This is a genomic window from Vibrio thalassae, from assembly GCF_900089835.1.
GTDB classification, from domain to species: domain Bacteria; phylum Pseudomonadota; class Gammaproteobacteria; order Enterobacterales; family Vibrionaceae; genus Vibrio; species Vibrio thalassae.
The window spans coordinates 114,764-326,619 of record NZ_OANU01000123.1; the positions used below are offsets into that span (position 1 = coordinate 114,764).

Genomic DNA, 211,856 nt, shown 5'->3' on the forward strand with positions numbered 1-211,856 from the left:
ATGGGCGGGCGCTGCGATTGCAAGCGTGTTGCTAGTGATTTTGGCTTACAAATTTCTATTTCATAATCACCTGCTAAGAGAAGATCTAGCGCACCCAGTGGTAGGTAGTGTTGTCCCTACGTTTGCAATGGCCACGATGGTTGTGTCTCATTCAGTCGGTCAGTTCCTGCCAAGAGTGGGTGATGGCATCTGGTTGTTTGCGGTCGCGCTACACATCGTGTTCCTTGCAAGTTTTGTTTACCATCGTAGCCGCGATTTTGAACTGTACCATATGGTACCAAGCTGGTTCGTTCCACCTGTGGGTATTGTCGTCGCTGATGTGGCGTTTTCTGGTAATCCAAATCTGCAATGGGTAGCAAACGGTGCGTTGTACTTTGGTTTAGGTACTTACGCGGTCATGCTTCCAACTATGATCTATCGTTTGATTTTTACGCATGAGATCCCTGATGCAGCCAAACCAACATTGGCAATTATGGCAGCACCTGCAAGTCTCTCACTCGCTGGTTATCTAAGCGTGGCAGCAGAGCCTTCACCAGTGATTTTGGCGCTGCTATTTGGTATTGCGGTTCTTATGACCATGATCATCTACTTAGCGTTTATTAAACTGCTTCGTCTACCATTTAGTCCAGGTTACGCAGCCTTTACCTTCCCTATGGTGATAGGCTCCACTGCTTTATATAAATTGGCGGCTTGGATGGGCGCTCACGGAGCATCAGAAAGTGCAACTCAGCAAGTTCGAATGTTAGCCAATATCGAGCTGATTGTAGCAACGGTCGTTGTAAGCTATGTAGCATTACGTTACCTAATGGCTTACTTTCCAAAACCATCACGTTAAGTGGCGTAGAGTGGAAGTCAATATTAGAACCGACGTTAATGTGTTAATCTTGAGTGAGGGCAATTAGTTAAAGGCGCGCGGTAACGTGTTCACCGTTTATCACTCAAATCAAATCGATGTATTGAAATCTCTATTGGTGCAATTGATCAATATTGACCCATTAGAGAATCCCTTCGAGAAAGAACAAATTCTTGTGCAAAGTCCAGGGATGTCACAATGGTTGCAAATGGCACTGGCACAAGAATTTGGCATTGCTGCCAATATCGACTTTCCACTTCCTGCAACGTTCATTTGGGACCGATTTGTTCAAGTGTTGGATGAGGTACCCAAGCGCAGTGCATTCAACAAAGAAGCGATGACATGGAAAATTATGCATCTGTTACCGCTTCATCTCAATGATCCTGACTTTGCACCGCTTGCTCAATATCTTTCTGACGACGACGACGCGTCCAAGCGTTATCAATTAGCGGAAAAAATCGCTGATATCTACGACGGCTATTTGGTTTATCGACCAGAATGGGTAGCGGCGTGGGAGGCGGGAGAGTCTGTCCTCGAACTGGAAGGGCTACAGCCTTGGCAGCCAAAGCTGTGGCAAGCACTGTACGATCACACGGTCGCGTTAGGCCAGTCACCTTATCATCGTGCCAACCTCTATGAGCACTTTATCGATGCGTTAACGCATAATGCGGATATAAAGTCGCATGGCCTAGATAAACTGCCTAAGCGCTTATTTGTCTTTGGCATTTCATCCTTACCACCGCGATATTTAGATGCCCTCAAGGCGCTGGGGCAGCATATTGATGTGCATCTGATGTTCACCAACCCTTGTCGTTATTATTGGGGCGAAGTGCGTGACCGAAAATATCTGTCTAAGCTTGCAGCTAACAAGCGTAAACACTTACAGCAGATTGCCGATGTGGCACATTCTGACGACATGTCAATGGTGGAACAGCTAAAAGGTTCCATCGATGAAAACATCGAGGATGAGCTGCATATTTCTGAAGTGGGTAACAGCTTGCTCGCTTCTATGGGTAAACTAGGGAGAGATAACCTTTATCTACTTTCGCAATTAGAGTCGAATGAGATAGAAGCCTTTGTTGATGGACAGCGAACCACACTGCTGGCCAATATCCAAGCTGACATTTTGAACTTAGAAGAGCACCAAGACGATCAGTTATTGCTAAATTCTCAGCATAAGCCAGTCATTTCGCCTCAAGATCATTCATTGTCTCTGCACGTTTGTCACAGTCCGATGCGTGAAGTAGAAGTGTTGCATGACAACTTACTGGCAATGTTTGATCGCAATCCCGATCTCAAACCACGTGATGTGATTGTCATGGTGGCAGATATCAACGCCTATAGCCCAGCGATTCAAGCGGTATTTGGTAATGCTTCTGGTGAGCGTTACATTCCATTTTCGATTTCGGATCGAACGGCAGACAAAGAAAGTCCGTTATTGAATGCCTTTAATCTATTATTGCAATTACCCGAGTTACGCTGTTCTAGTAGTGAGTTGCTTGAGCTGTTAGAAGTGCCTGCTATTATGCAGAGATTCAGTATCAGCGACAGTGAATTTGCCACACTAAAACTCTGGGTTGAAGAAGCGCAGATTCGTTGGGGCTTAGATAATCACACCGCAAGTGAATTTGACCTACCTGAATTTGAGCAAAACTCTTGGATGTTCGGTATTTCTCGAATGCTAGCTGGTTACGCCATTAGTGAGCAAGCTGGCTTGTTTGAGTTTGAAAATGGCACCATCGCACCTTATGAGCAAACACAAGGCATGCAAGCCGAAAGTGCAGGCAAACTGGCACAGTTTATCGATACTATTGCCAAATATAGAGCGTTGCTTGCCAAATCTGCGCCGATAGAGACATGGCAAACCAACCTTAATGCCCTATTGGACGATTTCTTTGATGTTGACCTAGAAGGTGAAGTGGTCGTAAAAGCGATTCGTGACACACTATCTGGACTGAAAGAGCAACTTCAAGACGCTTGTTATAGCGAGCGCCTTGCCCCCCGTATTGTACGCCAGTATTTCATCGACAAACTATCAGGCTCACGAGTTAGTCAGCGCTTTCTTGCAGGGCAAGTCAACTTCTGTACCTTGATGCCAATGCGCTCAATACCCTTTAAAGCGGTATGTTTGCTTGGTATGAATGATGGTGTTTACCCAAGAAGTGTCCCGCCTGAGAGTTTTGACTTAATGACAGGTCGTACCAAGCCAGGAGATCGCTCCCGTCGAGATGATGACCGTTACCTATTTTTAGAGGCCTTATTGTCTGCTCAGCAGCAACTTTATATTAGCTACGTTGGACGTTCTATTCAGGACAATACGGAACGGGTGCCGTCAGTACTGGTCTCAGAACTTTTGGAGTATTGCGAGCAAAATTACTGCTTACAAGGCGATAGCGAGTTAATGGTGGATGAGTCTGGTGCCAGACTTCGCGACAATTTGGTCCAGGAGTATGCAATGGTGCCGTTTAGCGCGTCTCATTTTAAGTCTGCACCGGGCTATCAAAGTTACGCCTCAGAGTGGTTACCTGCCGCTTTGCAACAGCTAAGCAACGTGAGAATCAATGGCTCGGTACCGTTTGCACTTGAGCCTATTGAGCGTGCTTTAGGCAGTGTTGCTGAATTGGATCTTACCGAACTGCAGCGCTTTTGGCGCTTGCCGGTTCAGTACCTATTCAATCGCCGGCTTGAGGTTAGCTTTGATGATCAGCAGTTTTCAACCGAAGATGATGAGCCATTTGCGCTCAATGGATTGGAAAGTTTTGTGTTGCGAAAAGAGCTACTTGATGTCTTCACAAAATCAGAAGACAGTACTGACAAGCTAGCGGCATTTGAATCGGCACAGAAAGCGCAAGGCTATTTACCTATCAATCACTTTGGTGATTTGGAGTTTGCATCGAACGTAGCGCAAACCGAAGAACTCGCCAAAGCAGTACGCCCGCTGTCGAGTAGAGCGTTAGACGATACAGAAATAAACCTGCAAGTGGACTTGGGGCCGATCACTGTTCGATTACAAGGTTGGGTCACTGGCCTCTATGGTTCTGGTCTACTTAGATATCGCAGTGGTCGGTTGCGTTCTAGTGACTATTTAAGTGCTTGGATTGACCATTTGGCGTTGACGCTCGCAGGACATCCTACAGCAACACATATGCTGGCTTATGACAAAAAAGAAGGGGTAGTACATCGCGTCTATCCACCACTTGATAAGGTTCAAGCTGAGCAGTATATGAAGCAGCTATTGGAGTTATTTTTAGACGGTTTGGATAAGCCATTAGCTTATTTCCCTGAATCGGCATTGGCGGGAGTCGAAGCCAACTTTAGCCGCGGCAGTTGGACCCCAAACGATGAAAAGATGCTAAGCAAAATGGAAGCGCGATTTATCGGTGGTTATAGGCAAACGGGAGAGGGAGAGAATCCCTATATTTCTCGAGTCTGGTCTGAATGGGACGATGGCCTTGGCAATGAACTCAAGTTAGTCACGCAATTAGTGCTCGAAGCGCCAAGAACAGTCAGTGTGGATGCTGAAGAGTTCTACTCTCAAGGCTAAGAGAAAGTCTTATGTACATATCAGATCTGGTAAGAAAGAGAGAGGGTGGCCGCCAGTGTTTTTATAGTGTGTAGGGAGATTGCTGTACGGCCAAGTAGGTCAGAGGGACCAGTTTCTAGGGCGCATAGTAGTGGGAGCGGATAATGAATTCCGTGAATGCGATCGCACCCTGCATAAATGGTAGTTATATCTAATTGATAGAGTTGAAGAATTAAGCGTTGGATCACACAGTTGAGTTTAAACACCATGTCACAGAGCCATGAACCTATAGCGTTAGACACCATGCAGTTTCCATTGCACGGTGCAAGATTAATAGAAGCGTCTGCGGGCACAGGTAAAACATTTACCATTGCGGGTCTGTATTTACGTCTACTTCTTGGTCATGGCAGCGATCAAAGTCGTCATCAACAGCCATTAACGGTCGACCAGATCTTAGTCGTAACGTTTACGGAAGCGGCAACGGCGGAGCTTAGGGGTCGTATTCGTGGTCGAATCCATCAAGCGCGAATTGCTTTTGCGCGTGGTGACAGTGACGACCCAGTCATTAAGCCTCTGCTAGCCGATATTACTGATCGGCGCTTTGCAGTGGATACTTTGCTGCAAGCAGAACGACAAATGGACGAAGCGGCGGTGTATACCATCCATGGTTTCTGCCAACGAATGTTAACCCAAAATGCGTTTGAGTCTGGATCTCGATTTAACAATGAATTTATAACTGACGAAAGCAGATTAAAAGCACAAGTAGTCGCGGATTTTTGGCGCAGCCAGTTTTATCCTTTGGGGCTGGAGTTAGCTAGTGAAGTCCGAAAGCTATGGGCAACGCCAAATGATTTGCTCAAAGTCATTGCTCATTACCTGACGGGGCCTGCGTTGTCGCTGACCAATGTCGATGCTTGCAGCGATATTACCCAGCTCCATGCACAGAATTTACAGAGAATCCAAGCCCTTAAGTCTGAGTGGTTAGCGGTTGCCGATGACATCGTTGGGTGTATCAGTCAATCGGACGTTAATAAACGCAGCTACACCAAAAAATCGCTGCCCACTTGGGTTGCGGCGATCACTGATTGGTCCAAACAAGAAACACTGGATTACTATTTACCAACGCAATTAGAGAAATTTGCTCAAAACGTTCTTATAGAAAAAACGCCTAAGGGTGACGCGCCAACGATGGCGATCTTTGCTGCGATTGAAGCCTTTTTGGCACAGCCTCCTGAGCTTAAAACATCATTGTTAGCATTGGCTATTCAGCATTGTCGTCAGCGACTGGCGTTAGCCAAAGAACAAAAGCAATGGCTCTCCTTTGATGACTTGTTAACCCACTTGTCTGCCGCGTTGGACGGTGAATCTGGTGACAGTCTCGCAGAGAATATTCGAAGCCAATTTCCGGTGGCGATGATCGATGAGTTCCAAGATACGGACCCGCTTCAGTACCAAATATTTAGCCATGTGTACTTAAATCACCTCGACTGTGGCTGGTTTATGATTGGCGATCCTAAGCAGGCGATCTACGGTTTTCGCGGAGCCGATATTTTCACTTATATACAAGCTCGAAATCAGGTACAAGACCACTATACGCTGGGTACCAACTGGCGTTCCAGTGAGAGTATGGTCGACGGAGTGAATACGCTATTTAAGCAGGCTGACTCTGCCTTTCTCTACGATGATGACATTCCGTTTCATGCCGTCAATGCGAGTCCTAAAGCAGGCAAAATGCAGTGGCAATTTAATGGTGAACATCAAGCGGCAATGCAATTTTGGCTGCAAGATGCGCAATCCCCCATTGCTAAAGGGGATTATGTGTCAACAATGGCCGTCGCTACCGCTCAGCACATTAAACAGGTGTTAACCCAGTCTCAAACCGGTAAAGCGGCGCTGATTCATGGAGATAGCCACGAAGCGATTGAAGCGGGCAACATTGCAGTGTTGGTGAGAACCGGTAGCGAAGGTCAGTTGATTAAACAGGCGTTGTCTGAGCGCGGTATTGCTAGTGTTTATCTTTCCAACCGAGACAGCGTTTTTACCAGCGAAATTGCTGATGATGTGCTGCGTTTGATGCTGGCAGTTTGGCATCAAGATGATGAGAGAATGCTAAAAAGTGCGTTGGCCTCGCAGCTATTTGCTCTGCCTGCCGTCCAACTAGACAGTCTCAATAACGATGAAAACCTGTGGGAACAAGTGGTTGCTGAATTTCGTGAGTATCGCCAACTTTGGATGTCGCGCGGCATTTTGCCAATGCTGCGCTCGGTGTTGTTTAAGCGAGAAATATCCAACCGACTGCTGGCTACTGATGGTGGTGAGCGATTACTTACCGACTATCTCCATTTGGGAGAACTGCTACAGGCAGCAAGGCAAGATATGGAAAGCGACAGCGCGTTATTGCGCTGGCTGGGGCAAGCCATTGACGATGCGAAGCAAGGGCTTGGATCTAGTGACGAGCATATTCAGCGTTTAGAGTCAGAGCGGAATCTGGTTCAGATTATCACGATTCATAAGTCAAAAGGTTTGGAATACGATTTAGTGTATCTGCCGTTTGTGGTGAGCTATCGAGAAGCGATCGACGCGAAGTTCTATGATGCAGAAAGCCAGTCATCGGTGCTCGATCTGCGTCAATCGTCAGCTTCGATGGCACAAGCGGACAAAGAGCGGCTTGCTGAAGATTTACGTCTCATCTACGTTGCATTAACTCGTGCGGTTTACGCCTGTTTTATTGGGATGGCGCCCCTTAGAAATGGCCGTTCCACCAAGGAGCCAACAGGGCTTCATCACAGCGCGATTGGGCATCTGATTCAAAATGGGCAAGAGATGGGGGTGAGCGAGTTAGGTTCTGCGCTCAACCAACTTGCCAATGCGTCTCAAGCTATCGCGATTACTGAGTTACCAGAGCTCGATGAGGAGCGTTATCAAGAGTTGGAGCGACCAACCGAAGAGCTTGTCGCTAAAGCTCAATCCAAGACCATCGATCGTGATTGGCGAATCACCAGCTACTCAGCCCTTGTAAAACAGAGCCATCATAGCAGCGATAATGACGTGTTTATTGAGGCATCTGGGCTTGATATCGATTCATCTGAAGAACACGAAGTCGATGTGTTATTGGAGCCAGAAAAAACCATTTTTCATTTTCCTAAAGGAGCTCGTCCTGGTACGTTTTTGCATACTGTATTTGAACAGGTGGAATTTACAGAGCCTGCCACATCATCACAAAACAGCGAGGTGATTCGTCAGCTTCTCGAACGGGAACAATACGATGCAGAGTGGTTACCGGTGATTCAGCAGCTTGTGGATCAGGTTATGAATACGGCGCTAGATGGTAAAGCGTTGTATTTAAGAGATAAGGACTCTGCGCAACGTTTAGTCGAGATGGAATTCCTGTTGCCGATTGAAGTACTTGATGCGGTGTCATTAAACCGTGTTATACAACGCTATGATGCGTTATCTGCGAAGGCAACGGAGTTGGGTTTTTACACCGTTAAAGGCATGCTAAAGGGCTTTATTGACTTAGTGTTTGAACATCAGGGTAAGTACTACGTGCTCGACTGGAAATCAAATCATTTAGGCGATGAAGCAGAACGTTATCAAAAACATCAACTCAACAACGCTATGGTTGATCATCGTTATGATCTCCAATACCAAATTTACGCGTTGGCGCTGCATCGTTTCTTGAAAACCCGCATCGCGGATTATGATTATGACCAGCATTTTGGCGGCGTGTTTTATCTGTTTTTACGAGGGGTTAGACCTGATTCTGACTCCGGTATTTTTAGTGCTAGACCAGATAAAGCCATGATAGAAGCGTTGGATGGGTTGATTGCAGGAGAGCCTTTGCAATTGGACGAAACAAATGAGCAAATGGGGTTAGACTTCTGATGGGAATAGTATTAGAAAATTTCTCCGAATGGGTGACGTATTTAGCAGAAAAAAGCATTTTGAGGCCCCTGGATTTTCAGTTTGCCAAGTTTATTGCCTCCATAGAATCTCAGCATCAAGATGAGTTGATGTGGTTAGCTTCGGTAACCAGCTACCAGTTGGGTCAAGGACATATTTGTGTCAATCTTGATGCGGATGAGCAAGTATCACCACCTATGCCCAGTTTAATTGGTTTGTATGGTGAAGCGGCTGAATCGCTAGAATACTTGGTTAACCAAGTTGACTGGCAACAGGTCATGATGGAAGCGTCAACGGTTACCTGTTTGTCTCCAAACGAAGTTATGACCGCGGCGGTCACGCCATTGGTTTGGCAGCAAAATAGGCTCTATCTTCAGCGTTATTACTATTTTGAGCAGACCATTGCCACTCGCCTCAATGCGATGGCTGAGCCTATTTCCATCGAAAGAGGCGCTCAGCAAAGCGTCGCAACGATGTTAGACCGTTTATTCATGCGTGAGTATCACTACCTGTATACTGCCTTGTCTGCGCTACCCACAGAGCAGAATAATCAAGTTATGCGTCAGCAAGTTATCTGCGATTTTCTCGATGTAGTCGATGCAGAGCCTATCGATTGGTTTTATGTTGACGACATAGTCACGCAAGCGACCAATGTAACAGCACTGCAAGCATTAGATGACGCGATTCCATTATCATTGTGTTTGAACTGGCAAAAAGTGGCTGCTGCTGTTGCGCTTACCCGCCGATTCGCCGTCATATCAGGTGGACCGGGTACTGGCAAAACCACGACGGTAACGAAGCTGTTAGCTGCGATGGTGCATCAGGCGAACCAATCAGGTGAATCACCTTCCATTAAGCTGGTGGCACCAACAGGGAAGGCGGCCGCTCGTTTGACTGAGTCCATCGGTAAAGCGGTCGACTCATTAACTGTTGAGCCTGAAATTAAGCAGCAAATTCCGACAGAGTCGAGTACGTTGCATCGCTTACTCGGAGCCATTCCCGGTCGCGTTGAGTTTCGACATAACAAAGCTAACCCACTGCATTTAGATGTGCTTGTTCTCGATGAAGCGTCTATGGTGGATTTACCAATGATGCATCGCTTATTGGATGCGCTACCCGCTCACGCACGACTCATTCTTCTTGGTGATAAAGATCAGTTGGCTTCAGTGGAAGCTGGCGCAGTGTTGTCGGACATTTGTGACTTTTCTCAGTTTGGTTACAGCAGTCAGCAAAATGATTTGATTCAAGCGTTAACGCAGTTTGATTGCCGATTGGCTGGCAAAGTGGGGGCCTCAAAATCCGCCTCAGCACTAGTCGATAGCCTGTGCGTACTGCAAAAAAGTTATCGTTTTGATGCAAGGTCTGGCATTGGTCAACTGGCCAAGCAAGTTAACTTAGCAAACAGTTATGGTTTTGATCAGGTCTGGAACAAGGCATTTGATGATATTGAATGGCTAGCATTAAGCGCCGACAGTTATCAACAGTTGGTTGATAAGCTCGTGCGTGCTTACAAACCCTATCTCTCTCAGTTGGGGCGAGCTAATCCGCAAGTCGAAGAGCAACAAAGTCCGGAGGCTTTGTCACAGTGGCAGCAACGTTTGGCGCGAGAAGTGCTCTCCAGTTTTGCCCAAAGCCGATTATTGTGTGCCGTGCGTGAAGGCGACTTTGGGGTTTCGGGGCTTAACCAGAGAATCGAAAAACGTTTAAAGCAGCGCGGATTCATTTCAAGAGGCGATGAAGCGTGGTATATCGGCCGTCCTGTTATGGTGACAAGGAACGACCATGGTCTTGGTTTATTTAACGGTGATATCGGTATTTGCATGTGGGATCATTGTGCTGAGACGCCAAGGCTAAAAGTATTCTTTGAATTGCCTGACGGCAGTATTAAGTCGGTACTGCCAAGCCGCATGCCTGAGCATGAGACGGCTTATGCGATGACGATTCATAAATCACAAGGCAGTGAGTTTTCTCATACCTTGATGATTTTGCCGCCAGACTTTTCGCCATTGTTGACCAAAGAGCTGATCTACACAGGCATCACACGTGCGAAAAAACAATTTACGTTGGTGGCAGACCAAAGGGTGGTAAATCGAGGTATTCGCCATAAGACATTGCGTCATAGTGGCCTAGCGAAGCGGTTAGCGAACTGAGGCAGATAAAGTGGGGTGTTTGGACGCTGTGAGTGGTTTTCCACCGTCCATGGTGGTCAATGCCCCGATGCTTTAGTCAAAGACTTCCGTGAACGTGATTTGGTTGATTCGGTACTTCTGTTGGTAAATCTTCATGAGATATTTTACCTTGTCGGTTACCGTAAATACGCAATGGACATTGTGTCCTTCTAAGAACTGGTTTTCAGCCATATCCCAGAAGCTATCAATGGAATTGCAAATAACTGTACGCATAGATGTCACTCCTAAAGTTGTCGTGCTGCACCTAGCTATCCATGCACTCCCCAAAAAACACATCAAGTCTTTGGGAGTCCCGTCACAAAAAACGTCATTTGAACAAATAGTAGACAGTAAACTTGGAGAAGTAAAATAATTTATGAGATCTAATGACAGCAATCGGTTGTATAAATAGATTGCTGTCAAGAGGAGATTAAACTGCAACAGAAAGGATTTTTGACTTACGTTGATAGTTGTACAAATCTTGTTTTGCCATTGGTAATGATTCTACGCCGATCTCCATAAAACCTTGCTCTCTAAACCAATGTAAGCTGTGAGTGGTTAGAACAAAAATTTGTTCAATCCCTTTCATTTTCGACTGTTGTTTCATGTGATTCAGGAGTAATAAGCCGCGGTTTCCGTCACGATAGTCGGGATGAATAGCCACACAAGCCATCTCCGCCATTTTTTCATTTAGGTAGGGATACAGTGCAGCACAGCCTATGATAAGACCATCTTTTTCGATGATGGTAAATTGATGGATCTCTTGCTCAAGTTGTTCACGAGAGCGACGAACTAAAATCCCTTTCTCTTCAAGTGGGCGAATCAGGTCGAAAATACCACCAATATCATCGATATCGGCTTGGCGAACTTGCTCGGCACTGGCCATAACAATTTGTGTACCGATGCCGTCAAGGGAGAATAGCTCTTGTATCAATGCACCATCAATCTTGTAGCTGATAAGGTGACAGCGAGGAACGCCTGCTCTGCATGCCGATTGAGCTCCGCGCAGAAACCGTAGCGTGCCGCTGCTTTCACCCTCATTGACCCTTTCTCGGGCCTCAAACTGTTCAATCAGCTGATTGACCTCTGTCGGGAATAGCTCGGCGATAGCGTTACCATTTTCATCTAGCACACCTTGCTCGGAACAAAAACCTATTAGTTTATCGGCATTTAATTTTATAGCGACTTGGGTCGCCACTTCTTCAGAGAGAAGATTGAATGTTTCACCTGTCACTGAACCAGCGACTGGGCCGAGAAGCACAATGGCACCTTGATCTAATACTTGGTTAATCCCTTGAATGTCGATACGACGTACTCGGCCGCTATGACAATAATCAATGCCGTCATCAACCCCAAGAGGTTGAGCAATCACAAAGTTGCCACTAATGACATTAAGCTGGTTACCTGCCATCGGTGTATTGTTAAGACTCATTGAGAGGCGAGCTGTGATATCGAGTTGTAGTTTTCCCGTTGCTTGCATGACGTAGTCGAGGCATTTTTCAGTCGTTACACGAGTCCCCTTATGGTAGGGGCAGTGGCAATCACTTTGCTTGAGCAATTGATTAATCTGTGGTCTTGCGCCATGAACGAGAACCAATTTGACACCAAGGCTGTGAAGTAACGCGATATCACTGACAATATTGGTGAAGTTTTTATCTGAAAACGCCTCACCACCTAACATAATGACCATAGTCTTATTTCGGTGGGCATTGACATAGGGTGTGGACTGCCTAAATCCTTTTACTAAGGCGGTGCTACGAATTTTCACGATACTAGCTCTTGGTTTATTTATGTTGAAATAATGACTTTTTATTCAATCTTGCGCAAGATTTAATTTTCACAATTTAGGTGATGAGTTGCATTTTTGCATTTGTGGTGACAATATGTCGCGGTCGATAAGTGGTAAGGCGTAGTATGGATAGCGGTAAGCAAAGCGGTGTCGTTGGAGTTAAAACTGTCCCAACAGCAAAGTTAAAACCCAGTAAGTGGCTAGAGCGTACGCTAATTATCTTGTCGTTAGTGGGCAGTTTAGCCGTTTTGGGACTGTATCAAGACTTGTATGATCGTTATCAGTCACATGCAAACCCTAAACAGGCGATGTATGGAGTGTGGTATGAAAGAGATGCCGCTCCGTTTGCTAGAGATTGGTTTGAGCTAACCCCTGACAAGGTGATTATCGATAATAGAGTCGTGGCTACGGAATTTAAACTTAGCCGCGATGAATTAACCTTTTATGTTGGGCCTACTTTATACCGTTATCATGTTGTGAATGAAGCCAAAACGGAATTGAGACAATTATCACCGGCGCATTACCATCCCATCTTTGTTTTGTCAGGAAAACACAAAAACAACCTACTATAACGCTCGACTTTATTGCGCTTTTTCAAAGAGTTTGCCATCCTGAATGCACCACAAATAATGGATGACTAACTTGATCAAACGTATTCTGCCTCTCGCTTCTGTATTGCTCGTTTTTGGCTGCGCACAAACTGACCGCGCTCAGCAATATCAAGATGGCGAATTTACCAAACTGCTTAATAAGACCGAAGTTATCGAGTCGAACCAACCTAGAAACTTCAACTCTTTTGCAAGTCAGGCGGATGAAGTGATTAAGAAATCACCGTCTATGGCCAAAATTTATCAGCCACTGTATGAGCAACTTGAAGCGTGGGCGATTCAAAGTGGCGATCCATCCCAGCTAGCAAATTATGGTGTGCAAGCGGCTCAACTTGGTGGCGGCGATAAAAAAGGTAATGTGCTATTTACCGGCTACTTTTCACCTGTAATGGAACTGCGCCACAAGCCAGACGCAACCTTCCGTTATCCGGTTTATGGTTTACCAGATTGTTCTCAAGACTGCCCGACTCGAGCTGAGATATACGGTGGTGCACTAAATGGTCAGGGTTTAGAACTTGGTTATGCAAACAACCTGATTGACCCATTCATTATGGAAGTACAAGGCAGTGGTTTTGTTCATTTTGAAGATGATGACACGCTTGAGTATTTCGCTTACGCGGGCAAAAACAACAAAGCGTATGTGAGTATTGGCCGAGTGCTGATTGAACGCGGTGAAGTACCTAAAGAAAAGATGTCGCTCAAAGCCATCAAAGATTGGGTGATGCAGCAAGATGAGCAAACCGTGCAAGAGCTACTAGAGCAAAATACCTCGTACGTGTTCTTCCAACCTCAAGATGCTGCACCGGTGACGGGTACGGCGGGTATTCCATTATTACCAATGGCTTCGGTAGCGGGTGATCGCTCCGCATTTCCAATGGGCACGCCAATCCTCGCAGAAGTGCCACTTTTGAATGCGGATGGCACGTGGAGTGGAGCTCACGAACTACGTCTACTGATTGTGCTAGATACCGGTGGTGCGGTAAAAGGAAATCACTTCGACCTATATCATGGGATGGGTGATTTTGCGGGTACACAGGCAGGCCACTATAAGCACTTTGGCCGAGTTTGGAAGCTAGGACTGGAGGACTCGGCGACAGAGAGCCCTTGGGCACTGCCTCCCGAGAAAAAGTAGTGCTGGGAAAATAGTACGAGCACGTTTCGTACATAGTTGACCTTTTTACCAAGAGTGCGTATAAATCGCACTCTTTCTTTTTTATCCAAGACAAGTTAGGCAACCCATGCGAGAACTTAACCAACCAGCTTCTGATAGCTACAATCAACGATTTGGCGGCACCCGCAGACTATACGGCAACAGTGAGGTCGAGATCTTACGTGCTGCCCATGTTTGTGTGGTAGGAATTGGTGGTGTAGGTTCATGGGCGGTTGAAGCGCTGGCAAGAACGGGTGTGGGTGAGCTCACTCTTATCGATATGGATGACGTTTGTGTGACCAACATTAACCGTCAAATCCATGCGATGTCAGGCACTGTCGGTCAGAGCAAAATTGAAGTGATGGCTGAACGGGTTAAATTGATTAACCCTGAGTGCAAAGTAAACTTAATTGATGACTTTATTAGCGCAGACAATGTCTCAGAGTACATCAGTAAAGACTTTGATTATGTGTTGGATGCCATTGACAGCATTAAACCTAAGGCGGCGCTCTTGGCTTACTGCCGTAGCAACAAAATCAAAGTAGTCACCACTGGCGGGGCGGGTGGACAGACCGATCCAACCCAAATTATGGTGGCAGACCTGACAAAAACGATTCAAGATCCATTGGCTAAAAAGCTAAAAGATACGTTACGTCGTCATCATAACTTCAGCAAGAACCCGGCGCGTAAGTTCGGCATTGATTGCGTATTTTCGACGGAGCAGCTTAAATATCCTCAAGCTGATGGCTCTGTCTGTGGCGTGAAATCTACAGCGGAAGGTCCAAAGCGTATGGATTGTGCCAGTGGCTTTGGCGCTGCTACTGTAGTGACGGCGACATTTGGCTTTGTTGCTGTGTCTCGTATTGTTGACAAGCTTATTCACAAATATGCGCAAAAGTAGAGGCGGTTTATGTCATCAGATAACAGCAACCCATTTGGATTGGAAATCAACGCACAAGATGTTGTTGAGGCTATGGCGCACTTGAGAGGCTGGGAAGACCGCTATCGACAGGTCATTCAGTGGGGCAAGAAATTGCCAGTATTGGATCAATCTCTTAAGCAGGACAAAGTTCTGGTTTCTGGCTGCGAAAGCTCAGTATGGTTAGTGCTTACCTTGCAAGAAGGGAAATGGAAGATTCAGGCTGATTCAGATGCGCGAATCGTTCGTGGCTTGATCGCTATCGTTCTAGCCGCCTTCAATGGTAAGACATCAGAGCAAATATTGGCGTTTGACTTGGATGAGTATTTCACACAGTTAAACCTCATCAATCATCTTAGCCCCTCTCGCGGTAATGGTTTGAAAGCCATTGTCGACGTCATTAAATCTAAAGCGTCAGAATAACTTCTGATAAATAAGGTCGACTCATTTTCATGGATCGACCTTATTATTAAAGCCGGACTCTTAAAGCAATAGGTGTTGTCGCTACAGCATATCCGCCGCTTTGGTTATCGCGGTAAGAAACTTATCTACGTCTTCTTTGGTGTTGTAAATAGCAAAAGACGCACGAACCGTTCCCTTTACACCAAGCGCATCCATGAGTGGGTGAGCACAATGGTGACCTGCTCTTACGGCAATGTTCTGTTGATCTAATAGCGTGGCGATGTCTTGGTGATGAACGCCATCCATCACAAAAGTGATGACGCTCGCATGTGGTTGGTAACCGATGATGCGAATATCCTCTATGGCACTTAAACCTTGGAAAGCATGATGTTGTAGAACACTGATGTGATTCTCCAACAGTTGACGGTCATAACTTGATAGCCAGTCTATGGCGCAAGCCAATGCTAAGGCACCAGCGACATTTGGTGTTCCTGCCTCAAACTTACCTGGCAATTGGCTAAATGTGGTGCCTTCAAACGATACTTTTTCCACCATCTTGCCACCGCCATGCCAAGGCGGCATAGCTTCCAGTAAGGCTAGCTTGCCATACAACACCCCAATACCTGCTGGGGCATACAATTTATGTCCTGAAAAGACATAGAAATCAGCATCTAACGCTTGCACATCCGTTTGTTGATGCACAATACCTTGTGCACCGTCGACGACCAGAATGGCATCGGTGTGAGCACGGGTCAGCGTTACGATCTTATCGAGCGGCAGGGCGGTTCCGGTCACGTTGGTGACTTGCGTCGTGGCGACAATTTTCGTTCTCGGGCTGAGTAGGGCTTCAAACGCATCAAGATCAAAGTGGCACTCTGGTGTTATTGGAATTTTGACGACCTTAGCGCCAGTTTGCTCAGCAACGATTTGCCAAGGGACAATATTGGCGTGATGTTCCATCTCAGAAACCAGAATCTCGTCCCCCGGTTGTAGGGTGCTTCGAGCGTAAGTCTGGGCGATAAGGTTGAGAGCCTCGGTTGCCCCTCGTGTCCAGATGATCTCTTTGCTGGAAGGCGCATTAATAAACCGCGCAATGGTTTCTCTCGCTGCTTCAAAGCGCTCGGTTGCAACCGCGGTGAGTGAATGGGAACCACGATGGACGTTGGCGTTTTGGTTACCATAATACTGAGTGATACAGTCGATTACAGCTTGCGGTTTTTGTGTCGTTGCCGCACTGTCCAGATAAACCAAATCGCCATCAATAGCTGGGAACTGCGCGCGAATGTTGAGTAACTCACTCATCGTATTTACCCATTTTATAATAGTGAAGAGTCGGGTTGGTGATCATAGGCTCAGCCACTTGCCAGGCTTTTTCTTTACCACATAAGGCGATGATAATTTCAATCGCAAATTCGAGGGCGGTTCCAGGGCCTTGACTTGTGATAAGGTTGTGGTTGATATCAATTGTTACTCGTTTGCTGCGCCAGCGGTTTTCTGGGATATGTGATTGAAAACTTGGGTGGCCAGTCATCAGCGCATTCGGGTAAAGCTGATGATGTTGCAGCACCAATGCAGGAGCTGCGCAGATAGCTCCAACCAGTTTGCCGTCGTATTGGTGTTGGCGAACCATTTCGACTAATAATGTGCTGTCTCGAAATGTTTCGGCGCCGCCTACACCGCCTGGTAAGGCGATAACATCGAACTCTTCATCAGCGACATCGACCAGCCTGCAATCCGCAGTCAGGGTGACACCGCGTGACGCTTTCATCGTCAGCGCTCCATCAAATGCCGCGCTAGCGACGGTCACGTTGAAACCTGCACGCACCATAATGTCGATGATGGTAATCGCTTCCATCTCTTCGGTGCCTGGCGCTATGGGAACAAGGATTTTCTTAGTCATGTTGATTCCAACTTGATTCGATCTGTTTAATTTGATGATACAGGGCTAGGTTGGTGGGAACAGCAATACCGTATCGCTTTGAAATAGAGACCACATAGCCGGTAATATAATCAATTTCGCTTTGTCTTTTATTATAAATGTCTTGGTGCATGGATGAGTAGTTTTGTGCAGTGGCATGGATGACTTTGTAGACGGTATCCAACATCTCTTCTGCTTTAAGAACCACTCCCACTTGGTTTGCACACTCAGTTGCTTCGCGCACTACCATGGCGATCTGTTGCTGATAATCTTTATGAGCCAGTCCACCATTTTGACAGTTATTGATAGCTGTTAATGGGTTTATGGCGCAGTTAATAACAAGTTTGCTCCATAGTGCCGTTTGAATTTCAGAATTCCAAGCTACAGGTTTGAAAGCATGGTCGAGAACGTCGGCGATAAACGAACAACGTGAGCCTTTGTCATTCCAGGGCCCAATAAAGGTCTGGCCTAGACCGGTATGGCGTACTTGTGAGCTTGATAGTCTAAGCGCGCCGTGAGTAGAAGTACCAAGTAACACAGGGTGGTGATTAATGGCGGTTGCTAAGTGCTCAACGGTCCCCATACCATTGTGAAGAAAGAGCAAGATGGCATCGCTATTTAAATGTTTAAGTAGTGGCTTTAAAGCCAATTCCACTTGCCATGCTTTCAATGTAACGATGACAAGATCACTCGCTTTAAGTGAGGTGACATCGCAATTGGGGAAGTGGATAGCACTACCACCATCTAGCTCGATGACTACGGTATCTTGAGGAGAACGCCCCCAAACTGAAACTCGATGCCCTGCCTGATGAAGCTTATAAGCGTATAAAGAGCCAATGGCGCCGGGGCCCAAAATAGTAATATTCACAATAGCTATGTAATCGTGGAAAGAGAGGGGAGAAGAATAGCAAATTTAGCTGCGGTTTTCGAAAGCTATGTTATAGAGTGGGTGATACAAAAAATGGCGCCGCAGCGCCATTTTATCTAACTTCGAAGAATTAGAAGTTGTATTGTAGACGGTAGATGATTGCATCACCGTAGTGCTGTTGATTTGCACCAGAAGAACCGTAAACACCAAGCTTGTTGTTGAAGTAACGGTATTGGATAGCTGCAGTTAGGTGCTCTGTTGCGTGCCAGTTAAATAGCAATGCACCGTTAAGGCCGTTTTTACCGCCTTGGTTTTCTGCATACGCATCGTTACGGTCAAATTCGATTTCGTTCCAGTTAACGAACGAGAAGTTTTGGCCAAACGCTTCGAAACCGTAGCGTGCTGTCCAACCTGCCATGTAGCCATTTCGACCGTTAACATTTTTGTTGACTCCAAAATCATCCCAAGATGTGATGTCATGAACACCAATCCACGGTTTGAAGAACCAGTTATCACCTTGTAGAGCCGTATAACCAAGACCTAAAACACGGTTGGTTTCACTTTGTGATGGGTTGTCGTGGTGGTAAACCTGACCGTATAGCGATACGCCAGTATCACCTAGGTAAAGGTGCGCAGTACCTTTGAATGAGTTCTTTTGCTCAGAGGCACTTTTTTCAACACTTTCGCGATCGTAGAAACCGTACAGTTCACCCCAAGTGAAACCCGCACCACCTTCAATACCAAGAACAAACTGGTTACGACCGTTACCGTTGTTACCATCTTGGATAGAGTTAGGACCGTGATCCCAGCTCTGATGATCAAGATAAACGCCACCAAAACCGTATAGATATTCTGCTGAAGCTGGTACAGAAGCTACCGCTGCAACAACGCCAAGAGCTATAAGTGATTTACGCATAGTGTTAACTACTCTTTAAGTTGTACTGAAATTAGCCGCGAATCCATGCGAACTCATCCGATGGGTGGGCATGATAGCGATTTATATCTCAAAGTAAATGTGCAACACCGCAAACGTTTACTAAAGTTTGTGAAAGCAATCACAAATAATAACCTTTGGAGGGAACTTTTATAAATGGCATACAATTTAATCAATTTTGCCGATCTGATTGATAACAAATAAATGATATTTTCTAACAATTGTTTGGCTTTGATCGTATTGAAAATGACAACGTAAAAAGGTGGTCTAACAATGAAAGGAAATGTGATGACACAGATAATGTTGTTTCCCTTGCGGTCAGTGGTGTTGCCTGAGGGGAAAATGAGGTTGAGGATTTTTGAACCTCGCTACAAGAGGATGGTCACCGAATGTTTGAAGAACGAGTCGGGTTTTGGTGTCTGTTTGATTAGTGCCTCCGCTGGCGCCGTACCGAGCAACGTGTCGACAGTGGGCACGTTTGTCAGCATTGTTGATTTTGAGAGCCTCGATGACGGCATGCTCGGTGTGACGGTCTCTGGTATCAGAAAGTTTCAAATCCATCATGTCGAGGCAGACCAAGATGGCCTGAGAAAGGCGGAAGTGAGTTGGGTTGAAAGCTGGCCTCCGACCGATTTGACTGATGAAAACCAATTTTTGGGAGAGCGTCTTCAGCATGTTTATGAAAAATTTCCTCAGATTGGTGATTTGTATCTGCATCGCTTTTTTGACGACGCAACTTGGGTCAGTCAGCGATGGTTAGAGGTACTTCCTCTAGAATGTCACCACTTTGAACATCTTGTGACGCAGCAGGACTGTTCGGCTACGCTCTCATTTTTAGGGGAAGCCTTCCGAGACGATGAGCTTGAAAATGAAACGCGGCACTGATAACTCGAGAAAATTTATTGATCGCTTTTGTTACTGGGACGTATACAGTGAGTTAGAGAGATTGGATAATGTAAGAAACAGGGATAACAGGCATGACACTAGATAGTCCTCAAGCCCTTTGCAAGCAAGAATGGGCAGAATGCATGGAACGGGTTAAGCAAAGAGACAAAAGCGCCTTTGCAACTGTGTTCAACTATTTCACTCCTCGCTTAAAACAGTTTGCTTTTAAACACATGGGTAATGAGCAGGTTGCAATAGAGATGGTGCAAGAAACGATGGCTACCGTCTGGCAGAAAGCGCACCTTTTCGATGGTTCTAAGAGTTCTCTATCTACATGGATATACACTATTGCGCGTAACCTTTGTTTTGACATGTTACGAAAGCAAAAGGGTAAAGAGCTACACGTTCATGCCGATGACATTTGGCCAACAGACTATTGCCCACCGGATTTTGTTGAACACTACTCGCCAGAGACGGATCGGTTGAAAGAGCAAATTATTAAATTTTTGGACGATCTCCCAAAAGCCCAAAGAGAGGTGGTTCAAGCAGTTTATTTAGAAGAGCTGCCACATCAGCAGGTCGCCGATATGTTTAACATACCACTCGGCACGGTAAAATCTCGCTTACGACTTGCAGTTGAAAAACTCAGACATTCAATGGAGGCAATTTGATATGAGTCACCACCCCGATACAGAACTGTTGCGTCTCTATGCTTCGGGTGCGATAGATACGGCACATGGTGCCGCGATCGCCTCTCACTTAGACTCATGCCCGCATTGTCGCAACAAAGTGACACTGTTCGAATCTGAAGCCGCTGAAGAAATGATCGCGGTTTCGAACGCCGAGCAAAAGTCGTCTGAAGAACTGGAGCAGGTTTTTGCTCACATGCTAGACGACATTACGACTCTCGATGCTGACTACTCGAAACCCAAGGTGCGTAAGCCCGGCAAAGTCCGAGTCGATGGCAAGGAATTTATCGTTCCTCCGACGATTGCTCCACTTGTCGACAGAATGGGAGAGTGGCGTAGTTATGGTGGCAAGGTCTTTACATCAACGATCGATATTGATGAAGAGTGTAGAGTCAGTTTGCTTTATATAAATAAAGGTGTTCAAGTCCCTCAGCATACCCATAAAGGGTATGAGTCCACGTTGGTCCTTCACGGCAGTTTCCAAGACGAAAACGGTGAATACCATGCTGGAGATTTTATCCGTGAGGATGGAGAAACTAAACATGCGCCCCAAACAACGGAGCAGCAAGACTGTCTATGCTTGTCCATCTTGACACAGCCGATGATTTTCACTCAAGGTGTGGCACGAGTCTTCAATAGATTTGGCAAAGGCATGTATCCGTAATGAGATTAGCGCTGTTGGAATATGTAAAAGCCTCAGAACAAGTCTGAGGCTTTCTTGTGTTACTCAGCAAGCTTATCTTCGTTGGTTTCGTTTTGGTCTCTTGCTCGCGCTTTTTCCAATAGGTCGGTAAAGTAGTGTCTTAGTGAATAAAGCATGATTAAGCTTGGAATCACCATTAGCGCAGTGATGATGAAAAAGAGCGCCCAATCATTCAAAGCATCAACCAACTCACCACTAAAAGACGCAAGTGTCGTTCTACCAAAATTGCCTAAAGACGCCAATAAAGCGTACTGCGTTGCAGAGAAAGCTTGCCCGGTTAAAACGGTAAGGAATGACACAAAAGCGACCGTGGAAAACGCGGTGGTAAAGTTATCCACGAGAATGGTTGCCAAGAATAGGTGCTCATTTGGACCTACTTTAGCGATCCATGCAAACATTAAGTTACTGGCACTCATGGCGATACCGCCGATCATTAATCCTTTTACAATGCCAAAACGTACATTGAACATACTGCCTAGCAGGGTAAACAAGATGGTCGCACCCCAACCAATCAATTTAGAGTAGTAACCAATCTGTTCATTGCTGAAACCGATTTCTTTGTAGAATGGGATGGACATTCTGCCTAAGAAGGCTTCGCCAATCTTGAACAAGAAAACGAACAACAACAAGGTGATGGCAACCTGAACACCATTGCGACGGAAGAAGTCGAGAAAAGGCTCTATGACGGTAACGGACAGCCAGCTAAGAATTGGGCTACCTACCACTTTTTCATGACGCTTCTCAGCTTCAGCTTGCAATTGGTCACGCGCAGTTTTCGGTTCTCCTACCAAAAGCGTAAATAGCATTAAAATAGCGATGATGCCGGCCATGCCGTAATAAACACCATTCCAACCCATTGAATCTGCGTTGGTAAAAGCTAAGTAACCTGGCAGCGAATAACCTGTCCACCACCCAATAACCGCCATCGCTGATGCTTGCGGGAGCTTGCTAGCCTGTGATTTTGGGAAGGTATCAATACGAAAAGCATCGATAGCAATATCCTGTGTCGCTGACGAAATGGCGATGCATAAGGCAAGCATTGAGGTAAACATTAAGTTATTAGCTGGATTCACGCCAGCGATGAACAATGTGGCGACGAGAATAAAACTTTGACACAAGAATATCCAACTACGACGTTGGCCAAGAGCACGATGTAATATAGGGAGCTTAACTCTATCAACCAAAGGTGCCCACAAGAAGTTGATCGCATACACGGCGAAGACAGAACCAAAATAGCCGATAGCAGCACGGGTTAAACCTGCATCTTTAAGCCATCCAGACATGTTTGAACCAATCAAGACCCACGGAAAGCCACTCGAACACCCAAGCATAAAGACCCAAAGTAGTCGTTTATCCAAGTAACTTTTGACGGTATTTAACCATGTCATTTTTTGTTCCACAATTACGCTCCTTGTGAAGGGGTAGCCATTAAGAAAAGGAGAGAGGAAATCCTCTCTCATTTTTGTGTTTTATTCAGTAACACGTTGTATTTTAGTGATGACAATTGGCTCTAATGGAACGTCTCGCATTCCACGAACACTTCGGGTTGGCTTTTGTGCCATCTTTTGAACGACATCAAAACCTTCAACGACCTGACCAAAGACAGCATAACCAGGATTAGTCACGCTGTAATTTAGGAAGTCGTTATCCACGAAGTTAATAAAGAACTGGCGTGTCGCTGAGTTTGGATCTTGAGTTCTTGCCATTGCAATCGTTGCGGCATCATTGTCTAGTCCATTCGATGCTTCGTTTTTGATCGGAGCATTGACGGGTAATCGATTGAACCTACTATCAAAACCGCCGCCTTGCGCCATAAATCCAGGAATAACACGATGGAATTGGCTGTCGACATAACTGCCATCGTTAACATATTTTAAGAAGTTTTCTACCGTGACCGGGGCTTTCTCTTGGTTAAGTTCCACCACGAATGAGCCTAAATTGGTTTCGACTTCTACCTTTGGTCCAGCAAAAACGCTGGTGGCGATTAGTGCTAGGGAGGCAACAAGTGTTTTCATCATCAGAAACGTTCCTTCATGTAGTCTTGTAGCTCAGTATCGTTAGCAATTTCTTTTAGCACAAGGTTCACAGTATCATTTAAAACTGTTTCGATCTCTTCATTAGAGGCGCTCATTAAACCAGAGCGTTTCGCAGTACCTGTATAAGTTTTTACCAATTTTCCTTTGCTGTTTTCTGCCGTGAGCTCGAGTATGACGGTCGCATTCATGTCATTCTCCATAACAGTATGTTTGACCGAAACCAGCGCTTCTTGGATTTCGACTTTTAGTGTGTTCTTACTGTTAACAGTAACTTGGTAACCTTCGGCCGAAAATTGATTGACGAGAGCGTTTTCAATCTCGATACGCACGTTTTGTCTAGCATGAACTGGAGTGATATTGGCACGACCGTTATCCAGCAGTGCTACGTACTGCGCGGTACGCACGTCTTGGCTAGAAATAGACATAGATTTGCCTTCGACGATCTTAGCGGCACTGGTCGCAGCGGTAGGCGCAAAATTAATCTGTTCTTTTTGAGGACTTGCACATGCTGCAAGTAAAACGACTGAAGCCGCCAGAACGAGCTTTTTCATTGATTATTCCTTTTCACACTCTTCTAAATGATGAGTAAAGTTTTGAAGCCAATAAAGACTTCACGATAAATTTTATCCGATTCTTGTTAGACTGCATGACAATGAACAGCAACAATGACTCAAACTTTACTTAGTTGCCTGTAAAATAACAAATTTGGCGTTAGATGCGACAAGTTTTACATTGTGTTTGCCAAAGAGTCGCGCCAGCTTTTTATCGTAGCCTAGGTGGCGATTGCCGATAACCATTAATTCCCCTGTGTCTCGAAGAACTTGCTTAGCATCACAGAACATCTGCCATGCAATGTGATCAGTGACGGCTTGTTGCTGATGGAAAGGGGGATTACACACCACCAAGTCTTGGCTATTTGGTGCAAATCCGTCGAGGCAATTATTAGCAACGAAATGACAGCCTTCGCTGTCGATGTGGTTCAAGGCAAAGTTATGATGCGCAGATTTCACGGCCATATAGCTTTCATCAATCGCAGTAACATTGGCTTGAGGGTTGAGCTGTTTGAGTTTGAGCGTTAGTACGCCGTTGCCACAGCCCAAATCAACAATGTCCTGATACTTGTTGTCGCTTTTGAGGTGCTCGAGGATGAATCGGGCACCCAAATCTAAACTCTCTCCTGAATACACGTTAGGTAGGTTAGCAAGTAGCAACTTGTGCTCTTCAACTGGCCACGTTGTGTAAGGTTCGACCGTGTCTTTATAAGCACTATTGAGCTCTGAAAATACCAGACGATGCTTTTTCCAAGCCAGTGACGTTGTGGTATGTCCCGCATATTTTTCAAAAATTTTCAGAGTAGAACTATGAATTTCTTTTGCTTTATTAACGGCAACAAGCGAACAGCCACCTTGATACTTTGAGGCAATTTGGTTGAGCTGCCATGTCAGGTAGCGGTTGTTGCGAGGAATTTGCATCAACACGATATCTACCTGTTGCGGCCACTGGTCAATGGAAGCGCGCAGATCAATAGGCTGACATTGATTATGCTCTAAATTGTGCTTAATACCCTGATGGGAAATAAATGAATCACTGATGGTTGTGACTTGATGTTGCTCTGAAAACCAGCAACTTAGCGCACCAAAACTGTCATTAAGAATCAATATGTTAGAGTTGTTAGGTAATCCTAATTCTTCAACGTGTTGAATCAGATATTCGTCGCCAGCATCCCAAGCTTGCAGTTGTTCATTGCTAAGTTTGGGGAAGCGAAATAGCGAATAAGAGCGGTCAAAAAGGTGTAATTCAGTCTTCATAATGCTGTGATTTGGTGACAATGGTTGTATTTTGACAAAATCTTGGAACTTTCGCCAAGGCGAAAATGATTTAAGGGAAGATTATTGATTAAGTAAAGTATATACTTTACCTTCTAAATAAAGATAAATAGTTACAGCCCAAGGAAGTAAGATGATTCAACAAACCATCGAGCAGAAGCTCCATCAAACTTTCAATCCCACACATTTAGACGTTCGCAATGAAAGTAACATGCACAATGTTCCGCCTGGCTCAGAGAGTCATTTTAAGGTCATTATCGTGAGTGATAGTTTCAATGGTGAGCGTCTTGTTGCAAGGCACCGTAAAGTCAATTCGGTTCTAGCGGATGAGCTAGCAGGCCCTGTTCATGCCTTAGCAATTCATACTTATACACCGGAAGAGTGGAAAAAACAGAGCCAACTTGCGCCAGACAGTCCCAACTGCGCAGGCGGCGGTAAATAGCTCTATACTCTTTCGAGTTTTGGTGCAGGTCATTGCGTCGAGGTAACAACTCGACGAGTTAGCGATAAATCTTAGTTATCTATACATAAGTATTTGAATATGTAGCTACCACTTTGGTGGTAAATTATTAACAGCGTTTCAACATATAATGTTATGTGGTTTTGTTAGTGAGTAATGTTTCAGGATATGAATGGAGCAATAGCTTATTTTCAAAAGGGTTAATAAGACTTTGTGCGATTGGTCAAAGTTATACATATTCGCAACCCTAGAGATAGCAAAAGTTTCGAAATAATGACCCCTTTGCTGTGATTCATCATGGCATCCTCTTTGCAAATGATGCTAAACTACCGCACCAGAAAAATCTCGCAGTGATTCTATGACGAGATTGTTAAAGTGATGTTGCTGTCTTGGTGGTGCTAAACCAAGGCTAGACACTCAATGTCGTGTCTATATGTTACGCAATTTTAAAGAATCTTTTTCCCGATAAAAGTAGTGCAAGTGCGTATGATTACAATAAAGAAGGGCTTGGATCTTCCTATCGCAGGAACTCCATCCCAGGTGATTAATGATGGTAAGTCCATCACTAAAGTCGCCTTGCTTGGCGAAGAGTACGTGGGTATGCGTCCAACAATGCATGTTCGCGTGGATGATGAAGTGAAAAAAGGTCAAGTTCTTTTTGAAGACAAAAAGAATCCTGGCGTGAAATTCACTTCTCCAGCAAGCGGTAAGATTATCGAAGTTAACCGTGGCGCGAAGCGTGTCCTACAATCTGTTGTGATTGAAGTGGCAGGCGACGAGCAAGTTACTTTCGATAGCTACACAGTTGACCAATTAGCAGGTCTTGATCGCGATGTGATCAAAACTCAGCTGGTTGATTCAGGTATGTGGACTGCGTTGCGTACTCGTCCGTTTAGCAAGGTACCGGCGATCGATTCAACGACTCAAGCGATTTTCGTAACTGCAATGGATACTAATCCACTTGCGGCTGAGCCAGAGTTGATTATCAATGAGCAAAAAGAGGCGTTCGTTGCAGGTCTTGACATTCTGTCTAAACTGACAGAAGGCAAAGTCTACGTCTGCAAAAAAGGAACGAGTCTGCCTCGTTCAACTCAATCCAATGTAGAAGAGCATGTTTTCAATGGTCCTCATCCAGCGGGTTTAGTTGGCACTCACATGCATTTCCTATATCCAGTTGGCGTTAATAACGTTGCTTGGAGCATTAATTATCAAGATGTGATTGCATTCGGTAAGCTCTTCACCACAGGCGAAATTTATACAGACCGTGTGATTTCACTTGCTGGCCCAGTGGTAAACAACCCACGACTAGTCAGAACTCAAATTGGTGCAAGCCTAGAAGATGTGACTAATAACGAGCTAATGCCTGGTGAAGTTCGAATCATTTCTGGTTCTGTGCTAGCTGGTACTCAAGCGACTGGACCACATGCTTATCTTGGTCGTTATCATCAACAAGTTTCTGTATTGCGCGAAGGTCGTGATAAAGAACTATTTGGTTGGGCTACACCAGGTAAGAACAAATTCTCGGTTACTCGTTCATTCTTAGGTCACCTATTCAAAGGTCAGTTGTTCAATATGACAACAACGACTAACGGTAGTGATCGTGCAATGGTTCCAATTGGCAACTACGAAAAAGTAATGCCGCTAGATATGGAACCAACGTTATTACTTCGTGATTTATGTGCTGGCGATCAAGACAGTGCTCAACGTCTTGGTGCTCTAGAGCTAGACGAAGAAGATTTAGCGTTATGTACCTTTGTTTGTCCAGGTAAGTACGAATATGGTCAACTCCTACGTGAGTGCCTAGACAAGATTGAGAAGGAAGGGTAATCCATGCTTAAGAAATTCCTCGAGGATATCGAGCATCATTTCGAGCCAGGTGGCAAGCACGAAAAGTGGTTTGCTCTGTACGAAGCAGCGGCGACGTTGTTCTACACGCCAGGTCTTGTAACGAAGCGTAGCTCGCACGTCCGTGACAGCGTTGACCTAAAACGCATCATGATTATGGTTTGGTTCGCAGTGTTCCCAGCAATGTTCTGGGGTATGTACAATGCGGGTAACCAAGCAATTATGGCACTTAACCATCTATATTCGGGCGCAGAGCTTGCGAGTATTATCGATGGCAACTGGCACTACTGGCTAACCCAAGGCATTGGCGGCACGTTAGGTACTGATGCGGGTTGGGGCAGTAAGATGCTACTTGGTGCGACTTACTTCTTACCAATCTACGCAACAGTATTTATTGTTGGTGGTTTCTGGGAAGTATTGTTCTGTATGGTGCGCAAACACGAAGTAAACGAAGGCTTCTTTGTTACTTCAATTCTTTTCGCATTGATCGTTCCGCCAACACTTCCACTATGGCAAGCCGCTCTAGGTATTACCTTCGGTGTTGTTGTTGCTAAAGAAATCTTTGGTGGTACTGGTCGTAACTTCCTTAACCCAGCACTTGCTGGTCGTGCGTTCCTATTCTTTGCTTACCCAGCACAAATCTCGGGTGACTTAGTATGGGTTGCCGCTGACGGCTTCTCTGGTGCGACGGCGCTAAGCCAATGGGCACAAGGCGGTGAAGGTGCACTCGTTAATAACATCACTGGCCAAACTATTTCTTGGATGGATGCGTTTATCGGTAACATCCCGGGTTCAATCGGTGAAGTATCAACACTTGCACTTATGATCGGCGCTGCAATGATCGTTTACATGGGCATCGCTTCATGGCGCATCATTGCTGGTGTTATGGTTGGCATGATCGCAGTAGCGACGCTATTCAATGTTGTGGGTTCTGATACTAATGCGATGTTTGCAATGCCTTGGCATTGGCACCTTGTATTAGGTGGTTTTGCATTCGGTATGTTCTTTATGGCGACGGATCCAGTATCGGCTTCGTTCACTAATAACGGCAAGTGGGCTTACGGTATTCTGATCGGCGCAATGTGTGTCATGATCCGTGTTGTTAACCCTGCATACCCTGAAGGTATGATGCTAGCAATCCTATTTGCTAACTTGTTCGCACCGCTATTCGACCACTTTGTGATCGAGAAGAACGTTAAACGGAGAGAAGCACGCTATGGCAAGTAATAACGATAGCATTAAAAAGACGCTGTTTGTTGTTATCGCATTGAGCTTAGTTTGCTCAATTGTCGTCTCGACCTCAGCCGTCTTCCTAAAAGACAAACAAGTTGCTAACGCTAAATTAGATAAGCAGTCAAAGATTGTTGAAGTCGCTGGTATCAAGGCTAAAGGTTCTGTTGCAGAGCTTTACCATGAGTACATCGAACCGCGTTTGGTTGATTTCAAAACGGGTAAATTTGTTGAAGGTGATGCAGAGGCTTATGATCAGCGTCGTGCAGCTAAAGATCCCGCAGAATCTATTCGCCTTACAGCTGATGAAGATAAAGCTAAGATCTTACGTCGTGCCAACATAGGTACGGTATACCTAGTTAAGCAAGACGACAAAGTGACCAGCGTAATTCTACCAGTTCACGGCAATGGATTATGGTCTATGATGTACGCGTTTGTCGCAGTTAGGACTGATGGCAATACAGTTAACGGTATTACCTACTACGAACAAGGCGAAACTCCAGGATTGGGCGGCGAAGTCGAGAACCCATCTTGGCGTGCTCAGTTTGTTGGTAAGAAACTGTATGATGATAATTTCAAGCCTGCACTTAAGGTCGTTAAAGGTGGTGCTCCTGAGAATTCAGAGTACGCGGTTGATGGCTTATCTGGTGCGACTCTGACTGCAAATGGCGTTCAAGGGACATTTAACTTCTGGTTGGGTGAGATGGGGTTTGGTCCTTTCCTCACAAACGTACGTAACGGAGGTCTAAACTGATGTCTGATGCTAAAGAAATGAAAAAGAGCTTGTTTGCACCGGTGATCGACAACAACCCGATCGCGTTGCAAGTTCTTGGTGTTTGTTCTGCGTTAGCGGTGACTACCAAACTAGAGACGGCGTTCGTAATGACAATTGCGGTTATATTCGTAACAGCATTGTCGAACTTGTTTGTCTCTCTTATTCGTAACCATATGCCAAATAGTGTGCGTATTATCGTACAAATGGCTATTATCGCCTCGCTGGTAATCGTGGTCGACCAAGTGCTAAAAGCATATCTTTATGATATCTCAAAGCAGCTCTCTGTTTTCGTAAGCTTGATTATCACAAACTGTATCGTAATGGGACGTGCGGAAGCGTATGCGATGAAATCTGCGCCACTACCTTCTTTTATTGATGGTATCGGTAATGGTCTAGGCTATGGTTTTGTATTGTTAACTGTTGCATTTTTCCGTGAACTTCTTGGTTCTGGTAAGCTATTTGGCGTGGAAGTTCTGCCACTAGTCAGTAATGGTGGTTGGTATCAACCAAACGGAATGATGCTTTTGGCACCTTCAGCGTTCTTCCTAATCGGCTTTATGATCTGGGCAATTCGCACGTTAAAGCCAGAACAAGTAGAAGCGAAGGAGTAAGGTAGTCATGGAACATTATATTAGCTTGCTAGTTAAGTCGATTTTCATTGAAAACTTAGCGCTTTCTTTCTTCTTAGGTATGTGTACATTCCTTGCGGTATCGAAGAAAGTTAAGACTTCATTTGGTCTAGGTGTAGCAGTTATCGTTGTTCTTACCGTCGCGGTACCAGTGAACAACCTTCTTTACAATCTAGTACTAAGAGAAAACGCTCTGGTTCCGGGTGTCGACCTTAGCTTCTTGAACTTTATTACCTTTATCGGTGTAATCGCAGCGCTAGTACAAATCCTTGAGATGGTACTAGACCGCTTCTTTCCACCTTTGTATAACGCACTGGGTATCTTCCTACCGCTAATCACGGTGAACTGTGCGATCTTTGGTGGCGTATCATTTATGGTACAACGTGATTACAACTTTGCAGAATCTGTCGTTTATGGCTTTGGTTCTGGTGTGGGTTGGATGCTAGCTATCGTAGCGCTAGCAGGTATCCGTGAGAAGATGAAGTACTCTGACGTTCCTCCTGGGCTTCGTGGTCTTGGTATCACGTTTATCTCAGTAGGCCTGATGGCACTGGGCTTCATGTCATTCTCTGGTGTTCAACTGTAAGGTATAAGGAATAGTCAATGGACATTATTCTAGGTGTAGTGATGTTTACGCTGATTGTTCTAGCCCTAGTTTTGGTGATTTTGTTCGCCAAATCTAAGCTAGTACCAACAGGCGACATCATAATCTCTGTAAACGAAAACCCTGATCTCGCGATCACCACACAACCAGGTGGCAAACTGTTGAATGCACTAGCGGGCGCTGGCGTATTCGTATCATCAGCTTGTGGTGGTGGTGGCTCTTGTGGTCAGTGTCGCGTAAAAGTGAAATCTGGCGGTGGTGACATTCTTCCTACTGAGCTTGATCACATCTCTAAAGGTGAAGCTCGTGAAGGTGAGCGTCTCGCTTGTCAGGTTGCAATGAAAACGGACATGGACATCGAGCTTCCAGAAGAGATCTTCGGTGTTAAGAAGTGGGAATGTACTGTTATCTCTAACGATAACAAAGCAACCTTCATCAAAGAGCTTAAGCTTCAGATTCCAGATGGCGAATCAGTACCTTTCCGTGCTGGTGGTTACATCCAGATTGAAGCACCTGCTCACCATGTTAAATACTCTGATTTCGACGTGCCTGAAGAGTACCGTGAAGACTGGGACAAGTTTAACCTGTTCCGTTACGAGTCAGTGGTTAATGAAGAGTGCATCCGTGCATACTCAATGGCTAACTACCCAGAAGAAGAAGGCATTATTATGCTGAACGTGCGTATCGCTACGCCGCCGCCTAATAATCCTGATGTACCACCGGGTATCATGTCGTCGTTCATCTGGTCACTGAAAGAGGGTGACAAGTGTACGATTTCAGGTCCATTTGGTGAGTTCTTCGCGAAAGAAACTGACAATGAAATGGTCTTCATCGGTGGTGGTGCTGGTATGGCTCCAATGCGCTCACACATCTTTGACCAACTTAAGCGTCTGAAGTCTAAGCGTAAGATGTCTTTCTGGTATGGTGCGCGTTCTGTACGTGAAATGTTCTATGTAGAAGATTTCGACGGCCTGCAGGCTGAGAACGATAACTTCCAGTGGCACGTTGCTCTGTCTGACCCTATGCCAGAAGATAACTGGGATGGTTACACAGGCTTCATCCACAACGTAATCTATGAGAACTACCTCAAAGATCACGAAGCTCCAGAAGATTGTGAATACTACATGTGTGGTCCACCAATGATGAACGCGGCTGTAATCGGCATGCTAAAAGATCTTGGTGTAGAAGATGAAAACATCCTTCTAGATGACTTCGGTGGTTAATCTTCATTGAAGGATCGACATGGCTGGCTCATGTGAGCCAGCCATTTGTATTTTCATAGAGACCATAATTCTTCAATTTAAGTTTCTGAAACTATTTACGTTTGTCTAAGCCTCATTGATAACGACAAACGTAAATACTTTTGACAGTAGGTAAGTAAAGGTATGTTTCATCTAGCTAAATATATAAAGCTAATGGCAGTCGCACTATTCGCGACGATAATTTTATCTGGTTGCGGCGACAATCGTGAACAGGTGCATCTAAGTGGTCCAACAATGGGCACGATCTACAATGTGAAATACATTGTTACTGACACGTCTCCAAAACCAGAAGTAATTCAAGCAGAGATCAATCGATTACTGGAAGAAGTAAACGATCAGATGTCAACATATCGCCAAGATTCGGAATTGAGTCGCTTTAACCGCTATTATGGCAAAGAACCGTTCCCTGTTTCACGTCAAACTGCGCTTGTGGTTAATGAAGCGATTCGTTTGAATGCTGTCACACAGGGCGCTTTGGATGTAACCGTAGGGCCGCTCGTTAATTTGTGGGGTTTTGGACCAGAAGCTCGTCCGGAAGTCGTTCCTAGTGATGAAGAACTAGCGGCTCGTAAAGCACAAACCGGAATTAAGCATTTGTCGGCAACGGATACCACACTGAGAAAAGACCTTCGTAGTTTGTATGTTGACTTGTCTACCATTGCCAAAGGCTGGGGTGTTGATGTCTTAGCCGATTACCTTGAGAGTATTGGGATTCAAGACTACATGGTTGAAGTAGGCGGCGAAATGCGTCTAAAAGGTCTTAATCGTGATAATGTTAGATGGCGCATTGCGATTGAAAAACCGACGGTTGACGAACGCAGTGTCCAAGAGATTATCGAACCTGGAGATATGGCGATTGCAACGTCAGGCGACTACCGTAATTACTTCGAAAAAGACGGTGTTCGTTACTCTCATATCATCGATCCGACAACGGGCAAGCCTATCCACAATAAAGTGGTGTCGGTGACAGTTTTGGATAAATCATCGATGACTGCAGATGGTCTAGCAACAGGTCTGATGGTTTTGGGTGAAGAGAAAGCTTTAGAGATAGCTGAGAAAAATAATATTCCAGCTTTTATAATAGTTAAAACAGAAGACGGTTTTGAAGAGTTTGCATCAGAAGCGTTTAAACCTTATCTGAACAAGTAACGGGTCAATCACATGAATACATTTTTAATTACGTTTGGTGTTTTCTTAGTGGTCATTGCTGCCATGTCGATTGGCTATATTATCCAAAAGAAAGTGGTGAAAGGCAGCTGTGGCGGTTTGGGCGCTGTAGGTATTGATAAAGTATGTAACTGTCCAGAACCATGTGATGCACGTAAGAAACGTGAAGCACGTGAACAAGCTCGCGCAGAAAAACTAGCTGCGTGGGAAAAAGATCGTATTGCTTAACGCAGAATTGCGTAGAAATATGGGTTATCGATGGTGTAAACGGCGACGACCTTAGTATGAGTGAAAAGACCAGAGTATGACTCTGGTCTTTTTGTTTTGCTAACCAGAAAACTCGGCGTATAATTGAACTGTATAAATAAACAGTTGTGTGAGACGTGTCTGATAAAATACGAAAATTCATCCATGTCGATATGGATTGCTTTTATGCAGCCGTCGAAACGCGTGATAACCTACATTATCGAGGCAAAGCTCTAGCTGTTGGGGGGAGTGAGCGACAACGCGGCGTGATAAGTACGTGCAACTATGAGGCTCGAAAGTTTGGTGTCCGCTCGGCGATGCCTACGGCACAAGCATTGAAACTGTGTCCACACTTGTTGCTTGTGCCGGGTCGAATGCAAGTCTATAAAGAGACTTCGGTAAAAATCCGTGAGATATTCTCGCGTTATACGCCGTTAATTGAGCCACTTTCTTTAGACGAAGCGTATTTGGACGTGACAGATTCGCCCCATTGTCAGAATTCGGCCACCCTTATTGCAGAAGCGATTCGCAGCGATATCTGGAATGAATTGCAACTCACAGCGTCTGCAGGAGTTGCACCGTTAAAGTTTTTAGCAAAAATTGCCTCTGATATGAATAAGCCTAATGGCCAGTTTGTTATACCGCCAGATAGAGTCCAGGCGGTTATTGATGAACTTGATCTTGGTAAAATTCCTGGAGTCGGTAAGGTAAGTCTTGAAAAGTTAAACAAAGCGGGGCTTTTTACGTGCTTAGACGTGAGAAATAGTGATTATCGAGACTTAATAGTGCGTTTTGGTCGACTCGGCGCTTCTCTATGGAAAAAGAGTCACGGTATTGATGAGCGTGAAGTTGTCGTCGAACGAGAGCGTAAGTCCATCGGTGTCGAACGCACATTTAGCACTAATATTTCAAGCTTTGAGCAATGCTGGCAGATGATAGAAGAAAAGTTGTATCCTGAATTGGATATGCGACTCTCTAAAGCCAAGCCAAAACGTAATGTTATCAAACAAGGTATCAAGGTGAAGTTTGCTGACTTCAAACAGACGACGATCGAGCACGTACACAATAGACTGGACTTAGCTTATTTTAAAGATTTACTTCGTGAGGTGTTGGAGCGCCAACAAGGTAGAGAAATTCGCTTGCTAGGGTTAAGTGTGATGTTAGAGCCATTAGAACAAGCCCGACAATTGACCATGTTTGAAGACTGATTTTTGTTTGTACCCCTCATTGTGTTAAGGAACCAAATGGATAAGCAAGCGCTGCTCGAAGACGTTATTACCCAACTAGAACAAAATGTTGCCGCATTAATGTCGGCAATGGAGAAAACCGTTGATGCCGCTACTAACGAAGAAACCGTGCCTGAGCATAAATATGATACTTTAGCGCTGGAGGCATCATATCTTGCTCATGGGCAGGCAGTAAGGTTAGAGCAAATAAAAAACGACATCGCATTGCTTCGTAAAACGCAGGTCAAAGCGTTTTCATCGCAAGACCGCATCAAACTCACCGCTCTAGTAGACTTAGAAGATAGCGATGGTGTGGTAAACCAGTTCTTTGTTCTCCCGTGCGCCGGTGGCGTATCTATTAAAGGGATGACAATAAAGGTCGTCACTCCACAATCGCCGTTAGGTAACGCTCTGTTAGGCCAGACGCTGGATGATGAAGTCACGGTTACCATTGGAGAGCAACCCATGCATTATGCTATCATTAACTTAATTTAAGCGTATGCTATAAGGTAATTTATGAACAAGCACAAGAACAAGATTGGATGTAGTCTGCTACTTGGCACTTTGTTAATGTCAGGTCAGGCTATGGCAATTGGCCAATGTGGTGTCGACATCAAGAATGAAGTTCATTTGGATGGCGAGCAAGTGGAAATCGTTAAGGCGTCATCCTCAAAAGTATTGATAGATGAAGACAACAATCTGTTTATCAATGGAAAACCCATTGAGTTAAATCAGCTACAAAAAGAAGCTCTAGAGAGCTACCGAGAGAACATGAATAAGTATGTTCCTAAAGCCAAAGAATTGGCAGAACATGGCCTTGAGCTGACTAACGATCTCATTGATGATGTTTCAGAGAGTTTTGACAATTCAGACGCTTTTCAAAATGTTAAACAAGCGGTTGCGGAGTTTTTTACGGACGTAGAGTCTCGGTATGAACGCAATGGTGAGTTTGTCCTCAAGTCGGAAGCATTCAGCTCTTTTATGGACAACTGGGAGCAGGATGTAGCCAAAGCGAAAGAGGTGTTTAACAAGGAGTTCTTTAGTAGTGCATTTACCGCTCTTCAAGAGAAAATGAGCGAAGAGGGTGGGTTGAATTTGACCGAGTTATCCAAGCAAATGGATGAGCTTAAGACTCGAATGTCAGATACGATGAAACAGCAATCAGACTCATTGAAGCAACAAGCAGAAGACTACTGCGATTCGTTAAATGATGTCGCCCAAGAAGAGCAAGAGCTTCAAAACAAAATACCTGAGCTGAAAGATTACCAAGTCTTTACCATCTAGCCTGCGACCGATTTGAACTACAAGAAAAGCTTCGCTAACGAATAATTAGCGAAGCTTTTCTTGTAAATGTTATCGATTTGTTCTGTTTTTGTCGTCGTTATTGATGATTGGTGCTTTTATTCTCATGTGGTGAAAAACTTACTGTCATCTCTGGGTGTTAAATTAGAGTATTTCACTAAATTAAATTGCACGAATTGGATTTTTAACATACTGTATCAGCAAACTAGTACGGTGTGATAATTTCAGTGGATATTTCTAACTCTTCTTCAGCTCCAAGGGAGCACTTTGGATCTCGACTCGGTTTTATATTAGCAGCCGCTGGTGCTGCCGTCGGTCTAGGTAACATCTGGGGCTTCCCGACTCAAGCTGCTAGTAATGGTGGCGGTGCATTTCTATTGGTTTATTTGGTGATGATATTAGTCGTCGCTTTCCCAATGTTGGTAGCCGAGATGGCTATCGGTCGTCATGGTCAGGCGAACCCAGTTGATAGTATGAAATCGCTAACGAGCAGTGCTTTGGGTAAGCGTGCCGGAGGCATTGTTGGTTGGATTGGCCTTTCTGTCCCTTGCGCAGTGTTGGCCTTTTATTCGATAGTGGGTGGCTGGTTAATTTGTTTTTTGTTTGGAGCCTTGGCTGATATTGCAGGCTTTTCCGCGCTTGCCGATTGGTTTAAGGGATTCAGCGTTGAAAGGAATGTATTTGGCACCATAGTGTTTTATCTTCTTACGATCTTGATTGTCCAAGGTGGCGTTAAACACGGTATCGAAAAATGGTCGACGAGATTAATGCCGTCGTTGTTCATTTTGTTTGCACTATTGTTTGTTTACATCATGATGCAGCAGGGAGCAATGGAAGGGCTGAAGCACTATCTGATTCCGGACTTTGAGAAAGTGTGGGATAGAAAGTTGATTCTGGCTGCGATGGGGCAGGGTTTTTTCTCTTTAACCATTGGTGGCTGCTCTATGTTGATCTATGGTTCGTATCTTTCTAAAAAAGAGAACCTGCCGAAGATGGCAATGAACGTGACGTTGGTAGACACCGCGGTCGCTTTCATTGCGGGGCTTGTTGTTATGCCAGCTATGTTTGTCGCGATGCAAAAAGGCGTACAGATCTACGCTGAAGATGGCTCGCTGCTTAGCTCGGACACTCTCGTCTTTACCGTTCTGCCATTAATGTTCGAATCGCTTGGTATGTTGGGCTTAGTGTTCTCGGTTGTGTTTTTCATCTTGTTGACAATCGCAGCACTGACCTCGTCCATTTCAATGCTGGAATGCCCTGTTGCGCTAGTAGATGAGCGTTTCAAAACGGGTCGCAAGAAAACCAGTTGGGTATTAGGTGCACTTATCGCTTTATTTAGTGTTTATATTGTCTTCAACTTTGGTGAGTTATTTGGTTTGGTCGCTATGGTTGCTACTCAGTATTTGCAACCCGTCGCTGCGCTGTTGTTCTGTGTGTTCGGTGGTTGGGTATGGAGTCGAGCCAGTAAGATAAAAGAGCTTGAACAGGGTTGTCCAGATCTTCAATTAGGATGGTTTGGTAAAATTTGGCCGTTTTACGTGAAGTTTATCTGTCCGATCCTAGTGGCAACCGTCATCTGGGCATCATTCGGTTAAGTTATCGATGCCATTAATGAACGAAAAAGCTCTGCCTAGGCAGAGCTTTTTCGTTAACCAAGGTGGAGTGGCCTAACGGAACTGCCCAGCCTCTGGTAGAAAGTCAAATCCAGCTTGCGCTAACTTATCGATTAATGCTGATTTGCTGATGTCAAAAAAGCGTGTGAGTTCATCAAGATTACCGCCAAAATCATCTCTTAGCTTCATGTTAACAATACTCATAAGCATAACGGGATCCATCGTCTCAAAGTTTGCTAAATTCATGTTTTGGTCTCTATTTATCTTCAAAGTCAGAAATCAGTAGGTTTGCAGCTGCAAACGCCGCTTTTTCACGCGCGTCTTTTGGTAATGATTCGTCCGCAGCAATGTCATTTAATGCGCGAACCGCACATGCAATGGCCTGAGGCACATAGCCCTGATCTCCGCTACCGATTTGGGCATAAATTTCTCTTACTAAATCACAACAACCGTAAACTTGCATATCAATGCTCTCTGTAAATGATAACTTGTCTCAATATACACATGGGAGCTGGAAAAAACAAAATTGCCGTTTGATATGAAACAAAAAAGCCGATGTTGTGGTTAAACATCGGCTTAATAATGGCGATTAAAACAGCAGGTTATGCTTTAGCAGGGATAGCTTCTAGCAGAGCGACCATTTGGTTCCAGAACAATTCAACGGTATCAATTTTCACTTTCTCATCTGGTGAGTGCGGAAATTTAATCGTTGGGCCGAAAGAGACCATATCCATATTAGGGTAAGGTTCTTTGAATAGACCGCATTCTAAACCCGCGTGAATGACCATGATATTTGGCTTGTGACCGTAGATGCCTTCGTACATATCGCGGAAGATTGCCATGATTTCTGATTCTGGATCTGGTTTCCAACCAGGGTAGGCTCCTGAGCATTGAATGCTTGCACCAGCAAGTTCTGCAATAGAGGCAAGCATTCCTTCAACTTGTGAACGTCCAGAATCAATGAGGGAGCGAACTAAGCAAAGCACTTCAACTTTGTCTGCTTGAGTCGTGATCACACCAACATTTAGAGAGGTTTCTACAACCCCTTCAATGTCGTCACTCATGCGAATCACGCCATTTGGGCAGGCATTGAGTGCGGCAACAAAGCGCGTTTGAGATTCAATTGTGAAGGTTTCAGCTAAATCGGCCGCGTCATTAAAGGTAACAATGTCAGTTTCAATGGCACCGAGTTCAGATTTAAGCAGTTCAGTATAAAAACTGTATAGCTCGTCAAGCTTGGCTAGGTTTGCTTCAGGAAGTGCCAGAGTGACAAAACCTTCACGAGGAATGGCATTGCGCAAACTGCCACCACGGAATTCAATCAGACGAGCATCGAGTTCCTTAGCGTGACCAGCTAAGAAGCGAGCGAGAAGTTTATTGGCATTACCACGACCAGTATGAATGTCGCAGCCAGAGTGACCACCTTTAAGGCCCTTTAAGGTGAGTTGACGGGCTACGTAACCTTCTGGTGCTGACTCACGTGTGATGTCTAACGTCAGCGCTGCATCGATACCGCCCGCACAGCCCATATAGACTTCGCCTTCTTGTTCAGAATCGGTGTTAAGTAGAATTTCACCTTCTAACCAACCAGACTCTAGGCCAAACGCGCCGGTCATTCCTGCTTCTTCATCAATAGTCAGTAACACTTCTAGTGGGCCATGCTTGATATCATTAGAAGCAAGGACGGCCAAGCATGTCGCCATACCAATACCGTTATCAGCACCCAGAGTTGTGCCTTTTGCCGTTACCCATTCACCATCGACATAAGGCTGAATCGGGTCGACAGTAAAGTCATGGTCGGTGTCTTCATTCTTTTGCGGCACCATATCGATGTGCGCTTGTAGAACGACACCTTTTTTGTTTTCCATGCCTGCGGTTGCTGGTTTCTTAATGAAGACGTTGCCAGTTGTGTCACGCTTTACGTCTAAGCCTTGCTCTTTAGCCCAGCCTACAATGTACTCAGCTAGAGCTTCTTCGTGCTTAGATGGGTGTGGGATTGAGCAGATTTTATCGAAAAATTGCCAGACAGGTGCTGGTGACAACTTACTGATTTCAGAATGGAATTCAGACACGGAACTCTCCTTTTGACGGGCTTTGCTAGATAGATGTTCCCCAGATTTCTCATATTTCGATGGGAATCTCTGGTTTTCTAGCTTATTTAAGATAAAGCAAAGGATAACATTAGTTGTAAACAGGTAGTAGTCAAACCTTGTGTCTCTTGTCGTCGTGGTAGTAAAGCTTAGTTACCATTGTTAAATAATACAGAGCTCATATCCAAGGGGGAGGTTATGTAATTTAATTACAAAATAACGTAATTAATAAGATTTAATTTTAGTTATTGTGACTTATATCGCTTTTATACTTGTAATAAAAAACCAATATGGTATTCTTTTGAACAGTTGAGAGAATCAACGATACTGCTCATGGAAAGAGCCCGATTTATCGCCTCCAAGGAACCGAGATTCAAAGCAAACTATGCATAATGATGTTTTGTTAGAAGGTGATGTTTATGAAAGGTTTAGCAAGCGCGATGTTTTGGACAACTCAAAACGTATACACAAAAGACTTCGCGTACAATGTCTACTTTGGTAGATAGTGAACGATTTATACCCCTATATTTAGAATTTTTCGTTGGTTATATACCCCAATTGATGACCAAATTATTCTACCGCCACTCAACTGAGTGGCGTTTTTTTTGTCTTTTATCTCCCCAAACTACCGTCTTAATCTCAAAAAACGTTCAAATAGTGAACGAACGGTAAATAGCCTGACTACACTGAATTCTATTGGCGATTGAGTAACTACATCAAATTGTTAGTTATTGTTACCGAATAGGTTTCATATCAACTTAAAATTATTTGGTTTAGAGTCAAAATTCTAGGTGGAATTTGCGTTTTGATAACCTTATAATTCGCGCCAATCGTTTACGCAACCGTTTACTTTTTACATTTTAGGGATTCGATTATGCTCGAAAGGCTGTTTAAACTCAGTGAACATGGCACCAATGTGCGCACTGAGATCATCGCAGGTTTAACAACCTTCCTGACGATGGCTTACATTATTTTTGTTAACCCAGCAATTCTAGCTGATGCAGGCATGGATCGCGGCGCAGTATTCGTTGCTACCTGTCTTGCGGCTGCTATTGGCTGTTTCATCATGGGCTTCGTAGCTAACTATCCAATCGCACAGGCTCCTGGTATGGGACTGAATGCGTTCTTTACCTACGCTGTTGTGCTAGGTATGGGTTACACATGGCAAGTGGCTCTAGCGGCAGTATTCTGCTCAGGTGTCTTGTTCATCCTTTTGAGTGTTTTCAAAATTCGTGAGTGGATCATTAACTCCATTCCAATGTCGCTCAGAACCGGTATTTCTGCCGGTATTGGTCTATTTTTGGCACTTATCGCGCTGAAAAACGCGGGTATTGTTGTCGATAACCCAGCAACACTGGTTTCGCTTGGTCATATCACGTCATTGCCAGCAACTCTCGCTGCAGTTGGTTTCTTCCTGACTATTGCACTTGTACACCGTGGTGTAAAAGGTGCAGTAATGATCGCTATCTTGGCGGTAACCGGTCTTGGTCTTATGTTTGGTGACGTGCAGTGGGGCGGTATCATGTCTGCTCCACCAAGCATTGCGCCTACCTTCATGCAATTAGATTTCTCAGCCGTGTTTGAGATCGGCATGATTTCAGTGGTATTTGCTTTCTTATTCGTCGACTTGTTTGACACTGCAGGTACGCTGGTTGGCGTTGCTCAAAAAGCAGATTTAATCGGCAAAGATGGCAAAATCCCACGCTTGAACAAAGCGCTTCTAGCGGATTCAACAGCGACATCAGTAGGTGCACTACTGGGTACGTCAAACACAACCTCATATGTAGAGAGTACAGCAGGTGTGGCTGCTGGCGGTCGTACAGGTCTGACTGCAGTTGTTGTTGGCATTTTGTTTGTACTTGCTTTATTCTTCTCGCCTTTGGCGGGTATGATCCCAGCTTACGCAACTGCAGGTGCTCTGTTTTACGTAGCAATTCTTATGATGTCTGGTCTAGTTGGTATCGACTGGAGAGACATTACAGAAGCTGCGCCGGTTGTTGTAACTTGCTTGCTGATGCCTTTTACATTCTCTATTGCAGAAGGTATCTCGTTAGGTTTCATTGCTTACGCGGCGATCAAAGCATTGAGTGGTAAAGGACGTGACGTTTCCCTAAGTGTATGGGTAATGTCGGCAATCTTTATCATGAAGTACATTTTGGCTGCATAACGCACGAACACGTTTTAATTAGGTTTTTACTATGGCTAACAAATTCATCATCACATGGGACAATATGCACGCATATTGCCGTCAACTTGCTGAGCGTCAAATGCCAGCAGAACAGTGGAAAGGCATTCTAGGCGTAAGCCGTGGTGGTCTGGTTCCTGCTGCAATTCTGGCTCGTGAGCTAGGTATTCGTTACGTAGATACAGTATGTATCTCTAGCTACGATCACGATCATCAGCGTGACATGACAGTGCTAAAAGCACCTGAGCATGATGGTGAAGGTTATCTAATCGTTGATGATTTAGTAGACAGTGGCGACACTGCTCGTAAGATCCGCGAGATGTACCCTAAAGCTAAATTTGTAACAGTCTGTGCGAAACCTGCGGGTGTTGAGCTTGTTGATGAATACATCGTTGACATCGCTCAGGACTGTTGGATTGAGCAACCATGGGATATGGTGCTGTCTTACGTTGAGCCAATCAACCGTAAACAAAAATAAATACATCAATCTGTATTTGCGAAAAATGACCCTTTATTGGGTCATTTTTTTTATTACTATATAGGACAAAGTTCCATTAGAAGGCGATGACATGTCTGAAGAAACCAGCAAGAATATCTCTGAGACGTTGTTCGAGAAAAACAAACAGGCAAAAGAAACCTCTCGCCTCATCAGATATATGCCGAGTAGTGAAAAGTTGCTTGAGGAGCGCAGAGCGCAAAATCCAACATCTTGGTATCGTAATTTGTTGCGCTTGCAATGGGTTTGGCAAGGTGTGGACCCTATTGAGCAAGAGCGCGTGCTAGCGACGATCGCTTCCTCTAAACATTCCAGAACAGTGGATGATTGGTTAGATACAGTCATGGGTTACCACGGTGGTAATTGGAATTATGAGTGGACCAAGCTTGGTATGCAGCATCAAAAGCGCGCCAATGATGTCACGGGGGATGATTCAGCAGAAGAGCTATTTAAAGCGTCACTGTGTTTTAGTATTGCCGGTTACCCTCATCTTAAAAATGACAACTTGGCCTTGCAGGCGCAGGTGCTAGCGAATACCGCTTACAACGAGGCGGCAAAGCGCACAAGTCACATCATAAAGCAAATTGAAGTACCGTATAAAAACAAACAAATCATAGCTAACCTTCACCTTGTCAGTACCGATAAGCCGCAACCTGTCGTCATTGTCAGTGCGGGATTGGATTCGTTGCAGACCGATATGTGGCGCCTATTCCGCGACTATCTTGCTCCGGCAGGTATCGCTATGCTAACGGTGGATATGCCATCCATCGGACACAGTTCTCATTGGACGCTAACGGAAGATACTTCCTGCTTGCACCAAGCTGTGCTTAATGAACTCCCTAAGATTCCTTGGGTGGATCACTTTAAAGTGGGCTTGTTGGGCTTCCGTTTTGGCGGTAATGCAATGGTGAGGCTGTCATTCCTTGAGCCAGGTAAAATTAAAGGCTGCGTTGCTTTAGGTGCGCCAATTCACGACATTTTAGCCAGTCCGAACAAGCTAAAAAATATGCCGAAAATGTATTTGGATATGCTGGGGTCGCGTTTAGGGAAAGATGCTATTGATATTAACAGTTTATCCGGACAACTCATGGCTTGGTCTTTGAAGGTTCAAGGCTTCTTGAGTGCTCGTCGAACCAAAGTACCGATTTTAGCCTTAAGTTTGGAAGGGGATATGGTTTCGCCACATTCCGATAATCGTTTGGTCGCCATGTTCAGTGATTACGGCAAAGCGAAGCAAATTCCAGCAAAAGGTATTACCAAAGGATATGAGCAATCACTCGAAATGGCGATCAAGTGGTTGGAGGACGAACTTTGGAGGTGACATTTGTGGTAAATTGGTTAAATATGAAATGAGCATGTAATCAAATATATGATAAAACAATAAATATCTCGGAAAATTTAACGCTATTTCAATTCAATAACTAGTTTTACTTATAAATGGAGTTTCCCCATGTCTGAAGCGGCTAAGAATCCTACGCATTATCGTTTACTCACAGCTCTAAAAGCTATTGGGCCTTATCTTAGAGAACCACTATGCAAAGAAGGCTTCTATCACTTCGATTGTCTGTCTGTCTGTGTGGACGATACTAAGTCTCCAGAAGATAGAGAGTTTTGGGGCTGGTGGTTAGATTTATGTTTAGCTGACGAGCAGTTTGAAGCCACTTATCAAATTGGCCGTTATAACCAAGATGGTGAGTGGGTGCTCGAATCGGCTCCAGAATCAGCCGCCGAAGAGATCACTCGGACACAAGAAGTTTTTCATGAAAAACTAGTTTCAGCCTTACAAGAAAAATTCGCGCTGGATGTAGCAATACATGATGATTCAGTAGAGTTTGTGTAACGTATATAAAGCCCCAATGTCTCAATTGGGGCTTTTTTTTTGCTGCTTTTCCAATCCACTCACTTTTTGCTTGTATAAATGATGTTTGATTGCTAAAACATCACTCCTTATTTAATTTTCGTGTCCAACAAACAGAGATGACAACTGATATTAATCGTCAAGCTACAGAGAAGAAAACTGTAGTGGTGAAGTTAGGAACAAGTGTTCTTACAGGTGGTTCCCTTGCGTTAAATAAAGCGCATATGGTGGAGCTCGTTAGACAATGTGCTGAGCTGAAAAAGCTTGGGCACTCTGTAGTTGTGGTATCGTCTGGTGCTATTGCGGCAGGCAGAGAACATCTTGGATACCCCGCGCTTCCCAACTCGATGGCGAGCAAACAGCTACTTGCGGCTGTAGGTCAAAGTCAGTTAATTCAAGTTTGGGAATCATTGTTTGCCATTTATGGCCTTAAAATTGGTCAAATGTTACTGACTCGCGCCGACCTAGAAGATCGTGAGCGCTTTTTGAATGCCCGTGACACCATCAACGCTTTGGTTGAGCATGACATTATTCCAGTCGTTAACGAAAATGATGCTGTCGCAACGAACGAGATAAAAGTGGGTGATAACGACAATTTATCTGCGTTAGTCGGTATTTTATGTGGCGCGGATAAATTACTACTGTTGACTGATCAACGAGGCTTATTTACGGCTGATCCACGTAAAGACCCAAATGCAGAACTGATTCGTGAAGTAACAACCATTGATGAAACCCTTCGTAAAATTGCCGGTGGCAGTGGTACGACTTTGGGCACTGGTGGTATGGCAACGAAACTTCAGGCGGCAGATATTGCACGCCGTGCTGGTATTGAAGTCATAATCGCTGCCGGCAGTGCCGAGAATGTGGTGTTTGACTCATTATCTGACCAGCCTCAAGGTACGCGTTTTCTACCGCTTCCAGAAGCACTAGAAAACCGAAAACGTTGGATTCTAGCGGGACCGGCGGCAACCGGTAACATTGTTCTTGACGCTGGCGCAGTCAACGCTGTAATAGGCAAAGGTAGCAGCTTGCTAGCAAAAGGTGTCGTTAAAGTTACAGGCCATTTCTCTCGCGGAGAAGTGGTACGTGTGACAACCAAAGACGGAGCGCTTGTTGCAAAAGGAATTTGTGGCTACTCCGATACTGATCTAGCAAAAATTGCTGGAAAACACAGTAAAGAGATCGGTGAGACTCTAGGCTACGACTATGGTGCTGAGGTTATTCACCGCGACGATATGGTTGTCATTCAAGATTAAAAATAAAGGGATAAGTTATGGATATGATTAAACTGGGCCAGAACGCTAAGCAAGCGAGCTTTGCCCTGGCGACCGCGTCTACGGCTCAAAAGAACAATGCACTACAGATCATTGCTGATGAACTAGAAGCAAGCGCTGACGTCATCTTAGCGGCAAACGCTAAAGATATTGAGCTCGGCCGTGAAGCAGGGCTAAGTGAAGCTCTTTTAGACCGTTTACTATTAAACGAGCAGCGCCTAAAAGGGATTGCAGATGATGTGCGTAATGTGATTACTTTATCTGATCCCGTGGGCAGTGAAATTGACAGCAGAGTCCTAGAGAACGGCATGAGCCTGTCTCGTCGTCGCGTACCGCTTGGTGTGGTAGGTGTGATCTACGAAGCACGCCCTAATGTGACCATTGATATTGCGGCGCTTTGCCTAAAAACAGGTAACGCAAGCATTTTGCGTGGCGGTAAAGAGACGTTCTACTCGAATATGGAGCTGGTGAAAGTCATTCAATCGGCACTGGATAAAGCTGGTTTACCTGCGGCTTCGGTCCAATATATCGAAAAACCTGACCGTGAGTTGGTATCACAGTTGCTTAAACTGGATGACTACGTCGATATGATCATTCCTCGTGGTGGCGCAGGTCTACACAAAATGTGTAAAGAAAACAGCAATATCCCAGTGATCATTGGCGGTTTTGGCATCAGTCATATTTTCGTTGACGAGTCTGCTGACCTAGTCCGTTCTTTAGATGTGGTCGAAAACGCTAAAGTTCAGCGCCCATCTGCGTGTAATGCCTTGGATACCCTACTCGTACATGAGAAGGTTGCGGCGGAGTTCTTGCCTATGCTTGCCGAACGTCTGCAAGGCAAAGTTAGCTTAGTTGCTGAGCCAAAAGCGAAGGCTATTTTAGCGGGTACTGAGGATCTAAGAAGTGCAGGTGAAGGTGATTTTGATACTGAATGGTTGAGCTTCACACTCGGTGTGAAAGTGGTCGCCGATGTAGAAGAAGCTATCCACCATATGCGTGTACACAACGCGAGCCACTCGGATGCCATTATGACTAATAGCCTAGTGAATTCAGAAAAGTTTATCAACTCGGCAGGTTCAGCGGCGGTTTATGTTAACGCATCTACGCGTTTTACCGACGGTGCGCAGTTTGGTTTAGGTGCTGAAGTTGCCGTATCGACTCAGAAGCTTCATGCTCGCGGCCCTATGGGCTTAGAAGAGCTAACGAGCTATAAGTGGGTCGGAAAAGCGGATTACTTGCCACGCGCTTGATAAATCACACAGTGATAAATGGAAGAAGTCAGAGCGATAAGCTCTGACTTTTTTGTTGGTGAAGCCCGGAGCGATTATTTTGCTTAGCGACGGCTATCGAGTTGCTTTGGCTAAAAAGCGGTCCAGGTTGTTGGCAAACTCGCGTCTTTCTGTTTGTCCTAACGGTGCAGGCCCACCAGTTTGCACACCGCTAGAGCGCATGGTATCCATAAAATCGCGAATATTGAGTCGCGCTTTAATTGTCTCTTTCGTGTACATTTCACCACGCGGACTAAGTGCTAGGGCATGCTTAGTGATCACTTCGTCTGCAAGTGGAATATCTGAAGTGATGACCAAGTCACCTTCGCCAACACGTTTAACAATTTCGTTATCGGCAATGTCAAATCCAGATGGCACAGTTAGAGAGTGTATATTCTCGCGTCTTGGGACTGGAACGGTATGATTTGCTACGAATGTACAAGTTAACCCTGTGCGCTCTGCCGCCCTACAGATGGTTTCACGAATTACCTTTGGACACGCATCCGCATCCACCCAAATTTTAACCATTGCTCTGCTCCAACTTAGCCAGTCTTGTCATCAGTAATGAGACTTGTTGTTCAAGTTCTTTCACTCTGAGCTCTAACGGTTGCACTTCAGGCTCTGCTGCTACTTCGACTTTTGGAACATGTTGGCTGCTTTTCCACGATTTGATCACAGTAATAAGTGCTGGCATAGGGACTTTGGTCTTCAAACGCGCTTTTACCAACGCAACGGTAGGCTCCTTGCCTTCTGCATGCAATGAGTTTAACGCGGCTTCAATCTCTGCTGAGACATCTTTCGTTAGCATGATTTTTTCCAGTCAATAAGGGATAGCCAAATAGTACCTTATTGATTAAGAGCTGGGTATAGAAAAGCATAAAGTGATGTTTGTCACACTTTGATTTTGACGTCTTTATCAGTCGTCGAGCTAAAATGGAAAACCCGTGTGCGAGATCTCTCACAGCATCTGTGAGATAAAGAGAAAAAATCGCGAGAAATTTGGAAGTGATTTGTTTTAAGTTATTGTAAATAATGGTTTTTAACCAGATTGAAACAATTAAATTCAGAAAAAATTGAGTTTTCTGCATTGCTCAAAAACGGCAATCGCGTAAATTAGAACCTGTCGGAAGGATGCTGACACGGAACAGGAAAGACATAGGAAGGTCATCTTCAGGAAGAAGATTTGGTTACCAAGGGAAACGTAACCAGCAAGGAAGTTAGGATAGCGCGGGATGCGAACAATCATCAGGAAGATGATTTTAAAGGAAAAGGATACACTCAGGAGAGTGAAGGAACCCCATCAGGATGATGGTCAAGGACACCGCTCAAGGAACAAGTGAAGCGAGCTGACTGGGATGGTTAGCGTCATTGGATGAGATGGACACCGCTAGGACGGCGACGAATGGATATAGCTGAAGGATTCAGCCACTATTACGGATGATGCATGGAGCATTTTTTAGTAGCCGGACTGCTGCGAGTAAGACTATAGCTCCAATACGCAAGTGTTGGGGCTTTTCTTATATCTGAGATCAATAAATCTCATGCAATCACTTGTTATAGTCTGCACGCGAAATCAAAGGAATGTAATAACGTTATGACGATCGCTACGCTACGGACAGTATTAATCCCCTATACCGACCATCTTGAGTCGGATTTTCTTATGCTTAACGTGTGTGCCAAGAATCGAAAGCATATGAATGGCCCTCACACATTGGCAAAAGCACGCACTATTTTTCAATCGATATTAAGCGACCCTGATATTTATGCCATGGCGGTATTGGATATTAGAACTCGAGACTATCTTGGCCATATTTTTGTTAATAGGCACGCGAGCAGTGAGGGTGAATTGGGGTATATCTTTGATAAACAGTATTGGAATAAAGGTATTGCCACGGAAGTGTTGCGCGCGTTTATTCCTGATGTAGTGGCTAGCTTAGGGTTAAGTAAGTTGACTGCAAATGTCGACACTGACCATGAGCCTTCCATTAGATTGCTTCAGAAACTTGGCTTTGAGCAAATAGGCCATGCCAAAGATGAACACGGCCGCTATTTGATCTTTCAATCTATATTCGGTGAGGTGGCAGGTGAAAATTCAGAACATGAAAGCCTTTCATCAACAGCTTTCCTTGATAGTAATCATCGCCTAGGGCTGAAAACTCAAATTCATAAATAGTATGCCAACCCCATCTGCCGTTGGCATCTCTCAATCTATGTGAGCCGAACGACACACTGAGCATCTGCAGGTCAAGTTCCTTACATCGCCGACTCACTGCAACTTTCGCAATTTCGCCTTGACGTCTTTGTTGCCAGAACAAAAAACAAAATAGGCTTAATGCCAAGATCATTAGTAAATGATCGATCACCCTTGGTTCTCCTTAGTGCATTCGACCCTGTGTGGCACTTTGCTGCAAAGCAACTAACGCCTGTGCCAGTTCAGGGGAAGGGCTAGAGTGTAGTAGTGGTAACAGTACTAATCGTAAACTTGGCATCATAACCAAATCAGCGAACAGCTGGTTGAACAGAGTTTGGTTTCCTGTTTGCGCCAGTCTAATCAGAAATTGCTCCGCCAATGCTGGTGTGGTTAACGGTAACCAAGAACGGCCAGCAATGGCGATTAGGATTTCTTGATGGCTGAGTGTTGGACTTGCCAAAATAGTCGAAATCAGCGACTCAAGTTGTTCTGGTTTACCGCCTGATAAGGCGCGGACATACGCTGAGAGGAGAAACAGATCAGCGTGTTGTGTCTCTAATTCTCTTTGCGCTAATTCAAACAACGTATCAGAAACTTTAGCTGGAAGGCTGATATGCTCTAATGCTCCTAACAGTGCATATCTTGGCTCGTTAGCAATATGACGTAAACTGGTTCTTACCAGACGATTATTGTCGTCAGTATTGAGACGCGCGGCGATGTCTGTAATTCCCTGTAGACCAACCGTTTGCCAATTATCCCAACCCAATTTCCCCGCAAAATACTCCTGCGCATGTGTGTAGTATTGACTAGTGGGTAATGCTAACTCAGCGCGAAGTAAACTATGAAAAACGGCAAGTTTGTCGTCTTTGGGTTTGAAAGTAAACGGGTTGTTGGCGAGCTTTTGTTGCTGCTCCTCACTCATTTCTTTACTCAAACGAGTGCCCATGGCTTCCATGACAAACTTCAGAAATTGACCCACATCCGCTTGGCTAAGGAGGCCGCGTTCATCGAGATTAAACTTCAGAAACCATATCCAAGGCTGTTTCTCCGCATTCCAATAAGCAATCGCAAACTGAGCCTGTCTTTGAATCGGATAGGGGTACGGTTGGCTTGCTTGTTCAACGTTGGCAAATTGTTCATTGTCGATGCGTTGAACTCGTCGAGAAATATCATAAATATGATACTCGCAGCCGCTGTTTACCAGAAGGTCCGACAAAGTATGAATGGTATCCATGGAGTAATTCCTAGTACGGTTTGGGTATAGAACAATAGATGGTATTCTATCGCGAATTTTCAAGTCATTGGTTGCCAATTTCATCGAATGATGAGACCAAATCCTAACGAACGGCCTATTTACCATGAAGTTATTGCTTGTAGAGCTAAGAGAATTGCTTAAAAAACATGCACTGTGGCAAGCCCACGCGCCAACAGCGAGTGCAATGAGCAGTGAACAACCTTTTTCTGTCGATACCTTGGAGCCCCATGAGTGGCTACAGTGGGTATTTATTCAGCGTATTGAATCTATGATAGAACTAGGGCAACCTTTGCCAAAAGGGTTTGAGATAGCTCCTTACTTCGAAGAAGTCTGGAAGCTGAGTCCGGAGTATCAAGAAATTATCCTAGTATTGAAAAAAATGGATGGCAGTGCGAAATGACTGATATCGTAGCTTTACCTGCCGTCGAACCACTCGAGATCGTTTATCAAGATCAATATTTAGTCGCGGTAAATAAGCCAGCAGGCATGCTTGTGCATCGTTCGTGGCTAGATAAAAACGAAACGCGTTTTGTCATGCAAACATTACGTGACCAAATTGGTCAGCACGTGTTCCCTCTGCATCGCTTAGACCGTCCAACGTCTGGTGTGTTGTTATTTGCTTTGTCGAGTGAAGTAGCTTCACAGACAATGCCGATGTTTGCTGAGCACAACATTGAAAAAACCTATCACGCCATCGTTCGTGGTTGGATTAATGAAGGCGACGTTCTCGATTACCCTCTGAAAGTAGAACTCGACAAGATCGCGGATAAATTTGCGTCGCAAGACAAAGAAGCGCAGCCTGCTGTCACGGCTTATCAGCCACTGGCGTCGGTAGAAGTGCCTTATTCAACGGGACGATTTCCAACTAGCCGTTATTGCTTAGTCGAAATGAAGCCAAAAACAGGACGAAAGCACCAACTCCGTCGACATATGCACCATTTAAGTCATCCAATTATCGGTGACACCAGCCATGGTGATGGGAGGCATAACCGTTTGTTTCGTGAACATTTTGATTCATATCGCTTGTTGTTGCACGCTTCAAAGCTGGAGTTTGTTCACCCAATCACAGAGCAGAACATTACCATTTCTGCCAAGTTTGATACGGTTTGGCAAAACCTTATTGATACGTTTGAATGGCAACAGTGTGAGGCCATTCAGCAATACCAAAGAGAACGGGTTTAACTGTTCAAAATAGTGGATTTCTTAATAGGTGAATTTTCGCTAAACTGGGAAATCAACCACAGGAGGTGTTATGCATTGTCCCTTTTGCACTGAAAATGATACAAAGGTTATCGACTCAAGGTTGGTAGCAGATGGCCATCAGGTGCGCCGTCGCCGTCAATGTTTGGCATGTAGTGAGCGTTTCACCACTTTTGAAACGGCGGAACTGGTGATGCCAAAGGTCATTAAGTCCAATGGTAACCGAGAGCCTTTTAACAAAGATAAAATGGTTGGTGGCATTCAGCGTGCTCTAGAAAAGCGTCCGGTAAGTGAAGACGCTATTGAACTCGCCATCAGTCATATCGAATCACAACTTCGAGCGACTGGAGAGCGTGAAGTACCGAGTGAAATGATTGGTAACCTTGTGATGAATCAACTAAAAGAGTTAGATAAGGTTGCTTATATTCGCTTTGCCTCCGTTTATCGAAGTTTCGAAGATATTCGAGAGTTTGGAGAAGAAATCGCTCGTCTTGAAAACTGACCGATGCTGATTCATCTAGCCATAGATATGGAAAGTTATGAGCCAATTTAGCGCTATTGATTATCAAATGATGAGCCGTGCCATTGAGCTCGCGAAAAGGGGACGCTTTACCACTGCGCCCAACCCTAATGTAGGCTGCGTTATTACTGTCAATAATGAGGTCGTGGGAGAAGGCTATCATAAGAAAGCCGGTGAACCTCATGCGGAAGTGCATGCCTTGAGAATGGCAGCCGAGCGAGCCAAGGGCGCCACCGCCTATGTCACCCTTGAGCCTTGCTCACACTATGGACGAACGCCTCCATGTGCAGAAGGACTGATCAAAGCCGGGGTGTCTAAAGTCATTTGTGCCATGTCTGATCCTAATCCACAAGTCGCCGGGCGTGGTTTCAATATGCTTCGCGAAGCAGGTATTGAGGTATCAGTTGGCCTTCTGGAACAAGATGCACGCGCTCTGAATCCTGGTTTTCTGAAGAAAATGGAAACGGGGATGCCATTTGTCCAACTTAAAATGGCCGCCAGTCTTGATGGGCAAACAGCGTTATCCAATGGCGTAAGTCAGTGGATCACCGGCCCTGAAGCGCGTCAAGATGTGCAAGCATATCGAGCTCAATCAGGGGCCATTCTGTCAACAAGCAAAACAGTGGTCGAAGACAACGCCTCTTTGAATGTGCGTTGGGGTGAGTTACCCAGTTATGTGACGGATGTGATTGAACCTGCACAGTTGCGCCAACCTACTCGCGTGATTTTAGATAGACAACATGTCCTATCAAGTGACCTGAAGTTGTTTCACTCTGAGGGCGAGATTACTCGAGTCGCGCAGGCGGGGGGGGATCTTAACGTGGCAACGAATTCAGCGAATCAACTGGATTTGGCCGAAACCTTGCAACGCCTTGCTAAAGAACAACAAATCAATCATATCTGGGTAGAGGCGGGGGCGACGTTAGCAGGTTCCTTGATTCAGCAACAGCTTGTGGATGAGCTGATTGTCTATTTAGCCCCTAAGCTTATGGGGGCCGATGGGCGAGGACTTATCGGGGCACTTGGATTGACAAAGATGCAAGATGTCATCGAACTCGACATACAAGATATTCGTTTGGTGGGATGCGACATTCGTATCGTTGCCATACCAAAACTAAAACAGAAGTAGAACAATGTTTACAGGAATAATTGAAGCGGTCGGCACATTAAAAGGTATCACTCCAAAAGGGGAAGATATCAGCATTCATGTCGAAGTGGGCAAACTGGACATGAGTGACGTAAAACTAGGGGATAGTATTGCGACTAATGGTGTCTGTCTTACGGTGACGAGCTTTACAACCAACAGTTATCATGCCGACCTGTCCGTTGAGACGCTTAAGAAAACGGGGTTTGCCCATTACAGTGTTGGCGACAAAGTAAACCTAGAAAAAGCAATGCTGCCAACGACACGATTTGGTGGCCACATTGTATCAGGACACGTGGATGGTGTTGGTGAAATTGTGGACCGACAACAAGTGGGTCGCGCTATCGAATTTTGGGTGCAAATGCCGTCTGAGCTGAGCAAATATGTGGCGGAAAAAGGTTCAATTACCGTGGATGGTATCAGCCTGACCGTAAACGATGTACGCAAAGATGCGTTTAAGCTGACCATTGTGCCTCATACATCAGAAGAAACGACCATCGACAACTTTCATGTTGGCCGAAAAATTAATTTAGAAGTGGATGTCCTAGCACGCTATATGGAAAGATTATTGCAATCGAAGACCAGCAGCGAGCCTGAGTCTCGAATCACCATGGACTTCCTACAACAAAATGGCTTCGCTTAACATTTAATGCAAAGCTAGATGCCCAACGAACCAAAATAGGAATGTGAAATGCCGATTAGTACGCCGCAAGAAATCATTGAAGACATTCGCCTTGGGAAAATGGTTATCCTAATGGACGATGAAGACCGTGAGAATGAAGGTGACCTTATTATGGCCGCTGAACATATCACACCAGAAGCCATCAACTTTATGGCCACTCATGGTCGAGGGTTGATCTGCCTGACTATGACCAAAAGCCGTTGTGAAACACTTGGCCTTCCCCCTATGGTTCAAGACAATAACGCTCAATACACTACCAACTTCACCGTGTCTATTGAGGCGGCAGAAGGTGTAACTACTGGTATCTCAGCTGCAGACCGAGCTCGTACGGTTCAAGCTGCGGTCGCAAAAGACGCAAAAGCAGCAGATTTAGTGCAGCCAGGGCATATTTTTCCGCTGGCGGCGCAAGATGGCGGAGTGCTTACCCGAGCCGGGCATACCGAAGCTGGCTGTGATCTGGCAAAACTCGCAGGCTTAGAGCCAGCTTCCGTGATTGTTGAGATCCTGAATGACGATGGCACGATGTCGCGTCGCCCTGATCTAGAAGTCTTCGCGGAAAAGCACAATATTAAGTTGGGTACCATTGCTGATCTCATCGAGTATCGTAACAACAATGAGACCACTATTGAGCGTGTTGCTGCGTGTCACTTACCCACTGAATTTGGTGATTTTGAATTGGTGACTTATCGCGATACCATCGATAATCAAATTCACTATGCGATGTGCGCGGGTGATTTAACGGCTAGTACTCCGCTAGTTCGGGTCCATTTGCAAGATACCTTTACCGATATCTTACGCTCGAACCGAAACTCAGATCGTAGTTGGACTCTGGACAAGGCAATGAAGCGCATTGGACAAGACGGTGGGGTATTGGTGATTCTCGGTAATGAAGAAAGTACCGATTTCATCGTCCATAAGATCAAGGTCTTTGAGCAACAAGATAATGGCTCAGCACCGACGATGGCTAAAAAGCAGGGCACTTCTCGTCGAGTAGGCGTGGGGTCGCAGATTCTTGCGGATTTGGGTGTGCACGAAATGAAACTCTTGTCTTCTGCAGATAAAAAGTATCACGCATTGGGTGGGTTTGGTTTGAGTGTTACCGAATACATTACTGAGTAATATATCCAAGCCTTTGCTTATGATACGCAAAGGCTTTTTCTTTTTCGTCGCGCCGTAACCAGTATCGAGTATTGTCAAAGCAGTGTTTGACTAAAGTTAGCGGTGGATATTAATAATTGAGTTGTGCTAGAATCCGGCGATTCTCGCGCGATGAACATAGTTTATAAGGAAAGCATATGAAAGTTATCGAGGGTGGCTTCCCAGCACCGAACGCAAAGATTGCTATTGTAATTTCTCGTTTCAATAGTTTTATCAATGAAAGTCTATTATCTGGTGCTATCGATACTTTAAAACGTCACGGCCAAGTAAGTGAAGACAACATCACTGTTGTTCGCTGCCCTGGTGCGGTAGAGCTACCGTTGGTGGCTCAGCGAGTTGCTAAAACAGGTAAGTTTGATGCAATCGTGTCTTTGGGTACAGTAATTCGTGGCGGTACACCACATTTCGACTATGTTTGTAGTGAGTGTAATAAAGGTCTTGCGCAAGTGTCTCTGGAATATAGCCTACCAGTAGCATTTGGTGTATTGACTGTTGATACTATCGATCAAGCAATTGAGCGTGCCGGAACCAAGGCTGGTAATAAAGGTGCAGAGGCTGCACTAAGCGCGCTTGAAATGATCAACGTTCTTTCTGAAATCGATTCCTAATGGGGGCCAGTGTGAAACCAGCCGCACGTCGTAATGCACGTCAATTTGCTCTGCAAGCAATTTATTCTTGGCAAATTACTAAAGAAAATGTTGCCACTGTTGAAGAACAGTTCTTATCAGGTGGTAAGTATGATGAAGAAGAGCATCATGCTGCTGAGCCTGCGTTGACTGCGCCAGAGACTGACGTTGTATATTTCCGTGATTTGCTCACGGGTGTCGCGTTGAATCACACGGAATTAGACAGCAAGTTACGTCCGTTCGTTTCTCGTCCAATGCAAGATCTAGACATGATGGAGCTTGCGCTTCTTCGTCTAGCTATGTACGAAATGACGAGCCGCGAAGACGTACCTTACAAAGTGGTTATCAACGAAGCTATTGAGCTTGCGAAAGTATTCGCAGCAGAAGACAGCCACAAGTTCGTTAATGGTGTTCTAGATAAAGCAGCACCTCACGTTCGCAAAAAGTAACGATTAACGTTTGTCTATTCGTAAAAAGGTCAGCAAATTGCTGGCCTTTTTTATATACTCTTCTCACCTTTCCAGCACAAAGCCTACAAGATGTCCGGTGAATTTAGTTTAATCGACAAGTACTTCGCGCATAAACAGCAGCAACGCAAAGACGTGGTTTTAGCGCAAGGTGATGATTGCGCCATTGTCGCGCCTCCAGCTGACAGTCACATTGCCATTAGCACCGATACTTTAGTATCGGGGACGCACTTTCTTTCAGATGCCGATCCAGCATGGATAGCTCACAAAGCACTGGCCTCAAACATTAGCGATTTGGCTGCAATGGGCGCTTCGCCTGCTTGGGTTTCGATGGGTATTTCATTGCCTGAAGTTAATGAACCTTGGTTAGAACGATTCTGTTCGGCTTTTTTTTCCCTTGCTGATTACTACGGTATACAGCTTATTGGTGGTGATACCACTAAGGGGCCACTAACCATTACTTTGACTGTGCAAGGTACAATACCCCATGGTAAGGCGTTAACTCGAGGTGGCGCAAATTCCGGAGATTGGATTTATGTCACCGGTTTCCTTGGAGATGCTAAGGCCGGCCTTGATGTGATATTGGAAAATAATATCAGTGCAGATAAAGCGTTTAATCACGAATTAGAAAAACGCCATTTCAAGTCAACGCCAAGAGTACTTGCGGGAATTGCGCTACGAGATATCGCATCGGCTGCTATTGATATCTCTGATGGACTCATTTCCGATCTTGGGCATATATTAAAACGTTCCAATGTTGGGGCTCGCATTGATGTGGATTTACTGCCCATCTCTTCGGAATTGATGCAATTTGTTAATTCTTTGGATATTGCCAAGCAATATGCCCTGACCAGTGGAGAAGAGTATGAGCTCTGTTTTACGGTACCAGAGGCCAATAGAGGGCAGCTGGAGACCGCGTTATCAAACACGCCGTTTACCTGCATAGGACAAATAACAGGGACTGGCAATCTTGATCTACATTCTAATGACCAACCACTTGACTGGCAGTTAGGTGGATATGACCACTTTAAGGTGAGCCAATGAGTAACCCTCTCGACTTAATCTCTTTGAAAAACCCATGGCATTTACTTGCAACTGGCTTCGGCAGCGGTCTATCTCCGGTGATTCCCGGAACCATGGGTACTCTGGCAGCGATTCCGTTATATCTACTTTTAGCGCAACTTCCTTTGAGCATGTATTTGGTTGCGGTTTTATTGTCTTGCCTTATTGGGATAAAAATCTGCCAAGTAACCTCTGATGATATGGGTGTTCACGACCATGGCTCCATCGTATGGGATGAATTCGCTGGATTTTGGATCACTATGGCGATAGTGCCAGCACTTAAATTACCGGTGGATGATTGGAAGTGGCTACTAACAGGTTTTGTACTATTTCGTTTTTTCGATATGGTGAAACCATGGCCAATCGGTTGGCTCGACAAGCGCGTGCATGGTGGCTTAGGCATCATGATCGACGATATTGTCGCTGGTGTGATGGCAGGTGTCTGTCTTTACCTGGTCGGACAACTGGCAGGGTGGGTTCAGTAACTCATTGTTATTATTAGATAAATAAAGCGTGCCTTCTCAAGGGCACGTTTGAATGACAAAGCTTTACTATACGTTTTTCACAAAGTTGTTATCATTGCGTCCTCTATTATTTATGTAACAACTGGTATGCTTAGCAATCTGCGTCTCTTCATCAACTCTTTTCTTGTCATGGCGAATACGGCCGTCACAGCATTCGTGGTTTGTACATTCTCTGTTATTAAGGTAGTGCTGCCACTAAAATTCGTTCAGACGTTGATGACAAGCTTATCTAATAAGCAGATGTGGCTTTGGGCAACGATTAATTTATGGTTGCTTAACCTAAACAATAAAATTGAATGGGACGTTGAGGGCGGAGACGAGTTAACGCCAGACCAATGGTATATGTTGTTGTCTAACCATCTAAGTTGGGCTGACATTGTGATCATTACCTCTGTGATGAAAAACAGAATGCCGATGTGCAAATTCCTACTCAAGCAAAGTTTACTGTATGTGCCGTTTGTCGGCCTTGCGTGCTGGGGCCTAGATATGCCATTTATGAAGCGCCACTCACAAGCCTATTTGGTTAAGCATCCAGAACGACGCAATGATGACTTTAATGCGATTCGTAAAGCATGCAAAAAGTTTGAGCATGTTCCGACCACAATGATCAGTTTCGTTGAAGGTACGCGTTATAGCGAAGAAAAGTTGGCGACAGTGAAGACGCCATATCGTCACTTACTTAAGCCGAAAACGGGCGGCGTCGCATTTACGTTAAACGCCATGAATCATTTGCTAGATGGTGTCGTTGACATTACGTTGGCTTATCCGGAGAACCGAGAAGACCCATTTAATGATTTATTGAAAGGTAAGTTAACGAAAGTGGTGGTCAAAATTGATGTTTATCAGATGGATGAAAATCTCAATGGTGACTATTTCAATGATAAAGTCTTCAAACGTCGCTTTCACAATTGGCTTAACGATGTTTGGAAGCGTAAAGATGAAAAATTGGAAGCCATCTACTCGCAGAGCTAAATGCAAGAATATAAAAAGGGTCTACCAGTGGTAGACCCTTTTTATATCAATATATTAGTTTTTCAATGCAAGTTACCCAACTGGCAATCTCGGAATGACTCTACAGCATCGTTCTGTCTCGTTGATTAGCACAGAAACGGCATGTGTATGATAATTGTCTCCGCTCTTCCAAACGGTTTCTCCGAATATCTGACACAACTCAAAATCAGAAATAGTTCCCTTCATTTCTTTGTAGGCGACAGCAGAGATGATTTTCTGTTCCAGTGATTCAGGACAGGATTCAACTCGCCAACGACTCACTTGAATATTCGGCAAAGCACACTCCTTGTGGCCATATTTTCGTCATCGCAACCACAGTAACATTATGAATTTGTGGGATCAAGCCAAGACAAAAAATAATGGTGGATGGTGCTGTTTTGCTTATACCGGCTTTTGTGCGCTTGCTTGATTTCGCTTCAGGGCTACGTGGTGAAATAAAGAATGAATCATGGGAGACAGCCATAGAGCCGAAATCAATATGGCATGGTCGGCACAAAGCTCAACAAGAGCAGCGCCGGCCGCGTTGTCTGTTCCTAAACATCTTGGCAGTACAAAAGTGAGTAAGACATAAGTGAAAGCGGCATAGAGTCCCATCTGCCACCATGGCTCTTTGCTTTGTTGATGCTGGCTAGCATGGCTGTTGAATTGGTCAAAACGTGGTTGATTTCCCTTCATCGTGGATAGACATCCTAATTGTCCGTTACGTGTAATACATTCAAACACTAAGATGGCGTATTACAAGGTTTTACGGTCATTAATTCGACTCACTTCATGAATCTTGACAATTGAAGTGCTAATAGTACACCTCGTTCACAATGACGAAATAGCACCTATCAGCGCATCATGAGAGGTTTTTGTGTGACGATATCTCATTTTAGAGCATTAATTCTAATTACTTGGAAGGGCAGACTACACTTTGAATATGATGATTAAGTCTCCTGTAGATCGGGGGCGGAACGAGCAGAAAAGAGGGTTAAAGGATGGATTATCAACGCATTAAAGTGATGAGAGACAATCACGTAGTCATTGTGAGTTTGAATCGGCCAGAGAAGCTCAACGCTGTTGATATGCTGATGTTTAATGAATTGATTCATGTGAGCAAAGTGTTACGTAAAGATCGAATGCTCAGAGCCGTTATTTTGACGGGAAGTGAAGGTAACTTTAGCTCGGGCTTAGATTTTAAATCGATGATGAAAAACAAGAGTTTTGCAGCAAAGCTTCTATTCAAATGGCTACCCGGTCAGTCCAATCGTGCCCAGCAAGTCAGTAGCAACTGGCGAAAGCTGTCCGTTCCTGTTATTGCGGTTATAGAAGGGTATTGCTGGGGAGCGGGGATGCAGATTGCTTTAGGTGCCGATTTTAGGCTTTGTGCGCCGAATGCCAACCTTTCGATTATGGAATCAAGAATGGGATTAACGTCGGATATGGCAGGGTCTATCGCTTTGAGAGAAATAATGCCTAAGGATAAAGCGATGCGAATCTCTATTTGTGCGACGGAATTGGACGCTGAGACTGCGTTATCTTTGGGGTTGGTCACTGAAGTGAATGATGAGCCAATGGTGGAAGCACTAGCGTTATGCTCTCAAATTGCGCAGAAATCACCGGATGTCACCGCCGCTATGAAACATATGTATACGCGCTATTGGACCGCGCCAGCATGGAAGTTACTGGCCTATGAGACATACAGTCAAATCCGAATCATGCTTGGACGAAACTTCGTTCGGGTACAACAAGCGTTGAAAAACAAAACCGCGCCAAAGTTTGAACCAAGACAGCGTCATTGGTAATCAAAGTATCTCATTGGCGTAGTCGTCACTTTGAGGTAGAGGTTTGCAATGTAAGGTATGTAAACCTCGCTTGGGCTCCTCAATAGCTAGGGGGTTACTCCTTAATCTTAGTATTCACCACTATTCCCGATTCAATCATTCAAAAGCATGTGATATTCAGGTAATTTATAGCGCTGACCTAATTAGGCATTGTTAAGTATTACTAGCGCACGGAGCAACGAGTGAGCGAATTCCAAGATCTATCCATACAAATCGAACAAATCTCTCAGGCTGAAGAACATGAGCAACCGAGTGTGCTGAATGAACTTATAGAGCAAGGGATGGAATCGTCATCGGTTGGTTTGATATTGGAAGCTTTTCCTATCGAGCAAAGGGTACGTTTGTGGCGTGAATTGCCGCTGGAAATGCATATAGAAGTATTGACTGAGACACGTGCGGAAGTACGTATTTCCATTCTTGATGCATTATCTGAAACCGAACTTAGACTGACATTAGCAAAACTCGATAACCTATCGTTAATTGAGTGGGCGGATTCTCTTCCAGACGACATTATTGCGGAAGCCATCTCCCTATTAGAGAAAGATGAGCTTGAGCTTTATGATCAAGCGAATGAGTACGACGACGATGAAATTGGTCGTTGGGCAGACCGAAAGGTCATGACGATTCCTTTTAATATCTCGGTAGATAGAGCGAAATTGTTGATTGATAAATACAATTACGAACAACCAGAACATATCTATCTTATTGATAAGCAAAAGCGATTTCGAGGCATGGTTGATTACAGCGACGTACTCAAAAGCGAACCGAAAACACGGATCAAACAATTAGTCCTTGAGCATGTGACAACATTAAGCGCAAAGCTAACCCTTGCCGAATCCGTGGAAGCCATGGAACGCTCTTCTTTTAGTGCGCTGCCTATTCTTGATGAGCGCAAGTTGTTAGTGGGAGAGATAGATTGGAAATTTGCACTGAGTACTCAGCGAGAAATCTATGAAACGCGCTTAATGGCAGGTACCGGTATGGATGAGGGGGATGATCTGTTTGCTCCGGTACTAAAAAGCTCACAAAAACGTGGCGTTTGGTTAGGTATTAATTTGCTTACGGCGATCTTGGCATCCGTTACGATTGGATTGTTTGAAAATGTGATTTCCCAGGTGGTGGCTCTCGCTATCCTAATGCCTATCGTTGGTTCAATGGGTGGCATTGCGGGTAGCCAAACCCTTACTCTGATCGTGCGCTCGATGGCGCTGAATCAGATTACGTCAGGTAACCGATTTGCCCTTATCAAAAACGAGTTAGGTATTGGGGCGATTAATGGCTTGTTATGGGCGATTATCATCGGTGCTATGGCGGGCTTATGGTTTCAGTCGCCCATACTTGGTGCGACCATAGCGCTAGCCATTGTGGTTAATATCATCACTGCCGCGCTGTTTGGTGTGTTGATTCCATTGGTGTTAGATAAGTTGAAACTTGACCCAGCATTGGCGGGTTCGGTTATCTTAACTACGGTAACGGATGTGGTCGGTTTTTTCGCCTTTCTGGGAACGGCAAGCCTAGTCATGTTGTAGGCATTATCGACAGGGTTGTAAGAATTGGCCTTCAGCCCTATGTTTTATGGTTTTTTAAGAATAAAATCTGGCTGCTTTTCGGAATTTTCATCAAGGTTTTTTATTTTTATAAGTTAATGATTATAAATAATAAAAAAACCTTACTGTATTATCTTTTCTGTTCGGTGGTGATTTTGATTCAACCGCTTTGTTTTTATCGCTAAATTTGATGATTTTTAGCTCTTGCGATGCATTAAAGTGTGGCTATAATCGCGCGCCATTTATTAATGGTCTAAATGGGAAGAGGCATTCACTCAGCGCTCTTCCTGGGAAATAATCCACTTTAATCAACTTGCTCATCACGGACTTATTGTGGTGATGCGAGAGGATCGCGAAACAAATGAAACTAATTAAAACCACTATCGCTGCTGCACTAATGTCTACCATGTTAACTGGCTGTATTGGCCAAATGGCAACAACGAGTATGGTAATGTATGAAGTTAACCTAAAAGGTGTGGACAACCGTTATGCACGTGCTGGTTTGTACACTTTGATGTCACCAGTTTATGCCATTACTGCGGCAGCGGACTTATTCGTGATTAACTCTATCGAGTTCTGGACGGGTACCAACCCGCTAACTAAGAAAAAAGCGGTAGCGGACACGCCTGCAGAGGCTTATATCAAAGTAAACCATAAAGTGGACAAGAAGTTCTCTACTGCGCCTGTTAAGCTGTCTATGCTTGATGACAACACAACACAAATGGACTTTATTGATGATGCGGGCAATACACGCACGCTTGTCGGTGTTAGCGGTAATGATTCAGTAGATTTCTATCTAGACGGTGAGTTTATCACTACTGCATCACACGCAGAGCTAGAAAAGTACGCGACAGCGTCTTAATGACTATCAGAACCTGCTCATCAATATGAGTAGGTTCGCTTTTCCGCGCACAAGCCATCTATGGCACTTTTCTTACTCTAGATACTGGAGTTCCCGACACTTTCCCCCTATTATCCGCTCATATTCCTGCGATCATACAAACCTATCATGTCTTTTTCTGAGTTAACGTTAAGCTCGGCATTAATTGATGCCATTCCTGCTGAATTCTCACATGCTACTCATATTCAAACTCTAGCGATTCCTGCCATTACTGCGCAGCAAGATCTTTTGGCACTGGCACAAACCGGTAGCGGTAAGACCTTAGCCTTCGGTCTTGGGTTGCTTGAGCAGTTGCTCAGCAATGAGATAAAACAAGCCTTGATTCTAGTACCAACGCGTGAATTGGCGAAACAGGTGGCTGAGACTATTGACTTTATTGCGACGCTACTAGGCTATTCGGCCGCTGTGGTTTGTGGTGGAGAGGATGCAGAGCAACAGATACATCAGCTCGATGCTGCTCCAGAAATCGTAGTGGCAACGCCAGGACGTTTGCTCGATATCATCAACAAGCAGCGAGTGGACACTCAAGGTATTGACGCTGTCGTGCTGGATGAGGTTGACCGGTTACTCGGCATGGGGTTTTGGCCAGATATCCAGAGCATAATGGATCGACTAAGCCACAGAAAACAAACCTTAATGTTCTCGGCGACACTGCCTGAACCGCTGGAAGCAAAAGTCATGACACTGCTCAGTAACCCTATCAAAGTGTCAGCGAATCAAGCCAATAGTGTTGTTGCGCAAGTTACCGAGTCGCTTTACTTGGTCAACAAAGGCAGCAAGGCTAATGTGCTGATCAAACAAATTACTCAACATCAATGGCCGCAGATACTTGTGTTTATCGGTGCTCGAGACAATGCTGATGCCCTTTGTAAAAAACTGAATAAGGCTGGCATCACGAGTGGTGCACTGCATGGCAATAAAGAGCAAGCAGAGCGTGAGCACACTTTGCAAGCATTCAAGCAAGGTGATATACAAGTATTGATAGCGACGGATATTTTGGCGCGCGGTATTCATGTTGACGACCTCCCAGTCGTAATCAACTATGAACTGCCAAGTGATCCAGCTGTTTACGTGCACCGAGTAGGGCGTACTGCCCGAGCTGGAAATGTAGGACAAGCGCTATCGTTAGTGTGTCATGGTGAAACTGCTCATCTAGAAGCGATTCGGCAGTTAACATCTCGAGAACTTAGACTGGAACAACTCGCTGAATTCCCTGTGACCGATCTGCCATCAGCAGGGGAAAGCAAGCGCCCTAAACGAGACAAACAGGCGAATCGACGGACGAATAAAAAGACCCGCGCGAGTCAGTTTAAAAGCAAGAAACGTTAGCTAGCAGCTAACAATGAGCTCTGGTAAACCCCGACATCTGTGATGTGTTTCACGTATTCTTTGGTTACGAGCGAACACTAGGAATTTTTCCTAGTGTTCCTAAGACCGCCTCTCAAGCCATTTTACCCACCGATTCTTACACTCTCGTCCATAGATTTTCAGCGCCTTCAGCGCTGAACCTCAAACGAATTTACTTTTTGCACCAAACCAAGAGTGACTCAGAGTCGTTCTTCAGGTTGCGTTGCCCTTATGTTGAGAGTCTAAGGATTCATCATGTTGAAATTTCTAGAGCAAGTGCGTAAGCCGACGTTGGATCTTCCCGTCGAGCAAAGACGCAAAATGTGGTTTAAACCCTTCTTACAGTCCTATTTAGTCGTCTTTATCGGTTACATGACCATGTACCTGATTCGTAAGAACTTCAATATCGCGCAAAACGATATGATTTCGAACTATGGGCTTTCCATGACTGAACTTGGTTTGATTGGTCTTGGTTTCTCCATCACTTACGGTATTGGTAAAACCGTGGTGTCCTACTATGCCGATGGCAAGAACACTAAACAGTTCCTTCCGTTTATGCTGATCCTTTCCGGTCTTGCGATGCTTGGCTTCAGTTTCAGTATGGGTGGCGGCAGCGTTAGTCTATTCCTCATGATTGCGTTTTATGCACTGAGCGGTTTCTTCCAAAGTACCGGTGGACCTTCTAGTTACTCAACCATTACTAAGTGGACGCCACGTAACAAGCGTGGTTCATACCTTGGTCTTTGGAACATGTCGCACAACGTAGGTGGTGCAGGTGCGGCGGGTGTTGCGCTATTCGGTGCTAACTACCTGTTTGATGGCCACGTTATTGGTATGTTTGTGTTCCCGTCTCTGATTGCTTTAGTGGTTGGTTTCTTTGGTCTTCGTTACGGTAGTGACTCTCCTGAAGCTTACGGTCTAGGTAAAGTAGAAGAGTTATTTGATGAAGCGGTGAGTGAAGAAGACGAAGCGGCTGAAGAAAACCAAATGACCAAGCGTGAAATCTTTGTTGAGTATGTACTTAAAAACAAAGTGATTTGGCTACTGTGTTTTGCCAACATCTTCTTGTATATCGTGCGTATCGGTATCGACCAATGGTCAACGGTTTATGCCTATCAAGAACTTGGTCTATCCAAAGAAACGGCAATATCTGGCTTCACTTTATTCGAAGTCGGTGCGTTAGTGGGTACCTTACTTTGGGGTTACCTGTCTGATTTGGCAAATGGTCGTCGCGCTCTGGTTGCGTGTGTGTCATTAGCGCTAATCATCGTAAGCTTGGAATTCTATCAACATGCGACAAGTGAATTTATGTATCTTGCATCGCTATTTGTCTTAGGTTTCCTAGTCTTTGGTCCTCAACTACTTATTGGTGTAGCGGCAGTAGGTTTCGTTCCTAAGAAAGCCATCAGCGTTGCCGACGGCGTGAAAGGTACGTTTGCTTACCTCATTGGTGACAGCTTCGCGAAGTTAGGTTTAGGTATGATTGCCGATGGTACGCCTATCTTTGGTCTAACAGGATGGAAAGGTACCTTTGCGGCGCTGGATACATCTGCAGCGATTTGTATCGGTCTACTTGTCTTCGTAGCTATCGCAGAAGAGAAGAAAATTCGTAAAGCTAAGAAGCAGTTACAACAAGTTACGGCTTAATATACCCCTGAAAAGCGCTGTCTACGATTTCGCATTTGGTTTGCCTGAGCCATTGGAATCATAGATAGCGCTTTTTTTAGAACCAAACGCTATTTGCTTAATCGATGCGTCGGCGTTAAGTTACCCCATTTTTCGCCTTTCTCTAGTCGGTACTTCATCATGATCAATGTTGTTTTAGTGGATGACCACATCATCGTACGTTCTGGGTTTGCTCAATTACTCAATCTAGAGGAAGACATTAATGTAGTCGGTGAGTTTAGCTCGGTTGAAGAAGCTAAAAGAGGGCAGCCGGGCTGTGGTGTACAGGTATGTATTCTGGATATCTCGATGCCGGACGAAAGTGGTCTCGCGTTACTAGAGTCGATGCCCAAGGGCATTGCCTGTGTGATGCTCAGTGTGCATGACTCTCCTGCGATGGTGGAAAAGGCATTGGAATTAGGTGCACTTGGTTATTTGACCAAACGTTGCAGTCCTGATGAACTGATTCAAGCGGTGCGAACCAGTGCCAACGGTGGTTGCTATCTTACCCCGGATATTGCCATCAAACTGGCTTCTCCAAGACCGTTCCAACAAGCCTTATCTCGACTCACTAAACGTGAATATGAAGTGTCAGAGCTCTTGGCAACGGGACTCGATGTGAAGGCGGTAGCGGCTGAACTTGGATTAAGTCACAAAACCGTTCATGTTCATCGTGCTAATGCACTGGATAAACTTGCTGTCAAAAACAATGTGGAACTTGCCAAGTTGTTTAGGGCAGAAGCGACGTTGTAATGCGAACTTACCTCGTTGCCAGCGCCAGTGCATGGCTGATAACTCTGTGCAGTTGGTTTTGTTTATGGGTGATTTCCTATTACTTCGTTAACGACGCCGAGTTGGCAATTCTGTTTTTCCCGTTCGCCCTTAGGCTTGGTATTACTCTGCATGCTGCTAAAAAATACTGGGGTGCCGTTTATGCTGCTGAGTGGTGCTTAACCATCTCTCTGGCTATTTTGCTTGCGCAGCCTCAGTGGTCGGCCATTTTGGTTGCTAGTGCGCTAAGTATTCCGGTTGCCTTGGTTGCTGAGCGTTATTATCAAGGCGCTCAGTGGCGACGATTACTTATTCAAGCCGCAGCGATTGTTGCTTGCGCTCTGATTAACATGCTTGTTGTCGGCAGTCATAGTGACTCTCTGAGTTTCGTTGGTTTGGTGAGTATTACGGCGGGGCTTATGCTAGTGCCGAGTTGTTACCTCATCTGGAATTACCTGTTTCAAAGTACGTGGCGACCTTTGACATCTAACCTCATCCATCAACCAATCGAATTTCACTATAAGCCCATTTTGCTGTTCATTGCACTGTTTGCGGTGAGCATTTCTCTGCAAGTCGGCCTGCCTGACGAGCTCAGGCGCTTTGCTCCGTTTTGTTTGGCAATACCCATCATCTTGCTTGCGTTTCGTTATGGATGGCAGGGTGCTCTGCTAGGTACGCTTCTTAATAGTTGTGCATTAATAGCCGCGCGTAGTGGGGTATCACAGTTGGAGGTCACGGACTTGCTGTTATCGATAAGTGCTCAATCATTAACAGGAATATTGCTGGGTATGGCGGTGCAGAGACAGCGCGATTTAAACCATCAGCTTCGATCTGAACTTACTCGCAATAAGCACTTAGCGAAACAGTTGGTGCAAGCGGAAGAGTCGGTGCGTAAGCACATTGCTCGCGAACTGCATGATGAAATTGGGCAGAATATCACTGCTATTCGAACGCAAGCGAGCATTATTAAGCGCGTCAACAATCCTGATTTGAGCATTGGTTGCGCTGATACCATTGAATCCTTGTCTCTGAATGTCTATGACACCACAAAAGGACTGCTTACTCGATTAAGACCAAAAACCTTGGATGATTTAGACGTGATCTCCGCTATTCAGCAAATGGTGCGTGAGATGGAGTTTGAACAGCTTGGTATTGAAGTTGAATTTACTGTCGACAATGTTAGCCAGCGAGTGCTCTCAGATATGATGGAGGTTACTTTGTTCCGTTTATGCCAAGAAGCGCTGAATAACAGTCTCAAATACGCTCAAGCCAAACAGGTGCGAATAGAGCTTGTCATTGATGCGACAATCACGCTGAAGATTGCTGATGATGGCATTGGCTTTCCGCTTCAAGATAGCCAAAAAGGGTTTGGCCTTAAAGGCATGAAAGAGCGTGTTCAAGCGTTAGGTGGCCAGTTTGAGATTCGCAGCGTTGTTGACGGAGATGAAACACAACGTGGCACCGAAATTGATGCACGACTTCCATTGGTGTAGCGGGATAGTTCATGACAGTCAAAGTAGCAGAACAACAGATGAAACATCAAGATAGCGCGAGTGTCGATATTCGCTATCGGTACTGGCGTTTTCACATCATGCTGGGAATGTATCTCGGCTATGCCGGTTTTTATCTCACCCGAAAAACCTTCAATTACACCGCGCCTGCACTTATTGCCGACCTTGGTTTAGACAAGGGAGATATCGGCATGATGGGTACCATGTTCTATTTGATGTATGGGCTATCAAAATTTGTCTCAGGTATTATTTCAGACCGTTCCAACCCTCGTTATTTTATGGGTATCGGGCTTATTGCCAGTGGAGTGGTTAATATTGTCTTTGGTTTGTCGAGTTCGCTGTTTGTTCTTGCCAGCTTATGGATTGTTAATGCTTGGTTCCAAGGTTGGGGCTGGCCGTCCTGTTCCAAGCTTTTGACCACTTGGTACTCCAGAACCGAAAGAGGATTTTTCTGGTCGCTTTGGAATACAGCACATAATGTCGGTGGTGCGATGATTCCTTTGCTGGTGGGCTTTCTAACCTTTCATTATAGTTGGCGCGAAGGGTTTATTATTCCGGGTGTAATAAGCGTGCTAATAGGTTTATTTCTCTGTTGGCGACTGCGTGATAAACCCACGTCAATGGGATTGCCTACCGTAGGCCAATGGCGCAACGATAAGTTAGAACTGGCTCAAGAAAACGATGGAATAGGGCTGAAGCCGAAACAGATTCTCTGGTCGTATGTTCTCAACAATAAATACATCTGGTTACTCGCTTTTAGCTACGTGTTGGTTTACATCGTCCGTACGGCGATTAATGACTGGGGTAACTTGTATCTGACTGAGCAGCATCATTACAGTTTAATCAACGCCAATGCATCAGTATCTTTGTTTGAAGTCGGCGGCTTTGTGGGGTCTTTAGTCGCTGGCTGGGGCTCAGATAAGCTATTCGGCGGCAACCGTGGGCCAATGAACCTGATTTTCGCGATGGGGATTTTCCTGTCTGTTGCCGCGCTCTGGTTAATGCCGTTAACCAATTTTGTGTTTCAGTCTGCTGGTTTCTTTGCCATTGGTTTCTTTGTATTTGGACCGCAGATGCTGATTGGTATGGCGGCGGCTGAGTGCTCACATAAAGACTCAGCAGGTGCGGCTACAGGATTTGTTGGACTGTTTGCCTATATGGGCGCAGCACTTGCTGGTTACCCACTTGCTATGGTATTAAAGCAGTTCCATTGGACTGGGTTCTTTGTGGTGATATCGGTCTGTTCGGCTATCATCGGCCTATTGTTGCTACCTTTCTTGCAAGCTCAATTTAACCAACGTTCAGGTAGGGCGTATTGACACTACAAAGATAGTTAGGATGAAAAACGGCAAGCGTAAAGTGCTTGCCGTAATATAGTTTTAACTCGCAGGTGACTTTGTTATAGCGTCAAAGTCGTTGCTGATTTGCCCAACTGATTGGCAATTTTTGGTGCATACCAAAGACTCGGCGCAATAATGACGGAGGCAGGCACTGCGGTGATAACAATAAATGACTGTAATGCAGAGATCCCACCACTGCCCAACGAAATCAGAACAATGGCAACGGCACCCATAATGATTCCCCAGAAAGCTCGAATCGTCGCGTTCGGTTCTTTGTCTCCACTGATCACCATGGTGATGGTGTAAGTCATGGAGTCACCTGTGGTGACAATAAAAGTCGTGGTGAGAATCAAAAATAAAATGGAGATCAGCGTCGGGAATGGTAACTGTTGTGTAATCGCTAACAGTGCCCCTGGCATATTGAATCCCTCAAAGCTTGCCTGAATCACGCCAGGGTTCTCCAATTCAAAGGCAAGTCCAGAACCACCGACGATGGTGAACCAAAAGCAAGTTACTAGTGGGGCGGCGATACTAATGGCAAGTACTAATTGGCGGATAGTGCGACCACGGGAAATGCGGGCAATAAAAATCGCCATCATCGGAGCATAGCCAATAAACCAGCCCCAGAAGAACACCGTCCACCAACCTAACCACTCAGGGTTTCCTCGATACAGCGCCATTGGAACAAATTGGTCAATCATTTGACCTAAACCTTGAACATAGCTATCGATAATAAAGCCAGTGGGACCAGCAAATAGAATAAATACGATAAGAGCCACGGTAAGAATAATGTTATAGCGACTCACCATCTGGATACCGCGATTGACTCCGCTTAATGCCGAGAGGGTATAAAATACCATCGCAACGACCACTACTATAGCTTGGGTTGTGAAGGTGTCCGTAATGCCAAACAGCTCTTGCATGGCATAGCTGATTTGCAGCCCCAGAAAACCAATAGGGCCAATTGTGCCAGCGGCAACCGCGATAATACTCAGTGCATCTACCGTGTTGCCGATTCCGCTTTTAATGGCTCTTTCTCCAAGCAATGGGTATAGCAAGGTTCTCGGTTTTAGAGGTAAGCCTTTGTCGTAATGCAGATGCATTAACACAATGGAAGATAAACAACCTAAAACAGCCCAAGCCAAGAAACCCCAATGTACAAAAGACTGAGAAAGTGCGTTGATGGCATTGGTTTTGGCATCTTGAGAGCCAAATAAAGGTGGAGGTGAAACAAAGTGTGCGATGGGTTCGGCCGCAGCCCAGAACACGCCACCACCTGCGAGCAGTGTACACAACACTATCGATAGCCATTTGAAATTCGTTACGTCAGGGGTGTTGAGACCACCTAAGCGGACATCACCAGTCCGACCAAAACAGAGCGCGAGGCCAATAACGAAGTTGGCTAACAGTAAAATTTGCCAAAATGCGCCAAAATATCGAGTTGCCAGTTGAAAACCAGAATCGACCAGAGAAGAGAGAGTAACAGGATGGGTAAGGGCAAGTAGAACGAATAGAGTAAGAAAAGAGCCGCTAATCCAAAACACTGGGTTGTTCATTTCCAGTTTGGCTGCGAGCTGTCTCAGTCGTTCAGGTGGATGGATAGCATCGTACGCTGAGCTTGATGCTGCTGAAGTTGATTCAGCAGTATTAGAATTTAGCATTAAATAATCACTATTCACTATATGCTGCGGTTAAGCGAGCAATGTGGATTTGGACACTATGTCTCACAGTAAAATGTGAGTTGCGTCACGAAAGCCGACCATCCTAACATATTGTTTGGTCGTGAACAGCGGTTTTTGCCGCAAAGATCATGCATAAGCTGGGAAGTGCTTAATGTGTATGAAGTTTTGGGATTGAGATAAATACAAAGGCCTATAAGATGCTGAGTCCGATAGGCCTTGTTAACCAACAAATAGGATGTAGAAAATTGGAGGTTTATTGGTATGAAATGATCATATCAGTATTGCCGAGGACCGCTAGGTAAATCGGGCACAAATATTGTAAGTATCGGTGTCCTGTTTTCTTAATTTTTCATTTTTAAGTCTATGAATAATAGAGACTTGTTAACCGTTTGTTGGTTTTTTGAGCACGATGGGGGTGTTGAAATAAAGTGCGTTATTTGGTTAACACATTCTCATTAAAATCCTTCTGAAAATACAAAACTTTTTGCAAATAGCGTCGTGCTTCGTCCTTTGGGTGTTGAGTGGTGAGAGCAGTATAAACTTGCTTTGGAGCCATTTGGTTTAGTTTAGTCATTGCTCGTTTTCTATCTTTATCAAAGGTAGCCAGCACTCCGCCTGTCCCCCCGTTATAGGCTGAAATCATACTGAAATGCAGTGACGTAGGGTGCTTTACATCACGTAAGTAGCGGTTCTTAAGGATGTAAAAATAGGCAGCACCAGTATCAATATTATTTGCAGGATCAAAGAGGTACTCTTTGGTCGGGATACCTGGTTTATTTTTGACTAAGTTAAATACATCAGCCCCTGCCGTCTTAGGAATGACCTGCATTAACCCGTATGCACCAGCATGACTTACCGCGTAAGGGTTGAAACTGCTTTCTGTCTTGATAATTGAGTAGATCAGATCTTCAGACAAGCCATAACGTTTTGCTGCATTTTGGATCAGTTCCGCATATTGATATTCACGTTGCTGTAAGTGATCTTTCGTCATCGTGATTTCAACATAATAGGCTTTGCCATTCTTTATCGGCTTAGTGTTCAGTTGAGTGTTGATCAAGTGGTTGGCGTAACGGTTCGCTCGCCACTGCCATTCGATAGGCTTTCCATCATGATCGAGTACTTGGCCTAGCAAAAACGGCTTTCCTTTTAGAACGACTTCCTTATCAGAAAAGAGTTCTGCATGTTCTGGATCGGCGGGCATAAGCAAAGTTTGTACAATCGCTTTTTGTGGGTGCTCTTTAGGGTTGCGCTGAGACAGAGTAGAAACGTAAATCTTGCCTCGGTCAAAGTCGATATGAGCTCTAGTACGATAGCCGTCCAAGTATTTCACATAACGGTGTTTACCCGCCTGAACAAATTCGTCTTCTCCCCACTTTTCTTTGGCTTGACCTGCCACGTAGTTTAAAAGTTGATTGATCACTTGCTGTTGATTGTGAGACGAAGTGGGCGTTTCTGGAGGATTTTTGTGATAAGCACAGCCAGATAAAAGTAGAGCCGAGATAAGAAAAGCTTTCTTCACCAAGTGTTACTCATAATGTGGATTAAACGAGTTTAAGTATCTGATAAGTTATCGGTTTTAAAAATCAACTTTCTCACTGAGTGAGTATTTGGCACAACAGGAGCGCACAATGGGGTAGGGGAAGGAAGAAGTGTACAAAACAGCCTGTGATAATGACCGCCTGCCTGTTTCACTCGACGATAACGAATAGGGTTTTGGCATCGGCATTTGATGGCTAGAAATGCGTTTAGCGGTGACGAGAAGGGCTAAAGGAGTATAGCTAAAGCCGCAGCGATAGATGCCATAGCCATCGTGATTGAATGTTTCTATGGCTTTTTGCAGATCTTCGGTGAGGGGAGTAGGGTAATAAAAGTAGGTACGTTGCTAAAGCATCGCTTAGTACACAGCAAGTCAATGTACTAAGCGACGTAAGCGTTAACGTTAAACTTGGAGATTTTTCACCACAATAGCGGTGCCCATACCGCCGCCAATACACAGCGACGCTAATCCATACTGTAACTCTTGCTTCTCTAGTTCGTAGATGAGCGTTGCTAACACACGACCACCAGAGGCACCCAACGGGTGACCCAATGCGATAGCGCCACCATTCACGTTGGTTTTATCTTCAAACCAGTCCATTGATAGTTGGTATTTATCACTTAACCCATGCATCACACCGAGTGCTTGAGCGGCGAAAGCTTCATTGAGTTCCAGTAACTGCATATCGCTTAGCGTCATGTTTGCTCGTTCAAGCGCTTGCTCAATGGCAGGAACTGGCCCTAGGCCCATATAAGCTGGGTCTAGGCCACCTTGACCATAGCTGACGATTTCCGCCAATGGCTGTAAACCATGCTTTTCGACGGCTTCTTCTGAAGCGATAACGAACGCCACGCCACCATCGTTAATGCCGGAAGCATTGCCGGCCGTGACGGAACCATCCGCTTTAAATGCAGGCCTTAATTTTGCCAAGCTATCCATTGACGTGCTTGCTCGTGGATACTCATCTTGACCAAACACCACTGTTTCGCGACGTTGTTTAACTTCGATAGCAGTAATTTCTTGTTCAAAGCGTCCAGCTTGGACAGCTTCTACAGCTCGCTGCTGACTTCGTAAAGCGAATGCATCTTGAGCTTCACGACTTATTTGATATTTCTCCGCAATGTTTTCTGCGGTCATACCCATATGATACTGATTAAACGCATCGGTCAAACCATCATGAATCATAGTATCAACCAATTTTTGGTCACCCATTTTGCTACCAAAACGGTTTGCTGCACTCATAAGGTAAGGTGCACTGGACATGTTCTCCATGCCAGCAGCCACGATCAAACAGGCATCACCAGCCTTGATCTTACTCGCCGCTTCCATGACGGTTTTCATTCCGCTACCGCAGATCATATTAAGCGTATAAGCCGGAACGGAGTCTGGGATATTCGCAAACATAGCGGCTTGGCGTCCAGGGCCCATTCCTTGTCCTGCGCTGAGCACGTTGCCGACAATCACTTCGTCGACCCAAGCAGGATCAACGTTGGCTTGAGACATGGCTGCTCGAATCGCATGACCACCTAGCTCAAAAGCTGGAACCAACGAGAGGGTGCCACCAAAGCTTCCCAACGCTGTGCGTTTGGCGCCAACAATATAAACCTTTTTCATCACCTATCCCTCGCGTTAAATGACTAATCCACCGTCAATTTTCAATGTTTGTCCAGTGATGAAACTGGCGTTATCGCTTGCCAAAAATGCTACGCCATTGGCGATATCTTGTGGTTTACCCATACGACCTAGTGGCGTTTTAGATTTCATGTGATCCAAGACTTTTTCCGGAAGGTCGATGGTCATTGGCGTTTCGATAAATCCTGGGGCCACGCAGTTAGCTCTGACTTGAGCACCTTTACGCGAGAATTCTTTTGCCCAGCCTTTAGTCATGGCAATAACACCGCCTTTCGTCGCGGCATAGTTGCTCTGTCCGATGTTACCATCCGTACCAACAACAGAAGACATAGTGACGATAGAGCCGATACCATTTTCAATCATGATAGGAGCAATGGCTTGAGTCATGTTGAACACGCCTTTTAGGTTCACATCTAACACCATGTCCCAATCTTCCTCACTTATACGATCTAGTAGGTTGTCACGGGTAATACCAGCGTTATTAACAAGAACGTCAATTTTTCCATGCTCTTGATGAATCTCTTGAATGAAGGATTGAATAGCTTGGCGGTCACAGACATTGAGCTGCTTGACGCGAACATTGGGATATTGAGCAGTAAGCTCTTCTGCAACTTGGGTATTCATGTCACAGGCATAGACCATCGTCGCCTGTTGTTGTGCGAATGTCTCAACGATACAGCGACCAATTCCTTGAGCGCCTCCAGTTACGATACAGATTTTATTGGTAAGCATTGTTTTCACCTTATTCACGAATAATAGTGGGCTACGTCTTGGCATAGCATTCAAAGTTAGTGAAATTATTCTATGGGAGTGAGTTTCGTTTGTAGAATGGTTCCGTATCAAAACACTATTGCAAATTAGGGATAATGGAACTTTGATGATTGGGCATGAAAATTGCGGTAGCTAACAGTTTTATCGATTTTGACAGTGATTTATTGACGAGGGTTAATAAACCGTTCGACCACAGTTTAAACCCTAATGAAGTTGGGATATAAAAAGTATCAATTATCTTAATAACTTATGGTGGTGTGGAATTGCTCGACAAAATTGTCTACTTTCTTCATGTCGTTCGTACCGGGTCGTTTAGTTTAGCGGCCAAGCAATATGGAATATCGGCCTCCGCAGGCAGTCGTTGGATTGCGGAGCTTGAAGAGAGTGTGGGAATCAGTTTATTAAAGCGCTCTACGCGTAAGGTGGTGCCAACCCAAGCTGGACTCCGACTTTATGAGCGATTTAGTCAAGTCAACACTGAAATAGAAGATATCTTTACTGAAATTCAAAACCTTAGTAACGATGATAGAGGCGTAATCCGTATTGCATCAACACCACTGTTTGCGAGAGATTACCTTGGGAAGATTATCGGAGAATATCTGCGTTACCATCCTCATGTTACCTTTCGTGTCATGGAAACCGCTTTTGACATGGACCATGTTAATGAGGTTGATTTTGCCGTGCGCGCTAGTGCTATTTATGATGGGTTTCAAGAAAAAGACAGCCTGCTGGTGAAACGTTCCTTGCTCAAGCACCCGTTAATCGTGTGCTGCTCTCCTGCATACATCGAAAAGTTTGGAGAGCCGGTGACTCCGGAAGATTTAAATCGTCACAACTGTTTGTATGCCTCAACCCTTGTTGGCGGCAATAAATGGGTGTTTGAACGTGATGGTGAGATGACGGCTGTGGATATTGCTCAAACCGTTGAAGTGGAGGACAGTCAGTTTATTAAAACGGTTGCCATCAATGGTGGTGGTATTGGTTACCTTCCCCTTAGTTTAATAGAGGAAGAGCTTGAACAGGGTATGTTGGTTCCCATCCTAAAAGAGTACACCAATAGTGATTTTGAATTCAGTTTATACTATCGCCCACGCCGCCAGATGCCAGTCCGCTGCGTCAATTTCAAAGAATACTTAATTCGTCGAGTTAGAGAGCTTGCTGACCAAAGTTAAAGAGGCTTCACATCGAGGAAAAGAGCAAGCATAACGCTTGCTCTTTTTTATTCGAGTCAACCACTAACACTGCGCATATTATCCCTAATGTGCAATTATCTTTCCTTTTATTGTCTATTTTTCCGCAAATCATTTCGAAATACACTTTTTGCATCAGTTTGGAAGTATCCATTTCCAACCATAATAATTTCCTAAAGGAAAACAAACGATGAAAACAAAAGTGTTAACAGCCCTACAAGCTGCCAATTTGCTTGAAGATGGCGACAGAGTAGTATTGGGTGGCTTTATAGGTGCAGTGGTGCCTGAAGCGATTGAACACGCCGTTGGTACGCGTTTTCTAGAAACCGGTCACCCGCGTTCGTTGGAACTTTACTTTACCGCAGGTCAAGGTAATGGCGTTGATAAAGCGACCAATCATCTTGCTCACCCCGGTATGGTCAGCATGGCGTACGGCGGCCACTGGGGATTGATCCCTCGACTGCAAAAACTGGCCAACGCAAATGAAATTCAAGGTTATAACTTCCCGCAAGGTGTCATTGCTCAACTGCTACGTGACTCTGCTGCCGGCAAGCCTGGTACATTGTCACATGTCGGGTTGGGAACGTTTGTCGACCCTAGATTTGGTGGCGGCAAGATCAACGCCTTGACCGTTGATGACCGAGTATCGCTTATGGAAGTAGATGGAGAAGAATACCTATTTTATAAGCGCATTAATCCTAACGTGGCGCTGCTACGCGGAACGACTGCTGATGAAAATGGCAATATCACCATGGAAGACGAGTGTTTATTCCTAGAAAATCTTGCCGCGGCACAACTAGTGACGAATATGGGCGGTAAGGTCATCGTTCAGGTGAAACGCATGGTGAAAAATGGCGAGCTTGACCCCCAACAAGTTCGTATCCCTGGCATTTTCGTAGATGCGGTAGTCCTTGCTGATGAGGACGAACATATGCAGACGTTCGCAGAGTCCCTTAACCTTGCGTACTGTGGTCGAGGTGAAGCGGGTAAGAAAGTGACTCAGCAGCGCCCGTTGGATGCTAAAAAAATCATCGCTCGCCGAGCGGCAATGGAGCTCAAGCGAGGCGCAATACTCAACTATGGTATTGGTGTTCCAGAAGTGATAGCCACGGTCACTGATGAAGAGGGAATTACTGATCAAGTGATCGCGACGGTGGAACCGGGTGCGATTGGCGGTACCCCCGCTGGTGGTTTGAGTTTTGGAGCATCAGCGTTCCCTGACGCGGTGATTACTCAAGATCAAATGTTTGATTTTTATGATGGTGGTGGTATCGATCAAGCATTCCTTGGCTTAGCTGAGTGTGACGTTAAGGGTAATCTCAATGTATCAAAGTTTGGCACTAAGATAGCGGGTTGTGGTGGCTTCATCAATATTACCCAAAATGCGAAACAAGTCTTTTTCTGCGGGACATTCACGGCAGGAAAGCTAGAAATAGAAACCGGAGATGGTCAATTGTCCATTATCAATGATGGGCATATTCATAAGTTTATTAATGAAGTACAACAAATCACGTTTTCTGCCGATGTCGCTAGGAAAAATGCTAAACCAGTACTTTATATTACAGAGCGTGCTGTATTTAAGCTCGGCACTGATACTTTGGAATTAATTGAAATCGCACCAGGTGTTGATCTTCAAAAAGACATTCTCGATAAAATGACATTTGCTCCTGTTATTAGCCAAGAGTTAAAAGTTATGGATGCAAGAATATTTAATGATGCGCCAATGGGCTTGTCACTTCCTTTAGAACAAACAGTTAATTCAAACCAAGACGTTGCCGCGTAAATATATCTCCTCTCGTCATGAGAGGAGATGGTTTTGCAATGTCACTACAAAAGCCATTGCAAAACTATTTATTTGAGAACAATAACAATGAGCTATTCAATCGACGAACTCGTGCTAGGACAAAAAGCATGTTTCGAAAAAACCATCAGTGAATCTGATATTCAAATGTTCTGTGGTATTAGTGGCGATGTTAATCCCGTACACGTGAGTCAGCTTGCTGGTGAAAAAAGTATATTTGGTAACCGTGTTGCTCACGGAATTATGGTGTCGGGTTTGACGTCTGCGGTTCTTGGCATGCAGTTGCCTGGTCCGGGGACTGTGTATTTAGGTCAAGAGTTGAAATTTACCGCACCGGTATTTATTGGTGACACCATTCGCGCAGAAGTTGAAGTTATCGAGATTAAGAAAGAGAAAAACATCGTCAAATTAGCGACTCGAAGCGTCAATCAGAACAACAAAATCGTTATTCAGGGCATTGCAACTGTGATGCCTCCAAAGCATTAAGAAATAAAGGAAACATCATGATTATTGAACCTATTGTAAACGGTGTCGTGGCACGTTCAGCTCATCCGATTGGTTGCCAACAAGCGGTGCTAAATCAAATAGAGACCGTTGAACACAGCAGTCAAATTACTAACGGTCCGAAGAAAGTATTGGTGCTTGGCGCTTCCTCTGGATTTGGCCTTGCTTCTCGTATCTCATTGGCTTTTGGTGGCGCGCAGGCAGATACCATCGGTGTCTCGTTTGAGCGTGGTCCAAGCGATAAAGGAGTGGGTACTGCGGGTTGGTACAACAATATTTATTTCCGCCAAGAAGCTGAAAAGCGTGGCTTGATTGCTAAGAACTTTGTTGGTGATGCCTTCTCTTCAGAAATGCGACAACAAGTCATTGATTATATTAAAAGTGAGTTTGGTGGCAAAGTGGATTTAGTGGTTTATAGTTTGGCCACTGGCGTAAGACCAGATCCTGAATCGGGACATTTGTGGCGCTCTGCGATTAAAACGGTGGGAGAGCCAGTTTCTGGTCCGACAATCAACATTGAACACGACAAACTGGAATCTATGGAAGTCGGGACAGCCAGTGCGGAAGAAATGGAAGCCACCATTAAGGTGATGGGCGGTGAGGATTGGCAAAGCTGGATGGAGATCCTGTCTGATGCGGATGTATTAGCCCACGGCTGCAAAACCGTTGCTTACTCTTATGTCGGCCCCGAGGTGACGTACCCAATCTACCATCATGGAACGTTAGGTAGAGCGAAGCAGCACTTGCACCATACAGCGGACGAGCTGAACCAAAAACTTGCGACGCTTGGTGGCGAGGCCTATGTATCAGTGTGTAAAGCTCTAGTCACGAAAGCGAGTGTATTTATCCCTGCTTTTTCGCCATACATCTTGTCGCTATTTAAGGTGATGAAACAGAAAGGCACTCATGAAGGCTGTATCGAGCAGATGCAACGTCTGTTTTCGCAACGTTTGTATGGCACTGGCGCTAGTGTTCCTGTGGACGAAGCACGCCTAATTCGAGTGGATGATTGGGAGTTAGAGCCAGAAACACAAGCGGAAGTTAGCCAACTGATGCAGCAAATGACAGCAGATAACTTTCAAGAAGTAGGGGATTACTCAGGTTATAAACTCGACTTCATGCAGCTAAATGGATTCGGCTTTGACAATGTCGACTACAACGCTCGCATCGACATGGATAATCTTGCCTTGCTACGTCCATAATGCATTGATCTGTTGTATGTATTGAGCCCTAATGTGCTTAGGGCTTTTTTATGTCCCTGAAAAATAGAATAATTTCACAATCACACAATCAATGTCACACAATTCATTATTGCAAATTAAGGATAATACCACACATTCATTAAGGTATTATTGATAGTGAAAATATGAACAGGGAAACCTTACAAGGTATATAATATGAATAAGAAACATCTTATCGAAATTACGATATTCCTCACCTACGCCCTATTTGCTATGTCCTGGGTTGCTGGATCTATTATGACCAAAGATATCATGGCTTTTTATGATATTGATGGTATGGCAGCTGCAACTTGGATGACGAACGCGATTACTATTGCAAAAATAATTGGTAACTTGGCCGCAGCATGGCTATTAGTCAAAATGGGACCGAAAAAAGCATTTACTATTGCATCATTACTTATTGTTGCTGGTGCGATCGGTGCTTTTGCTTCTAATTATCCACTTTATGTCTTTTCTCGTTTAGTAATGGGATTTGGCGGTGCATTTGCGATTGTCTATTTCAACCCTATTGTTATTAAATATTTTGACGCTAGTGAAAGACCGGTTATTAACGGCATTAACGCAGCAGCATTTAATATGGGTAATCTTTTAGCGTTACTATTTACAGGTTCACTATTAGCTTCGTTAGGTAATTGGCAGAATGTTATTCTGGCTATTTCTGCAATTAGTTTGGCAATTTTGGTTATTTGGTGGTTTGTGAGTGATGACTTCTCACTATCTAATTCGTCTGATAATCAACAACAAGCAAACTACACACTCAACGATGGTATGAAAGAGTCGGTAAACTGGTGGCTGCCTATTGCGTATTCTGGATTGCTGTTTTGCTATATTTCGGTCTTTGCACTCTTCCCACTGGTCCCAAGCTTTGCAGCAGAGGCTAAGTATTTATCATCGATTATGATTGGTGCCGGTATGGTGGGAACGATGGCAGGTATCCTAGTTGCTAAACGTTATCCGCTTAGAGTACCTGTTATTCGCTACTGTGGGTTGGCTATGACTCTATTTGCTGCATTGATGATTACTACAAGCAACCCTATGGTCGCTTATATAGCAGCTTTCACTGCAGGTTTCTTTATGTTCGTACCGATGACGGCGTTGATTACATTGCCTCAAGAGCTTCCTAATATGACCCCTGGCCGCATTACGGTAATTTTCGGTATGTTCTGGTCCATTTCATATTTAATTGAAACGATTCTGATGTACTTTGCGGGTGTGATTGCCGATATGACAGGAAATATCGCTTATGGGGCCACCTTCGCGGTGATCTGCTCTTCGACTTTCTTCCTTGCCAGTTTCTTCTTACCCGAAACAGGCAAAAAAGAACTCGTCATCACTGGCCCAGCATCGACAAAAAATGCTTAAGGAGAAATCATGCGTCAAGTAAGCCCAAAACTACAACCTTGGTTAGACAATTTTAATGTGCTTGTGGGTCAACTCGTTGCCAATGGCTTTAAAGCGACCGCAACGAATGCTCGCGAAGGACTAGCGAACCTAACCAAAGGCTTGGTCACCGAGATCCCAGCTGTGGCTTGGATTCAAGATGACTTAGTCTCTGGAGAGGACTACCAAGTTCCTGTGCGTATTTATCATCCGCAACCTGAAAAAGCGTTACCCGTTCTGGTTTATTATCATGGCGGAGGACATATGGCAGGTAGCGTGACAGTGTATGACCCTATTTGCCGCAAGTTAGCACTGGCTACTGAGCACGTTGTAGTGTCTGTCGACTATCGATTAGCACCAGAGTGTCGTTATCCGGCTGGAGTGAACGATGCCTACGCTGTGGTTAAAAATCTTTGGCCGACACTAGATGCTCGTCAAATCAACTACATCCCACAACTGTCCATTGCTGGTGACTCTGGTGGCGGTGCACTGGTAGCGACGGTAAGCGCGAAAGCTCAGTTTGATGAGGCAGTACACATTCATAAGCAAGTGATGATTTATCCGAGCTTAGATTACACCATGTCAGGTGGCTCAATCGATGAGAATGCGACGGGCTATTTATTACAAAAGGCCAAAATTGCTTGGTACTTCGATAATTATTTCCAGGCGCAGGACGACAGAAAACAGGCGTCTCCTTTATTTCAGCCAATGACGCAAGGTTTACCTGAAACGTTATTGATTACCGCAGAGTTTTGTCCATTGAGAGATGAAGGACTGTCTTACTGTGAACTAGCGAGAGCCGCAGGTGTAACCGTTGAACATTATCACTTCAAAGATATGATTCATACCTTCATGAATATGGAAGATTTAGTGAAAGAAGACTGTGAGTTGTTGTATCAGAAAGTCGCGCACTTTTTGAAATAAACATCAATAATGAAATGAGCGAGGAAGCCTGAGTGCTTGCCTCGCTTAGTCTTATATCAAACGTAATTATTTGATGATGTGGATCGACTCTGCTTCAACTGCGACATCGCTGTCGCCTTTTTCAATCTCACCGTAGATTTTTACTTTGTCGTTTGGCGTAACGGTTTGACCAGCCCATTGATCGGTATCGATCTCCACTGGCATCTCGCCAGTAGCATCTTTAAACATGTAAACTTCATGGCCCATTGACTTGACGATATGACCGACAATAGTGACTTTGTTGCCGTCAGTTAACCAACCTGCATCCATGATTTCCTGAACCGTATTTAAAGAGTCTTCCGCTGACGGTCCTTGAAACCCACCAGTCGTTGTTTCCATCGCTTCTTGATTAATCGTGCTTTGAGCCGCGAAAGCAGATGTTGAAAGAACTAGTGAGGTAATAATAGCAAGAGGGATTTTTTTCATATTGATTCCTTAGAAACCAGATCGAGACAGTATTACTGTCCATTGATTGAGTAAAAGCAAAAACGTACCCATTACCCGTAGTTATAGAGCAATATACAGAAAATGCCATATTTCAATAATTGAATTAATACCACCCACGTTGATTCTATGCAATTGGATCTGATGAAAAATAAACTATCAAAAATAATAAGTTAGATGATTGGATTGTCGTCTAGTGATAACAAAGATTGCTTTTTATCAGAGATAGCAGTACATATAAGCAGATTCCACGATTGGGCTTTTTCTTTGAAGCGACTCATTGAGATTTTTCCGTTTATTGCGACGTTACTATCGATACTGCTGTTAGGCGGGATCGTGAATGCTATTGAAATGGATTTACCTCAATACCAAGCGACGGTTATCTCTCCGGAACGTGCCCCAGATGTTGCTAATGATAATCAGCTATTACGCAGTCCGCCAACGTTTCGGATTGCGATTCAAAAAGCACAGCCACCTTCAAAAGAAACGTTACCTTGGTTGCTTGTTGTATCAGCCTTTGCGCTGTTAATTTCTACACGTTGGGGTGCTTACTACACGCCTCGAAGCTATCTATTTTCAGATAGTCGTCGTTTAGCGGGTTGGCAAGACAGCAACCTTCAATATCGTTTTATTCATTCTCGTTGATGCTCTCCAGACCCTCACTGTTATTGATGTTGTTAACCGTTGGTTTCTTGGAGTTGTTATGTTTGAAGCTACTCAGGATGTTTTGATTGCGATCTGGAATCAGGACTTTAATGCGCTACTCGCACCAGAAAGCGCGATTTTGATTTACGTATTGGTGACCTTTTTTATTGGACTTGAAAGTAGCTTTCTTCCCGCAGCACCTTTGCCATGCGACAGTGTAGTCGTGCTGGTCGGGACGCTGTCAGCGGTTGGCGTTTTGAGTCCATTCATTGCCTTCCCTTTACTTATTGTTGCCGCTGTTGGTGGTAGTTGGCTGGCCTACTTGCAAGGCAGATGGCTCAACCGGCTTCCTATTGTTCGTGGCTGGCTTGCAAAAGTACCGGAAAGCAATATGCGTTTGGTTGACAATTTGCTTTGTCGACATGGCTTAGTCGCGCTGTTCTGCGCGCGTTTTGTGCCTGGTGTGCGCTCGTTAGTGCCAATGGTGATGGGGATCCGTATGCATGATGCACCACGCTTCCATTATTTCTCTTGGTTGAGTGCCACATTATGGATTGGTTTGTTGGCGGGCGTAGGATTTCTCCTACCTGCATTGCCTGAACCAATCAGCCGCGTAACAACCATGGTTCTGATGGCTGCACCGTTTGTCACACTGTTTGCAGCAATTTGTACCTTTATGACTTGGCGATTGCGTAAAGCCATTCGTGGTTTTAGACAAACGATCAAAAAATCGTAGTTGATAGACTGCGTTATTTTTCCTATCACTTTATTAATTAATGTAAGTGACGGCTCTGAACGTCACTTTACCGAGCTAAATTTTGAAAAAGTACCTTATCCCGCAAATAGACTTGTCTATTGTGTTAGCCATTATTTCTCTTATGTTATTGAGCACGTTAACTATATGGAGTGCAAGTGGCTATAACGAGGCTGTTATTACCAACCACCTGATTCGATGTCTGCTTTCTTTGTTATGTATAGCGTTTATGTCATCCATTCCCGCTAAGCAATATCGCCGATTTTCACCATATTTGTATTTCTTTACGGTCACTTTGTTGGTAGCTGTCGTACTGGCGGGTGACAGTTCTAATGGCTCTCAGCGTTGGTTGAGTATTGCTGGATTTCGTTTTCAGCCTTCAGAACTGGTAAAACTTGCTATTCCTATGATGGTGGCATGGTTCATCCAGCAAGATGGAGAGAGACCGACAGGGATGAAAATTGTCTATGCCATGATACTGACGGCCATTCCCGCCGGACTTATTTTTGTTCAACCTGACTTAGATGGGGCGATCTTTGGCGTGATCTATATGCTGTTTGTACTCTATTTCGCGGGTATGAGCTGGAAGATCATTGGTGGCTTTGTCGGCTTGGTGGCGACGATGATTCCAGTGCTCTGGTGGTTCGTCATTGAGACCTATCAAAAGAAACGTATCTTACAATTTCTAAACCCTGAAAGTGATCCATTAGGCTCTGGTTATCAAATTATTCAGTCACATATCGCCATTGGCTCAGGTGGTATTACCGGTAAAGGCTGGACCAATGCAACGCAAAGCTCGCTGGGTTTTATCCCTGAAAGCCATACTGACTTTATTTTTTCTGCTTATGCCGAAGAGTGGGGATTTGTAGGAAGTGTGTTGCTGCTGTCACTGTACTTGTTTATTACGCTTCGCACACTGTGGCTCTCTTGCCATTGTCATCATGCTTATAGTCGCTTAGTTACGGGCTCATTGGCGCTAAGTTTCTTCCTATATGCGTTTATTAATACCGGAATGGTCAGCGGGATATTGCCAGTGATGGGTAGCCCACTGCCTTTCTTTAGCTATGGTGGGACGGCGATGATCACTCAAGGAATTTGCTTTGGCATTATCATGTCTTTGTGCCGAGCCTCCTCTCGATTTGAGTCTTAAACGCGCTAAGGTAGCGACGTTGGTTCAAATCGAATATTGACATTGTTTGATGACCAAACTAATTTTAAATCAAATATTTTGATTATCAAACAATATTATGACTGCACCGAATCACACGCTTACCCATACTCACAATTTTTCTAATCACAACCATCATGGTGAAAAGCGGACCTTCTACGTTTTGCTTCTTACCTTAACGACCATGGTGGTGGAGATAGTGGCTGGCACGGTTTATGGCTCGATGGCGTTGCTAGCGGATGGTTGGCACATGGGGACCCATGCAGCCGCATTCTGTATTACCCTGTTTGCCTACCGTTATGCCAAAAAGCATCAGAGCAACGATAGGTTTTCATTTGGCACGGGAAAAGTGAGTGTGCTAGGTGGATATACCAGTGCAATCGCGTTAGGCATTGTGGCGTTATTGATGTTTGTTGAGTCGGTACATCGCCTGCTTAATCCCCAATCTATTCAGTTTAATGAAGCGATTATTGTTGCTTGTGTTGGTTTGGCTGTGAATGTGGCCAGTATGTTCCTGTTGGGAGAACATCATGACCATGACGAGTCACACGCTCACAATCATTCACATCATCATGGGCATGAACATCATCATGACCATAATTTGCGCGCAGCTTATCTACATGTTCTTGCCGATGCACTCACCTCAGTAACGGCGATCGTGGCGTTAGTTTTGGGCAAGTTCTATGGCTGGGATTGGCTTGATGCGGCAATGGGAATGGTAGGCGCTATGGTGATTACCAAGTGGACATTTAGCCTAATCAAGCAAACGAGCCCGATTTTGTTGGATGAAAATATCGATAGTCACTATCGCGAAGCCATCCAAAATGAGTTAGCACCGCTTGCGAACGTTACTGATTTACATGTTTGGAGAGTGAGTGGTCACCATTACGCTGCAGCGATTACTCTTGTATCAAAAGCAGACATTTCGCTTGACGAGTATAAACAAATACTGAGTAAATTTGATAAGATTGACCATCTCACTTTAGAAGTACATTCAGCATAATGCGAAACTTAGAATCGTTAAATCAGTTGCTTACTGAATTTTATGACAAGATGTCGTCATGGGAACAGTCAGTAGTAAAAGAGACAGGTTACTCCTTAGCGCAAGTTCATACCATTGAGGTGCTTGGTATTCACGGTGCTATGAGAATGAAAGAGCTTGCTGATAAACTTGGTATTACTACGGGAACATTAACGGTTCAAGTGGATAAGTTAGTTGCGGTGAATCTCATTGAGCGTTTACCACACCCTACGGATCGTCGCGCTATTGTTGTTGCACTGACTGAAGAAGGATTGCGCATTCATCGGCACCACAATCAGCTGCACTTAGACTTGGTTCGTGATTTGACGCGACATATTAATTTAGAACAAGAAGCGATGTTGATCGCGTGCCTGACCAAAATGAATCAAGAGTTTTAACCCGCGATATCACCAACTTTGTGCCTTAGCTGATTATAGTTAAGGCATCATATCACCATAGATATGCCACAAGTAAACAGTCTATGAAGCCACCTATTCCTCCTCGATGTTATATAACGTGATCTCAATAACCCTCTAATTTTACATGCAATGTTAAGGTTTTCAGAGACACTTTGAGGAAGAGGTTTTCGTTATGCAACACATTGTCATTGTCGTTAATGATGCGCCGTATGGTTCGGAAAAACTGTTTAATGCGCTTCGCCTAGCTATACAGCTCAATGAGCAGGAGAAGGAGCGTGTCAAAGTGAGTTTGTTCTTGTTGTCTGATGCAGTAACCGCGGTATTACCCAAGCAAACGCCAAATGAGGGATACAATATTCAGCACATGCTGGAGATTATCATTGCCCAAAGTAGTGAGGTGAAGTTTTGCTCATCATGCATTCAGGCTCGCGGTTTGTCAGGGCTAGAAGTCATCGAAGGCTGCGAACTGGCGACCATGGATGATTTAGCGAGTTGGGTATTGATGGCGGATAAAACTATCACTTTCTAAACAAAACGCGCTATTCATCTTCCTAACAAGCGACTCATTGAACAAGCCAGAATACTCTTTGGTTGGTGGGCTGTCGGAGCTCATGCTGCCCAAACATTTGGTCTCTAACTGGCGTCATTTTATCTTCTACGCTATTGAACTTGGATAAATCTAAACAGCCTAAATAGACCGTGAGCTAATGTGTATTATTGCTAACCTGTTTCTTATGTTAAGAAGTGAGCAAAGCACGCGGTTTCCCTGCAAGTAACCATACTCTAAGGTGTTTTTTTGTGAACTATATCTCAAAAATCATCCTCCATGGTTGGATATGTTACTAGTTTAATAGGTGGGCTTTAAGTAACTAATTGATAATAAATATTTTATCTTTCATCTACTACAAAAGTGTTAGCAATAATTAAAACTTGATAAAGCCAATAATATATCCTTTACTCTTCTACGCGATACAAAACATTATAAAAAGTAAGGCTAGGTTTTTATGGTTGAATCACTGAGCAAAAGCTGCTTGTTAGAGCTAGTAGTGGCTTTGTTGCGTAAATCGATGGAACCAAATCAAGAAGCTACGATCTGATCAGCTACACCTTTTAATCGTCGTAGCCTCATGCCTAAACCTCGTTACAAAACAACTAACTGGAAGCAGTACAATCAAGCCTTAACCAATCGTGGTTCTCTGACCTTTTGGATTGATGAGGAAGCGATAGCCGAGTGGAAGCAAAACAAACAAGGCAAGCGTGGTAGACCTCGCCGGTTCAGCGACTTAGCCATTACTACTGCACTGATGGTGAAACGCGTGTTCTCTATGCCATTGAGAGCGCTGCAAGGATTTCTAGACTCCGTATTTAAGCTGGCTAACATCCCGCTTGTTTGCCCACACTACACCTGTATAAGCCGCCGAGCTAAGGAAGTTGAAGTTTCATTTAAACCCAAAACCAGAGGAGCAATACAACATCTGGCAATTGATGCCACTGGCCTCAAGGTTTATGGCGAAGGTGAATGGAAGGTCAAAAAGCATGGTACTGATGGGAAGCGCAGAGTCTGGCGTAAGCTACATTTAGCCGTTGATACTAGCAGTCACGAAATAGTCGCAGCAGAGCTGAGTTTATCTAACGTTACCGATGGCGAAGTGCTTCCCAACCTACTTAAGCAGACACGTCGTAAAATCATTGAGGTATCAGGTGATGGTGCTTATGACACAAGACATTGCCATGATGCAATACGTATAAAGCGAGCGGTTCCGCTAATCCCGCCACGCGAAGGGGCTGCCTTCTGGGAGCAAGGACACCCTCGCAATTTAGCAGTTGGTTGTCAGAAGCTTTATGGCTCCAACAATAAGTGGAAAAAGCGGTATGGCTACCACAAGCGGTCGCTATCAGAGACAGCAATGTATCGAGTGAAACAGTTGCTAGGTGGGAAATTAAGCCTGAGAAACTACAACGCTCAAGTTGGCGAGACTTACGCTATGATCAAAGCGCTGAATAAGCTTACAGGGTTAGGTATGCCTGAAACTCAGTATATTGTTTAAGAGTCAAGCACATGGGACAGGCATGTCTTCGCTCTGAATTAAGCAACAAAGCCAACAATTAGTATCAATAACAGATCTAGACGGAAGAATCGTTTATGCCAACGACGAATTTTGCAGAGTTGCAGGCTATACCCGGGAAGAACTAGAAGGTCAGCATCACAACATAGTCCGCCATCCTTTTATGCCTAAAGCCGCTTTTGCAGATTTGTGGAGTAAGTTGAAAAGTGGAAAATCCTGGAGAGGTATGGTGGTCAATCGTTGTAAAAACGGAGATTACTATTGGGTTGATGCTTACGTAACACCTGTTGTGGAACATGACAAAGTCGTTGGTTACCAATCAGTCAGAACACTACCTAAGCAAAAATATAAAGAAAGAGCACAAAAACTATATTTGGATCTCAATAAAGGTAAGTCTATTCGTGACTTCCAGTCACACAGTTCTGCACGAAGAATAGTTGCTATATCTGTTATTATTGCTGCAATGATTGTTTCTTTTTTATCAACAAACCCCATTTTTCAGCCTATCATCATTTTGGCCCTTTCAATCTCCATGTTTTTTATGTTTAAACAAGAGCTATGGGCCATTCCATCTGATGTTGAACGATTAAAGTCTGAGTTAGATAGCCCATCACGTTATATCTTTTCTGGACCGGGGCTTCGTGGTGTTATCGATTACCAAGAAAAACTTTACAGCGCGAAAGTTAGAACAATCCTCGGGCGAAGTGCAGACTCCGGTCGAAGCTTGATAAAGCTTGTGCATGAACTGAAGAATTCAGCTAACGATATTATGGATGGTATCGAAAAAGAAGGTGACAACCTTAGTCAATTTTCTGCAGCGATCACAGAAATGTCAGCGACTATACAAGATGTTGGAGAGAGCACAAACCAAGTCTATGAGGCGGTAAAAGTAGTCATTGATGAGTGTGAGAATAGTTCTATTTATGTGGAATTATCTAAAGACAAAGTAGATAGTCTTTCTATCAATGTTGAACAAGCAGCGGAAAATGCTTTGATGTTGATAGATGATGTCAACAATATTGCAACCCTGATGAATGACATCCAGGGCATAGCTGATCGCACAAACCTATTAGCGCTCAATGCTGCAATTGAGGCGGCCCGAGCCGGAGAGCAAGGCCGTGGTTTTGCAGTTGTGGCTGATGAAGTAAGAGCACTTGCAAGTCGAACTCAAGAAGCTTCTTCAAAGATCCAAGAATCCGTGGTTGAGTTGAAGTCGACCTTGACAATGTGGAATGAAAAGATGCTGTCTAGTAAAGAAGATGCCAATGACTGTTCAGAGCGGAGTGAGAAGGTGAATCAGGCTATGAACAGTATCCTTGCTCAAATAAATAATGTCGGCGATAAGACCGCTCAAATTGCAACTGCTACCGAAGAACAAGGTGTTGTATCTGAAGAGATAAGTAGAGGCATTCACAATATTGAAGGCATATCTCGACAAAACGCTGCTCAAGCTAGGAATGTGTCTGATAATTCTGCCAAGGTTAATTTAGCTGCCGATAAGATTTTAAATCTCAGTGGGACATTTGGTTAATACTGATGGTAGTAAGCCCATGAAGGTCGATCGATGCAGGCTATGATATGAAAATATTTTTAGATCATCTTAGTACATTGTGACTTTTGGGTGGAGATTTTTGGGCGTTGTGTGGACACAAACAAAGAGGGCTTAGCTGATGATTCGGCTAAGCCCTTGTTAAAATGGCGCTCCCGACAGGATTCGAACCTGTGACCTGCCCCTTAGGAGGGGGCCGCGCTATCCAGCTGTGCCACGGGAGCGTATGACTAATAATACTTAATTATTTTAATAAGTTAAGTCACTTTTTCAAATTTATTCTAGTTTGTTCATCACGTCACCAATTTGAATACTATTGGCAAGGCTTGGTTGGTCGACGGTGGCTTCTGCATCATTTTCATAGACGCGTGACACGGTTAGTGTGATATCGCTTTGAGTCACCCTATTCCGAGGTAATCCGTTTTGGTCGATAAAGGAACCTGTGTGCCACAGTTGTAATCTATCACCGGCTTTAACACCATGAACTCGACCTAGGTCAATGGTGACTTTATTGCCATAACTGGCAACGATTTCTGGCAAGGTCATTTTGCAGGAGATTTCCGCTTCCAAATCGAGCATGATGTTACGACTCACCTTTTGCATCATTTCGCCATAGGTTGATGTCCAGAAACGAGCACTTTTGGTGTCGACTTTACTCGTTTTAGCAAAGGGCCATTGGGCAATGTCGCGGTAGTTGTGTTGGAAGATTTCATGACCAGTTTTCCCATCATAAACGGACATATCCATGGCAAACTGACGATTAATCACATCATCTGACAGCAACCCCCCTTGTGTGATAGTGGCGGTTAAGTCGTTAATTTTCCCAGTGACTAGGTATTGCGCGCCTAGGTCTTCGGCAATCATTTTAATGCGCTCAGGCTGGCGCTTGTCAATTTCATAGCGAGTGGTGCCAACAGAGACAAAGCTGTAAGAGCGATGCTCAAGCTGTTTTGATACCAGTGAACTAAAGTCTTCGCCTAATCTGTATATTTGCCCCATGACGGCTTGCTGCGGGTCAACAATATCAAACATTGCCACCCCAAAGGTCTTTTTGTACTGCTCGTTATGGCAAGCCTTTGCCGTTGGGTAAATGTCGATGCGAGCTTTGACGACCATTTGATTGCCGCTTTTATATTGATCCTTTATGACAATCTGACGAACCTCGGAATCGATGAACTGGTATTGGCTCTTATCGTCTTCTAATAGTGGCGCTAAGTTAGCAAGACCACCAAGATCGGCTCCGGAGAAGTCTACGGCTTTATAGACGGCATCTTCTAGCGCGTAGATCCTTGCCGCCTTCTCGGAAGAGACGATGGTTGAAGTACCAGTGACTTCGTACCAAGCGGCAGAGACTGAGTTGCTGCCAAAAGCAACCAATGCTGTTGAAATTAAAGACGAAACGATTTTTTTCATACAACCAATCCAAATGCGGAACAATATTTGCTAGCTAGTTTGTAGCGAATATTGGAGCGGGCTTTCTTATTAAGGACAGAATGAGAATAGCAAGGATTGTTCCAACCTTGAAAAGGTGGGGACCTATCCATCCAATTAATAACTTTTTGGAGAGTGTGTAATGAAAAAATGGCTCCTGATGGCATCAGTGTTAACACTGACCGCTTGTGCCTACTCACCAATCTATAACGGTAAGGACTCCTATTCTGGCAGTAAATTTATGCTGATGGAAAGTCCTCGTCATACGATGGATTATTTCGTCGAGAGTTTGACGGAGGAGTTAGTGCAATCTAACACTAGCGTGTCGTCTCGCACTCCGATAGCGGTAGCGTCATTTGTTGATTTACAGAATTTGGACGCGACAAACTGGTTAGGGAACTCGGTATCAGAAGGCTTTATTCACCAGCTTCAGCGCCGTGGCTTTAAGGTTGTCGACTTCAAGACAACGGGCTCGATTCAAGTGACAAGCCAAGGTGACTTCGTATTAAGTCGAGACTGGAAAGATCTGGCGCAAGAGCAACAGATTCAATTTGTATTGACTGGCACCATGCTTCGCCAAGAGGGCGGGGTACTGGTGAATGCTCGCGTTGTCGGGATGCAGTCTCGTATTGTAGTCGCATCAGCTCAAGGCTTCTTGCCTGCAGATCGTATCGGTCGAGATTTGGATACCTTGAATCAAATGCGAACTGAAGATGGCGTGTTGATTCGTTCAGATCCATCTATGACCACTCCTCATACAGTCATCTTGCGCCCATAGGAAACGATAATGAGATTTTTATTTGCCGCGTTGGTTGCATTAGTCATGATGGGATGTACTCCAATTACGGCTATGAACCAGAACACATTAACGGCTGTCGGTTATGCCAGTATTAGCGAACAAACCGGTCGTAATGAAGAAGAGAAACAAGTGCGTGCTATGCGCGCATCGAAAATAGATGCGTATAGAGAGTTAGCAGAGCAAGTTTATGGCCTGCGAGTGTCTGCTCGTGCTGATCTGCAAGATCAACGTCTGGGCGTCGAGTCGACAACCGGAGCGGTTGATGGTGTGATTCGTGGTGCTGAAGTGGTTCGGAGCTACAAAGTTGGCGACAGCTATGTGACGGAGCTACTTCTTGACATTGATAAGATGGATCGCTTAAGAGACTACGGTGAAATTCGTCGAGTACCTGAGAAGAAGCGTCAGAGTTTGTTCTAGAAATAGCGTCGACGAACACGAGATAGCAAAAAGCGGCAACCGGTGACCTGTTGCCGCTTTTTTTGTATTCGAGATGCTAGGCTTTTAAGTTGGTGCCTAGTGTCGACAGGGTATGAGTTTGCCCACCTGCGTTATAAGTCATACCAATCTTGCCATGACTTTGCTGCATCAAATTATTCAACTTATTAAAGCTCAATTGCGCACGTTGCAAGCTTTCACCATTAATATCATTGGCCTGCTGGCAGTCGAGTATGATGGACTTAATCTCTGCAACCTTCTGAGCAAGCGAAGGTTCGTTTGTGAGCCTTGCCACATCTTGATGTTGAGCAAGTCGTTGATCGGTTTGTTGAAGCTGACCAATAATGGTCATTTTCTCTTTGGCAAACCGTTCAATGGCTGATGACTCACGAGCAGTAATGGCTTTGGTCTCCTCAGAGAGAAGTATCGACAATGCTTTTGCATTTTTCAGTTGGTAGTCAACTAAATCAACCAGTGCTGCCATTAAGATACCTATGAGTACTGTCTAAAAGTTATCTGAATAATTAGCGTAATCCGCCAAGTTCGTCTTCGAACTTCATCATGTTGTCAGCAAGCTTTTCGGCATCGACGGTATAAGAACCATTCGAGATTGCTTCTTTAATTGCCGCTACTTTCGCAGCGTCAAAAGTAGGCTGACTTGCCATTTGTTGATGCATCTGACCAATAGCTTTGCCGCCTTGGCTCAGAGTTACGGCATCTTGTGGCGCTGATGAATAACCAACTTGAGCTGAACTGCTGTCTTTGCTTGCCTCCGTACGGGCAGGAGCACGACTTGTCGTCGTAAGCGTCTGTCCTGAACGAATATTATCAATGCCTGCCATCGTTTAGCCTTCTTGTTGCCTGATTTTCATAGTTTACCTGTATATCGAGCATATCGACCAGCGTAATGATTACTTTAGGATAAATTCAAAAATTAACCGTGATTTCTGCAACGCCAGTAACAATACCTTCAATTATACGTTGAGACTTGTCATTTTTCACTCTTACTTGGTCGCCGTTTGCGCCGTCAGTCAGCGCCGTACCTTTGGTAGAGATACTCATCTCTCCTTTAACTGCGCGAATGACGACCTTTTCGTTGCGGCAAACGACGCAGACATCATTTCGTTCAATCACATCACCCATTTTCATATTTTGCTTAAGTTTTGACCCAACAACTTGATCAAAGTCGGTAAAGCCTTGGCGACGAAAACGATTCTTATCCACCATGCTCATCGCGACATCATCGTTGGAAATAATACTGCCTCGCGATAAGGGGCGAGTAGCGGTGACTAAAGGTAGAGAAATTGACATGCGAACCGGCACATAAAGTCGCCAGTTGTCCTCTGGACATTCGACTAACACAGTGACGTTGCTGCTGGTATTGCGCGTATTTGATGATGATGTGAGCAAAGGAGAAGGGCAATCCGTTGCATGGACTCGAGAATCAATGCGTCCGGGTGTGGCAACAATTTCACCGCCAATAGGTTGCTCAATTGTTTCTAAAACATGAACTTGTGCAGCATTTTGGATGTTTTCTATTTGCTCTGGCGTTGCTGCATGCGTTAATACACTAAAGAATAATGTTTGCCAGACGATACAGAGGTAAAGCCAGTTGCGCCTTAACCTCGTTTTGTAACTGGATGTACACAAAAAAGATGTCTTATTATACAGCATTCTGTTTCTCGGGTTCCTTGTTGCCTGTGTAGACTATCACTTTTTTAGCTTTAAAGTTTGAGATGGAGATGAACTTATGACCGGTATCTTGGATTCGGTGAATCAACGAACGCAACTGGTAGGTCAAAACCGACTAGAACTACTGACGTTTCGTCTGATGGGCCGCCAGCGTTACGGTATAAATGTGTTCAAAGTTAAAGAAGTGCTTCAGTGCCCTAAATTAACGCGCATGCCCAACCTACATCGCCTGGTAAAAGGGGTAGCTCATATTCGTGGTCAAACTATTTCCGTGATTGACCTTAGTCTTGCTGTTGGTGGACGACCAACAACGGACATTGAAAATTGTTTTGTGGTTATCTCAGAGTTTAACCGCAGCGTACAGGGATTTTTGGTCAGTTCTGTTGAACGCATCATTAACATGCACTGGGAGGCAATTTTGCCGCCACCTGAAGGAGCAGGCAAAGCCAACTATTTAACAGCAGTGACTAATATCGACAATGAACTGGTTGAGATTCTTGATGTTGAAAAGATTCTCGCTGAGATTTCGCCAGTGGTTGAAACCATGGACAGTAATATCGCGACAGAAATTGCCGCCGCTGAAGAGAAAGAGCAAAAACAGATCGTTAAGCGTATTATGATTGCCGATGACTCGGCAGTTGCTCGAAAACAGGTGCAGCGAGCCATTGAGTCGATTGGTTTTGAATCCATTTTGGTCAAAGATGGTAAAGAAGCTTACAACAAGCTGATCTCTATGGTGGCAGAGGGCAACATTCATGATCAGATTTCGTTGTTGATTTCCGATATTGAAATGCCAGAAATGGATGGATACACCCTAACGGCAGAAGTGCGCCGCCATCCGGATCTGAAAGATCTTCACATTATTTTGCATACCTCGCTAAGTGGTGTGTTTAACCAAGCAATGGTGGAGCGAGTCGGGGCTAATGAATTCATCGCGAAGTTCAATCCAGATGAATTGGGAGGCGCTGTTAAAGCTGCCATTTTGCCAACTAAGTAAACCAACAAAATTAGAGCTTGTAGTCGTCTGAGAAAAGCGTATAAAGCAAACCTTCAAAGCAGTATAGAGAAGTGAATGACAGCGATAACCATAAGCGATCAAGAATATCGTGATTTTAGCCGCTTTTTAGAGTCCCAATGCGGTATTGTTCTTGGCGATAGCAAACAGTATTTAGTCCGTAGCCGATTAAGCCCTTTAGTGGCGAGATTTGGCTTAGTCTCTTTGTCTCAATTATTGAGAGATGTCGTTACTGGGCGTAATCGTGAGCTGAGAGTGGCCGCTGTAGATGCTATGACCACCAACGAAACCTTGTGGTTTAGAGACAACTACCCATTTACGGTGTTAGCGGACAAACTGCTCCCAGAATTTGCAGCCAACAAACGCCCGATTAAAATTTGGTCAGCTGCGAGCTCTTCTGGTCAAGAACCTTATTCCATGGCAATGACCGTTTTAGAGACGCAGAACAAAAGGCCAGGAATGCTGCCCAGCGTGTCGATTACCGCAACGGATATATCGTCAACGATGCTAGAAATGTGTCGCCTTGGTGAGTATGACAATCTTGCGTTGGGTCGCGGTCTGTCACCTGAACGTCGTCGAATGTTTTTTGAAAACACCAATAACGGCAAGATGAAAGTGAAAGACAATGTGAAGCGTTTGGTGAGCTTTCGTCCGCAAAACTTGATGGACTCTTACGCGCTGTTGGGTAAGTTCGACATCATCTTTTGTCGTAATGTGCTGATTTATTTCTCTCCTGACATGAAGTCTAAAGTGCTCAATCAAATGGCACGTAGCTTAAACCCTGGGGGCTACTTACTCTTGGGTGCGTCAGAGTCTTTAACCGGACTAACGGATCAATTTGAAATGGTGCGTTGTAACCCAGGCATCATCTACAAGCTTAAATAGTCTGAGCGTTACTTTGCTCATTAACACGCTTATCTAGCCTTGGTTTTCGCCAAGGCTTTTTTCTTGCTATTCTCTTGGTTCAGTGATGGTTCGGAGGCCATTACTGTCGACATTCCTAATGACATCCTCCGTCAAAACTGGCGTGTATTTTGCTCACTACTTTGCCAATGGAAGCATGATAAACGTCGAATTACATGGCGACATCTGTTGTTGTGACTAAAAATAACTTTTGGCGCGATAATTGCTTTATCTCTGTATAAGGCACGTATTTTTGAACGATGAGGTTTCAATGGCCATCTCTTTTAACAATGCATTAGGTATTCATCAATACACCGTCGGTGTACGTGAAAAGAATGCTGAAGTCATCTCCACCAATATCGCGCAGGCGAATACGCCGGGTTATAAAGCGAAGGGGATGGAGTTTGATCGTGCGTTAAAAGCGGCAAGCTCAGGGGCAAGTATTGGGCTTAGTCGAACTGATGGACGGCATATTTCTGCCTCTACTAACGTCAGTGGTGAAATGCTTTACCGCATTCCGACACAGCCAGATACCGGTGACGGCAATACTGTAGACGTAGATTTAGAAAGAAACTTGTTCATGCAGAACCAATTAAGACATCAGGCATCACTCGATTTCTTAGGCGGCAAATTCAAAAATATGACCAAAGCGATTAAAGGGGAGTAATTTAGATGAGCTTATTTAATGTATTTAATGTGACAGGCAGTGCGATGAGCGCTGAGTCGGTTCGTCTAAATACCACCTCAAGTAACCTTGCCAACGCTGACAGTATTAGTAGCTCGGCAAAAGAGACTTACAAAGCTCGCCACGCCGTTTTTGGCGCGGAGCTGAGCAAAGCTCAATACAACCGCGATCATTCAGTACCTGTGAAAGTATTGGGTATTGTAGAGAGCGACAAACCCTTAAGTGCAGAGTACAACCCAGATCATCCACTCGCTAACGATGAAGGCTATATCTACAAGCCAAACGTTAATGTGATGGAAGAAATGGCCAACATGATTTCAGCTTCGCGCTCATACCAGACTAACGTTCAGGTAGCGGACGCGAGCAAGCAAATGTTGTTGAGTACTTTGCGAATGGGTCAATAGAGATAGGAGTAGCTCATGGCTGGAATCAACAACGTTGGTCAAGGCAGTTTATCCTACATTGACCAACTGAAAAAACTGCAAGAACAAAGCAAACCTGAAGAGACAACCGGTAAGCAGGATCTTAAGCAAGAAGACTTCTTGTCCCTACTCACCAAACAGTTGGCTCAACAGGACCCATTTAAACCAGTCAGCAACGACCAGATGATTGCTCAAATGGCGTCGTTTGCCACGGTAGATGGTATTGGCAAGATGAACACTCAGTTCGAGAGTTTGAACTCGTCAATGACGTCTAACCAAGCACTACAAGCGTCTTCACTTGTTGGGCGTGATGTCTTGGTTCCGGGTGCGGCTGGTGTGAAGGAAACAGACGCTGGCATGGCGGCAATGGTCAAATTGCCACAGTCCATGGATAACGTGTTTGTTCGTGTAGAAAATGAAATGGGTCAATTGGTACGTACCTTTGATGTCGGTGCAAAACCTGGCGGTGATGCTCGTGTCGAATGGGACGGTAAAGATGATCAGGGTAATCCAATGCCTGCAGGTAAATACAAAGTGAAAGCTTCGGGTTTACTTGATGGAGAAAGCCGCGAGTTCGAAGTGTCGACTTATGCGAACGTGAACAGTGTGCTTCTTGGTAAAGGGGATGGAAACGTACTACTCAATCTAGCTGGCTTCGAAAATCCAGTTCGGCTAGCAGAAGTACTGGAAGTCGGCAAGGCGTAACCGCTGGCTAGATTAGGAGATTAGGAATGTCATATGTATCTTTAAGTGGTCTATCTGCGGCTCAGTTAGACCTCAACACCACCAGTAACAACATTGCCAACGCCAACACATTCGGCTTTAAAGAGTCACGTGCCGAGTTTGGTGATGTGTATTCAAACTCACTATTTACTAATGCGAAAACCACACCGGGTGGCGGTGCTCAGCCAAGCAAGATTGCTCAGCAGTTCCACGAAGGCTCGAGCATATCGACTAACAACCCAATGGACTTGCGCATTAGCGGTACTGGCTTCTTCGCCGTATCTAAAGATCGTCTTGTACCACAGCAAAATGAGCTAACGCGTAACGGTGCTTTCCACCTAAACAAAGATAGCTACATGGTGACGTCGAACGATGAGTTTCTACTGGGTTATGAGGTGAATAAAGATACCAATGAGGTTGTGTCTTATGAGCCTCGTCCAATCAATATACCGCCAGAGTTTGGTAAGCCGAAACAGACTGCGAATATTGAGATTGGTGTGAACCTTCCTGCTAATGGTGATCTAAAAGATCCGGCTCTGTTCGACTTTACTGATCCTGAAACTTATAACCGTTCAACATCATCAACGATTTATGATTCCATGGGACAGTCGTACAAAATGACGACGTACTATGTGAAAGATCAAACTCAGCAAAACACGTGGCAAAGTTACTACACGGTAACCGACGGCCAAGGTGAAAAACCAGTGAATATCGCTGGTGGTGATGCAACAACGCCAACAGGGCATGTTGGTCATACAATGCGATTCAACAACGACGGTACACTAGCGAGCTTGAACAATGGGCAGCCAATTGTCACTACTGATCTTGGTGCAAATGGTATCGATATGAACGGTGCCGATCCTGCACAGACATTGTCGTTTAGTCTTGATAGTGCCACTCAGTTTGCCGCTCCGTTTGAACTGACTAAGTTCCAAGAAGATGGTGCGACGACTGGCTTCCTAACTAAAGTCGACTTTGATGAGCAAGGCAACGTGTTAGGCACTTACTCAAACGGTGAGAATGTGACATTAGGTCGTGTCGCTATGGTACGTGTAGCGAACGAACAAGGTCTTGATAAGAAGGGTGGTACCCAATGGGATTCTACGACTGCTTCTGGTGCTAAGATTTGGGGCGAATCAAACAAGGGTTCTTTTGGTACCATCAATAACGGCACGCTAGAACAATCGAACATTGATATGACCCAAGAGTTGGTAGACCTGATTTCAGCGCAACGTAATTTCCAAGCAAACTCACGTGCTTTGGATGTACATAACCAGCTGCAACAAAACATTCTACAAATCCGTTAAGTCATAGTATGAGTGGCTGTCAGTCACTCGTCGTTAATGTCTTGAAAAATCGAGCGTACGAGTGCATATGGACATTCGTACGCTGTTTTGCGTTTCAACAAAGCGGTCATATTGTTGCCGCACCGTTGCCACCTTGCCGTTTAGCTTTGCCTCTTCGATAGAACATCGGTTGCCGATCCTCCGCTTTCTTACCTTATTCCCCGCTTATTTCTCTGATTTATAAGGAATAAAATTAGTGGCATAGTCTTTGCTTTATAAGCTCCGTACTTTGAATTTTGGAGCTATCAATGGATCGTGCCCTTTACCTCTCAATGAGCGGCGCAAAGCAGAATATGCAAGCTTTGCAGCTTAGAGCAAACAACCTTGCGAACGCGAGCACGCCTGGCTTTCGAGCTGACCTTGCCCAAGCGCGCTCAATGCAAGCGTATGGTGAAGGCATGCCAAGTCGTGTGTTTAGCATGACAGAGCGTCCAGGACATAACTTCGAGCAAGGCAGTGTTGTGACGACAGGTCGCGACCTTGATGTCACTATTGAAGGCCAAGGTTGGATTTCAGTATTGGATAAAAACGGCAAAGAAGGGTTAACCCGCAACGGCAGTTTACGCGTGGATCAAAACGGTTTGTTGGTCAATGGCAACGGTAACCTTGTGTTAGGGGAACGTGGTACGCCAATTACTGTACCTATTCCATTGCGTAAGATTGAGATTGGCCGTGACGGCACCGTCTCTGTTATACCGCAAGATGCACCGGCTGACGAAATGGAAATCGTTGACCGTATCAAGCTCACCAATACTGATAACCGTTCACTATTCAAAGACACTAACGGTCTATTTCGTAATAAAGATCCTCAATTAGGCTACACCGCTTCAGCCAATGTACAGCTGATGACCGGAGCTATTGAAGGCAGTAACGTTAATGCTGTTGGTGAAATGACAAGCTTAATTGATTTGCAGCGTCAATTCGAAATGCAGGTCAAGCTGATGAGCACCGCAGAAGACATGGATAAGGCTTCAGACTCATTGCTTCGCATGGGTTAATAGGATTGAGAGAGGAAGAATAGAATGCATCCGGCACTATGGGTAAGTAAGACTGGCTTAGACGCTCAGCAAACCAATATTTCGACAATTTCAAACAACCTAGCGAACGCATCAACCGTCGGTTATAAGAAAAGCCGCGCGGTGTTTGAAGATTTGTTTTATCAAAATATCAATCAGCCTGGCGGTCAATCATCGCAAAACACCGAACTTCCTTCAGGCTTAATGCTAGGTGCAGGTTCAAAAGTGGTGGCAACACAAAAGATCCACACACCGGGTAATGCGCAAACCACGACCAACAGTCTCGATATGATGATTGAAGGTGATGGTTTTTTCCAAGTATTGATGCCAGATGGTAATATTGGTTATAGCCGCAATGGTCAGTTCACGCTAAATGATGAAGGGACTATTGTTACGTCTGGTTCTGGCTATGCATTGGAACCAGAAATTGCGATTCCTGAAGATGCGATTTCTATCACGGTGGGTACTGACGGTGAAGTGTCCGTTCGAGTACGTGGCCAGCAAGATAACCAAGTAGTGGGTAACATTACCACTGTCGACTTCATTAACCCGGGCGGTCTAGAGCCTATCGGGCAGAACCTTTACTTACCAACCGGTGCTAGTGGTGATCCAAATGAAGGGGTTCCAGGTTTAGATGGTTTCGGTCAAATTCGTCAGTCGATGCTAGAGACTTCAAACGTTAACGTAACGGAAGAGCTCGTTAACATGATTGAAGCTCAGCGTGTGTATGAAATGAACTCCAAAGTTATCTCGTCAGTCGACAAGATGATGAGCTTTGCTAACCAGCAGTTATAACGAATAGGGAGTACATGGAATGAGAAAATTACTTTGTGTCTCCTTGCTGGCTGTGCTCTCAGGCTGTGCCCAGTTTGGCCAAGAAGAATCCGTTGATGATGTTGCCAGTAGCACGACAACGGTGGATGCAGTGGAAGGAGATAAGAATCCATCTTCAGGTATCGTCGATACACTACGTGGCAGAACAGACCCTGTTGCCGATGACCCTGCATGGGCACCAATTCACCCTAAAAATAAACCAGAGCATTACGCCGCCGCAACCGGTTCATTGTTCAACACTCATTACGCGCGCAATTGGTATGACGACTCAAAGCCTCGTGGTATTGGTGACATTATTACAGTGGAGCTGAACGAGGCGACTAAAGCGGCAAAAAGTGCTGACGCTGACTTGTCTAAAGCCAACGATTCTTCGATGGATCCGCTGTTTGTTGGCGGTAGACCGGTTACCATTAATGACTATGATTTCTCCTATGAATTAAAGAACGATAACAACTTCAAAGGCAATGCTTCTGCTAATCAAAGCAACAGTATTTCAGGCTCCATCACCGTGGAGGTAATCGAAGTCCTTGCGAACGGTAATCTGGTGATTCGCGGCGAAAAATGGCTCACGTTGAATACGGGCGATGAGTACATTCGTTTAAGCGGCACGATTCGCCCAGATGATATCGAGTTTGATAACACCATTGCATCTAACCGTATTTCTAACGCTAGAATTCAGTATTCGGGGACCGGAACTCAACAAGATATGCAAGAACCAGGATTCTTGGCACGATTTTTTAATGTCTCTCTATAGGGATAGGAATCGACGAATAGTAAGCGGCAAACCCTCTCCTCAGAGGGTTTGTTTGTTTTTAGGGTAACATGATGAAAAAAATCACGTTTTTACTTCTTGGTTTATGTTTTGCCGCGGCAAGTGTGCAAGCGGCACGCATTAAAGATGTGGCAGAAGTTGCCGGGGTACGTAGTAACCAATTGGTGGGTTATGGTTTGGTCACTGGCCTTCCTGGCACTGGCGAAAAAACGCCATTCACTGAACAGAGCTTTCGTTCCATGCTTGAACGATTTGGTATTCAGATGCCGATTGGCTTTAAACCTAAATTTAAAAACGTCGCAGCGGTCATTGTCACCGCAGAGTTGCCTGCGTTCTCAAAGCCAGGTCAGCGTGTGGATGTCACGGTTTCTTCAATCGGTGCGGCAAAAAGTCTCCGTGGTGGCACTTTAATGCAGACCTTTTTACAAGGTTTGGATGGTGAGGTCTACGCAGTGGCACAGGGCAACTTGGTAGTGAGTGGGTTCAGTGCAGAAGGATTAGATGGGTCCAAAATCGTCGGTAATAACCCTGTCGTAGGCATGATTTCAAGCGGTGCAACTGTTGAGCGTGAAGTGCCTAGCCCATTCTCGCGTGGTGACTATATCACCTTTAACCTTCTGCAATCAGACTTCACAACGGCGCAAAACATGGCAAATGCCATCAATGACTTTCTGGGTCCGCAAATGGCGAGCCCATTAGATTCTACCTCTGTTCGAGTTCGTGCGCCTCGCGACCTCAGCCAACGCGTAGCTTTCCTATCAGCAGTTGAAAACGTTGAATTCGATACCGCAGATAGCGGTGCAAAAATCATTGTTAACTCCCGCACTGGAACCATTGTGGTTGGTAAACACGTCAAGCTAAAACCTGCGGCAGTGACACACGGCGGTATGACGGTAGCTATCAAAGAGAACTTGAAAGTTAGCCAACCGAACGCGTTCGCTGGTGGGGATACGGTAGTGGTGCCTAATTCCGATATTCAAGTCACTGAAGGGTCAGGTAAGATGTTTAACTTCCAACCGGGTTTGACACTGGATGATCTCGTACGTGCTGTTAATGAAGTGGGCGCTGCTCCCTCAGACCTTATGGCTATTTTACAGGCGCTGAAGCAAGCTGGTGCCATTGAAGGTCAGTTGATCGTTATCTAGGTAAGTATCATGATTAAAAACTCCAATGATATCGGTTTTATCCATGATATCAGTAGCCTAGATAAGCTTCGTCAGCAAGCCGTAAGCGGCAAAGAAGGCGATGATGATGCGGCATTACGCGCTGCCGCTCGTCAGTTCGAATCTATCTTTACTTCTATGATGTTAAAGTCGATGCGCGACGCGAATACTCATTTTGAATCAGACCTGACCAATAGCCAAAACGGTCAATTTTACCGTCAAATGCTTGATGAGCAGATGTCGAGTGAGTTGAGTGCCAATGGTTCTCTAGGGTTGGCTGATATGATTGTCGCTCAGCTTGGTGCGGCACGTTCACCAGAAGCGCATGCTGCAGCGGGCAGTGAAATCCGTATGCGTAATGAAGCGTTCGATACGTCAGTTAATCTCCCTTACGATGAAGCAAAGGCTCGTAAAACTGCGAAATCACTAGGCCTAGACGGAGCCCCTGCAGCTCAGCTTGTTGATTTCAAGACACCACAAAACTTCGTCGAGTCTTTGAAACCATACGCGGACAGAGCAGCTCAGTCGTTAGGAGTGGATTCATCGTTACTATTAGCGCAAGCGGCTTTAGAGACTGGTTGGGGGCAAAAAATCGTCAACAACAGTAAGGGCAGCAGTAACAACCTATTTAATATTAAGGCTGACAGAAGTTGGTATGGCGATAAGGTCGCAACGCAGACACTGGAATACCATCAGAATGTACCTGTACAAGAACGCGCAGCATTCCGTTCTTACAGCTCGTATGAAGACAGCTTCAACGACTATGTGAAGTTTCTTAATGACAATCCACGTTATCAGTCGGCATTGAATGGTAACCAAAGTTCTGAACGCTTCATTCGTGATATTCATCAAGCTGGATATGCGACAGATCCAAACTATGCGGACAAAGTGTTGCGCGTTAAGGCGCAAATCGATGATATGTCACTTTAACGGCTATCGATAGTTTTCCTTATACTTATTGGTCCCGGCAAATCGCCGGGATTTTTCTCACTACCTCCATCTCTTGTCCTCAATTCTTATCTTTTTTAGTGCCAAGCTCAGCGGCAAAGATACTCTGGCATATATATTGCAAATTAAACGACAGAGTGGCGTAACTTGTGGATTTAGTTAGGCTAATTTTGGTTTTTTGGAGGCGATATGGCGTCAGATCTTCTGAACTTAGGTGCGCAAAGCGTACTGACAGCTCAGAGACAGTTAAACACGACTGGTCATAACATTTCTAATGCAAATACAGAAGGTTACAGCCGACAATCTGTTATACAGGGGACCAATACCCCGAGACAGTTTGGTGGTCAAACCTACGGTATGGGAGTGCATGTGGAAAATGTTCGCCGCTCGTGGGATCAGTTTGCCGTCAAAGAACTCAACATGGCAACGACACAGGTGAATTATCGCAACGAAAATCTGACTAACCTCGATATGATGTCGGGGATGTTGTCGTCTATGTCGTCTAAAAAGGTGCCTGAAAGTCTTAACGACTGGTTTGATGCTGTAAAAACCTTGGCCGACACCCCCAATGATATTGGTGCGCGTAAAGTCGTACTTGATAAAGCCAATCTGATTAGTCAATCGATGAATGATTTCCACGATACGGTTCGTGAACAGCGAGATAACGTCAACAAGAAACTCGAAGTGAGTGTTGAGCGAGTGAACCAAATCGGGATCGAAATTCGTGATATTCACCGCTTAATGATGCGCTCGCCTGGTCCACATAACGATCTGATGGATAAGCATGAATCGTTAATCAAAGAGTTGTCCGAATACACCAAAGTGACGGTGACGCCTCGCAGGAACGCTGAGGGCTTCAACGTTCATATTGGTAATGGTCATACTTTGGTATCGGGTACAGAAGCCAGTCAGTTGAAGATGATTGATGGATTCCCCGATACTCACCAGCACCGCCTTGCGATTGTTGAAGGCAAAGGTATTAAACCAATTACCAGCGATGACATTGGCGGACGCTTAGAAAGTATGTTTGAAACTCGTGACAAAGAGATTCCATACGTTCTGGATGAGCTCGGTCGTCTCTCTATCGCTTTTTCTGAAAAAGTGAATGAATTACAAGGGCAAGGGCTTGATTTGAATGGTCAAGTCGGACAAAACCTGTTCGCGGATGTCAATACTCTCGCGTTTGCCAAAGCAAGGGTCGTTGCACCAGTCAACTCAAGTGCCGACGTGGCAGTGTTTATTGATGATACCTCACAACTTAAGGGTGGAGAGTATTCATTGAAATTTGACGGTGCTCATTACCATGTGACTAATTCAGATGGTGTTACTCAGTCTTTCTCCGGCCCAAGCATGCAACTAGATGGAATTCGAGTTGAAATTGGTAATCCGCCTGCCGTTGGCGAAAAGCTTTTGCTGCGTCCGACGAGAGACGGTGCAGCCAATATGAAAATGACGACTAACGACCCAAAAGCTATAGCAGCACAGAGCTTTGAAGCCTCAACCACGTTTGCGCAGGGTGATGCCAAATTTAAAGTCTCGTCAGTGGGCAGTTTGAAAGAATTTGAAGTGGTGGTATCGCCAACACGGACGGAATTTGCCGTCACTGACAAAAGCGGCAACGTATTATTAAGCCCAACGCCTTATCCTCCGACTGGTCCGGTGACGGTGCTTGGCACCACGTTCGAGCTCAGTGACGGAGCGATGGCAAATGACAAGTTCACCGCTAACCTCAATCCGGCAGAGGGTGATAACGGTAACTTGAGAAAAATGCTGAATATTCAGACCGATAAATGGATGAATGATGGCGACTCGACGGTCATTGATATCTATCACAACTTAAATACTGATGTGGGTTTGAAAGCCTCGACGGCGACTCGTTTGCAGGAAGTCGCTGAGCTTGAGCATGAAAACGCGCAAAGCCGTGTAGCGTCTATTTCGGGTGTGAACCTCGATGAAGAAGCGGCCAATATGATGAAGTTTCAGCAAGCGTACATGGCGTCTTCTCGAGTGATGCAGGCGGCAAATGAAACCTTCGATACTATTTTGCAGCTAAGGTAAGGAGCTAGATTATGATGAATCGAATCTCTAGTTTTCATAATTACCAAACGGTGCAAAATGATATGCGCCGCCAAGAAAACAAAATTCATGAAAACCATGCGCAGCTCGCCTCTGGTAAACAGCTGCAAAAGCCAGCGGACTCACCATTAGCGACGCATTATTTGCAAAAACTTAAACAGCAGACGCAGCAGTTGGACCAGTACGACAGTGCCATCACGTTGTCGAGAAATCGCCTTGAGCATCAAGAAGTCATGCTCGGTGAGACAGAGCAGTTTGCCGATAATGCAAAACGCTTAACGATGCAAGCAATCAACGGTGCGCTTTCTCCTGAAGACCGAGAAGCAAAAGCGCGTGAAATAGAGGAGTTGGCAAAGAACTTTCTCGCACTTGCGAATACACGTGATGAATCGGGTAACTATAGCTTTGCTGGCACAAAACCTAAGACTCAACCATTTTTCGTCGATGGGCAGGGGCATATTTCTTACGCTGGCGATGACTATCAACGCAAAATGCGCATTGCAGCAAGTCTAGAAGTGGCTACGAGCGATCCAGGTAGCAAGTTGTTTATGGAGATTGATAACCCACTTGGGGATTACAAAGCCAATTATCAGCTGCAAAAAGGCTCAGAATTGCTGCTTGAAAAAGCCACCAACAGTAATGCAAACGACAACAGTACATACAAAGTGACGTTTGTCGATATGGGTAATCAGCAATTTGGTTATCAGCTTGAACAGAACAATACGGTTGTTGCTGCGGGTAATTTTGACCCGAGCCAAGGCATTCAATTCCAAGGGCTCAACATTCAGACTAAAGGTCAAATTACACCGGGGGACGCGATTGAAATTGAGCCTCAAAAAACATTTAGCGTGTTTGATACGTTTAATGATGCGGTGTATTGGATGGATAACGATGTAGCCGATGCCTCATCCAGTGCTCAGCTTCATCAGGTCACTGAGCAGTTTCACGCGGCATTTTTGCACTTAACTAGCTCGCGTACCGATGTTGGGGTAAGGCTTAACAGTCTTGATACCCAACAATCGCAGCATGAAGATTTTAAAATTTCTATTGCCCGTTCTAAAAGTAATTTTGAGGATCTCGATTACTCAAAGGCGGTCATCGATTTTGAAGAGAACTCACGAGCATTACAGGCTGCACAGCTGGCGTTTGGAAAAACCAAGGACCTGACGTTATTTAATTATCTATAGCGATAGTTTGGCGCCTCGGTTGCCGCATGAGCATTGCCATGTGTGCAGAGGTGAAAGCGTTAGGTGGCAATCTTAAGCCACTTTGGATGCACTAATGAGATCTTGTCATACACCGGCTCAATGAATGGGCTTTAATGTATTGATTTATAATCAAATGTATTGGTTGGCATAGAAAATGCTATACATGAATGCAAAGTACCCGATTATGGGCTAACTCGATAAATAAGCACTTTAGATACTCCACCTGATACGGGGTATTAGGTGGGCGTAGTAACAATATTGAATTAACAATGTTTGTTATTAAGTGAGCCTACTTGAAGCTTGCGAACTCAATTAGGAGAGCATAATGGCAGTAACAGTAAGTACCAACGTTTCGGCGATGACAGCGCAGCGTTACTTGAACAAATCCAGTGACGCACTCAATACCTCTATGGAACGCTTGTCGTCTGGTCACAAGATCAATAGTGCACGAGATGACGCTGCGGGTTTGCAAATTTCCAACCGACTCACCGCACAGTCACGCGGTCTTGATGTGGCAATGCGTAACGCGAACGATGGTATTTCTATTGCGCAGACAGCGGAAGGTGCGATGAACGAGTCGACCAGTATCTTGCAGCGTATGCGTGACCTTGCTATTCAATCGGCAAATGGTACCAACTCTCTTGCTGAGCGAGTCGCGATTAATGAAGAATCTAACGCACTTCAAGCGGAGCTAAACCGTATCGCAGAGACTACCTCATTTGGTGGCCGTCGTTTGCTCAATGGCAACTTCGGAGAAGCGTCATTCCAAATCGGTGCTAACTCAGGTGAAGCCTTAATTATGGGACTAACCAGCATTCGTGCAGATGATTTCCGTATGGGCGGGACCACATACACTGCAAACAACGGTAAAGACGCTGATTGGCGTGTTGATGATACGAATAACCAGTTGGATATTAGCTTTACGACCAAATCTGGCGAAGCAGTCGCTATCAACATCACTGCAAAGCAAGGCGACGATATTGAGCAGTTAGCAACGTACATTAATGGTCAGTCTGACAAGATTAGCGCTTCTGTGGGAGATAACGGTGAGCTTCAAGTGTTTGTGGCAGAACCTGACATTGACCTAAACCAGTCTGTGACGATTGGTGGTTCGTTAGCTACAGATTTAGACTTACAAACCGCGTCTGCTGCTCAGTCTACAGTGCAAGATATTGACATGACTTCAGTCGCCGGATCACAAAACGCTATCTCTATTATCGATTCTGCGCTTAAGTATGTGGATTCACAACGTGCAGATTTGGGTGCCAAGCAGAACCGCTTAAGCCACAGCATCAACAACTTAGCGAACGTTCAAGAGAATGTTGATGCGTCGAACAGCCGAATCAAAGATACCGACTTTGCTAAAGAGACAACCGAAATTACCAAGAACCAGATTCTACAACAAGCTGGTACGTCAATTTTGGCACAAGCAAAACAGTTGCCTAACTCAGCGATGTCTCTACTACAATAGAGATAGTGTCCGAGTTCTAAGTGACAGGAACATTAAGTCAGACGTGGCAATAGATTTCCTGTTGCTTGGCAAACATACTTTGTGATGTGTTGGGGTTCTCTCTCTCAACCTGCCTCAATACGGCATCAAAGTATGTAGGTTAGCTAGAGTGTGTTTATTTCTCTCTGATCTCCGCACACTACTAGTCGCCACCCAGCCCCAGTTCTCTCAAAGGAAAAGGGGCTTTTTCTTTTCTAAAGGTTGACAACTCACCCCTAGTAAATTCAGCAAAATCACAGTGTATCGGCGGCATTTCGTTAAACTTTAATCTTTTCTTTTCAATTTTCCGTTAACTGCTCAAATCCTAATCAAACGGATGTTTTCTTTTGTTTTTTCGAGTTTTTTTCTAAAGGTTTTTTCGCTCGCGTCGTTAAAAGATTAACTTTGAGAGAACTACTTGGTTTTCCGAGACGTCGGAAACCGCTACACCGGAAAATCAATTGGAGAAACAACATGGCAGTGAATGTAAATACTAACGTATCGGCGATGACCGCTCAGCGTTACCTAAACAGTGCAAGTCAGGCGCAAGCAACGTCAATGGAGCGTTTGTCTTCGGGTCATAAAATCAACAGTGCGAAAGACGACGCAGCGGGTCTACAAATTTCGAACCGCTTGAACGTTCAAAGCCGTGGTCTTGATGTGGCAGTGCGCAATGCGAACGATGGTATCTCTATCGCCCAAACTGCTGAAGGCGCGATGAATGAGACAACGAACATCCTGCAACGCATGCGTGACCTATCACTGCAATCAGCAAACGGCTCAAACTCAAAAGCAGAGCGTGTGGCGATTCAAGAAGAAGTGACGGCGCTGAACAACGAACTAAACCGTATCGCTGAAACCACAGCATTTGGTGGTAACCGTCTATTGAATGGTACTTACGGTACTCAGTCATTCCAAATCGGTTCAAACAATGGTGAAGCGGTGATGCTAAGCCTAAAAGACATGCGCTCAGACAACAGCGGCATGGGTGGTTCGGTTTACCAAGCAGCGAACGCAAAAGATAAAGATTGGTCAGTGGCAGCAAACTCAACACTGACTATCGACATGAACGACAGCGCGGGTAACGCAATGACAACGCTGACGATTAACGCGAAACAAGGCGATGATATTGAGCAGTTAGCGACGTACATCAATGGTCAAACTGACCTAGTGCAAGCGTCTGTAGATGAAGATGGCGCTCTACAAGTATTCGCGAGCAACAATAAAGACATCGACAGCGCATCATTAAGCTTTGGTGGCACGCTAGCGGGATCAGGTGAGCTAGACATGTCAGGTGCAGCCGCAGCAGCAACAGTTAACGATATTGATGTCACGTCAGTAGGTGGCGCTCAAGAATCTGTTGCGATTCTGGACTCTGCGATGAAGTATGTTGATAGTCACCGCGCAGAGCTTGGTGCTTTCCAAAACCGCTTCAACCACGCTATCAACAACTTAGACAACATCAATGAGAATGTGAACGCGTCGAAGAGTCGTATCAAAGACACGGACTTCGCAAAAGAGACGACAGCGATGACGAAGAACCAAATTCTATCGCAAGCTTCAAGTTCGATTTTGGCACAAGCAAAGCAAGCGCCAAACGCAGCATTGAGTCTACTAGGCTAAGCACCGCCTTAGATGACAAACAAAAACCAGAGCCGTGGCTCTGGTTTTTTTGCATTTGGCTTTAGAGCGTTGCAAACGCAACTATCCTCCATTCGAATCTCCGATCTAAATCACATTTATCCAATCAATTGAATTAATGGTAAAAAAACGCCAATTTGTTCTAAAGCTTCTAAATTTATCGCCGTTACAGGGATTGAGAGAAATAAAATCGGATGTGCCAATGTGAGGTGAGAGACACAAAGGCCATCTATCCTAAATGCCTAAGGAGATCAGTATGGCAATTAATGTAAACACGAATGTGTCTGCAATGACTGCTCAGCGTTATCTGAATAACGCAGCAGAGAACACACAAAAATCAATGGAACGCTTGTCTTCGGGCTACAAAATCAACAGTGCGAAAGACGATGCAGCAGGTCTGCAAATCGCGAACCGATTGAATGTTCAAAGCCGCGGCTTAGATATGGCTGTAAAAAACGCAAACGATGGTATCTCTATTGCACAGACAGCTGAAGGTGCGATGGATGAAACAACGAACATCCTACAACGTATGCGTGACCTATCTCTACAATCTGCAAACGGTTCTAACTCAAAAGCTGAGCGTGTAGCAATTCAAGAAGAAGTGACAGCGCTTAATGACGAGCTAAATCGTATCGCGGAAACCACGTCTTTTGGTGGCAACCGTCTTCTAAATGGCACATACGGTACACAGTCGTTCCAAATCGGTTCTAACAGTGGCGAAGCAGTTATGCTGAGCATGAACGATATGCGCTCTGACAATGCACAAATGGGCGGTTCTTCTTATAAAGCGGCTAACGCGAAAGATGAAAGCTGGACAGTTGGAGCGGGTGCTACTTTAACGATTGACCTAAATGATAAAGCGGGTAACGCAATGACTCAGATTGCTATCACTGGTAAAGAAGGTGATGATATCGAGCAACTTGCAACCTACATCAATGGTCAAACAGACCAAGTTCAAGCATCTGTTGATGAAGGCGGTGCTCTGCAAATCTTCGCAAGCAGCAACGGCGAAGCTGATAGTGCTTCACTAACGTTCGGTGGTTCACTAGCGGGCGGTTCTGAGCTTGACCTTTCTGGCGCAGCAAGCGCGGTATCAGTTAATGACATCAACGTTACTTCTGTAGGTGGTGCACAAGAATCAGTAGCTATTCTAGATGCGGCGCTAAAATACGTAGACAGTAACCGTGCAGAACTTGGTGCGTTCCAAAACCGCTTCAATCACGCAATCAATAACTTAGATAACATCAACGAAAACGTTAATGCATCTAAGAGCCGTATCGAAGACACCGATTACGCGAAAGAAACGACGGCAATGACCAAGAACCAAATCCTGCAGCAAGCGAGTACTTCAATTCTAGCTCAAGCGAAGCAATCGCCTTCAGCTGCACTTAGCTTACTAGGCTAAAAAAGGCTTACACCTTAGGCAAGTGTGTTGGTGATAGGGTTACTCTATCACCAACTTCCAATTTCAAGCTTATTGCTCAACTAGTTTTACCCCAGTTGGAGTTGGACAATAGAGAAGGTTAGAAACGGGAGAACGAAAGTGGATATCTCATCCTACGCGTCGAACATTCAGCCTTTTGCCTCTTCTAGTGGCACAGAACTTGCTTCGAAAAATACTAATAAAACAACACCGTCAGTTGATACCGATAAAGGCTCACCGCCGATAAAGGTCAATGAACTGAGAACGGCGGAAAGTGTGGCGTTTTCTAACCAGAAAACTTCCGAATTGATTCAGAAAATTGCGACCGAGCGTCATGACCTCAATCAGGCAGAACGTGAAAATATGGTCAAACGTCTTGATGAGTTTCTCACCTCAATGAATACGGGATTATCGTTTCGAAGAGATGAAGAATCAGGGCGCGACATCATTACTGTTTATGCAAAAGACAGCGGTGAGATCATTCGTCAATTTCCAGATCAAGAGCTTCTCGACGTACTAAAGCGTGTTGAAAAACATGGCGCACTCAGCATTGACATGTTGGTGTAGTCGCATCACTAAGATGCAATAGTATTAAATTCGAAGTGGTTTGGTGAATATGGGCCCGATAGGGATGTCTTCAGGCATGGATATCAATTCCATGGTGAGCAAAATAGTCGATGCTGAGCGGATTCCGAAACAGCAACGTCTCGACTATGAGCGTAGCAAAATTGATACCGGTATCAGTGCCTACGGACGACTCAAAGAGTCACTAGATACGATGAAAAATCTTATGGCAAGCTTTCGCCAGGAGAAGGCGTTTGCGCTGAGAAGCGTCAACACCTCCGAAGAAAGCGTTGTCACGGCAACAGCATCAACTGATGCTATTGCTGGCAAATACGCTGTCGATGTATTGCAGCTTGCTCAAAGCCATAAAATCGCTTCGGATGCTATTCCTGAAGATACGAAGTTTGGTCCAGGTAAGCTGCAAATTTCAATGGGTGATGACAGCTTTGATATTTCCCTTCGCAGTAATTCTCGTTTAACCGACGTAGTTCGTGCCATTAACGGCGCGAGTGACAATCTCGGTGTACGCGCATCTATCGTTAAAGACATCAACGGTCCTAGGCTTATTGTGGCGGCCAACCAATCAGGGGCTGAACATGCCTTGATAATTGATGTAGACGCTGAGCCCGGCAATGATCTCTATCGATTCGAATACAAAACTATTGAGCAGCGCGTTAAAGCGTTGGAGCAAGCTCAGGCTGATGCATTAGCTTTACTAGATGTTCCATCCTCTGAGGAAGATGAAGCTAAGAAAGCAGATGAGGTGAATGAAGCCACTGCTAATGAAGCTTTGGTAGAGGAAAACACCAAGGATGAACAAAGCGCAGAATCTGTCGCGCAAGAGGCAACATCTGGCCGCCCTGAAGACACTATTCCCGGTTGGACAGAAACTGCATCAGGAACCTTAATGGATTCCTATCAAGCGCCAGAGCCGGAGCTTGATCAAAAAGCATTAGAGAAATCGGGAATAGTCCCGGGTTGGAGTAATACAGCCTCGGGCACTTTGACCGACTCTTATGTAACGCCAAGTGAAGCACAAGCTCAGCTAGAGCAAGAATTGGCCGATGAAAAAGCGGCCATTGCCCAAGCTGTTGCTGACGGTGATATGACCGAAGCGGAGGCCAAGCAACTAGAGCGTGCCAAGCTATCACCTGAAGAACGTGAGCGTTTAGAAAAAGTAGAATCAGTTCAAGCTGAACTTGCCGAAGCACAGCGATCGCTGCAAATCTACAATGGCATGTCACAAGTCCAAGCAGCGCAAGATTCAAAGGTCATACTCGACGGTATTGCTGAGCTATCAAGTCACAATAATGTCATTGAAGGTGCCATTGAAGGCGTGGATTTAACGTTGAAAGGCACGACCAAGCAAGGGGAGCGTCCAGCTGAAATTGGTGTGGAATATGACCGCGCTAGTGTGCGTGCTGATATTGAACAATTTGTTGCCGCCTACAACCAGTTTTATCAAGTGTCCAAAGAGCTTTCTAGTGCAGACCCCACAACAGGGCAAACCGGCCCATTGGCAGGAGATAGTGTGGTTAGAAGTGCGGACTCGCGTTTGAAAAGTGTCTTTTCATCAGCGGTAGAAGGTGCCCCTGAAGGGTTAGAGACCTTAACTGAGTTTGGTGTCACTACGACGCGCCAAGGTAATCTCGAAATAAACTATCAAATGCTCGATAAGCAGTTGAATAATAACTTCAACAAGCTAGGGGAGTTTTTCGGCGGTAATAACGGATTTGCCAAACGCGTCGAAGATGCTATTCACAGTATGACTGGTGCTACCGGGACGATCCGTACTCGAGAGCAAAGCTTAGTTGAACAAAATTATCGACTGAATGACCAACAGGTCAATTTAGACCGCCGCATGGATAGCCTACAGAAACGAACTCACGACAAATTTGCCGCCATGCAAGACGCTACCGGAAAGATGCAGTCGCAATTAGCAGGCATGATGAGTGCGATGGGGGGATAAGCTGATGTCGAAAGTAGGGTCTACTAATTGAGCATATTCAATCAATTAGGTGATTTGGATCACCGTTTACAATCTGTTTTAGAAAATGATGAGTTGGATACTGAAGAAATTCACCTTCTGGTCGATAAAAGAGAACAGATAATCACGAAGTTAATAGCCGCTTGCCAAAGGAATCCGAACCTAAAGCAGAGTGATGAGTGGCTGCAAGTGGAACAGTCGACACGTCGAATTGCGACCCATATGCAAACCAAAACGGATCAATTGGGACTGGAACTTAGAAAGTACCGACATGGTAGAAAGTCCCTACAGCAGTACCAAAAATTTATTTGAGAGGATAGTGATGCGTGGTTCATTACAAGCATATAAGAAAGTATCTGTAGACAGCCAATTGAGTGCTGCGTCACCGCACAAAGTTATCCAGATGCTGATGGGTGGTGCGATAGAGCGACTGATTCAAGCTAAAGCCGCAATGGAGCAGGGCAATATTCCAGTGAAAGGTGAGCGTATCGGTAAAGCGTTAGATATTATCATTGCACTACGCAGTTGCCTGTCTATGGATGATGGTGGTGATATCGCTAAGAACCTTGATCAGCTTTACGAGTTTATGATTGGTCAAATCACGACAGCCAACCACGAAAACAACCCGAAACCGATTGATGATGTGATAGAGATCATACGAGAGATAAAATCTGCGTGGGATCAAATTCCTAGTGATTACCATAACTTAACAGCGCAAGAAGTCGGAATCTAAGCGGAATTAACCTCTTAAAGTCAACGTGACAAAGTTGCTAAATCAGAATAATGTCAATAGAATAGACGCCATTCCCAGCCTAATGGCGTTTTTTTATATCTAACCATTTGTTTTATATATTGCTTGTCAATGTTATAAGGCGTTTTTTGCTTTTGTTAACTCGGCGTGAAATTGACGGGTGACAAAAAATCGACGCCCTGTGGTTGGTTTTGATCAAGGCATAATTCCTGACTCATGCAAGGCTTAGCTAAACTTCTTGTTATTGCTGATGATCCGCAAATTCGCACTAATCTAAACACCATTTTGGAGTTTGTTGGTGAGCATTGTGTGGCGATTCCATCTACTGATATTAACCAAATAGATTGGTCCCAGACATGGTCGGGTTGCATCGTTGGCGCTTTGCAAAGCCCAAATCTTTCTCAAGTCTTGTTATCTCAGCTTTCGCTGTCGAATCATATCCCCTTGCTAGTGACTAGCGAATTTACCGGTGCGGTTGAGCCTTTATCCAACTTTGTCGGTGAATTGGAACTGCCTCTGAATTACCCACAACTCAGCGATGCGCTGCGTCATTGTCGAGAGTTTTTAGGTCGTAAGGGGGTTCAGGTTGCATCGAATCTTCGTAAAAATACACTATTTCGTAGTTTGGTTGGACAAAGCCCTGGTATCCAAGAAGTCCGTCATCTGATCGAGCAAGTCTCGGGTTCAGAGGCTAATGTACTTATTCTTGGAGAGTCAGGTACTGGTAAGGAAGTGGTTGCTCGTAACATCCATTACCACTCTGCTCGTCGCAGTGGTCCGTTTGTTCCAGTGAACTGTGGAGCGATTCCACCGGACTTATTGGAAAGTGAGCTTTTTGGTCACGAAAAAGGCGCGTTTACAGGGGCGATTACCTCTCGTAAAGGTCGCTTCGAGCTTGCCGATGGCGGGACCTTATTCCTCGACGAAATTGGTGACATGCCAATGCCGATGCAGGTTAAGTTACTTCGCGTGTTGCAAGAGCGCGTATTTGAGCGTGTCGGTGGAAGTTGCGTGATTAAAGCGAATGTCCGTATTGTTGCTGCGACCCACCGCAATCTCGAGAGCATGATCCAACAAGGTGATTTTCGTGAAGACTTGTTCTATCGCTTGAATGTTTTCCCGATTGAAATGCCAGCGCTTCGCGAGCGTAAAGAAGACATTCCTCTACTGTTGCAAGAGTTGCTCGCTCGAATGGAAGCAGAAGGGGGACAACCTATCTGTTTTGCCCCTCGCTCTGTTAATTCGTTAATGGAACATGATTGGCCGGGCAACGTTCGTGAACTTGCCAATCTTGTTGAGCGCATGGTGATTCTGTATCCAAACAGCTTGGTGGATGTGAATCACCTTCCTGTTAAGTATCGCTATAGTGATATCCCTGAATTCCAACCGGAAATGAATGCGTTTAAGACTATTGAAGAGCAAGAGCGCGATGCTTTGGACAGCATCTTCGCAGAAAACTTTAGCTTCGCAGAACCTGAACTGGATAATCACAATGCGCCTCAATCGTTGCCACCGGAAGGGGTCAACTTAAAAGAGATGTTGGCTGACCTTGAAGTGAATATGATCGGTCAAGCACTCGACGCGCAAGAGGGCATCGTGGCGCGTGCTGCGGATATGCTTGGGATGCGTCGTACCACACTGGTTGAAAAAATGCGCAAGTACAACTTACATCGTTAAGTTTCGCGCTTTTGATGTGATTTAAGTCACGCATAATTTATCATGACAATTTATTGACGCAGCTAACCTTCTGAAATATATAGATTTAAGTTCGGCATGCTTTTTGCATTTTCGGGCTTGAGTTTATTATTGGCTACGTATTTCTGCGAGTAGTATTGAGAAGGAACATCTCGTAAATGGATCAGACGACAACGGGCGTATCACCACAAAATGCGCAATCAAGCTCACACCTCGACTCCTTGGAATCGCAAGTTGAGCGATATCAGCAGGTCATAGAAGCGATGCCTGCGGGGGTCATTTTGTTGGATACACAAGGTGTGGTGAGAGAAGCCAATCCAGAAGCCCATCGCATACTCGATATTCCCCTTGTTGGACAAAAATGGTTTCACCTGATTCAAGTGGTGTTTGACCCCAAAGAAGATGATGGTCATGAGGTCTCTTTGCGCAATGGTCGCAAGGTTAGACTGGCCATTTCAGCCTCTTCAACTGGGCAGTTGATTCTTATTACTGACCTGACAGAAACACGCCTGCTGCAATCAAGAATCAGTGATTTACAGCGCTTATCATCGTTAGGAAGAATGGTCGCTTCACTTGCTCATCAGGTTCGTACCCCGTTATCAAGTGCCATGTTGTATGCCTCTAATCTTGGTGCACCTAGCCTTCCTCAGCCTACTCGAGAACGCTTTCAAATCAAATTAGTCGACAGACTTCATGATCTCGAGAAGCAGGTCAACGACATGCTGCTGTTTGCGAAAGGTGGCGATAATAAGGTGATAAAACCGTTTACTTTAAGGCAGCTGGTGGATGAGTATCAGCCAATGGTCGAGACGACGCTAAAAAGTAACAATATCGATTACTGCCTAGAAGTCGAACAAGAAGATGTGGCGTTACTTGGTAACGTCAACGCAATTGCTTCTGCTCTGAGTAACCTAGTGCTCAATGCGGTGCAGATTGCAGGCAAAGGCTCGCAAGTAGACGTATTTTTCCGTCCAGTTAATAACGAATTAAAAATCTCTGTTCAAGACAGCGGGCCTGGCGTACCTGCCGAACTGCAACAGAAAATAATGGAACCGTTTTTCACCACCCGTTCACAGGGCACAGGTCTTGGGCTTGCGGTCGTACAAATGGTTTGCCGTGCCCATGAAGGGCGGCTTGAATTGATATCAGAAGAAGATGATGGCGCGTGTTTTACCATGTGTTTGCCATTGGCAGCATCGTCTCAAAAAGTAACAAATGAAGGAATCAGCTGATGGCTCAAAGCAAAGTACTTATCGTAGAGGATGATGAAGGTCTTCGCGAAGCTCTCGTCGATACATTGGCACTGGCTGGCTATGAGTGGGTGGCAGCAGACTGCGCTGAAGATGCGCTAGTGAAACTCAAAACTCAACCGGTAGATATCGTCGTTACCGATGTGCAGATGGCGGGAATGGGGGGGTTAGCATTGCTGCGTAACATCAAACAACACTGGCCAAATCTACCAGTATTGTTAATGACCGCTTATGCCAACATTGAAGATGCTGTTGCTGCGATGAAAGAGGGCGCCATTGACTATATGGCAAAACCATTTGCGCCAGAAGTGTTGCTCAATATGGTTAGCCGCTATGCTCCAGTGAAATCAGAGGATAATGGCGATGCAGTTGTGGCCGATGCGAAGAGCATTCAACTGCTGGCTTTAGCTGAAAAAGTCGCGAAGACGGATGCTAGCGTTATGGTGCTGGGGCCGAGCGGTTCAGGCAAAGAGGTGATGTCTCGTTATATCCACAATAAATCACTACGTGCAGAGGGGCCTTTTGTGGCCATCAACTGTGCTGCTATTCCTGACAATATGCTGGAAGCGACCCTCTTTGGTTACGAGAAAGGGGCGTTTACTGGCGCTATTCAAGCATGTCCAGGTAAGTTTGAGCAGGCTCAGGGTGGCACTATCCTACTTGATGAAATCAGTGAGATGGACTTGAGTCTACAAGCTAAATTACTGCGTGTATTACAAGAACGTGAAGTGGAACGTTTGGGCAGTCGTAAAAGTATCGCACTGGATGTACGGGTATTGGCAACCAGCAATCGCGACCTTAAGCAGTATGTTCAGGAAGGCCACTTTCGTGAAGATCTGTATTATCGTTTGAATGTCTTTCCAATTGCTTGGCCTGCGTTGTGTGAACGTCCGGCAGACATCGCGCCCCTCGCTCGTCACCTAACCGAGCGTCACTGTAAAAAGCTGGGAATGCCAGTGCCTGAATTTGGTCAGTCTGCGTTAACCAAGTTGATGAGCTACCCTTGGCCGGGCAACGTTCGTGAACTCGATAATGTGGTTCAGCGCGCGTTGATCCTCTGTGACCAATCGGTTGTCTCTGCCGAGCATATTCTGTTAGAAGGTGTCGACTGGCAAGATGCGTCAAGCCTACAACACGTCTTGTCTAATTCAGAACCCGTTGCCCCTACTATTGCGCCAATCGCACAGGCTTCAAGTGAGCTTGCTGGCCGTACTGCTGCCTCAAGTGAAGGGCTTGGTGGTGAACTGCGTGATCAAGAGTTTTCTATCATTCTAGAAACGTTAAAAGAGTGCGAAGGTCGCCGCAAAGACATGGCAGAGAAGTTGGGTATTAGTCCAAGAACCTTGCGTTACAAGCTGGCGAAAATGCGTGATGCGGGCATAGAAATCCCAAGTTAACGAATCATCGAGCGGCGACTTTAACTATGGCATAATTTTTGCAATTTTTAGGTCAGAATCAAGATATTGTAAGGGCTATGTCAAAAGATTGACGGCGAATAATAAGCATGAGAGTAGACGGACTAAACAATGAAATGCAGGCGATGATGTTGGAAGCGGCCAACTCCAAGCCAGCAGCAAATGCCCATCAGGTTGGTGCTAACTTTGGCGACATGCTTTCACAAGCGGTGAACAATGTGAATGGTCTTCAAAAGTCATCTGGTGATCTGCAAATGCGTTTTGACCGAGGGGATGCGGACGTGTCTCTTTCGGATGTCATGATCGCTCGAAACAAGTCTAGTGTTGCTTTTGAAGCGACAATACAAGTGAGAAATAAGCTTGTTGAAGCCTATAAAGAACTCATGAACATGCCCGTTTAATCTAGGTAGTAAAAAGCAGTGGCTCAAGAAAATCATTCGACCGACGTAGCATTAATGGATAGTGGCTCAGATACCGCAATGGTAACCAGTTCAAGTATTGGCTCGGAAAGTCAAAATCCAGATATCAATGAGAAAAGCAGCTCTAAGTTTGACTTAGCGGTGGGCGATCTCGACCTTCTTAGACAAATCGTACTTGTCCTTTCTATCTCCATTTGTGTCGCGCTCATCGTGATGTTGTTTTTCTGGGTGAAAGAGCCAGAAATGCGTCCACTAGGGGTGTATGAAACAGAGGAATTGATCCCTGTTCTCGATTACCTTGACCAACAGAAAGTGCAATATAAGCTTGAAGGCAATGCGCTAAGCGTACCTGCGAGTGAATACAATAACCTTAAACTTGATATGGTGCGCGCTGGTATTAATCGCGCGTCTAATGCGGGTGACGATATCTTAATGCAAGATATGGGTTTTGGTGTCTCTCAACGTCTTGAACAAGAACGTCTTAAGCTAAGCCGCGAAAGACAACTAGGCAAAGCTATCGAGCAGATGAAGCAAGTGCGCACCGCTCGTGTACTTTTGGCACTGCCAAAACAAAGTGTTTTTGTTCGCCATAATCAAGAAGCATCCGCTTCAGTCTTTCTCACGCTAGCCACAGGCGCTGTATTAAGGCAGCAAGAAGTTGACTCCGTTGTGGATATGGTGGCGAGCGCCGTTCCGGGCATGAAACCATCACGTATTACCGTTACTGATCAGCACGGTCGCCTATTGAGTTCAGGCTCTCAAGATGCTGCTTCTATGGCGCGTCGAAAAGAGCAAGAACTAGAGCAAAATCAAGAACAAGCGTTACGTGAGAAAATTGATTCGGTATTGATTCCGATTCTTGGCTTAGGTAACTACACCGCTCAAGTTGATATTGAACTCGACTTTAGCGCCGTTGAGCAAACGCGCAAGCGCTTTGACCCGAATACGCCAGCAACTCGAAGTGAATATACCTTAGAAGACTACAACAACGGTAATGTTGTGGCTGGTGTGCCGGGTGCACTTAGTAACCAGCCGCCCGCTGATGCCTCTATTCCTACTGATGTCGCACAAATGAAAGATGGCTCGATCATGGGGCAAGGTTCAGTTCACAAAGAAGCGACACGTAACTTCGAACTCGATACCACGATTAGTCACGAGCGCAAACAAAGCGGTGTAGTAAATCGCCAGACCGTAGCGGTTGCAATAAAAAACCGTTCAAGCGTGAACCCAGATACTGCTGAGGTCACTTACCAGCCGCGTTCAGAGAGTGAACTGGCGGCAATTCGACAAGTACTTATCGGTGCTGTTGGTTTTAATGAAAACCGTGGTGATTTACTCAATGTTTTGAGTATGACGTTTGAAGAGCCTACGGCCGATCTATTACCGGATGTACCAATTTGGGAGCACCCTAATTTCAATGATTGGATTCGCTGGTTTGCGAGTGCCTTGGTGATCATCGTCGTGGTCTTTGTTCTAATTAGACCAGCAATGAAGAAGCTGCTTAACCCAGCAGCTCAGGAAGAAGACGACCAGCTTTATGGCCCGGATGGTCTGCCGCTTGGCGCCGACGGCGAAACTAGCTTGATTGGTACCGATATTGACGGCAGTGAGTTGTTCGAATTTAGTACCGGTATTGACCTACCAAACCTACACAAAGACGAAGATGTGCTTAAAGCAGTACGAGCTCTGGTGGCGAATGAGCCGGAACTCGCGGCACAAGTTGTTAAAAATTGGATGGCTGAAAACTAATGGCAAACGAGATCGTGGCAGCAAATGGCGGCCAACTTGCAGAAACCAGTGTCGACATTTCTAGCATTGGCGGAGATGAAAAAGCGGCTATTTTGCTGCTCAGTTTGAATGAATCCGATGCGGCCAGCATCATTCGTCATCTTGAACCTAAACAAGTTCAGCGTGTGGGTAGTGCGATGGCGAAAGCCAGCGATCTGAGCCAAGACAAAGTGGGGGCGGTTCACCGCGCCTTCTTAGAAGATATCCAGAAGTACACCAATATTGGTATGGGTAGCGAAGACTTCATGCGCAATACCTTGGTAGCTGCATTAGGTGAAGATAAAGCCAACAACCTTGTGGACCAAATCCTTCTGGGAACAGGCTCCAAAGGTTTGGATTCATTGAAATGGATGGATCCGCGTCAAGTTGCCAGCATCATTGTTAACGAACACCCACAAATTCAAACTATCGTACTTTCTTACTTGGAAGCTGATCAATCAGCAGAAATTCTTTCTCAGTTCCCTGAGAGAGTTCGTCTTGATTTGATGATGCGTATTGCGAACTTGGAAGAAGTTCAGCCGTCTGCCTTAGCAGAACTGAACGAAATTATGGAGAAGCAGTTCGCAGGCCAAGCAGGCGCTCAAGCCGCGAAGATTGGTGGTCTGAAGGCGGCGGCAGAGATCATGAACTACCTCGACAACAACGTCGAGGGCATTCTTATGGATCAAATCCGCGACCAAGACGAAGATATGGCTACTCAGATTCAAGATCTTATGTTTGTGTTCGAGAACCTTATCGAAGTGGACGACCAAGGTATTCAGAAGCTGCTTAGAGATGTACCACAAGATGTGCTGCAACGTGCGCTTAAAGGCGCGGATGAGGGGCTCAAAGAGAAAATTTTCAACAACATGTCAAAACGTGCTGCTGATATGATGCGTGAAGATATCGACGCGATGCCACCAGTGCGAGTTGCTGATGTTGAAACGGCGCAAAAAGAAATTCTCACGATTGCTAGACGAATGGCGGACAACGGTGAGCTGATGCTTTCTGGTGGCGCGGATGAGTTCCTATAACAACTGTTAACCTATTCATTTAGAAGAATAAAAGGGAAGGCTTGATGTCTGGAGATAGAAAACGTGGCTTTTTGCGTCCGTCAGAAGACAATACCATAGAGTCTGCTCATTCTTGGGGATTACCCGATTACACACCACAAACTCATCAACACGCCAAAGAAACGGCCCTGAATTACGATCCTAGTTGGGGGCCTATCGAAGAAGTAACGGCTGACGAAGAGCCGTTAATGCTTACCGAAGAACAGATTGAGCAAATCAAACAAGGTGCATACCAAGAAGGCTTATTTCAAGGTCAAGAAGCCGGCTTTCAACAAGGCTACGACAAAGGTAAGGAAGAGGGAACTCAAGCAGGGCATGCGGAAGGACTTGAGCTAGGCAAAGCAGAAGGGGTTGCCGCTGGCGAAGAGTATATCAAGCAGCAAGTTGACATCTTCATGGCGATGGCGAACCAATTTGCTCAACCGTTAGAGCTGATGAACACCCAAGTTGAAAAACAGCTGGTTGACATGGTGCTAGCGCTAACCAAAGAAGTAGTCCATGTTGAGGTCAAAACTAATCCGCAAGTCATTCTCGACACGGTGAAACAATCGGTTGAAGCCTTACCTATTGTTGGTCATGCCATCACACTCAAGCTTCATCCTGCTGACGTTGATATTATCCGTGCCGCCTATGGTGATGGAGAGCTTGATATCCGTAACTGGACATTGGTCATCGAACCATCATTGAATCGTGGTGATGTGTTTATTGAGGCAGGCGAGTCTAGTGTGAGCTACCAGCTTGAAGAGCGCATTAAAAGCGTATTACAAAGTTTTTGTGGAACCAATCGCCATCAGGGAGGCGAATGATGCAAGCTCTTGCCGAGCGTCTAGCCAATTACAAAGTGGAAGGGCACAAATCTCGCGCGATTGCCTCTGGAAAATTGGTTCGTGTGGTGGGCTTAACCCTCGAAGCTATTGGTTGCAAAGCGCCCATCGGTAGTGTGTGCAAAGTGGAAACCATGCATGGTGAAATGGATGCTGAAGTCGTAGGGTTTTCCGGAGAGCACTTATATCTGATGCCAAGTGAGCAGATCATCGGTGTTTTACCTGGCGCTCGAGTCACTCCAATAACTTCTGACGCTGGGCTTCCTGTCGGTATGGAATTACTTGGTCGGGTCATCGATGGTGTGGGCAACCCGCTTGATGGGCTCGGTGAGATTTATACTGACCAACGCGCATCATTTAATGCCCAGCCTATCAACCCGTTAGCGCGTAAACCCATTTCCGAACCACTCGATGTGGGGCTTAAAGCCATAAATGGCTTACTGACTGTCGGTAAAGGCCAGCGTATTGGTCTGTTTGCCGGTTCTGGCGTCGGAAAATCGGTCACTCTAGGTATGATGACCCGCGGGACGACCGCACAAGTGGTTGTAGTGGGGCTGATAGGTGAACGTGGACGAGAAGTAAAAGAATTTATTGAAGAGATTCTTGGCAGCTCTGATCGTGAGCGTTCAGTGGTCGTTGCTGCGCCAGCAGATGCGTCACCGCTTATGCGGCTTAAAGGCTGCCAAACCGCGTTAACCATTGCTGAATATTTTCGTGATCAAGGGCTGGATGTCTTACTCCTTATGGATTCATTGACTCGTTTTGCACAGGCCCAGCGTGAGATTGCGCTTTCAGTGGGAGAGCCACCGGCAACCAAAGGTTATCCGCCATCGGTATTTGCTAAGCTTCCCGCATTGGTTGAGCGAGCTGGTAACGGTGATGTAAATCAAGGCTCAATTACCGCATTTTTTACCGTTCTTACTGAAGGCGATGACTTGCAAGATCCTATCGCTGACGCGGCAAGGGCTATTTTAGATGGACACATCGTCCTTTCACGAGAAATGGCTGATGCAGGCCACTATCCGGCTATTGACATTGAGAAATCAGTGAGTCGAGTGATGCCACAAATTACTGATGACCAGCATGTGTTAATGTCGAAAGCGGTTAGACAAATATTGTCTGTTTGTCGTAAGAACCAAGATCTTGTGTCTATTGGCGCTTACAAGCCTGGAACTGATCCAGCGATTGATAGCGCATTTACGCTCAAGCCGAAACTGGATCAATACCTCCAACAAGGTATGCGCGACACCGTCCCATATGATATGTCCCTCAGCATGTTGAAACAGCTATTGCAGGTAAACTGAGTCAACAATGGATAATGCTCTTGATTTCCTACTAGAACAAGCCAAAGACAGTGAACAACAGGCGGTATTGGCACTGAATAAAGCACGTTCAGAGCTTGAAGACTATTACCGGCAAGTTAGGCAAATTGAACAATACCGCTTGGATTACTGTAATCAGCTTGTAGAGCGCGGTAAAGTCGGGCTAACTGCCAGTGAATATGGTCACTTAAATCGCTTTTTAACTCAGCTTGATGAAACGTTAACCAAGCAGAAGTCTGCGGAGAGTCACTTCAAACAACAGGTGGAAGATTGCCAAGACTACTGGCAAAACACGCGCAAACAACGCTGTTCTTATGAGTGGTTGATTGATAAGAAACACAGAGAAAGGCAGCAATTAGAACAAAAGATGGAACAAAAACAGATGGACGAGTTCTCTAATTTGCTTTTTGCTCGCCGTCGTTCTCAGCGTTAATCGTTGCTCATGTATTTGAATCGATATTCGGTATAAATTTTGCATTGTTCCATGCTATCAGTATGAACGGCGGCAATTTGCCACCCCAATTATTTAACTCCTCTTTACGGGCCTTAATGGAATGAGTCTGGCAATTACTAACAACAGTATTTCAGCAACACCTAATACTAAGTCTAGTGACAAAACCACGGTTGTCGATTCTGCAGATAATGCGGAGCAGTCAGGCTTTTTTGATACGCTTAAAAATGCGATTTCTTCAGAAAATACTGAGGAAAAACAAAAGGCTGAAGGAAGGCTAGGTGTTGAGGCAGCCAACTCTCATGCGATAGAGGCGTCATTAGGTGAAGAGGATGCCGAGGTTCTAAGCACAACGGCGCAAGAAGCAGAGTCGTTAACGCCTGCAGCAGGGGCGAAAAGTCAAACAGAGACAAGTGTTGATGAGGACCCTGATGAGAGTGTCAAAAACATGGCGCCAGAGTCCGCTGTTGTCGTGTCTTCTCACCGCGATACGCTTAACCTCGCTTCTGAGGGAAGTGTTGAAGCTAAAAAAACCGTCAGTGACAGTGCGCAATTGCTCAGCCGTTTAGACGAGTCGAATAGCGCGTTAAAGCCCAAAAACAACGCCGCATTGTCACAAACGGAGAGTGACTTATCAGACGCTGCGGTACTCGGTGCGGCCACTGCCAGTACTCAACATCCGAAGCGAGTCGAACCATTGGGTGAACCGACGATACCTTTGGATATCAATAGTTCTTCACTTACTCAACAACACCAAAATAGTCCAGAAACAAATGCTGCAACCGACGATATGGCGACTGAGCAAATCGCTGTGTTAACGGGTGCTTCAGGTTCGACGATGCAAACCGCAACTGGTTTAGAGACGAAAGCCATTAATGTCGATGGTGAATCGAAAAACAGCACGCAGAGCCAAATTGCATGGACCAAAGCGAATGCTGAACATGCGACTAAGATAGACCCTAAGAGCCTCGTTGCCACGACGGTCGCGGCTGATAAATTGCATTCCAGCCATGGACCCGGTGCGGCGTTAACGGCTTCAGCGCCTTTAGCAAGCACTCTACCAGTCAATTCTGCGAGTCACTCAAGTTCAGATGTGGCATTGACGGCGAGTATGTTGGCCACAAATACGTCAGTAGAACATAGCCAAGTTAACCATCCGACGTTGTCTACGGCTGGTGCAAGTTTTACAGGTGTGCAGAAACCATCGGCTATGACTGGTCTTGGGCAAGTCAACGAACTCCCTGAAGGTATAACCCATGCTGCAACTGGTGCTACTGCAAATCAGTTGAGAGCAGAACAGTCGCAACCACCTACGAACGTGCAGTCACCACTCATGCTGACTAAAGACAACGCTAGCGACCAAGTGGCAGAGCGTGTACAAATGATGATGGCCAAAAACTTGAAGCATGTGGATATTCGTTTAGATCCGCCTGATTTGGGGCGAATGCAGATTCGCATGAGCTTAAACAATGACTCTGCGACAGTACATTTTACGGTTCAAAACCAGCACACCCGCGATATGGTTGATCAGGCCATGCCAAGGTTGCGAGAGATGTTGTCTCAACAGGGCATTCAGTTAGCGGATTCATCGGTACAACAGCAGAGTCAAGGGCAGCAGCAACGTCATGCTTCTCAAGAATCTGGTGGTTCTGGTTCACACGCTAATGGACGAACTCATCAAGGTTTGGACGAGTCAGAGCAGGGTGTCAATTTAGAAGTGAACATCGCCAAGAAAACAGATGGTATTAGTTACTACGCGTAACGCGAGTAATCTCATGGAAAAGTAGAACAATACAATGGCAGAAGAGACTTTAGAACAATCAAAAAATAGCAAGAAGTTGTTGATCATTATAGTCGCAGCGCTGATTTTGCTGCTTGCGGTAGGCGGAGCGGCTTATTGGTTACTCGACTCAAATAGCACACCAGCGAGTGCACCTGCTTCTAAGGGAGGCGGCGTTACCGCACCTGTTGACCCTATTTCCTACGTCAATATTGCTCAACCTTTTATCTTTAACGTCACCGGTAAACAGCGTGACCGAGTTGTGCAAATTAAAGCGCAGCTGATGGTGCGTGGCCAAGATAACGAAGAAACGGCTCGTTATCATTCGCCACTGATTGAAAGTACCCTATTGTCGACGTTCGCATCAGCGACGGTCGAGCAACTGCGCAGCACAAATGGCCGCGTTGAATTACGTGACCAAGCCACCGCAGATGTTCAAGCCAGTTTGTCTCAGGTTGTCGGTAAGCCTGTAGTCGAAAGAGTGTTATTTACCGATTTTGTAATTCAGTAGGTATTGTGTGACCGATTTATTAAGCCAAGACGAAATCGATGCGCTTCTTCACGGAGTTGACGATGTCGATGATGTTGAAGATGAGTTAGATCAAGACCCCAATGATGTGGTGCATTTTGATTTCTCGTCGCAAGACCGCATTGTACGTGGTCGAATGCCTACGCTCGAACTTATCAATGAACGTTTTGCGCGCCATATGCGAATTAGCTTGTTCAATATGCTTCGTAAAACCGCTGAGGTGTCGATTAACGGCGTTCAGATGATGAAATTTGGTGAATACCAAAACACCCTATACGTGCCAACAAGCTTGAATATGGTGCGTTTTAGACCGCTAAAAGGGACCGCTCTTATTACGATGGAAGCTCGTTTAGTTTTCATCTTAGTGGAGAACTTCTTCGGTGGTGACGGTCGTTTTCACGCCAAGATTGAGGGTCGTGAATTCACGCCTACCGAACGTCGTATCATTCAGTTGCTAATGAAAACCGTTTTTGAAGACTACAAGGAAGCTTGGTCGCCAGTAATGGGTGTTGAGTTTGAGTATTTGGACTCAGAAGTGAACCCAAGCATGGCGAATATTGTCAGCCCAACGGAAGTGATTGTGGTCAGCTCGTTCCATATTGAAGTGGATGGCGGTGGTGGCGATTTCCACGTGGTGATGCCGTATTCCATGGTGGAGCCGATTCGCGAGTTACTCGATGCCGGTGTTCAATCAGATAAGATGGAAACTGATGTCCGTTGGAGTAGTGCCCTACGTGAAGAGATCATGGACGTGCCGGTGAATTTTCGCGTAAACCTACTCGAAAAAGACGTATCACTTCGCGATCTTATGGAGTTGCAAGCTGGAGATATCATTCCTATCGATATGCCGGAAAATGCCACCATGTTTGTTGAAGAGTTACCAACGTTCCGAGTGAAGATGGGACGAACTGGCGAGAAAGTTGCCGTACAAATTTCCGAAAAAATAAGACGTCCAGATGTAGTGAAAACCGATTTAGCTTTCCTTGGTAAGGATATTATGGCTGAGTTGGAACATGTGGAAGACGCAGACGAAGAATAACCAGAGTAGATATAAATAATGACGATAAGTGACGACCAAAAACTTGCAGATGAATGGGCAGCAGCATTAGGCGAAGACCCAATGGCACCGGATATTGATGTGGATGAAGTTCTAGCCGCACCATTAGACGAACTCAAAGATTCGCCAGCGCCTATTTCAGAGGATGAACGTCGTAAACTGGATACGATTATGGATATTCCAGTCACCATCTCTATGGAAGTGGGACGTTCACAAATCAGCATCCGTAACTTGCTTCAATTGAACCAAGGTTCGGTGGTTGAACTTGACCGTATTGCTGGAGAGTCACTGGATGTCATGGTCAATGGCACTTTGATTGCTCACGGTGAAGTGGTTGTAGTCAACGATAAATTTGGTATTCGTTTGACGGATGTCATCAGTCAAACTGAGCGAATTAAGAAGTTACGTTAGTATGGCGATAAAACGTTTGTCCAGCGTTGTGTTAGTGGCAGTTGCTATGGGAGGGCCTTCCATGGCCGTAGCCTCTCAAGAGAGTCCTGCACTTAACACATCGGGTTCTCCATTTGACCTAGCGACTACGCTCGGTTCTTTAGTGTTAGTCATTCTGATTATTCTTGGTTTGGCATGGGTGTTAAAACGCATGAAAGTGCCATCGCTGGTTAATCAGCAAGGTCTTAAGATTGTTAGGCAGATACCGGTTGGGACCAAAGAACGTATTGCCATAGTACAAGCGGGTGAAGAACAGTTTTTGGTGGGTATTACCTCCCAGTCTATTCAACTGATTTCCAAGTTAGAGACGCCTTTAGCGGAAGATGATTTATCTCAGCCTGCTTTTGCGGCGCAGTTATCGAAACTGATGAAGAAACCGAATCCTCATGACTAATTTGATGCGACTGATTTTCATCTGTTTGATGCTGTTTATTACCCCATTGTCTTGGGCAGAAGACAATGGGGCAACCCCTGTACTCAATACTGCGGCGTTAGATTCGGGCGTAACAGTTACCGCTATGCAGAATGACCGAGGTGCGGCTGGCAGCGCTACGTCAAACTCGTATGGTACTGGGCCAGGTATCCCAGCTTTCACCATGAAGACCAATCCTGATGGCAGCGAAGACTACTCAATAAATTTGCAAATCCTGGCATTGATGACCATGTTGGGCTTTTTGCCTGCCATGGTTATTTTGATGACCTCATTCACTCGCATCGTTGTGGTGATGTCGATATTGCGTCAAGCAATGGGTCTACAGCAAACACCGTCTAATCAGGTGATCATCGGCATTGCGATTTTCTTAACGTTTTTTATCATGTCGCCAGTACTGAATCAGGTGAATGAGCAAGCGATTCAACCCTATTTGAACGAACAAATCACCGCAAAAGAAGCCTTTGATCAGGCACAGGGCCCAATGAAGTCCTTTATGCTGAAACAGACACGGGTCAAAGATCTAGAAACGTTTGTTGAAATGTCCGGTTCGACGGCACAAAACCCAGAAGATGTGTCGATGGCGGTATTGATTCCGGCGTTCATTACTTCAGAGCTGAAGACCGCGTTTCAAATCGGCTTTATGTTGTTCTTACCATTTTTGATTATCGACCTTGTCGTAGCATCGATATTAATGGCGATGGGTATGATGATGCTGTCACCGATGATTGTATCGCTGCCATTTAAATTGATGTTGTTCGTGTTGGTGGATGGATGGAACTTAATACTGTCCACACTGGCCGGCAGTTTTGCGTTGTAGCTGGAGATAACCGATGACTCCAGAGGTATTTGTCGAACTGTTTAGAGATGCGTTGTGGATGGTGCTGATTCTTGTCTGCGCCATTGTTGTCCCAAGCCTTCTTGTTGGTTTAGTGGTGGCGATTTTCCAAGCGGCAACGTCAATCAACGAACAAACGTTGAGCTTCTTACCAAGATTAATAGTGACCATTTTGGCGCTGATTGGTTTTGCTCACTGGGGTACTCAGATGATGATGGAGTTTTTCTATGAAATGATAGAAAGGCTGCCACAAGTTCTCTGGTAATTGAATTGTGGAGTACCCAACCAGCGCTGTACTTGAATGGCTCGGCAACTATTTTTGGCCGTACGTCCGTATCTCTGCCATGTTAATGGTAATGTCGGTGACCGGGGCCAACTTCGTGTCGCCGAGAATTCGATTGTTTTTAGGGCTTGCACTGACACTCGCGGTTATGCCTTCTATCCCGGCTGTCCCACAATCCATCGAACTGCTTTCTTTTCAGGGCTTTCTCACCGTCGCGGAACAGATACTAATCGGCACTGCGATGGGGATGACCACCGTTTTTATGATACAGACGTTTGTTATGCTAGGTCAGATTCTTGGTATGCAATCGAGTCTGGGTTTTGCGTCTATGGTTGACCCTGCAAATGGGCAAAACACGCCTTTGCTTGGTCAGTTATTTATGTTCCTTGCCACCATGTTTTTCTTGGCAACGGATGGGCATTTAAAAATGATTCAGCTGGTGGTAATGAGCTTCAAGACTTTGCCTATCGGCTCTGGACATCTTTCTAGTGCTGACTTTAGCGAAATGGCCGGATGGTTAAGCATTATGTTTCAAACCGCTTTGAGCATGGCCTTAGCTGGGATTATCGCACTATTAACGGTGAACTTGTCGTTTGGTGTCATGACGCGTGCAGCGCCGCAGCTCAACATCTTCTCTCTTGGTTTTGCCTTTGCATTGTTGATCGGTTTGATGATCTGTTGGTACATCATGGCTGGCTTGTATAGTCATTACCAATTGTATTGGCTTGAAGTGGAAGGTCAGGTATGTCGCTTGATCGACCTTACGTGTTAAGGGAATAGGAGGCTGACGATGGCAGAATCAGATGGCCAAGAACGCACCGAAGACGCCACCCCCCAGCGGCTTAAACAAGCTCGAGAAAAGGGGCAGGTGGCACGTTCAAAAGAGTTAGCATCGGTCTCGGTACTGATTGTGGGTGCATTGTCGCTAATGATGTTTGGTGAGGGCCTGGCGCGCGCCTTGTTTGGTTCTATGTCCAGATTATTCAACTTGAGCCGAGAAGAAATCTACGATTCGAGCAAATTGTTTGATGTGGCTCTTGGTGCACTTTCTAGCTTGTTGCTTCCACTGTTAATTATCTTGTTGGTGCTCTTTATCGCAGCGCTGATTGGCGCGGCTGGTGTGGGCGGAATCAGTTTTTCAACCGAAGCGGCGATGCCAAAGTTATCGAAAATGAACCCGCTTAGTGGCCTTAAACGTATGGTAGGCATGCAAAGTTGGGTTGAGCTTATCAAATCAATTTTAAAAGTAACACTGGTGGCGGGAATGGCATTCTATCTGGTTAATGCTTCCAGAGCGGATTTGTTCCAGCTGAGTATGGAAGTTTTTCCACAGAATATTTTTCATGCACTCGATATCTTACTTAACTTTATTTTGTTGATTAGCGCCACACTGTTGATCGTGGTTGCCATCGATATTCCGTTCCAGATTTGGCAACACGCAAATCAGCTCAAAATGACTAAACAAGAAGTCAAAGATGAGTTTAAAGATACTGAAGGTAAACCTGAAGTGAAGGGGCGCATTCGTATGTTGCAAAGAGAAGCCGCCCAGCGAAGAATGATGGCGGAAGTACCGCAAGCGGACGTGATTATTACTAATCCTGAACACTTCTCAGTAGCGCTGCGCTATAAGCAAGGGCAGGATAAAGCGCCCGTTGTGGTCGCGAAGGGTGTCGATCATATGGCACTGAAAATTCGTGAGGTGGCAAGAGAGCACAGTATTTACGTGATTCCATCGCCACCGCTGGCACGCTCTCTTTACCATACCACCGAGCTTGAGCAGGAGATTCCTGATGGTCTGTTTTCTGCGGTGGCACAAATATTAGCCTACGTGTATCAGCTAAAGCAGTATCGTAAAAAAGGTGGACACCGCCCCACGCTGCAAAACGACCACATCACGATTCCAAAAGACATGCGTTACTAACCTTGAAGATAAAAACAAGTGTCAAAATAATGACACTTCCTGTTGGCTTAATTCTTGCTATCTTCTTGCCTATTATAGAAAAAAACAAGACCCCGCTTAAAATGAGTGGTCATGCAGTGAAGTAGTAAATGAAGTTAACGTTACCTTTTGTCGATAGGTTACCGACGATCCCTCGTCGAGCATTACCTGCCATTGGAGCCCCGGTGATGGTCCTCGCGGCACTCGCGATGATCGTTCTGCCGATCCCTGCATTTCTTCTCGACTTTTTCTTTACCTTCAATATTGCACTATCGATGGTGGTACTGTTGGTGTCGGTCTACACACGTCGACCATTGGATTTCGCTGCTTTTCCTACTGTTCTGCTTATTGCTACCTTACTACGTTTAGCACTTAACGTTGCGTCCACGCGTGTGGTCTTGCTTTATGGTCACGAAGGCAGTGGTGCTGCGGGTAATGTGATTGAAGCGTTCGGTAATGTTGTGATAGGCGGCAACTACGCGGTCGGTTTGATCGTGTTTATGATTTTAATGATCATTAACTTTATGGTCGTTACTAAGGGTGCCGGGCGCATCTCAGAAGTGAGTGCCCGCTTTACGTTGGATGCATTACCCGGTAAACAGATGGCTATTGATGCTGACTTAAATGCCGGCCTTATTGATCAAGAACAAGCAAGAATCCGTCGTTCAGAAGTGACCAAAGAAGCGGATTTCTATGGCTCGATGGATGGCGCGTCAAAATTCGTTAAAGGGGATGCCATTGCGGGTATTCTGATCCTGTTCTTAAACATCATTGGTGGTTTGAGTATTGGTATGATGCAGAACTCGTTAGGTTTTGGTGAAGCTATCCAAATCTATACGCTGTTGACCATTGGTGATGGCTTAGTGGCACAGATTCCATCGCTACTCCTTTCTATTGCGGCTGCAATCATGGTGACCCGTCAAAATACTGACGAGGACATGGGACAACAAGTTGTTTTCCAACTGTTTGATAATCCAAGAGCGCTAACGATAACGGCAGGTATTTTAGGTGTGATGGGCATTGTGCCAGGTATGCCTCATTTTGCCTTCTTGATGTTGGCGTTGATTGCCGGTCTAGGGGCTTATTGGTTACATAAAAAGCAAGCCAAAAAAGAACAGCAGAAAAACCTTCCTGCCGAGCTTAGCAGCACAGAAACGTCCTCAACACCCAAGGAGCTGTCTTGGGATGATGTACATCCTGTCGATGTTATTGGTTTGGAAGTGGGATATCGACTTATCCCGCTGGTGGACCGAGACCAAGGTGGCGAATTACTTGAACGCGTCAAAGGCGTTCGTAAGAAACTGTCTCAAGATTTTGGTTTTCTCATCCCCGCGGTTCATATTCGCGATAACCTAGAGCTGACGCCAAACTCTTATCGAATCACCTTGATGGGGGTCGCGGTTGGTGAGGCGGAAATTCGTCCAGACCAAGAGTTAGCGATTAATCCGGGCCAAGTTTATGGTTTGATTGATGGCGAGCAAACCATCGACCCAGCATTCGGCCTTGAAGCGGTCTGGATTCAAGAAGCTCAGCGTGAGCATGCTCAGGCGTTGGGCTATACCGTTGTTGATTCTTCAACCGTCTTGGCGACACATCTAAGCCAGCTGTTGACCAATAACGCGGCTCAGTTGTTGGGCCATGAAGAAGTACAAAACCTGCTTGAAATGTTAGGGCGCAGCGCACCTAAGTTGGTGGAGGACTTTGTGCCAGAACAGTTGCCGTTAGGTACTGTGGTCAAAGTGCTACAAAACTTGCTGCATGAAGCGATACCTATCCGAGATATTCGAACGATTGTACAAACCTTGGCCGAGTATTCGGGTAAGAGTCAAGAACCTGACGTTCTTACGGCGGCAGTTCGAATAGCACTGAAACGACTAATTGTTCAGGAAATCAATGGAATAGAGCCGGAGTTGCCGGTGATTACTCTAATTCCTGAGCTGGAACAAATATTGCACCAGACTATGCAAGCTTCCGGTGGTGAATCAACCGGAATTGAACCTGGATTAGCCGAACGATTACAAGCATCGTTAACTCAAGCGACTCAAGAGCAAGAGCTAAAAGGTGAGGCAGCTGTACTGCTGACCTCTGGAGTATTGCGTTCGACATTAGCTAAGTTTGTGAAAAATACCATTCCAAACTTACGAGTCTTGTCGTACCAAGAGATTCCAGATGAAAAACAAATTCGAATTGTGCAAGCCGTCGGTAATTAACGGCTTGGATCAGAAATGGATGTAACAGTTGAAAATTAAACGATTTTTTGCCAGAGATATGCGTCAGGCGCTGCTCCAAGTAAAAGAAGAACTTGGTGCTGAAGCGGTGATCATGTCCAATAAAAAAGTGGCGGGTGGGGTAGAAATCGTTGCTGCCGTCGATGGTGATAGTTCATCATCGGTACCACGTCAGATGCAAAGTAATGGATTAGCGGCACCAGCACGTTCACAAGGAGGTTATGCTAGCGGTCGGCAGACCGATGAGCGTTATAGTGATAATCGCCACCAGAATAGTGGACGCAGCCTCAAGGATGATGTTGTGAATCTCAATCAAAAAAGCTCAACCAGTGCGCCTTCTGTCTCCGATCGATTTGCGAATATGTTTAAGAATTATCGTGGCAGTGAGCGTCAAGTAAGTAAAAGTGCGTCGACACCACCAGATTCTCTGTCCGCCTTATTAGAACGACAATCAGAGCGAGCCAAATCAGTCAGTGACGGTTATCAAAACAGTGACCGTTACCAATATGCTCAAGAGAACCGCTCTGAGCTTGACTCTCGTGATAGTCGTTCGAGTCTACGCACCTCAGGACGTACTCCATTTGCTGATAACAGTGCTGAAGTACCTCGCCGTGGTTCCAATGCTCGTGACGCTAAAATAGGTGAGGAACTTGAAGCGATGAAGGAAGATATGTCTTCGATTCGTCGTTTGCTGGAGCATCAAGTTTCCGGTCTAATGTGGCAAGAAGTAGAGCGACGTGAGCCACTTCGAGCGATGTTAATCAAGCGCCTAGAACGAATGGGCTTATCGCCGGAACTGTCCGACCAATTGGCCTGTTACATCCCGGAAGATACGCCACCTCAAAAAGCCTGGAAGGCGCTGCTATCTTTGGTTTCAGACCAAATTGTTGTGAGTAAACAAGATATATTGCGTAAAGGTGGTATCGTGGCGCTGCTAGGTCCAACAGGGGTTGGGAAAACCACCACTGTGGCAAAACTTGCCGCGAGAGCAGCGATGGAATACGGGTCGGATAATGTTGCTCTAGTCACCACAGATACCTATCGCATTGGCGCGCATGAGCAATTGTCGATATACGGCAGAATTATGGGTTGTCCGGTCAGAGTCGCTAAAGATTCTGAAGAACTTGCCGATGTACTCTATCAGTTACGAAACAGACGCTTAGTGCTTATCGATACCGCGGGTATGGGGCAGCGAGATGTCCGGCTTTCCGAGCAACTAGATACTCTGATGCAGGACAGTGGAGAAGAAATTCACAGCTACTTGGTGCTGCCTGCAACGGCACAGCGTCAAGTATTACAAGAAACGTTAGACCACTTTCGACGTATCCCATTATCAGGATGCATTATGACTAAGTTGGATGAGTCGTTAAGCTTGGGCGAATTTATTAGTGTGGTGGTACAAAATGCGCTACCAGTTACCTATATTGCCAATGGACAACGGGTGCCAGAAGACATCGTAATTGCGCAGCCCAAATATATGGTTGCGAAAGCGAACGAATTATTAGAGAAGTCGACAGAGAATGAACCCCACTTCTGGAACAGTGATATGGAGGGGGTTTAGGTGCAAGCGAATATGACAAATAACATGATACATGACCAAGCGAGTGGCTTAAGACGTTTGACTCAGCCCACGTTGACGAAAGTGATTTCAGTCACTGGTGGTAAAGGTGGTGTTGGTAAATCCAATGTAACGCTTGGGCTCGCAATTTGTATGGCTCGTCAAGGCAAAAAAGTAATGGTACTTGATGCCGATCTTGGGTTGGCAAATGTTGACGTGATGCTTGGCATTCGACCAAAGAAAAACCTTGGGCATGTCCTTGCTGGCGAATGTGACTTAAAAGATGCCATCGTTGAAGGGCCGCACGGTATAAGAATCATCCCTGCGACTTCAGGTACGCAAAGCATGACTGAGCTCAGTCATGCTCAGCATATGGGGTTGATTCGAGCTTTTGGTAGCTTAGAAGAAGAAATGGACGTCTTGTTAGTGGATACCGCCGCAGGTATCTCTGACATGGTCGTGAGTTTTTCTAGAGCTGCGCAGGACGTGGTCGTGGTGGTTTGCGATGAGCCTACATCTATTACGGATGCGTACGCTCTGATCAAACTATTAAGCCGAGAACATCAGGTTCAGCGCTTCAAAGTAGTTGCGAATATGGTTCGTAGTTATCGTGAAGGGCGAGAATTGTTTACAAAATTGACATTAGTCACAGAACGATTCCTCAATGTGAGTCTTGAGTTAGTCGCATGCATTCCGTTAGATGATAAAGTGCGTCAAGCAGTGAAAAGACAAAAGATCGTTGTTGATGCATTTCCACGCTCACCGGCTGCTCTAGCATTAAGTTCTTTGGCGAACAAAGCGTTAACTTGGCCGATTCCAAAAGTGCCGAGTGGGCATCTAGAGTTTTTTGTTGAAAGATTACTAAATAGAACAGAAGCCCTAGAGGAACCGTTTAGTGAATAAAGCTTTGACCTATGACCAACATGCCAATTTGAGTGGTCAGCAAGCTTTCTTAGAGAAGTATTCCGTATTAGTGAAGCGAATTGCTCACCACCTAGTCGGTAGGCTTCCACCGAACGTGTTGGTTGAAGACTTGATTCAGGCTGGGATGATTGGCCTGATTGAAGCACAGAAAAATTATGATGGCAGCAAGGGTGCGAGTTTTGAAACCTATGCAGGAATTCGTATTCGAGGTGCCATGCTTGATGATATTCGTCGCGGTGACTGGGTACCTCGCTCGGTACATAAACATAGTCGTGATATTTCTCAAGCGATTTCCGTTTTAGAGGTCGAGTTAAATCGAGACCCAACAGATACGGAAGTGGCTGATTACTTGGGACTGAGTCTGGCTCAATACCATAAAGCGCTGACCGATATTAATTGTTCAAAGCTGGTTGGGATTGAAGACTTGGGCGTTTCGGAAGACTCTGTCTCTGTTTCAGACGAAGAAGAGAATACTCCGTTTCAAGGAGTCGCAGACGATGCGTTTCGCGAAGCGTTAATAGAATCAATTAAATCGCTCCCAGAGCGTGAAGCATTAACGTTATCCTTGTATTATGACGAAGAGTTAAATTTGAAGGAGATTGGTGAAGTATTAGGCGTCAGCGAATCGCGCGTTAGTCAAATACTGAGCCAATCGATGCAGCGTCTTCGCACCAAGCTTAGTGCTTGGACAGATAACAATTAATAAACACTGATCTTGCTTTCAGTGGAGGCAATTTTGAATAAAAACATGAAAATCCTTATTGTTGACGATTTTTCAACAATGCGTCGTATTGTCAAAAACCTTCTACGCGACTTGGGCTTTAGCAATACGCTAGAAGCTGATGACGGTTTAACGGCATTACCAATGCTCAAGAAGGGCGATTTTGACTTTGTTGTAACCGACTGGAATATGCCGGGAATGCAAGGTATCGACCTGCTAAGACATATTCGTGCCGATGACGAATTGAAACATCTACCTGTTTTGATGATCACTGCAGAAGCAAAACGCGAACAGATTATCGAAGCCGCGCAAGCAGGGGTAAATGGTTACATTGTGAAGCCATTCACTGCAGCCACACTAAAAGAAAAACTAGACAAAATTTTCGAGCGTTTATAACGCGCTCATCATAGCAAATGGCCACATCAGAATGATTTCATTAGAACAAGCTAAGCAGCTTGTTGATTTGTTGGAAAACGACAAACAGCAGGAAGCCAATGAGCTGGTCATGATGATTCAAGGTGGTAGTGAGAGTCGAGTGCTTCAGGAAGTCGGAGCACTAACTCGAGATCTGCACGATGCTCTAATGGAATTCAGCATTGATACGCGTCTCAATGAGATTGCCAATGATGAAATTCCCGAAGCTCGCGACCGCTTAGAATACGTCATCAATAAAACGGAAGTTTCTGCCAATACTACAATGGATGCGGTAGAACGATGCTTGCCTATGGCAGACAACCTCCACGACTGTTTATTGCAAGTTCGTCCACAATGGAACGAATTAATGCATGGCAGGCTTGAGCTAAAGCAATTTAAAGAACTGTGTCATCGTATTGATGATCTACTGAGTCAGGTGGAAGGCGACAGTACCGAACTGCGCACTGAGCTCACCAACATTCTAATGGCGCAGGATTTTCAAGACCTTACTGGACAGATCATTCGTCGCGTTATCACTTTAGTCAGTGAAGTTGAAACGAGACTAGTGGAAATCTTGAAAGTGTTCAGTGACGAACAACAACCAATAACAACAAAACCAAAGCAGGCACCAGTTGGCGTCGAGGGACCGATTATTAACCCTCATGAGAGAGATGATGCAGTTGCGTCGCAAGACGAAGTCGATGATTTACTCTCGAGTCTTGGGTTTTAGGGGTGGACAATGAGCTACGAATTAGATGAAGAGATTCTACAGGACTTTTTAGTAGAGGCGGGTGAGATACTTGAGTTGCTCTCCGAGCAGCTGGTCGAACTAGAAAATAACCCTGAAGATAAAGACCTTTTGAATGCAATATTTAGAGGTTTCCACACTGTGAAAGGTGGAGCGGGATTTCTGGCATTAACTGAACTTGTTGACACCTGTCATGGTGCCGAAAACGTCTTTGATATTCTTCGAAACGGTCAGCGCTCAGTGAGCTCCGGTTTGATGGATACCATGTTAAAAGCTTTGGATACCGTGAATCAACAGTTCCAATCCGTTCAAAATATGACGGCGATTGAACCAGCAGATCCTGCATTACTTGAAGAGCTTCATCGCCTAAGCAAGCCCTCATCAGAAGACGAAACGATCGTGTCTGCTGGCGATGTTTTAGAACCGTCGACCTCGACCACCTCAGAACCGGAGCTTAGCGTTGTTGAATCAACGACGGTGGCACAAGGCGATTCTATTGATGATATCACCCAAGATGAGTTTGAACGTTTATTGGATGAACTTCATGGTAAGGGCAGCGGCCCAAGTAAAGTGGTTCCTACACCGGTTGTTTCTGCGGTAGAAAGCACGCCTGTTGCGCCAGCAGAACTGAACTCATCGGATATTACCGATGATGAGTTTGAAAAACTATTAGACGAACTGCATGGGGTAGGCAAAGGACCGTCAGCCTCTGATGCGTCAAGTTCTATCTCGCCTGTCATTACCCCGAAACCCGTTGTGAAAGAGTCATCGTCAAGTTCAGACAACGGCGACTTAATGACGGATGAAGAGTTTGAAAAACTGCTTGATGAGCTGCATGGTGTGGGTAAAAGTCCTTCACCAGATGAGTTAGCGGTAGCAACAAAACCAGCATCGCAAAATGTGGTCTCTGCAACAATTGAACCAAAAGTTATTGAGGTAGCGACATCGCCCGCACCTGCACCAGAAAAGTCGTTACCTGCGGAAAGTAAGAGTACCGCAGTTCAGACTAAGAAACCTCAAGCTGAAGCGACAGTACGTGTTGATACTTCGACATTAGATACCATCATGAATATGGTGGGAGAGCTGGTGTTGGTTCGTAACCGTTTGGTGAGTTTAGGCCTGAACAGTAACGATGAAGAGATGTCGAAAGCGGTATCTAATCTTGATGTAGTCACGGCTGATCTGCAAGGCGCGGTCATGAAAACCCGCATGCAGCCAATCAAAAAAGTCTTTGGTCGTTTCCCTCGGGTGGTGAGAGATCTTGCTCGAAGCCTCAACAAAGACATTCTGTTGGAGATGCAGGGCGAAGAGACGGACCTAGATAAAAATTTGGTTGAGGCATTAGCCGATCCATTGATTCACTTAGTTCGTAATTCCGTAGACCACGGAGTAGAGATGCCAGATGCTCGTCAACAAGCGGGCAAGTCCCCTACGGGTAAAATTACGCTGTCCGCCTCACAAGAGGGCGATCATATCGAGTTAGCGATCATTGATGATGGTGGCGGTATGGATCCCGAAAAGCTACGTGCGATCGCCGTGAAGCGTGGCATGATGGATGAGGACGCTGCGTCTCGCCTGACGGATAAAGAGTGCTTCAATCTCATATTTATGCCTGGTTTCTCCAGCAAAGAAAAGATCTCAGATATATCAGGGCGTGGAGTGGGTATGGATGTGGTGAAGACCGCAATCAACACTCTAAACGGTTCTATTGATATCGATTCAGAGCTTGGCAAAGGGACAAAAATCACCATTAAAGTCCCGCTTACACTCGCTATCCTTCCGACCTTAATGGTAGGCGTGGGAGGAAACCCGTTCGCGCTGCCATTGGCAAGTGTGAATGAAATATTCCACTTAGATTTGAGCCGGACTAATGTGGTGGATGGTCAGTTGACGATTATCGTTCGTGATAAGTCTATCCCACTGTTCTATTTGCAAAATTGGCTTGCACCGCACGCAGGTCGAGCAGAGCAACGTACCGGACATGGTCATGTTGTTATTGTCCAGATTGGCAGTCAGCGTGTTGGCTTCGTAGTTGATACACTGATAGGTCAAGAAGAAGTGGTGATCAAACCTCTAGATCGTCTGCTACAAGGGACTCCGGGTATGGCTGGTGCAACGATTACCAGTGATGGTCATATCGCATTGATATTAGACGTGCCCGACTTACTTAAGCAGTACGCAGCAGCATCGCGTATCTAATAGGAAAGTCTATGTCACTTAAAGTACTCGTCGTTGACGACTCCAGTTTTTTCCGTAGGCGTGTAAGCGATATTATTAATGCCGCTCCTCGCTTAGAGGTGATTGATGTTGCAGTAAATGGCAAGGAGGCAGTGGAAAAGGCACTGTCGCTGAAACCAGATGTGATCACCATGGACATCGAAATGCCGGTGATGGACGGCATCTCTGCCGTTCGTGAAATCATGGCGTCTCAACCCACACCAATCTTAATGTTTTCATCTTTGACCCAGGAAGGTGCTAAAGCCACATTAGATGCGTTGGAAGCGGGAGCCTTGGATTTCTTACCCAAGAAATTTGAAGATATCGCTCGCAACAAAGATGAAGCGGTTAATTTACTGCAACAGCGTGTACAGCAAATTGCCAGTCGCCGAGCTTTGTTGAGAAGAGCGGCGGTGCGCCCAGTATCAAAACCTCAAAGTGTGTCGACCTCAAGGGCTGCGCTACCACGCGTTGAACCCACCACAAATGTGGCTAGACCAACAGCCGCGCCGAGTCCACGTTTTCGATCAACCGGTAAGTCTTATCAGCTTACCGCCATCGGCACGTCGACCGGTGGGCCTGTCGCACTTCAGAAAATTTTAACCAAGCTGCCTGCTAATTATCCACATCCGATTTTGCTGATTCAGCATATGCCAGCGACATTCACGGCGGCTTTTGCAGCACGCTTGAACTCTCTTTGCCAAATTACCGTCAAAGAGGCAGAAAATGGCGATACGTTGCAACCGGGCGTGGCGTATTTGGCACCTGGTGGTATGCAGATGATGCTTGAAGGGCGTCCTGGGAATGCAAAAATCCGAATTATTGATGGCGGTGAGCGGATGAACTATAAGCCATGTGTTGATGTAACGTTTGGTTCTGCCGCCAAAACCTATCAAGACAAAGTGCTTTCCATGATTCTAACTGGCATGGGAGCGGATGGTCGTGAAGGCGCTCGGATGCTTAAGGCGGCTGGTTCGACGGTGTGGGCTCAAGATGAAGCGTCTTGTGTGGTATATGGCATGCCTCAAGCCGTGGCAAAAGCAGGAATTTCTACGGAAGATCTGCCATTGGAGCGGATTGCAGAACGCATTTTAGTAGAGCTTAAGAGGCACTAACGATGATTGTTTGGAGTGTCGCGAACCAAAAAGGTGGGGTAGGAAAGACGACCACTACCGTGACGTTGGCAGGACTATTGAGTCAAAAAGGCCATCGCGTCTTGTTGATTGATACGGATCCTCATGCATCGCTCACCACTTATCTTGGAATGGATTCAGATAACCTGAGTCATAGTTTGTTCGATTTGTTCCAGTTAAAAGAATTCAGTGAAGCTCGCGTTAAGGCGTTAATTCATCAGACAACGATCGATAATATCGACATAATGCCAGCTCATATGTCACTGGCGACACTCGACCGTGTGATGGGTAATCGCAGTGGCATGGGGCTCATCTTGAAGCGTGCATTACTGGCATTACGGGATAAGTATGACTACGTGTTGATCGATTGTCCGCCAATTTTAGGCGTAATGATGGTCAATGCCTTAGCAGCGAGCGATAGGATTTTGATTCCAGTACAGACCGAATTTCTTGCTATGAAGGGGTTGGAAAGAATGGTTCGCACCTTAGCCATCATGCAGAAATCTCGTCAACGTCCTTTCAAAGTCACGATTGTTCCTACTATGTATGACAAACGGACTCGTGCTTCGTTGCAAACCTTGACGCAGCTCAAACAAGACTATCCATCTCAAGTCTGGAGTTCGGCAGTACCCATTGATACGAAATTTAGAGACGCAAGTTTGAAGCACTTACCAGCATCCCATTTTGCAGCAGGAAGCCGAGGCGTATTCGCCTATAAACAGCTGCTGATTTATCTCGAAAGGTTGGCTCAGGATGAACACTGATAGCGAGCCACTCTCAAGTGAACAAGCGCTAGACGATTACTTTACGTCGCTTTTGGGGCTTGAAGATGAGTTTGATTTTGATGACAACGAGCGCAAAGCCGATGAACCGGTGGTGGTCTCAGAACCATTGGCACAAGAGTGTTCGGACGCAGACCTAGAGTCAGAGTTGCAATGGCAGCCTGAACGTAAAGTAGAACCTAGCCAACCGATGGCAGGCGCTCGCTGTTACGATGAGCTCATTGCTGAAGCAGAGCAGCCGGACCTGCAGCACCTTGAGAAACTGTTTAGTGGATTGCAATCTCAGCCAGATTGCCAAGTCGCCGAACAATCCGAAATCATGGCTTCTCAGGCGATGGTTGCTATTGAAACCCTTCAAGAAACGAATGAACCGGTCAATGAAGAAATCCAATCTTGGGATATTGATACGGTATCTGAGACTCAGGTTGCTGAAGAGCCTAAAGTTGATCCTACTAGCGCCGATACATTAAAGACAGCAGCGGTTACCGGTGGTGACTCAGGGCATCAGAAAGTGTGGCAAAACGGAGAGCGAACCGAAGGGTTTCAGGTCCTATATTTTGACGTCAATGGCGTTACGTTCGCAGTGCCTTTGGATGAACTAGGTGGCATTCACCAGCTAGGTGATTTGAATCACTTGATTGGTAAACCGGCTTGGTATCTTGGTCTCCAGTCGAGCCGCGATAATCAATTGGATGTGGTCGACACCGCCATGTGGGTGATGCCTGATGTGCTTAATGATGATGCCTATAAAGACCGCTATGAGTACGTAGTAATGATGGGTGAAAGTAATTGGGGGCTCGCCGCCACCGCACTTAAAGGGACTGAATTGCTCCGACCAGAAGCTGTCCGTTGGAGAGAAAAATCGGGCAAGCGGCCTTGGCTCGCTGGGATGGTTAAAGAACAAATGTGTGCGTTAGTTCATGTGTCTGAGTTAATTGACATGCTTAATGCTGGATTAGATGTTAAATCGGTACAATAACTAACAAAATTAACGTCTTTGCCACTGTGTTGATAACGAAGGGCAAGGCGGGATTGAATTGAGGGGGAAGACTATGTCTCAAACGATGGATGTTGAACTAAGGAAAGATCAGGCTAACGATGAAGTCCTGCAATGGGTGACGTTTCAGCTAGAAGAAGAAACTTACGGCATCAATGTAATGCAAGTTCGAGAAGTACTTCGTTATACAGAGATAGCACCTGTCCCAGGCGCACCGGATTACGTGTTAGGGATTATCAACCTGCGTGGTAACGTTGTAACTGTCATTGATACGCGCTCGCGCTTTGGTTTAATGCCAGGTGAGATTACTGATAATACGCGTATCATTGTGATTGAGTCAGAGCGTCAGGTCATCGGTATCTTGGTAGACAGTGTCGCAGAGGTGGTGTACTTACGTTCTTCTGAAATTGATACTACGCCAAGTGTGGGCACTGACGAAAGCGCCAAGTTCATTCAAGGTGTGAGTAACCGAGAAGGTAAACTATTGATTCTTGTCGACCTCAACAAACTGCTCTCGGAAGATGAGTGGGACGAAATGGCTTACTTATAATGATTGGCTCTGTGTCTTTAATGTCGCCGCTAGTTTGGGGAGCGGCGGCGTTAACAGTGGTGCTTTTTGTATGGTTAGTGAAAGTTCATCGAGCGCTCAATCTCCATAAGGCACACGCTCGTCAGCAAAAACGAGTGTTAGAAAAAGAGCTTGAAAAGTGTAATAAGCAACTTCTAGAAGTTCGCTCAGTGTTGGTAGGGTTAGGACAGAAATTGTCCGAGCAAGAAGAGATAATTGCTCACCTTACCGAGCGCATCATTGAGCTTGAGAATGTTGATAGCGATGGACGTTTGTACACCAGAGCGAACAAAATGGTTAAGCTCGGTGCTGATATTAATGAGTTGATCGAAGAGTGTGAGCTCCCTAAAGCCGAAGCGGAGTTGATGCTTTCATTGCAAAATAAGATTGCTGGAAAAGAAAAAGTACCACCACTGCATAACGCAACCCAATCTGCACCTATCCCTTCAAGCCAAGGCTACTCGCCGCTAAAAAGAAATCGTTAGAAGTTACAGAGCATCAATAACCCATTGATGTTCTTGTTCTATTTGCGCAACAATGTTAACAATTCTTTACCTTTTTCTAGTCGTCATCGCTATACGGTTTGCTATGCTAATGTCCGGGATGATATGAAAGAATAAGAAAAAATATACCACTTTGTGGGTGCATGTTTCGTTTTAAGAACAATAATTTATAGTTTCTTACCAAGTTTCGTGAAGCGAGTTTGATCATTATCGTTTAACGCTATGTTAGCTATGGTAAGATGAACGCCCTGTCGAACCAGTACATAAACGAATGTTAGAAGTCTCAAAATTAACAGCGATTCGTGATGACCGCGTATTATTTGAAAATTTATCATTTTCTTTACAATTAGGTGATCTTGTTCAGATCGAAGGGCGTAACGGTACGGGTAAAACGACCCTGATGCGCATCGTTGCTGGGCTTGGTGATAAAGAAGAAGGTGACATCAAATGGAACGGCGAAAAAATTGAGTTCAATCGAGAAGATTATCACCAATCTTTGTTGTTTCTAGGGCATCAAACTGGCGTTAAACGTGATCTGACAGCATTCGAAAATCTCAAGTTTTACCAGTCTATTCATGCACCCAATACGTCGACCGAGCAGATATTTTCAGCGTTAACTCAAGTTGGGTTAGCGGGAAGAGAAGATGTACCGGTTGCTCAGTTATCCGCAGGTCAACAACGCAGAGTGGCATTGGCCAGGCTTTGGCTAAGTCAACAACCACTTTGGATTTTGGATGAACCACTGACAGCGATTGACAAACAAGGTGTCAAGGTACTAGAAGACTTATTTCTCAACCATGCGGAACAGGGCGGCATCGTTTTGTTAACAACTCACCAGGATATGTTTAGCGATAACCCTAAACTCAAGAAGATCAAACTTGGAGAGTAGTATGATTGCGTCCATGGTAAAAATCGTTCGTCGAGAGCTACTTATTGCCTTTCGCCGTCAAGCCGATATTTTTAATCCGCTATGGTTTTTTATCATAGTGATAACGTTGTTTCCCTTAAGTATTGGACCAGAGCCAAACCTACTGGCTCGTATTGCGGCTGGTATTGTGTGGGTTGCCGCACTATTATCGGCACTGCTGTCATTAGAGCGATTATTCAAAGATGATTTTCAAGACGGCTCTCTTGAACAGATGATGCTCATGCCGATCCCTTTACAACTGGTTGTAGTGGCAAAAATTATCGCTCACTGGTTATTAACGGGTTTGCCTCTAATCATTATTAGTCCTTTGTTGGCCATCTTGTTGTCATTGGACTCAAATACTTGGATAGCGGTGGTGTTAACTCTATTGGTAGGGACTCCTACGTTGAGTTTTATCGGCGCTATCGGCGTAGCGTTAACCGTCGGGTTGCAAAAAGGTGGGGTGCTGTTGAGTTTACTCGTACTGCCTCTCTATATTCCTATTCTAATATTTGCTACCTCGGCAATTGATGCCGCATCACTGGGCGTTGCGTATAATGGTCAGTTAGCTTTGCTAGCTGCTATGTTAGCCGGGGCTATGACTCTAACCCCATTTGCTATCAGTGCTGCCCTAAGAGTTAGCGTAAACTAAAAATATACAACGCTTACATTGCCTAACTGGTGATGAGAGAAATGTCGTAAAAGAGTGAGAAACACTATGTGGAAATGGCTCCATCCTTATGCCAAACCCGAAACCACTTACCAACTGTGCGGTAAGCTTCTACCATGGTTTGCCACGATAGCATTGCTTTGTTTGTCTGTGGGGACTATCTGGGGGCTTGCGTATGCGCCTGCAGATTACCAGCAAGGCGACAGTTTCCGAATTATCTACATCCATGTTCCGTCAGCCATTTGGTCGATGGGTGTATACATGTCAATGGCTATTGCAGCGTTCATTGGCTTAGTATGGCAGGTCAAACTGTCTAATTTGGCCGCTTTGGCTATGGCTCCGATTGGTGCGGTTTACACCTTTATTGCCTTATTAACTGGCGCAGTTTGGGGCAAGCCAATGTGGGGTGCATGGTGGGTATGGGATGCTCGTCTGACTTCGGAATTGATTCTTCTATTCCTATATCTGGGCGTCATCGCGCTTTACCACGCGTTTGACGATCAGAAAACGGCGGCGAAAGCGGCGAGTATTTTAGCGATTGTCGGTGTGATCAACTTACCGATCATTCACTTTTCGGTAGAGTGGTGGAACACGCTTCACCAAGGAGCAACCATCACTAAGTTTGCCAAACCATCAATTTCTAACGACATGCTGTGGCCATTGCTACTGAATATTTTTGGATTTGCATTCTTCTTTGGTGCGGTGACGATGATTCGTCTGCGCAACGAAATTATCAGCAAAGAAGGGCACCGTCCGTGGGTGATCAAGCTGGCAGAACAAGTGAAGCAAAGAGGTTAAGTACTATGCATTTTGAATCTTTAGGTGACTTTTTTGCTATGGGAGGCTATGCCTCCTACGTTTGGAGCGCATTTGGTATCACCTTCTTATCTATGATTATTCTTCTTGTGACAAGTGTGTCACGAGGAAAAAAACTACTTAAAGACGTTCAAGCTAAAGTCGATAGGCAAGCGCGTATCGAAGCTGCGAAAAATATGGAGAACACTCTATGAACCCAAGGCGTAAGAAAAGGCTCGGCATTATTCTGGCCATTTTCATTGGTATCGGTGCGACTGTAGGCTTGATCATTTATGCACTTAACCAAAACATGGATCTGTTCTATACACCAACGGAGTTGGTAAACGGTAAGAAAGATGGCTCTAAACCCGAAATCGGCCAACGCCTACGTATTGGTGGTATGGTGGTAGCAGGATCAGTGAACCGTGATACAGAATCGCTGCGAGTTAGCTTTGATCTGGCTGATGTCGGTCCTAAGGTGACAGTGGTTTATGATGGTATTCTTCCAGATTTGTTCCGTGAGGGACAAGGTATCGTTGCTCAAGGCGTACTTGTGGAACCAACTAAAATAGAAGCGTTCGAAGTATTGGCTAAGCACGATGAAGAGTACATGCCTCCTGAAATAGCAGAAGCTATGAAGAAGACGCATGAACCGTTGCAATATTCTCTAGAACAGAAACAAGGAAGCGGTCAATGATTGCTGAAATTGGTCACTTTGCACTGATACTCTCTCTGAGTTTATCAGTGCTACTCAGTATTTTGCCGCTGATAGGCGCATCGAAAAATAATACATTACTTATGAACACTGCCAGACCTTTGTCTTGGGGGATGTTCATCATGTTACTATTGTCTTTCGTTGTTTTAGAGTGGGCGTTTTACACTAACGACTTTACCTTGCAATACGTGGCAAGTAACTCGAATACACAATTACCATGGTATTACCGTTTAACCGCCGTATGGGGAGCTCACGAAGGCTCGCTATTGCTTTGGGTTCTTATTCAAGCAGCGTGGACGGTAGCGGTTGCCAGCTTTAGTCGTGGGATGCCACAGGAATCCGTGGCACGCGTATTAGCTGTGATGGGCATGATTACAGTAGGTTTCTTACTGTTTATTATTGTTACTTCCAACCCATTTTTAAGAACCTTGCCTTTCTTCCCTGTAAACGGGCGAGATCTTAACCCGCTACTGCAAGACCCTGGTTTGATCATTCACCCTCCAATGCTTTATATGGGCTATGTAGGTTTCTCGGTCGCTTTCTCTTTTGCTATCGCGTCATTGATGTCTGGTCGTTTGGATACCGCTTGGGCTCGTTGGTCACGCCCTTGGACAACGGCAGCATGGGTCTTCCTGACCCTTGGCATTGCGCTAGGCTCATGGTGGGCTTACTACGAGTTAGGCTGGGGTGGCTGGTGGTTCTGGGATCCCGTTGAAAATGCATCCTTTATGCCTTGGCTAGCGGGTACCGCATTAATGCACTCTCTGGCGGTCACAGAAAAACGTGGTACCTTCAAAGCTTGGACTGTGTTGTTGGCTATCTCTGCTTTTTCTTTGAGCTTACTTGGTACTTTCTTGGTGCGCTCAGGTATTTTGGTCTCGGTACACGCGTTCGCTTCAGATCCATCTCGGGGTATGTTTATTCTGGGCTTCCTGGTGTTCGTAATCGGCGGCTCGTTACTGTTGTTTGCCTTGAAAGGCGCCTCAGTAAGAGTGCGTGGTAACTTTGATCTACTATCACGTGAAAATGCGCTACTAGGCAACAACGTGTTACTGATGGCTGCTCTGGTTGTAGTGCTCGTCGGTACCTTATTACCACTTGTGCATAAGCAAATTGGTTTAGGCTCCGTTTCTATCGGTGCGCCATTTTTCAACATGTTATTTACTTGGTTGATGGTGCCATTTGCGTTCTTACTTGGTATCGGTCCACTGATTCGCTGGAAGCGTGACAATCTGTCGACGCTTATCAAGCCGATGGTGATTTCTGGCGTTATTTCTCTCGCTTTGTCTGCGTTAATGGTCACAGTACTGGCAGAATACTTTACTGGCTTAGCGTTCTTAGGCTGGTTGATGGCATCTTGGATTGTCACCATGCACGGTTTTGAACTTTACGAACGTGCAACTCACCGCCATAGCTTTGTAAAAGGTTTAACGAAGTTACCTCGCAGCCACTGGGCGATGATGCTAGGTCATATTGGTTTAGCGGTTAGCGTGATTGGTATTGCGATGGTGCAAAACTACAGCATTGAACGTGATGTTCGTTTAGCGCCGGGTGAGCATTATCAAATTAATGACTACGATTTTTATTTCAAAGGTCTTCGCGATAAAGACGGCCCAAACTACGATGGCTACATTGCTGACTTTGAAATCACCAAAGATGGTAAGTATATCAACACGCTACATGCAGAAAAACGTTTCTATCGTACTGCGAAGTCAATGATGACTGAGGCGGCTATTGATCGCGGCGTGACTCGTGACCTTTATATCGCGATGGGCGAGCGTCTTGACGACGGTAAGTCATGGGCTGTTCGTATCTACCACAAACCGTTTGTACGTTGGATCTGGTTGGGTGCGTTGATCATGTCTATTGGTGGTGCGTTAGCGATCAGTGACAAGCGCTATCGTTTCAGAAAAGCAGCAAAAAGCGAGGGAGAGGCATAATGAATAAGAAGGTTCTATTTATTCCTTTAATCGCCTTTTTGATTTTGGTATCGGTATTTGCTGTTCAATTGGGTCGCAATCAAGCGGGTGATGATCCAACTAAACTTGAATCGGTTCTGATTGGTAAGCATGTGCCACAGTTTCGCTTAGAAGATCTAGTTGAACCTGGAAAGCTGTACAACCAAGATATCTTCAAAGGAGAGCCTCTGTTGCTCAACGTTTGGGCAACATGGTGCCCAACGTGTTATGCCGAGCATCAGTACTTGAATGAACTGGCTGGTGACGGCGTGAAGATCATTGGTTTGAATTACAAAGATCAGCGTGATAAGGCGATTCAATGGCTTAATGAGCTGGGTAATCCATACTTAATCAGCTTGTTTGACGGTAACGGTATGCTAGGTCTCGATTTGGGCGTTTATGGCGCACCAGAAACTTTCCTAATCGATGCGAATGGTGTGATTCGTTATCGCCATGTCGGGGATGTGAATGCGCGTAACTGGAGCGAAACGCTTCAACCTCTTTACCAGCAAATGCTAGAGGAAGCCAAACAATGAAGAAATGGTTGATCGCGATAGTATCTTCGATGGTGTTGGCTTTAGCCGCCAACGCCGCGATCGAAGTGCATGAATTTGATTCCTTAGAGCAAGAGAACCAGTTCAAAGAACTTAACCACACGCTACGATGCCCTAAGTGTCAAAACAACACCATCGGTGATTCTAATGCAGAACTTGCCGTTGACCTTCGTCAAAAAGTGTATGAAATGACGAAAGAAGGCAAATCAAAAGATGAGATTGTCGATTACATGATTGCACGTTACGGCAATTTTGTGACTTACAATCCACCTCTGACATTCGCTACTGCAATTCTTTGGGTTGGCCCGTTATTTGTAGTGATATTCGGTTTTGGCTTGATTGTGGTACGCAGCCGCAAAAACCGCGTTAAGCAAGCGGAACAAGCCGGCAGCGAGTGGAGTGAAGAGAAAGAAGCTCAGCTTAAAGCTCTGCTAGATGAAAAAGAGACTGGAGATAAGCAGTAATGACACTTTTTTGGATATCAACCGTCGTTCTCGTTCTCGTTGCTATCGCTTTATTGGCAATCACGCTGAGTAGCAAGAAAGCAAACAATGATGAACAACTTCGCGATGAACTGAACAAGGCATTCTACAAAGACCGTCTCTCAGAGTTGGAAGTGGAAAACGAAGAGGGTTTGGTGGAGAACCAGCAAGACCTTATCGATGATCTAAAACAGTCATTACTCGATGACATTCCTCAGCAAAAAGTTCAGAAGGACAACGTTAACATTTCGCCAATGGCGATTCTTGTTCCTTCTGTGGCCTTGGTTGTCATTCTTACCTATGGCATGTATATGCATTTTGGTGGTGCAACGAAAGTAAAAAACTGGCAAGAAGTTACCGCTAACCTGCCTGAACTGTCGAAAAAGCTAATGGCAGGCTCGGCAGAGCCAATGACAGAAGATGAAATGCAAGATCTTACGTTGGCGCTGCGTACTCGTTTGCATTACCAAAAAGACGATGCGACCGGTTGGTTGTTGCTTGGACGAATCGCGTTAGCAAACCGTGATGTCACCACGGCGACCGATGCCATGGAAAAAGCGTATCGCTTAACGCCAAACGATGACGACGTTAAACTGGGTTATGCTCAAGCATTGATGATGTCGCAAGACGAAATGGACAATAATCGAGCGAGAGGTTTACTTACGAGTTTGATTCAGGAAGAGTACGTCGATCTTCGCGTATTCTCGCTACTCGCCTTTGATGCGTTTGAACGTGAAGACTTCCCTGGTGCGATTCGTTATTGGTCTATCATGCAAAAAATGATTGGGCCTGAAGACAGTCGTTATGAAATGCTGTCACGCAGTATTGAAAGTGCGAAAGCTCGCATGGGCGAACCTATCGTTGAGGGTAAGTCTATTGCGGTCACCATTTCACTCGACCCAGAAGTTCGTGTACCACAAGATGCAGCACTAATCGTCTCAGTACATCCAGCAGACGGTTCGCCAATGCCAGTTGCGGCGTCGCGCTACCCGCTAGGTACTTTCCCACGTACTGTTGTTTTGGATGATAACAACAGCATGATGGAAGGGCGTAAGCTATCAAGTTTAGATGGCCTTATTGTGAGAGTTCGTATCGACAGTGATGGTAATGTTGCTACTCGTGATGGCGATTGGTTTGGTGAAAGCCAGCCTGCTAAATTAGGTGATACCGTGGAGGTGTCTATTAATCAGCAGTACTGATGCCTATAACATATAGTCATACTGATTAATAAATATTGGTCTAGATTGTTGCTTTAACTAGCCTGTGCAGTTGCATACCGCTATACTCATCACTAGTGGTTATAACAACAATCTAGAGCTTAGCTCCTAGTAATCAATATATTAGGAGTAAAAAATTTAGAGGTGCTCAGATTGTCATGGCTTATGGATGAGGTTATGCAGTCAGCATTAACCGGCAAAAAGAATGTTCTTTTTGCCGTTTTTGTTTCTAGCGTATTTTTGTTTGGTTGCTCTTCATCTCCAGAAGATGTCGAACCAATTGAGAGCCAAGAAACGACACTAGCCCCTTCGGACTCAAGTTTGAATGCGGCCGATAATCTGCGAATAAACAACATTGCAGACCAGACCAGTGATGACGTCACTCAGGTTGGTACGGAAGTTTATGATCCCTTTGAAAGCTTTAACCGAGCGATGTGGACGATTAACTACGATTATCTCGATCCCTACTTCGTAAGACCTGTTTCACTTGCCTATGTAAACTATACTCCAGACTCCGTGAGGTTGGGCGTTCGTAACTTTTTAGCTAACTTAGATGAGCCTTTTAGCGCGGTGAACAATGCTGTGATGGGGAACGGTGGAAAAGCCCTTGATCACTTCAACCGATTTTGGATAAACAGTACGTTGGGGCTACTAGGATTTGTGGATATCGCTTCGGCGGCCGGCATTGAAAAACGAGATAAGAAAGAGTTTGGTGATGCGATAGGTCACTATGGTGTGGGGACGGGTCCTTATTTTATGGTTCCCGGTTACGGCCCTATAACGTTGCGTGAGGGTGCGGATATAGTCGACGGGTTGTATCCACCTATTTCATTCTTGAACTTCTGGGCAAGCCTTGGTAAATGGGCACTAGAGGGGATGGAAAAGCGGGCCCTTGTTGTCCCTCAAGAAGCTATGCTTGAGCAGTCTCCAGATCCATATTCGTTGACGCGTGATATTTATATTCAACGCCAAAACTACAAAGCAGAAGTTGCAGACGATGAGGTAGATGCGGAGCAAGAGGCGTATATCGATGACTATTTAGATGATTTTGAGTAGCCTTCGGTCGGAATCAACGTCATTCTCGTGAAAATGAGAATCTTGTAAAGCGCGTGCTGGCGGTAATAGAACGACGGTTGGACTGCGACTTGTTGAACGAGATCCTCACTTTTGTGAGGATGACGCATAATCCTGAATCAAGATAATCGTCATTCTCGTGAAAATGAGAATCTTGTAAAGCGCGTGCTGGCGGTAATAGAACGACGGTTGGGCTGCGACTTGTTGAACGAGATCCTCACTTTTGTGAGGATGACGCATAATCCTGAATCAAGATAATCGTCATTCTCGTGAAAATGAGAATCTTGTAAAGCGCGTGCTGGCGGTAATAGAACGACGGTTGGGCTGCGACTTGTTGAACGAGATCCTCACTTTTGTGAGGATGACGTATAATCCTGAATCAAGACAATCGTCATTCTCGTGAAAACGAGAATCTCTTGAAGCGTGTTGCAAACTATAGAGGATTTAGAAACGATAGTTCGCTTGTACACCTACAATCCAAACATTTCCTGATATTTCACCATTGAAATTACCAAACTTTGCAGCATCATTGTCAGAGCTATCGCGAGGTTCGTTAATTGAGGCTTTACGAGCCATAATGTAAGTCAGGCCTCCATCGAGTGTGAACTGTTTTGTGAATGCGTAGCTAGCTCCTGCACTTAGCCACGTGCGATCTGTTTCTGGAATAGTAGTAGTGCGATATTTGTCATCAACTGCCGACATATCATAGGCTACGCCACCGCGTAAAGTTAGCTTTTTACTCAAAGAATATGTTGTACCAATAGCAAAGCGGTAACTATCTTTCCAGTTCTCTTCTTTAATATGGCTGCTTGTGCCATCAACAAACTCCGCATGAAGCTCTTTAAAGCTGCTCCATTGTGTCCAATTAATACTGGAGTGCAATGCCCATTGGTCTGTAACTTGGTGAAAACTTGATAGTTCAGCCGTCGCAGGCAGTGCGACGCTTAACTTGCCATCTTTTTTACCCATGAAGCCAAACCCAATTCCTTCCCCATGCCCTTCGAAGTCCATCATTACTTCAGACTTGTAAGCAAAGCCGATACGGTTCATGTCGTTGATTTGCCAAGCAGCCCCCAATACATAGCCCCAAGATGAGTCTGTACCTTCTACATACTTCAGGTAATCACCTTTTGATACAGGGATACTCGTTGTCTGACTCACTGGAATCGCAGCATCAAATGGTGCAGTGGCGCCAATTTTTCCTTCACCCGTGACGTAGCGAATACCACCACCGAAGCTGAATTGGTCGTTCAGTTTGTAGGCTAAGCTCGCGACTGCTTCTACAGTCATGATCTTTGCTTCATTACCATATTGAGTGGCTTTGAAATCACTACCTAGGTCTGTTTCCATACCGTAGTTAGAACCCAGAGCGAAACCAGTCGAAAATTTATCGTTGATCTCATGAGAGATATAAAAGTTTGGGACAGGCGCACTGTTAGCGATGTCGTTAGCTTCGGTATAACCGGCAGTAGACGATGTACCACTAACATCGATGTTAGGTTCGACATAAAGTACACCACCAGATACTTGAGTCCCTTCTAGGTAGGTCAACATCGCTGGGTTACGCCATTGTACGCTCGCATTGTCAGCCATCGCTGCCTCACCGGCATATGCACGTCCTAGACCAGTCGCTGAATATTCTGCTAGTTGAAAACCTGCCGCTGAGACCTGTGTAGAGGAGAGCAGCCCCAAAACCACTGCAAGAGATAGGGGAGTTCGTTTTGAAATTGTCATTATTGTTCGCTCAAAGTATTTCCATTTAGAGCGGTGATTCTATTTTTAGAGTAAATGCTTTAAAACTAATTTATTACAAATACATCATTTTTGAATTTAAATATCGTAAAAATATATTATTGTGGGTTAATAATCTAGATGTTATGGTGATGTTTCAAAAATTCAGCTTACATCTGTATACAAAAACTAAGAAAAGGTATGACCAGTTGTATGCTGAAAGTGAAGGGTAGAGTAGGGGGAGATAGAAAAAAGGGTCGGAATACCGACCCTTGAGAAGTTTAGCTGTTTAGCTTAGAAGCTGTAGCTGTATTGGATACCTGCTAAGAAAGCGTCTGCTTTTGTAGTAGCGTAAAGCACATCAGAGTTACCATCGTTAACAGATACGTCTTTACCCATTAGGTATGTAAAGCCGAAATCAACTGTATGGTGTTTTTTGAAGTGGTATCCAAAACCGGCAGAAAGCCATTGGCGATCTGAATCTGGTACTGAGATAGAAGTAATCTTATCTTGCGCTGCTGTATCATACATATAGCCTGCACGAAGAGTCCATGCATCATTTAAGTAATACGTACCGCCCAATGCTGCATGGTAACCGTCTTTCCACTTATAGTCTTTGCTGAATGAGCCGCCGGTTGTTTCTAGTGTATCGAATACACTCCAACCAATCCATTGTAAGCTATAGTGAACCGCGAACTTGGTATCTTGGATTTTATGGTAACCAGAAAATTCTAGCATGCTAGGCAAAGGAAGTTTTAGTTTCTCATTAGAGATATCATTACCAGTTACACTCATATCGCCATCAGCTTCGATTTCTGGGCTATAGTGGTAGGCAAGACCAAAACGATTATCTTCGTTTAGCTCAAATACTGTACCCAGGTTGAAACCAAGACCTACGCCGCTTACGTCGATATCAACTAGGTTTGTAGGAGCTGGGCTAGACCAACCAGTACTGCGGATTAGCTTTCCTGAACCCTGAATAATGTCTAAACCAGCACCAATACTCCATTGTTCATTTACTCGATAAGCTGCATTCAGAGTGTAGTTAATACTTGAGATCTCAGTAGTGCCAGCAAATGCTGCTGCACCAGGTACTTGACCCGGAACACCTGGCTGTCCAGAGCCAAAACTATCATCAAAGTTGTTCTTAGTACCAAAGTTTGAATAGATACCAGCACCCAAAGCCCATTGATCATTTAGGCGATGGATGTAGTAGATGTTTGGAACAGGAGTACCGCTTGAATTATTTACATCAGCGATAGGACCCTGCGCTCCACCAAGGTAATCTATGTTTTTAACATCAATGCTCGTCTTGATATAATTCACACCACCAGAAAACTGGTGCGAATCAAACAACGTCATCGCTGCCGCGTTACGCGCCATTACCGAAGCGTTATCCGCAATTACTGCATCACCCGCAAACGCACGACCTAAGCCTGTTGCTGACTGAGAGTTAAGTTGGAAACCTGCTGCTGCTGCATGTTGAGAGGCGAAAGTAAGTGACGAGACTGCCACTGCTAATAGTGTTTTTTTATACAGACGCGAAGTAGTCATTTAGTATACATCCTTTTTTGTAATCGCCTCTTTGGGCGTTAGTGAAAATTGAGTTAATGCTCAATTTCGGGGCTGATCCTAATCGCTAGTATAGGTAATAGAAATCTGACCAGTAAGTAAAATCACGTTAAAAGTATATAAATGACGACTATTTGGCAGGAAATGCATCGAAAATGGTTATTTCTAGAGTATGTACTCTAGAAATAACTGTATCAATAAAAAAAGAGCCTTATCTCGACATAAGGCTCTTTTCGCAATAAAATTATGCAGGATTTAAGATTTTCTTGATGTTTTCGCCGATTTTAGCATAGTCTTCGCCTTCTTCACCGACTAGAATGAAACTTGCGTCACCGATCGGCTCGACCATACCTGCCATCCCATCTTTATCGAAAGACTTGGTTTGCGGGCTCGCAACACCTGTTAAAAACAAGGTAACTTTGCCTTTTTCTCCTTGAAATACCATATGCATTGCGTGTGAATCACCAAACCCGCAGTGGTTCAAATAATAAACATGGTACGGAAATTTTTGTCCTATCTGATAGGCAAAGGGCAATAACTTTGCATTGATTTGAGCTTTAGACACATTTTCGTCTAATGATTCCACAAAGCTCGTCTCTTTATGAACGAGTTTGATTGCAGTATCGGAGAGCGAAGCTTGCGCTGGCGTAACAACAACGTTCCCCCAGTTTACTTCCCCGACAAGCAAACCAAACGCAAAGGCAATAGATGCTGCCAATGACATTGCCCGTTTACCGAAAGTCACTTTAACCACATTGCTTTCAGGTTGGTTAAATAAGATCCGGTCTGCCAAGTCGTCGGGAACATCGACTTTCATCGCCTGTTCTATTTGAGCATCTAAAGCCAGAATATCGTCCATATATTTGGCATTACGTTCATTTTGTTGAAGCGCTTCCAACAACTCCGCATCTTTCGCCTTCGGATCGGACATAATACGACGACGGAATTCTAACTCATCCATTGTGTTGCCCCCTAGGTAAATCCGCAGACTCCAACATTTCCTTGAGCTGGTTGCGCGCTCTAAATAATCGAGTCATTACCGTGTTTTTGTTTAGGTCAAGAATCGAGCCTATCTCCTCGCCGCTAAAGCCACCAACGACTTGCAAAAAGAGCGGTTCACGATACTCAACATCGAGTTTCATAATTTGAGCTTGAAGCCATTCCTGCTGATGGTGCGGATCATCAGAAACTTTTGCATCGTTGCCAAAATCATCAATATCTACCAGATCAAACTGTTTACGTTCAAAACGACGAGCATTTTCTCTACGCAGAATCGTAATTAGCCACGACTTAGCGGATTTTTCATCTTGGAGACTATCCAGAGACTTCCAGGCGCGCAAGCAAGTTTCTTGAACGAGATCCTCGGCGACAGGCTTATCTTTACACAACCAATAAGCATATCGATATAGATCTCTATGATAAGCACGAACCAGTGCTTCGTATTTTCTTTGTTTGTCCATATTCGAGTTGACCGGAGTACTCGAAGATTTCTTTCCAAACTTTTTTATAAATGACACAGGAGCCCCCGTTTTTGCTCTGTGATTCGCGTTTTTTCGTTGTATTCATAGCAAAGTCACTCAAAATTGATCTAGTTCAAAATTAAGACCTGAGGAGCGGTTATATTAACTCTTGTCATCTCGTTGGTCTTTCGGGACTAACATGTTGAGCAAGATGACACTTCCTTTTGAAGGCTGACTTTACTTTCTCCTAATCAGGAAACTGATTATTTTCAATTGGCGCAAGTTAATTGCTTTATAGATTCCAACCACACAATTTACTGTGTGGTTTTTTTTTGCCTGAGAAATCTATCTACTTGTTTTCACTCTCTCTATTGTCGCCTAGCATGTGTGAATCTCATATTCCATTTTGGTCGACCATATCACGTTATTCAATAAATCCATCAAGTTTTATTAAACGGTTGTTTTAAATCCTTAACATCTTCGTTACAATGTCGTGGTCAGACCTCTTAGGAAGGAGAAATTATGAGCAGTAAGGAAGTGGGGAAAATCGATCTCACCACCCGTAACGGCGAACGTATCGCTGTAGTTGCAGGTTTGCGCACCCCTTTTGCGCGCCAAAGCACCGAATTTAGCCAAGTACCTGCCGTTGATCTAGGCAAGATGGTTGTTGCCGAAATGATGGCACGTACTGATATTGATCCTAAGCTGATTGATCAAGTGGTATTTGGTCAAGTGGTTCAGATGCCTGAGGCACCAAATATCGCGCGAGAAATAGTTCTTGGCACTGGTATGAACATTCATACTGATGCCTATAGTGTGACCCGAGCTTGTGCGACAAGTTTCCAAGCCGCTGCCAATGTCTGTGAAAGTATTATGGCGGGCACTATTGATGTGGGTATCGCTGGTGGCGCGGATTCCTCTTCTGTTCTACCTATCGGGGTTTCTAAAAAACTGGCGGCGAATCTACTTGCTCTGAGTAAAACCAAAACCGTCGGACAAAAACTAAGCATTCTCAAGAAATTGTCTTTCAAAGACCTTATGCCTGTACCGCCAGCCGTCGCAGAGTATTCAACAGGCTTGTCCATGGGACAAACGGCTGAGCAGATGGCGAAGTCACACGGTATCACCCGTCTAGAGCAAGATGAGCTAGCGCATCGGTCACACTCTCTTGCATCACAAGCTTGGAAAGAGGGCAAAGTACGTGATGAAGTGATGACGGCTTTTCCTGAACCTTATAAGCAGTGTCTAGATCAAGATAACAATATCCGTCACGATTCAGAGCTTGCGAGTTACAGCAAGTTGCGTCCAGCATTTGACCGTCAATATGGCACGGTTACTGCGGCGAACAGTACGCCGCTAACTGATGGTGCTGCCGCCATTATGTTGATGCGTGAAGGCCGCGCTAAAGAGCTGGGTTTAGAAATCAAAGGCTATATCCGTTCTTATGCGTTCTCCGCTATTGGCGTTCGTGAAGATATGCTGATGGGGCCATCTTATGCGACGCCTATGGCGCTAGACCGCGCAGGTATCTCGCTATCAGATTTAACGCTTATTGACATGCACGAAGCCTTCGCTGCTCAAGCACTCTCGAACGTCAAAATGTTTGCGAGTGAATCTTTTGCCAAAGAAAAGCTTGGTCGTTCGAGTGCGATTGGTGAAATTGATATGGAGAAATTTAACGTGCTTGGCGGTTCACTAGCTTACGGCCACCCATTCGCCGCCACTGGTGCACGAATGATTACACAAACACTCAACGAGCTTAAACGCCGTGGTGGTGGATTAGCGCTGAACACAGCATGTGCTGCTGGTGGCTTAGGCGCGGCGATGATTCTGGAGGTAGAATAATGAGTGAGCAAAAAGCCTTTCATCTTAATGTTGATGAGCAGAACATTGCATGGCTTGGAATAGATGTTCCAGGTGAAAAAATGAATACCCTTCAAGCCGCGTTTGCCGATGAAATGGCACAAGTCTTTTCTGAGCTTGAAGAGAAAAAATCGGCACTTAAAGGGTTGATTGTCCACTCGCTGAAGCCGGATAACTTTATTGCTGGTGCAGACGTCAGAATGCTCGATGCCTGCACTTCTGCAGAAGAAGCGCAAGCGCTCGCGGCAAAAGGACAACAGATGTTCCAGCAGCTTTCCGACCTTCCATTCCCAGTCGTTGCAGCCATTCACGGTCCTTGCTTGGGGGGCGGTCTAGAACTCGCGCTCGCTTGTGATTATCGAGTGTGTAGTGATGTAGATATTACTAAATTGGGACTACCAGAAGTTCAACTCGGTCTGCTACCAGGCTCTGGTGGTACTCAACGATTACCAAGACTGATTGGATTGCTGCCTTCTCTTGACCTGATTCTCACCGGCAAGCAGCTTCGCGCGAAAAAAGCGAAGAAACTTGGTGTTGTTGATGCGAGCGTTCCGCCCACTATTTTGTTAGAGGTGGCAAAAGATTTCTTAGAAAAAGGCAAAAAACGCAAAGCGAAGAAACTGTCTAAGAAAGAAGTGTTGATGTCGGGTACGGGCCTTGGTCGAAAAGTGATTTTTGATCAAGCAGCGAAGAAGACGAACGAAAAGACACGTGGCAACTATCCTGCGGCCGATGCCATTTTGGATGTGATTCGCTATGGTCTCGAAAAAGGCATGAAGAAAGGGCTGGAGAATGAAGCTAAACGTTTCGGCGAATTAGTGATGACTTCAGAATCGAAAGCGTTACGTTCTATTTTCTTCGCGATCACAGAGATGAAGAAAGAGTTTGGCAGCGATGCACAACCTAAAGCCGTCGACAACGCTGTAGTGCTTGGTGGTGGCTTAATGGGGGCGGGTATTACTCACGTCACCGTATGCAAAGCGAAAGTCCCTGTTCGCATTAAAGATGTGGCTAACGAAGGCATCGTGAATGCGCTTAACTACAACTTTAAGTTATTAGAGAAAAAGCGAAAGCGTCGCATTATCTCTAAAGCGGATCTGCAAGCGCAAATGTTACAAATGGCTGGTGGCACAGACTTTACCGGTTTCGCCAAGGCCGATGTTGTGGTTGAAGCGGTATTTGAAGATCTGTCGTTAAAACAGCAGATGGTGAATGACGTTGAAACCAACGCTAAACCAGAGACCATTTTCGCTACCAATACGTCATCCATTCCTATTGCTCAGATTGCGGAAAAAGCCGAACGCCCGGAAAACGTGGTAGGTCTGCACTACTTTAGTCCAGCCGATAAAATGCCTTTGGTGGAAGTGATTCCTCATGAAGGTACATCGGATGACACTATCGCGACTATGGTTAAGTTTGCTAGAAAGCAAGGCAAAACACCAATTGTGGTCAAAGACCAAGCTGGCTTCTACGTAAACCGTATCTTAGCGCCTTACATGAATGAAGCGGCAAACGTTCTACTATCAAACGAGCCGATTGAAGCGCTCGATAACGCCTTGCTAGACTTTGGTTTCCCTGTCGGACCTATTACATTGTTAGATGAAGTCGGTGTTGATATTGGTGCCAAGATCATGCCGATTCTCGTCGCTGAACTCGGTGAGCGATTCCAAGGTCCAGATGTCTTCGACAAGTTATTAAACGATGGCCGTAAAGGCAGAAAAACAGGCAAAGGTTTCTATACCTACAAAGGTAAGAAGAAGTCAGTGGACAGTTCGATGTATAGCGTTCTTGGGCTGAAACCTGAAGCTAAGATGTCTGAAAAGGATATCGCTATTCGCTGTGCTTTACCTATGTTGAACGAAGCAGTGCGCTGCTTGGACGAAGGTATTATTCGCAGTCCTCGTGACGGTGACATCGGTGCGATCTTCGGTATTGGTTTCCCACCATTCCTAGGGGGGCCTTTCCGCTATATGGATACGATTGGTATTAAGAAAGTGGTTGAGTTGATGAACCAACATGCTGAGAAATACGGTGACCGCTTCGCGCCATGCGACGGTTTATTAACTCGTGCGGGGCTTGACGAAACTTTCTATAAATAAGCGTTAAAAAACAAAACCCCTCGAATGAGGGGTTTTTTATTATCCTAAATCTGTATCCTTTGGTCTTAATTGAAACTCTTCAATTGAGCCTATTTCTAAACCTAGGTCTAAACGCGGCGCGTTAATATGTGCTTTACCTTGGCTGTGCATGATTAGTCGATTGGCGGTTCTTGGTTTTAGCTCATTCACGATAAAGCGAATCATATCCGCCCTGGTGAGTGATTTAAGTTCAGTGAGCACCTTCTCTCGTTGGTTAAATTCGGTGTCTTTGTTGCCAATGGCTATCCATAGTCGCTGAGCTCGACCTCGCAATGTGGTATCAGGAGTTGAGATTTGATTCCAAAGCCCTTTCTTACTGCTGTGCCACTGGTAATCATTAAGTTCTAATAACACCATGTAGAAGGCGTTAAGAAACTCGTCGATTGAGCGAATCAAATCGTTAGGAGCGGCATTTGGTGATTGGACATACATGACAATACCTGGGTGGCGGTTAAGCGGCATATTACCGGTGCCAACCATATAGCCGAGCTGCTGCTTGGTTCGTATCTCATGGAAGAAGGTGGCGGACATCAGATGGTTTGCTAATGAGTACAGCGCGATGCTTCTCGGTTTGATATCCTCGCATTGATAGTAAACTACGATGGCAGAGTCATCTTGATCGCAGAATACTTCTTTTTGAAAACTGCCATTCTCCCCAAGCATGACCAACGGTCGTAGGCTTTCTTCGTATTTTTGATTGTTCAGCCTAAGGGCGTCTTTTAATGTGGTGGCGATATCGAGTGCCCCTTGGCGATGCCAATCCCCATAGACAAACATCTCAATATGCAGCTCAGATAAAATAGACTGAACGAAGTTCGGTAGCTCATCCACCTCAATAGATTCGAGCGCTTCGATAAGCACCGGATAAGGTGGGTTGTTTGGCTGCAATATTCCTGTCATTGCGTTGAATAACTGAGAAATAGGACGATCTTTGGCGGTATTGCGCCAACTTCTTAATAGTTGCGCTTTAATGCTATCGAAACGAGCAGGATTAAACTCTCGAGAGGCAAATCGCTTAAGAATCATTTCCAGTAGCTGGGGTTGCTTTTTACTAAATCCTGATATGGACAGCGTAACGCCGCCCTGATGAGCATACATGTCATACCCAAGGCCAGCCACTTCCGCTGGGTAGGTCTCTTCAGACAATGAGTCGAGGAACATCTCGACACATAAGCGGGTCTTGACAATATTCTTAGGTGAATTCACCGAGTGAGGACTATCGATAGCGATGAACACGACACCTTTTGGTACGTTGAACTTATCGTCTTGTAGGTGCCAAAGTCTAAATCCTTCGAGGTCTTCAATTAGATCTGGATGCTCGCCATGCGACTCTACTGGATAGGTTTTCAGGTCGTAGTTGATGAATGGGTTTTTTTCGGGCAAACCAAACGGCAGCTCTGACAGCTTGGGGCACTGATTAAAATACGCCAGCTGTTCATTGGTAAAACGTGCTACAGAGTAGGGCGTAAAATACCATTTTGCTTGTTTGTCGTAGTGACGATCTTTGGCGACTAACGTAGCTTTCAAGTTTTCTGTGGTTAGATAAGAGGCATACTGGCGGAGTAAGGCTTCATCATAGCCTGACATCTTGTAGTCACCGTAAACGATATCCTCGGGAAGATAGTTTTGCATGTTCATCACAAGGTGACTGACGAGATCTAAAGGCCTAGCTGGCTCCTGAAACTGGAATGCGGATTCAGTAACGGCACGTTTTTCATCATAACGCCAAGCGTCCATGCCTTCAGATTTTATCAGAGTGATGAACTGGAATACCGCTTGAATGATGTCATCCACCTGATCTAGCCCAACCGGTGTCAATGAAACACTGACGCTAAACTCCCGGAAATTGCTACCTGATGCGCCGCCCCCTGCGGATAACGAGGTAATCCATCCCTTATTTTTGAGATAAAGCATTAAACTGCCGTGACCTTCATAGCCAAGCAAGTTGGCAAAGTAAGACATGGGTTTTTGGTGATAATGCTGATGGGTCGCAGGCAAAGGGAACGAAAGAATGAGTTTACGAATCTCTTTCACTGGCTCAACTTGGATCAGGACTTGCGTGTGCTCTTTGGTAATAAAAGGTATATCAACAGTTTTGCCCTGCAGATGGTTATCGATAATGTCACTAAATTTAGCATGAGCCCACTCCTCTAACTCATCGAGTTCGTGAGGTCCGATTAACGCGAGCGTCATAATGTCCGAAGAGTAGTGATCTTTATGAAAACGAACAATTTCTCGTCTAATGCTGTGTCCATTTCGGTCGCTGAGCGTATCAATATTGCCAACGGAGAACTTTGAAAAAGGGTGTGCTTGATTGATCGTTTCTTTTTGAACCTGATAAAGACGTCGGCCATCTTCATGAAGTTTCAGCTTGTATTCGGAGTCAACGGCTTGACGTTCTTTATCAAGCGCTTCCTCGTTAAATAGCGGGGCGGTGAAAAATTGGCTAAAACGGTCTAGAGCTTTCTCGAACGCGTTGGGATAGACATCGAAGAAAAAGCAGGAGTGTTCAGTTCCAGTCCACGCATTATTGGAACCACCATGTTGGCTAATAAAGGATTGAAATTCACCAACTTTGGGGTATTTCTCTGTGCCGAGAAAGAGCATATGCTCCAGATAGTGAGCGAGCCCTTCACGATCATCAGGATCGTCAAAATGACCGACATTAACGGCCAGAGCGGCGGCCGATTTTTGAGCCTGCATATCTTGAATAAGCAGCACTCTTAGCTCATTGTTGAGAGTAAGGTAGCGATAGGAGCGACTATCATTAGGACTTAGATGCACTTATCTTCTCCAGATTAGGCGGAAGCTTGGACAGCTCAACCAAGCACCTGGCAACAAAAGCAATATCTCACTATTGGTGCTAACAGGGTTTACCAATACTTAAGTAAAATAATTATGACGATAAATAAGAGACACGCAAAAACAAAGTTACAAATATTTTTAGACTACTTAATAAATTGTTAAGAAAGTCGAAGCCTTTAGCAAGTGAATTGATATAATTAATTTTTTTAAATAAGTATAGCTCTGTATCGATGGAACGATGAAGTTAACCATCAGTAGAATCAGGTAAATATATGAAAGTTTTTATAATGCGGCATGGCGAGGCTGTTCATTACGCGCCCAGTGACGAAGAGCGAGAGTTAACCTCTCACGGTAAAGAATGTTCGGTCATCGTTGCGAGAGCTTGTAAGCAGCAAGGTTACTGGGAGTTTGACAAAGTAATGGTCAGCCCATACCTAAGAGCGCAACAAACTTGGGCTGCAATTAGTAGCGAGTTTAGTAGTAACGACGTGGTGACCTCTGACGACATTACGCCTTATGGTCAGGCCGAAGACGTGGTTGAATATGTGTCAGCGATTGCTGAGTTAGAAAATCTTGAGTCAATTTTGCTGGTATCACATTTGCCGTTGGTAGGGTACTTAACCGCCGAGTTTGTGGGTGATATCAGTGCGCCTATGTTTCCGACATCAGGCTTAGTGTGCGTTGAGTATGATGTGGAGAAAAGACAGGGCGAAGTGCTTTGGCACATTCACCCTTAGTTAAAATCGATATTACTTCTCTGGTATAGAAAGCAGTACCAACAGAGCACCATCACCACCAAACTCGAGTGGTGCTTGGTGAAACGCCATCACGTCGGGATGCTGCGCTAACCATAGCGGCGCTTTCTGTTTCAAAATGTGCTTGCCAATACCATGCATGACGCAAGCACAATGAATATTTTCTTTCACACAATGGGCAATCATGGCGCCCAATTCACGTTTTGCTTCTTGTTGCGTCATGCCGTGCATGTCTAGGAACACATCGGGAACATAGACGCCTCTGCGTAGCCTTTTTACTTCATACGTCGACACATCATCTCGCGCATAGCGTGTAGGTCCTTCGTCGCTTAAGTGCGGAACAAATTCATCGGAGAAGTAAAACTCGGCGTCTTTGGCTTCTCTATTGGATCTTTTTGCTTCTTTTTGTTTCTTATTTCGGTTTGGCTGCTGGACTATGGTATCCTGTCGCAACTTTTTTACGCCTTGTACTGCGTCCCGGAATAGACCGAAATCATTATCGGTATTGTCGTCTTTCTGGCTCATTAATGGGAACAACTCATTAAAATAGGTTATTAGCAGTATTGTAGCGCTTTTTGGAGGCAATTTTGGATAAGATTTTTGTGGAAGAAGCCGTTTCTGAGCTTCACACATTACAAGACGTGATTCGTTGGACGGTCAGTCGCTTCAACGCAGCGGGTCTTTTTTATGGCCACGGCACCGACAATGCTTGGGATGAAGCGGTTCAGTTGATTCTGCCAACGCTGTACTTACCTATCGATGTGCCACCACATGTTTTGAACTCACGTTTAACCAGCAGTGAGCGTCTTCGTGTCGTCGAACGTGTGATTAGACGTATCAACGAACGCACGCCAACCGCTTACTTGACGAATAAAGCGTGGTTCTGTGGTTTAGAGTTCTTTGTTGATGAGCGTGTATTGGTACCACGTTCTCCAATTGGCGAATTGATTGAAGCACAGTTCCAACCTTGGTTAACAGAAGAGCCTGTACGTATTATGGATCTGTGTACGGGTAGTGGTTGCATCGCGATTGCGTGTGCTCATGCTTTCCCAGATGCAGAAGTCGATGCCATTGATATCTCAACCGATGCATTGGAAGTTGCCGAACAAAACGTTCAAGACCATGGCCTTGAACAGCAAGTGTTCCCGATTCGTTCTGACTTGTTCCGCGATCTTCCAAAAGAGAAATACAACCTGATTGTTTCCAACCCACCTTATGTGGATGAAGAAGACATGAATTCTTTACCAGAAGAGTTCACACATGAGCCAGAGCTTGGCCTTGCCGCTGGAACTGATGGATTGAAACTCGTGCGTCGTATTCTTTCTAATGCGCCAGACTACCTAACGGATGACGGTATTCTTATCTGTGAGGTGGGTAATTCCATGGTGCACATGATGGAACAGTACCCTCATATTCCATTTACTTGGATTGAGTTTGAGAACGGTGGCCATGGTGTATTCATGCTGACGCGAGAGCAGCTTGTTGCTCACGCCGAGGAATTTGCAATCTACAAAGATTAGTCCGCTTCGAGACAAACCCAAACGCCGTAATGAGAATTGCGGCGTTTTTTTGTTTGGGGGTTTACAACGTCTGCCTTTGTCGTCACTATGAAATCACCAAGAACAGACAGGCATTGAACAAGCTCGGATATAGCTTGTTCTGACAGACAGAGGAAGTAATGGCAGGAAATAGCATCGGACAACATTTTCGTGTAACAACATTTGGAGAAAGTCACGGTATTGCATTAGGTTGTATTGTTGATGGTTGTCCTCCAGGGTTAGAAATTACCGAAGCCGATCTGCAAGTAGACTTAGATCGTCGCCGTCCAGGTACCTCAAAGTACACCACTCAGAGACGTGAACCCGATGAAGTAAAAATTCTTTCTGGGGTGTTTGAGGGGCAAACGACAGGGACATCCATTGGTTTGTTGATTGAAAACACCGATCAGCGCTCTAAAGACTATTCAGACATTAAAGATAAGTTCCGTCCTGGTCATGCCGATTATACTTACCACCAAAAGTACGGGGTACGTGATTATCGAGGTGGTGGTCGTTCGTCAGCTCGTGAAACCGCAATGCGTGTGGCCGCTGGTGCCATCGCAAAGAAATACCTTAAACAAGAATTTGGTGTAGAAATTCGCGCTTATTTGTCACAAATGGGTGATGTGTCTATCGACAAGGTTGATTGGAATGAAATCGAAAATAACGCCTTCTTCTGCCCTGATGTGGACAAAGTTGACGCGTTTGATCAGCTAATTCGAGACCTGAAAAAACAAGGCGATTCTATTGGTGCCAAACTGCAAGTGGTTGCGACCAATGTACCCGTTGGCCTTGGCGAGCCAATTTTCGATCGCCTTGATGCCGATATTGCTCATGCATTGATGAGTATTAATGCTGTAAAGGGTGTCGAAATTGGTGATGGTTTTGATGTAGTAAACCAAAAAGGCAGCGAACATCGTGATCCTTTAACGCCTGACGGCTTTTCAAGCAACCACGCTGGTGGCATTTTAGGTGGTATTTCTACCGGGCAAGATATCGTTGCGAATATTGCTCTAAAACCGACATCCAGTATAACCGTTCCAGGTGAGACGATTACTCGAACGGGAGAGCCGACTAAGCTAATTACCAAAGGCCGCCACGACCCTTGTGTAGGCATTCGTGCTGTGCCAATCGCGGAAGCGATGCTGGCGATTGTTCTTCTTGATCACTTATTGCGTCATCGTGGCCAAAATCATGGCGTGACAACAGAAACCCCAGCTATCTAATTCGCATTAGTCGTATCAGATTGAAAGCCTCGTAGTGCCGCTACGAGGTTTTTTTGTCCCTCATCACGTCTTGGATAATAAATAGTCAAAATTGGTGATGATATGAAATTAGTCACAATATTTTTAAGGGTATAGGGTCACACTAGAACTTCATTAAGAAAGGGAGTGCATTTATTGGACAGAAGGATCCGAAAAATGACTTGGAAGACGAGCTGGCGGGTAACCGCCGACTCGATGCAACTGTGCTTGTTTCCAATCATTTTAGGAGTCCATTATGTCTCAACATGAAATCAGAAATATTGCCTTTGTCGGTCAAACAGGAACCGGTAAAACCAGCCTAATTGAACGCCTGCTTTTTGAGTCCCATTCCAGCCAGCACCTTGGTCATGTGGAAGATGGCGACACCATCACCGATTTCGATGATCAATCCATACACTACCAGCATAGTGTTGAAGCCACTCCCGTGACATTGTCGTGGCAGAAGCACCAAATGAATATTATTGATACCCCGGGACAGGCTGAATTGCTTGGACGTACTTTGAGTATCTTTCCCGCCGTCGAAACGACCGCTTTGGTCGTTGATGCTAGTTTGCCCATTAATCAAGTTTCAGAACGACTTCTCAAATTTGCTCAAGAGCAGAAAAAATGTCAAATGATAGTGGTGAACAAGATCGACCAGCATCCAGAAAAGCTGACCAAACTGCTAGAAGATATTGAACAGCGTTTTGGTTCTCAGTGCCTACCAATAAATTTACCATCCAATAAACCTGCAGAAGTGGTGGATTGCTACTTTGAACCCAACTCGGAGCAGACAACATTATTTAGCAGCGTTGAAGAGGCTCATGAGCTACTTATCGATCAAGTGGTTGAAGTGGATGAAGCGCTAATGGAACTCTACCTTGAGCAAGGTTCAGAGCTGACGCCAGAACAGCTTCATGACCCATTTGAAGAAGCATTGCGAACCGGACACGTCATCCCTGTATGTTTCGTCTCATCAGATACAGGCGCTGGTTGTGAGCTGCTGCTGCGCACATTGGCACAAATTATGCCAATGCCTGATGAGGGAAATCCACCTTTATTGGAGAAAAATGGCAAACGAGTATCCATTGATTGTGACAAGCGCGATCATACGGTGGCCCATGTCTACAAAGTTAATGTCGACCCTTACATGGGTAAGCTTGCGTATGTTCGAGTGTTCCAAGGCGAGATTACCTCTGGTAGTCAACTGTTTGTCGGTGACAGCAGTAAAGCATTCAAAGTTGGTCACCTGTATAACCTGCAGGGGAAAAAGCGACAAGAAATAAGTAGCGCCAAAGCGGGTGATTTATGCGTACTCGTTAAAGTGGAGGACTTGGAATTTGATTCTGTTATTCATGACTCTCATGATGAAGATGGCGTTGTGTTTAAAACACTAAACTTCCCAGAGTCGATGTACAGTTTGGCCTTGCGCCCCAAAAAACGTGGCGATGAGCAAAAGCTATCCGATGTTTTAGCTAAGATAGTGGTAGAAGACCCAACGCTGAAAATTGAGCATCGTACTCGCAGCAACGAAACGGTCTTGAGTGGACAGGGTGAGTTCCACCTTAAGATTGCGCTCGAAAAAATGCTTGATGTGTTTAAGTTGGACGTTGAAACCAGTCAACCAAGCGTTGAGTACTTTGAGACCATTACCAAGCCAGCAGAAGCTCAGTATCGCCACAAAAAACAAAGTGGTGGGGCTGGGCAGTTTGGGGAGGTTCAACTAAAAGTCAAACCACTGGCACGAGGCGCTGGATTTAAATTTGTCAATAAAGTCGTCGGGGGCGCAATTCCAACGGCATTAATACCAGCCGTAGAGAAAGGCATTCTGCAAGCTCTTGAAGAAGGTGCGATTTCAGGTAACCCAATTCGTGATATTGAAGTCACAGTATTTGATGGTAAGTATCACTCAGTAGACTCAAAAGAAATTGCTTTTGTTATCGCCGGTAAAAAAGCCTTTTTGCGTGCAGTTGAAGCGGCTGGGCCAATCGTGCTAGAGCCAATTGTCGATCTAACACTTGAGATCCCAACCGCGTCAGTGGGGGACGTATCTGGTGATTTATCAGGGAATCGTGGGCTGATTGTCGGCAGTGAGCAAGGTGCATTTGGTAGTACCTTGCTGGAAGCGAAATCGCCGATTAATGAGTTACAAAATTACTCGAGGCGCCTAAAAGCGCTGACTGGGGGCGAAGGTCGATTTAGTATGACACTTAGCCACTATGAGCCAGCGCCACCAACGATACAAAAGCAAGTGTGTGAGGGTACAGAGTAATAGCGCCAGTAATTAAATCATGAAAAAGCCCTGCAATTCCAAAGGGTTGCGGGGGCTTCCAACTGACGTTGTTGTTATTCTTACTGGCTAAGCATTAAAACTTGCCATTTTTTTTGTTGCAACTTAAGTCTAGTAGTTGTCTGGATATTTTCCTAATTTGTCGTTGATTCTTACAGTTTTATTTCTGCGACTTACTGCCAAGTTGTTTAATGCGGCTTTCCGCTTCAAGATCAGCAACACAGCCAGCAGTGAATGTTTGATAGCTTTGTTAATTCTAATTATCAAAGTTGAAAAAGGTAGGAGCGATCGCATAGAAAAGATAGCTGATATTTAGCTTAGTAAATATCAGCTTAGGAAAATCGAAAGTTAACTTTAATGTATGGCTTCTTCACTATCAAGGTGGAAAGAAGGTAAGCGCCATTTAAAACGAACCGCTGCCATTCTTAAGGTATAACCTACCACTAACGTGACTATGGTCGTCGTTAGTGTACCGATGCCATACTCCAGTAGCGCTAAGTACAAACAGGCGGCAATGACAGAAATTGAAGCATATAGCTCTTGGTGAAGCACTAGCGGTGTTTGACGACAAATCAAGTCTCGCAACAGACCACCAAATACTCCAGTGACTAGACCGGAAACAATACAGATAAACGGATGTAATCCCATACTAAGCCCGACATTGGTGCCAATGATGGTAAACACCACCAGACCAAGTGCATCTAATCGAATGAAGACCCCTTTAAACTTGATGATCCATTTGGCAAGCCCGGTCGTGAGAACGCCAGCCACACAGGTGATAGCGAGGAACTCAGGGTGTTTTACCCAGCCAAGTGGGTAGTGACCAAGCAGAATATCGCGCACAGTACCACCACCGATAGCGGTTGCACTCGCCACTAGCATTACTCCAAACCAGTCCATATTGCGACGGCCAGCGCTCAGTGCGCCCGTCATTGCTTCAGCGGTAATCCCAATAATGTATAAGACACTTAGCAACATCACACGATACTCGAAAATAAAAGATGCGCTAGTTTAGTGGCAGAAAGGGGTCATGACGAATGAATTATTATAAGAGGGAAACGTTTTTATGATAAATAAAACTAATGCTATCTGTGCTTCGTTGACCTCAAGACTTTACCTATCACAAAATTCCATAGACAATACGCCCCAATTGTTTTCGCTTAACTGTCACTATGCAGCATCAGTACCAAGATTTAATTACTATTTTTAACCAGACGTTCTATCAGGAATACAACACCAAACTTGAGCTAGGTGGAGACGAGCCTATCTACCTACCTGCTGACGACCAAGTAGGCCATCATCGTATTATTTTCGCGCGAGGCTTTTATGCGTCGGGCTTACATGAGATTGCACATTGGTGTGTAGCGGGCCCAGAAAGACGGCTACTTGAAGATTTTGGCTATTGGTATCAACCTGATGGTCGCACTCAGGAAGTACAATGTGAATTTGAAAAAGTAGAAATTCGGCCACAGGCTTATGAATGGATCTTATCAGTCAGTGCTGGCTTCCCGTTTACGGTAAGTTGTGACAATTTAAGCGGCGATTTTGAGCCAGATAGAGTCGCATTTATGCGTAAAGTACATAATGAAGTGCTGACGATACTCTCAGAGGGGATTCCCAAACGAGTGTTAGCGCTTTCTCAAGCCTTGAAGCAGTTTTACCAAACCCCTGAACTTACCCGCGACCAATTTGTGGTTCGTGAGAGCAAACTAGGAAAGACCTTAACTATGATCATCGAATATGAAGAAAAACTTCTAGAGACCATTGATTCTCGTATCCAAGACGCATCCGAAGATGAGCTGTTCGCTGGGGGGTATTTACGTGGCCATATCTCATTATCAGCGGCCGCTTGTGAAGAAGAGGGCGTGGTTGACTTAAACGAATTTAAAACTCGTATTCAAGCAAGTATCGACCAAGCCAAGTCTGAGTTATCTCCAGCGGATAGAATCATCGTCAACGACCTTTGGACCGAATTACAAGCAGCTATCTGATCTTGTTCGAAAAAATCGATTAATTTGATTGGATTTACTCGCTTGTTGAAAACGCTAGATGGGTTAACCTTAAAACAACTTCTCGAAACGTTGTCACTATAAGGAACGAACCATGAAAGTAATCGCATTTGGAGCCAGTACAAGTAGCACTTCTATCAATAAAGCATTAGCCACTTATGCCGCGAATTTGATCGACGGTGCCGATGTTGAAGTGCTCGATCTGACTCAATTTGATGTGCCAATGTTTAGCGAAGATAAAGAAAAAGAAGTTGGTCAAGCTGAAGGGGCGAAAGCCTTCTTAGCGGCTATCCACCAAGCGGATGCTCTGGTTATTTCTTTTGCCGAGCATAATGGGCATCACCCTGCGGCCTATAAAAACTTATTCGATTGGGCAACGCGTATTGAACGTGAAGTGTTCAAAGGTATTCCAGCGATTTATTTGGCGACGTCACCAGGACCAGGTGGAGCCAGTAGTGTTCTTGCCGCTGCGGTAAATTCAGCGCCTTTTTTTGGTGGCAATGTGAAAGCCAGCGTATCGATTCCTAGCTTCTACGATAACTTTGATTTGGAAGCGGGTAATTTGCATAACGCAGAACTCGCTGAGCAGGTTAAGGCTGCAGTGAAACAGTTATAAATAAAACAGAGGCGCCAAATGGCGCCTTTGTTTTATTTGAGGTTTTACGGTGAATTAAAATTCGTAAGCTGAAGACATCTTAATATTACGGCCTGGTTCGTCATCGTCTAAGGTAAAGCCTCTTTTAGTACCAGAGCGTGAAGCATGAGGGACATACTGCTCATTGAAGATGTTATCAATGCCAAACATGGCTGATAGTTCCGGAGTTTGATCAGGAATCCATCGAGCGTATCAATGATGGATTTTGTAAATCAAATCGTTGTAAAAGAGAGGGCAAAACGGCTACTGAACTCTCAATTGTCGAAGCCAAAAAGGCCGAACAGTGTTGTACAACTTATCAAAGATACTAAGTCAACGTAGACCAAGGTTTGGGGCTAGGTGTTTTAGCACGGGTGAAAAGCACTGGGCTTGACAGCTTCGTATATCAGTTGGCGTTTTTGTGACAAAGGAGTAACCTAGCACCAAACAAAATCATAAGGATGTATCATGATTAAGCTTGCCATAGTTGGGACAAATTGGATCAGTGAAAAGTTTGCTGAAGCCGCACTTGAAAGTAAAAAATTTATCGTAAATGGTGTGTATTCTAGATCGCTAGACACAGCGAAAAGTTTTGGTCAGCCGTTTGGAGCTAGCGTATTTTTTGATAGTTTAGAGGCACTTGGTGCGTCTGAGAATATCGACGCAGTATACATTGCGTCTCCAAATAGTTTTCATTGCCAACAGGCTGTTCAATTAATGCGCGCCGGTAAGCACGTTATTTGTGAAAAACCGCTGGCATCCAATATAACAGAAGTCGAACTGATGTTTGATGTTGCTCGTGAGCAGAATGTTATCTTGATGGAGGCATTTAAAACGGCCTATTTACCAAACTTCATCGCACTGAAAAACTCAATTGAAGCTATCGGTAAACTGCACAAGGTGCACTTGACCTATTGCCAGTATTCTTCGCGATATCAACGATACCTCGATGGAGAAAATCCAAACACCTTTAACCCCGAGTTTTCTAACGGCTCGGTTATGGACATCGGTTTCTACTCTGTTGCCGCTGCGGTTGAATTATTTGGAACGCCAAATAAGGTTCAAGCGTCAGCACATTTGCTAGAGTCGGGAGTGGATGCACACGGCAGTATCTTGCTCACTTATCCGAACTTTGATGTGACGTTGAGTCATTCAAAAGTGAGTAACAGCTATGCACCAAGTGAAATTCAAGGTGAAGACGCTAGCCTAATGCTAACCCATTTCTCGGAATGTGTTGGATTTGAGAAGCAAGCAAGAAATGGGGAGCGTACCTGTGTTTCATTGCCTCAAGTAGAGAATAGTATGAGATACGAAGCTGAGGCGTTTGCGGCTATGATTAGTGCAGGGTCAATGGACCCGCATGCTGTGCAGCGTTCTCTGGATATTTCAAGAATTATTACCGAAGCTCGTTTACAAACAGGGGTTGTGTTTCCTGCGGATACGTTACTTAAATAGCGATAAAAAGAGCCAAGTAATGATTGGCTCTTTTTCGTTATACCTTTTGCTGTATTGAAGGTGTAGGGAGCGATAAGTTGCGCTCTAAAAGGTTACTCAACAAAAGCGATAAACAATATCAAGGTGTAACAAACGCGAAGCAATAACGCGTCTCTTTGTTACGCATCCCCTTATCTGAAATCACACTTGAGCGGTGTGAACACATCAGTTTGCCTGACCTCTTAGTATTCAGAGGTCAGGTCTTTTTGTGATCTTTATCCTAGTGTTTATTTACACCATTCCAATGTGCGTGATTATGTTCACATTTAGGTTTTTTTTGACATTTGATAATTCTATAGCAGGGTTAAAATGAAAACGAATTGTTAAATCAATCGTTATATAATTGGTACAATGTGCTGAATAAGTGTTAACAAGCAGAGCTATCAATATTAATATTGGTGAAATTTCTCTCAAGAGGGATAAGTTGTCAATTCACCCTAGCATTACAGCGCAATCATCTAATTTTTTCCTGTTGTAGGAGAATTACGCCATTTTCGCTACAAAAATATGGCAAATTAGTTCGAAGGTTGGTAATGTGAACCGCAACCTTCGTATGGATTTAGAATTAAATGCTCAAAAAATGAGCTAAATAAATCTAAAATGCTGTCCGTTCTAGCGATCCTACGAAGAAGTCATGGATGCAAAATGAAAACTTGGAGTTAAATGCATGTATAAGAATAAAATCACGCAAGCCCTTCTTCTGGGTGCTAGCATGGCAGTGGCTGCCACTTCTTTTTCTACTCTTGCCGCAGATGTACCAGCGGGCACTAAACTAGCAGAGAAACAAGAGCTTGTTCGTGGTAACGGTACCGAGGTAGCAACACTCGATCCACACAAATCTCAAGGTGTTCCAGAGTCTCACGTAATCCGTGACCTTCTTGAAGGCCTAGTAAACCAAGATGCAAATGGTAAGACTATTCCTGGTGTTGCTGAAACTTGGGAAACGACAGACAACCAAACGTTCACTTTCCACCTACGCAAAGACGCAAAATGGTCTAACGGCGATCCTGTAACGGCGAACGATTTCGTATACAGCTTCCAGCGCGCGGTAGACCCAGCAACAGCATCTCCATACGCTTGGTATATGGAATACACCAAGATGGCGAACGCGAAAGACATCGTAGCTGGCAAGAAAGACAAGAGCGAGCTAGGTGTTAAAGCTGTAGACGACTACACGCTAGAAGTGACACTAGATACCGCAGTACCTTACTTCGTAATGATGATGGGTCACACAACGGTTAAGCCAGTTCACCAAGCAACAGTAGAAAAATTTGGTGACCAATGGACTAAACCAGAGAACTTCGTTGGTAACGGCGCGTTTGTACCTAACAAATGGGTAGTGAACGAGCGACTAGAGCTTGTACGTAACGACAATTACTGGGATAACGACCACACAGTATTGGATAAAGTAACGTTCTTGCCGATCGAGAACCAAGTTGCTGAAATGAACCGCTTCCTTTCTGGCGAACTAGATTTCACATACGAAGTACCTAACGAGCACTTCCGTCGTCTACAAAAAGAGTACCCACAAGATGTCAACATCAAGGGTAACCTATGTACTTACTACTACCAGTTCAATGCACAAAAAGCACCGTTTAACGACGTTCGCGTTCGTAAAGCCATGTCTTATGCAATGGACCGCGATATCGTTACTAAAGCTATCCTTGGCCAAGGTCAAAAACCAGCTTATTTCCTAACGCCAGAGATAACAGCAGGCTTCGACCCTGTCACTCCAGAGTACGGTCAGCTTTCTCAGAAAGAGCGTATCGCTGAAGCAAAACGTCTTCTTGAAGAGGCTGGTTATACTAAGAGCAACCCTCTAGAGTTCAACCTACTTTACAACACATCTGAAAACCATAAGAAGATTGCCGTAGCAATCGCATCTATGTGGAAAAAAGAGCTAGGCATTAACGCGAAGCTTGAAAACCAAGAGTGGAAGTCTTACCTAGACAGCAAAGACACAGGTAACTTTGACGTTGCACGTGCCGGTTGGTGTGGTGACTACAACGAAGCGTCTTCATTCCTAACGCTAATGGTTAGTCAAAATACCACAGCGGGTCAGCACTATAAGAGTGCAGAATACGATAAGATCATCGATAAGGCTCTAAACTCGACGTCAGAAGAAGAGCGTACTCAGCTATACATCGATGCAGAGAAATTGCTAGCGAAAGATATGCCAATTGCTCCTGTCTATCAGTATGTTACAACTCGTCTAGTATCACCTCAGCTTGGTGGTTACCCAGAAGGTAACGCTGAAGATAAGATTTACTCAAAAGATCTCTACATCAAAGCAAAATAATTCCCTATAAAAAAATATAACTAACTAAGACCTGTGTGCGCGCAAGCACACGCAGTGTCTATTTTATTTTAAATTGTCACAGACTGGATGGATGAGTTTATGATTAAATTCATACTTAAACGGATATTTGAAGCGATACCAACACTGTTGGTATTAATTACTGTCTCCTTTTTTCTGATGCGATTTGCACCAGGTAACCCTTTTTCAAGTGAGCGCCCACTTCCACCGGAAGTTATGGCTAACATTGAAGCAAAATATGGCCTTGATAAGCCCGTATTCGAACAGTACACCACGTACTTGACCAATATCTTACAAGGTGATTTTGGTCCATCTTTTAAATACCAAGATTACACCGTAAACGAACTTATTTCGGTTGCTCTACCTGTATCGGCCAAAGTAGGTCTGATTGCCTTCATCTTTACTGTTATCATGGGAGTAACCGTAGGGACTATTGCCGCTTTACGGCAAAACACTTGGCTTGATTATACGATTATGTCCACGGCCATGCTTGGGGTCGTTATGCCTTCTTTCGTATTGGCACCAGCACTGATTTATCTGTTCTCACTGCATTGGAATCTTTTCCCTGCTGGTGGCTGGCATGATGGTGGCTTTCAATACATCGTATTACCCGTGATCGCCATGTCACTACTGTATGTCGCAACGTTTGCCCGTATTACTCGTGGTAGCATGATTGAGACCTTGAACAGTAACTTTATCCGCACAGCTCGCGCAAAAGGATTGAGCTATCGTTATATCGTTCTTAAGCACGCGCTTAAGCCTGCACTGTTGCCAGTCGTTTCGTACATGGGCCCAGCGTTCGTGGGTATCATTACCGGTTCGGTTGTAGTCGAGACGATTTTCGGATTACCGGGTATCGGTAAGCTGTTCGTAAACGCAGCCTTTAACCGAGATTATTCGTTAGTAATGGGTGTCACCATCCTAATTGGTTTCCTATTCATTCTATTTAACGCCATCGTAGATATCTTGCTTGCGATGATCGACCCGAAAATTCGTTACTAAGGGAGTGTGGTAATGATGCTAACGAAAAAAGAAAACTTGGAAGCGGTAGAGAAGTTTTCCGAGAATTTAGAAATTGAAGGTCGTAGCTTGTGGCAAGACGCGCGTATCCGTTTTATGCGTAATAAAGCTGCGATGGTGAGTTTATTTATTCTAACTCTGATGACATTAGCAGTGATTTTCTTGCCAATGTTTGCTCAGTACGCGTTTGATGATACGGATTGGTATGCCATGCATGCTGCGCCAAGTGCTGAGCACTGGTTTGGTACGGATAGTCTTGGGCGTGATCTGTATGTGCGTACATTAATGGGTGGCCGTATCTCTCTAATGGTCGGGGTTTTAGGTGCATTTGTTGCGGTACTGATTGGTACACTTTACGGCGCAACATCAGGCTTTATTGGTGGTCGTGTTGACCGCGTGATGATGCGTGTACTTGAAATTTTGTACGCTGTACCGTTTATGTTCTTAGTTATCGTACTAGTAACATTCTTCGGTCGTAACATTGTGCTTATCTTTGTGGCTATCGGTGCGATTGCTTGGCTGGACATGGCGCGTATCGTACGTGGTCAAACCCTTAGCTTACGTAGCAAAGAGTTTATCGAAGCGGCACACGTTTCGGGTGTGAGTAATTGGAAAATTATCACACGTCACATTGTTCCTAACGTACTTGGTATCGTCGCGGTGTATTCAACACTCCTTATCCCAAGTATGATTTTGACAGAATCTTTCCTTTCATTCCTTGGCCTTGGTGTACAAGAGCCGATGACCAGTTGGGGCGCATTGCTTCAAGAGGGTTCTCAAACAATGGAAGTGGCTATTTGGCAGCTAGTTTTCCCTGCTATTTTCATGGTCGTAACCTTGTTCTGCTTTAACTATGTTGGCGATGGTCTTCGTGACGCGCTGGATCCAAAAGACAGATAAGAACTAGAAGAAAGGATTGAATATGAGATTATTAGATGTCAAAGATCTGCGTGTTGAGTTCACCACGCAGGACGGTATTGTTACCGCTGTAAACGACTTGAATTTCTCCCTCAACCAAGGCGAAACGCTGGGTATTGTCGGTGAGTCCGGTTCAGGTAAGTCACAAACTGTATTCGCTATCATGGGCTTGTTAGCGAAAAACGGTATCATTTCGGGTAGTGCACAATTTGAAGGGCGTGAAATTCTCAACTTGCCAGAAAAAGAGCTGAACAAAGTTCGCGCTGAGCAAATTGCGATGATTTTCCAAGACCCAATGACGTCGCTTAACCCATACATGAAAGTTAGCGACCAATTGATGGAAGTACTTATGCTGCACAAGGGCATGGGTAAAGCGGAAGCGTTCGAAGAGTCTGTTCGTATGCTTGAAGCGGTAAAAATTCCTGAAGCGCGTAAGCGTATTACTATGTATCCACACGAATTCTCAGGCGGTATGCGTCAGCGTGTGATGATCGCGATGGCACTATTGTGTCGTCCAAAACTGCTGATTGCTGATGAACCGACAACGGCATTGGATGTAACGGTTCAGGCTCAGATCATGGACCTTCTGAACGAGCTTAAATCGGAGTTCAACACAGCTATTATCATGATTACCCATGACTTGGGTGTTGTTGCAGGCTCATGTGACAAAGTATTAGTTATGTATGCAGGCCGTACGATGGAGTACGGTGCGGTAGATGAAATCTTCTATAACCCTAGCCACCCTTATGCGGAAGGTCTGTTAAAGGCTATCCCTCGTCTGGACACGGAAGGGGAGATCCTACCAACGATTCCAGGTAACCCCCCAAACTTATTGCGCTTGCCACCGGGCTGTCCTTATCAAGAGCGCTGCCACCGTGCAACTCCACAGTGTAGCGTGTCTGCGCCAACACTGGAGCACTTTGGACAAGGTCGTCAACGTGCGTGTTTTTCTGATTGGGAGGCTTGGGCAAAATGAATGCAATGACAAACAACAAATCACTATTACTTGATGTAAAAGAGCTAAAAGTACATTTCAGCATTGCATCGAAATCAGCTTGGCCTTGGTCAAAGCCAGCCCAGCTCAAAGCCGTCGATGGGGTAAATGTTCGTTTATACGAAGGTGAAACATTGGGCGTAGTAGGCGAATCCGGTTGTGGTAAATCTACGTTTGCACGTGCCATTATTGGCCTAGTGGAAGCAACAGACGGTGAAGTGATGTGGCTTGGTCAAGACTTGACTAAGATGCAAGCGGTTCAGCGTCGTGATACTCGCAAAGAAATCCAAATGATCTTCCAAGATCCGTTGGCATCGCTTAACCCTCGTATGACGGTAGGTGACATCATTGCTGAGCCACTAGAGACCTTTTATCCAGAGCTGTCGAAACAGGAAGTGAAAGATCGCGTCAAAGAAATGATGGCGAAAGTAGGTTTGCTACCAAACGTGATCAACCGTTATCCGCACGAGTTCTCTGGTGGTCAGTGTCAGCGTATCGGTATTGCGCGCGCACTTATCTTACGCCCTAAGATGATTATTTGTGATGAGCCAGTATCGGCATTGGATGTGTCTATCCAAGCGCAGGTAGTCAACCTTCTGAAAGAACTGCAAAAAGAACTGGGTTTGAGCCTAGTGTTTATTGCACATGACTTGTCAGTCGTGAAGCACATTTCTGATCGTGTTTTGGTTATGTATCTTGGCAATGCTGTTGAACTAGGTGAGGCAGAAGCACTCTTTGCCAATCCGTCGCATCCGTATACGAAAGCGCTAATGTCAGCGGTTCCGATTCCAGATCCAAAAATCGAACGCACTAAAACCGTTCAAATGTTGGAAGGGGATCTGCCATCTCCGATCAGTCCTCCATCAGGTTGCGTGTTTAGAACACGCTGCCCTCAGGCAACGGAGCAGTGTGCTCAACAGAAACCAACAATTCAGGGAACGGACGTACACGCAGTGTCGTGCCTAAACGTCAGTGTTTAGGAAATCCCACTAACTAGCAAGGAATGACTCTAATTGTTTGTGTGTGAATAATTAGAGTCGCTATTTTCAGCCTGTGACGGGCCTAAGCGCGACCCCTTTTTTGTCGCGCTTTTTTTGATCTTATCGATCGATCATTCAAGTTATTCGAACAACTTCTTTTAAAGCTACCTCTCAAGTTTTCGCTCTACGCTCCATATAATGTGAAGACAACACAATGAGAAGGACGGAAAGCATGGGTAAATTAGTTGAAGGTGTGTGGCATGATGTGTGGTACGACACCAAAGCTTCCGGTGGTAACTTTGTTCGCGAGGACGCTGGATTTCGCAATTGGATAAAGAACAGTCCTGAGGCTGTGTTCCAGCCAGAATCTGGGCGTTATCATCTTTATGTGTCTTTAGCTTGCCCTTGGGCTCATAGAACGCTGATATTTCGCACCTTGAAAGGACTAGAATCGCATATCGATGTCACGGTGGTTTGCCCAGATATGCTTTCTGAGGGGTGGTCTTTTGGACTGCCAGAGCCATTGTTTGGATTCACCAAGCTTCACCAAATCTACACCCAAGCAAAATCGGACTACACAGGAAGAGTCACGGTTCCTGTTTTGTGGGATAAAAAGATGCAGACCATCGTCAGTAATGAATCATCTGAAATCATCAGAATGTTTAATTCAGAATTTAACCCACTGACGGGTAACAGTGATGACTATTATCCTGAAACATTGCAATCTGCCGTTGATAAATGGAACGCATTTATTTATCCCAACATCAATAATGGCGTCTACCGCTGTGGTTTTGCCACAACGCAAGAGGCATATCAAGAAGCCTACCACAACCTGTTTTCGGCTTTGGACGAGGTTGAGGCGCAATTAGCCACACATCGTTACCTAACGGGGGAGCAGATAACCGAAGCGGACTGGCGCTTATTTACCACGCTAGTGCGTTTTGATGCCGTGTATGTTGGACATTTCAAATGTAATCAGCAACGTATTGCTGATTATGAGAACATCCAAGGTTACCTCAAAGAGTTGTACCAAATTAAAGGGATCAAAGAGACCACCGATATGTACCATATCAAGCGTCATTACTATTTCAGTCACACTGGAATCAATCCAACCCAGATTGTGCCTGCTGGTCCTGATTTGGATTTTGACTCGCCTCATGGTCGAGGCAAGTGAAAGTCGTTCGGTTAACTTGGTGCTTGATTCTGTCCTTACAAACCCATGCTCTAACAAACGGGGGGTTAAATATCATCTGTCTGTGAATTAGGCTGACAAATATAGCGATAATCTGAAACCTTGTTGCAAATCTATGCTCTGGGTCACCAAACGTTTTTTTGGAGATCTTACACTATAAATACAGTGACTTATCCAGATGTTATTGAGTTAGCTAAGGGGCGGTTATGGGCATTGATGATCTCATTGGTAGTGACAACTTAATTTGGAAGTTGTTTATTGCGTTGCTTTTAGGAGCCATCGTAGGTACGCAACGAGGTTGGGCGATGCGCAACAGTCTCGATGGCAGTCGTATTGCTGGGATTCGCACATTTTCTTTGGTTGGGTTACTCGGCGGATTAGTCGCGGCCCTTGCCAAACAGTCTTCAGTGATATTGATAGGCTTTGCCTTGTTGGTGCTTGTAGTGGTTGCGGCCATTGCGTTTGTCATTCAGCAGCAGCGCCAGCAAGATATCAGCATTACTGGTGTCGTTGCCTTAATGATCACCTTCTTACTTGGGTGTTTGGTTATCTATGATCAGGCGATTTCTGCCGCCGCTGCCGCTGTTATCACAGCCATAGTGTTAGATAACAAAAAAGAGCTCCATCAAGCCATCACCAAACTCAAAGAGTACGAACTCGACGCCGCGCTGCAACTCTTGCTGATCTCAATTGTTATGCTGCCGCTGTTGCCCAATCGTGGATTTGGCCCATGGGATGCGATTAATCCATATGAGATTTGGTGGATGGTGGTGTTGATTGCCAGTATCTCTTTTGTTGGCTATTTTGCGATACGAATAGCCGGTGCAAAACGAGGTATTTTGTTTACCTCCATATTCGCTGGGCTGAGCTCATCTACCGCGCTGACGTTACAGTTTTCTCAACTATCAAAACAACAGCTAACGGTTAGTCCTCTGCTCGCCACGGGTATTCTAATGAGCTGTGGCACTATGTTTCCTCGTCTTCTTATCGTGTTGTCTGTGATTAACCCTGCTATTGTCCCGCTGATTATCTGGCCAATAGGTGTGATGATGTTGACCATGTATTTGCCATGCTGGTGGCTGTGGCGTAAGGGAGAGAGTGGTGTGTTAAACCAGGCTGAGAATAAAAAAAGTCCATTGGCACTAGGCCCAGCTGTGTTTTTCGGGCTGGTGCTTGCTCTTATTATGTTGTTGTCACAAGCTCTGGGGCAATGGTTTGGTGATGTAGGTGTCTTATTGCTTGCTGCGGTTTCAGGTATGACGGATGTGGATGCCATTTCTTTGGCCTTAGCCCGTCAAAGTATTACGTCTTTGCCTGTGAGTGTCGCTGCTATTGGCATTGTTATTGCCGCATCGGTGAATACCCTAGTGAAAATGTTGATGGTGGTCTTTTTTGGTGAACGTACATTGTGGATGATGATTGTTCCCGTTATGACAATCACCGTAATCAGTGGTTTCGTATTCTTGTACTGGTTAGGGAATGTACTGCAATAAAAAAAGCCCCTAGAAGGGGCTTTTTGGCATAAGAATCAAAGGATTACTTTTGCTCTTGACCTGATTGAATCGCTGTTAGTGCTACTGTGTAGACGATATCGTCTACTAGTGCGCCGCGAGACAAGTCGTTAACAGGCTTGCGCATACCTTGCAGCATTGGACCGATAGAAACTAGGTCTGCTGAACGCTGTACCGCTTTGTATGTTGTGTTACCAGTGTTTAGGTCTGGGAATACAAATACTGTCGCTTTACCCGCAACTGGAGAGTTAGGAGCTTTAGAAGCTGCTACGTTTTCCATGATTGCTGCGTCGTACTGAAGAGGACCGTCGATGATAAGATCTGGACGTTTCTCTTGAGCAAGTTTCGTTGCTTCACGTACTTTATCTACGTCTGCACCTTTACCAGATTCACCAGTAGAGTATGAGATCATTGCAACACGTGGTTCGATACCAAATGCCGCTGCAGAGTCTGCAGATTGGATAGCGATCTCAGCAAGTTGCTCAGCCGTTGGATCTGGGTTGATCGCACAGTCACCGTATACCAATACTTGATCAGGCAGAAGCATGAAGAAGATTGAAGATACGATAGACGTGCCAGGAGCAGTCTTGATGATTTGGAACGGAGGAACGATAGTGTTCGCTGTTGTGTGAACAGCACCTGATACTAGACCGTCAACTTCGTTCGCTTCCAGCATCATTGTGCCTAGGTATACAGAGTCTTGTAGTTTCTCACGAGCTACAACTTCAGTCATACCTTTCGAGCCGCGTAGTTCAACGAGACGAGCAACGTAGTTTTCACGTACTGCATCAGAATCGATGATTGTTACGCCAGCACCTAGCTCAACACCTTGTTGTGCTGCAACACGTTTGATCTCTTCTGGGTTACCTAGAAGTACACATTCGGCGATACCGCGCTCAGCACAGATAGCCGCAGCTTTAACAGTACGAGGCTCGTCACCTTCAGGAAGCACAATACGCTTGCCAGCTTTACGAGCAAGTTCAGTTAGCTGGTAACGGAATGCTGGTGGACTTAGTTTGCGAGTACCGATAGTGCCTTCAAGCAGAGAGTCGATCCATGGGCCATCAATGTGACCTGCAACGTGCTCGTTAACGAACTCGATACGCTCTTTATCGTCTGCAGGAACTTCTAGGCTGAAGCTCTGAAGGTTAAGAGATGTTTGCCATGTGTTGCCCTGAGCTTTAAAGATTGGTAGACCAGTGTCTAGCGCAGGCTTAATTAGGCCAGCAATCTCTGCAGGTACATCGTAACCACCTGTTAATAGGATAGCGCCGATTTCTACACCATTCATTGCAGCAAGAGCCGCAGCAACGATAACGTCTGGACGGTCTGCTGAAGTAACAAGTAGAGAACCTGGTTTGAAGTGCTCAATCATGTTTGGAAGAGAACGGGCACAGAACGTGATGCTCTTGATACGACGTTTCGCGATGTCACCTTCGTTGATGATTTCAGCGTTTAGGTGTTGTGCCATATCTACAGCACGTGTTGCGATTAAGTCGATTTTCCAAGGCACACAGCCAAGAACGCGGATTGGGCTAGTGTTGAAGATTTGCATAACTTCAAGGTTAGCTTGTTGCGCTGTGTCGGCGTCGTCAAAGATTTCAGAAAGATCTGGACGAGTACGACCTTCTTCGTCAACAGGAGCGTTTAGCTTGTTGATGATAACGCCAGAGATGTTCTTATTCTTAGTACCACCGTAGTTAGTACAAGCAACTTCGATACGCTCTTTAAGCTGGCTTGGGTTATCAGTACCCGGTGTAGCGACGAAGACAATCTCAGCACCAAGTGTTTTTGCAATTTCCGCGTTTAATGCGTTTGCAAATGGGTGCTTACGAGTTGGTACTAGACCTTCAATAAGTGTGACTTCAGCGTCTTTGCTTACTTGGTTATAGCGTTCAACGATTGTCTCAAGTAGGACGTCAACTTTTTCGCTACCGTATAAGTTCTCAACATCAGACATTGGAAGTGGTTCACCCACTTTCATGTCGCTGCTGTTGCCAACGATAGTTGATGTTAAATCTGGTTGATCGCCACCGTGGCGAGGTTGAGCGATAGGCTTGTAGAACGCAACGTTCACACCCTTGCGCTCCATAGCACGCAGTACACCCATGCTAACACTGGTAAGACCTACGCCAGCGCTAGTTGGTACAAGCATAATAGTACGGGACATTCTTTGAGTACCTCAAACTATATGTAGGGAAAAAACTCAGCATTGTAGGTGTGTTTTAGGAGAAAACGGACACTCGGCTGAGCCCAATAAGAAAACTGGCTAACCTAAGTTAGCCAGTTTGAAAATTAAAGACCTGCTAGGCGTGCAGTGTCTTCAGCAATCACTAGCTCTTCGTTAGTAGAGATAACCATTGCTGGGATACGGCTGCTTGCTGCAGTGATAGTACCTTCGCCGCCGAAACGAGCTTTAAGGTTAGCTTCACCATCAACTTCGATGCCGAATACACCTAGACGGTTTAGAACCATCTCACGGATAGGCGCAGAGTTTTCACCGATACCACCAGTGAACACGATAGCATCTAGACGACCGTCAAGAGATGCAGTGTAACCAGCTACATACTTAGCTAGGCGGTGGCAGAATACGTCCATCGCGCGAGTTGCTTCTTCTTTCTCACCATAGTTATCTTCAACGAAACGGCAGTCAGAAGTCACTTCAGTTAGACCAAGAAGGCCAGACTCTTTTGTTAGCATGGTGTTGATTTGCTCAACAGAGTAACCTAGAGCGTCGTGTAGGTGGAAAATAATCGCAGGATCGATGTCACCACAACGAGTACCCATCACAAGACCTTCAAGAGGAGTTAGACCCATTGAAGTATCTACAGATTCACCGTTTTTGATAGCACAAACAGAAGCACCGTTGCCTAGGTGGCAGTTGATGATGTTTAGTTCATTTGCTGGCTTACCAAGTAGTTCAGCCGCTTCACGTGCGATGAATAGGTGAGATGTACCGTGCATGCCATAACGACGGATACCGTGCTCTTTGTACAGGTTGTACGGTAGAGCGTATAGGTAAGACTCTTGTGGCATAGTTTGGTGGAACGCAGTGTCAAATACCGCTACGTTCTTAAGCTCTGGGAAGTTGTGCTTCGCCGCTTCGATACCGATGATATGAGCTGGGTTGTGAAGAGGAGCGAATGTTGCCGCATCTTCGATACCTTTCAATACATCGTCTGTGATTAGTGCAGAAGATGTAAATTGCTCGCCACCGTGAACGATACGGTGACCGATAGCGCCTAGGTTAGCTTTTAGCTCAGGCTTAGAAGCAAGGATAGTTTCAACCATGAACGCTAACGCTTCTTCGTGAGCAGCGCCTTCGCCTAGTTGAGCTTCGTGTTTGCCATCAAGTTTCCACTTGATACGAGCTTCTGGAAGGTGTAAACATTCAGCAAGGCCTGTTAGGTGCTCATCACCGTTTTCTGCATCAACGATGGCGAACTTAAGAGAAGAACTACCGCAGTTTAAAACTAAAACCAGCTTAGACATTAGAGGTTACCTGTATTTTATTGATCATAGATCATTGGGGTATAAAACGTATCTCAAGGCTGGGAAAGGATAAAAATCCATTTGCTCAGTCTTGGTCAAAAAATAATCAATTGCCGTATAATAATATGCGATTTCTTCATTAAAATCACATTTGCGTCCTTGCGACGTTCATCTCTTGGTTGCCTTATTTGTAAATAAAGACAACAATGAGATTGAGGAAACGCAAAGAATAACGATAATGACAGAAGATAACAAAATAAATTTGAAATAATATTAACTTCAGTCAATATTTTGCTGATTTAGTTGAAGAGTTCAACTTTTTTTTAGTGAGGTTGCCTATGAGCGAGCGAGTAAGTCTGACTCAGAGTATAAAAAATGGTCAAAAGTACATGGAACTGTGGCCAATGAGAAAGGAGCTCACACCATTGTTCCCAGAGCAGCGCATAATCAAAGCAACGAAGTTTGGTATAAAAGTGATGCCTGCGGTTGCTGCTATTAGTGTTTTAACACAAATGGCATTCAGTAACGCTCAGGCTATGCCACAAGCTATTATTATCGCTTTGTTTGCCATCAGCCTCCCTGTTCAAGGTATGTGGTGGCTGGGTAATCGCTACAATACTCAACTTCCGCCAGCTTTAGCCTCTTGGTATCGGGAGCTGCACCAGAAAATTATCGAAACGGGTTTTGCTATGGAGCCGATCAAAGCGAAGCCTAAATATAAAGAGTTGGCGATTACACTCAACAGAGCATTTCGCCAGTTAGATCGTAGTGATTTTGACCGTTGGTTCTAACTCAGTACCGTTTCATTGTTTAGAAAGCCCCACATCGCGATGTGGGGCTTTGTTTTTGTCGTTTGGCTATGGGTCATTCGTAAGCTCGACTAATCTTATAGATTGTGCCGCTATCGGCGGTCAACCAAACGTTGCCTTCACTGTCGGCTGTAATGTCGCGAATTCGCTCCCCAAGATCCTCGTAGTAGCGGCGTTCTTCAAGAACTTGTCCTGCTTCATTGACGTCAAGAATATTTAAGTGGGTCAGCTTTAAAGCGCCTATCAACAGAATGCCGTTTAATCGTGGAAACTTCTCTCCTTGGTAGAGAAACAGAGAGCCTGGTGCGATGGAGGGAATGTATACTTTTTTAGGCGGCTCAATCCCTTCTTTTTCTTGAGCTTCACCGGCACTAATTGGCCCCCAATACTCTTTACCATGTGAGGTAATTGGCCAACCGTAGTTGGCACCGGCGTGAATGAGGTTAAGTTCGTCCCCACCTCTTGGTCCATGTTCAATCGCCCAAAGCTGCTTGCGCTTTTTATCGTAGACAATGCCTTGAGGATTCCGGTGACCGTAAGAGTAGATCTCAGGTGCTACGTCACTATTGTCTACGAAAGGGTTATCTTTGGGCACACTGCCGTCTGGATCTAATCGGATGATGCTACCTGCATGATTTTGAGTTTGCTGGGCATTATCTCGTTCACCAGCATCACCAATGGTCATATAGAGGTCGCCTTCATCGTCAAAAGCGAGGCGGCTACCAAAATGTCGGCCCGAGGTTACCACGACATTGCTGGAGAATAAATCTTGCCATCCGACGAGTTCTGAGCCGTTTAAACGTGCTTTAGCGAGCGTCGGTGCTCCCCCTTTATCGATAGGTTTGGCATAAGTAAAATAGATCACATCGTTGTCGGTTGGGCTCACAATAACGTCCATCAAGCCCCCTTGACCTGAAGCATAAACCTCTGGGACGCCAGATACGGGAGTGACTGCACCGGTTTGACCATCAAGGATAATAAGGTCACCTTGACGTAAGGCTATCAAAAATCGATGTTCATCGATGGGTTCGATTGACCATGGTACACCGTCCACGACGGTGATTTTATCCAGTTTGCTGCTCTCAAATTCGCGACTAAACCCGAATGCTGAGAAAAAAACCATTAACGAGATAAACACCGTGTTTTGGACGTGTAGGCGCATGAAAGTCTTCCTTGGCGTCGAGCAGTGACGAGCTCATATGAACAGAACGTTATCTGTATGAATATAGACACCTTTCACAAAAAATCACTCACATTCCTTCACTTTTGTCAAAAATGCATTACGCTAGTATCTGAGTAAAATTTAGTCGCATGTATCGTAATGTGTACATTCTGATTAAAACATATGTCGCCAAATCAATCTTTCAGCACGTTTATCTGGTTCAATTGTTAATATTATCTTTCAATTTGGTAATCTTACTGGTAGAAATAGCAGTAAGTCGATTTATCAATAAATATTCGACGCTGATTGTAAAACAATAATTACACAAAAACCTCTCGTCTGAATGCCTTGTGCATCAATGAGAGCAAATTGCTGAATCAAGGAGTGAAGATGAAAGCGAGCAAGTTACTTGTCACTGCAGCACTATCAGGCGCGGCGTTACTATCGTCGACTAGTCTCATGGCACAGACGGCCAAAGTGGCGGTATCACAAATCGTTGAGCACCCAGCCTTGGATGCGACTCGTCAAGGTCTAGTGGATGGCTTGAAAGCAAAAGGGTATGAGCAGGGAAAGAACCTAGAGTTTGATTATAAAACTGCACAGGGCAATCCAGCGATTGCGGTGCAGATTGCACGCCAATATGTGGGAGAGAGACCGGATGTCTTGGTGGGTATCGCCACACCAACTGCACAAGCTTTAGTATCTGCAACCCGTGATATTCCGGTTGTCTTTACGGCTGTGACGGATCCTGTGGGAGCAAAGCTGGTTAAGCAACTTGAAAAACCAGGGAAAAACGTGACGGGCTTATCGGACTTGTCTCCAGTCGATCAACATGTTGAATTAATTCAAGAGATTATGCCAGATGTGAAAAGCATTGGCGTAGTCTACAATCCAGGTGAGGCCAATGCGGTCAGCCTAATGAAACTTCTCAAAGAAAGCACCGATAAACGCGGTATTGAATTGGTGGAAGCAACAGCACTGAAGAGTGCAGATGTTCAAACTGCGACTCAAGCTATCGCGGCTAAATCAGACATCATTTATGCCCTTATCGATAATACAGTTGCAAGTGCGATTGAAGGTATGATCGTGTCAGCAAACCAAGCGAAAAAACCGGTCTTTGGTGCCGCGACGTCTTATGTTGAGCGTGGGGCCGTAGCAAGCCTCGGATTTGACTATTACCAAATTGGTGTTCAAACCGCAGATTATGTCGCAGCGATTTTAGAGGGCGAAGAACCAGGCCAAATGGATGTAAAAGTCGCTAAAGGTTCCGACTTAGTGATCAATGCTACAGCGGCCAAAAAGCTAGGTCTGGCGATTCCTAAGTCAGTTATGGATCGTGCAACAAGCGTGAAGTAACGCACAAGTGATAGTGGCTGGGCTTTATGACTTAAGGCCCAGCTTTTTTATTAAGCAGAAGAGGAGTTGTTATGTCTGCTTTCGCTTTTTTCGGCGCTCTAGAAATCGGTCTTATCTATGGACTGGTCGCGTTGGGTGTCTATCTCACCTTCCGAGTTCTTGACTTTCCAGACCTTAGCGTCGATGGAAGCTTTCCAATGGGCGCGGCGGTTGCAGCCACCGCGATCGTTGCGGGAATAGATCCTTGGGTTGCGACTGGCATGGCGATCCTTGCTGGTGCAGCAACGGGTTGGGTGACCGCTTTCTTAGCAGTACGGTGTGGAATCCTTCATCTTTTGGCATCGATCTTAACCATGATCGCCGCATTCTCTATCAATATCCGCATCATGGGGCGTCCAAATATTGCTCTACTTGGCGAAGACACCATCCTGACGCCTTTTGAAATGATGGGGGATGCGATGTATATCAGGCCGTTAGTGGTGGGTGTACTTGTTCTGGTATCGGCATGGTTTGTTGTTCGCCTCCTTAACAGTGACTTCGGTTTGGGGCTACGAGCGACTGGCGTCAATGCACGTATGGTTAAAGCTCAAGGTGCAAGCACTTCTTTTTATACCTATTTTTGTCTCGCTTTATCTAATGGTTTTGTGGGTTTTGCGGGTGCGCTGTTCGCTCAAACCAATAGCTTTGCGGATGTGACTTCTGGTGTGGGTACCATCGTGGTTGGTCTTGCCGCTGTTATTCTAGGTCAGACGCTGATTCCGGGTAAAAAGATTTGGGTAGCGGTCACTGCTGTGATTGTCGGTTCCGTTTTGTATCGTCTAGCTGTGGCGTTCGCATTAAGTTCTGGCATGTTTGGATTGCAAGCATCGGATCTTAACTTAGTGACGGCGGTCTTGGTTGCCATCGCACTGATTGCTCCGAAACTAAAAGGAAACCTCAAAGCAAAAAAGGGCGTTAAGCCTGTAAAGAGTCAAGCAGTATCTAATTCAGGCAAAGCGGGGAAAGTAGCATGATTCGTTTGGAAGATATTCAAGTTACCTTCAACCCAGGTACCATCCTAGAAAACCAAGCACTAAAAGGCGTCAATCTAGAGGTTCCAGAGCATCAGTTTCTAACGGTGATTGGTTCAAACGGAGCGGGTAAATCTACGTTACTTGGCGCTGTTACTGGTGAAACACCTATGATTGACGGTCGAGTGCTCATTGACGAAATGGACGTGACCAGACAAACGGTAGATCAGCGAGCAAACCAATGCGCTCGTGTATTCCAAGACCCCTTGGCCGGGACGTGTGGTGACCTTTCTATTGAAGAAAACATGGCCCTAGCATACATGCGTGGTAAAAAACGTGGTTGGAGTTTGTCGTTATCGTCAAAGCGTCGCAAGCTATTTCAAGAGCGCATTAGTATTCTAGGTTTAGGCCTTGAAGACCGATTGAGTGACAATATTGGGTTACTTTCTGGCGGTCAGCGCCAAGCGGTAAGTCTGGTGATGGCAACGCTGTCGGATAGTAAGCTGTTACTGCTTGACGAGCATACAGCGGCACTTGACCCGCGTATGGCTGCTTTTGTTATCGACTTAACTAAAAAGGTGATCAAGGAATTTAACCTAACGGTTATGATGGTAACGCACTCGATGAAAGATGCGCTGGCCTGCGGTGATCGAACCGTAATGCTACACCAAGGTGAAATCGTCTTAGACGTAGAAGGGGAGCAGCGCGCTAATATGCAAGTTCCAGATCTATTAGAAATGTTCTCAAAAGTTCGTGGTGAAGAGCTGGCGGATGATAGTTTACTTTTGAGCTAATTAGCCTGTCTTCAGCGTCTTTGCTTCAGTCATTGTCTAAGCCTTGATGCTACGCCTACAAACTGTGATCCCCCTTCAATTTGAAGGGGGAATTTTTATTGTGACGATTCCATTAAGATAACACTATCTCGATCCCTCAATTTAAGAAGAATAACAATGACGCAGCCTTTTTTATTTCATCCCCAGACTCACGATGGGGTAGTGCGTGTCGAAGATACACTGACTATTACTTTGTTTGCTGAAGCGAATGATTATGAATCGGTGAGCCTTCGCCACGAGCCCGACAATGAAGAGTATATGGTGCCAATGTCGAAAGTAGGCACAAAAGGACGACTTGATATTTGGCAGGCAAACCTTCCCCTAAGTGAAGATAAAGACGTCACATACTATGTATTTAAAGCGTTGACTCAAACCGAGCAGTATTGGTTAGATGCCCGCGGCGTGCAAAAACGTATGCCTGGGCGGGAGTATCACTTCAAGTACAATCGTCGCCATCAGCCGCCAAGTTGGGTGTCTGAACAAGTGTTTTACCAAATCTTCCCTGAACGCTTTTGTAATGGCGATCCAGATTTAGTCGTGGGAACGGGTGAATATCAATATCCGTCGCGCAACAGACAGTCTGTGAAAAAACAGTGGGGTGACAGTGTTGGTGATCACGGGGATACTGGTGCGGTAGAGTTTTTCGGTGGTGACCTTGCCGGTATTGAAAGTAAACTCGATTATCTACAAGACTTAGGTATTACGACACTTTATTTGAACCCAATATTTACCTCTTATTCCAATCACAAATACGATACGGTTGATTATTACTCTATTGACCCGAAATTTGGCACCAATGAGCAGTTTGCACAATTGACGGAAAAACTGCATCAGCGAGGCCTAAAAGTAGTGCTAGATGCGGTACTAAACCACACGTCGATTTCTCATTCATGGTTCGATATCCTTGGTAATGGTAATGGGGCTTATACATCGCAAGAAAGTCCGTATCGTGATTACTACTTTTTTGAAGGTAACACAGATAAGTACGTTGGCTGGAAAGGGATTGACACATTACCAGTATTGAATTTCCACAGCCAAGAAGTGCGCAATCAGATCTATCTGGATGATAGCTCAGTCATCAAGCATTGGCTCAAGCCTCCTTACAATATCGATGGCTGGCGTTTTGATGTGATTCATATGTTAGGTGAAGGAGAGGGAGCAACTAATAATGCGCACTATGTGAAAGCATTCCGTGATTCGATGAAGTCGGTGAACCCAGATTCTTATATGCTCGGAGAGCATTTCTTCGAGGCGACTCAGTGGTTACAGGGTGATCAAGAAGATGGAGCGATGAACTATTATGGATTTGCGCATCCGGTTAGAGCTTTGCTAGCAAGCAAGGACATCCAATTTGATCCAATAAACCTTGACTGCCATGACTTTCTTGAATGGCTTCAGGAAGCGAGTGCAAAGGTACCATGGAGTAATCAGCTGTCACAACTCAACCAGTTAGATAGCCATGATACTGAACGCTTTATTACAACACTTAGTGGCGACAAAGCGAAGTTTGCCATTGCAAACCAAATATTGATGTCTTATGTGGGAACACCGTGTTTGTATTACGGTGCCGAGATTGCTTTAGAGGGCTCTCATGACCCAGACAACCGTCGCTGTTTCCCTTGGGAGCAGGTTGAGCACAGTGAATGGCTACCGTACTTTAAAAAGATGATTGCCGTTCGTCGGAGCTCGAAAGCACTGCAAAAAGGTAGCTTTATGCCTTTGTATGTCGATGAAGCCTGTTTAGTGTTTGCTCGCCAACTAGATAGTGAGGTGGTGCTAAGTGGCTTCAATCTAGGAAAACAGTCTAACCAAGTAGAATTGCCCGTATGGAAGCTGGGGATTGAACAGGGAGCGTTTCGTTGTCCAATTACCGAGAAGATGATCTCTGCCAACAAAGGAATGCTCACCGTCTCGATAGAAGGCGAACATTCACTGCTACTAACCCATTAGCCTGAGTAAACTACTGTGGCAATGTCTCAAGTACATTGTCGCGGTAGTTCTGTATATGCTCAACGATAGGTGCAGCTTTATTGAAGGTACGGATCTCTCGGAACAACTCGTTCGCTTGAGGATATTGCTGACGAAGATATGAGAACCATTGTTTTACTCGGTTAGGGTAGTAAAGCCCTTTGTCGCCTTTGATTTCATAGGTCGAGTAGACCAGCAACAAATCAACCACGTCCTGCCACGGCATCACGGTGTGGTTATGTTTCACTACATTGCCGAGGTTAGGGACATTAAACGCGCCACGGCACACCATGAGTGAATCGATACCGGTGGTTTCTATACAGCGTTGACCATCTTCGAAGTTCCAAATTTCACCATTGGCAATGAGGGGAACTGACGTTTTCTTACGGATCTCATTGATATATTCCCACTTGATCTCGCTTGCTTTATAGCCACCAGTTTTGGTTCTAGCATGAACGGTTAACTCGTTGGCTCCAGCTTGCTCAATCGCATCGACAATCTCAAAGCAATCATCCGGGTTTTCCCATCCTAGGCGGATTTTCGCTGTCACCGGAATATTGAGGTCAACGGCTTCACGACACGCTTTAACGACGTTATGAATAAGCTCAGGGTGTTGCAGTAGGGCAGCTCCCCCTTTGCTTTTGTTAACCAGCTTTGCTGGGCAGCCGAAATTAAGATCGATACCTTTAGCGCCAAGGCTTGCCGCTCTTATAGCATTTTCTGCCATCCAGCGAGGGTCTTGACCCAGTAATTGAATATGAACGGGTGTACCGGACTTGGTCATCGAGCCTTGCGCTAGCTCAGGGCACAGTCGGTGGAATACGTGATCGGGTAGGATTTGGTCAACTACACGAACAAACTCAGTCACACAGAGATCGTAATCGTTGATCTCTGTAAGAATCTCTCGCATTAGATGATCTAAAACGCCCTCCATCGGGCCCAAAACAACACGCATACCAGTTCTCACTATACTCAGGGAGCGAGGATTCTACCTGTTATAGGGTAAAGAATCGACCATTGAGTTCAGCGACGTAGCCAAATATACTTGCTGCAAATTTTTAAGATAACAGATCAACGTATGAAATTCATCGAGCTACCTGCTGATTGGACAGGTGAGTCTAGTGCATTTATTGAAGGCGCAATCTTGGCGGCAAACTTTGCTGTTGAACCATTAAAGCCGGAAAGATGGTTAGCTAATGTGGTCGGCGACTATTCGGCTGAGCAAGAAGCATGGATTGTAGAACATTTAAATGCCCAATACGCCCAATTGAAGACGGCTCAATACCATCTTACGGATTTTATTGGCAGTAATACTGAACAGTTAGCAGACGTAGCCGAAGGGTTTATGACTGTGTGGTCTACTGTTGAACAGCAATGGATTAACAAGCAGTTTGCAGATGGCACGCAGCGCATGCTTCAAGCGCTGCTGACTACGTTTATGCTGGCTATTGATGAAGAGCAGACGCATAACGAAATGCGTCAAGCAGGGTACGAACAGCTACCACAACTAACGGAATTTCTACTACAGTTAGATGCGATGATACACGAAGTAGGTATGGCGGCTGATGAAATGATGATTGGACATCAATCTCAAACCGTTAACCCGTTTAAAGACGTGGGCCGTAATGACACTTGCCCTTGTGGTAGCGGCAAAAAGTTCAAGAAGTGCTGTGGTAAGTAATCTCTGACAACCATATAAAAACAAAGCCTCCAATTTGGAGGCTTTGTTTTATCAATCAGTTACCGAAAATCGTTACTGAAAACCACTTGCTCTGGAGCCAGACAGTTTTGCGCTTTGAGAGATAATGATAACAGCCAGCGCGACTAAGTTACCCGCGAAGATAATCACCAGCCATTGCGGCATTGATAGTGTTAGGAACTGCCAAACGACTTTAGAGCAGTCACCGTAGGCTTCAAATAACCAAGGAGCCCATTGGTTTAAAGGTGCCCAATCTGGGAAGGTGACGAACAAATCACAGGTCTTGAATGGTGATGGATTGAACTGATAGTCCACGTGTTCAAGCGCCAATGTTAATCCTTTGATTGCCGAAGCGCCCCAAGCGCCAAATCCAATCCAACGCATTACTGTATTTTTGGGATTGATCATACCGATCAGCGCAGCACCAGTAATACCAAACATGGCAACCCGTTCATAAATACACATCACGCATGGGTCAAGCTGCATAACATGTTGGAAGAATAAGGCGCAAAGCTCGAAGAAAATAGTGCAGATAAAAAGCAGGCCCCAAGACAAGCGAGTTTTGGAAAATGCTTTGATGTTGGAAAGAACCGTCACGGATACGTCCTTGTTGAAATAAAAAAGCTCTGAATACTCATAGCTTTTTAACGCGGATTAGTTTCACAATCAACTAAAAATTAGTGTCCAGATGAGACACTTGCCTCAATTACTTTGCCTGTGGCTTCGGTAATCCAGCCTAGATCATAGAATATCGCTGTCATAGGCTCTAAGAGGTAAGCAATACCAAATAAGCCGACCAAAGCGAGAACGATAGTGTATGGCAGGGCCATGACTACCATCTTGCCATAAGATAAACGGATTAGTGGTGCTAAAGCAGACGTAAGCAGGAATAAGAAGGCTGCTTGTCCGTTCGGTGTTGCTACTGATGGTAGGTTAGTACCTGTGTTGATAGCGACGGCCAATAAGTCAAACTGTGCACGGTCAATGACACCCTCGACCAATGCTGTTTTCACTTCGTTAATATATACCGTACCAACGAAGACGTTATCAGATACCATCGACAACAGACCGTTCGCAACATAGAACAGCGCTAACTGAGTACCCTTGTCTTCGATATGCAGCACAGCATCAATGATTGGCTTAAACAAACCCTGGTCGATAATCACAGCCACGATTGCGAAGAATACTGCAAGTAGAGCGGTAAAAGGCAGTGCTTCTTCAAACGCTTTACCCATCGAGTGCTCTTCAATAACACCAGTAAATGCTGTTGCCAGAATAATAACTGAAAGACCAATAAGTCCAACGGCTGCCAAGTGCATGGCAAGAGCTACGATTAGCCATACCGCAATAGCGCCTTGAATCCACAGTTTTGCAACGTCCTGATTAGTACGCGTTTTACGTTCTTCACGGTCAAAATCGACTAGGATCTGGCGAACGTTCTCTGGTAGTTTCGCGCCGTAACCGAAGACTTTAAACTTCTCAACAAGTGCGCAAGTAATCAGGCCACAAACGAATACAGGAGCCGTCACCGGCAGCATGCGCATAATGAACTCACCAAATTGCCAGCCAGCTTGGTCGGCAATAATAAGGTTTTGTGGTTCACCCACCATGGTCATTACACCACCCAGAGCGGTACCAACACCTGCATGCATGAGTAGCGAACGTAGGAAAGCGCGATAATCTTCCAAGTCGTCACGAGTTAATTCAGAAATATCTTCATCTTGGGTGTGGTCATGAGATGAACTGCTTGGTTGGCCTGATGCCACTTTGTGATAGATAGAGTAGAAACCGACCGCAACGCTGATGACAACAGCAATAACAGTAAGCGCATCTAGAAACGCAGAAAGAAACGCAGCTGCGAAACAGAAAGCAAGCGACAACATAGTCTTAGAGCGGATACCGAGCAGTATTTTAGTGAAGATGAACAGCAGCAGCTGCTTCATGAAGTAAATACCGGCGACCATAAACACAAGAAGTAGTAGTACTTCAATGTTGTTGACGATTTCGTGCTTCACCATACCAGGGCTGGTCATTCCAATCGCAACCGCTTCGATTGCAAGTAGACCACCAGGTTGTAACGGGTAGCATTTTAGCGCCATAGCAAGCGTGAAAATGAACTCAATGACCAACAACCAACCTGCGGTAAACGGGTCAATGAAGAAGAAAACGATAGGGTTGATAATTAGGAAAGCGATGATCGCTACTTTATACCAGTCGGGTGCTTTACCAAGAAAGTTCTTGATAAAAGCATTTCCTAAAGACATCGGCATAGTAATACTCTTATGTTGTTATTAATCGACAAATGCAAGGGTACGAGAGTATTTGAGAGGGCTTCCAAACAATATCTAAACTTAAAAAACTTAGTAAACGAACAATGTTTTCACGGAGTGTGGACCATTGTTCACTTGCCAAGTCCCTCAGTTGCTAAGCACTCCTTGCTTCGCCCGAAACTCTACTCTTCGGTAAGATTTAGTCAACAAAAATAATAAATTCAGATTAGCAAACTTCTACTTTTTGTTAAAAACGCGATCTATACGTAATAAGCAAAACATAGACATGCGCAATAGTTGCGTTTTTGGGCCCTAGATGGCTGACCACTTAAAACATGACTCATGGATAATATTCGAAACATAGTTGCTAAAAAAGTATGTTTTTCTGCATGATTTACCATTAATGTTCGATAAAAACGTATTGATTAGCTTCATCTATGTTGCTCGAATAACCATAATCCATAAGGAGTTTGAGGTTAATAGAACATTAATAAATATGTAATACTTATACCTCATACCTATAAATGGTTATGGTCAGCGAATTGTTAATATAGAGTATTTGCTCTATAGGGTTAATGTTGCAGATATAAGTAGTGTAGGTTTACCAAAATCTCGAAGTAGTGGTATGATGAGTTTTATACACGAATAAATAAAATGATTGGATACACCCCTAATGGTAATTAAGGCGAAGAGCCCAGCAGGGTTCGCTGAAAAGTATATTATTGAGAGCATCTGGAATGGCCGTTTTCCACCAGGCTCCATTCTTCCAGCTGAGCGAGAGCTATCTGAACTAATTGGGGTAACAAGAACCACACTTCGAGAGGTGCTACAGCGCTTGGCAAGGGATGGTTGGTTGACTATCCAACATGGCAAACCGACGAAGGTGAATCAATTTATGGAGACATCAGGTCTTCATATTCTCGATACACTCATGACGCTTGACGCAGACAACGCAACCTCAATCGTTGAAGATTTGTTGGCGGCTCGAACCAATATTAGCCCCATTTTCATGCGTTACGCCTTCAAAGCGAACAAAGAAAATTCTGAGCGCACGATTGAGCGCGTGATTGACTCTTGTGAAACATTGTTGAGAGCCGATTCATGGGATGAGTTTGTTGCTTCTTCTCCTTATGCCGACAAGATCAAACAGAACATTAAAGATGAAGGTGAAAAAGACGACGCGAAACGACAGGCTCTGTTAGTCGCGAGAACCTTCAACTTCTATGACTATATGCTTTTCCAACGTTTGGCGTTCCATTCTGGAAACCAGATCTATGGCCTTATCTTTAACGGCCTTAAGAAGTTGTATGATCGTGTAGGTAGCTATTATTTTTCTAATCCAGAAGCCCGTTCGCTCGCTCTAAGCTTCTACAAAGAGTTGTTGGACGTGTGTCGTACCGGAGATAGAGACAAACTTCCTTTGGTGATTCGCCATTATGGTATCGAGAGTAGTCAGATTTGGAATCAAATGAAGACCACGTTGCCGACAGACTTTACTGAAGACGACAGTTAATCAAAGAGAGGCCGCAATAGCGGCCTTTTTTGTGAGCGCGACTACGGAACTAGACAATCACCGTATTCGGTATGGGTTGATAAAGCGCTTCAGCCATTTCTTTAATAATGCCATCGTAGTTGACAAAGATAAGCTCGGATAACTCAGACGTCAGTTGGTACATAAATGCTTTGTCGAGGTCGACTGCTGGGTGCTCGATTAAGGCTTCTATTTTGCCAATGGCAATGCTGTACATTGGCGATGGGATTGATAACGGTCCGACTAAACTCAATTGATTCACTTTGCGATGGATTTGATTGCAATAATGCAGTGCGCGTTGTTTGCCAAGCTCCGATTCAATGCTATCAATACAAAGTCTTAACTGGGTTAAGCAATCAAGTGAGTCAATAACACTCTGCCATAGAGTACGATACTCTTGCTCCAGTTCATCTCGGTTCACATCCATCAACCACGCGACCAAAATGTTATTGAGGAGCAGTAATGTTTGGCGTATGAGTTTACCGTGTATGATCTGGTTTTTACTTACGCTGTGTTTTTTCCAACAACGACTTAATAGCTTTATATTGCTATGCAATACTCGATACGTGGGCTTGTTGTCGACGTGAGCAATGTCCGTTAAAGCAAGGCAACACTCTTCCATTGCTACTTCAACCTTGTCAAGTTGCTTGCTCTTTTTCTTGTCAAACATCAACGTGTAGTGAGTAGCCGTGCGATGCTGTCTGATCAATGTGACCAACTCGCGCAGATGAACGATAAGTTGATATTTACGTTCCGTCTTCGCTTCGATGATTTTAGCGTACCGGTAAATGGTTGCGAGAATCGCGAACGATATAAGTAGAGACAGTAATACAAACATAACGACCTCCTGTGTCGAAAATATCTACTGTCAGTGCTTGAGCAAGTGCAGTGCCAAGTAATTATCTACTTTAAAACAATGAGTTAAGAATTTTTTATTTAAGAGGAGTGCGACCAATTGGTGCAAATGCACACTTAGCGTGAATTATGTCACAAAAAAAGCCAGCACGAAGGCTGGCTTATAGCAGTCAAAGAGACGGTTACATAACACGCATACCCGGCTGTGCGCCTTCGTGCGGTTCGAGAATCCAAAGCTCACTACCACCAGGGCCAGCTGCTAGGATCATGCCTTCAGACATACCAAACTTCATCTTACGAGGTTTTAGGTTTGCGACCATCACGGTAAGCTTACCTTCTAGTTCTTCTGGCTTGTAAGCGGATTTAATTCCAGAGAACACTTGGCGCGTTTCACCGCCAATATCTAGCTGGAATTTTAGTAGTTTGTCTGCTTTTGGCACTTCTTCACAAGAAATGATTCGAGCGATACGCATGTCTACTTTAGCAAACGCATCAAACTCAATCTCTTCTGCGATTGGATCTTTACTCAGTTCCGTTTCTGTCTTAGCGGCTTCCGCTTTCTCCTTCGCAGCTTGCTCTGCCGCCGCATCTTCTTTAGACGCTTCGATCATTGCTTCTACTTTCTTAGGATCAATACGGTTGAACAGCGCTTTGAACTTAGTGATCTCATGAGCGGTTAATGGCTGTGCAATGCCTTCCCATGTTAGTTCTTCATTTAGGAAAGCTTCAGTTCGAGCCGCGAGAGCTGGCATCACAGGCTTGAGGTAAGTCATCAGCACACGGAACAAGTTAATACCAACAGAACAGATATCTTGTAGCTCTTGGTCCTTACCTTCTTCTTTCGCGACAACCCATGGTGCTTTTTCATCAACATATTGGTTGGCTTTGTCAGCCAGTGCAGTGATCTCACGAATCGCACGACCAAATTCGCGAGCTTCATACAACTCAGCGATACGCTCAGCCGCGGCTGCAAATTCTTTGTAAAGCTCTGGCTCAGCAAAGCTATCAGAAAGCTTACCTTCGAAACGCTTAGTAATGAAACCAGCATTACGTGATGCTAAGTTAACAATCTTATTCACGACATCGGCATTAACACGTTGTGTAAAGTCTTCAAGGTTAAGGTCAAGATCGTCGATACGGCTGTTCAGTTTCGCTGCGTAGTAGTAGCGTAGACATTCTGGGTCTAGGTGGTCAAGGTAAGTGCTTGCTTTCACAAACGTACCTTTTGACTTGGACATTTTCGCACCGTTAACCGTCACGTAACCGTGAACGAATACGTTGTTTGGTTTACGGAAGCCAGAGCCTTCAAGCATGGCGGGCCAGAACAAGCTGTGGAAGTAAACGATATCTTTACCGATGAAGTGGTAAAGCTCAGTATTACTGTCTTTGTTCCAGTATTCTGCGAAATCTAGATCGTCACGCTTGTCACAGAGGTTTTTGAAAGAACCCATATAACCGATAGGTGCATCTAGCCATACGTAGAAGAACTTGTCTTTTTCACCAGGGATTTCAAAACCGAAGTAAGGCGCATCACGAGAGATGTCCCACTGTTGCAGACCAGATTCAAACCATTCTTGCATCTTGTTTGCCGTTTCAGTTTGAAGTGAGCCAGAGCGAGTCCACTCTTTCAACATACTTTCAAATTGAGGCAAATCGAAGAAGAAGTGCTCAGAATCCTTCATGATTGGTGTCGCGCCGGATACCGCAGACTTAGGATTGATCAGCTCTGTTGGACTGTATGTTTCACCACAGTTGTCACAGTTATCACCGTATTGGTCTTCAGACTTACACTTAGGGCAAGTACCTTTAACAAAACGGTCTGGGAGGAACATCTCTTTCTCAGGGTCAAACAACTGAGAAATAGTGCGGCTGGAAATAAAGCCGTTCTTTTTTAGCTCCAGATAGATGTGCGATGCAAGCTCGCGGTTCTCTTCTGAGTGCGTGCTGTGGTAGTTATCAAAACTGATATCAAAGCCAGCGAAATCCTTTTGGTGCTCTTCGCTAACTGCTGCGATCATTTCTTCAGGCGAGATCCCCATCTGCTGAGCTTTCAGCATGATTGGTGTGCCGTGAGCATCATCAGCACAAATGAAGTTTACTACGTTGCCGCGTAGACGTTGGTAGCGCACCCAGATATCCGCTTGGATATGCTCAAGCATATGTCCTAAGTGAATAGAACCGTTAGCGTACGGTAGCGCGCAAGTGACCAACAGTTTCCTTGAGTTAAGGTTTCTTGGATCGGTTGCCATACTTTAGTTTCGCTTTCTTTATTCAGAGTAAAATATTCGCTAATACTACATGATGACTGCCACGACTCCAAGGTATCGCGAGTCAATCACCATAACTTTTTTGGGGTTCTGGTTCAGGCAACAGAATGCTAATCTTAACGGGACTAAAAATAATAAGGAAAGCAAGATGCGCACGTTCGAATCAAAACAAGATTTTTGCCAGTGGCTCGGAGAGTTTGGTGGGGAAAACCTCAAACTGGGTTGGAGCGAGTCACCGGATGTGGTGTCTGTTTCGGCATCTGGTGAATTCCAAATTACATTGCCTTTCGCTAATAAATCCTTGATTTCAGAGCTGACGACTTGGATTGACACACAGCAGAAATCAAACCAAGTGGCGCCATTTGAGTTTTCTGTAACCAGCAAAGTGAAAGCTCTGGAAACCACAGTGGCGTCAGAAATCAAAGGGGTAAAAAACGTTATTGCCGTGACATCCGCTAAAGGTGGAGTAGGGAAGTCGACAACCGCGGTGAACCTAGCGCTCGCGATTAGTCAGCTTGGAGCGAAAGTCGGTATTCTTGATGCAGACGTTTACGGACCATCTATTCCAATGATGTTTGGGAAAATCAATGCCCACCCGGACGTTCGCGACGGAAAGTGGATGCAACCTGTAACGGCGCACGGCATTTATACTCAATCTATTGGCTACCTTATCAGCTCTGACGATGCCGCGATTTGGCGCGGTCCGATGGCATCCAAGGCGTTAGCCCAACTGCTGAATGAAACCGAATGGCCAGAACTGGATTATCTGGTGATTGATATGCCTCCAGGTACGGGGGATATCCAGTTGACCCTTTCGCAGCAAATTCCAGTAACTGGCGCGTTGATTGTTACTACGCCGCAAGACTTAGCGTTAGCGGATGCTATCAAAGGCGCTGCTATGTTTGAAAAAGTGTCGGTACCTGTGGTGGGTATTGTCGAAAATATGAGTTATCACATTTGCAGCCAGTGCGGTTCAAAAGAACATATATTTGGCTCAGGTGGCGCTGAATGGATGGCTGCAAAATTTGGTCTTAACCTATTGGGCCAAGTGCCTCTGCATATTGATATTCGCGAATCCATTGATAATGGTGCGCCAACTGTGGTGTCAAATCCAGAGGGTGAACATGCTCAGATCTACGCGCATTTAGCAGAAAGAGTCTGTGCCGATCTCTATTGGAATGGAAAAGCAAAACCAGATTCCATCTTATTCAAAATGGTTGAATAATGACCGAGCCGAGCTTGTTGTGAGCTCGGTTTCTTATTGACTCCACTTTGTAAAATGAAGTAATCGATTGCAATGCCCTATTTCTTGAGCGAGGGCGAAATTGGTCATCAAATAAGTGAGATATCGACTAGTATCTAAGGGGGGATGTCCATATAATTACTCGGTTTTGTCCTCACCACCATATATGTACTAGGTGCAAAGAATGTCTGATAATAATCAATGTGTCATCGTAGGTATCGCTGGCGCGTCTGCTTCTGGAAAAAGCCTCATTGCGAGCACAATCTATAACGAACTTCGCGAGAAGGTCGGCGACCATCAAATCGGAGTGATCACGGAAGATTGTTACTACAATGACCAAAGTCATTTGAGTATGGAAGAGCGCGTAAAAACTAACTACGACCATCCAAGCGCACTCGATCATGACCTGCTTTGCGACCATCTAGAAAAGCTGATTAAAGGCCAAGCGGTTGAAGTACCAGAGTACAGTTACTCTGAACACACCCGTACAGATAACACGACGTCTATGACGCCAAAGAAAGTGATCATCTTAGAAGGTATTCTTCTACTGACAGATCCACGTCTGCGTAAATTAATGCATGCGACAGTATTTATGGATACTCCGCTTGATATTTGCTTATTACGTCGTGTGAAACGTGATGTTGAAGAGCGCGGTCGTACGATGGAATCGGTACTGCAACAGTATCAAAAAACCGTTCGTCCTATGTTTATGCAGTTTATTGAACCGTCTAAACAGTACGCCGATATCATAGTGCCTCGTGGCGGTAAAAACCGCATTGCGATCGACGTGCTAAAAGCCCATATTGCAAAGCTATTAAAAGCGTAATCCTTACAATATTTGGATTGAATTCTTACGTTGTTAGCATCCAAACTGTTCTATACTGAGCGGGTGCGCTGATAACGTTTAAATTGCTTTATTTTTTAATAAATTAGTGGCACTTTATGTGCCACTTTTTGTTTTCCGCTTTGCAAGGAAGATGCGAATGAAAAAACTACTCCTCATTTTAGCGATACCGATTGTCCTTATCGTTGTCGCGGTCGCTGCTTTGGTGATGTTTGTTAATCCCAATCAATTCAAACCTATGATTGCTGAGCAAGTTCAGGCACAAACGGGTCTAGAGCTTGAAATAAGTGGTGATATCAATTGGCAGTTCTTCCCTTCCCTTGGATTTGAACTCGGTCAAACGAATCTTAAAAACCCGAAAGGTTTTAAAAACCCGAATCTATTTAGTGTCAGCCAAGTTGGTGTAAGCGTGGGTGTCATGCCGCTGCTGGATAAAACACTAGAAATTGGTTCAGTGACGCTCGATGGTGCGCAAGTGCACTTAGAAACGTTAAAAGATGGAACCTCTAACTTGGATACCTTGACTGCCGCAAAGAAAGGCGCTGAGTCCGTTGCTTCAGAAGACCAGGCAACGACAGAGCCAGAGGCTGCGCCTTCAACCTCTGCTGCGCAAGGTTGGAGTATCTCGTTATCAGGAGTTACCGTCTCCAATGCGTTACTTGAGATCTCGAATGAAAAAACGGGATCATTCATCAAGCTTTACGATGTAGGGTTAAATGTCTCTCAATTTGCCGCTGACCAGTGGACAACCGCCGACTTTGATCTAAAGGGTCAAAATAATGACCAGAATTTTACTGCGAACGGTACGGCAGACTTTAAGTTGAGCAAAGACTTTGCTGAGTATGCACTGAAAAATATTAAGTTTGATGCTACATACCAAGATGCGGTCAATAAGGTTGAACAAGCTCAATTAACGTTGGCGACATTCGAATTCGATAAACCAAACAGTATCGAATTTATCGTAAACGGTAAGACGCCAGATCTTAGCTTCAATGCCAAAGGTGGGACGTCATTCGAAATTGATAAAGCGATGACGATGCTTAAGCTGAGCGCGTTGACTCTTGACTCCACTTTGGAGGGTAAGCCGTTACCTCAATCGCCAATGAAAGTCGGAATGTCATCGGATTTAAGCTTCGACCTTAAGAAGAACTTCCTAAACTTTGTACTTCAAAAGCTATCACTCAATAAAATGGAGCTAGATGGAAAGGCAACTGTTCAACTGGCGGATATTCCGAAAGTTCGTTTTTCACTGCATAGCCCTAATATAGATCTCGATGAGTTCTTAGGACTAAACCAAACTCAGAGCAATGCCAAAACAACCAATGCTGGTGGACAGCCAAGTGCTTCTTCAGGCAACTCAGCGCCTGTAAAAGAGGTAGAACCTGACTTGAGTGCGCTTAAAGGTTTGGATGTAAAAGGCAGCGTGACGATTGATAAATTTAAAGCAGCGAACGCGCATATGCAGAAAGTAAACGCTGACTTTTATGTTAATCGTGGCGTCGCAGAACTCACGTCATTTAGTTCTCAACTATATAGCGGCTCTATTACAGCAAAAGCAAAACTGGATGCTCGTAAATCACCTGCAACTTACAGTGCAGTGAAGCGCATTCATGGCGTAAAAGTACAGCCACTGCTAAAAGACGTTGCCAACAACGATATGCTCGAAGGTACGGGTAATATAGACGTTAACGTTACTGGTAAGAGCTTAACCCCAGCCGGTATCAAGAAGAACCTGGCAGGGACAGTCGCGATCAACTTCACTGATGGTGCAGTCAATGGTATTAACGTCGCGCAAATCATCAGAGAAAACTACGCTCGTTTCAAAGGCCAGTCTGTTGAAGCTGAAAAAGGGCCTAAGAAAACTGACTTTAGTGCGATGAAAGCCACCCTAAAGCTGGCTAAAGGTGTCGTCTCGACTAAGGACATGGCGGCCGAGTCACCTTTACTGCGTATTCACGCCGAAGGCTCTGCAAATTACATCAATGAAACCATCGACTTTTTGGTAAGAACGTCTATCGTGGGCACATTAGAAGGTCAAGGAGGTCAGAGCATTACTGAGCTACGTGATGTGACGATTCCAATTAAAGTAACAGGGGCTTGGACTGATCCTAAATTTGCCCTTGTTTTTGATGATGTATTGAAGCAAAAAGCACAAAAAGAAGTAGAACGTGTAACAGACCGTCTCGGTATTAAAGATGAGAAAACAAAAAAGGCTGTCGACGGGCTGCTCAAAGGGTTGTTCAACTAATACATTGCCCAAGGCTAAATAAAATCAATGCCAGCGTGAATCACGCTGGCATTTTTAATATCAGGGACTAAGTGTGGTAACAATATCACTACCAATGACAGGCAAGACCTTGTTGTTGTTCGCTCTGTTCTGCTATCAGTAATCGCCACGATTTGAGCATCGCAGCGGCGTTAGTGAACGTGATGTGTTGTCGATAGCGAGCGTTTTTTAGTGACTGAGGTTTTAGTCACAAGCTTTGGAAAAAGCGTCTAATGTCAAGGTGCTAAAAAGTAAACACCTTGACATGACTATCTTGAAGGGAGGTTTATCATGCGTTAAAGCGCAACGAAAATACCCGCTAAACAAGCACTCATTAGATTAGCTAAAGTACCAGCCAATACGGCTTTAAGGCCTAAGCTTGCAACGTCTGAGCGGCGCTCTGGTGACATGACCCCGATTGAACCGAGTTGAATGGCGATAGAACCGATATTAGCGAAACCACACAGTGCAAAAATCACGATAACTTGACTGTGTTCCGATAGACTGGCTTTATGCTGAATGAAGTCAATGAAAGCAACAAACTCATTCATGACGACTTTTTGGCCGATAAACGAACCTGCCATTAGCATTTCACTCTGGTCGATACCGATAAGCCAAGCGACAGGGGCGAAAAGATAACCGAACAGCAGTTGTAATGTGATGCCTTGCGCTCCAAACAGCTCCGCTATCGATTCAATCGCGGCGTTGGCCATCGCTATCACACTAACAAAAGCGATAAGCATGGTACCCACAGCGACCGCCACCTTCACACCGTTCATCGCACCTGCTGCCAAGGCATCAATCACATTACTTTGGTCGCCAGTATCTAAATCGACAGAATCATGAGCTACCGGTGTTTGTTGTTCAGGCACGATAAGCTTAGCCATCATCAACGATCCAGGAGCTGCCATGAAGCTTGCCGCGATTAAATACTTTAGTTCTACGCCTAAACCAGCATAGCCACCAAGCACACTGCCTGCTACCGAGGCCATTCCACCAGCCATGACCGCGAAGAGCTCTGAGCGAGTCATGGTTGCAAGAAATGGACGAATAAGCAGTGGAGACTCACCTTGTGATAGGAATATGTTACCAGTCGCGACCAAAGATTCGGCTTTACTCGTTCCCAAGAATCTTTGAATTAAACCACCGAGTACACGGATAACCGCTTGCATGATGCCTAAATAGTATAGTGCGGAGATAAGCGCACTAATGACGATAATAATAGGGAGGACACGGATGGCGAAAATAAAGCCTTCAGACGCTAAATCACCAAACAAGAATTGGATACCAACGTCAGAAAAACTCAGGACTTTAGCAACGCCAGAACTCATAGCGCCAAGGACATCCTGCCCAAAAGGAATGTAAAGCACGAACGCGGCAAACAGAGTCTGGAGAAGGAGTGCTCGAAGGACCGTATTCCAATTAATAGCTTCTCGGTTCTCTGAAAAGATAAAACCGATGGTCAGCAATGAAACAATGCCGACTAAACCGAACAGGATGGTCGTTAACATTGGCCCACCTCACGATAACTCAAACAGTTGAGCATGGAGTACGATGACCAAGAGGAAACAGCGGAAAGCTGAGGAAACCACTGGCTGTGGTAACTAAAGATAAATTTGCCCATTTTTATACCCTTTACAAGCGTGTAGTTTGAAGCTGGTCCAAATCCTTGGGTCGTTCACAGTTCCTTGGTGACGGCTTGTATTGGTGTATAGCTAGAAGATTACGCAGCATGCGAAGTGCCCTAGCAAACGGGAGGGCAGTATACAGTAAAAAATGAGACTTACATCCCATTTTTTTGCCTCTTAGAGTTGATTGGTTAAATGTTCACCAATCGACGCCTTTTAGCGCTTTTACACCCGACTCGAAAGCATGTTTAATATTTTTTACCTCCGAAACGGTATCGGCGATGTCGATGAGCGCGCGATGAGCTCCGCGACCTGTGATGATCACAGACTGCATCTTCGGGCGATTGAGCAATGCTTCGACCACTTCATCCAACTCGATATAGCCATAACTCACCATATAAGTCAGTTCGTCAAAGAGGATCACATCCAATGAGTCATCTTTCAGCATGCGTTTGCATTCTTGCCAAACCGCTTGAGCTGCTTCAGTGTCTGTGGTTTTGTTCTGGGTTTCCCACGTAAAGCCTGTTGCCATCACCTGAAATTCAACGCCTAACTTCTCGAGTAGGTTACGTTCGCCGTTATCCCAAGTCCCTTTTATAAATTGAGCGACGGCGCACTGCTTTCCATGACCAACCGCTCTAGCAATGGTCCCAAAGCCTGATGTTGATTTGCCCTTACCGTTACCGGTGATGACTAACAACAACCCTTTTTCTTTTTGAGCGTTGGCGATCTTTTTATCAACGTTTTCTTTTACTTTCTGTTGTCGTGCTTTATGACGATCCTGTTTTTGCTCTTCGGAGAGTGACATGGTGATTCCTTATGTTTAGCTGCTAGTCCTCTGTATTCGGTATATGATAATGAAATAGAAACAGAAAAAAACAAGACAAAGTTCAGGGGTAATAGGATGAAAAAGGTTATCGCTGCGCTGTGGCGATAGAGGAGTATTGTTCGCTTTTTAAAAGATCATGCAAGGGATAAATACTTAAGCGCTAGGTTTTCGAAGGGCTAATATCTTGGATTTGCTTGAAAACCTCTTCAGCTTCAGCCGTTAGCCGAGAGTAAGTTCGTATGTCACCGTTTCTTTGAGCTTGCATAGCTTGTTCAAGAAGCATTGAATGACGCTTTTTTAGTTTTTGGGCTGGGTTGCTTTTTAGAAAAGAAAACATAGAAGGGTCCGCTAGTGGTCAAATCATTTTCTACGCAGAGAGAGTAATATAGTTCATTCGAAGGTAACTTTAGGCTACAAACCTAACAGATAAGGATTAAGCGTTGCGTGGCTAAGGTTAAATCTCAAGTTTTGAACAAGCTCGAGCTTCTATTCTATACAAGTAACGAGCTTCTACTCCATACGAGTAAATAGTGCGATCTGCTTTAGAAGCGTAGCGGCCTTGATACTTTCCTCAAGGCGACCGAAGGTACTACAAGTAGGAGAGTCTTGCTTTATCAATGATTTAGCTATCTAGTGTTGATTATTAGTGGCTGTTTTTCCTTATCTTGTTGATGACTGCCATTATCCTATTATTGGATGCCTTTCGGTTATCTCGGTCGAGTGGCTCTCATACGGGCCATAAGCATTAAGAACTGAAGGGTTGGTAAGGGTCGTCGTCTCCACTTTTGGGTTTGACGTTCTTTGTATCGGAACGTCACCGAGTCTTCTCCCACTTTGATGTATCGCCTCTAACACTCTTGCTCTCCACCCTTTAGCGAGAGCGAAGGCGTTAATTAACCTGAGATCGGTTTAAGCCATCGCCATCAATCCTGTCTTTTCAGTGTTTGTGATGTTGAGTGATGGCTTTTCTGGTTTCAGACAGTAAGCGATTAGTCCGCCAAGTAAATTCAACATAAAACCATGTAAGCTGCGATGCCTTGAGTGCTCTATTTGAGATATATTCTTTAATTGGTCATTAATCGTTTCAATAATGAACCTTT

At 45.1% G+C, this 211,856-nt stretch carries 200 protein-coding genes, 1 tRNA gene and 1 pseudogene (1 of these 202 cut by a window edge); 153 read left to right on the top strand and 49 right to left on the bottom strand.

Annotation, left to right across the window (positions count from 1 at the left end):
* The 4 genes from VTH8203_RS20905 to recD form a co-directional block, all read left to right on the top strand.
* Window positions 1-835: the 3' portion of a TDT family transporter gene (locus VTH8203_RS20905; protein WP_244181280.1), read on the top strand. 119 nt of this gene lie to the left of the window's left edge; only the last 835 of its 954 coding nucleotides appear in the window; the start codon falls outside the window, past its left edge; its stop codon occupies window positions 833-835.
* Window positions 836-920: 85 nt separating this feature from the next.
* On the top strand, window positions 921-4,397 hold the full coding sequence (gene recC / locus VTH8203_RS20910) for an exodeoxyribonuclease V subunit gamma (RefSeq protein WP_096995394.1): 3,477 nt from the start codon (window positions 921-923) through the stop codon (window positions 4,395-4,397).
* Between the two features lie 246 nt (window positions 4,398-4,643).
* Window positions 4,644-8,261 carry an exodeoxyribonuclease V subunit beta gene (recB, locus tag VTH8203_RS20915; RefSeq protein ID WP_096995395.1) on the top strand — a complete coding sequence of 1,206 codons (3,618 nt, stop codon included), beginning with the start codon at window positions 4,644-4,646 and terminating at the stop codon, window positions 8,259-8,261.
* A complete protein-coding gene (recD, locus tag VTH8203_RS20920) occupies window positions 8,261-10,429 on the top strand; it encodes an exodeoxyribonuclease V subunit alpha (RefSeq protein ID WP_096995396.1) in 2,169 nt (722 codons plus the stop codon). Before recB ends, recD begins: the two co-directional genes overlap by 1 nt.
* A gap of 72 nt (window positions 10,430-10,501) precedes the next feature.
* Here the strand turns inward: recD and VTH8203_RS24650 are convergent, their stop codons facing one another.
* Window positions 10,502-10,681, bottom strand: coding sequence for a hypothetical protein (locus tag VTH8203_RS24650; protein WP_158296211.1), 180 nt, complete (start codon window positions 10,679-10,681; stop codon window positions 10,502-10,504).
* A 196-nt stretch (window positions 10,682-10,877) separates the two neighbouring features.
* On the bottom strand, window positions 10,878-12,215 hold the full coding sequence (gene argA, locus VTH8203_RS20930) for an amino-acid N-acetyltransferase (RefSeq protein ID WP_096995398.1): 1,338 nt from the start codon (window positions 12,213-12,215) through the stop codon (window positions 10,878-10,880).
* Window positions 12,216-12,361: 146 nt separating this feature from the next.
* On the opposite strand from argA, the gene VTH8203_RS20935 reads away from it, so the two are divergent.
* From VTH8203_RS20935 to csdE, 4 genes are all read left to right on the top strand, one after another.
* Window positions 12,362-12,808 (top strand): DUF2850 domain-containing protein, encoded by a 447-nt coding sequence (locus tag VTH8203_RS20935; protein ID WP_096995399.1) that lies wholly within the window; start codon window positions 12,362-12,364, stop codon window positions 12,806-12,808.
* 70 nt (window positions 12,809-12,878) lie between these two features.
* Entirely contained in the window at window positions 12,879-13,976 is a 1,098-nt protein-coding gene (gene mltA / locus VTH8203_RS20940) for a murein transglycosylase A (RefSeq protein WP_096995562.1), read from the top strand.
* Window positions 13,977-14,082: 106 nt separating this feature from the next.
* Window positions 14,083-14,895 (top strand): tRNA cyclic N6-threonylcarbamoyladenosine(37) synthase TcdA, encoded by an 813-nt coding sequence (tcdA, locus tag VTH8203_RS20945; RefSeq protein WP_096995400.1) that lies wholly within the window; start codon window positions 14,083-14,085, stop codon window positions 14,893-14,895.
* Between the two features lie 9 nt (window positions 14,896-14,904).
* Window positions 14,905-15,336: a cysteine desulfurase sulfur acceptor subunit CsdE gene (csdE, locus tag VTH8203_RS20950; RefSeq protein ID WP_096995401.1), complete on the top strand. Its 432-nt coding sequence runs from the start codon at window positions 14,905-14,907 to the stop codon at window positions 15,334-15,336.
* An 81-nt stretch (window positions 15,337-15,417) separates the two neighbouring features.
* Here csdE and csdA read toward each other — a convergent pair whose 3' ends face one another.
* The 4 genes from csdA to VTH8203_RS20970 form a co-directional block, all read right to left on the bottom strand.
* A complete protein-coding gene (gene csdA, locus VTH8203_RS20955) occupies window positions 15,418-16,617 on the bottom strand; it encodes a cysteine desulfurase CsdA (protein WP_096995402.1) in 1,200 nt (399 codons plus the stop codon).
* On the bottom strand, window positions 16,610-17,215 hold the full coding sequence (locus tag VTH8203_RS20960; RefSeq protein ID WP_096995403.1) for a DJ-1 family glyoxalase III: 606 nt from the start codon (window positions 17,213-17,215) through the stop codon (window positions 16,610-16,612). The genes csdA and VTH8203_RS20960 overlap by 8 nt, the downstream gene beginning before the upstream one ends.
* Window positions 17,208-18,101, bottom strand: coding sequence for a 2-dehydropantoate 2-reductase (gene panE, locus VTH8203_RS20965; RefSeq protein ID WP_167385853.1), 894 nt, complete (start codon window positions 18,099-18,101; stop codon window positions 17,208-17,210). Before panE ends, VTH8203_RS20960 begins: the two co-directional genes overlap by 8 nt.
* 130 nt (window positions 18,102-18,231) lie before the next feature.
* Entirely contained in the window at window positions 18,232-19,017 is a 786-nt protein-coding gene (locus VTH8203_RS20970) for an outer membrane protein OmpK (protein ID WP_096995405.1), read from the bottom strand.
* Between the two features lie 306 nt (window positions 19,018-19,323).
* Between VTH8203_RS20970 and VTH8203_RS20975 the strand changes: the two genes are divergently transcribed.
* From VTH8203_RS20975 to VTH8203_RS20985, 3 genes are all read left to right on the top strand, one after another.
* Window positions 19,324-19,920 (top strand): LON peptidase substrate-binding domain-containing protein, encoded by a 597-nt coding sequence (locus tag VTH8203_RS20975; protein ID WP_096995563.1) that lies wholly within the window; start codon window positions 19,324-19,326, stop codon window positions 19,918-19,920.
* Between the two features lie 92 nt (window positions 19,921-20,012).
* The gene (locus tag VTH8203_RS20980; RefSeq protein ID WP_096995406.1) at window positions 20,013-20,591 is read left to right on the top strand and encodes an RNA polymerase sigma factor; all 579 of its coding nucleotides are present in this window, start codon (window positions 20,013-20,015) and stop codon (window positions 20,589-20,591) included.
* Between the two features lies 1 nt (window position 20,592).
* The gene (locus VTH8203_RS20985; protein WP_096995407.1) at window positions 20,593-21,273 is read left to right on the top strand and encodes a ChrR family anti-sigma-E factor; all 681 of its coding nucleotides are present in this window, start codon (window positions 20,593-20,595) and stop codon (window positions 21,271-21,273) included.
* Window positions 21,274-21,332: 59 nt separating this feature from the next.
* On the opposite strand, the gene VTH8203_RS20990 is transcribed toward VTH8203_RS20985, so the two are convergent.
* From VTH8203_RS20990 to VTH8203_RS21005, 4 genes are all read right to left on the bottom strand, one after another.
* Window positions 21,333-22,700, bottom strand: a complete 1,368-nt coding sequence (locus VTH8203_RS20990; protein WP_096995564.1) for an AmpG family muropeptide MFS transporter — start codon at window positions 22,698-22,700, stop codon at window positions 21,333-21,335.
* A gap of 81 nt (window positions 22,701-22,781) precedes the next feature.
* Complete coding sequence (locus VTH8203_RS20995; RefSeq protein WP_096995408.1) at window positions 22,782-23,330, bottom strand: peptidylprolyl isomerase; 549 nt, start codon at window positions 23,328-23,330, stop codon at window positions 22,782-22,784.
* On the bottom strand, window positions 23,330-23,899 hold the full coding sequence (locus VTH8203_RS21000) for a YajG family lipoprotein (protein ID WP_096995409.1): 570 nt from the start codon (window positions 23,897-23,899) through the stop codon (window positions 23,330-23,332). The genes VTH8203_RS20995 and VTH8203_RS21000 overlap by 1 nt, the downstream gene beginning before the upstream one ends.
* Before the next feature lie 126 nt (window positions 23,900-24,025).
* Complete coding sequence (locus tag VTH8203_RS21005; protein WP_096995410.1) at window positions 24,026-25,156, bottom strand: methyltransferase; 1,131 nt, start codon at window positions 25,154-25,156, stop codon at window positions 24,026-24,028.
* 151 nt (window positions 25,157-25,307) lie between these two features.
* Here VTH8203_RS21005 and bolA point away from each other — a divergent pair, with 151 nt between their 5' ends.
* From bolA to VTH8203_RS21070, 13 genes are all read left to right on the top strand, one after another.
* Window positions 25,308-25,616, top strand: a complete 309-nt coding sequence (gene bolA / locus VTH8203_RS21010; protein WP_096995411.1) for a transcriptional regulator BolA — start codon at window positions 25,308-25,310, stop codon at window positions 25,614-25,616.
* Between the two features lie 504 nt (window positions 25,617-26,120).
* Window positions 26,121-27,461 (top strand): Na(+)-translocating NADH-quinone reductase subunit A, encoded by a 1,341-nt coding sequence (locus VTH8203_RS21015; RefSeq protein WP_096995412.1) that lies wholly within the window; start codon window positions 26,121-26,123, stop codon window positions 27,459-27,461.
* 3 nt (window positions 27,462-27,464) lie between these two features.
* Window positions 27,465-28,706 (top strand): NADH:ubiquinone reductase (Na(+)-transporting) subunit B, encoded by a 1,242-nt coding sequence (locus VTH8203_RS21020; protein WP_096995413.1) that lies wholly within the window; start codon window positions 27,465-27,467, stop codon window positions 28,704-28,706.
* Entirely contained in the window at window positions 28,696-29,463 is a 768-nt protein-coding gene (locus VTH8203_RS21025) for a Na(+)-translocating NADH-quinone reductase subunit C (protein WP_096995414.1), read from the top strand. The genes VTH8203_RS21020 and VTH8203_RS21025 overlap by 11 nt, the downstream gene beginning before the upstream one ends.
* Window positions 29,463-30,095, top strand: a complete 633-nt coding sequence (locus VTH8203_RS21030) for an NADH:ubiquinone reductase (Na(+)-transporting) subunit D (RefSeq protein WP_096995415.1) — start codon at window positions 29,463-29,465, stop codon at window positions 30,093-30,095. Before VTH8203_RS21025 ends, VTH8203_RS21030 begins: the two co-directional genes overlap by 1 nt.
* Before the next feature lie 7 nt (window positions 30,096-30,102).
* A complete protein-coding gene (nqrE, locus tag VTH8203_RS21035) occupies window positions 30,103-30,699 on the top strand; it encodes an NADH:ubiquinone reductase (Na(+)-transporting) subunit E (protein WP_096995416.1) in 597 nt (198 codons plus the stop codon).
* A 17-nt stretch (window positions 30,700-30,716) separates the two neighbouring features.
* Window positions 30,717-31,940, top strand: a complete 1,224-nt coding sequence (gene nqrF / locus VTH8203_RS21040) for an NADH:ubiquinone reductase (Na(+)-transporting) subunit F (RefSeq protein WP_096995417.1) — start codon at window positions 30,717-30,719, stop codon at window positions 31,938-31,940.
* Between the two features lie 183 nt (window positions 31,941-32,123).
* Entirely contained in the window at window positions 32,124-33,128 is a 1,005-nt protein-coding gene (locus VTH8203_RS21045) for an FAD:protein FMN transferase (RefSeq protein ID WP_096995565.1), read from the top strand.
* Between the two features lie 12 nt (window positions 33,129-33,140).
* Window positions 33,141-33,374, top strand: coding sequence for a (Na+)-NQR maturation NqrM (nqrM, locus tag VTH8203_RS21050; RefSeq protein ID WP_096995418.1), 234 nt, complete (start codon window positions 33,141-33,143; stop codon window positions 33,372-33,374).
* Window positions 33,375-33,529: 155 nt separating this feature from the next.
* Window positions 33,530-34,600, top strand: a complete 1,071-nt coding sequence (gene dinB, locus VTH8203_RS21055; protein ID WP_096995419.1) for a DNA polymerase IV — start codon at window positions 33,530-33,532, stop codon at window positions 34,598-34,600.
* A 36-nt stretch (window positions 34,601-34,636) separates the two neighbouring features.
* On the top strand, window positions 34,637-35,113 hold the full coding sequence (locus VTH8203_RS21060) for a GreA/GreB family elongation factor (protein ID WP_096995420.1): 477 nt from the start codon (window positions 34,637-34,639) through the stop codon (window positions 35,111-35,113).
* Between the two features lie 21 nt (window positions 35,114-35,134).
* The gene (locus VTH8203_RS21065; RefSeq protein WP_096995421.1) at window positions 35,135-35,902 is read left to right on the top strand and encodes a YggN family protein; all 768 of its coding nucleotides are present in this window, start codon (window positions 35,135-35,137) and stop codon (window positions 35,900-35,902) included.
* A 251-nt stretch (window positions 35,903-36,153) separates the two neighbouring features.
* Window positions 36,154-37,515, top strand: a complete 1,362-nt coding sequence (locus tag VTH8203_RS21070; protein ID WP_096995566.1) for a sodium-dependent transporter — start codon at window positions 36,154-36,156, stop codon at window positions 37,513-37,515.
* 72 nt (window positions 37,516-37,587) lie between these two features.
* On the opposite strand, the gene VTH8203_RS21075 is transcribed toward VTH8203_RS21070, so the two are convergent.
* The 3 genes from VTH8203_RS21075 to VTH8203_RS21085 all read right to left on the bottom strand — a co-directional run bounded on the left by VTH8203_RS21075 (window position 37,588) and on the right by VTH8203_RS21085 (window position 39,605).
* On the bottom strand, window positions 37,588-37,779 hold the full coding sequence (locus tag VTH8203_RS21075) for a DUF4250 domain-containing protein (RefSeq protein ID WP_096995422.1): 192 nt from the start codon (window positions 37,777-37,779) through the stop codon (window positions 37,588-37,590).
* A 10-nt stretch (window positions 37,780-37,789) separates the two neighbouring features.
* The gene (locus VTH8203_RS21080; RefSeq protein WP_096995423.1) at window positions 37,790-37,996 is read right to left on the bottom strand and encodes a YaeP family protein; all 207 of its coding nucleotides are present in this window, start codon (window positions 37,994-37,996) and stop codon (window positions 37,790-37,792) included.
* Between the two features lie 139 nt (window positions 37,997-38,135).
* Window positions 38,136-39,605 carry an aminoacyl-histidine dipeptidase gene (locus tag VTH8203_RS21085; RefSeq protein ID WP_096995424.1) on the bottom strand — a complete coding sequence of 490 codons (1,470 nt, stop codon included), beginning with the start codon at window positions 39,603-39,605 and terminating at the stop codon, window positions 38,136-38,138.
* 892 nt (window positions 39,606-40,497) lie between these two features.
* On the opposite strand from VTH8203_RS21085, the gene VTH8203_RS21090 reads away from it, so the two are divergent.
* From VTH8203_RS21090 to VTH8203_RS21115, 6 genes are all read left to right on the top strand, one after another.
* Window positions 40,498-41,790: an NCS2 family permease gene (locus tag VTH8203_RS21090; RefSeq protein ID WP_096995425.1), complete on the top strand. Its 1,293-nt coding sequence runs from the start codon at window positions 40,498-40,500 to the stop codon at window positions 41,788-41,790.
* A 31-nt stretch (window positions 41,791-41,821) separates the two neighbouring features.
* The gene (gpt, locus tag VTH8203_RS21095) at window positions 41,822-42,286 is read left to right on the top strand and encodes a xanthine phosphoribosyltransferase (RefSeq protein WP_038229262.1); all 465 of its coding nucleotides are present in this window, start codon (window positions 41,822-41,824) and stop codon (window positions 42,284-42,286) included.
* Window positions 42,287-42,377: 91 nt separating this feature from the next.
* Complete coding sequence (gene frsA, locus VTH8203_RS21100) at window positions 42,378-43,625, top strand: esterase FrsA (protein ID WP_096995426.1); 1,248 nt, start codon at window positions 42,378-42,380, stop codon at window positions 43,623-43,625.
* A 129-nt stretch (window positions 43,626-43,754) separates the two neighbouring features.
* The gene (crl, locus tag VTH8203_RS21105) at window positions 43,755-44,144 is read left to right on the top strand and encodes a sigma factor-binding protein Crl (RefSeq protein WP_096995427.1); all 390 of its coding nucleotides are present in this window, start codon (window positions 43,755-43,757) and stop codon (window positions 44,142-44,144) included.
* A gap of 137 nt (window positions 44,145-44,281) precedes the next feature.
* The gene (gene proB, locus VTH8203_RS21110; RefSeq protein WP_096995567.1) at window positions 44,282-45,418 is read left to right on the top strand and encodes a glutamate 5-kinase; all 1,137 of its coding nucleotides are present in this window, start codon (window positions 44,282-44,284) and stop codon (window positions 45,416-45,418) included.
* A gap of 17 nt (window positions 45,419-45,435) precedes the next feature.
* A complete protein-coding gene (locus VTH8203_RS21115; protein WP_096995428.1) occupies window positions 45,436-46,686 on the top strand; it encodes a glutamate-5-semialdehyde dehydrogenase in 1,251 nt (416 codons plus the stop codon).
* Window positions 46,687-46,779: 93 nt separating this feature from the next.
* Here the strand turns inward: VTH8203_RS21115 and VTH8203_RS21120 are convergent, their stop codons facing one another.
* Entirely contained in the window at window positions 46,780-47,232 is a 453-nt protein-coding gene (locus VTH8203_RS21120) for a YaiI/YqxD family protein (protein ID WP_096995429.1), read from the bottom strand.
* Entirely contained in the window at window positions 47,225-47,512 is a 288-nt protein-coding gene (locus VTH8203_RS21125) for a hypothetical protein (RefSeq protein WP_096995430.1), read from the bottom strand. The genes VTH8203_RS21120 and VTH8203_RS21125 overlap by 8 nt, the downstream gene beginning before the upstream one ends.
* A 786-nt stretch (window positions 47,513-48,298) precedes the next feature.
* On the opposite strand from VTH8203_RS21125, the gene VTH8203_RS21130 reads away from it, so the two are divergent.
* Window positions 48,299-48,877 (top strand): GNAT family N-acetyltransferase, encoded by a 579-nt coding sequence (locus VTH8203_RS21130; RefSeq protein ID WP_096995431.1) that lies wholly within the window; start codon window positions 48,299-48,301, stop codon window positions 48,875-48,877.
* Here VTH8203_RS21130 and VTH8203_RS21135 read toward each other — a convergent pair.
* Entirely contained in the window at window positions 48,768-49,067 is a 300-nt protein-coding gene (locus VTH8203_RS21135; protein ID WP_096995432.1) for a DUF3301 domain-containing protein, read from the bottom strand. The genes VTH8203_RS21130 and VTH8203_RS21135 overlap by 110 nt on opposite strands.
* A 12-nt stretch (window positions 49,068-49,079) precedes the next feature.
* Entirely contained in the window at window positions 49,080-50,129 is a 1,050-nt protein-coding gene (locus VTH8203_RS21140) for a DUF3549 family protein (RefSeq protein WP_096995433.1), read from the bottom strand.
* 124 nt (window positions 50,130-50,253) lie between these two features.
* On the opposite strand from VTH8203_RS21140, the gene VTH8203_RS21145 reads away from it, so the two are divergent.
* From VTH8203_RS21145 to yihG, 11 genes are all read left to right on the top strand, one after another.
* Window positions 50,254-50,550 carry a YqcC family protein gene (locus tag VTH8203_RS21145; RefSeq protein ID WP_096995434.1) on the top strand — a complete coding sequence of 99 codons (297 nt, stop codon included), beginning with the start codon at window positions 50,254-50,256 and terminating at the stop codon, window positions 50,548-50,550.
* Window positions 50,547-51,332 (top strand): tRNA pseudouridine(65) synthase TruC, encoded by a 786-nt coding sequence (gene truC / locus VTH8203_RS21150; protein WP_096995435.1) that lies wholly within the window; start codon window positions 50,547-50,549, stop codon window positions 51,330-51,332. The genes VTH8203_RS21145 and truC overlap by 4 nt, the downstream gene beginning before the upstream one ends.
* A 70-nt stretch (window positions 51,333-51,402) precedes the next feature.
* Window positions 51,403-51,852, top strand: coding sequence for a transcriptional regulator NrdR (gene nrdR / locus VTH8203_RS21155; RefSeq protein WP_096995436.1), 450 nt, complete (start codon window positions 51,403-51,405; stop codon window positions 51,850-51,852).
* A gap of 37 nt (window positions 51,853-51,889) precedes the next feature.
* A complete protein-coding gene (ribD, locus tag VTH8203_RS21160; RefSeq protein ID WP_096995437.1) occupies window positions 51,890-52,999 on the top strand; it encodes a bifunctional diaminohydroxyphosphoribosylaminopyrimidine deaminase/5-amino-6-(5-phosphoribosylamino)uracil reductase RibD in 1,110 nt (369 codons plus the stop codon).
* A gap of 4 nt (window positions 53,000-53,003) precedes the next feature.
* The gene (locus tag VTH8203_RS21165; protein ID WP_096995438.1) at window positions 53,004-53,657 is read left to right on the top strand and encodes a riboflavin synthase; all 654 of its coding nucleotides are present in this window, start codon (window positions 53,004-53,006) and stop codon (window positions 53,655-53,657) included.
* A 48-nt stretch (window positions 53,658-53,705) separates the two neighbouring features.
* Window positions 53,706-54,815, top strand: coding sequence for a bifunctional 3,4-dihydroxy-2-butanone-4-phosphate synthase/GTP cyclohydrolase II (gene ribBA, locus VTH8203_RS21170; protein WP_096995439.1), 1,110 nt, complete (start codon window positions 53,706-53,708; stop codon window positions 54,813-54,815).
* A gap of 176 nt (window positions 54,816-54,991) precedes the next feature.
* A complete protein-coding gene (gene ribH, locus VTH8203_RS21175) occupies window positions 54,992-55,462 on the top strand; it encodes a 6,7-dimethyl-8-ribityllumazine synthase (RefSeq protein WP_004415274.1) in 471 nt (156 codons plus the stop codon).
* Entirely contained in the window at window positions 55,462-55,929 is a 468-nt protein-coding gene (nusB, locus tag VTH8203_RS21180) for a transcription antitermination factor NusB (RefSeq protein ID WP_006069876.1), read from the top strand. The genes ribH and nusB overlap by 1 nt, the downstream gene beginning before the upstream one ends.
* Before the next feature lie 90 nt (window positions 55,930-56,019).
* Entirely contained in the window at window positions 56,020-56,991 is a 972-nt protein-coding gene (gene thiL / locus VTH8203_RS21185) for a thiamine-phosphate kinase (RefSeq protein WP_096995440.1), read from the top strand.
* A complete protein-coding gene (pgpA, locus tag VTH8203_RS21190) occupies window positions 56,988-57,494 on the top strand; it encodes a phosphatidylglycerophosphatase A (RefSeq protein WP_096995441.1) in 507 nt (168 codons plus the stop codon). The genes thiL and pgpA overlap by 4 nt, the downstream gene beginning before the upstream one ends.
* Before the next feature lie 126 nt (window positions 57,495-57,620).
* Window positions 57,621-58,505: a 1-acylglycerol-3-phosphate O-acyltransferase, YihG family gene (yihG, locus tag VTH8203_RS21195; RefSeq protein ID WP_167385854.1), complete on the top strand. Its 885-nt coding sequence runs from the start codon at window positions 57,621-57,623 to the stop codon at window positions 58,503-58,505.
* Between the two features lie 72 nt (window positions 58,506-58,577).
* Here yihG and VTH8203_RS24655 read toward each other — a convergent pair whose 3' ends face one another.
* Both VTH8203_RS24655 and VTH8203_RS21200 read right to left on the bottom strand, forming a co-directional pair.
* Window positions 58,578-58,820: a hypothetical protein gene (locus VTH8203_RS24655; protein ID WP_158296212.1), complete on the bottom strand. Its 243-nt coding sequence runs from the start codon at window positions 58,818-58,820 to the stop codon at window positions 58,578-58,580.
* A 105-nt stretch (window positions 58,821-58,925) separates the two neighbouring features.
* Entirely contained in the window at window positions 58,926-59,219 is a 294-nt protein-coding gene (locus tag VTH8203_RS21200; protein ID WP_096995442.1) for a hypothetical protein, read from the bottom strand.
* 305 nt (window positions 59,220-59,524) lie between these two features.
* Between VTH8203_RS21200 and VTH8203_RS21205 the strand changes: the two genes are divergently transcribed.
* The 8 genes from VTH8203_RS21205 (at window position 59,525) to VTH8203_RS21240 (ending at window position 69,431) form a co-directional block, all read left to right on the top strand.
* Window positions 59,525-60,331, top strand: a complete 807-nt coding sequence (locus tag VTH8203_RS21205) for a crotonase/enoyl-CoA hydratase family protein (protein WP_096995443.1) — start codon at window positions 59,525-59,527, stop codon at window positions 60,329-60,331.
* 221 nt (window positions 60,332-60,552) lie between these two features.
* On the top strand, window positions 60,553-61,899 hold the full coding sequence (locus tag VTH8203_RS21210; protein ID WP_096995444.1) for a magnesium transporter: 1,347 nt from the start codon (window positions 60,553-60,555) through the stop codon (window positions 61,897-61,899).
* A 379-nt stretch (window positions 61,900-62,278) separates the two neighbouring features.
* Window positions 62,279-62,779: a DUF3332 domain-containing protein gene (locus tag VTH8203_RS21215; protein WP_096995445.1), complete on the top strand. Its 501-nt coding sequence runs from the start codon at window positions 62,279-62,281 to the stop codon at window positions 62,777-62,779.
* Window positions 62,780-62,926: 147 nt separating this feature from the next.
* A complete protein-coding gene (locus VTH8203_RS21220; protein ID WP_096995446.1) occupies window positions 62,927-64,147 on the top strand; it encodes a DEAD/DEAH box helicase in 1,221 nt (406 codons plus the stop codon).
* A 273-nt stretch (window positions 64,148-64,420) separates the two neighbouring features.
* Window positions 64,421-65,812, top strand: coding sequence for a hexose-6-phosphate:phosphate antiporter UhpT (gene uhpT / locus VTH8203_RS21225; RefSeq protein WP_038229303.1), 1,392 nt, complete (start codon window positions 64,421-64,423; stop codon window positions 65,810-65,812).
* 159 nt (window positions 65,813-65,971) lie between these two features.
* The gene (uhpA, locus tag VTH8203_RS21230; RefSeq protein WP_096995447.1) at window positions 65,972-66,583 is read left to right on the top strand and encodes a response regulator transcription factor UhpA; all 612 of its coding nucleotides are present in this window, start codon (window positions 65,972-65,974) and stop codon (window positions 66,581-66,583) included.
* Entirely contained in the window at window positions 66,583-68,094 is a 1,512-nt protein-coding gene (uhpB, locus tag VTH8203_RS21235; protein ID WP_096995448.1) for a signal transduction histidine-protein kinase/phosphatase UhpB, read from the top strand. Before uhpA ends, uhpB begins: the two co-directional genes overlap by 1 nt.
* Before the next feature lie 11 nt (window positions 68,095-68,105).
* A complete protein-coding gene (locus tag VTH8203_RS21240; protein ID WP_096995449.1) occupies window positions 68,106-69,431 on the top strand; it encodes an MFS transporter in 1,326 nt (441 codons plus the stop codon).
* Window positions 69,432-69,511: 80 nt separating this feature from the next.
* On the opposite strand, the gene VTH8203_RS21245 is transcribed toward VTH8203_RS21240, so the two are convergent.
* The 4 genes from VTH8203_RS21245 to VTH8203_RS21260 form a co-directional block, all read right to left on the bottom strand.
* On the bottom strand, window positions 69,512-71,113 hold the full coding sequence (locus VTH8203_RS21245) for a BCCT family transporter (protein ID WP_096995450.1): 1,602 nt from the start codon (window positions 71,111-71,113) through the stop codon (window positions 69,512-69,514).
* A 454-nt stretch (window positions 71,114-71,567) separates the two neighbouring features.
* Complete coding sequence (mltC, locus tag VTH8203_RS21250; RefSeq protein WP_096995569.1) at window positions 71,568-72,653, bottom strand: membrane-bound lytic murein transglycosylase MltC; 1,086 nt, start codon at window positions 72,651-72,653, stop codon at window positions 71,568-71,570.
* A 420-nt stretch (window positions 72,654-73,073) separates the two neighbouring features.
* Complete coding sequence (locus tag VTH8203_RS21255; protein WP_096995451.1) at window positions 73,074-74,285, bottom strand: acetyl-CoA C-acetyltransferase; 1,212 nt, start codon at window positions 74,283-74,285, stop codon at window positions 73,074-73,076.
* A 15-nt stretch (window positions 74,286-74,300) separates the two neighbouring features.
* Window positions 74,301-75,035 (bottom strand): beta-ketoacyl-ACP reductase, encoded by a 735-nt coding sequence (locus VTH8203_RS21260; RefSeq protein WP_096995452.1) that lies wholly within the window; start codon window positions 75,033-75,035, stop codon window positions 74,301-74,303.
* A 302-nt stretch (window positions 75,036-75,337) separates the two neighbouring features.
* Here VTH8203_RS21260 and VTH8203_RS21265 point away from each other — a divergent pair, with 302 nt between their 5' ends.
* From VTH8203_RS21265 to VTH8203_RS21290, 6 genes are all read left to right on the top strand, one after another.
* The gene (locus VTH8203_RS21265; RefSeq protein ID WP_096995570.1) at window positions 75,338-76,246 is read left to right on the top strand and encodes a LysR family transcriptional regulator; all 909 of its coding nucleotides are present in this window, start codon (window positions 75,338-75,340) and stop codon (window positions 76,244-76,246) included.
* A gap of 208 nt (window positions 76,247-76,454) precedes the next feature.
* The gene (locus VTH8203_RS21270; RefSeq protein ID WP_096995453.1) at window positions 76,455-78,047 is read left to right on the top strand and encodes an acyl CoA:acetate/3-ketoacid CoA transferase; all 1,593 of its coding nucleotides are present in this window, start codon (window positions 76,455-76,457) and stop codon (window positions 78,045-78,047) included.
* A gap of 87 nt (window positions 78,048-78,134) precedes the next feature.
* Window positions 78,135-78,551, top strand: a complete 417-nt coding sequence (locus VTH8203_RS21275) for a MaoC family dehydratase (RefSeq protein ID WP_006069908.1) — start codon at window positions 78,135-78,137, stop codon at window positions 78,549-78,551.
* 17 nt (window positions 78,552-78,568) lie between these two features.
* Window positions 78,569-79,771, top strand: coding sequence for an enoyl-ACP reductase FabV (gene fabV / locus VTH8203_RS21280; protein WP_096995454.1), 1,203 nt, complete (start codon window positions 78,569-78,571; stop codon window positions 79,769-79,771).
* A 195-nt stretch (window positions 79,772-79,966) separates the two neighbouring features.
* Window positions 79,967-81,172: an MFS transporter gene (locus VTH8203_RS21285; protein WP_096995455.1), complete on the top strand. Its 1,206-nt coding sequence runs from the start codon at window positions 79,967-79,969 to the stop codon at window positions 81,170-81,172.
* Between the two features lie 9 nt (window positions 81,173-81,181).
* Window positions 81,182-82,114, top strand: coding sequence for an alpha/beta hydrolase (locus tag VTH8203_RS21290; RefSeq protein ID WP_096995456.1), 933 nt, complete (start codon window positions 81,182-81,184; stop codon window positions 82,112-82,114).
* A gap of 66 nt (window positions 82,115-82,180) precedes the next feature.
* Here VTH8203_RS21290 and VTH8203_RS21295 read toward each other — a convergent pair whose 3' ends face one another.
* The gene (locus tag VTH8203_RS21295; protein ID WP_096995457.1) at window positions 82,181-82,579 is read right to left on the bottom strand and encodes a YgiW/YdeI family stress tolerance OB fold protein; all 399 of its coding nucleotides are present in this window, start codon (window positions 82,577-82,579) and stop codon (window positions 82,181-82,183) included.
* A gap of 285 nt (window positions 82,580-82,864) precedes the next feature.
* Between VTH8203_RS21295 and VTH8203_RS21300 the strand changes: the two genes are divergently transcribed.
* The 8 genes from VTH8203_RS21300 to VTH8203_RS21335 all read left to right on the top strand — a co-directional run bounded on the left by VTH8203_RS21300 (window position 82,865) and on the right by VTH8203_RS21335 (window position 90,201).
* Window positions 82,865-83,242: a hypothetical protein gene (locus tag VTH8203_RS21300; RefSeq protein WP_158296213.1), complete on the top strand. Its 378-nt coding sequence runs from the start codon at window positions 82,865-82,867 to the stop codon at window positions 83,240-83,242.
* Window positions 83,243-83,300: 58 nt separating this feature from the next.
* Window positions 83,301-83,978, top strand: a complete 678-nt coding sequence (locus VTH8203_RS21305; RefSeq protein WP_096995459.1) for a DedA family protein — start codon at window positions 83,301-83,303, stop codon at window positions 83,976-83,978.
* 82 nt (window positions 83,979-84,060) lie between these two features.
* Window positions 84,061-85,146: a rod shape-determining protein RodA gene (rodA, locus tag VTH8203_RS21310; RefSeq protein WP_096995460.1), complete on the top strand. Its 1,086-nt coding sequence runs from the start codon at window positions 84,061-84,063 to the stop codon at window positions 85,144-85,146.
* A 97-nt stretch (window positions 85,147-85,243) separates the two neighbouring features.
* Complete coding sequence (dmeF, locus tag VTH8203_RS21315; RefSeq protein WP_096995461.1) at window positions 85,244-86,167, top strand: CDF family Co(II)/Ni(II) efflux transporter DmeF; 924 nt, start codon at window positions 85,244-85,246, stop codon at window positions 86,165-86,167.
* The gene (locus VTH8203_RS21320) at window positions 86,167-86,583 is read left to right on the top strand and encodes a MarR family winged helix-turn-helix transcriptional regulator (RefSeq protein WP_096995462.1); all 417 of its coding nucleotides are present in this window, start codon (window positions 86,167-86,169) and stop codon (window positions 86,581-86,583) included. The genes dmeF and VTH8203_RS21320 overlap by 1 nt, the downstream gene beginning before the upstream one ends.
* A 193-nt stretch (window positions 86,584-86,776) precedes the next feature.
* On the top strand, window positions 86,777-87,133 hold the full coding sequence (locus VTH8203_RS21325; protein WP_096995463.1) for a DsrE/DsrF/TusD sulfur relay family protein: 357 nt from the start codon (window positions 86,777-86,779) through the stop codon (window positions 87,131-87,133).
* 598 nt (window positions 87,134-87,731) lie between these two features.
* Entirely contained in the window at window positions 87,732-88,652 is a 921-nt protein-coding gene (locus VTH8203_RS21330; protein WP_096995464.1) for an IS5 family transposase, read from the top strand.
* A 37-nt stretch (window positions 88,653-88,689) separates the two neighbouring features.
* Window positions 88,690-90,201 (top strand): methyl-accepting chemotaxis protein, encoded by a 1,512-nt coding sequence (locus VTH8203_RS21335; protein WP_158296215.1) that lies wholly within the window; start codon window positions 88,690-88,692, stop codon window positions 90,199-90,201.
* 165 nt (window positions 90,202-90,366) lie between these two features.
* Here VTH8203_RS21335 and VTH8203_RS21340 read toward each other — a convergent pair.
* A tRNA-Arg gene (locus tag VTH8203_RS21340) sits at window positions 90,367-90,443 on the bottom strand.
* 52 nt (window positions 90,444-90,495) lie between these two features.
* The gene (locus tag VTH8203_RS21345) at window positions 90,496-91,632 is read right to left on the bottom strand and encodes a flagellar assembly protein FlgT (protein WP_096995465.1); all 1,137 of its coding nucleotides are present in this window, start codon (window positions 91,630-91,632) and stop codon (window positions 90,496-90,498) included.
* A gap of 160 nt (window positions 91,633-91,792) precedes the next feature.
* On the opposite strand from VTH8203_RS21345, the gene VTH8203_RS21350 reads away from it, so the two are divergent.
* A complete protein-coding gene (locus VTH8203_RS21350; protein WP_096995466.1) occupies window positions 91,793-92,428 on the top strand; it encodes a FlgO family outer membrane protein in 636 nt (211 codons plus the stop codon).
* A gap of 9 nt (window positions 92,429-92,437) precedes the next feature.
* The gene (locus VTH8203_RS21355; protein WP_096995467.1) at window positions 92,438-92,866 is read left to right on the top strand and encodes an LPP20 family lipoprotein; all 429 of its coding nucleotides are present in this window, start codon (window positions 92,438-92,440) and stop codon (window positions 92,864-92,866) included.
* Window positions 92,867-92,942: 76 nt separating this feature from the next.
* On the opposite strand, the gene VTH8203_RS21360 is transcribed toward VTH8203_RS21355, so the two are convergent.
* The 3 genes from VTH8203_RS21360 to flgA form a co-directional block, all read right to left on the bottom strand.
* A complete protein-coding gene (locus VTH8203_RS21360) occupies window positions 92,943-93,368 on the bottom strand; it encodes a flagella synthesis protein FlgN (protein ID WP_096995468.1) in 426 nt (141 codons plus the stop codon).
* A gap of 40 nt (window positions 93,369-93,408) precedes the next feature.
* Window positions 93,409-93,726: a flagellar biosynthesis anti-sigma factor FlgM gene (flgM, locus tag VTH8203_RS21365; protein ID WP_096995469.1), complete on the bottom strand. Its 318-nt coding sequence runs from the start codon at window positions 93,724-93,726 to the stop codon at window positions 93,409-93,411.
* Window positions 93,727-93,811: 85 nt separating this feature from the next.
* A complete protein-coding gene (flgA, locus tag VTH8203_RS21370; protein ID WP_096995470.1) occupies window positions 93,812-94,558 on the bottom strand; it encodes a flagellar basal body P-ring formation chaperone FlgA in 747 nt (248 codons plus the stop codon).
* A 76-nt stretch (window positions 94,559-94,634) separates the two neighbouring features.
* Here flgA and VTH8203_RS21375 point away from each other — a divergent pair, with 76 nt between their 5' ends.
* The 60 genes from VTH8203_RS21375 to VTH8203_RS21670 all read left to right on the top strand — a co-directional run bounded on the left by VTH8203_RS21375 (window position 94,635) and on the right by VTH8203_RS21670 (window position 154,211).
* Window positions 94,635-95,573, top strand: a complete 939-nt coding sequence (locus VTH8203_RS21375) for a chemotaxis protein CheV (protein ID WP_096995471.1) — start codon at window positions 94,635-94,637, stop codon at window positions 95,571-95,573.
* 75 nt (window positions 95,574-95,648) lie between these two features.
* On the top strand, window positions 95,649-96,476 hold the full coding sequence (locus VTH8203_RS21380; protein WP_096995472.1) for a protein-glutamate O-methyltransferase: 828 nt from the start codon (window positions 95,649-95,651) through the stop codon (window positions 96,474-96,476).
* Between the two features lie 289 nt (window positions 96,477-96,765).
* Entirely contained in the window at window positions 96,766-97,161 is a 396-nt protein-coding gene (gene flgB, locus VTH8203_RS21385) for a flagellar basal body rod protein FlgB (protein ID WP_006069940.1), read from the top strand.
* 5 nt (window positions 97,162-97,166) lie between these two features.
* Window positions 97,167-97,583 (top strand): flagellar basal body rod protein FlgC, encoded by a 417-nt coding sequence (flgC, locus tag VTH8203_RS21390; RefSeq protein WP_006069941.1) that lies wholly within the window; start codon window positions 97,167-97,169, stop codon window positions 97,581-97,583.
* Window positions 97,584-97,598: 15 nt separating this feature from the next.
* Complete coding sequence (gene flgD / locus VTH8203_RS21395) at window positions 97,599-98,306, top strand: flagellar hook assembly protein FlgD (RefSeq protein ID WP_096995473.1); 708 nt, start codon at window positions 97,599-97,601, stop codon at window positions 98,304-98,306.
* A gap of 26 nt (window positions 98,307-98,332) precedes the next feature.
* Window positions 98,333-99,631, top strand: a complete 1,299-nt coding sequence (gene flgE, locus VTH8203_RS21400; RefSeq protein ID WP_006069943.1) for a flagellar hook protein FlgE — start codon at window positions 98,333-98,335, stop codon at window positions 99,629-99,631.
* A 287-nt stretch (window positions 99,632-99,918) separates the two neighbouring features.
* Entirely contained in the window at window positions 99,919-100,668 is a 750-nt protein-coding gene (gene flgF / locus VTH8203_RS21405) for a flagellar basal-body rod protein FlgF (RefSeq protein WP_006069944.1), read from the top strand.
* 24 nt (window positions 100,669-100,692) lie between these two features.
* Window positions 100,693-101,481 carry a flagellar basal-body rod protein FlgG gene (gene flgG, locus VTH8203_RS21410; protein ID WP_038224912.1) on the top strand — a complete coding sequence of 263 codons (789 nt, stop codon included), beginning with the start codon at window positions 100,693-100,695 and terminating at the stop codon, window positions 101,479-101,481.
* A gap of 19 nt (window positions 101,482-101,500) precedes the next feature.
* Entirely contained in the window at window positions 101,501-102,274 is a 774-nt protein-coding gene (gene flgH, locus VTH8203_RS21415) for a flagellar basal body L-ring protein FlgH (protein WP_096995474.1), read from the top strand.
* Between the two features lie 71 nt (window positions 102,275-102,345).
* The gene (locus VTH8203_RS21420; RefSeq protein WP_096995475.1) at window positions 102,346-103,437 is read left to right on the top strand and encodes a flagellar basal body P-ring protein FlgI; all 1,092 of its coding nucleotides are present in this window, start codon (window positions 102,346-102,348) and stop codon (window positions 103,435-103,437) included.
* Window positions 103,438-103,446: 9 nt separating this feature from the next.
* Window positions 103,447-104,385: a flagellar assembly peptidoglycan hydrolase FlgJ gene (gene flgJ / locus VTH8203_RS21425; RefSeq protein ID WP_096995476.1), complete on the top strand. Its 939-nt coding sequence runs from the start codon at window positions 103,447-103,449 to the stop codon at window positions 104,383-104,385.
* A 207-nt stretch (window positions 104,386-104,592) separates the two neighbouring features.
* Window positions 104,593-106,461, top strand: coding sequence for a flagellar hook-associated protein FlgK (gene flgK / locus VTH8203_RS21430; protein ID WP_096995477.1), 1,869 nt, complete (start codon window positions 104,593-104,595; stop codon window positions 106,459-106,461).
* A gap of 11 nt (window positions 106,462-106,472) precedes the next feature.
* The gene (gene flgL / locus VTH8203_RS21435; protein WP_096995478.1) at window positions 106,473-107,666 is read left to right on the top strand and encodes a flagellar hook-associated protein FlgL; all 1,194 of its coding nucleotides are present in this window, start codon (window positions 106,473-106,475) and stop codon (window positions 107,664-107,666) included.
* 346 nt (window positions 107,667-108,012) lie between these two features.
* Window positions 108,013-109,158, top strand: coding sequence for a flagellin (locus tag VTH8203_RS21440; RefSeq protein ID WP_096995479.1), 1,146 nt, complete (start codon window positions 108,013-108,015; stop codon window positions 109,156-109,158).
* Window positions 109,159-109,650: 492 nt separating this feature from the next.
* Window positions 109,651-110,799: a flagellin gene (locus VTH8203_RS21445; RefSeq protein ID WP_006069952.1), complete on the top strand. Its 1,149-nt coding sequence runs from the start codon at window positions 109,651-109,653 to the stop codon at window positions 110,797-110,799.
* 274 nt (window positions 110,800-111,073) lie between these two features.
* Window positions 111,074-112,222, top strand: a complete 1,149-nt coding sequence (locus VTH8203_RS21450) for a flagellin (protein WP_096995480.1) — start codon at window positions 111,074-111,076, stop codon at window positions 112,220-112,222.
* Between the two features lie 138 nt (window positions 112,223-112,360).
* Window positions 112,361-112,807 (top strand): flagellar protein FlaG, encoded by a 447-nt coding sequence (locus tag VTH8203_RS21455; RefSeq protein ID WP_096995481.1) that lies wholly within the window; start codon window positions 112,361-112,363, stop codon window positions 112,805-112,807.
* A 43-nt stretch (window positions 112,808-112,850) separates the two neighbouring features.
* Window positions 112,851-114,773, top strand: a complete 1,923-nt coding sequence (gene fliD / locus VTH8203_RS21460) for a flagellar filament capping protein FliD (protein WP_096995482.1) — start codon at window positions 112,851-112,853, stop codon at window positions 114,771-114,773.
* Window positions 114,774-114,800: 27 nt separating this feature from the next.
* Window positions 114,801-115,103, top strand: a complete 303-nt coding sequence (fliT, locus tag VTH8203_RS21465) for a flagellar protein FliT (RefSeq protein WP_006069956.1) — start codon at window positions 114,801-114,803, stop codon at window positions 115,101-115,103.
* Window positions 115,104-115,113: 10 nt separating this feature from the next.
* Complete coding sequence (fliS, locus tag VTH8203_RS21470) at window positions 115,114-115,524, top strand: flagellar export chaperone FliS (protein ID WP_096995483.1); 411 nt, start codon at window positions 115,114-115,116, stop codon at window positions 115,522-115,524.
* 234 nt (window positions 115,525-115,758) lie between these two features.
* Entirely contained in the window at window positions 115,759-117,219 is a 1,461-nt protein-coding gene (locus tag VTH8203_RS21475) for a sigma-54 dependent transcriptional regulator (RefSeq protein WP_096995484.1), read from the top strand.
* Window positions 117,220-117,395: 176 nt separating this feature from the next.
* Window positions 117,396-118,469, top strand: coding sequence for a sensor histidine kinase (locus tag VTH8203_RS21480; RefSeq protein ID WP_096995485.1), 1,074 nt, complete (start codon window positions 117,396-117,398; stop codon window positions 118,467-118,469).
* Complete coding sequence (locus tag VTH8203_RS21485) at window positions 118,469-119,884, top strand: sigma-54-dependent transcriptional regulator (RefSeq protein WP_096995486.1); 1,416 nt, start codon at window positions 118,469-118,471, stop codon at window positions 119,882-119,884. Before VTH8203_RS21480 ends, VTH8203_RS21485 begins: the two co-directional genes overlap by 1 nt.
* A 107-nt stretch (window positions 119,885-119,991) precedes the next feature.
* Window positions 119,992-120,303, top strand: a complete 312-nt coding sequence (gene fliE / locus VTH8203_RS21490) for a flagellar hook-basal body complex protein FliE (protein ID WP_096995487.1) — start codon at window positions 119,992-119,994, stop codon at window positions 120,301-120,303.
* Window positions 120,304-120,357: 54 nt separating this feature from the next.
* A complete protein-coding gene (gene fliF / locus VTH8203_RS21495; RefSeq protein ID WP_370739268.1) occupies window positions 120,358-122,070 on the top strand; it encodes a flagellar basal-body MS-ring/collar protein FliF in 1,713 nt (570 codons plus the stop codon).
* On the top strand, window positions 122,070-123,122 hold the full coding sequence (fliG, locus tag VTH8203_RS21500) for a flagellar motor switch protein FliG (RefSeq protein WP_096995489.1): 1,053 nt from the start codon (window positions 122,070-122,072) through the stop codon (window positions 123,120-123,122). Before fliF ends, fliG begins: the two co-directional genes overlap by 1 nt.
* A 44-nt stretch (window positions 123,123-123,166) precedes the next feature.
* Window positions 123,167-123,967 carry a flagellar assembly protein FliH gene (gene fliH / locus VTH8203_RS21505; protein WP_096995490.1) on the top strand — a complete coding sequence of 267 codons (801 nt, stop codon included), beginning with the start codon at window positions 123,167-123,169 and terminating at the stop codon, window positions 123,965-123,967.
* The gene (fliI, locus tag VTH8203_RS21510; protein ID WP_096995491.1) at window positions 123,967-125,289 is read left to right on the top strand and encodes a flagellar protein export ATPase FliI; all 1,323 of its coding nucleotides are present in this window, start codon (window positions 123,967-123,969) and stop codon (window positions 125,287-125,289) included. The genes fliH and fliI overlap by 1 nt, the downstream gene beginning before the upstream one ends.
* 7 nt (window positions 125,290-125,296) lie before the next feature.
* Window positions 125,297-125,740 (top strand): flagellar export protein FliJ, encoded by a 444-nt coding sequence (fliJ, locus tag VTH8203_RS21515; RefSeq protein WP_096995492.1) that lies wholly within the window; start codon window positions 125,297-125,299, stop codon window positions 125,738-125,740.
* A gap of 121 nt (window positions 125,741-125,861) precedes the next feature.
* Entirely contained in the window at window positions 125,862-127,520 is a 1,659-nt protein-coding gene (locus VTH8203_RS21520; RefSeq protein ID WP_096995493.1) for a flagellar hook-length control protein FliK, read from the top strand.
* A 34-nt stretch (window positions 127,521-127,554) separates the two neighbouring features.
* On the top strand, window positions 127,555-128,049 hold the full coding sequence (gene fliL, locus VTH8203_RS21525) for a flagellar basal body-associated protein FliL (protein ID WP_096995494.1): 495 nt from the start codon (window positions 127,555-127,557) through the stop codon (window positions 128,047-128,049).
* A 7-nt stretch (window positions 128,050-128,056) separates the two neighbouring features.
* Window positions 128,057-129,106 carry a flagellar motor switch protein FliM gene (gene fliM / locus VTH8203_RS21530; protein WP_096995495.1) on the top strand — a complete coding sequence of 350 codons (1,050 nt, stop codon included), beginning with the start codon at window positions 128,057-128,059 and terminating at the stop codon, window positions 129,104-129,106.
* A gap of 18 nt (window positions 129,107-129,124) precedes the next feature.
* The gene (gene fliN / locus VTH8203_RS21535) at window positions 129,125-129,535 is read left to right on the top strand and encodes a flagellar motor switch protein FliN (protein WP_096995496.1); all 411 of its coding nucleotides are present in this window, start codon (window positions 129,125-129,127) and stop codon (window positions 129,533-129,535) included.
* A gap of 1 nt (window position 129,536) precedes the next feature.
* Entirely contained in the window at window positions 129,537-129,968 is a 432-nt protein-coding gene (gene fliO, locus VTH8203_RS21540; protein WP_096995497.1) for a flagellar biosynthetic protein FliO, read from the top strand.
* A 28-nt stretch (window positions 129,969-129,996) separates the two neighbouring features.
* Entirely contained in the window at window positions 129,997-130,824 is an 828-nt protein-coding gene (gene fliP / locus VTH8203_RS21545) for a flagellar type III secretion system pore protein FliP (RefSeq protein ID WP_096995571.1), read from the top strand.
* Between the two features lie 13 nt (window positions 130,825-130,837).
* The gene (gene fliQ / locus VTH8203_RS21550) at window positions 130,838-131,107 is read left to right on the top strand and encodes a flagellar biosynthesis protein FliQ (protein WP_096995498.1); all 270 of its coding nucleotides are present in this window, start codon (window positions 130,838-130,840) and stop codon (window positions 131,105-131,107) included.
* A gap of 7 nt (window positions 131,108-131,114) precedes the next feature.
* Complete coding sequence (gene fliR, locus VTH8203_RS21555) at window positions 131,115-131,897, top strand: flagellar biosynthetic protein FliR (RefSeq protein ID WP_096995499.1); 783 nt, start codon at window positions 131,115-131,117, stop codon at window positions 131,895-131,897.
* Between the two features lie 18 nt (window positions 131,898-131,915).
* Window positions 131,916-133,046 carry a flagellar biosynthesis protein FlhB gene (flhB, locus tag VTH8203_RS21560; protein ID WP_096995500.1) on the top strand — a complete coding sequence of 377 codons (1,131 nt, stop codon included), beginning with the start codon at window positions 131,916-131,918 and terminating at the stop codon, window positions 133,044-133,046.
* 128 nt (window positions 133,047-133,174) lie between these two features.
* A complete protein-coding gene (gene flhA / locus VTH8203_RS21565) occupies window positions 133,175-135,274 on the top strand; it encodes a flagellar biosynthesis protein FlhA (RefSeq protein WP_096995501.1) in 2,100 nt (699 codons plus the stop codon).
* 28 nt (window positions 135,275-135,302) lie between these two features.
* Window positions 135,303-136,853 (top strand): flagellar biosynthesis GTPase FlhF, encoded by a 1,551-nt coding sequence (flhF, locus tag VTH8203_RS21570; RefSeq protein ID WP_096995502.1) that lies wholly within the window; start codon window positions 135,303-135,305, stop codon window positions 136,851-136,853.
* Between the two features lie 12 nt (window positions 136,854-136,865).
* Window positions 136,866-137,753, top strand: coding sequence for a MinD/ParA family protein (locus VTH8203_RS21575; RefSeq protein ID WP_096995572.1), 888 nt, complete (start codon window positions 136,866-136,868; stop codon window positions 137,751-137,753).
* Window positions 137,746-138,477, top strand: a complete 732-nt coding sequence (locus VTH8203_RS21580; RefSeq protein WP_096995503.1) for an RNA polymerase sigma factor FliA — start codon at window positions 137,746-137,748, stop codon at window positions 138,475-138,477. The genes VTH8203_RS21575 and VTH8203_RS21580 overlap by 8 nt, the downstream gene beginning before the upstream one ends.
* 45 nt (window positions 138,478-138,522) lie before the next feature.
* Entirely contained in the window at window positions 138,523-138,891 is a 369-nt protein-coding gene (gene cheY, locus VTH8203_RS21585; RefSeq protein ID WP_096995504.1) for a chemotaxis response regulator CheY, read from the top strand.
* A 31-nt stretch (window positions 138,892-138,922) separates the two neighbouring features.
* On the top strand, window positions 138,923-139,639 hold the full coding sequence (locus VTH8203_RS21590; RefSeq protein WP_096995505.1) for a protein phosphatase CheZ: 717 nt from the start codon (window positions 138,923-138,925) through the stop codon (window positions 139,637-139,639).
* A gap of 9 nt (window positions 139,640-139,648) precedes the next feature.
* Window positions 139,649-141,856, top strand: a complete 2,208-nt coding sequence (locus VTH8203_RS21595) for a chemotaxis protein CheA (RefSeq protein ID WP_096995506.1) — start codon at window positions 139,649-139,651, stop codon at window positions 141,854-141,856.
* 11 nt (window positions 141,857-141,867) lie between these two features.
* Window positions 141,868-142,989, top strand: a complete 1,122-nt coding sequence (locus VTH8203_RS21600; protein WP_096995507.1) for a protein-glutamate methylesterase/protein-glutamine glutaminase — start codon at window positions 141,868-141,870, stop codon at window positions 142,987-142,989.
* A 2-nt stretch (window positions 142,990-142,991) separates the two neighbouring features.
* Window positions 142,992-143,771, top strand: coding sequence for a ParA family protein (locus VTH8203_RS21605; RefSeq protein ID WP_096995508.1), 780 nt, complete (start codon window positions 142,992-142,994; stop codon window positions 143,769-143,771).
* Window positions 143,761-144,768, top strand: coding sequence for a chemotaxis protein CheW (locus VTH8203_RS21610; protein WP_096995509.1), 1,008 nt, complete (start codon window positions 143,761-143,763; stop codon window positions 144,766-144,768). Before VTH8203_RS21605 ends, VTH8203_RS21610 begins: the two co-directional genes overlap by 11 nt.
* Window positions 144,769-144,841: 73 nt before the next feature.
* Window positions 144,842-145,336 (top strand): chemotaxis protein CheW, encoded by a 495-nt coding sequence (locus VTH8203_RS21615; RefSeq protein ID WP_006069986.1) that lies wholly within the window; start codon window positions 144,842-144,844, stop codon window positions 145,334-145,336.
* Window positions 145,336-145,839, top strand: coding sequence for a DUF2802 domain-containing protein (locus tag VTH8203_RS21620; protein ID WP_096995510.1), 504 nt, complete (start codon window positions 145,336-145,338; stop codon window positions 145,837-145,839). Before VTH8203_RS21615 ends, VTH8203_RS21620 begins: the two co-directional genes overlap by 1 nt.
* A 289-nt stretch (window positions 145,840-146,128) precedes the next feature.
* A complete protein-coding gene (gene ccmA / locus VTH8203_RS21625; RefSeq protein WP_096995511.1) occupies window positions 146,129-146,746 on the top strand; it encodes a cytochrome c biogenesis heme-transporting ATPase CcmA in 618 nt (205 codons plus the stop codon).
* Between the two features lies 1 nt (window position 146,747).
* On the top strand, window positions 146,748-147,416 hold the full coding sequence (ccmB, locus tag VTH8203_RS21630) for a heme exporter protein CcmB (RefSeq protein ID WP_096995512.1): 669 nt from the start codon (window positions 146,748-146,750) through the stop codon (window positions 147,414-147,416).
* A gap of 66 nt (window positions 147,417-147,482) precedes the next feature.
* On the top strand, window positions 147,483-148,232 hold the full coding sequence (locus tag VTH8203_RS21635; protein ID WP_096995513.1) for a heme ABC transporter permease: 750 nt from the start codon (window positions 147,483-147,485) through the stop codon (window positions 148,230-148,232).
* 5 nt (window positions 148,233-148,237) lie between these two features.
* The gene (ccmD, locus tag VTH8203_RS21640) at window positions 148,238-148,444 is read left to right on the top strand and encodes a heme exporter protein CcmD (RefSeq protein ID WP_006069991.1); all 207 of its coding nucleotides are present in this window, start codon (window positions 148,238-148,240) and stop codon (window positions 148,442-148,444) included.
* On the top strand, window positions 148,441-148,926 hold the full coding sequence (ccmE, locus tag VTH8203_RS21645) for a cytochrome c maturation protein CcmE (protein ID WP_096995514.1): 486 nt from the start codon (window positions 148,441-148,443) through the stop codon (window positions 148,924-148,926). The genes ccmD and ccmE overlap by 4 nt, the downstream gene beginning before the upstream one ends.
* The gene (locus VTH8203_RS21650) at window positions 148,923-150,884 is read left to right on the top strand and encodes a heme lyase CcmF/NrfE family subunit (protein ID WP_096995515.1); all 1,962 of its coding nucleotides are present in this window, start codon (window positions 148,923-148,925) and stop codon (window positions 150,882-150,884) included. Before ccmE ends, VTH8203_RS21650 begins: the two co-directional genes overlap by 4 nt.
* The gene (locus tag VTH8203_RS21655) at window positions 150,884-151,438 is read left to right on the top strand and encodes a DsbE family thiol:disulfide interchange protein (protein WP_096995516.1); all 555 of its coding nucleotides are present in this window, start codon (window positions 150,884-150,886) and stop codon (window positions 151,436-151,438) included. The genes VTH8203_RS21650 and VTH8203_RS21655 overlap by 1 nt, the downstream gene beginning before the upstream one ends.
* The gene (locus VTH8203_RS21660; RefSeq protein ID WP_096995517.1) at window positions 151,435-151,920 is read left to right on the top strand and encodes a cytochrome c-type biogenesis protein; all 486 of its coding nucleotides are present in this window, start codon (window positions 151,435-151,437) and stop codon (window positions 151,918-151,920) included. The genes VTH8203_RS21655 and VTH8203_RS21660 overlap by 4 nt, the downstream gene beginning before the upstream one ends.
* Complete coding sequence (gene ccmI, locus VTH8203_RS21665; protein WP_096995518.1) at window positions 151,920-153,137, top strand: c-type cytochrome biogenesis protein CcmI; 1,218 nt, start codon at window positions 151,920-151,922, stop codon at window positions 153,135-153,137. The genes VTH8203_RS21660 and ccmI overlap by 1 nt, the downstream gene beginning before the upstream one ends.
* Before the next feature lie 195 nt (window positions 153,138-153,332).
* A complete protein-coding gene (locus VTH8203_RS21670) occupies window positions 153,333-154,211 on the top strand; it encodes an MlaA family lipoprotein (RefSeq protein ID WP_096995519.1) in 879 nt (292 codons plus the stop codon).
* Between the two features lie 462 nt (window positions 154,212-154,673).
* On the opposite strand, the gene VTH8203_RS21675 is transcribed toward VTH8203_RS21670, so the two are convergent.
* The 4 genes from VTH8203_RS21675 to VTH8203_RS21690 form a co-directional block, all read right to left on the bottom strand.
* Window positions 154,674-155,963, bottom strand: a complete 1,290-nt coding sequence (locus VTH8203_RS21675; RefSeq protein WP_096995520.1) for an outer membrane protein transport protein — start codon at window positions 155,961-155,963, stop codon at window positions 154,674-154,676.
* 291 nt (window positions 155,964-156,254) lie between these two features.
* Complete coding sequence (locus VTH8203_RS21680) at window positions 156,255-157,514, bottom strand: outer membrane protein transport protein (protein ID WP_096995521.1); 1,260 nt, start codon at window positions 157,512-157,514, stop codon at window positions 156,255-156,257.
* A gap of 262 nt (window positions 157,515-157,776) precedes the next feature.
* The gene (locus tag VTH8203_RS21685) at window positions 157,777-158,493 is read right to left on the bottom strand and encodes a DUF3379 domain-containing protein (protein WP_096995522.1); all 717 of its coding nucleotides are present in this window, start codon (window positions 158,491-158,493) and stop codon (window positions 157,777-157,779) included.
* Window positions 158,486-158,992: a sigma-70 family RNA polymerase sigma factor gene (locus VTH8203_RS21690; RefSeq protein WP_244181292.1), complete on the bottom strand. Its 507-nt coding sequence runs from the start codon at window positions 158,990-158,992 to the stop codon at window positions 158,486-158,488. The genes VTH8203_RS21685 and VTH8203_RS21690 overlap by 8 nt, the downstream gene beginning before the upstream one ends.
* A gap of 522 nt (window positions 158,993-159,514) precedes the next feature.
* Between VTH8203_RS21690 and fadI the strand changes: the two genes are divergently transcribed.
* Both fadI and fadJ read left to right on the top strand, forming a co-directional pair.
* A complete protein-coding gene (fadI, locus tag VTH8203_RS21695) occupies window positions 159,515-160,837 on the top strand; it encodes an acetyl-CoA C-acyltransferase FadI (protein ID WP_370739267.1) in 1,323 nt (440 codons plus the stop codon).
* Window positions 160,837-162,954 (top strand): fatty acid oxidation complex subunit alpha FadJ, encoded by a 2,118-nt coding sequence (gene fadJ, locus VTH8203_RS21700; protein ID WP_096995524.1) that lies wholly within the window; start codon window positions 160,837-160,839, stop codon window positions 162,952-162,954. The genes fadI and fadJ overlap by 1 nt, the downstream gene beginning before the upstream one ends.
* A 39-nt stretch (window positions 162,955-162,993) precedes the next feature.
* On the opposite strand, the gene VTH8203_RS21705 is transcribed toward fadJ, so the two are convergent.
* Window positions 162,994-165,777 (bottom strand): insulinase family protein, encoded by a 2,784-nt coding sequence (locus VTH8203_RS21705; RefSeq protein ID WP_096995525.1) that lies wholly within the window; start codon window positions 165,775-165,777, stop codon window positions 162,994-162,996.
* 293 nt (window positions 165,778-166,070) lie between these two features.
* Between VTH8203_RS21705 and sixA the strand changes: the two genes are divergently transcribed.
* The gene (gene sixA, locus VTH8203_RS21710) at window positions 166,071-166,535 is read left to right on the top strand and encodes a phosphohistidine phosphatase SixA (protein ID WP_096995526.1); all 465 of its coding nucleotides are present in this window, start codon (window positions 166,071-166,073) and stop codon (window positions 166,533-166,535) included.
* Window positions 166,536-166,547: 12 nt separating this feature from the next.
* Here the strand turns inward: sixA and smrB are convergent, their stop codons facing one another.
* On the bottom strand, window positions 166,548-167,078 hold the full coding sequence (gene smrB, locus VTH8203_RS21715; RefSeq protein WP_096995527.1) for an endonuclease SmrB: 531 nt from the start codon (window positions 167,076-167,078) through the stop codon (window positions 166,548-166,550).
* 62 nt (window positions 167,079-167,140) lie between these two features.
* Between smrB and prmB the strand changes: the two genes are divergently transcribed.
* The 3 genes from prmB to fusA all read left to right on the top strand — a co-directional run bounded on the left by prmB (window position 167,141) and on the right by fusA (window position 171,607).
* Complete coding sequence (gene prmB, locus VTH8203_RS21720) at window positions 167,141-168,073, top strand: 50S ribosomal protein L3 N(5)-glutamine methyltransferase (RefSeq protein WP_096995528.1); 933 nt, start codon at window positions 167,141-167,143, stop codon at window positions 168,071-168,073.
* 158 nt (window positions 168,074-168,231) lie between these two features.
* The gene (aroC, locus tag VTH8203_RS21725; RefSeq protein WP_096995529.1) at window positions 168,232-169,317 is read left to right on the top strand and encodes a chorismate synthase; all 1,086 of its coding nucleotides are present in this window, start codon (window positions 168,232-168,234) and stop codon (window positions 169,315-169,317) included.
* A gap of 274 nt (window positions 169,318-169,591) precedes the next feature.
* The gene (fusA, locus tag VTH8203_RS21730) at window positions 169,592-171,607 is read left to right on the top strand and encodes an elongation factor G (RefSeq protein WP_096995530.1); all 2,016 of its coding nucleotides are present in this window, start codon (window positions 169,592-169,594) and stop codon (window positions 171,605-171,607) included.
* Window positions 171,608-171,979: 372 nt separating this feature from the next.
* Here the strand turns inward: fusA and VTH8203_RS21735 are convergent, their stop codons facing one another.
* Complete coding sequence (locus tag VTH8203_RS21735) at window positions 171,980-172,603, bottom strand: trimeric intracellular cation channel family protein (RefSeq protein ID WP_096995531.1); 624 nt, start codon at window positions 172,601-172,603, stop codon at window positions 171,980-171,982.
* Between the two features lie 194 nt (window positions 172,604-172,797).
* On the opposite strand from VTH8203_RS21735, the pseudogene VTH8203_RS24810 reads away from it, so the two are divergent.
* The 3 genes and pseudogenes from VTH8203_RS24810 to VTH8203_RS21745 form a co-directional block, all read left to right on the top strand.
* Window positions 172,798-173,325 (top strand): annotated as a pseudogene (locus tag VTH8203_RS24810) (elongation factor P hydroxylase); the annotation flags it as partial.
* Window positions 173,326-173,352: 27 nt separating this feature from the next.
* Complete coding sequence (locus VTH8203_RS24815; protein WP_167385856.1) at window positions 173,353-173,616, top strand: YfcL family protein; 264 nt, start codon at window positions 173,353-173,355, stop codon at window positions 173,614-173,616.
* A gap of 112 nt (window positions 173,617-173,728) precedes the next feature.
* The gene (locus VTH8203_RS21745) at window positions 173,729-174,250 is read left to right on the top strand and encodes an NADPH-dependent FMN reductase (protein WP_096995533.1); all 522 of its coding nucleotides are present in this window, start codon (window positions 173,729-173,731) and stop codon (window positions 174,248-174,250) included.
* Between the two features lie 54 nt (window positions 174,251-174,304).
* On the opposite strand, the gene VTH8203_RS25375 is transcribed toward VTH8203_RS21745, so the two are convergent.
* The gene (locus VTH8203_RS25375) at window positions 174,305-174,439 is read right to left on the bottom strand and encodes a hypothetical protein (protein WP_279627186.1); all 135 of its coding nucleotides are present in this window, start codon (window positions 174,437-174,439) and stop codon (window positions 174,305-174,307) included.
* A 297-nt stretch (window positions 174,440-174,736) separates the two neighbouring features.
* Between VTH8203_RS25375 and VTH8203_RS21755 the strand changes: the two genes are divergently transcribed.
* The 8 genes from VTH8203_RS21755 to VTH8203_RS21790 all read left to right on the top strand — a co-directional run bounded on the left by VTH8203_RS21755 (window position 174,737) and on the right by VTH8203_RS21790 (window position 184,676).
* Window positions 174,737-175,723, top strand: coding sequence for a Gfo/Idh/MocA family protein (locus VTH8203_RS21755; protein WP_096995534.1), 987 nt, complete (start codon window positions 174,737-174,739; stop codon window positions 175,721-175,723).
* A 706-nt stretch (window positions 175,724-176,429) separates the two neighbouring features.
* Entirely contained in the window at window positions 176,430-178,061 is a 1,632-nt protein-coding gene (locus VTH8203_RS21760) for an ABC transporter substrate-binding protein (RefSeq protein ID WP_096995535.1), read from the top strand.
* Window positions 178,062-178,160: 99 nt separating this feature from the next.
* Window positions 178,161-179,081: an oligopeptide ABC transporter permease OppB gene (gene oppB, locus VTH8203_RS21765; RefSeq protein WP_006070023.1), complete on the top strand. Its 921-nt coding sequence runs from the start codon at window positions 178,161-178,163 to the stop codon at window positions 179,079-179,081.
* Between the two features lie 15 nt (window positions 179,082-179,096).
* Window positions 179,097-179,999: an oligopeptide ABC transporter permease OppC gene (gene oppC, locus VTH8203_RS21770; protein WP_031493371.1), complete on the top strand. Its 903-nt coding sequence runs from the start codon at window positions 179,097-179,099 to the stop codon at window positions 179,997-179,999.
* Between the two features lie 22 nt (window positions 180,000-180,021).
* The gene (locus VTH8203_RS21775) at window positions 180,022-180,993 is read left to right on the top strand and encodes an ABC transporter ATP-binding protein (protein WP_096995536.1); all 972 of its coding nucleotides are present in this window, start codon (window positions 180,022-180,024) and stop codon (window positions 180,991-180,993) included.
* Window positions 180,994-180,998: 5 nt separating this feature from the next.
* Window positions 180,999-181,991, top strand: a complete 993-nt coding sequence (gene oppF, locus VTH8203_RS21780; protein WP_167385855.1) for a murein tripeptide/oligopeptide ABC transporter ATP binding protein OppF — start codon at window positions 180,999-181,001, stop codon at window positions 181,989-181,991.
* Window positions 181,992-182,223: 232 nt separating this feature from the next.
* The gene (locus VTH8203_RS21785) at window positions 182,224-183,165 is read left to right on the top strand and encodes a glutathione S-transferase family protein (protein WP_096995538.1); all 942 of its coding nucleotides are present in this window, start codon (window positions 182,224-182,226) and stop codon (window positions 183,163-183,165) included.
* Between the two features lie 224 nt (window positions 183,166-183,389).
* Window positions 183,390-184,676 (top strand): MgtC/SapB family protein, encoded by a 1,287-nt coding sequence (locus VTH8203_RS21790; RefSeq protein ID WP_096995539.1) that lies wholly within the window; start codon window positions 183,390-183,392, stop codon window positions 184,674-184,676.
* A gap of 43 nt (window positions 184,677-184,719) precedes the next feature.
* Here VTH8203_RS21790 and pta read toward each other — a convergent pair whose 3' ends face one another.
* Complete coding sequence (gene pta / locus VTH8203_RS21795; RefSeq protein WP_096995540.1) at window positions 184,720-186,864, bottom strand: phosphate acetyltransferase; 2,145 nt, start codon at window positions 186,862-186,864, stop codon at window positions 184,720-184,722.
* Window positions 186,865-186,989: 125 nt separating this feature from the next.
* On the bottom strand, window positions 186,990-188,186 hold the full coding sequence (locus VTH8203_RS21800; RefSeq protein ID WP_096995541.1) for an acetate kinase: 1,197 nt from the start codon (window positions 188,184-188,186) through the stop codon (window positions 186,990-186,992).
* Window positions 188,187-188,524: 338 nt separating this feature from the next.
* On the opposite strand from VTH8203_RS21800, the gene yfbV reads away from it, so the two are divergent.
* Window positions 188,525-188,977 carry a terminus macrodomain insulation protein YfbV gene (gene yfbV / locus VTH8203_RS21805; protein ID WP_096995542.1) on the top strand — a complete coding sequence of 151 codons (453 nt, stop codon included), beginning with the start codon at window positions 188,525-188,527 and terminating at the stop codon, window positions 188,975-188,977.
* 73 nt (window positions 188,978-189,050) lie between these two features.
* On the opposite strand, the gene VTH8203_RS21810 is transcribed toward yfbV, so the two are convergent.
* The gene (locus VTH8203_RS21810) at window positions 189,051-190,157 is read right to left on the bottom strand and encodes a PQQ-dependent sugar dehydrogenase (RefSeq protein WP_096995543.1); all 1,107 of its coding nucleotides are present in this window, start codon (window positions 190,155-190,157) and stop codon (window positions 189,051-189,053) included.
* Between the two features lie 390 nt (window positions 190,158-190,547).
* Here VTH8203_RS21810 and VTH8203_RS21815 point away from each other — a divergent pair, with 390 nt between their 5' ends.
* From VTH8203_RS21815 to malZ, 4 genes are all read left to right on the top strand, one after another.
* A complete protein-coding gene (locus tag VTH8203_RS21815) occupies window positions 190,548-191,513 on the top strand; it encodes an ABC transporter substrate-binding protein (RefSeq protein WP_096995544.1) in 966 nt (321 codons plus the stop codon).
* A 71-nt stretch (window positions 191,514-191,584) separates the two neighbouring features.
* Window positions 191,585-192,526: an ABC transporter permease gene (locus tag VTH8203_RS21820; RefSeq protein WP_096995545.1), complete on the top strand. Its 942-nt coding sequence runs from the start codon at window positions 191,585-191,587 to the stop codon at window positions 192,524-192,526.
* On the top strand, window positions 192,523-193,317 hold the full coding sequence (locus VTH8203_RS21825) for an ABC transporter ATP-binding protein (RefSeq protein WP_096995546.1): 795 nt from the start codon (window positions 192,523-192,525) through the stop codon (window positions 193,315-193,317). The genes VTH8203_RS21820 and VTH8203_RS21825 overlap by 4 nt, the downstream gene beginning before the upstream one ends.
* A 156-nt stretch (window positions 193,318-193,473) precedes the next feature.
* Complete coding sequence (malZ, locus tag VTH8203_RS21830; protein WP_096995547.1) at window positions 193,474-195,306, top strand: maltodextrin glucosidase; 1,833 nt, start codon at window positions 193,474-193,476, stop codon at window positions 195,304-195,306.
* Window positions 195,307-195,316: 10 nt separating this feature from the next.
* On the opposite strand, the gene dusC is transcribed toward malZ, so the two are convergent.
* Window positions 195,317-196,279 (bottom strand): tRNA dihydrouridine(16) synthase DusC, encoded by a 963-nt coding sequence (dusC, locus tag VTH8203_RS21835; protein WP_096995548.1) that lies wholly within the window; start codon window positions 196,277-196,279, stop codon window positions 195,317-195,319.
* 123 nt (window positions 196,280-196,402) lie between these two features.
* Between dusC and VTH8203_RS21840 the strand changes: the two genes are divergently transcribed.
* Window positions 196,403-197,005, top strand: coding sequence for an SEC-C metal-binding domain-containing protein (locus VTH8203_RS21840; RefSeq protein WP_096995549.1), 603 nt, complete (start codon window positions 196,403-196,405; stop codon window positions 197,003-197,005).
* A gap of 72 nt (window positions 197,006-197,077) precedes the next feature.
* Here VTH8203_RS21840 and dsbB read toward each other — a convergent pair whose 3' ends face one another.
* Both dsbB and nhaB read right to left on the bottom strand, forming a co-directional pair.
* Entirely contained in the window at window positions 197,078-197,620 is a 543-nt protein-coding gene (gene dsbB, locus VTH8203_RS21845; protein WP_096995550.1) for a disulfide bond formation protein DsbB, read from the bottom strand.
* Between the two features lie 80 nt (window positions 197,621-197,700).
* A complete protein-coding gene (nhaB, locus tag VTH8203_RS21850; protein ID WP_096995551.1) occupies window positions 197,701-199,293 on the bottom strand; it encodes a Na(+)/H(+) antiporter NhaB in 1,593 nt (530 codons plus the stop codon).
* 673 nt (window positions 199,294-199,966) lie between these two features.
* Here nhaB and fadR point away from each other — a divergent pair.
* Window positions 199,967-200,806 carry a fatty acid metabolism transcriptional regulator FadR gene (gene fadR / locus VTH8203_RS21855; protein WP_096995552.1) on the top strand — a complete coding sequence of 280 codons (840 nt, stop codon included), beginning with the start codon at window positions 199,967-199,969 and terminating at the stop codon, window positions 200,804-200,806.
* Window positions 200,807-200,855: 49 nt separating this feature from the next.
* Here fadR and VTH8203_RS21860 read toward each other — a convergent pair whose 3' ends face one another.
* Together VTH8203_RS21860 and metG are read right to left on the bottom strand one after the other, a co-directional pair.
* Window positions 200,856-201,662 (bottom strand): hypothetical protein, encoded by an 807-nt coding sequence (locus VTH8203_RS21860; protein WP_096995553.1) that lies wholly within the window; start codon window positions 201,660-201,662, stop codon window positions 200,856-200,858.
* Window positions 201,663-201,861: 199 nt separating this feature from the next.
* Window positions 201,862-203,928 (bottom strand): methionine--tRNA ligase, encoded by a 2,067-nt coding sequence (gene metG, locus VTH8203_RS21865; protein ID WP_096995554.1) that lies wholly within the window; start codon window positions 203,926-203,928, stop codon window positions 201,862-201,864.
* A 166-nt stretch (window positions 203,929-204,094) separates the two neighbouring features.
* Between metG and apbC the strand changes: the two genes are divergently transcribed.
* The 3 genes from apbC to VTH8203_RS21880 all read left to right on the top strand — a co-directional run bounded on the left by apbC (window position 204,095) and on the right by VTH8203_RS21880 (window position 208,281).
* Window positions 204,095-205,171, top strand: a complete 1,077-nt coding sequence (gene apbC, locus VTH8203_RS21870) for an iron-sulfur cluster carrier protein ApbC (RefSeq protein WP_096995555.1) — start codon at window positions 204,095-204,097, stop codon at window positions 205,169-205,171.
* A gap of 202 nt (window positions 205,172-205,373) precedes the next feature.
* Window positions 205,374-206,015: a uridine kinase gene (gene udk, locus VTH8203_RS21875; RefSeq protein ID WP_096995556.1), complete on the top strand. Its 642-nt coding sequence runs from the start codon at window positions 205,374-205,376 to the stop codon at window positions 206,013-206,015.
* A gap of 157 nt (window positions 206,016-206,172) precedes the next feature.
* Window positions 206,173-208,281, top strand: a complete 2,109-nt coding sequence (locus VTH8203_RS21880; RefSeq protein ID WP_096995557.1) for an AsmA family protein — start codon at window positions 206,173-206,175, stop codon at window positions 208,279-208,281.
* Between the two features lie 314 nt (window positions 208,282-208,595).
* Here the strand turns inward: VTH8203_RS21880 and VTH8203_RS21885 are convergent, their stop codons facing one another.
* The 4 genes from VTH8203_RS21885 to VTH8203_RS21895 form a co-directional block, all read right to left on the bottom strand.
* Window positions 208,596-209,810 carry a NupC/NupG family nucleoside CNT transporter gene (locus tag VTH8203_RS21885; protein ID WP_096995558.1) on the bottom strand — a complete coding sequence of 405 codons (1,215 nt, stop codon included), beginning with the start codon at window positions 209,808-209,810 and terminating at the stop codon, window positions 208,596-208,598.
* Between the two features lie 316 nt (window positions 209,811-210,126).
* Window positions 210,127-210,735, bottom strand: a complete 609-nt coding sequence (gene cobO, locus VTH8203_RS21890) for a cob(I)yrinic acid a,c-diamide adenosyltransferase (protein ID WP_096995559.1) — start codon at window positions 210,733-210,735, stop codon at window positions 210,127-210,129.
* A gap of 181 nt (window positions 210,736-210,916) precedes the next feature.
* Complete coding sequence (locus VTH8203_RS24660; RefSeq protein ID WP_158296214.1) at window positions 210,917-211,093, bottom strand: DUF6435 family protein; 177 nt, start codon at window positions 211,091-211,093, stop codon at window positions 210,917-210,919.
* A gap of 572 nt (window positions 211,094-211,665) precedes the next feature.
* On the bottom strand, window positions 211,666-211,856 hold a 191-nt coding region (locus VTH8203_RS21895; RefSeq protein WP_279627164.1), incomplete at its 5' end, for a transposase.

Coding starts and splice junctions, on each gene's coding strand:
- gpt (WP_038229262.1), top strand. CDS start 41,822: ATGGCTAACAAATTCATCATCACATGGGACAATATGCACGCATATTGC.
- VTH8203_RS20990 (WP_096995564.1), bottom strand. CDS start 22,700: ATGACATGGTTAAATACCGTCAAAAGTTACTTGGATAAACGACTACTT.
- VTH8203_RS21375 (WP_096995471.1), top strand. CDS start 94,635: ATGACCGGTATCTTGGATTCGGTGAATCAACGAACGCAACTGGTAGGT.
- fliJ (WP_096995492.1), top strand. CDS start 125,297: ATGGATAATGCTCTTGATTTCCTACTAGAACAAGCCAAAGACAGTGAA.
- yfbV (WP_096995542.1), top strand. CDS start 188,525: ATGAGCGAGCGAGTAAGTCTGACTCAGAGTATAAAAAATGGTCAAAAG.
- VTH8203_RS21800 (WP_096995541.1), bottom strand. CDS start 188,186: ATGTCTAAGCTGGTTTTAGTTTTAAACTGCGGTAGTTCTTCTCTTAAG.
- VTH8203_RS21270 (WP_096995453.1), top strand. CDS start 76,455: ATGAAAACAAAAGTGTTAACAGCCCTACAAGCTGCCAATTTGCTTGAA.
- csdA (WP_096995402.1), bottom strand. CDS start 16,617: ATGAGTGAGTTACTCAACATTCGCGCGCAGTTCCCAGCTATTGATGGC.
- truC (WP_096995435.1), top strand. CDS start 50,547: ATGACTGATATCGTAGCTTTACCTGCCGTCGAACCACTCGAGATCGTT.
- flgD (WP_096995473.1), top strand. CDS start 97,599: ATGGCTGGAATCAACAACGTTGGTCAAGGCAGTTTATCCTACATTGAC.
- ccmE (WP_096995514.1), top strand. CDS start 148,441: ATGAACCCAAGGCGTAAGAAAAGGCTCGGCATTATTCTGGCCATTTTC.
- VTH8203_RS21690 (WP_244181292.1), bottom strand. CDS start 158,992: ATGGACAAACAAAGAAAATACGAAGCACTGGTTCGTGCTTATCATAGA.
- VTH8203_RS20975 (WP_096995563.1), top strand. CDS start 19,324: ATGACACAGATAATGTTGTTTCCCTTGCGGTCAGTGGTGTTGCCTGAG.
- VTH8203_RS21345 (WP_096995465.1), bottom strand. CDS start 91,632: ATGAAAAAAATCGTTTCGTCTTTAATTTCAACAGCATTGGTTGCTTTT.
- VTH8203_RS20995 (WP_096995408.1), bottom strand. CDS start 23,330: ATGATGAAAACACTTGTTGCCTCCCTAGCACTAATCGCCACCAGCGTT.
- VTH8203_RS21260 (WP_096995452.1), bottom strand. CDS start 75,035: ATGCTTACCAATAAAATCTGTATCGTAACTGGAGGCGCTCAAGGAATT.
- VTH8203_RS21670 (WP_096995519.1), top strand. CDS start 153,333: ATGCAGTCAGCATTAACCGGCAAAAAGAATGTTCTTTTTGCCGTTTTT.
- VTH8203_RS21590 (WP_096995505.1), top strand. CDS start 138,923: ATGATTTCATTAGAACAAGCTAAGCAGCTTGTTGATTTGTTGGAAAAC.
- VTH8203_RS21575 (WP_096995572.1), top strand. CDS start 136,866: ATGACAAATAACATGATACATGACCAAGCGAGTGGCTTAAGACGTTTG.
- VTH8203_RS21675 (WP_096995520.1), bottom strand. CDS start 155,963: ATGACAATTTCAAAACGAACTCCCCTATCTCTTGCAGTGGTTTTGGGG.
- fliQ (WP_096995498.1), top strand. CDS start 130,838: ATGACTCCAGAGGTATTTGTCGAACTGTTTAGAGATGCGTTGTGGATG.
- apbC (WP_096995555.1), top strand. CDS start 204,095: ATGCGCACGTTCGAATCAAAACAAGATTTTTGCCAGTGGCTCGGAGAG.
- VTH8203_RS21325 (WP_096995463.1), top strand. CDS start 86,777: ATGCAACACATTGTCATTGTCGTTAATGATGCGCCGTATGGTTCGGAA.
- VTH8203_RS21030 (WP_096995415.1), top strand. CDS start 29,463: ATGTCTGATGCTAAAGAAATGAAAAAGAGCTTGTTTGCACCGGTGATC.
- flgG (WP_038224912.1), top strand. CDS start 100,693: ATGCATCCGGCACTATGGGTAAGTAAGACTGGCTTAGACGCTCAGCAA.
- VTH8203_RS21245 (WP_096995450.1), bottom strand. CDS start 71,113: ATGCTAAATTCTAATACTGCTGAATCAACTTCAGCAGCATCAAGCTCA.
- ribH (WP_004415274.1), top strand. CDS start 54,992: ATGAAAGTTATCGAGGGTGGCTTCCCAGCACCGAACGCAAAGATTGCT.
- nqrF (WP_096995417.1), top strand. CDS start 30,717: ATGGACATTATTCTAGGTGTAGTGATGTTTACGCTGATTGTTCTAGCC.
- smrB (WP_096995527.1), bottom strand. CDS start 167,078: ATGAGCCAGAAAGACGACAATACCGATAATGATTTCGGTCTATTCCGG.
- fadJ (WP_096995524.1), top strand. CDS start 160,837: ATGAGTGAGCAAAAAGCCTTTCATCTTAATGTTGATGAGCAGAACATT.
- VTH8203_RS21440 (WP_096995479.1), top strand. CDS start 108,013: ATGGCAGTAACAGTAAGTACCAACGTTTCGGCGATGACAGCGCAGCGT.
- flgB (WP_006069940.1), top strand. CDS start 96,766: ATGGCCATCTCTTTTAACAATGCATTAGGTATTCATCAATACACCGTC.
- VTH8203_RS21790 (WP_096995539.1), top strand. CDS start 183,390: ATGGGCATTGATGATCTCATTGGTAGTGACAACTTAATTTGGAAGTTG.
- VTH8203_RS21520 (WP_096995493.1), top strand. CDS start 125,862: ATGAGTCTGGCAATTACTAACAACAGTATTTCAGCAACACCTAATACT.
- fabV (WP_096995454.1), top strand. CDS start 78,569: ATGATTATTGAACCTATTGTAAACGGTGTCGTGGCACGTTCAGCTCAT.
- VTH8203_RS21165 (WP_096995438.1), top strand. CDS start 53,004: ATGTTTACAGGAATAATTGAAGCGGTCGGCACATTAAAAGGTATCACT.
- VTH8203_RS21130 (WP_096995431.1), top strand. CDS start 48,299: ATGACGATCGCTACGCTACGGACAGTATTAATCCCCTATACCGACCAT.
- VTH8203_RS21605 (WP_096995508.1), top strand. CDS start 142,992: ATGATTGTTTGGAGTGTCGCGAACCAAAAAGGTGGGGTAGGAAAGACG.
- VTH8203_RS21080 (WP_096995423.1), bottom strand. CDS start 37,996: ATGCAAGTTTACGGTTGTTGTGATTTAGTAAGAGAAATTTATGCCCAA.
- nhaB (WP_096995551.1), bottom strand. CDS start 199,293: ATGCCGATGTCTTTAGGAAATGCTTTTATCAAGAACTTTCTTGGTAAA.
- VTH8203_RS21860 (WP_096995553.1), bottom strand. CDS start 201,662: ATGTTTGTATTACTGTCTCTACTTATATCGTTCGCGATTCTCGCAACC.
- VTH8203_RS21755 (WP_096995534.1), top strand. CDS start 174,737: ATGATTAAGCTTGCCATAGTTGGGACAAATTGGATCAGTGAAAAGTTT.
- fliS (WP_096995483.1), top strand. CDS start 115,114: ATGCGTGGTTCATTACAAGCATATAAGAAAGTATCTGTAGACAGCCAA.
- VTH8203_RS21320 (WP_096995462.1), top strand. CDS start 86,167: ATGCGAAACTTAGAATCGTTAAATCAGTTGCTTACTGAATTTTATGAC.
- flgL (WP_096995478.1), top strand. CDS start 106,473: ATGATGAATCGAATCTCTAGTTTTCATAATTACCAAACGGTGCAAAAT.
- fliP (WP_096995571.1), top strand. CDS start 129,997: ATGCTGTTTATTACCCCATTGTCTTGGGCAGAAGACAATGGGGCAACC.
- flgF (WP_006069944.1), top strand. CDS start 99,919: ATGGATCGTGCCCTTTACCTCTCAATGAGCGGCGCAAAGCAGAATATG.
- VTH8203_RS21020 (WP_096995413.1), top strand. CDS start 27,465: ATGCTTAAGAAATTCCTCGAGGATATCGAGCATCATTTCGAGCCAGGT.
- flgJ (WP_096995476.1), top strand. CDS start 103,447: ATGATTAAAAACTCCAATGATATCGGTTTTATCCATGATATCAGTAGC.
- VTH8203_RS21600 (WP_096995507.1), top strand. CDS start 141,868: ATGTCACTTAAAGTACTCGTCGTTGACGACTCCAGTTTTTTCCGTAGG.
- VTH8203_RS21290 (WP_096995456.1), top strand. CDS start 81,182: ATGCGTCAAGTAAGCCCAAAACTACAACCTTGGTTAGACAATTTTAAT.
- VTH8203_RS21880 (WP_096995557.1), top strand. CDS start 206,173: ATGAAAAAACTACTCCTCATTTTAGCGATACCGATTGTCCTTATCGTT.
- ccmI (WP_096995518.1), top strand. CDS start 151,920: ATGACACTTTTTTGGATATCAACCGTCGTTCTCGTTCTCGTTGCTATC.
- recB (WP_096995395.1), top strand. CDS start 4,644: ATGTCACAGAGCCATGAACCTATAGCGTTAGACACCATGCAGTTTCCA.
- uhpB (WP_096995448.1), top strand. CDS start 66,583: ATGCGAACTTACCTCGTTGCCAGCGCCAGTGCATGGCTGATAACTCTG.
- VTH8203_RS21060 (WP_096995420.1), top strand. CDS start 34,637: ATGGATAAGCAAGCGCTGCTCGAAGACGTTATTACCCAACTAGAACAA.
- fliE (WP_096995487.1), top strand. CDS start 119,992: ATGAGAGTAGACGGACTAAACAATGAAATGCAGGCGATGATGTTGGAA.
- malZ (WP_096995547.1), top strand. CDS start 193,474: ATGACGCAGCCTTTTTTATTTCATCCCCAGACTCACGATGGGGTAGTG.
- VTH8203_RS25375 (WP_279627186.1), bottom strand. CDS start 174,439: ATGTTTGGCATTGATAACATCTTCAATGAGCAGTATGTCCCTCATGCT.
- flhA (WP_096995501.1), top strand. CDS start 133,175: ATGAAGTTAACGTTACCTTTTGTCGATAGGTTACCGACGATCCCTCGT.
- VTH8203_RS21285 (WP_096995455.1), top strand. CDS start 79,967: ATGAATAAGAAACATCTTATCGAAATTACGATATTCCTCACCTACGCC.
- VTH8203_RS21220 (WP_096995446.1), top strand. CDS start 62,927: ATGTCTTTTTCTGAGTTAACGTTAAGCTCGGCATTAATTGATGCCATT.
- bolA (WP_096995411.1), top strand. CDS start 25,308: ATGATTCAACAAACCATCGAGCAGAAGCTCCATCAAACTTTCAATCCC.
- VTH8203_RS21635 (WP_096995513.1), top strand. CDS start 147,483: ATGTGGAAATGGCTCCATCCTTATGCCAAACCCGAAACCACTTACCAA.
- flgC (WP_006069941.1), top strand. CDS start 97,167: ATGAGCTTATTTAATGTATTTAATGTGACAGGCAGTGCGATGAGCGCT.
- VTH8203_RS21820 (WP_096995545.1), top strand. CDS start 191,585: ATGTCTGCTTTCGCTTTTTTCGGCGCTCTAGAAATCGGTCTTATCTAT.
- uhpA (WP_096995447.1), top strand. CDS start 65,972: ATGATCAATGTTGTTTTAGTGGATGACCACATCATCGTACGTTCTGGG.
- VTH8203_RS21295 (WP_096995457.1), bottom strand. CDS start 82,579: ATGAAAAAAATCCCTCTTGCTATTATTACCTCACTAGTTCTTTCAACA.
- uhpT (WP_038229303.1), top strand. CDS start 64,421: ATGTTGAAATTTCTAGAGCAAGTGCGTAAGCCGACGTTGGATCTTCCC.
- ribBA (WP_096995439.1), top strand. CDS start 53,706: ATGCCGATTAGTACGCCGCAAGAAATCATTGAAGACATTCGCCTTGGG.
- VTH8203_RS21200 (WP_096995442.1), bottom strand. CDS start 59,219: ATGAAGGGAAATCAACCACGTTTTGACCAATTCAACAGCCATGCTAGC.
- VTH8203_RS24650 (WP_158296211.1), bottom strand. CDS start 10,681: ATGCGTACAGTTATTTGCAATTCCATTGATAGCTTCTGGGATATGGCT.
- ccmA (WP_096995511.1), top strand. CDS start 146,129: ATGTTAGAAGTCTCAAAATTAACAGCGATTCGTGATGACCGCGTATTA.
- VTH8203_RS21760 (WP_096995535.1), top strand. CDS start 176,430: ATGTATAAGAATAAAATCACGCAAGCCCTTCTTCTGGGTGCTAGCATG.
- VTH8203_RS21485 (WP_096995486.1), top strand. CDS start 118,469: ATGGCTCAAAGCAAAGTACTTATCGTAGAGGATGATGAAGGTCTTCGC.
- flgH (WP_096995474.1), top strand. CDS start 101,501: ATGAGAAAATTACTTTGTGTCTCCTTGCTGGCTGTGCTCTCAGGCTGT.
- VTH8203_RS21140 (WP_096995433.1), bottom strand. CDS start 50,129: ATGGATACCATTCATACTTTGTCGGACCTTCTGGTAAACAGCGGCTGC.
- crl (WP_096995427.1), top strand. CDS start 43,755: ATGTCTGAAGCGGCTAAGAATCCTACGCATTATCGTTTACTCACAGCT.
- metG (WP_096995554.1), bottom strand. CDS start 203,928: ATGGCAACCGATCCAAGAAACCTTAACTCAAGGAAACTGTTGGTCACT.
- VTH8203_RS20980 (WP_096995406.1), top strand. CDS start 20,013: ATGACACTAGATAGTCCTCAAGCCCTTTGCAAGCAAGAATGGGCAGAA.
- recD (WP_096995396.1), top strand. CDS start 8,261: ATGGGAATAGTATTAGAAAATTTCTCCGAATGGGTGACGTATTTAGCA.
- VTH8203_RS21810 (WP_096995543.1), bottom strand. CDS start 190,157: ATGCGCCTACACGTCCAAAACACGGTGTTTATCTCGTTAATGGTTTTT.
- VTH8203_RS21450 (WP_096995480.1), top strand. CDS start 111,074: ATGGCAATTAATGTAAACACGAATGTGTCTGCAATGACTGCTCAGCGT.
- VTH8203_RS20985 (WP_096995407.1), top strand. CDS start 20,593: ATGAGTCACCACCCCGATACAGAACTGTTGCGTCTCTATGCTTCGGGT.
- VTH8203_RS21650 (WP_096995515.1), top strand. CDS start 148,923: ATGATTGCTGAAATTGGTCACTTTGCACTGATACTCTCTCTGAGTTTA.
- csdE (WP_096995401.1), top strand. CDS start 14,905: ATGTCATCAGATAACAGCAACCCATTTGGATTGGAAATCAACGCACAA.
- cobO (WP_096995559.1), bottom strand. CDS start 210,735: ATGTCACTCTCCGAAGAGCAAAAACAGGATCGTCATAAAGCACGACAA.
- aroC (WP_096995529.1), top strand. CDS start 168,232: ATGGCAGGAAATAGCATCGGACAACATTTTCGTGTAACAACATTTGGA.
- VTH8203_RS21775 (WP_096995536.1), top strand. CDS start 180,022: ATGAGATTATTAGATGTCAAAGATCTGCGTGTTGAGTTCACCACGCAG.
- fadI (WP_370739267.1), top strand. CDS start 159,515: ATGAGCAGTAAGGAAGTGGGGAAAATCGATCTCACCACCCGTAACGGC.
- flgM (WP_096995469.1), bottom strand. CDS start 93,726: ATGGCAGGCATTGATAATATTCGTTCAGGACAGACGCTTACGACGACA.
- flgK (WP_096995477.1), top strand. CDS start 104,593: ATGGCGTCAGATCTTCTGAACTTAGGTGCGCAAAGCGTACTGACAGCT.
- tcdA (WP_096995400.1), top strand. CDS start 14,083: ATGCGAGAACTTAACCAACCAGCTTCTGATAGCTACAATCAACGATTT.
- flhB (WP_096995500.1), top strand. CDS start 131,916: ATGGCAGAATCAGATGGCCAAGAACGCACCGAAGACGCCACCCCCCAG.
- nqrM (WP_096995418.1), top strand. CDS start 33,141: ATGAATACATTTTTAATTACGTTTGGTGTTTTCTTAGTGGTCATTGCT.
- oppC (WP_031493371.1), top strand. CDS start 179,097: ATGCTAACGAAAAAAGAAAACTTGGAAGCGGTAGAGAAGTTTTCCGAG.
- VTH8203_RS21025 (WP_096995414.1), top strand. CDS start 28,696: ATGGCAAGTAATAACGATAGCATTAAAAAGACGCTGTTTGTTGTTATC.
- ccmB (WP_096995512.1), top strand. CDS start 146,748: ATGATTGCGTCCATGGTAAAAATCGTTCGTCGAGAGCTACTTATTGCC.
- VTH8203_RS21815 (WP_096995544.1), top strand. CDS start 190,548: ATGAAAGCGAGCAAGTTACTTGTCACTGCAGCACTATCAGGCGCGGCG.
- dusC (WP_096995548.1), bottom strand. CDS start 196,279: ATGCGTGTTGTTTTGGGCCCGATGGAGGGCGTTTTAGATCATCTAATG.
- dmeF (WP_096995461.1), top strand. CDS start 85,244: ATGACTGCACCGAATCACACGCTTACCCATACTCACAATTTTTCTAAT.
- oppF (WP_167385855.1), top strand. CDS start 180,999: ATGACAAACAACAAATCACTATTACTTGATGTAAAAGAGCTAAAAGTA.
- VTH8203_RS20970 (WP_096995405.1), bottom strand. CDS start 19,017: ATGCGTAAATCACTTATAGCTCTTGGCGTTGTTGCAGCGGTAGCTTCT.
- VTH8203_RS21275 (WP_006069908.1), top strand. CDS start 78,135: ATGAGCTATTCAATCGACGAACTCGTGCTAGGACAAAAAGCATGTTTC.
- flgA (WP_096995470.1), bottom strand. CDS start 94,558: ATGCTGTATAATAAGACATCTTTTTTGTGTACATCCAGTTACAAAACG.
- fliH (WP_096995490.1), top strand. CDS start 123,167: ATGTCTGGAGATAGAAAACGTGGCTTTTTGCGTCCGTCAGAAGACAAT.
- VTH8203_RS21610 (WP_096995509.1), top strand. CDS start 143,761: ATGAACACTGATAGCGAGCCACTCTCAAGTGAACAAGCGCTAGACGAT.
- VTH8203_RS21825 (WP_096995546.1), top strand. CDS start 192,523: ATGATTCGTTTGGAAGATATTCAAGTTACCTTCAACCCAGGTACCATC.
- VTH8203_RS21615 (WP_006069986.1), top strand. CDS start 144,842: ATGTCTCAAACGATGGATGTTGAACTAAGGAAAGATCAGGCTAACGAT.
- fusA (WP_096995530.1), top strand. CDS start 169,592: ATGTCTCAACATGAAATCAGAAATATTGCCTTTGTCGGTCAAACAGGA.
- pgpA (WP_096995441.1), top strand. CDS start 56,988: ATGAGTAACCCTCTCGACTTAATCTCTTTGAAAAACCCATGGCATTTA.
- VTH8203_RS24660 (WP_158296214.1), bottom strand. CDS start 211,093: ATGTTTTCTTTTCTAAAAAGCAACCCAGCCCAAAAACTAAAAAAGCGT.
- VTH8203_RS21125 (WP_096995430.1), bottom strand. CDS start 47,512: ATGCTAACGAAAGATGTCTCAGCAGAGATTGAAGCCGCGTTAAACTCA.
- VTH8203_RS21240 (WP_096995449.1), top strand. CDS start 68,106: ATGACAGTCAAAGTAGCAGAACAACAGATGAAACATCAAGATAGCGCG.
- thiL (WP_096995440.1), top strand. CDS start 56,020: ATGTCCGGTGAATTTAGTTTAATCGACAAGTACTTCGCGCATAAACAG.
- VTH8203_RS21595 (WP_096995506.1), top strand. CDS start 139,649: ATGAGCTACGAATTAGATGAAGAGATTCTACAGGACTTTTTAGTAGAG.
- VTH8203_RS21215 (WP_096995445.1), top strand. CDS start 62,279: ATGAAACTAATTAAAACCACTATCGCTGCTGCACTAATGTCTACCATG.
- fliO (WP_096995497.1), top strand. CDS start 129,537: ATGGCGATAAAACGTTTGTCCAGCGTTGTGTTAGTGGCAGTTGCTATG.
- VTH8203_RS21445 (WP_006069952.1), top strand. CDS start 109,651: ATGGCAGTGAATGTAAATACTAACGTATCGGCGATGACCGCTCAGCGT.
- sixA (WP_096995526.1), top strand. CDS start 166,071: ATGAAAGTTTTTATAATGCGGCATGGCGAGGCTGTTCATTACGCGCCC.
- fliN (WP_096995496.1), top strand. CDS start 129,125: ATGACGATAAGTGACGACCAAAAACTTGCAGATGAATGGGCAGCAGCA.
- VTH8203_RS21115 (WP_096995428.1), top strand. CDS start 45,436: ATGGATATGATTAAACTGGGCCAGAACGCTAAGCAAGCGAGCTTTGCC.
- VTH8203_RS21380 (WP_096995472.1), top strand. CDS start 95,649: ATGACAGCGATAACCATAAGCGATCAAGAATATCGTGATTTTAGCCGC.
- VTH8203_RS21015 (WP_096995412.1), top strand. CDS start 26,121: ATGATTACAATAAAGAAGGGCTTGGATCTTCCTATCGCAGGAACTCCA.
- fliG (WP_096995489.1), top strand. CDS start 122,070: ATGGCAAACGAGATCGTGGCAGCAAATGGCGGCCAACTTGCAGAAACC.
- nusB (WP_006069876.1), top strand. CDS start 55,462: ATGGGGGCCAGTGTGAAACCAGCCGCACGTCGTAATGCACGTCAATTT.
- VTH8203_RS21005 (WP_096995410.1), bottom strand. CDS start 25,156: ATGAAGACTGAATTACACCTTTTTGACCGCTCTTATTCGCTATTTCGC.
- VTH8203_RS21205 (WP_096995443.1), top strand. CDS start 59,525: ATGGATTATCAACGCATTAAAGTGATGAGAGACAATCACGTAGTCATT.
- VTH8203_RS21355 (WP_096995467.1), top strand. CDS start 92,438: ATGAGATTTTTATTTGCCGCGTTGGTTGCATTAGTCATGATGGGATGT.
- VTH8203_RS20935 (WP_096995399.1), top strand. CDS start 12,362: ATGGATAGCGGTAAGCAAAGCGGTGTCGTTGGAGTTAAAACTGTCCCA.
- VTH8203_RS21255 (WP_096995451.1), bottom strand. CDS start 74,285: ATGAAAAAGGTTTATATTGTTGGCGCCAAACGCACAGCGTTGGGAAGC.
- VTH8203_RS21120 (WP_096995429.1), bottom strand. CDS start 47,232: ATGGTTAAAATTTGGGTGGATGCGGATGCGTGTCCAAAGGTAATTCGT.
- cheY (WP_096995504.1), top strand. CDS start 138,523: ATGAAAATCCTTATTGTTGACGATTTTTCAACAATGCGTCGTATTGTC.
- flgE (WP_006069943.1), top strand. CDS start 98,333: ATGTCATATGTATCTTTAAGTGGTCTATCTGCGGCTCAGTTAGACCTC.
- VTH8203_RS21145 (WP_096995434.1), top strand. CDS start 50,254: ATGAAGTTATTGCTTGTAGAGCTAAGAGAATTGCTTAAAAAACATGCA.
- ribD (WP_096995437.1), top strand. CDS start 51,890: ATGAGCCAATTTAGCGCTATTGATTATCAAATGATGAGCCGTGCCATT.
- VTH8203_RS20960 (WP_096995403.1), bottom strand. CDS start 17,215: ATGACTAAGAAAATCCTTGTTCCCATAGCGCCAGGCACCGAAGAGATG.
- fliI (WP_096995491.1), top strand. CDS start 123,967: ATGCAAGCTCTTGCCGAGCGTCTAGCCAATTACAAAGTGGAAGGGCAC.
- proB (WP_096995567.1), top strand. CDS start 44,282: ATGACAACTGATATTAATCGTCAAGCTACAGAGAAGAAAACTGTAGTG.
- VTH8203_RS21885 (WP_096995558.1), bottom strand. CDS start 209,810: ATGTTAACGACCATCCTGTTCGGTTTAGTCGGCATTGTTTCATTGCTG.
- VTH8203_RS21350 (WP_096995466.1), top strand. CDS start 91,793: ATGAAAAAATGGCTCCTGATGGCATCAGTGTTAACACTGACCGCTTGT.
- VTH8203_RS21745 (WP_096995533.1), top strand. CDS start 173,729: ATGAAAGTAATCGCATTTGGAGCCAGTACAAGTAGCACTTCTATCAAT.
- VTH8203_RS21360 (WP_096995468.1), bottom strand. CDS start 93,368: ATGGCAGCACTGGTTGATTTAGTTGACTACCAACTGAAAAATGCAAAA.
- fadR (WP_096995552.1), top strand. CDS start 199,967: ATGGTAATTAAGGCGAAGAGCCCAGCAGGGTTCGCTGAAAAGTATATT.
- VTH8203_RS21785 (WP_096995538.1), top strand. CDS start 182,224: ATGGGTAAATTAGTTGAAGGTGTGTGGCATGATGTGTGGTACGACACC.
- frsA (WP_096995426.1), top strand. CDS start 42,378: ATGTCTGAAGAAACCAGCAAGAATATCTCTGAGACGTTGTTCGAGAAA.
- VTH8203_RS21090 (WP_096995425.1), top strand. CDS start 40,498: ATGCTCGAAAGGCTGTTTAAACTCAGTGAACATGGCACCAATGTGCGC.
- nrdR (WP_096995436.1), top strand. CDS start 51,403: ATGCATTGTCCCTTTTGCACTGAAAATGATACAAAGGTTATCGACTCA.
- VTH8203_RS21480 (WP_096995485.1), top strand. CDS start 117,396: ATGGATCAGACGACAACGGGCGTATCACCACAAAATGCGCAATCAAGC.
- VTH8203_RS21330 (WP_096995464.1), top strand. CDS start 87,732: ATGCCTAAACCTCGTTACAAAACAACTAACTGGAAGCAGTACAATCAA.
- udk (WP_096995556.1), top strand. CDS start 205,374: ATGTCTGATAATAATCAATGTGTCATCGTAGGTATCGCTGGCGCGTCT.
- VTH8203_RS21065 (WP_096995421.1), top strand. CDS start 35,135: ATGAACAAGCACAAGAACAAGATTGGATGTAGTCTGCTACTTGGCACT.
- VTH8203_RS21420 (WP_096995475.1), top strand. CDS start 102,346: ATGAAAAAAATCACGTTTTTACTTCTTGGTTTATGTTTTGCCGCGGCA.
- VTH8203_RS21475 (WP_096995484.1), top strand. CDS start 115,759: ATGCAAGGCTTAGCTAAACTTCTTGTTATTGCTGATGATCCGCAAATT.
- ccmD (WP_006069991.1), top strand. CDS start 148,238: ATGCATTTTGAATCTTTAGGTGACTTTTTTGCTATGGGAGGCTATGCC.
- VTH8203_RS21075 (WP_096995422.1), bottom strand. CDS start 37,779: ATGAATTTAGCAAACTTTGAGACGATGGATCCCGTTATGCTTATGAGT.
- fliF (WP_370739268.1), top strand. CDS start 120,358: ATGGATAGTGGCTCAGATACCGCAATGGTAACCAGTTCAAGTATTGGC.
- yihG (WP_167385854.1), top strand. CDS start 57,621: ATGCTTAGCAATCTGCGTCTCTTCATCAACTCTTTTCTTGTCATGGCG.
- VTH8203_RS21305 (WP_096995459.1), top strand. CDS start 83,301: ATGTTTGAAGCTACTCAGGATGTTTTGATTGCGATCTGGAATCAGGAC.
- VTH8203_RS21840 (WP_096995549.1), top strand. CDS start 196,403: ATGAAATTCATCGAGCTACCTGCTGATTGGACAGGTGAGTCTAGTGCA.
- VTH8203_RS24815 (WP_167385856.1), top strand. CDS start 173,353: ATGATCATCGAATATGAAGAAAAACTTCTAGAGACCATTGATTCTCGT.
- VTH8203_RS21680 (WP_096995521.1), bottom strand. CDS start 157,514: ATGACTACTTCGCGTCTGTATAAAAAAACACTATTAGCAGTGGCAGTC.
- VTH8203_RS21620 (WP_096995510.1), top strand. CDS start 145,336: ATGATTGGCTCTGTGTCTTTAATGTCGCCGCTAGTTTGGGGAGCGGCG.
- fliL (WP_096995494.1), top strand. CDS start 127,555: ATGGCAGAAGAGACTTTAGAACAATCAAAAAATAGCAAGAAGTTGTTG.
- pta (WP_096995540.1), bottom strand. CDS start 186,864: ATGTCCCGTACTATTATGCTTGTACCAACTAGCGCTGGCGTAGGTCTT.
- nqrE (WP_096995416.1), top strand. CDS start 30,103: ATGGAACATTATATTAGCTTGCTAGTTAAGTCGATTTTCATTGAAAAC.
- VTH8203_RS21685 (WP_096995522.1), bottom strand. CDS start 158,493: ATGGATGAGTTAGAATTCCGTCGTCGTATTATGTCCGATCCGAAGGCG.
- VTH8203_RS21660 (WP_096995517.1), top strand. CDS start 151,435: ATGAAGAAATGGTTGATCGCGATAGTATCTTCGATGGTGTTGGCTTTA.
- VTH8203_RS21655 (WP_096995516.1), top strand. CDS start 150,884: ATGAATAAGAAGGTTCTATTTATTCCTTTAATCGCCTTTTTGATTTTG.
- VTH8203_RS21735 (WP_096995531.1), bottom strand. CDS start 172,603: ATGTTGCTAAGTGTCTTATACATTATTGGGATTACCGCTGAAGCAATG.
- VTH8203_RS21000 (WP_096995409.1), bottom strand. CDS start 23,899: ATGAAAAAGCTCGTTCTGGCGGCTTCAGTCGTTTTACTTGCAGCATGT.
- oppB (WP_006070023.1), top strand. CDS start 178,161: ATGATTAAATTCATACTTAAACGGATATTTGAAGCGATACCAACACTG.